211 protein-coding genes, 10 tRNA genes and 1 pseudogene (2 of these 222 cut by a window edge) are annotated in these 227,919 nt (G+C 60.7%); 77 read left to right on the top strand and 145 right to left on the bottom strand.

Going from position 1 to position 227,919, the window contains the following annotated elements; genetic code table 11:
- Window positions 1–2,108 carry the 5' portion of an excinuclease ABC subunit UvrA gene (uvrA, locus tag JNB71_RS01455; RefSeq protein ID WP_220370069.1) on the bottom strand. It extends 814 nt beyond the left edge of the window, so 2,108 of the gene's 2,922 nt are visible here — the first part of the coding sequence; its start codon is at window positions 2,106–2,108; the stop codon falls past the left edge of the window.
- 270 nt (window positions 2,109–2,378) lie between these two features.
- Here uvrA and JNB71_RS01450 point away from each other — a divergent pair, with 270 nt between their 5' ends.
- Window positions 2,379–2,894, top strand: coding sequence for a single-stranded DNA-binding protein (locus JNB71_RS01450; RefSeq protein WP_112853789.1), 516 nt, complete (start codon window positions 2,379–2,381; stop codon window positions 2,892–2,894).
- Between the two features lie 78 nt (window positions 2,895–2,972).
- Here JNB71_RS01450 and JNB71_RS01445 read toward each other — a convergent pair whose 3' ends face one another.
- Window positions 2,973–3,602, bottom strand: a complete 630-nt coding sequence (locus JNB71_RS01445) for a MarC family protein (RefSeq protein ID WP_220370068.1) — start codon at window positions 3,600–3,602, stop codon at window positions 2,973–2,975.
- Between the two features lie 233 nt (window positions 3,603–3,835).
- Here JNB71_RS01445 and gyrA point away from each other — a divergent pair, with 233 nt between their 5' ends.
- Window positions 3,836–6,616, top strand: a complete 2,781-nt coding sequence (gene gyrA, locus JNB71_RS01440) for a DNA gyrase subunit A (RefSeq protein WP_220370067.1) — start codon at window positions 3,836–3,838, stop codon at window positions 6,614–6,616.
- Between the two features lie 300 nt (window positions 6,617–6,916).
- On the opposite strand, the gene JNB71_RS01435 is transcribed toward gyrA, so the two are convergent.
- Window positions 6,917–7,057, bottom strand: a complete 141-nt coding sequence (locus JNB71_RS01435; RefSeq protein WP_220370066.1) for a hypothetical protein — start codon at window positions 7,055–7,057, stop codon at window positions 6,917–6,919.
- A 360-nt stretch (window positions 7,058–7,417) separates the two neighbouring features.
- On the opposite strand from JNB71_RS01435, the gene coaD reads away from it, so the two are divergent.
- The 5 genes from coaD to tgt all read left to right on the top strand — a co-directional run bounded on the left by coaD (window position 7,418) and on the right by tgt (window position 11,349).
- The gene (coaD, locus tag JNB71_RS01430; protein WP_112853794.1) at window positions 7,418–7,912 is read left to right on the top strand and encodes a pantetheine-phosphate adenylyltransferase; all 495 of its coding nucleotides are present in this window, start codon (window positions 7,418–7,420) and stop codon (window positions 7,910–7,912) included.
- Between the two features lie 32 nt (window positions 7,913–7,944).
- Window positions 7,945–8,514: a peptidylprolyl isomerase gene (locus JNB71_RS01425; RefSeq protein WP_220370065.1), complete on the top strand. Its 570-nt coding sequence runs from the start codon at window positions 7,945–7,947 to the stop codon at window positions 8,512–8,514.
- Between the two features lie 27 nt (window positions 8,515–8,541).
- Entirely contained in the window at window positions 8,542–9,051 is a 510-nt protein-coding gene (locus JNB71_RS01420) for a peptidylprolyl isomerase (RefSeq protein WP_220370064.1), read from the top strand.
- A 76-nt stretch (window positions 9,052–9,127) separates the two neighbouring features.
- On the top strand, window positions 9,128–10,213 hold the full coding sequence (gene queA / locus JNB71_RS01415) for a tRNA preQ1(34) S-adenosylmethionine ribosyltransferase-isomerase QueA (protein WP_220370063.1): 1,086 nt from the start codon (window positions 9,128–9,130) through the stop codon (window positions 10,211–10,213).
- A complete protein-coding gene (tgt, locus tag JNB71_RS01410; RefSeq protein WP_220370062.1) occupies window positions 10,210–11,349 on the top strand; it encodes a tRNA guanosine(34) transglycosylase Tgt in 1,140 nt (379 codons plus the stop codon). Before queA ends, tgt begins: the two co-directional genes overlap by 4 nt.
- A gap of 10 nt (window positions 11,350–11,359) precedes the next feature.
- Here the strand turns inward: tgt and JNB71_RS01405 are convergent, their stop codons facing one another.
- On the bottom strand, window positions 11,360–11,779 hold the full coding sequence (locus tag JNB71_RS01405; protein ID WP_220370061.1) for a DUF4864 domain-containing protein: 420 nt from the start codon (window positions 11,777–11,779) through the stop codon (window positions 11,360–11,362).
- Window positions 11,780–12,754: 975 nt separating this feature from the next.
- Here JNB71_RS01405 and JNB71_RS01400 point away from each other — a divergent pair.
- Both JNB71_RS01400 and JNB71_RS01395 read left to right on the top strand, forming a co-directional pair.
- Window positions 12,755–12,829 (top strand) — tRNA-Glu (locus JNB71_RS01400).
- Between the two features lie 180 nt (window positions 12,830–13,009).
- Window positions 13,010–13,954 (top strand): phosphoribosylaminoimidazolesuccinocarboxamide synthase, encoded by a 945-nt coding sequence (locus JNB71_RS01395; RefSeq protein ID WP_220371114.1) that lies wholly within the window; start codon window positions 13,010–13,012, stop codon window positions 13,952–13,954.
- Here JNB71_RS01395 and JNB71_RS01390 read toward each other — a convergent pair.
- From JNB71_RS01390 to JNB71_RS01360, 7 genes are all read right to left on the bottom strand, one after another.
- Entirely contained in the window at window positions 13,947–14,783 is an 837-nt protein-coding gene (locus JNB71_RS01390) for an MBL fold metallo-hydrolase (RefSeq protein ID WP_220370060.1), read from the bottom strand. The two genes, JNB71_RS01395 and JNB71_RS01390, sit on opposite strands and share 8 nt — an antisense overlap.
- 1 nt (window position 14,784) lies before the next feature.
- Complete coding sequence (locus JNB71_RS01385) at window positions 14,785–15,564, bottom strand: TatD family hydrolase (protein ID WP_220370059.1); 780 nt, start codon at window positions 15,562–15,564, stop codon at window positions 14,785–14,787.
- 10 nt (window positions 15,565–15,574) lie between these two features.
- The gene (gene metG / locus JNB71_RS01380; protein WP_220370058.1) at window positions 15,575–17,125 is read right to left on the bottom strand and encodes a methionine--tRNA ligase; all 1,551 of its coding nucleotides are present in this window, start codon (window positions 17,123–17,125) and stop codon (window positions 15,575–15,577) included.
- A gap of 190 nt (window positions 17,126–17,315) precedes the next feature.
- A complete protein-coding gene (locus JNB71_RS01375) occupies window positions 17,316–18,359 on the bottom strand; it encodes a DNA polymerase III subunit delta' (protein WP_220370057.1) in 1,044 nt (347 codons plus the stop codon).
- Window positions 18,356–19,078 carry a dTMP kinase gene (gene tmk, locus JNB71_RS01370; RefSeq protein ID WP_220370056.1) on the bottom strand — a complete coding sequence of 241 codons (723 nt, stop codon included), beginning with the start codon at window positions 19,076–19,078 and terminating at the stop codon, window positions 18,356–18,358. The genes JNB71_RS01375 and tmk overlap by 4 nt, the downstream gene beginning before the upstream one ends.
- A gap of 119 nt (window positions 19,079–19,197) precedes the next feature.
- Window positions 19,198–20,352, bottom strand: a complete 1,155-nt coding sequence (locus JNB71_RS01365; RefSeq protein WP_220370055.1) for a D-alanyl-D-alanine carboxypeptidase family protein — start codon at window positions 20,350–20,352, stop codon at window positions 19,198–19,200.
- 66 nt (window positions 20,353–20,418) lie between these two features.
- Entirely contained in the window at window positions 20,419–21,450 is a 1,032-nt protein-coding gene (locus JNB71_RS01360) for a septal ring lytic transglycosylase RlpA family protein (protein WP_220370054.1), read from the bottom strand.
- Window positions 21,451–22,005: 555 nt separating this feature from the next.
- Between JNB71_RS01360 and JNB71_RS01355 the strand changes: the two genes are divergently transcribed.
- From JNB71_RS01355 to JNB71_RS01345, 3 genes are all read left to right on the top strand, one after another.
- A tRNA-Ser gene (locus JNB71_RS01355) sits at window positions 22,006–22,095 on the top strand.
- Window positions 22,096–22,252: 157 nt separating this feature from the next.
- Entirely contained in the window at window positions 22,253–22,723 is a 471-nt protein-coding gene (locus JNB71_RS01350) for a BA14K family protein (protein ID WP_220370053.1), read from the top strand.
- A gap of 210 nt (window positions 22,724–22,933) precedes the next feature.
- Window positions 22,934–23,434 (top strand): hypothetical protein, encoded by a 501-nt coding sequence (locus tag JNB71_RS01345; RefSeq protein ID WP_220370052.1) that lies wholly within the window; start codon window positions 22,934–22,936, stop codon window positions 23,432–23,434.
- A gap of 288 nt (window positions 23,435–23,722) precedes the next feature.
- On the opposite strand, the gene JNB71_RS01340 is transcribed toward JNB71_RS01345, so the two are convergent.
- Window positions 23,723–23,872, bottom strand: a complete 150-nt coding sequence (locus JNB71_RS01340; protein WP_220371181.1) for a hypothetical protein — start codon at window positions 23,870–23,872, stop codon at window positions 23,723–23,725.
- Between the two features lie 335 nt (window positions 23,873–24,207).
- On the opposite strand from JNB71_RS01340, the gene JNB71_RS01335 reads away from it, so the two are divergent.
- A complete protein-coding gene (locus JNB71_RS01335; RefSeq protein WP_018324827.1) occupies window positions 24,208–24,426 on the top strand; it encodes a hypothetical protein in 219 nt (72 codons plus the stop codon).
- Between the two features lie 285 nt (window positions 24,427–24,711).
- On the opposite strand, the gene JNB71_RS01330 is transcribed toward JNB71_RS01335, so the two are convergent.
- Together JNB71_RS01330 and lexA are read right to left on the bottom strand one after the other, a co-directional pair.
- A tRNA-Cys gene (locus tag JNB71_RS01330) sits at window positions 24,712–24,785 on the bottom strand.
- Between the two features lie 203 nt (window positions 24,786–24,988).
- On the bottom strand, window positions 24,989–25,702 hold the full coding sequence (lexA, locus tag JNB71_RS01325) for a transcriptional repressor LexA (RefSeq protein WP_220370051.1): 714 nt from the start codon (window positions 25,700–25,702) through the stop codon (window positions 24,989–24,991).
- Window positions 25,703–25,954: 252 nt separating this feature from the next.
- Here lexA and JNB71_RS01320 point away from each other — a divergent pair, with 252 nt between their 5' ends.
- Window positions 25,955–26,293 (top strand): hypothetical protein, encoded by a 339-nt coding sequence (locus JNB71_RS01320; protein WP_220370050.1) that lies wholly within the window; start codon window positions 25,955–25,957, stop codon window positions 26,291–26,293.
- Window positions 26,294–26,399: 106 nt separating this feature from the next.
- Here the strand turns inward: JNB71_RS01320 and JNB71_RS01315 are convergent, their stop codons facing one another.
- The gene (locus JNB71_RS01315; RefSeq protein ID WP_220370049.1) at window positions 26,400–26,690 is read right to left on the bottom strand and encodes a hypothetical protein; all 291 of its coding nucleotides are present in this window, start codon (window positions 26,688–26,690) and stop codon (window positions 26,400–26,402) included.
- Between the two features lie 191 nt (window positions 26,691–26,881).
- On the opposite strand from JNB71_RS01315, the gene JNB71_RS01310 reads away from it, so the two are divergent.
- The 7 genes from JNB71_RS01310 to JNB71_RS01280 all read left to right on the top strand — a co-directional run bounded on the left by JNB71_RS01310 (window position 26,882) and on the right by JNB71_RS01280 (window position 31,571).
- Window positions 26,882–26,956: transfer RNA gene (locus JNB71_RS01310), tRNA-Asn, on the top strand.
- A gap of 214 nt (window positions 26,957–27,170) precedes the next feature.
- Window positions 27,171–28,001: a class I SAM-dependent methyltransferase gene (locus JNB71_RS01305; protein ID WP_220370048.1), complete on the top strand. Its 831-nt coding sequence runs from the start codon at window positions 27,171–27,173 to the stop codon at window positions 27,999–28,001.
- A 108-nt stretch (window positions 28,002–28,109) separates the two neighbouring features.
- Window positions 28,110–28,742: a LysE family translocator gene (locus JNB71_RS01300; RefSeq protein WP_220370047.1), complete on the top strand. Its 633-nt coding sequence runs from the start codon at window positions 28,110–28,112 to the stop codon at window positions 28,740–28,742.
- A 222-nt stretch (window positions 28,743–28,964) separates the two neighbouring features.
- Entirely contained in the window at window positions 28,965–29,261 is a 297-nt protein-coding gene (locus JNB71_RS01295; RefSeq protein WP_220370046.1) for a hypothetical protein, read from the top strand.
- 242 nt (window positions 29,262–29,503) lie between these two features.
- Entirely contained in the window at window positions 29,504–30,757 is a 1,254-nt protein-coding gene (locus tag JNB71_RS01290; protein WP_220370045.1) for an SAM-dependent methyltransferase, read from the top strand.
- Between the two features lie 138 nt (window positions 30,758–30,895).
- Window positions 30,896–31,258 carry an SMR family transporter gene (locus tag JNB71_RS01285; protein ID WP_220370044.1) on the top strand — a complete coding sequence of 121 codons (363 nt, stop codon included), beginning with the start codon at window positions 30,896–30,898 and terminating at the stop codon, window positions 31,256–31,258.
- On the top strand, window positions 31,245–31,571 hold the full coding sequence (locus tag JNB71_RS01280; protein ID WP_220370043.1) for an SMR family transporter: 327 nt from the start codon (window positions 31,245–31,247) through the stop codon (window positions 31,569–31,571). The genes JNB71_RS01285 and JNB71_RS01280 overlap by 14 nt, the downstream gene beginning before the upstream one ends.
- Here the strand turns inward: JNB71_RS01280 and JNB71_RS01275 are convergent.
- Window positions 31,559–32,401, bottom strand: coding sequence for an SDR family NAD(P)-dependent oxidoreductase (locus JNB71_RS01275; RefSeq protein ID WP_220370042.1), 843 nt, complete (start codon window positions 32,399–32,401; stop codon window positions 31,559–31,561). The genes JNB71_RS01280 and JNB71_RS01275 overlap by 13 nt on opposite strands.
- Window positions 32,402–32,797: 396 nt before the next feature.
- On the opposite strand from JNB71_RS01275, the gene JNB71_RS01270 reads away from it, so the two are divergent.
- The 5 genes from JNB71_RS01270 to JNB71_RS01250 all read left to right on the top strand — a co-directional run bounded on the left by JNB71_RS01270 (window position 32,798) and on the right by JNB71_RS01250 (window position 36,581).
- Window positions 32,798–33,838 carry a cysteine synthase A gene (locus tag JNB71_RS01270; protein ID WP_220370041.1) on the top strand — a complete coding sequence of 347 codons (1,041 nt, stop codon included), beginning with the start codon at window positions 32,798–32,800 and terminating at the stop codon, window positions 33,836–33,838.
- Between the two features lie 7 nt (window positions 33,839–33,845).
- Window positions 33,846–34,589, top strand: a complete 744-nt coding sequence (locus JNB71_RS01265) for an alanyl-tRNA editing protein (RefSeq protein ID WP_431027857.1) — start codon at window positions 33,846–33,848, stop codon at window positions 34,587–34,589.
- Window positions 34,590–34,604: 15 nt separating this feature from the next.
- Window positions 34,605–35,459, top strand: coding sequence for a 3-mercaptopyruvate sulfurtransferase (gene sseA / locus JNB71_RS01260; protein ID WP_220370040.1), 855 nt, complete (start codon window positions 34,605–34,607; stop codon window positions 35,457–35,459).
- A gap of 5 nt (window positions 35,460–35,464) precedes the next feature.
- Window positions 35,465–36,031: a GNAT family N-acetyltransferase gene (locus tag JNB71_RS01255; RefSeq protein WP_220370039.1), complete on the top strand. Its 567-nt coding sequence runs from the start codon at window positions 35,465–35,467 to the stop codon at window positions 36,029–36,031.
- Between the two features lie 79 nt (window positions 36,032–36,110).
- On the top strand, window positions 36,111–36,581 hold the full coding sequence (locus JNB71_RS01250; RefSeq protein ID WP_220370038.1) for a DUF1203 domain-containing protein: 471 nt from the start codon (window positions 36,111–36,113) through the stop codon (window positions 36,579–36,581).
- A 54-nt stretch (window positions 36,582–36,635) separates the two neighbouring features.
- Here JNB71_RS01250 and ald read toward each other — a convergent pair whose 3' ends face one another.
- Window positions 36,636–37,754, bottom strand: a complete 1,119-nt coding sequence (gene ald, locus JNB71_RS01245) for an alanine dehydrogenase (protein WP_220370037.1) — start codon at window positions 37,752–37,754, stop codon at window positions 36,636–36,638.
- Window positions 37,755–37,911: 157 nt separating this feature from the next.
- Here ald and JNB71_RS01240 point away from each other — a divergent pair, with 157 nt between their 5' ends.
- Window positions 37,912–38,370, top strand: a complete 459-nt coding sequence (locus JNB71_RS01240; protein ID WP_220370036.1) for an Lrp/AsnC family transcriptional regulator — start codon at window positions 37,912–37,914, stop codon at window positions 38,368–38,370.
- A gap of 21 nt (window positions 38,371–38,391) precedes the next feature.
- Here JNB71_RS01240 and JNB71_RS01235 read toward each other — a convergent pair whose 3' ends face one another.
- Both JNB71_RS01235 and JNB71_RS01230 read right to left on the bottom strand, forming a co-directional pair.
- Entirely contained in the window at window positions 38,392–39,645 is a 1,254-nt protein-coding gene (locus tag JNB71_RS01235; RefSeq protein WP_220371112.1) for a GGDEF domain-containing protein, read from the bottom strand.
- A gap of 143 nt (window positions 39,646–39,788) precedes the next feature.
- Entirely contained in the window at window positions 39,789–40,100 is a 312-nt protein-coding gene (locus JNB71_RS01230; RefSeq protein WP_220370035.1) for an HlyU family transcriptional regulator, read from the bottom strand.
- A gap of 105 nt (window positions 40,101–40,205) precedes the next feature.
- Here JNB71_RS01230 and JNB71_RS01225 point away from each other — a divergent pair, with 105 nt between their 5' ends.
- Window positions 40,206–41,096: an alpha/beta hydrolase gene (locus JNB71_RS01225; RefSeq protein WP_220370034.1), complete on the top strand. Its 891-nt coding sequence runs from the start codon at window positions 40,206–40,208 to the stop codon at window positions 41,094–41,096.
- 26 nt (window positions 41,097–41,122) lie between these two features.
- Here JNB71_RS01225 and ilvA read toward each other — a convergent pair whose 3' ends face one another.
- Window positions 41,123–42,370 (bottom strand): threonine ammonia-lyase, encoded by a 1,248-nt coding sequence (gene ilvA, locus JNB71_RS01220; protein WP_220370033.1) that lies wholly within the window; start codon window positions 42,368–42,370, stop codon window positions 41,123–41,125.
- Window positions 42,371–42,607: 237 nt separating this feature from the next.
- Between ilvA and JNB71_RS01215 the strand changes: the two genes are divergently transcribed.
- Window positions 42,608–43,165: a hypothetical protein gene (locus JNB71_RS01215; protein ID WP_223215765.1), complete on the top strand. Its 558-nt coding sequence runs from the start codon at window positions 42,608–42,610 to the stop codon at window positions 43,163–43,165.
- A 12-nt stretch (window positions 43,166–43,177) separates the two neighbouring features.
- On the opposite strand, the gene JNB71_RS01210 is transcribed toward JNB71_RS01215, so the two are convergent.
- Window positions 43,178–43,933, bottom strand: coding sequence for a competence/damage-inducible protein A (locus JNB71_RS01210; protein ID WP_220370031.1), 756 nt, complete (start codon window positions 43,931–43,933; stop codon window positions 43,178–43,180).
- A 417-nt stretch (window positions 43,934–44,350) separates the two neighbouring features.
- Here JNB71_RS01210 and JNB71_RS01205 point away from each other — a divergent pair, with 417 nt between their 5' ends.
- A complete protein-coding gene (locus JNB71_RS01205; protein WP_220370030.1) occupies window positions 44,351–44,593 on the top strand; it encodes a DUF2188 domain-containing protein in 243 nt (80 codons plus the stop codon).
- A 331-nt stretch (window positions 44,594–44,924) separates the two neighbouring features.
- Here JNB71_RS01205 and JNB71_RS01200 read toward each other — a convergent pair whose 3' ends face one another.
- Window positions 44,925–45,185, bottom strand: a complete 261-nt coding sequence (locus JNB71_RS01200; RefSeq protein ID WP_346657229.1) for a hypothetical protein — start codon at window positions 45,183–45,185, stop codon at window positions 44,925–44,927.
- 264 nt (window positions 45,186–45,449) lie between these two features.
- On the opposite strand from JNB71_RS01200, the gene JNB71_RS01195 reads away from it, so the two are divergent.
- From JNB71_RS01195 to JNB71_RS01175, 5 genes are all read left to right on the top strand, one after another.
- Window positions 45,450–45,534: transfer RNA gene (locus tag JNB71_RS01195), tRNA-Leu, on the top strand.
- Window positions 45,535–45,575: 41 nt separating this feature from the next.
- Window positions 45,576–46,073 carry a xanthine phosphoribosyltransferase gene (gene gpt, locus JNB71_RS01190; RefSeq protein WP_220370029.1) on the top strand — a complete coding sequence of 166 codons (498 nt, stop codon included), beginning with the start codon at window positions 45,576–45,578 and terminating at the stop codon, window positions 46,071–46,073.
- Window positions 46,074–46,283: 210 nt separating this feature from the next.
- Window positions 46,284–46,868, top strand: coding sequence for a hypothetical protein (locus JNB71_RS01185; protein WP_223215718.1), 585 nt, complete (start codon window positions 46,284–46,286; stop codon window positions 46,866–46,868).
- A 668-nt stretch (window positions 46,869–47,536) separates the two neighbouring features.
- Window positions 47,537–51,337: a vitamin B12-dependent ribonucleotide reductase gene (locus JNB71_RS01180; RefSeq protein WP_220370028.1), complete on the top strand. Its 3,801-nt coding sequence runs from the start codon at window positions 47,537–47,539 to the stop codon at window positions 51,335–51,337.
- Window positions 51,338–51,639: 302 nt separating this feature from the next.
- A complete protein-coding gene (locus JNB71_RS01175) occupies window positions 51,640–52,266 on the top strand; it encodes a hypothetical protein (protein ID WP_223215717.1) in 627 nt (208 codons plus the stop codon).
- A gap of 97 nt (window positions 52,267–52,363) precedes the next feature.
- Here the strand turns inward: JNB71_RS01175 and JNB71_RS01170 are convergent, their stop codons facing one another.
- The 9 genes from JNB71_RS01170 to JNB71_RS01130 form a co-directional block, all read right to left on the bottom strand.
- Window positions 52,364–52,729, bottom strand: a complete 366-nt coding sequence (locus tag JNB71_RS01170) for a hypothetical protein (protein ID WP_220370027.1) — start codon at window positions 52,727–52,729, stop codon at window positions 52,364–52,366.
- Window positions 52,730–52,837: 108 nt separating this feature from the next.
- On the bottom strand, window positions 52,838–53,812 hold the full coding sequence (locus JNB71_RS01165; RefSeq protein WP_220370026.1) for a GlxA family transcriptional regulator: 975 nt from the start codon (window positions 53,810–53,812) through the stop codon (window positions 52,838–52,840).
- A gap of 180 nt (window positions 53,813–53,992) precedes the next feature.
- Window positions 53,993–54,529 (bottom strand): MgtC/SapB family protein, encoded by a 537-nt coding sequence (locus JNB71_RS01160; RefSeq protein WP_220370025.1) that lies wholly within the window; start codon window positions 54,527–54,529, stop codon window positions 53,993–53,995.
- Between the two features lie 162 nt (window positions 54,530–54,691).
- Complete coding sequence (locus JNB71_RS01155) at window positions 54,692–55,765, bottom strand: D-alanine--D-alanine ligase family protein (protein WP_220371109.1); 1,074 nt, start codon at window positions 55,763–55,765, stop codon at window positions 54,692–54,694.
- A 306-nt stretch (window positions 55,766–56,071) separates the two neighbouring features.
- A tRNA-Arg gene (locus tag JNB71_RS01150) sits at window positions 56,072–56,148 on the bottom strand.
- 42 nt (window positions 56,149–56,190) lie between these two features.
- Entirely contained in the window at window positions 56,191–56,496 is a 306-nt protein-coding gene (locus JNB71_RS01145; protein ID WP_220370024.1) for an ETC complex I subunit, read from the bottom strand.
- A 241-nt stretch (window positions 56,497–56,737) separates the two neighbouring features.
- Window positions 56,738–56,814, bottom strand: a tRNA-Pro gene (locus JNB71_RS01140).
- An 86-nt stretch (window positions 56,815–56,900) separates the two neighbouring features.
- Window positions 56,901–57,386, bottom strand: a complete 486-nt coding sequence (locus tag JNB71_RS01135; protein ID WP_220370023.1) for a DUF192 domain-containing protein — start codon at window positions 57,384–57,386, stop codon at window positions 56,901–56,903.
- Window positions 57,386–57,964 (bottom strand): cold-shock protein, encoded by a 579-nt coding sequence (locus JNB71_RS01130; protein ID WP_220370022.1) that lies wholly within the window; start codon window positions 57,962–57,964, stop codon window positions 57,386–57,388. The genes JNB71_RS01135 and JNB71_RS01130 overlap by 1 nt, the downstream gene beginning before the upstream one ends.
- A 196-nt stretch (window positions 57,965–58,160) precedes the next feature.
- On the opposite strand from JNB71_RS01130, the gene JNB71_RS01125 reads away from it, so the two are divergent.
- The 4 genes from JNB71_RS01125 (at window position 58,161) to JNB71_RS01110 (ending at window position 60,814) form a co-directional block, all read left to right on the top strand.
- Entirely contained in the window at window positions 58,161–58,601 is a 441-nt protein-coding gene (locus JNB71_RS01125; protein ID WP_220370021.1) for a VOC family protein, read from the top strand.
- A gap of 365 nt (window positions 58,602–58,966) precedes the next feature.
- Window positions 58,967–60,340, top strand: a complete 1,374-nt coding sequence (locus JNB71_RS01120; RefSeq protein WP_223215716.1) for a YcbK family protein — start codon at window positions 58,967–58,969, stop codon at window positions 60,338–60,340.
- Window positions 60,341–60,477: 137 nt separating this feature from the next.
- Window positions 60,478–60,552, top strand: a tRNA-Glu gene (locus JNB71_RS01115).
- A gap of 187 nt (window positions 60,553–60,739) precedes the next feature.
- Window positions 60,740–60,814 (top strand) — tRNA-Glu (locus tag JNB71_RS01110).
- A gap of 58 nt (window positions 60,815–60,872) precedes the next feature.
- Here JNB71_RS01110 and recJ read toward each other — a convergent pair.
- From recJ to JNB71_RS01090, 4 genes are all read right to left on the bottom strand, one after another.
- Complete coding sequence (gene recJ / locus JNB71_RS01105; RefSeq protein ID WP_220370019.1) at window positions 60,873–62,675, bottom strand: single-stranded-DNA-specific exonuclease RecJ; 1,803 nt, start codon at window positions 62,673–62,675, stop codon at window positions 60,873–60,875.
- A 124-nt stretch (window positions 62,676–62,799) separates the two neighbouring features.
- Window positions 62,800–64,122, bottom strand: coding sequence for a homoserine dehydrogenase (locus JNB71_RS01100; protein WP_220370018.1), 1,323 nt, complete (start codon window positions 64,120–64,122; stop codon window positions 62,800–62,802).
- Between the two features lie 76 nt (window positions 64,123–64,198).
- On the bottom strand, window positions 64,199–65,416 hold the full coding sequence (locus tag JNB71_RS01095; protein ID WP_018325268.1) for an LL-diaminopimelate aminotransferase: 1,218 nt from the start codon (window positions 65,414–65,416) through the stop codon (window positions 64,199–64,201).
- Window positions 65,417–65,537: 121 nt separating this feature from the next.
- Window positions 65,538–66,023 carry a hypothetical protein gene (locus tag JNB71_RS01090; protein ID WP_220370017.1) on the bottom strand — a complete coding sequence of 162 codons (486 nt, stop codon included), beginning with the start codon at window positions 66,021–66,023 and terminating at the stop codon, window positions 65,538–65,540.
- Window positions 66,024–66,047: 24 nt separating this feature from the next.
- Between JNB71_RS01090 and phaC the strand changes: the two genes are divergently transcribed.
- Genes phaC through radC form a run of 4 tightly spaced genes read left to right on the top strand, consistent with a single transcriptional unit; the run spans window position 66,048 to window position 70,299 of the window.
- Window positions 66,048–67,901: a poly(3-hydroxyalkanoate) polymerase subunit PhaC gene (gene phaC / locus JNB71_RS01085; RefSeq protein WP_220370016.1), complete on the top strand. Its 1,854-nt coding sequence runs from the start codon at window positions 66,048–66,050 to the stop codon at window positions 67,899–67,901.
- A gap of 21 nt (window positions 67,902–67,922) precedes the next feature.
- Complete coding sequence (gene sfsA, locus JNB71_RS01080; RefSeq protein ID WP_220370015.1) at window positions 67,923–68,642, top strand: DNA/RNA nuclease SfsA; 720 nt, start codon at window positions 67,923–67,925, stop codon at window positions 68,640–68,642.
- A gap of 30 nt (window positions 68,643–68,672) precedes the next feature.
- Window positions 68,673–69,500: a type I methionyl aminopeptidase gene (gene map, locus JNB71_RS01075; RefSeq protein ID WP_220370014.1), complete on the top strand. Its 828-nt coding sequence runs from the start codon at window positions 68,673–68,675 to the stop codon at window positions 69,498–69,500.
- A gap of 7 nt (window positions 69,501–69,507) precedes the next feature.
- Window positions 69,508–70,299, top strand: coding sequence for a RadC family protein (gene radC / locus JNB71_RS01070; protein ID WP_220370013.1), 792 nt, complete (start codon window positions 69,508–69,510; stop codon window positions 70,297–70,299).
- Between the two features lie 9 nt (window positions 70,300–70,308).
- On the opposite strand, the gene JNB71_RS01065 is transcribed toward radC, so the two are convergent.
- On the bottom strand, window positions 70,309–71,379 hold the full coding sequence (locus JNB71_RS01065; RefSeq protein WP_220370012.1) for a magnesium and cobalt transport protein CorA: 1,071 nt from the start codon (window positions 71,377–71,379) through the stop codon (window positions 70,309–70,311).
- Between the two features lie 181 nt (window positions 71,380–71,560).
- Between JNB71_RS01065 and sthA the strand changes: the two genes are divergently transcribed.
- Window positions 71,561–72,967 (top strand): Si-specific NAD(P)(+) transhydrogenase, encoded by a 1,407-nt coding sequence (gene sthA / locus JNB71_RS01060; protein WP_220370011.1) that lies wholly within the window; start codon window positions 71,561–71,563, stop codon window positions 72,965–72,967.
- Window positions 72,968–73,257: 290 nt separating this feature from the next.
- Here sthA and tig read toward each other — a convergent pair whose 3' ends face one another.
- The 4 genes and pseudogenes from tig to JNB71_RS01040 all read right to left on the bottom strand — a co-directional run bounded on the left by tig (window position 73,258) and on the right by JNB71_RS01040 (window position 76,856).
- Window positions 73,258–74,733 carry a trigger factor gene (gene tig / locus JNB71_RS01055; protein ID WP_220370010.1) on the bottom strand — a complete coding sequence of 492 codons (1,476 nt, stop codon included), beginning with the start codon at window positions 74,731–74,733 and terminating at the stop codon, window positions 73,258–73,260.
- A gap of 171 nt (window positions 74,734–74,904) precedes the next feature.
- Window positions 74,905–74,989, bottom strand: a tRNA-Leu gene (locus JNB71_RS01050).
- Window positions 74,990–75,179: 190 nt separating this feature from the next.
- Window positions 75,180–75,748, bottom strand: a pseudogene (locus tag JNB71_RS01045) (GDYXXLXY domain-containing protein).
- Between the two features lies 1 nt (window position 75,749).
- Window positions 75,750–76,856 carry a DUF2157 domain-containing protein gene (locus tag JNB71_RS01040; protein WP_220370009.1) on the bottom strand — a complete coding sequence of 369 codons (1,107 nt, stop codon included), beginning with the start codon at window positions 76,854–76,856 and terminating at the stop codon, window positions 75,750–75,752.
- 998 nt (window positions 76,857–77,854) lie between these two features.
- Between JNB71_RS01040 and JNB71_RS01035 the strand changes: the two genes are divergently transcribed.
- The 3 genes from JNB71_RS01035 (at window position 77,855) to trmFO (ending at window position 80,181) form a co-directional block, all read left to right on the top strand.
- Window positions 77,855–77,998: a DUF1127 domain-containing protein gene (locus JNB71_RS01035; protein ID WP_068955544.1), complete on the top strand. Its 144-nt coding sequence runs from the start codon at window positions 77,855–77,857 to the stop codon at window positions 77,996–77,998.
- Window positions 77,999–78,498: 500 nt separating this feature from the next.
- Complete coding sequence (locus JNB71_RS01030) at window positions 78,499–78,642, top strand: DUF1127 domain-containing protein (RefSeq protein WP_068955543.1); 144 nt, start codon at window positions 78,499–78,501, stop codon at window positions 78,640–78,642.
- A 129-nt stretch (window positions 78,643–78,771) separates the two neighbouring features.
- Entirely contained in the window at window positions 78,772–80,181 is a 1,410-nt protein-coding gene (gene trmFO / locus JNB71_RS01025; RefSeq protein WP_220370008.1) for a methylenetetrahydrofolate--tRNA-(uracil(54)-C(5))-methyltransferase (FADH(2)-oxidizing) TrmFO, read from the top strand.
- Here trmFO and JNB71_RS01020 read toward each other — a convergent pair.
- From JNB71_RS01020 to yajC, 5 genes are all read right to left on the bottom strand, one after another.
- A complete protein-coding gene (locus tag JNB71_RS01020; protein WP_220370007.1) occupies window positions 80,178–80,618 on the bottom strand; it encodes a hypothetical protein in 441 nt (146 codons plus the stop codon). The two genes, trmFO and JNB71_RS01020, sit on opposite strands and share 4 nt — an antisense overlap.
- Window positions 80,619–80,744: 126 nt before the next feature.
- A complete protein-coding gene (locus tag JNB71_RS01015; RefSeq protein WP_223215715.1) occupies window positions 80,745–81,620 on the bottom strand; it encodes a phytoene/squalene synthase family protein in 876 nt (291 codons plus the stop codon).
- Between the two features lie 2 nt (window positions 81,621–81,622).
- Window positions 81,623–82,009 carry an Mth938-like domain-containing protein gene (locus JNB71_RS01010; RefSeq protein ID WP_220370005.1) on the bottom strand — a complete coding sequence of 129 codons (387 nt, stop codon included), beginning with the start codon at window positions 82,007–82,009 and terminating at the stop codon, window positions 81,623–81,625.
- 2 nt (window positions 82,010–82,011) lie between these two features.
- The gene (gene secDF / locus JNB71_RS01005; protein ID WP_220370004.1) at window positions 82,012–84,573 is read right to left on the bottom strand and encodes a protein translocase subunit SecDF; all 2,562 of its coding nucleotides are present in this window, start codon (window positions 84,571–84,573) and stop codon (window positions 82,012–82,014) included.
- A gap of 59 nt (window positions 84,574–84,632) precedes the next feature.
- Complete coding sequence (yajC, locus tag JNB71_RS01000) at window positions 84,633–84,968, bottom strand: preprotein translocase subunit YajC (RefSeq protein ID WP_018325250.1); 336 nt, start codon at window positions 84,966–84,968, stop codon at window positions 84,633–84,635.
- A gap of 243 nt (window positions 84,969–85,211) precedes the next feature.
- Here yajC and JNB71_RS00995 point away from each other — a divergent pair, with 243 nt between their 5' ends.
- Window positions 85,212–86,084, top strand: a complete 873-nt coding sequence (locus JNB71_RS00995) for an ATP-binding protein (RefSeq protein WP_220370003.1) — start codon at window positions 85,212–85,214, stop codon at window positions 86,082–86,084.
- A gap of 63 nt (window positions 86,085–86,147) precedes the next feature.
- On the opposite strand, the gene JNB71_RS00990 is transcribed toward JNB71_RS00995, so the two are convergent.
- The 16 genes from JNB71_RS00990 to JNB71_RS00915 all read right to left on the bottom strand — a co-directional run bounded on the left by JNB71_RS00990 (window position 86,148) and on the right by JNB71_RS00915 (window position 103,259).
- A complete protein-coding gene (locus JNB71_RS00990) occupies window positions 86,148–87,692 on the bottom strand; it encodes a LysM peptidoglycan-binding domain-containing M23 family metallopeptidase (RefSeq protein ID WP_220370002.1) in 1,545 nt (514 codons plus the stop codon).
- Between the two features lie 65 nt (window positions 87,693–87,757).
- Window positions 87,758–87,952 carry a hypothetical protein gene (locus JNB71_RS00985; protein WP_220370001.1) on the bottom strand — a complete coding sequence of 65 codons (195 nt, stop codon included), beginning with the start codon at window positions 87,950–87,952 and terminating at the stop codon, window positions 87,758–87,760.
- Between the two features lie 16 nt (window positions 87,953–87,968).
- Window positions 87,969–88,625, bottom strand: coding sequence for a biotin biosynthesis protein BioC (locus tag JNB71_RS00980; protein ID WP_220370000.1), 657 nt, complete (start codon window positions 88,623–88,625; stop codon window positions 87,969–87,971).
- A gap of 231 nt (window positions 88,626–88,856) precedes the next feature.
- Complete coding sequence (locus JNB71_RS00975) at window positions 88,857–89,558, bottom strand: class I SAM-dependent methyltransferase (protein WP_220369999.1); 702 nt, start codon at window positions 89,556–89,558, stop codon at window positions 88,857–88,859.
- A gap of 36 nt (window positions 89,559–89,594) precedes the next feature.
- Window positions 89,595–90,248, bottom strand: coding sequence for a protein-L-isoaspartate(D-aspartate) O-methyltransferase (locus tag JNB71_RS00970; RefSeq protein WP_112857821.1), 654 nt, complete (start codon window positions 90,246–90,248; stop codon window positions 89,595–89,597).
- Window positions 90,245–91,015 (bottom strand): 5'/3'-nucleotidase SurE, encoded by a 771-nt coding sequence (surE, locus tag JNB71_RS00965; RefSeq protein WP_220369998.1) that lies wholly within the window; start codon window positions 91,013–91,015, stop codon window positions 90,245–90,247. Before surE ends, JNB71_RS00970 begins: the two co-directional genes overlap by 4 nt.
- A 25-nt stretch (window positions 91,016–91,040) precedes the next feature.
- On the bottom strand, window positions 91,041–92,324 hold the full coding sequence (gene serS, locus JNB71_RS00960; protein ID WP_220369997.1) for a serine--tRNA ligase: 1,284 nt from the start codon (window positions 92,322–92,324) through the stop codon (window positions 91,041–91,043).
- Between the two features lie 70 nt (window positions 92,325–92,394).
- On the bottom strand, window positions 92,395–93,213 hold the full coding sequence (gene tatC, locus JNB71_RS00955) for a twin-arginine translocase subunit TatC (RefSeq protein WP_220369996.1): 819 nt from the start codon (window positions 93,211–93,213) through the stop codon (window positions 92,395–92,397).
- Window positions 93,210–93,839, bottom strand: a complete 630-nt coding sequence (gene tatB / locus JNB71_RS00950; protein ID WP_220369995.1) for a Sec-independent protein translocase protein TatB — start codon at window positions 93,837–93,839, stop codon at window positions 93,210–93,212. Before tatB ends, tatC begins: the two co-directional genes overlap by 4 nt.
- Before the next feature lie 72 nt (window positions 93,840–93,911).
- Window positions 93,912–94,115 carry a twin-arginine translocase TatA/TatE family subunit gene (locus JNB71_RS00945; protein ID WP_220369994.1) on the bottom strand — a complete coding sequence of 68 codons (204 nt, stop codon included), beginning with the start codon at window positions 94,113–94,115 and terminating at the stop codon, window positions 93,912–93,914.
- Between the two features lie 250 nt (window positions 94,116–94,365).
- On the bottom strand, window positions 94,366–95,100 hold the full coding sequence (gene scpB, locus JNB71_RS00940; RefSeq protein ID WP_431027835.1) for an SMC-Scp complex subunit ScpB: 735 nt from the start codon (window positions 95,098–95,100) through the stop codon (window positions 94,366–94,368).
- Window positions 95,093–95,941: a segregation and condensation protein A gene (locus JNB71_RS00935; protein ID WP_431028298.1), complete on the bottom strand. Its 849-nt coding sequence runs from the start codon at window positions 95,939–95,941 to the stop codon at window positions 95,093–95,095. The genes scpB and JNB71_RS00935 overlap by 8 nt, the downstream gene beginning before the upstream one ends.
- 50 nt (window positions 95,942–95,991) lie before the next feature.
- Entirely contained in the window at window positions 95,992–97,008 is a 1,017-nt protein-coding gene (nagZ, locus tag JNB71_RS00930; protein WP_220369993.1) for a beta-N-acetylhexosaminidase, read from the bottom strand.
- 142 nt (window positions 97,009–97,150) lie between these two features.
- Window positions 97,151–100,126, bottom strand: coding sequence for an SPOR domain-containing protein (locus tag JNB71_RS00925; RefSeq protein ID WP_220369992.1), 2,976 nt, complete (start codon window positions 100,124–100,126; stop codon window positions 97,151–97,153).
- Window positions 100,127–100,188: 62 nt separating this feature from the next.
- The gene (gene argS, locus JNB71_RS00920; RefSeq protein ID WP_220369991.1) at window positions 100,189–101,949 is read right to left on the bottom strand and encodes an arginine--tRNA ligase; all 1,761 of its coding nucleotides are present in this window, start codon (window positions 101,947–101,949) and stop codon (window positions 100,189–100,191) included.
- A gap of 92 nt (window positions 101,950–102,041) precedes the next feature.
- Window positions 102,042–103,259, bottom strand: coding sequence for a deoxyguanosinetriphosphate triphosphohydrolase (locus JNB71_RS00915; RefSeq protein WP_220369990.1), 1,218 nt, complete (start codon window positions 103,257–103,259; stop codon window positions 102,042–102,044).
- Between the two features lie 209 nt (window positions 103,260–103,468).
- On the opposite strand from JNB71_RS00915, the gene erpA reads away from it, so the two are divergent.
- Entirely contained in the window at window positions 103,469–103,801 is a 333-nt protein-coding gene (gene erpA / locus JNB71_RS00910) for an iron-sulfur cluster insertion protein ErpA (RefSeq protein WP_220369989.1), read from the top strand.
- Between the two features lie 13 nt (window positions 103,802–103,814).
- On the opposite strand, the gene JNB71_RS00905 is transcribed toward erpA, so the two are convergent.
- Complete coding sequence (locus tag JNB71_RS00905; RefSeq protein ID WP_220369988.1) at window positions 103,815–105,278, bottom strand: phospholipase D-like domain-containing protein; 1,464 nt, start codon at window positions 105,276–105,278, stop codon at window positions 103,815–103,817.
- 123 nt (window positions 105,279–105,401) lie between these two features.
- Between JNB71_RS00905 and xth the strand changes: the two genes are divergently transcribed.
- On the top strand, window positions 105,402–106,190 hold the full coding sequence (gene xth / locus JNB71_RS00900) for an exodeoxyribonuclease III (RefSeq protein WP_220369987.1): 789 nt from the start codon (window positions 105,402–105,404) through the stop codon (window positions 106,188–106,190).
- Between the two features lie 15 nt (window positions 106,191–106,205).
- Here xth and exoR read toward each other — a convergent pair whose 3' ends face one another.
- The 6 genes from exoR to JNB71_RS00870 all read right to left on the bottom strand — a co-directional run bounded on the left by exoR (window position 106,206) and on the right by JNB71_RS00870 (window position 115,701).
- On the bottom strand, window positions 106,206–107,003 hold the full coding sequence (gene exoR / locus JNB71_RS00895; protein ID WP_220369986.1) for an exopolysaccharide production regulator ExoR: 798 nt from the start codon (window positions 107,001–107,003) through the stop codon (window positions 106,206–106,208).
- A 641-nt stretch (window positions 107,004–107,644) separates the two neighbouring features.
- Complete coding sequence (locus tag JNB71_RS00890) at window positions 107,645–108,898, bottom strand: OmpP1/FadL family transporter (protein WP_220369985.1); 1,254 nt, start codon at window positions 108,896–108,898, stop codon at window positions 107,645–107,647.
- A 416-nt stretch (window positions 108,899–109,314) separates the two neighbouring features.
- Window positions 109,315–112,155, bottom strand: a complete 2,841-nt coding sequence (locus JNB71_RS00885; RefSeq protein ID WP_220369984.1) for a valine--tRNA ligase — start codon at window positions 112,153–112,155, stop codon at window positions 109,315–109,317.
- Window positions 112,156–112,283: 128 nt separating this feature from the next.
- Complete coding sequence (locus tag JNB71_RS00880; protein WP_220369983.1) at window positions 112,284–113,138, bottom strand: PopZ family protein; 855 nt, start codon at window positions 113,136–113,138, stop codon at window positions 112,284–112,286.
- 226 nt (window positions 113,139–113,364) lie between these two features.
- Entirely contained in the window at window positions 113,365–114,738 is a 1,374-nt protein-coding gene (locus JNB71_RS00875; RefSeq protein ID WP_431027829.1) for a TolC family outer membrane protein, read from the bottom strand.
- Window positions 114,739–115,035: 297 nt separating this feature from the next.
- On the bottom strand, window positions 115,036–115,701 hold the full coding sequence (locus JNB71_RS00870; RefSeq protein ID WP_220371105.1) for a protein-L-isoaspartate O-methyltransferase family protein: 666 nt from the start codon (window positions 115,699–115,701) through the stop codon (window positions 115,036–115,038).
- Window positions 115,702–116,038: 337 nt separating this feature from the next.
- Between JNB71_RS00870 and JNB71_RS00865 the strand changes: the two genes are divergently transcribed.
- Complete coding sequence (locus tag JNB71_RS00865) at window positions 116,039–116,545, top strand: acyloxyacyl hydrolase (RefSeq protein WP_220369982.1); 507 nt, start codon at window positions 116,039–116,041, stop codon at window positions 116,543–116,545.
- Between the two features lie 9 nt (window positions 116,546–116,554).
- Here JNB71_RS00865 and exbD read toward each other — a convergent pair whose 3' ends face one another.
- From exbD to JNB71_RS00850, 3 genes are all read right to left on the bottom strand, one after another.
- The gene (exbD, locus tag JNB71_RS00860; protein WP_220369981.1) at window positions 116,555–116,980 is read right to left on the bottom strand and encodes a TonB system transport protein ExbD; all 426 of its coding nucleotides are present in this window, start codon (window positions 116,978–116,980) and stop codon (window positions 116,555–116,557) included.
- A gap of 5 nt (window positions 116,981–116,985) precedes the next feature.
- A complete protein-coding gene (gene exbB / locus JNB71_RS00855; protein ID WP_220369980.1) occupies window positions 116,986–117,963 on the bottom strand; it encodes a tonB-system energizer ExbB in 978 nt (325 codons plus the stop codon).
- Window positions 117,964–118,194: 231 nt separating this feature from the next.
- Complete coding sequence (locus JNB71_RS00850; protein WP_346657244.1) at window positions 118,195–120,429, bottom strand: ComEC/Rec2 family competence protein; 2,235 nt, start codon at window positions 120,427–120,429, stop codon at window positions 118,195–118,197.
- A gap of 556 nt (window positions 120,430–120,985) precedes the next feature.
- Between JNB71_RS00850 and gltA the strand changes: the two genes are divergently transcribed.
- Entirely contained in the window at window positions 120,986–122,275 is a 1,290-nt protein-coding gene (gene gltA / locus JNB71_RS00845) for a citrate synthase (RefSeq protein WP_018325216.1), read from the top strand.
- Between the two features lie 27 nt (window positions 122,276–122,302).
- On the opposite strand, the gene lpxB is transcribed toward gltA, so the two are convergent.
- From lpxB to JNB71_RS00775, 14 genes are all read right to left on the bottom strand, one after another.
- On the bottom strand, window positions 122,303–123,487 hold the full coding sequence (lpxB, locus tag JNB71_RS00840) for a lipid-A-disaccharide synthase (protein ID WP_220369979.1): 1,185 nt from the start codon (window positions 123,485–123,487) through the stop codon (window positions 122,303–122,305).
- Entirely contained in the window at window positions 123,484–124,365 is an 882-nt protein-coding gene (locus JNB71_RS00835) for an LpxI family protein (protein ID WP_220369978.1), read from the bottom strand. Before JNB71_RS00835 ends, lpxB begins: the two co-directional genes overlap by 4 nt.
- A gap of 5 nt (window positions 124,366–124,370) precedes the next feature.
- Complete coding sequence (gene lpxA, locus JNB71_RS00830) at window positions 124,371–125,183, bottom strand: acyl-ACP--UDP-N-acetylglucosamine O-acyltransferase (protein ID WP_431027826.1); 813 nt, start codon at window positions 125,181–125,183, stop codon at window positions 124,371–124,373.
- Between the two features lie 2 nt (window positions 125,184–125,185).
- Complete coding sequence (fabZ, locus tag JNB71_RS00825) at window positions 125,186–125,653, bottom strand: 3-hydroxyacyl-ACP dehydratase FabZ (RefSeq protein ID WP_018325212.1); 468 nt, start codon at window positions 125,651–125,653, stop codon at window positions 125,186–125,188.
- Window positions 125,646–126,710 (bottom strand): UDP-3-O-(3-hydroxymyristoyl)glucosamine N-acyltransferase, encoded by a 1,065-nt coding sequence (gene lpxD / locus JNB71_RS00820; RefSeq protein WP_220369977.1) that lies wholly within the window; start codon window positions 126,708–126,710, stop codon window positions 125,646–125,648. Before lpxD ends, fabZ begins: the two co-directional genes overlap by 8 nt.
- A gap of 48 nt (window positions 126,711–126,758) precedes the next feature.
- The gene (gene bamA / locus JNB71_RS00815) at window positions 126,759–129,089 is read right to left on the bottom strand and encodes an outer membrane protein assembly factor BamA (RefSeq protein ID WP_220369976.1); all 2,331 of its coding nucleotides are present in this window, start codon (window positions 129,087–129,089) and stop codon (window positions 126,759–126,761) included.
- A gap of 248 nt (window positions 129,090–129,337) precedes the next feature.
- The gene (rseP, locus tag JNB71_RS00810) at window positions 129,338–130,471 is read right to left on the bottom strand and encodes an RIP metalloprotease RseP (protein WP_220369975.1); all 1,134 of its coding nucleotides are present in this window, start codon (window positions 130,469–130,471) and stop codon (window positions 129,338–129,340) included.
- 29 nt (window positions 130,472–130,500) lie between these two features.
- Complete coding sequence (locus JNB71_RS00805; protein ID WP_220369974.1) at window positions 130,501–131,334, bottom strand: phosphatidate cytidylyltransferase; 834 nt, start codon at window positions 131,332–131,334, stop codon at window positions 130,501–130,503.
- Window positions 131,334–132,077, bottom strand: coding sequence for an isoprenyl transferase (locus JNB71_RS00800; protein WP_220369973.1), 744 nt, complete (start codon window positions 132,075–132,077; stop codon window positions 131,334–131,336). The genes JNB71_RS00805 and JNB71_RS00800 overlap by 1 nt, the downstream gene beginning before the upstream one ends.
- 38 nt (window positions 132,078–132,115) lie before the next feature.
- Complete coding sequence (gene frr / locus JNB71_RS00795) at window positions 132,116–132,676, bottom strand: ribosome recycling factor (protein ID WP_220369972.1); 561 nt, start codon at window positions 132,674–132,676, stop codon at window positions 132,116–132,118.
- Window positions 132,677–132,726: 50 nt separating this feature from the next.
- Window positions 132,727–133,449 (bottom strand): UMP kinase, encoded by a 723-nt coding sequence (gene pyrH / locus JNB71_RS00790; RefSeq protein WP_018325205.1) that lies wholly within the window; start codon window positions 133,447–133,449, stop codon window positions 132,727–132,729.
- A gap of 191 nt (window positions 133,450–133,640) precedes the next feature.
- Window positions 133,641–134,564 (bottom strand): translation elongation factor Ts, encoded by a 924-nt coding sequence (gene tsf, locus JNB71_RS00785; protein WP_220369971.1) that lies wholly within the window; start codon window positions 134,562–134,564, stop codon window positions 133,641–133,643.
- A gap of 249 nt (window positions 134,565–134,813) precedes the next feature.
- Window positions 134,814–135,581 carry a 30S ribosomal protein S2 gene (rpsB, locus tag JNB71_RS00780; RefSeq protein ID WP_220369970.1) on the bottom strand — a complete coding sequence of 256 codons (768 nt, stop codon included), beginning with the start codon at window positions 135,579–135,581 and terminating at the stop codon, window positions 134,814–134,816.
- Between the two features lie 186 nt (window positions 135,582–135,767).
- Entirely contained in the window at window positions 135,768–136,595 is an 828-nt protein-coding gene (locus JNB71_RS00775; protein ID WP_220369969.1) for a cell envelope integrity EipB family protein, read from the bottom strand.
- 147 nt (window positions 136,596–136,742) lie between these two features.
- On the opposite strand from JNB71_RS00775, the gene JNB71_RS00770 reads away from it, so the two are divergent.
- From JNB71_RS00770 to JNB71_RS00755, 4 genes are read left to right on the top strand one after another with little or no spacing between them, the layout of a single operon-like run.
- On the top strand, window positions 136,743–137,210 hold the full coding sequence (locus JNB71_RS00770; protein ID WP_220369968.1) for a RidA family protein: 468 nt from the start codon (window positions 136,743–136,745) through the stop codon (window positions 137,208–137,210).
- A gap of 14 nt (window positions 137,211–137,224) precedes the next feature.
- Entirely contained in the window at window positions 137,225–137,950 is a 726-nt protein-coding gene (locus JNB71_RS00765; protein WP_220369967.1) for a glycerophosphodiester phosphodiesterase, read from the top strand.
- A gap of 3 nt (window positions 137,951–137,953) precedes the next feature.
- Complete coding sequence (locus JNB71_RS00760) at window positions 137,954–139,147, top strand: GNAT family N-acetyltransferase (RefSeq protein WP_220369966.1); 1,194 nt, start codon at window positions 137,954–137,956, stop codon at window positions 139,145–139,147.
- A gap of 43 nt (window positions 139,148–139,190) precedes the next feature.
- Window positions 139,191–139,622, top strand: a complete 432-nt coding sequence (locus JNB71_RS00755) for an HIT family protein (protein ID WP_220369965.1) — start codon at window positions 139,191–139,193, stop codon at window positions 139,620–139,622.
- A gap of 6 nt (window positions 139,623–139,628) precedes the next feature.
- Here the strand turns inward: JNB71_RS00755 and JNB71_RS00750 are convergent, their stop codons facing one another.
- From JNB71_RS00750 to JNB71_RS00715, 8 genes are all read right to left on the bottom strand, one after another.
- Window positions 139,629–139,973 carry an AzlD domain-containing protein gene (locus tag JNB71_RS00750; protein ID WP_220369964.1) on the bottom strand — a complete coding sequence of 115 codons (345 nt, stop codon included), beginning with the start codon at window positions 139,971–139,973 and terminating at the stop codon, window positions 139,629–139,631.
- Window positions 139,970–140,707 (bottom strand): AzlC family ABC transporter permease, encoded by a 738-nt coding sequence (locus JNB71_RS00745; protein WP_220369963.1) that lies wholly within the window; start codon window positions 140,705–140,707, stop codon window positions 139,970–139,972. The genes JNB71_RS00750 and JNB71_RS00745 overlap by 4 nt, the downstream gene beginning before the upstream one ends.
- 80 nt (window positions 140,708–140,787) lie before the next feature.
- A complete protein-coding gene (gene clpA, locus JNB71_RS00740; protein WP_220369962.1) occupies window positions 140,788–143,310 on the bottom strand; it encodes an ATP-dependent Clp protease ATP-binding subunit ClpA in 2,523 nt (840 codons plus the stop codon).
- Between the two features lie 9 nt (window positions 143,311–143,319).
- On the bottom strand, window positions 143,320–143,673 hold the full coding sequence (clpS, locus tag JNB71_RS00735; RefSeq protein ID WP_018325194.1) for an ATP-dependent Clp protease adapter ClpS: 354 nt from the start codon (window positions 143,671–143,673) through the stop codon (window positions 143,320–143,322).
- Window positions 143,674–143,927: 254 nt separating this feature from the next.
- Window positions 143,928–144,287, bottom strand: coding sequence for a phasin family protein (locus tag JNB71_RS00730; RefSeq protein ID WP_220369961.1), 360 nt, complete (start codon window positions 144,285–144,287; stop codon window positions 143,928–143,930).
- Window positions 144,288–144,519: 232 nt separating this feature from the next.
- Complete coding sequence (locus JNB71_RS00725) at window positions 144,520–144,723, bottom strand: DUF3126 family protein (RefSeq protein WP_018325192.1); 204 nt, start codon at window positions 144,721–144,723, stop codon at window positions 144,520–144,522.
- A gap of 101 nt (window positions 144,724–144,824) precedes the next feature.
- Entirely contained in the window at window positions 144,825–145,652 is an 828-nt protein-coding gene (gene cysE, locus JNB71_RS00720) for a serine O-acetyltransferase (RefSeq protein ID WP_220369960.1), read from the bottom strand.
- A 102-nt stretch (window positions 145,653–145,754) separates the two neighbouring features.
- On the bottom strand, window positions 145,755–146,540 hold the full coding sequence (locus JNB71_RS00715) for an alpha/beta fold hydrolase (protein WP_220369959.1): 786 nt from the start codon (window positions 146,538–146,540) through the stop codon (window positions 145,755–145,757).
- A gap of 170 nt (window positions 146,541–146,710) precedes the next feature.
- On the opposite strand from JNB71_RS00715, the gene JNB71_RS00710 reads away from it, so the two are divergent.
- Window positions 146,711–146,956, top strand: a complete 246-nt coding sequence (locus tag JNB71_RS00710) for a zinc-finger domain-containing protein (RefSeq protein ID WP_220369958.1) — start codon at window positions 146,711–146,713, stop codon at window positions 146,954–146,956.
- 24 nt (window positions 146,957–146,980) lie between these two features.
- Window positions 146,981–148,138, top strand: a complete 1,158-nt coding sequence (locus tag JNB71_RS00705) for an FAD-dependent monooxygenase (RefSeq protein WP_220369957.1) — start codon at window positions 146,981–146,983, stop codon at window positions 148,136–148,138.
- A gap of 3 nt (window positions 148,139–148,141) precedes the next feature.
- Here JNB71_RS00705 and JNB71_RS00700 read toward each other — a convergent pair whose 3' ends face one another.
- Window positions 148,142–149,332, bottom strand: coding sequence for a cystathionine beta-lyase (locus tag JNB71_RS00700; protein ID WP_220369956.1), 1,191 nt, complete (start codon window positions 149,330–149,332; stop codon window positions 148,142–148,144).
- Window positions 149,333–149,699: 367 nt separating this feature from the next.
- On the opposite strand from JNB71_RS00700, the gene JNB71_RS00695 reads away from it, so the two are divergent.
- The 4 genes from JNB71_RS00695 to JNB71_RS00680 all read left to right on the top strand — a co-directional run bounded on the left by JNB71_RS00695 (window position 149,700) and on the right by JNB71_RS00680 (window position 153,972).
- Window positions 149,700–150,725 carry an amino acid ABC transporter substrate-binding protein gene (locus JNB71_RS00695; RefSeq protein ID WP_220369955.1) on the top strand — a complete coding sequence of 342 codons (1,026 nt, stop codon included), beginning with the start codon at window positions 149,700–149,702 and terminating at the stop codon, window positions 150,723–150,725.
- A 97-nt stretch (window positions 150,726–150,822) separates the two neighbouring features.
- On the top strand, window positions 150,823–152,016 hold the full coding sequence (locus JNB71_RS00690; protein WP_220369954.1) for an amino acid ABC transporter permease: 1,194 nt from the start codon (window positions 150,823–150,825) through the stop codon (window positions 152,014–152,016).
- Between the two features lie 4 nt (window positions 152,017–152,020).
- Window positions 152,021–153,178 (top strand): amino acid ABC transporter permease, encoded by a 1,158-nt coding sequence (locus JNB71_RS00685; RefSeq protein ID WP_220369953.1) that lies wholly within the window; start codon window positions 152,021–152,023, stop codon window positions 153,176–153,178.
- A 17-nt stretch (window positions 153,179–153,195) separates the two neighbouring features.
- Window positions 153,196–153,972 (top strand): amino acid ABC transporter ATP-binding protein, encoded by a 777-nt coding sequence (locus JNB71_RS00680; protein ID WP_018325183.1) that lies wholly within the window; start codon window positions 153,196–153,198, stop codon window positions 153,970–153,972.
- Between the two features lie 83 nt (window positions 153,973–154,055).
- Here JNB71_RS00680 and JNB71_RS00675 read toward each other — a convergent pair whose 3' ends face one another.
- The 6 genes from JNB71_RS00675 to JNB71_RS00650 form a co-directional block, all read right to left on the bottom strand.
- Window positions 154,056–155,612, bottom strand: coding sequence for a caspase family protein (locus JNB71_RS00675; protein WP_220369952.1), 1,557 nt, complete (start codon window positions 155,610–155,612; stop codon window positions 154,056–154,058).
- Window positions 155,612–157,153 (bottom strand): caspase family protein, encoded by a 1,542-nt coding sequence (locus tag JNB71_RS00670; RefSeq protein WP_220369951.1) that lies wholly within the window; start codon window positions 157,151–157,153, stop codon window positions 155,612–155,614. Before JNB71_RS00670 ends, JNB71_RS00675 begins: the two co-directional genes overlap by 1 nt.
- A 3-nt stretch (window positions 157,154–157,156) precedes the next feature.
- Complete coding sequence (locus JNB71_RS00665; protein ID WP_220369950.1) at window positions 157,157–158,047, bottom strand: OmpA family protein; 891 nt, start codon at window positions 158,045–158,047, stop codon at window positions 157,157–157,159.
- Between the two features lie 72 nt (window positions 158,048–158,119).
- Window positions 158,120–161,365: a c-type cytochrome gene (locus JNB71_RS00660; protein ID WP_220369949.1), complete on the bottom strand. Its 3,246-nt coding sequence runs from the start codon at window positions 161,363–161,365 to the stop codon at window positions 158,120–158,122.
- A 47-nt stretch (window positions 161,366–161,412) separates the two neighbouring features.
- Window positions 161,413–162,672 (bottom strand): ferredoxin reductase family protein, encoded by a 1,260-nt coding sequence (locus tag JNB71_RS00655; protein WP_220369948.1) that lies wholly within the window; start codon window positions 162,670–162,672, stop codon window positions 161,413–161,415.
- A gap of 188 nt (window positions 162,673–162,860) precedes the next feature.
- Window positions 162,861–163,124 (bottom strand): hypothetical protein, encoded by a 264-nt coding sequence (locus JNB71_RS00650; RefSeq protein ID WP_220371180.1) that lies wholly within the window; start codon window positions 163,122–163,124, stop codon window positions 162,861–162,863.
- A gap of 154 nt (window positions 163,125–163,278) precedes the next feature.
- Between JNB71_RS00650 and JNB71_RS00645 the strand changes: the two genes are divergently transcribed.
- Together JNB71_RS00645 and JNB71_RS00640 are read left to right on the top strand one after the other, a co-directional pair.
- Window positions 163,279–164,787: a M10 family metallopeptidase gene (locus JNB71_RS00645; RefSeq protein ID WP_220369947.1), complete on the top strand. Its 1,509-nt coding sequence runs from the start codon at window positions 163,279–163,281 to the stop codon at window positions 164,785–164,787.
- A 258-nt stretch (window positions 164,788–165,045) separates the two neighbouring features.
- Window positions 165,046–165,684, top strand: coding sequence for a GntR family transcriptional regulator (locus JNB71_RS00640; RefSeq protein WP_220369946.1), 639 nt, complete (start codon window positions 165,046–165,048; stop codon window positions 165,682–165,684).
- 106 nt (window positions 165,685–165,790) lie between these two features.
- On the opposite strand, the gene JNB71_RS00635 is transcribed toward JNB71_RS00640, so the two are convergent.
- The 5 genes from JNB71_RS00635 to cysG all read right to left on the bottom strand — a co-directional run bounded on the left by JNB71_RS00635 (window position 165,791) and on the right by cysG (window position 170,737).
- Window positions 165,791–166,603 carry a ferredoxin--NADP reductase gene (locus tag JNB71_RS00635; protein WP_220369945.1) on the bottom strand — a complete coding sequence of 271 codons (813 nt, stop codon included), beginning with the start codon at window positions 166,601–166,603 and terminating at the stop codon, window positions 165,791–165,793.
- A gap of 130 nt (window positions 166,604–166,733) precedes the next feature.
- Complete coding sequence (locus tag JNB71_RS00630) at window positions 166,734–167,231, bottom strand: DUF934 domain-containing protein (RefSeq protein WP_220369944.1); 498 nt, start codon at window positions 167,229–167,231, stop codon at window positions 166,734–166,736.
- Window positions 167,232–167,263: 32 nt separating this feature from the next.
- Window positions 167,264–168,937 (bottom strand): nitrite/sulfite reductase, encoded by a 1,674-nt coding sequence (locus tag JNB71_RS00625; protein WP_220369943.1) that lies wholly within the window; start codon window positions 168,935–168,937, stop codon window positions 167,264–167,266.
- 14 nt (window positions 168,938–168,951) lie between these two features.
- Window positions 168,952–169,266 carry a DUF2849 domain-containing protein gene (locus JNB71_RS00620; RefSeq protein WP_018325171.1) on the bottom strand — a complete coding sequence of 105 codons (315 nt, stop codon included), beginning with the start codon at window positions 169,264–169,266 and terminating at the stop codon, window positions 168,952–168,954.
- Between the two features lies 1 nt (window position 169,267).
- Complete coding sequence (gene cysG / locus JNB71_RS00615; RefSeq protein ID WP_220369942.1) at window positions 169,268–170,737, bottom strand: siroheme synthase CysG; 1,470 nt, start codon at window positions 170,735–170,737, stop codon at window positions 169,268–169,270.
- Between the two features lie 240 nt (window positions 170,738–170,977).
- On the opposite strand from cysG, the gene JNB71_RS00610 reads away from it, so the two are divergent.
- Window positions 170,978–171,565, top strand: coding sequence for a deaminase (locus JNB71_RS00610; protein WP_220369941.1), 588 nt, complete (start codon window positions 170,978–170,980; stop codon window positions 171,563–171,565).
- Window positions 171,566–171,570: 5 nt separating this feature from the next.
- Window positions 171,571–172,404: a nucleoside triphosphate pyrophosphohydrolase gene (gene mazG / locus JNB71_RS00605; RefSeq protein WP_220369940.1), complete on the top strand. Its 834-nt coding sequence runs from the start codon at window positions 171,571–171,573 to the stop codon at window positions 172,402–172,404.
- A gap of 28 nt (window positions 172,405–172,432) precedes the next feature.
- On the opposite strand, the gene JNB71_RS00600 is transcribed toward mazG, so the two are convergent.
- The 9 genes from JNB71_RS00600 to dusB form a co-directional block, all read right to left on the bottom strand.
- Window positions 172,433–173,041, bottom strand: a complete 609-nt coding sequence (locus JNB71_RS00600) for a 2-hydroxychromene-2-carboxylate isomerase (protein ID WP_220369939.1) — start codon at window positions 173,039–173,041, stop codon at window positions 172,433–172,435.
- 167 nt (window positions 173,042–173,208) lie between these two features.
- Window positions 173,209–174,534, bottom strand: coding sequence for a GTPase HflX (gene hflX / locus JNB71_RS00595; RefSeq protein ID WP_222857143.1), 1,326 nt, complete (start codon window positions 174,532–174,534; stop codon window positions 173,209–173,211).
- A 78-nt stretch (window positions 174,535–174,612) separates the two neighbouring features.
- A complete protein-coding gene (gene hfq / locus JNB71_RS00590; protein WP_018325164.1) occupies window positions 174,613–174,855 on the bottom strand; it encodes an RNA chaperone Hfq in 243 nt (80 codons plus the stop codon).
- A 111-nt stretch (window positions 174,856–174,966) separates the two neighbouring features.
- A complete protein-coding gene (locus tag JNB71_RS00585) occupies window positions 174,967–175,830 on the bottom strand; it encodes a D-amino-acid transaminase (protein WP_220369938.1) in 864 nt (287 codons plus the stop codon).
- Window positions 175,831–175,863: 33 nt separating this feature from the next.
- Window positions 175,864–177,228 (bottom strand): sigma-54-dependent transcriptional regulator, encoded by a 1,365-nt coding sequence (locus tag JNB71_RS00580; RefSeq protein WP_220369937.1) that lies wholly within the window; start codon window positions 177,226–177,228, stop codon window positions 175,864–175,866.
- Window positions 177,218–179,446, bottom strand: coding sequence for a HAMP domain-containing histidine kinase (locus JNB71_RS00575; protein ID WP_018325161.1), 2,229 nt, complete (start codon window positions 179,444–179,446; stop codon window positions 177,218–177,220). Before JNB71_RS00575 ends, JNB71_RS00580 begins: the two co-directional genes overlap by 11 nt.
- A 261-nt stretch (window positions 179,447–179,707) precedes the next feature.
- Window positions 179,708–181,162 (bottom strand): nitrogen regulation protein NR(I), encoded by a 1,455-nt coding sequence (gene ntrC / locus JNB71_RS00570; RefSeq protein WP_018325160.1) that lies wholly within the window; start codon window positions 181,160–181,162, stop codon window positions 179,708–179,710.
- The gene (locus JNB71_RS00565; protein WP_220369936.1) at window positions 181,162–182,313 is read right to left on the bottom strand and encodes a two-component system sensor histidine kinase NtrB; all 1,152 of its coding nucleotides are present in this window, start codon (window positions 182,311–182,313) and stop codon (window positions 181,162–181,164) included. The genes ntrC and JNB71_RS00565 overlap by 1 nt, the downstream gene beginning before the upstream one ends.
- Window positions 182,310–183,335 (bottom strand): tRNA dihydrouridine synthase DusB, encoded by a 1,026-nt coding sequence (gene dusB, locus JNB71_RS00560; protein ID WP_220369935.1) that lies wholly within the window; start codon window positions 183,333–183,335, stop codon window positions 182,310–182,312. Before dusB ends, JNB71_RS00565 begins: the two co-directional genes overlap by 4 nt.
- A gap of 223 nt (window positions 183,336–183,558) precedes the next feature.
- On the opposite strand from dusB, the gene JNB71_RS00555 reads away from it, so the two are divergent.
- A complete protein-coding gene (locus JNB71_RS00555) occupies window positions 183,559–184,773 on the top strand; it encodes a bifunctional 2-C-methyl-D-erythritol 4-phosphate cytidylyltransferase/2-C-methyl-D-erythritol 2,4-cyclodiphosphate synthase (protein WP_220369934.1) in 1,215 nt (404 codons plus the stop codon).
- Window positions 184,770–185,270, top strand: a complete 501-nt coding sequence (locus JNB71_RS00550) for a CinA family protein (protein ID WP_220369933.1) — start codon at window positions 184,770–184,772, stop codon at window positions 185,268–185,270. Before JNB71_RS00555 ends, JNB71_RS00550 begins: the two co-directional genes overlap by 4 nt.
- A 20-nt stretch (window positions 185,271–185,290) precedes the next feature.
- On the opposite strand, the gene JNB71_RS00545 is transcribed toward JNB71_RS00550, so the two are convergent.
- The 15 genes from JNB71_RS00545 to JNB71_RS00475 form a co-directional block, all read right to left on the bottom strand.
- Window positions 185,291–185,743, bottom strand: a complete 453-nt coding sequence (locus JNB71_RS00545) for a type II toxin-antitoxin system RatA family toxin (protein WP_026203227.1) — start codon at window positions 185,741–185,743, stop codon at window positions 185,291–185,293.
- A gap of 143 nt (window positions 185,744–185,886) precedes the next feature.
- A complete protein-coding gene (locus JNB71_RS00540) occupies window positions 185,887–186,933 on the bottom strand; it encodes a phytanoyl-CoA dioxygenase family protein (protein ID WP_223215713.1) in 1,047 nt (348 codons plus the stop codon).
- 128 nt (window positions 186,934–187,061) lie between these two features.
- Window positions 187,062–188,039: a lipoyl synthase gene (lipA, locus tag JNB71_RS00535; protein WP_220371100.1), complete on the bottom strand. Its 978-nt coding sequence runs from the start codon at window positions 188,037–188,039 to the stop codon at window positions 187,062–187,064.
- 97 nt (window positions 188,040–188,136) lie between these two features.
- A complete protein-coding gene (lpdA, locus tag JNB71_RS00530; RefSeq protein ID WP_220369932.1) occupies window positions 188,137–189,582 on the bottom strand; it encodes a dihydrolipoyl dehydrogenase in 1,446 nt (481 codons plus the stop codon).
- Between the two features lie 18 nt (window positions 189,583–189,600).
- Window positions 189,601–190,182, bottom strand: coding sequence for a GNAT family N-acetyltransferase (locus JNB71_RS00525; RefSeq protein ID WP_220369931.1), 582 nt, complete (start codon window positions 190,180–190,182; stop codon window positions 189,601–189,603).
- A complete protein-coding gene (locus JNB71_RS00520) occupies window positions 190,183–190,824 on the bottom strand; it encodes an SGNH/GDSL hydrolase family protein (RefSeq protein WP_220369930.1) in 642 nt (213 codons plus the stop codon).
- A 59-nt stretch (window positions 190,825–190,883) separates the two neighbouring features.
- Complete coding sequence (locus tag JNB71_RS00515) at window positions 190,884–192,236, bottom strand: pyruvate dehydrogenase complex dihydrolipoamide acetyltransferase (protein ID WP_220369929.1); 1,353 nt, start codon at window positions 192,234–192,236, stop codon at window positions 190,884–190,886.
- Between the two features lie 15 nt (window positions 192,237–192,251).
- The gene (locus JNB71_RS00510; RefSeq protein WP_220369928.1) at window positions 192,252–193,622 is read right to left on the bottom strand and encodes a pyruvate dehydrogenase complex E1 component subunit beta; all 1,371 of its coding nucleotides are present in this window, start codon (window positions 193,620–193,622) and stop codon (window positions 192,252–192,254) included.
- Window positions 193,623–193,640: 18 nt separating this feature from the next.
- Window positions 193,641–194,702 carry a pyruvate dehydrogenase (acetyl-transferring) E1 component subunit alpha gene (gene pdhA, locus JNB71_RS00505; protein WP_220369927.1) on the bottom strand — a complete coding sequence of 354 codons (1,062 nt, stop codon included), beginning with the start codon at window positions 194,700–194,702 and terminating at the stop codon, window positions 193,641–193,643.
- Window positions 194,703–194,850: 148 nt separating this feature from the next.
- Window positions 194,851–195,159 (bottom strand): FtsB family cell division protein, encoded by a 309-nt coding sequence (locus JNB71_RS00500; RefSeq protein ID WP_220369926.1) that lies wholly within the window; start codon window positions 195,157–195,159, stop codon window positions 194,851–194,853.
- Window positions 195,160–195,417: 258 nt separating this feature from the next.
- Window positions 195,418–196,692, bottom strand: a complete 1,275-nt coding sequence (gene eno / locus JNB71_RS00495) for a phosphopyruvate hydratase (protein WP_220369925.1) — start codon at window positions 196,690–196,692, stop codon at window positions 195,418–195,420.
- Window positions 196,693–196,830: 138 nt separating this feature from the next.
- Window positions 196,831–197,670: a 3-deoxy-8-phosphooctulonate synthase gene (gene kdsA, locus JNB71_RS00490; RefSeq protein ID WP_222857142.1), complete on the bottom strand. Its 840-nt coding sequence runs from the start codon at window positions 197,668–197,670 to the stop codon at window positions 196,831–196,833.
- 2 nt (window positions 197,671–197,672) lie between these two features.
- Complete coding sequence (locus JNB71_RS00485; RefSeq protein WP_220369924.1) at window positions 197,673–198,566, bottom strand: VOC family protein; 894 nt, start codon at window positions 198,564–198,566, stop codon at window positions 197,673–197,675.
- Window positions 198,567–198,703: 137 nt separating this feature from the next.
- Window positions 198,704–199,444, bottom strand: coding sequence for an SDR family oxidoreductase (locus JNB71_RS00480; protein ID WP_220369923.1), 741 nt, complete (start codon window positions 199,442–199,444; stop codon window positions 198,704–198,706).
- Between the two features lie 36 nt (window positions 199,445–199,480).
- Window positions 199,481–200,245: an SDR family oxidoreductase gene (locus JNB71_RS00475; protein WP_220369922.1), complete on the bottom strand. Its 765-nt coding sequence runs from the start codon at window positions 200,243–200,245 to the stop codon at window positions 199,481–199,483.
- A 141-nt stretch (window positions 200,246–200,386) separates the two neighbouring features.
- On the opposite strand from JNB71_RS00475, the gene JNB71_RS00470 reads away from it, so the two are divergent.
- On the top strand, window positions 200,387–201,298 hold the full coding sequence (locus tag JNB71_RS00470) for a LysR family transcriptional regulator (RefSeq protein ID WP_220369921.1): 912 nt from the start codon (window positions 200,387–200,389) through the stop codon (window positions 201,296–201,298).
- 10 nt (window positions 201,299–201,308) lie between these two features.
- On the opposite strand, the gene JNB71_RS00465 is transcribed toward JNB71_RS00470, so the two are convergent.
- Together JNB71_RS00465 and JNB71_RS00460 are read right to left on the bottom strand one after the other, a co-directional pair.
- Entirely contained in the window at window positions 201,309–201,881 is a 573-nt protein-coding gene (locus tag JNB71_RS00465) for a transglycosylase SLT domain-containing protein (RefSeq protein WP_220369920.1), read from the bottom strand.
- A gap of 81 nt (window positions 201,882–201,962) precedes the next feature.
- Window positions 201,963–203,684, bottom strand: coding sequence for a GH32 C-terminal domain-containing protein (locus JNB71_RS00460; protein WP_220369919.1), 1,722 nt, complete (start codon window positions 203,682–203,684; stop codon window positions 201,963–201,965).
- 1,132 nt (window positions 203,685–204,816) lie between these two features.
- On the opposite strand from JNB71_RS00460, the gene JNB71_RS00455 reads away from it, so the two are divergent.
- A complete protein-coding gene (locus tag JNB71_RS00455) occupies window positions 204,817–206,673 on the top strand; it encodes a patatin-like phospholipase family protein (protein WP_220369918.1) in 1,857 nt (618 codons plus the stop codon).
- Between the two features lie 54 nt (window positions 206,674–206,727).
- Here JNB71_RS00455 and JNB71_RS00450 read toward each other — a convergent pair whose 3' ends face one another.
- The 3 genes from JNB71_RS00450 to tpiA all read right to left on the bottom strand — a co-directional run bounded on the left by JNB71_RS00450 (window position 206,728) and on the right by tpiA (window position 210,022).
- A complete protein-coding gene (locus JNB71_RS00450; protein WP_346657243.1) occupies window positions 206,728–208,365 on the bottom strand; it encodes a CTP synthase in 1,638 nt (545 codons plus the stop codon).
- A 145-nt stretch (window positions 208,366–208,510) separates the two neighbouring features.
- The gene (gene secG / locus JNB71_RS00445; RefSeq protein WP_220369916.1) at window positions 208,511–208,954 is read right to left on the bottom strand and encodes a preprotein translocase subunit SecG; all 444 of its coding nucleotides are present in this window, start codon (window positions 208,952–208,954) and stop codon (window positions 208,511–208,513) included.
- A gap of 297 nt (window positions 208,955–209,251) precedes the next feature.
- Window positions 209,252–210,022 carry a triose-phosphate isomerase gene (tpiA, locus tag JNB71_RS00440; RefSeq protein ID WP_220369915.1) on the bottom strand — a complete coding sequence of 257 codons (771 nt, stop codon included), beginning with the start codon at window positions 210,020–210,022 and terminating at the stop codon, window positions 209,252–209,254.
- A gap of 158 nt (window positions 210,023–210,180) precedes the next feature.
- On the opposite strand from tpiA, the gene JNB71_RS00435 reads away from it, so the two are divergent.
- The 3 genes from JNB71_RS00435 to JNB71_RS00425 all read left to right on the top strand — a co-directional run bounded on the left by JNB71_RS00435 (window position 210,181) and on the right by JNB71_RS00425 (window position 212,097).
- Window positions 210,181–210,786 carry a cytochrome b gene (locus JNB71_RS00435; protein WP_220369914.1) on the top strand — a complete coding sequence of 202 codons (606 nt, stop codon included), beginning with the start codon at window positions 210,181–210,183 and terminating at the stop codon, window positions 210,784–210,786.
- A complete protein-coding gene (locus JNB71_RS00430; RefSeq protein WP_220369913.1) occupies window positions 210,783–211,364 on the top strand; it encodes a YceI family protein in 582 nt (193 codons plus the stop codon). Before JNB71_RS00435 ends, JNB71_RS00430 begins: the two co-directional genes overlap by 4 nt.
- Before the next feature lie 187 nt (window positions 211,365–211,551).
- Entirely contained in the window at window positions 211,552–212,097 is a 546-nt protein-coding gene (locus JNB71_RS00425) for an OmpA family protein (RefSeq protein ID WP_220369912.1), read from the top strand.
- Window positions 212,098–212,152: 55 nt separating this feature from the next.
- Here the strand turns inward: JNB71_RS00425 and JNB71_RS00420 are convergent, their stop codons facing one another.
- The 6 genes from JNB71_RS00420 to JNB71_RS00395 all read right to left on the bottom strand — a co-directional run bounded on the left by JNB71_RS00420 (window position 212,153) and on the right by JNB71_RS00395 (window position 218,968).
- Window positions 212,153–213,616 (bottom strand): aspartate aminotransferase family protein, encoded by a 1,464-nt coding sequence (locus JNB71_RS00420; RefSeq protein ID WP_223215712.1) that lies wholly within the window; start codon window positions 213,614–213,616, stop codon window positions 212,153–212,155.
- Window positions 213,617–213,633: 17 nt separating this feature from the next.
- Window positions 213,634–214,644: an NAD-dependent epimerase/dehydratase family protein gene (locus JNB71_RS00415; RefSeq protein ID WP_220369910.1), complete on the bottom strand. Its 1,011-nt coding sequence runs from the start codon at window positions 214,642–214,644 to the stop codon at window positions 213,634–213,636.
- The gene (locus JNB71_RS00410; protein ID WP_220369909.1) at window positions 214,641–215,096 is read right to left on the bottom strand and encodes an EamA family transporter; all 456 of its coding nucleotides are present in this window, start codon (window positions 215,094–215,096) and stop codon (window positions 214,641–214,643) included. Before JNB71_RS00410 ends, JNB71_RS00415 begins: the two co-directional genes overlap by 4 nt.
- A gap of 94 nt (window positions 215,097–215,190) precedes the next feature.
- A complete protein-coding gene (locus JNB71_RS00405; protein ID WP_220369908.1) occupies window positions 215,191–216,513 on the bottom strand; it encodes an FAD-binding oxidoreductase in 1,323 nt (440 codons plus the stop codon).
- A complete protein-coding gene (locus JNB71_RS00400; protein WP_220369907.1) occupies window positions 216,510–217,952 on the bottom strand; it encodes a UbiA family prenyltransferase in 1,443 nt (480 codons plus the stop codon). Before JNB71_RS00400 ends, JNB71_RS00405 begins: the two co-directional genes overlap by 4 nt.
- A 131-nt stretch (window positions 217,953–218,083) precedes the next feature.
- Window positions 218,084–218,968, bottom strand: a complete 885-nt coding sequence (locus JNB71_RS00395) for an alpha/beta hydrolase (RefSeq protein ID WP_220369906.1) — start codon at window positions 218,966–218,968, stop codon at window positions 218,084–218,086.
- Between the two features lie 242 nt (window positions 218,969–219,210).
- Between JNB71_RS00395 and parE the strand changes: the two genes are divergently transcribed.
- Window positions 219,211–221,286 (top strand): DNA topoisomerase IV subunit B, encoded by a 2,076-nt coding sequence (gene parE, locus JNB71_RS00390; RefSeq protein ID WP_220369905.1) that lies wholly within the window; start codon window positions 219,211–219,213, stop codon window positions 221,284–221,286.
- Window positions 221,287–221,372: 86 nt separating this feature from the next.
- Here the strand turns inward: parE and JNB71_RS00385 are convergent, their stop codons facing one another.
- Entirely contained in the window at window positions 221,373–221,831 is a 459-nt protein-coding gene (locus JNB71_RS00385) for a GNAT family N-acetyltransferase (RefSeq protein ID WP_220369904.1), read from the bottom strand.
- A gap of 248 nt (window positions 221,832–222,079) precedes the next feature.
- Here JNB71_RS00385 and JNB71_RS00380 point away from each other — a divergent pair, with 248 nt between their 5' ends.
- Window positions 222,080–222,526, top strand: a complete 447-nt coding sequence (locus JNB71_RS00380; RefSeq protein WP_220369903.1) for a hypothetical protein — start codon at window positions 222,080–222,082, stop codon at window positions 222,524–222,526.
- Between the two features lie 268 nt (window positions 222,527–222,794).
- On the opposite strand, the gene JNB71_RS00375 is transcribed toward JNB71_RS00380, so the two are convergent.
- Window positions 222,795–223,934, bottom strand: a complete 1,140-nt coding sequence (locus JNB71_RS00375) for a DUF2336 domain-containing protein (RefSeq protein ID WP_220369902.1) — start codon at window positions 223,932–223,934, stop codon at window positions 222,795–222,797.
- Window positions 223,935–224,011: 77 nt separating this feature from the next.
- Here JNB71_RS00375 and JNB71_RS00370 point away from each other — a divergent pair, with 77 nt between their 5' ends.
- Complete coding sequence (locus tag JNB71_RS00370; protein WP_220369901.1) at window positions 224,012–224,731, top strand: aldolase; 720 nt, start codon at window positions 224,012–224,014, stop codon at window positions 224,729–224,731.
- An 82-nt stretch (window positions 224,732–224,813) separates the two neighbouring features.
- On the opposite strand, the gene JNB71_RS00365 is transcribed toward JNB71_RS00370, so the two are convergent.
- Both JNB71_RS00365 and JNB71_RS00360 read right to left on the bottom strand, forming a co-directional pair.
- Window positions 224,814–225,416, bottom strand: a complete 603-nt coding sequence (locus JNB71_RS00365) for a flavin reductase family protein (protein WP_220369900.1) — start codon at window positions 225,414–225,416, stop codon at window positions 224,814–224,816.
- Window positions 225,416–226,000, bottom strand: coding sequence for a nitroreductase family protein (locus tag JNB71_RS00360; RefSeq protein WP_220369899.1), 585 nt, complete (start codon window positions 225,998–226,000; stop codon window positions 225,416–225,418). Before JNB71_RS00360 ends, JNB71_RS00365 begins: the two co-directional genes overlap by 1 nt.
- A 125-nt stretch (window positions 226,001–226,125) precedes the next feature.
- Between JNB71_RS00360 and JNB71_RS00355 the strand changes: the two genes are divergently transcribed.
- A complete protein-coding gene (locus tag JNB71_RS00355) occupies window positions 226,126–227,133 on the top strand; it encodes a hypothetical protein (RefSeq protein WP_220369898.1) in 1,008 nt (335 codons plus the stop codon).
- Window positions 227,134–227,143: 10 nt separating this feature from the next.
- On the opposite strand, the gene JNB71_RS00350 is transcribed toward JNB71_RS00355, so the two are convergent.
- Window positions 227,144–227,919 carry the 3' portion of a lysophospholipid acyltransferase family protein gene (locus tag JNB71_RS00350; protein ID WP_220369897.1) on the bottom strand. It continues 67 nt past the right edge of the window, so the window shows 776 of its 843 coding nt (coding positions 68–843); its start codon lies off the right edge, out of view — the gene reads right to left on this strand; the stop codon is at window positions 227,144–227,146.

Here is a 227,919-nt window from a genome sequence, read left to right as displayed (position 1 = left end):
ATGTGCTCAAAACCGTCGATCCGGTCGTGCTCGGCCGGATTCTCGCGCGCGCCCATGATGCGCCGTGCGGCCGCCTTGTAGAGCGTCTCGATCAGGAAGGTCGACTTGCCGCCGCCCGAAACGCCGGTGACCGCGGTGAATATGCCGAGCGGGACCGAGGCGGTGATGTTCTTCAGATTGTTGGCGCGGGCGCCGACAACCGTGATTTCCTTTTTCTTCTTCGGCTTGCGACGTTGCGACGGCACGGCGACCGACAGCTCGCCGGAAAGATATCGCCCGGTCAGCGAATTCGGATTGGCGATGATGTCGGATGGCGCACCCTGGGCGACCACCTCGCCGCCGTGGATACCGGCGGCGGGTCCGATATCGACGACATAGTCCGAGGTCAGGATCGCATCCTCGTCGTGTTCGACGACGATCACCGTGTTGCCGATGTCGCGCAGATGCCGAAGCGTCTCGAGCAGCCGGGCATTGTCGCGCTGATGCAGGCCGATCGACGGCTCGTCAAGCACGTAGAGGACGCCGGTCAGGCCGGAGCCGATCTGCGATGCCAGCCGGATACGCTGGCTTTCGCCGCCCGACAGCGTGCCGGAATTGCGCGAGAGGCTGAGATATTCCAGGCCGACATCGTTGAGGAAGCGCAGCCGCTCGCGGATTTCCTTCAGGATGCGGACGGCGATCTCGTTCTGCTTGGCATTCATGTGGCCCGGCAAGGCGTCGAACCAGTCGCGGGCGACGCGGATCGACATGTCGGTCACCTCGCCGATATGCAGCTTGTCGATCTTCACCGCCAACGCTTCCGGTTTCAGGCGGAAACCGTTGCAGGCCGGGCAGGGGGCTGCCGACATGTAGCGCTCGATCTCCTCGCGTGCCCAGGCGCTGTCGGTCTCCTTCCACCGCCGCTCCAGATTGGGCACGATGCCCTCGAAGGTCTTCGTCGTGTTGTAGGATCGCGCGCCGTCCTCGTAGTGGAAGCTGATCTTTTCCTCGGTGCCCTGCAGGATTGCATGCCGGGCTTCGTCGGACAGATCGCTCCATTTGCTTGACAGCTTGAAGCCAAACGCCTTGCCCAGTGCTTCGAGCGTCTGGTTGTAGTAGGGCGACGAGGACTTCGCCCAAGGGGCGATGGCGCCATTCTTCAGCGTCCGGTCGGGTTCGGGGACGATCAGTGCCTCGTCGATCTTCTGCTGGCTGCCGAGCCCATCGCAGGTCGGGCACGCGCCGAAGGGATTGTTGAACGAGAACAGCCGCGGCTCGATCTCCGAAATGGTGAAGCCGGATACGGGGCAAGCGAATTTTTCGGAAAAGAGCACGCGCTCATGCGTCTCGTTCAGCGATTTGTTGGCCGAGCCGCCTGCTGACGTCTCTTCCGGCGGCAGCGGCTTGTCGGCAAATTCGGCGATGGCCAGGCCGTCGGCAAGCGTCAGGCAGGTTTCGAGACTGTCGGCCAGGCGCGCCGTCAGGTCGGGACGCACGACGACGCGGTCGACGACGACGTCGATATCATGCTTGTACTTCTTGTCGAGTGACGGTGCCTCGGCAATCTCGTAGAACTGCCCGTCGATCTTGACGCGCTGAAAGCCCTTCTTCATCAGTTCGGCGAGTTCTTTTTTGTACTCGCCCTTTCGTCCGCGCACGATCGGCGCCAGTATATAGAGCCGTGTCCCTTCGCCGAAATCGACGATGCGGTCGACCATTTGGCTGACCGTCTGGCTTTCGATCGGCAGGCCGGTGGCCGGCGAATAAGGCACCCCGACGCGGGCGAACAGGAGGCGCATGTAGTCGTAGATTTCGGTGACCGTTCCGACCGTCGAGCGCGGGTTGCGCGAGGTCGTCTTCTGCTCGATCGAGATCGCCGGCGACAGCCCGTCGATCTGGTCGACATCCGGCTTCTGCATCATCTCGAGGAATTGGCGGGCATAGGCCGAAAGGCTCTCGACGTAGCGGCGCTGGCCTTCCGCATAGATCGTGTCGAAAGCGAGCGACGATTTCCCGGAGCCGGACAGGCCGGTCATGACGATCAGCTTGTTGCGCGGCAAATCGAGGTCAATGCCCTTCAGATTGTGCTCGCGCGCGCCGCGAATGGAAATAGTCTTGTGTTCGCTCATCGTGTCCAGCTTTGTAAATCCGGTGAATGCTCCTATTTAAGTACGGCACGGCGCATGTCGAGGCGCAATCCAAAAAAACAGGCGGGCTTTCCCGAGTCAGTTGACACGATATTACGGATTTACTAGAACAAATAAAGAACAAAAATTCAAAATCTGTTGTGGATGACGCGGTGCGAAGGGGCGTATGGTGGGCCGGCAGCCGCTAAGATGCGCGCTTGAGAATTTTGGTGGCCGGGCTGCGATGCCGGGCGGGATAACAGGAAAAGCAAGATGGCGGGTAGTGTCAACAAGGTGATTTTGATAGGCAACCTCGGGGCGGACCCGGAAATCCGGCGCACGCAGGACGGCCGGCCGATCGCCAACCTGCGGATTGCGACCTCGGAAAGCTGGCGCGACCGCAATACGGGCGAGCGCAAGGAAAAGACGGAGTGGCACACCGTCGTGATCTTCAACGAAGGTCTCTGCAAGGTTGCCGAGCAATATCTGAAGAAGGGCTCGACGGTCTATATCGAGGGCCAGTTGCAGACCCGCAAATGGCAGGATCAGAATGGTCAGGATCGCTATTCGACGGAAGTTGTCCTGCAGGGCTTCAACTCGACGCTGACGATGCTCGGCGGGCGGGGCGACGCCGGTTCCGGCGCCGGTCGAAGCGGCTCGGATTTCGGTGGCGCAAGCTCCGGCGGCTACGGCGACGACTACGATCGGCCTGCATCGGCGCCGGCCGGCCGCTCGAGTGGCGGTGGCGGAAACTTTTCGCGCGACATGGATGACGACATTCCGTTCTGATCCGTCGCGTCACAATACAGAAAGAGGCTCGGGAAACCGGGCCTTTTTGCTGCTTGAGCGTTCGGTGATGCGTGCGCGTCAAAGCGCCATTGATGACTTCACGCCATCCACGACGAACTGAACGGCAAGCGCTGCGAGGATGACGCCGAGCAGCCGGGTCAGGATGGCGCGGCCGGTGACGCCTAGGAAGCGGTCGATGCGTTCGGCGATGACCAGGGCGGCAAAGAGCAGGGCAAGACAAAAGGCGATGACGAGGATGAGCTGTGCCCGGTCGATGGTGGCGGAGAAGGATCCGGATAAAAGGATCGTCGCCGAGATCGCGCCGGGGCCGGCAATCAGCGGCAGTGCCAGCGGAAACACCGCAATATTGTGAATGTGGTCGCGGGTGATGGCGGCTTCGCCGGTCTTTTCCTTCCGCTCGTTGCGTTTCTCGAAGATCATCTCGAAGGCAATCCAGAAGAGCAGGAGGCCGCCGGCGATCCGGAACGCGCCGATCGAAATGCCGAGCAGCCCAAGGATGCCGTTGCCGAAGAGGGCGAAGGCGGAGAGGATGAAGAAGGCAATCAGCGTGCCGCGGCGTGCCACTAGGAACCGTTCCTGGCGGCTCATGCCCGTTGTCAGGCTGAGGAAGATCGGCGCAAGGCCGGGCGGATCGATGGTGACCAGAATGGTGGTCAGCGCATTGATCAAGAGATCGATGTGAGACATGCGGCTTCCCCGTCGCGGCTTTGCTTATGATGGCCGTCCTGCGGATTGTTAGGCGAGCGGATCGGCGAAGGAAAGAGCTGTTTCGGACCGTTCCTTCGCTTTTGCCTTGCAAATGCCACGCATAGCGCCGAAGAGCCGAAAAGGCTGTTTAAAACCCGGCCCCGAAATTGGCGCTGGCCAATGCATTCGGCTATAAAACTCTGTCTGATTCTGAACAAAGATCGTGATCGAAATTGACTGAACAAACCACACCCGGCGGCGGCAAGAATCCACCAGGCATCGAGCCTATTTCCATCATGGAGGAAATGCAGCGGTCGTACCTCGATTACGCCATGAGCGTCATCGTCAGCCGCGCGCTTCCCGATGTCCGCGATGGTCTGAAGCCGGTTCACCGCCGCATCCTCTGGGGGATGAGCGAGCTCGGTATCGACTGGAACAAGAAATACGTCAAATGCGCCCGCGTCACCGGGGACGTGATGGGTAAATACCATCCCCACGGCAACATGGCGATTTACGACGCTCTGGCGCGCATGGCGCAGCCTTGGTCGCTGCGCCTGCCGCTGATCGACGGCCAGGGCAATTTCGGCTCGATCGACGGCGATCCGCCGGCGGCCGAACGTTATACGGAGTGCCGGCTGCAGAAGGCGGCGCACGCGCTGCTCGATGACCTCGACAAGGAAACCGTCGATTTCCGCGACAACTACGACGGCACGCTGCACGAGCCTTCGGTCGTGCCGGCCAAGTTCCCGAACCTCCTGGTCAACGGGGCTGGCGGCATCGCCGTCGGCATGGCGACCAACATTCCGCCGCACAACCTCGCCGAAGTCATCAACGGCTGCATCGCGCTGATCGATGAACCGGCGCTCGAATTGCCGCAACTGATGGAGATCATCCCGGGACCGGACTTCCCGACCGGCGCCTTCATCCTCGGCCGCTCCGGCATTCGCTCGGCTTACGAGACCGGCCGTGGCTCGGTCATCATGCGTGGCCGCGCCACCATCGAGCCGATGCGCGGCGACCGCGAGCAGATCATCATCACCGAAGTTCCCTACCAGGTGAACAAGGCGACGATGATCGAGAAGATGGCCGAACTGGTAAAGGAAAAGCGCATCGAGGGCATATCCGACCTGCGCGACGAATCCGACCGCCAGGGCTACCGCGTCGTCATTGAGCTGAAGCGCGATGCCAATGCCGAGGTAATCCTCAACCAGCTCTATCGCTACACGCCGCTGCAGACCTCCTTCGGCTGCAACATGGTGGCGCTGAACGGCGGCAAGCCGGAGCAGATGACGCTCCTCGACATGCTGCGCGCCTTCGTCGCCTTCCGTGAAGAGGTGGTCAGTCGGCGCACGAAGTACCTGTTGCGCAAGGCGCGCGAACGCGCCCATGTTTTGGTCGGTCTCGCGATCGCGGTTGCCAATATCGACGAGATCATCAAGCTGATCCGCGAAGCGCCGGATCCGCAGACGGCGCGCGAGCAGTTGATGACGCGCCGCTGGCCTGCCTCCGATGTCGAGAGCCTGATCCGGCTGATCGACGATCCGCGCCATCGGATCAACGACGACCTGACCTACAACCTGTCGGAAGAGCAGGCGAGGGCGATCCTCGAACTGCGCCTCGCCCGCCTGACAGCGCTGGGACGCGACGAAATCAGCGATGAGCTGAACAAGATCGGCGCAGAGATCAGCGACTACCTCGACATCCTCTCCTCACGCGTCCGCATCATGACGATCGTCAAGGACGAACTTGCCGCCGTGCGCGACGAATTCGGCACGCCGCGCCGCACCGAGATCGTCGAGGGCGGTCCGGAGATGGACGACGAGGATCTGATCGCCCGGGAAGACATGGTGATTACCGTGTCCCACCTCGGCTACATCAAGCGCGTGCCGCTGACGACCTACAGGGCGCAGCGGCGGGGCGGCAAGGGGCGTTCGGGGATGGCGACGCGCGACGAAGATTTCGTCAACCGCCTTTTCGTCGCCAACACGCACACGCCGATCCTGTTCTTCTCCTCCCGTGGCATCGTCTACAAGGAGAAGGTCTGGCGTCTGCCGATCGGCACGCCGCAGTCGCGTGGCAAGGCGCTGATCAACATGCTGCCGCTCGAAGCCGGCGAGCGCATCACGACCATCATGCCGCTGCCAGAGGACGAGAGCACCTGGCAAAACCTCGACGTGATGTTCTCGACCACCCGCGGCACGGTCCGGCGCAACAAGCTGTCGGATTTCGTCCAGGTCAACCGCAACGGCAAGATCGCCATGAAACTCGAGGAGGAGGGCGATGAAATCCTCTCCGTCGAGACCTGCACCGATCAGGATGACGTGCTTCTGACGACGGCTCTCGGCCAGTGCATCCGCTTCCCGGTCGATGACGTGCGCGTCTTTGCCGGCCGCAATTCGATCGGCGTCCGCGGCATCTCGCTCGGGGAAAACGACCGGATCATTTCGATGGCGATCGTCGGGCATGTCGATGCTGAGCCGTGGGAGCGCGCCGCCTATCTGAAGCGCGCTGCAGCAGAGCGGCGCGCGGCAACAGGCGAGGCTGAGGAGATCGCTCTGGTCGGAGAAGAGGTTTCCGACGGTGGCGAGCTTTCCAACGAGCGCTACGAGGAACTGAAGGCGCGCGAACAGTTCGTTCTGACGGTTTCGGTCAAGGGCTTCGGCAAGCGGTCGTCCACCTATGACTTCCGCACCTCCGGCCGTGGCGGCAAGGGCATCCGCGCCACGGACACCTCGAAGACAGGCGAAATCGGTGAACTCGTTGCAGCCTTCCCGGTCGAAGACAACGACCAGATCATGCTGGTGTCGGATGGCGGCCAACTGATCCGAGTGCCGGTGGGCGGCATCCGGCTTGCCAGCCGGGCGACCAAGGGCGTGACGATCTTCTCGACGGCCAAGGACGAGAAGGTCGTCTCGGTCGAGCGGATCAGCGAGCCGGAAGCCGACGAGGAAGACGAGGGAGCCAACGGCGCGGGCGTCCCGGAGACCGATACGCCGGCCGCCACGGAGGAATAATCGTTTCTCCGTCCTGCAAAGATCAGACCGGGCGATCCTGTCGCCCGGTTTTTCTTTGCCGTCGAAGTTGTTCGTTCGCGCCTGTTGCTGCACCGTTACAGACGTGATTCCATATCATCGGCATCAGCTTTACGCTCGAAACGGCGCTCAAGGCGGCTTATGAGGAAACGATCGGCCGCCAGCACCGCGGAACGAATAATCCCGCTCAAGGCAAAGAAAAACCGGACGGGCAGGGGAACCGTCCGGTTTTCAATTCAGCGGCCCTGGAGGTGGCTGCTGTCGTCGAAAGATTTTAATGCGTCAGACGCCAAATCCGCCGGGGTTTCGGTTGTTGTCCTTCATCGCGACCCGGTCGCGCTTAAGGTCGCTAATGGTCCGGGCGAAATCGACGAGGAAAACAATACTGATCACTGCCGCGATGAGCATCATCGTGATGGCCATGGCGAAATTCCTATTTCGTCATGCGATCGCGCAAGACATCCGTGCGCTCGATGCGTACTTCGTTTCTGAGGGCGTTTGCGGTTGCAAACAGCATGGCGAAAAACATAATCATGGACAGAAGGAGAATAAGTACCATAGCCGTGATCCTTTCAGCTCAGTAACGGCCGCATCTCAAAAAAAGTTCCGTTCATATTTCGTCAGATACTCAATCCTGGCTGACGCGATCTTGAACGTTACATTCATCTAGTATTCATCCGCGCCGTCCGCTGTTTCCGGGGGAACAGCCGCATCGCCGTTTGCGGCCTCCCTTGCGATTGTCCCCGGTCCGTGACAAAAGGCTTCGAAATGGAAACTGGCGCGATGATCACAGCTTTTTATCCCGGCTCCTTCGATCCCATGACGAACGGACATCTCGACGTGCTTGTCCAATCGCTGAACGTGGCGCCGAAAGTGATCGTCGCGATCGGTATTCATCCCGGCAAAGCGCCGCTGTTTACCTTTGACGAGCGGGCCGATCTCATCCGTCAGTCGCTGCGCGAGTTCCTTCCCGAGAGAGCGAGCGATATCTCGATCGTTTCGTTCGACAATCTGGTGGTCGATGCGGCGCGCCAACACGGTGCCTCGCTGCTGGTCCGCGGCCTGCGCGACGGCACCGATCTTGACTATGAAATGCAGATGGCGGGCATGAACCGGCAGATGGCACCCGACATTCAGACCCTGTTTCTACCGGCCGGAACGGCCTCGCGGCCCATTACCGCCACATTGGTCCGCCAGATCGCGGCCATGGGCGGCGATGTCAGCGCCTTCGTGCCCAAGGCGGTTCACCGGGCCCTGAGCGCCAAACGCAAGCCCTGACGCGTTTATTCATTTCTGTAACGGGAGCTATCATGAAAATCCTCCACTTCGCCTTCGCAGGCGCCGTTGCCCTTGCATCGCTGACCGGCAATGCCTTTGCCCAGGCCAAGGAATACCTCACCATCCAGCTCAAGGACGGTCCGGTGGTGATCGAACTTCTGCCGGAGGTCGCACCCAAGCACGTTGCCCGCATCAAGGAACTGGCGCAGGCCGGCGAATACAACAACGTCGCCTTCCACCGCGTCATCAGCGGCTTCATGGCCCAGACCGGCGATGTCCAGTACGGCAACATGGAGAAGGACTTCAAGCCGGAGATGGCCGGTATGGGCGGCTCGTCCAAGCCGGATATCGAAGCCGAGTTCTCCCAGGTTCCCTTCGATCGCGGCACGGTTGGCATGGCCCGCAGCCAGGATCCGAACTCCGCCAATTCGCAGTTCTTCATCATGTTCGCGCCCGGCTCCTTCCTGAACGGCCAGTACACGGTCGTCGGCAAGGTCGTCGAGGGCATGGAGAATGTCGACAAGATCAAAATGGGCGACGAGGCAAACAACGGTTCCGTCACCGATCCCGACCGCATGATCAGCGTCAAGGTCGGCAAGTAAACTTAAGTTCCAACAAGGAGAAATGCCATGACCGAGATCAAGGATCCGGAAAACACAATCATCATGGAAACCACTCAAGGGCAGGTTGTCATCCAGCTGCTGCCGGACCTGGCACCCGGCCACGTCGCCCGCATCAAGGAACTGTGCGCCGAAGGCGCCTATGACGGGGTGGTGTTCCATCGTGTCATCAACGATTTCATGGCGCAGACGGGCGACGTGCAGTACGGCAAGAAGGGCAGCGAGAGCTTCAACCCGGCTCGAGCCGGCATGGGTGGTTCGTCCAAACCCGACCTGAAGGCGGAGTTTTCCAACGCGTCGCACGTTCGCGGCACGTGCTCCATGGCCCGCAGCCAGATGCCGAACTCGGCCAATTCGCAGTTCTTCATCTGCTTCGCCGACAGCCCATGGCTCAACAAGCAGTATTCCGTCTGGGGCCAGGTCATCTCCGGCATGGAAAATGTCGACAAGATCAAGCGCGGCGAGCCGGTCAAGGATCCCGACAGCATCGTTTCGATGAAACTTGCCGCCAACGCCTGATCTAGGCTAATGCAACAACCCGTCCCGGATCGCCAACGGGCGCCGGGGCGGGTTTGCCGTTTAAAGAAGACTGTTGATGCGCGTCGACCTGTTCGATTTCGATCTCCCCGAGCAAAATATTGCGCTCAGGCCCGCAAGCCCGCGCGACAGCGCGCGCATGCTCGTCGTCCAGCCGCAAGCGCAGGAGCCTCTGGCCGATCATGGCGTGCTGGACTTGCCGTCCTTCCTGCGCCCGGGCGACGCGCTGGTCTTCAACGATACCAAGGTCATTCCGGCTCAATTGGAAGGGCTGCGCCGGCGCGGCGATGATGTCGTGACCGAAGTCTCACTGACGCTCCACATGCGCACGGCGCCCGATCGCTGGAAAGCCTTTGCGCGGCCCGCCAGGCGCTTGAAATCCGGTGACCGCATCGCGATCGGCCATGGCTCCAACACGTGCCTGCTGGGCTCGCTCGATGCGACCGTCGAGGAAAAGGGTGAGGCAGGCGAGGTAACGTTGCGTTTCGATCTGTCCGGTCCTGCGCTCGACGAAGCGATCTTCGCCGTCGGCCACGTTCCGCTGCCGCCCTACATCGCCTCCAAGCGCCCGGAGGATGAGAGGGACCGCACCGACTACCAGACGGTCTATGCGCGCGAGCAGGGCGCCGTCGCAGCGCCCACCGCCGGTCTGCACTTCACCGACCGGCTGTTTGCCGCGCTCGACGCGATCGGCGTCGAGCGTCACTTCGTGACGCTGCATGTCGGGGCAGGCACCTTTCTGCCGATGAAGGTCGATGACACGGACGATCACGTCATGCACGAGGAAATCGGCCATGTCAGCGCCGCCGTGGCGGAACGGTTGAACGCTGTCAAGGCGAGGGGCGGGCGCGTCGTCTGCGTCGGCACGACGTCGCTGCGGCTGGTCGAAAGTGCTGCCCGTGACAATGGCGAGATCGCGCCGTGGTCGGGTCCGACCGGCATCTTCATCACGCCCGGCTACCGCTTCCGCGCCGTCGATGTGCTGATGACCAATTTCCACCTGCCGAAATCGACGCTCTTCATGCTCGTCTCGGCCTTCAGCGGCCTTGAGACCATGCGGCGCGCCTATGCCCATGCCATCGACCATGGCTATCGCTTCTATTCCTACGGCGATTCCAGCCTGCTTTTCCGGGATAATCCATGACCGAGACGTTTCAGTTCAATCTTCTGGCCACCGATGGCAAGGCTCGCCGCGGCACGGTTTCGATGCCGCGGGGCGAGATCCGCACGCCCGCCTTCATGCCGGTCGGCACGGTCGGTACCGTCAAGGCGATGTATCTCGACCAGGTGCGCGATCTTGGCGCCGACATCATCCTTGGCAACACCTACCATTTGATGTTGCGGCCCGGGGCGGAGCGCGTCGCCAGGCTCGGCGGCCTGCACAAGCTGATCCGCTGGCCCTATCCGATCCTCACCGACTCGGGCGGTTTCCAGGTCATGTCGCTCTCGGGTCTGCGCAAGCTCGACGAGAAGGGCGTGACCTTCAAGAGCCATGTCGATGGCTCGCTGCATCACATGTCGCCGGAGCGTTCCATCGAAATCCAGGGATTGCTTGGCAGCGATATCCAGATGCAGCTCGACGAATGCGTCCGTCTGCCGGCCGAGCCGAAGGAAATCGAGCGGGCGATGGAAATGTCGTTCCGCTGGGCCGAGCGCTGCAAGACCGCCTTTGGCGATCAACCGGGCAAGGCGATGTTCGGCATCGTTCAGGGCGGAGACATCCCGTCGCTGCGCGAGCGTTCGGCAGAGGCGCTGTCGACGCTTGGTCTCAAGGGCTATGCCATCGGCGGCCTTGCCGTCGGCGAGCCGCAGGCGGTGATGCTCGACATGATCGACACGACCTGCCCGCATCTGCCGACGGAGAAACCACGTTATCTGATGGGCGTCGGTACGCCGGACGACATCCTGAAATCGGTCGCGCGGGGCATCGACATGTTCGACTGCGTCATGCCGACCCGGTCTGGTCGTCACGGTCTCGCCTTCACCCGCCACGGCCGCATCAACATCCGCAACGCCCGCCACGCCGAGGACATGCGGCCGCTGGATGACCAGTCTTCCTGCCCGGCGTCGCGCGACTATTCACGCGCCTACCTGCACCATCTCGTGCGTTCCGGCGAGTCCCTCGGCGGCATGCTTCTGACATGGAATAACCTGTCCTACTATCAGGACCTGATGGCCGGCATCCGCCAGGCGATCGAGGAGGGGCGCTACCAGACCTTCATTGAGGAAACGCAGGAAGCCTGGGCGCGGGGCGAGGCCGAAGCCAAGCAGGCCGCCTGAGCGGCACTGATTAGATTTCGGGGCCGGGCGCCTGCTGTAGCATCTGCACACCGTTGATCTTGTAGCTGCCGTCCGGCTGCTTGACGAGGAAGTACAGCGCCGTCCAGTCCTTGCCGTCCGGTCCCGAGATCAGCACTTCCTGCACCACCGTATCGCCTTCGACCTTGCTGCGTCCGAAGGCGAAATTGCCCGGCCGGTAGACGGGGGCATAACCGCGCTTCACCATGTCAAAGAAGATGCTCTTGTCGGGAAATTTTTCCTTGATCTGCGGCGAGGCGAAGGAATAGGCCGTCTCCGCGTCATCGCTGAGGAACGCCTCGATCTGGCTCTGGATGATCGACTGGGCCGTATCGACCGGCTCAGCCGCCCGGGCCAGCGGTGCAAAGGTCAACAGGACTGCAATGCATGCACAGGCTTTCAACGGAATCATCGGCCGGTCTCCTTGCTGATCACGAACATGCTACGCTGATCGGGCAGCCACGGTTTCCCTTTCAGTTTCCATTTCCAGGACAATAATGATGTTTATTTGAACGAATTCCGATGGTTGTAATCATATCCTAATATTAGAGATAAGGTATCAACTGTACGTGATCCCCGGTAAAGATGGCTGAAGTATCAGCTTCGGCTTTCAGTCCGCCCAGGGGCATCGCCGCGTGAAGCCCGACTGGCCAGAAGGCATGAAAGCGCTCCACGTAGCGCTTGAAAAAGTCCGGCGCGGCAGTCTTGCGATCCAGCGGCTCCGCGCCAGCCCGCCGACTAAGCGTCTTGGTGATAATAGACTGTCATGTGGGCGCTGCCATAAGGTACAGAAACGATGCCCCGTGCCGCAGGGCGGTCGCTGCGTCGCAGGGGACCGAATTCCGGAAGATCGTGATCCTGGACGTAATCGCGTTTAGGCTCGCGACAGATCGTCGAGCGATGGCGCTGCGGTGACGGGCCAGTTCCTGGATCTGGAGGCAATTCCTTCTGCGACATGGTGATCAAACAAGACATGACGACTCCGAACGCTCATGGTCTCAACCACGCTTCACGTCGCCAGTCTTCCTTCCAAACGCTGACGTTTGACCAGCATCCCAAGAGGCGACGACTGTCGCATCTCTAACTGGCCCAACTGTCGCATCACTAAATAGCCCCTACATGCCCAAGTCGGATAAGATAGATTATGGAACATGATTGTCCTACGGCTTTCCGGTGTGTGCGGTACATTGCCGGTGAAAACTGCCGTCTGGTAGAAAGCGTGCGTTCCATGCGTTGGGCCATCACCACAAGCTGCAGCAGGACGCGGTGGCTTTCGACCACTTATCCTGGCTGACCGTTTTGTGGTCTCTAGTGTCTATTCTTCTCTTTTGTTGTATGTTGCTGAATGTCAGTCGATGTGACAACGCGTAGATGTCGATTGCCCCGAGCGCCCATCGTCTAGTGGTCAGGACGCCGCCCTCTCACGGCGGCAACACGGGTTCGAGTCCCGTTGGGCGTACCAAGGCTATGCTGTCGCAGCAGCGAGCGATCCCGTCGCGCCTAGGCTTTGTCGAACAGCGAAGCGCACCCGCATCTCATCTGGAAGGTCGAATTGTTGCGGCCTCCGCTTGACCATCGCCGCCCCCAAGGCTTAAGCGACACCTATCTCAACCGTCAGCGAAAGACCGACCCGATGAGCGCTTTGCGCATTCTTTCAGACGCCTTCATTCCCGAATTGCCGGGACGCTACAAGGGCAAGGTTCGCGAGAACTACGATCTGCCGGATGGCCGCCGGATCATCATTGCGACGGATCGGCTGAGCGCCTTCGACGTCATCCTGACTTCGATTCCGTTCAAGGGCCAGGTGCTGACGCAGACGGCGCGCTACTGGTTCGAGGAGACGGCCGATATCTGCCCGAACCACGTCCTCGACTATCCGGATCCCAACGTGGTCATCGGCACGAGGCTCGATATCCTGCCGGTCGAGATTGTCGTGCGCGGCTATCTTGCCGGCACGACCAGCACGTCGATCCTGACCAAATACCGGAACGGCGAACGCGAGATGTACGGCATCCGGCTGCCGGACGGCCTGAAAGACAACGAGAAGCTTCCGCAGCCGATCATCACGCCGACCAGCAAGGCCTTCGACGGCGGCCATGACGAGCCGTTGTCCGCCGCTGACATCCTGTCGCAAAAGCTGCTGACGCCGGAACAATGGGAAACCATATCCCGCTATGCGCTGGCGCTGTTTCAGCGCGGCCAGGAGCGCGCCGCCGAACGTGGCCTTATTCTCGTCGATACCAAATATGAATTCGGCACCGACAAGGACGGCCGCATCGTTCTTGCCGACGAGATCCACACGCCCGACAGCAGCCGTTACTGGATTGCCGATAGCTACGCGCAGAGCTTTGCCTCCGGCGCGCGGCCGAGGAGCTTCGACAAGGATTTCGTCCGTGCCTGGGTGACCGAACGTTGCGATCCCTACAAGGACCCGATCCCGGAAATTCCGGCCGAGCTCGTCGAACAGACCTCGAAAGTCTATATCGAGGCCTACGAGACGATCACCGGCCAGCGTTTCGTGGCGGATCTTTCCGGGGCCACCGTTCTCGATCGTATCCGGCGCAACCTGCAGCCTTTTTTCAGCTGACCGGCCCGGCCTCGGCGGTCACGTCGAATTCAAACCGCATCCCGTCATAGGCCGGCTCGACGTGATCCGGTGTCTCGCGCATCAGCGTCTCGTAGTCGAGCGGCGTATGCATGTGGGTCAGCGCGGCGCGTTTGGGGGCGAAGCGTTCGATCCAGCCAAGCGACTGTTCGACCGACAGGTGGCTTGGGTGGAACTTGTATTGCAAGGTGTCGATCACCAGCGTGTCGAGCCCCGACAGCTTGGCGATCGTCTCCTCAGGGAAACCGCTAACATCGCTGCAGTAGGCAAAATCGCCGATGCGAAAACCGAGGGATACGATGCTGCCGTGGTGCTGCAGCAGAGGCTGGAAGACGATCGCACCACCGGCGCCGGTGATCGTAATTTCCGGCAGCGACGGATCGATGACCTTCGCCTCGACGATCGGCGGATAGCTGCTGCCGGGCGGTGTTTCGAGGCAGTAGCGAAAGGCCTCGCGAATGCGGTCCAGCGTTGCCGCATCGCTCCAGATCGGCATGCGCCTGCCCGTGTGCTGGACGTAGCCGCGCAGGTCGTCGATACCGTGGATGTGGTCGGCATGCGCATGGCTGTAGAACACGGCATCCACATTCTTGACCTTTGCCGCGATCATATGTGCGCGGAAATCGGGTCCCGTATCGATGACGACGGCTGTCGTTCCGCCATCTGGACCAATCTGCTGCACAAGCAAGGACGCGCGCGTGCGGCGGTTTTTGGGATTGGCCGGGTCGCAGGCACCCCAGTCGCCATTGATGCGCGGCACGCCCGGAGACGAGCCGCAGCCGAGAATGGTGAAAACCCGCCTCGCCGCCACGTCAGAGCCTCGGCATCTTTGAAAAAACGCGCAACGCGTTTTCGGTGGTGATCTTGGCGATCTCCTGCGTCGAAACGCCGATCGTCTCGGCCAGGACCTGCGCCGTATGGGCGACATAGGCGGGCTCGTTGCGCTTGCCTCGGAACGGCTTCGGCGCCAGATAGGGTGCGTCGGTTTCGACGATCATCCGGTCGTGCGGCACGGTCTTGGCGATCTCGCGCAGTTCTTCAGATTTCGGAAAGGTCAGGATACCGGAGAAGGAAACATAGCCGCCGAGCTCGACGCCGACACGCGCCAGATCCGGCCCTGAAGAAAAGCAATGGAGCAGAAAAGGGAAGGCTCCCTTCCCTGTTTCCTCGGTCAGGATTGCTGCCATGTCCTCGTCCGCTGAGCGGCTATGGATCACCAGCGGCAGACCGGTTTCGCGCGCGGCGGCAATGTGGCGGCGAAGGCCGATCGCCTGCGCATCACGCGGGGCGTTATCGTAGAAATAGTCGAGCCCGGCCTCGCCGATCGCCACGACCTTGGGATGCGCCGAAAGCCGCACCAGGTCGGCCGTCTCGATATCCAGTTCCTCGTCGGCATTGTGCGGATGCGTGCCGACCGAACAGAACACATTGGCATAGCTTTCCGCAATGCCAAGGATCGTCTCGAACTTCTTCACGCGCGTCGAAATGGTGATCATCTGGCCGATGCCTGCCGCGCGCGCGCGCTCGACGATCGCGTCGCGCTCGGCCTCGAAATCCGGAAAATCAAGATGGCAATGGGTATCGATCAGCATTCGAGCGTCCTTACGCTTCCGGCGCGACGTAGCGCGGGAACACCGGCTTCGGCGCCTCCAGAGCCGTTCCGGCGACCAGACGCCCCGCTTCTCCAAGCGTCGCGAAACCGCGCTTGTCGGGCGCAACGGCAACAAGATCGAGCAGCTTTCCAGCCGATTCCGGCATGAACGGCTGGAGCAAAATGGCAATCTGGCGCACGACGTCGGCGGTGACGTAAAGCACGGTCGCCATGCGGGCCGGATCGGTCTTCTTCAACGCCCACGGTTCCTGGCTTGCGAAATAGCGGTCAGCCTCCGACACCACCGCAATGATCGACGTGAGCGCCCGGTGGATCATCAGGGCGTTCATGTCGTCGCGCGTTACGGCATGCAGCGCGTCCGCCGAAGCCAGCATCGCCTTGTCCTCTTCGGTCAGCGGTCCGCATTCGGGGATCTTCCCGTCGCAATTCTTGACGATCATCGACAGCGAACGGCTGGCAAGGTTGCCGATGCCGTTGGCGAGGTCGGAGTTGATCCGGGTCGCGATCCCCTCCTCGCTGTAGCTGCCGTCCTGGCCGAAGGATACTTCGCGCAGGAAGAAGTAGCGGATCTGGTCGAGGCCGAAGTGCTCGACCAGATTGAAGGGGTCTACCACGTTGCCGAGCGACTTCGACATCTTCTCGCCCTTGTTGAGCAGGAAGCCATGCGCAAAGACCTTCTTCGGCAAGGGCAGGCCAGCCGACATCAGGAATGCTGGCCAGTAGACCGCGTGAAAGCGAATGATGTCCTTGCCGATCATGTGGATGTTCGCCGGCCAGTATTTCGCCCGCGGGCCTTCCGGATCGGTGAGATAACCGGTCGCGGTGATGTAGTTGGTGAGCGCGTCGACCCAGACATACATGACATGGCCTGGATCGTTCGGCACCGGAATACCCCAGTCGAACGTCGTGCGCGACATGGAGAGATCCTTGAGGCCGGATTTCACGAAGGAAATCACCTCGTTGCGGCGCTCGGCGGGGCCGATGAAATCCGGATTTTCCTCGTAGTGTTTCAAGAGCTTTTCCTGATAGGCGGAAAGCTTGAAGAAGTAGCTCGCCTCTTCCACCCATTCGACCGGCGTCCCTTGAGGCCCATAGCGAACGCCGTCGGCACGCAGTTCGGTCTCGCCTTCCTGGTAGTAGGCCTCGTCACGCACCGAATACCAGCCCGAATAGCTGTCCTTGTAGAGGTCGCCCGCCTCGCCCATGCGAATCCAGATATTCTTTACCGCCTCGTGATGACGCTTCTCGGTGGTGCGAATGAAATCGTCATTGGAGGCGTTGAGGAGAACCGCCATCTTCTGGAATTCGGCTGAGTTGCGGTCAGCCAGTTCCTGGGCCGAAATGCCCTCCTTGCGGGCCGTTTGCTGCATCTTCTGGCCGTGTTCGTCCGTACCCGTCAGGAAGAAAACGTCGCGCCCGTCAAGCCGCTGGTAGCGGGCCATCGCATCCGTCGCGATCAACTCATAGGCGTGGCCGATATGCGGCTTGCCATTCGGGTAGGAGATAGCGGTGGTGATGTAAAACGGGGACGTATCGGTCATGATCGGGTTTCGGCCTGTATTGATCTTTTGCTGTCTGATCTTTTGGTGTCTGGCTATTAGCGTATCCCATGGCCGGATGAAACAGTGCGCCCTCAGAAAACTGCCCGCGCCTGTTGCTGCACGCAGCAATTCCCTGCCGCCGAACGGAGCCCTATCGATCTTGCCGCCGTGCTCCATCGCCAGTGGAAGTTCAGGCCGGCGGGAGGGATTCGGTCTTGATGTCGTCCAGGATCGAAAGCACGGTCTGCTTGCGATCGAGATTATAGGCCTGCGCCAGTGACAGCCGCTCGGCGATGGTCGCCGACAGCCGCGCGAAGCGTTCGGCCCGGACGATGTCGCCGGCAACACCTGCCTGTCGCGCTGCCCGCATGATATGTCCGCTGACCAGAGCCGAAAAGAAATCAAAAATCGTCTCGTTATCCCTGGCCGACAGGACATCGGCGAGCTTGTGCATGTCCCTGCGGATTGCCGGTCCGTGGCCCGCAAGGATCGTCTCGAAGGCCGTCATGATGTCCAGACCGCCATAATTGATCAGCTTCAACGCTTCCGAGACGCTGCCATCCGCCGCCGCGAGCACCTTATGCGCGTTCGGACCGGAAAGGTCGAAACCGAGATTGGCCAGCGCGTCGCGCAAGTCGTCCGGTGCCAGCGGCTTCAGCTGCAGCGGCAGGCAGCGCGAACGGATGGTCGGCAGCAACTTGCCCGGCGCATGAGTCAGCACCAGGAACAGCGACCGTTTCGGCGGCTCCTCGAGAATTTTCAGGATCGCGTTGGCGGCATTGCGGTTGAGATCGTCGGCCGGATCGACGATGACGATGCGCCAGTTGCCGGTCCCGGAGGTCTGCGAGAAAAATTTGCCGGCCCGGCGCACTTCGTCGACGGTGATGGCGCTCTTGACCTTGCCGGTCTTGTCGTCGACCGGCCGCGTCAAATGCAAAAGGTTGTGCGACGCGCCTGAAGCAATCTGCCGGCTGATGATCGCGGTTGGATCGGGATCGGCGAGCTCCGCCGGCGCCAGCGAAGGCTCGGGATGGGTCAGCACGTGGTTGGCGAAGCGGAAGGCAAGTGTTGCCTTGCCGATGCCCGCCGGCCCCTCGATGAGGATGGCGTGATGCCCCTTCCCCGACCGGTAGCTTTGCGCCAGAAAATGCTCCGCTTCGGCATGACCGAAGAGCCTGGTATTTTCGGCTGGCGGCAGTGCGCCATCAAGCACGTCAAATCGATCACTGGTCATTGGGCGGCTTCCGTTTCCGGTCCATCGCCGCCCGTGGACAACAACGGCTCGACAATCGCAAGCACCGCCGCGGCAATGTCGCTGGCACTCGCTGCCGCATCGACTACATGGCAGCGCCGCGGATCGGCTCTGGCGATAGCAAGGAAAGCCTCGCGACGCTTTTCGTGCGTTTCAATTTCTTCCTTCTCGAAGCGGTCGAGTTCGACCTGCTCGCCGGCCGGCGCTCCCGCCATTGCCGCGCGGCGGCGCACGCGCTCGAGACCGACGGCAGCGGGAAGATCGAAGATGATGGTGCAATCGGGGGTCACGCCATTGACCGCGACCCGCTCCAGGGCATCGATAAAGGACCCTTCCAGGTTGCCGGTCACGCCCTGATAGACGCGCGAGGAGTCCATGAACCGGTCGCACAGGACGATCGTGCCGTTCAAAAGTGCCGGACGAATGACTTGCTCGACATGATCGCTGCGCGCGGCCGCAAAAAGAATGGCTTCCATGCGCACGCCAAATTCCTGCGCCGCGCCGGAAAGAAGCACATGCCGCACGGCCTCCGCGCCGGGAGAGCCGCCCGGCTCGCGCGTGGTCAGAACCGTTAAGCCGCGGTCACGCAGGGAATCGGCAAGCAGGCGAATCTGGGTTGATTTTCCGGCGCCCTCGCCGCCCTCGAATGTAACGAACAGGCCTTTTCCGACTGACACTCTTGATTCCCGTATGACCGCCATCGCCCGCCGTGGGACGGGCGCGTTTGTATTCCGGCTGCCCCTAGCGGTGCAGCGCTTGCAACTCGAATTCTGTTTAGCGGATTGTCCCGGGCGGCGAAACCGTCGATGCCGTCATTTCCTCATAACCAGAAAAACAGCAGTTCCTGCAGCGCGTCGGCCGCCCGGCTGCTCAGCGACCCCTCCCTGACGGCCGCTGCAGTTTCGACCGGAACCTCGCGCAGCAGCCGCGTACCGTTCCAGATCTTCAGGGTGCCCGCGTGCCGGCCAGTTTCGAGCGGGACCGTCAGGGGCCAGCGATAGATCACTTTGGCCGACAGGCGTTCGGGATTATTGACGGGGACGAGCACATCGACGGCATCGCGGGTCACCAACGTCACATGCGATTGTGCTCCGCCGTAGACGGCGGCTTCGCCCACCGCCTCGCCGGCCAAGAACAACGTCTTCCGCTCAAAGGCGGTCATAGACCAGTCGAGCACCCGGCGCGTCTCCTCGATCCGCTCCTTGTCGCTTGCCAGCCCGCCGATCGCGAGAAAGACACGCCGGCCGTTTCGCTGCATGGTCGCGACCATCGAGTATCCGAACCCCTCGGCAAATCCGGTCACGAAACCGTCGACGCCGATATTGGCTGCGACGAGCGGATTGCGGTTGCGCTGGAGAATTTTGTTCCACTCGAATTCCGCCTGGGAATAATAATGGAAAAATTCCGGGTAACGCGTGTGGATGTGCCGGGCGAGCAGCGCCATGTCGCGCATCGTCACCGCATTCTGCGGATCGGGAAGTCCGGTCGCGTTGTAAAAAGCCGAGGCGCTCATTCCAAGTTCACGAGCCCGCTCCGTCATGCGCCTGGCGAAGGCGCCCTCGCTTCCGGCCATCCCTTCAGCCAGGATAATGCAGGCGTCATTGGCAAACTGGACGGTCACGCCCTGAAGGAGATCGGCAACGCGGATGCGCGACTTCAGGGCGGCGAACATCGTCGAGGTGCCGGATGGCGCGCCACCGGTCCGCCAGGCATGCTCGGAGACAGGAAATTCGGTACCGAGCGTCAGCTCGTTCTTGCCGAGCGCGTCGAAGACGATCTCGGCGGTCATCAGCTTGGCCAGCGATCCCGGCGGCACCGGGGCGTTTTCATCCTTGGCAAAGAGGACCGTGCCGGTTTCGGCATCGATCAGGTAGACCTGCCTGGCCTTGGTTTCAAAAGCTTGAGCCTGCGCGATCAAGGGCGCGCAGATATACAATGCAACGAAAATGAAGACCGAGAACAGCCGTGCGCGCATTCCAAACTCCGGTTCCTCTCCGGCCATAGCAGCCGGCTCACCGGGGATCAATCGGCGCATCTCGGATTAGCGCAGGACGCCCTGGCGTTTTGCATATTCGACAATGGTATTTGGCGTCAGCGGGTTCCTGTCGACCAGAATGGCATCGAAAGCTGTTTCGGAGGTGCTGACCCGCGCTTCGACATAGGCCGCCGCATAGGCCATGTTGCCGTCGGGCAGCGGAATGTACTCCGGCCGCTCGGTGGGGATCGGCCCTATTTCCGGCAGCATGACGAAGGCGTCGAGCGCCGCCGACGCGGCAATCGGCGTTGCGTTTTCGGCGAGCGCCGTCACCGGCACGCCCATTTCCAGGTTCGATTTCGACGGCATGGTCAGTGTGCCGAGGCTGCCGGCCTGTTTGCGCAACGGCTCGTTCGACGCGACCATCACGCCGGTTGCGATCTGTCCTTCGGGGAAGGCGTTCGGCGTGCGATCGCCCTTCCTGACATAGGACGCCATCAGGTAGGGCATGTCGTTGCCCTCGAGCGGCGCCTTGCCGATATACTGGACGCGCACCTTGGCACTGCCCTTGCGCTTCATATCGAGGAAATCGGCGGTCTTGGAGGAAACGTCGATAATACGGCCCATTTCATAGGGGCCGCGATCGTTGACGCGCACCACCACCGAAGAACCGTTCTCGAGATTGGTGACGCGGGCATAGCTCGGCAGCGGGAACGTCGGGTGGGCGGCCGACAGGTGGTACTTGTCGTAGACTTCGCCATTCGCCGTCAGGCGGCCGTGAAACGCCGAACCGTACCACGAGGACATGCCGGTCTTGTTGTAGCCGAAATCCTCTTTCGGCTGGTACCACTTGCCCTTGACCTTGTAGGGTTTGCCGACCTGGTAGCGGCCGCCGCCCTTGGGGATATTGCGGCCATCGGCAACCCGCGGGCTCGCCTTCACGCCATAGACCGACTCGGCGAAATATTCCTTGCTGCGCGGCTTGTCCCGTTTGACGCTGCCCGTCGATCCGCACGCCGTCAGCGCGGCGCAAACCATCGGGATGGCGGCAAAGCGTAATCCCTTGAAGAGAAGAGCCGCAGTCTGATTGGATGTCATGTGTCCCACAATCGCAATTCGTAAAAGCCGACCTCGGTACTCTTTCGCGCTTGCCCCCACGCGAAAGAACCGGCGTCACGAAACGTAACAGTCGATTAATCATGACAACAACGTGGCGAAATTGCGAATGGTTAACCGTGCCAGGATGGAACAATTGAGGTTATGGTTTATGAATAGTTAATATTTCCGGCCAGGACTTATCAATGACAAGCCATCTATACGATGCAGTTCTTGATTAGAAACATATGCTTGAGCCAAGCGTGGGTTTTCAACACATATATTCGACAACGGTACGCTGGATGCCGCCGATCGCTCCGCTGGCGTCGCGGATAAGGGCAGCAATTTGGCTGAGCCGGGGGGCCGCAAGCCATTGCTCACCCGTTTTGGGCTGGAAGCGCACGGTAGCAGATGCAAGCCAACGGCGGCAGAACAAGTTGACGCCGCGATCAAAACTGCTAAAAAGCCAGCCATCGAATGATTGGGTAGAAAAGTGGTCGCAAGGACCGTTTCTTCGCTCTCCGCGCAATGCGGAAAGACTAGCCGTTTCAGTTAGATGGAAGAGTGTCCGAGTGGTTTAAGGAACCGGTCTTGAAAACCGGCGTGCGGGAAACCGTACCGTGGGTTCGAATCCCACCTCTTCCGCCATAAATTTCAGCACTGCAGTCAGTCACAGCACGCCTAAAGATGGTGTATTGACACGCCTACAATTTGACGGACGGCAGGACAGGCATCCAACGCCGTTCATTCTACGTTCATCGCAAGCACCCGAAAATGACTCGACCAAAACTGTTGGGGTAAGCAAATGAAAAAGATGGGTGCATTGTTAGTTGCAGCTGCTACGGCTTTTACGGGCGTGGTGCCTGCGCAGGCGATGTCTGTGCCGCCTGTGTCGATGTCCTCGAGTTCTCAGGGGGTAGACCTAGTCCATCACAAACCGGGCCACCGTGGCGGCCCGCCGCACGCACGTAGTTACAACAGCCCTCGCTACAGCGCCGGCCCACGCTACGGTTATTACAATGGCTACCGGGGCTACCGCTACCATCGAGATGGTTACCGTCAGCACAACGACGGATGGTGGTATCCGCTGGCCGCATTCGGAGCCGGGTTGGCCATCGGCGGAGCGATCGCGTCGCCCCCGCGCAGGGTCTATTCGGACGCTAGTTCGGCCCATGTCGAATGGTGCTACGCGCGCTATCGTTCGTACCGAGCCTATGATAACACGTTCCAGCCCTATTATGGGCCTCGCCAGGAGTGCATTTCGCCGTACTATTGATGCGGTGTGACAACGACTGATCATCGCTGGTCGTTTCCACGCTGTAGGGAGGCTGAGCGGCGATCGACCCTTTGATTTCCATTTTGATTAAGTTCAGTCGGCGCGTAGGGTGAAACAAATAGGTGTTGGTGATTCGGCAATCCTGGCTCAAAGCATGGGCTTGATATTTCTGCGCCGAACCATGCGCCCGCTACCGAATGAAGGAAGCATATGCGCGCTGTTGTTCTAACGTTTGTTCGTCTCGGCCCCACCTTCGTCTATGCCGCCGGTATGCTATTTGCGGCGAGCATCATCCTGCTGGCGGCTTTTCCCGGCAACCCGTCGTCTTGGGCGCTATACCTGACATTACTGCCCGTCCTACGCCGACCAGCGTTTGTACTGCTTGACCTTCCAGGAGTGGAGGTGTGGCACGTTATCGCGGCACTGGCCTCCGTCGCTGCCTGTGGAGTTTACTTCGCGGCGCAACCCAAGCGGTTCATCAGGGCGCGTTTTTGCCATGCCCATGTCGCTCTGCTAGCGCTTATATTCGCCAATACCGGCGCACACAGCCCCCAGGCAGTCGGCCTGGGACCAACCCTGCCGGGGGCTTATCACTGGTCGCTTCCGATACCCGCGACGCTGCTCGGGACAGCCCTTGTCGCCCTGGTCGCGCTAGCCTGCCTGTCCATCCATGCCGAGATCATCCGGCGCATCCGCATCCGGCATAGTTAACATTGGTATCTCAGCGCGTCGGCTTGGATGCTTCGGCCATGAAATTGTCGAAGGCCAGGCGGCTGTTAACGTAGTCCGTGGCCTGCTGGAAGGTGTCAACGGCGTGGTTGACAGCCATGTTTGCAAGGGTGATGCAATCACGTTCGCCCCCGATCGCTGCAGCTTTCCGTATGAGCGGCGGCCACGATGCGGGATTCAAGCTCACCGCGCAGTTGCGCATCAACCTGCCGAGATAATCAGGGGCTCTGACACCGCCGCGTTGGCCGCGTCCGGATCCCAAAACGCCGCTCAGCCGGCGACCTTGTCGATGGTTGCGATGACGGTTGTGAGGGCCGGTGCGCTGGCGTGGGTCCAAAGCTGGTATCCCACCACGCTCGCCAAGATGGTGGACCATATAACGAAATCTCCGATACGCAACAGCGGTTCTTTCTTCTTCATGACAGCGATCCTCATGTCAGGCAGGATTTCCTAAAGACAACATCGCGCCGATTGTTCAGCTTCGGAAGACGGTGTTCGGTGAACACTCTATTTCACATCGAACAATGGCACTGTTCCTGCGGGAACAGCTGCGGCGACCAGCCGATATTAAAGCGAACGCCGAAGCGGCAGTTTCCGATCGGGAGCCCGCGATAACGATTCACTCGATCGCCAAATTGTGTTAGGTTCCGGGTGGAGGCAAACCACATCGGTTGTTGCGACCCGGTTGCGTTTGTCTTTCGGATCCCGGTTCCATCTTTGGATCGGGATTTGCCCCCGGGGTGAAGGAGAACGCCATGCATTACAGCGTGCAGTTTTTCACCTGGACGCCGAAACAGGGCGTCCATCAAGTCGGATCAACAATCGAGATCGATGCGGTCAATCCAAAATTGGCTGCCGTCTCGCTGTTGGGCCTGAGACTGGATGAGACCGGCGCGGCCAAGAGATTGGCAGCTCGCGTCTGGAATGCACCGGACGACAGCAAGGCCGATTGCGAGTGTTTCTACTATCATTGACCGCCTGCCCCTCGCCACGGTGCTGACGGCGCGTTCGTTTCGCCTCCGCGAATGCGGTTTATCGCGACCCGGCTGCACCGCGCCGGCGTTGCTTGTGGCGCATAGCGAACTTAGTTTTGCCGGAATGCTCTTTTCGACAGGGTGGAGCACGTCGCCGGCTTTCGGCGGCTCGCCGCGAGCCTTACGCCAGTTTGTATGCCGCGTGCCAGGTCAAGGTGGCGTCAAACAAGGTTGCCGACATGGGGTGAAGCGGCAGCCCTATCCAATTGCTAATGTGGAAAATTTTGGAGGCCTCGCCCGGAATTGAACCGGGGTACAAGGATTTGCAGTCCTCTGCGTCACCACTCCGCCACGAGGCCTCGTAACGATCATAACTTAATCGTGACGGGCGTTTAGACCGATTTCGGATCCAGTGCAAGACGCCCTGAGCAAATTCGAGTTATTTCTCACGGGAGAAACCGGTACCCACAACCGCTGTTCCTGGCCGGGACATGCCCAGCATCCCTCGCGGTATCGCCGGTCCGCCCGTCCGTTTCGAAGGCGACTCACTCTGGCTCCGAGCTTAGTGGTATCGTCGGATCAGACCGACGAGCTTGCCTTGTATCTTCACGCGGTCAGGGCCGAAAATCCGGGTTTCGTAGGCGGGGTTGGCTGCCTCGAGCGCAATCGATGCGCCCTTGCGACGAAACCGTTTCAGCGTCGCCTCCTCGTCATCGACCAGCGCGACAACGATCTCCCCCGGGTTGGCGCTGTTGGTATTGCGGATGATGACGGTGTCCCCGTCGAGAATGCCGGCCTCGATCATCGAATCGCCACGGACTTCCAGTGCATAATGTTCCCCGCTGCCGACCATCTCGAGCGGCACGGTAATATCGTGCGTATTGTTCTGGATCGCCGAGATCGGCACACCGGCGGCGATTCGCCCCATGACGGGGATGGAGACGGAGTTGTTCTCGTTGCTGGCTATGACAGGCTTGGCGGCCGGCGCCGGGGCGGCATCGCGGCTGCCCTGGATGACGCTCGGCGAAAAGCCGCGCTTGGGCTGGAGGCTCGCGGAATAGGCTTCCGGCAGCTTGATGACCTCAAGCGCGCGGGCCCGGTTGGGAAGACGCCGGATGAAGCCGCGTTCCTCGAGTGCCGTGATCAGCCGGTGAATTCCGGATTTCGAGGCGAGATCAAGCGCATCCTTCATCTCGTCGAAGGATGGCGGAACGCCCGATTCCTTCATTCTTTCGTGAATGAACAGAAGCAGTTCCTGTTGCTTGCGGGTCAGCATGAAAGATCACTCCGGAATCGAGAAACAAATCAAGAACGAACACTATATGTTCCATATGTGTTCCGCAAGTCCCTAAAATTCGCGGCGCTTTTGCAGAAGGGCAAATTACCCCGATGGCGGTAGAAATCCGACGTCGCCGCCCAGCAACCCGCGTCGGCCTGTGTCGCTTGGGAACATTTGCACCTGTGCGGCCGTTTTCCGCTGGTGTTGAAACATTGCAGCGGCCCGGATGTCGTTGCGAGGAGGCGGGAAATGGAAGTCGATGAACGCGGTAACAAGGTTTCGGCCGAAGACGCGAACCGCACTGTGAAGGTCAGCGGCGTGGCGGCGCGACAGGGGCTGCTTGGACGCCCGGTTCTGATGGTTCTCATCGGCGGCCTGGTGCTGGCGGGCCTGGCCTGGGCGGGCGCCGAGCTGTTTGGCGAAAGCACCGACAATGATGCGGCAACACAGGTCGAGGAGATTGCGCCGGCCAAGGAAGGCATCCCGGCCGACCAGGGTACCGGCGGCAATACGCCGGCAACGGGCGAGCAGATGCAGCCGGCCCCGGTCGACAAGGATCCGACCCCGCAGACCGGTTCCAGCGGCTAGGCAGTAGCGCCGGGTACTCATCCGCTGGAACAGAAGTCGTCGGCTCTGTGGCAATCGTTGACCTATGCATGAGGCATTGCTCAGCGGATGACCGACCCGGCTAATATCAGCGCGGGTTGGTCTTCGTCGTCTCCCGCTTGCGCGCCCACCAGACGGACAGTCTGCGGCGCTGGCGCCGGACGAAGGCAAGGTCGTGCGAAAGCACGATCAGGCCCACCGGTATCATCCAGAAGCCAAGAAAGGGCAGAAAACCGAGAATGCCGCCAAAGATCAACACGGCACCAAGGGCAATGCGCCAGGCTCGCGATTGCGGCAGCTGCAGCCGCCAGGAGCCGAGAATGAGTTCATGCGTGCGCGGATCGATACCGAATTTTTTCGTTTTCTGCGATTCTGCCATGGTCACCTGTCGAACTACGCCCCCAACCCCATTGGAGCAGGGAATTTCGGTCGTCCTCGCCCAAGCGGGCACTCTCCTCAATATGGGCGTTCTCCACAGTCAGACAAGATTGTGCACTTTTTTTGAAAAACCGCTTGGCAAATCGGAAAAGCATTTGTATTAGCAGCCTCACTTCTGCAGCGCGCAGATGATCCCTGGTAGCTCAGCGGTAGAGCATTCGACTGTTAATCGACAGGTCGCCGGTTCGAATCCGGCCCGGGGAGCCAGTTTCAAGGGCTGCGTCAAAGGCGCAGCCCTTTTTCGTTGCGTGTCGACGGCGAGCGCTCGCTCCGCCTGCCCTTTTGCGCCCGTCCTTAATCGCAGCTGTTTTGTCGCCTATACTGCCCGGTAAGGTCTTGCGTGCAACAGCGCCGCCATGCGTCTGACGAGATTTGCGCAAGGAGCGGCTTGAAGCGCCGGCCCTCGCTACACGGGTGCACCATGACAGGTGAAAAGGTGTCGCTCACCAAGGAGAAGGAAACCCTCCTCATCACGCTTTCTGCGAAGGCGGGGGAAAGCCGCATGCCGGATTCGCTTCTCAAGGATCGCTTCGCCGCTGAAGCTGTCAGCCGGATCGACTACGATTTCTCGAGGCTGAACGTGGATCGTGACATGATGATCGGCGTGGCTATGCGTGCCCATACGCTCGATGGCTGGACGCGTGAGTTCATCGCACGCCATCCCGACGCGAGCGTGCTGCATCTCGGCTGCGGGTTGGACAGTCGTGTCTTTCGCATCGATCCGCCGCCGACGATCCAGTGGTTCGAGGTGGACTATTGCGAGGTAATCGCGTTGCGCCGCAAGCTCTATCCGGAGCGGGAATCCTGCAGTCTCATCGGGTCGTCCGTCATCGACCGGCATTGGCTTGCAGATGTACCCGCCGACCGTCCGACGATCATCGTCGCCGAGGGGCTCTTTCCCTACTTGGCGGAGGATGAGGTCCCAAGATTGCTGCGGCGGCTTACGGCGCACCTTGCGCGTGGCGAGGTGGTCTTCGATGGCTATAGCCGGCTCGGACTGGCGCTCATCAGCTGGCAGCCTTCCGTGCGCGCGACCGGAGCCAGGCTGCGTTGGGCAATGGACGATCCGCGTGGACTCGAAAGGCAGGTCCCGCGGCTGAAATTGCAGACGGAGCTGCTGGCCTACGATCCGCGCGCCTACGATTCGAAGCAAATCGAAAGGCTGTCCTGGGCGGCACGGTTGACGATCGGCCTCTTTGCTGCCCTTCCGGCGCTTGGGAAAATCGGCCGGCTGTTGCGCTATCGGTTCTGAAATCACCGCGCGTGATTCCCTCCAGGCTTTGGCATCGTTTGGCGCGACAGTCCGTAATTTGCCGTGTACAGAGAAAGTTGCGCCTCGCCTGCCGAACCGGAGCCGACCATGCCATCGACCGAACTGCTGATCGCCTTTCTCGCCACCACCGCCGTCTTTGCCTATGTTCCGGGTCCTGCCATGCTTTATGCGGCGGCCCAGACGATTGCGCGCGGCCGGTGGTCAGGGCTTATGGCCGCATTGGGCATTCATCTTGGCGGATACGCCCATGTTTTTGCCGCGGCCGCCGGCTTGTCGATCCTGTTCCACGCCGTGCCGGTGCTGTACATGGCCGTGAAACTGGCCGGGGCGGCATATCTTGTCTGGCTCGGCATTGCGCTGTTTCGTGCACGGGCCGATGGGCATGAAGCCCTGCCCGGCACCGAGCCGAAATCCGGCCGGCGGGCTTTTTTTGAAAGCGTCACCGTCGAGGTTCTCAACCCCAAGACGGCGATCTTCTTTGTGGCCTTCCTGCCGCAATTTGTCGACGTTTCCGCCGCGTTCCCCGTCTGGCTGCAACTTGCCATTCTCGGGACGATCGTCAATCTCGTGTTTACGTCCGCCGATATCGTCTGTGTGTTTTTGGCCGGCGCCGTGATCGGCCGGCTGCGCCGATCAACCCATGCGCGGCGGGTGATGCAGCGCGCCGGTGGCGCGATGCTGATCGGATTGGGGGCTCACCTTGCCTTTCAGAAGAGCTGAATCCTCGAGGTTGCCGGGCTCTTTTTGAAAAGAGCAGGATCGGTGACGGAGAGTTGAGCCGAACCGTCTCTGGGCTGGGTGCTTTTGAAAAGGAGAGCAACGGCGACGGTCAAAGCAATGTGCGTTGCGCCTTTCGGCGTAGCGCGCCGACCACTCCTTTCGGCAATCTTGACGGCCGGGTGCAATCTGCCACTCTACAGCCATGGGGAGTGGGGGAAGTCGATGACAACAATTGTCAGGACGGAAAAACGCAGGCGTGGAGTATTCGGAATTCTTGTGTGGTGGACGTTCTTGGCCTTCAATGCCGTGATGGCCTCGTCGCTTTTTTACGCGATCATGTTCACGTCGGAAAAGGTCGGCGAAGGCCTGCATGCTGAAATGCAGGCCGGCAAAGCAATCGGCGAAACATCCACGGCAGCTGCCTTGCTGTGGGTGTGGGTTATCGGCTCGGTGATCCTCGGCTTGATCGTCGCCCTGACCCGCAGAACGAGGGGGTCCCGTTCACAAAAGATCGATTGAGCGCTCGTCGAACGGTCAAAGGACGTTCCTCGGCTTGACATGCAGCCCGCGGCTGGGTGCGCCTGGGCACTTTTGATCGCGCCATATTTCCGGGCCGCTTCCGCCTTTCGTGGGGCTGCTGTCTGTCGTTTGCAGTCCCGCAGGCAGCACAGGGCCGAATTTTCTCATGAAATCAACGTTGGCGACCCGGCCAAAATGAGGTTACTTTATGGCGAGAGCAATGATTGCCGAGGATCTGTCGTATGAATGCAGCAGACACCTGTTATTGCGAGCCGAAGGATGGTGAGCGTCTTTCCTCTGAAAATCTATCGCGGATCATCAAGGGTCTGCCCGCCAAGGCGCAAATGGTGCTGCGCGGCCTCGTACACATGCAGGCCGGCTGCCTGAAGCTGACACTGCCCGATAGCCGCAAGGTCGTCGTCAAGGGCAAGATAGAGGGGCCCGTCGCTTCGGTTACCCTCCACAACTGGAACATGCCGCAAAGGGCCCTCAGCGGCGGCACCATCGCCGTTGCCGAAAGCTATATGGACGGTGACTGGGACAGCCCGGATGTCGGCGCCTTTCTCGAGCTGTTCCTCGTCAACACCGATGTCGGACGCAATTTTTCCAATGGTGCCCGCGGCGTGCTGCGGCTGGTCGAAAAATTTCGCCACTGGATGAATGCCAATACGAAGACGGGCTCAAAGCGGAACATTTCCGCCCACTACGACCTCGGCAACGCCTTCTACAAGGAGTGGCTGGACCCGACCATGACCTATTCCTCGGCCCTCTATTCGACCGGGGCGAGTGATCTGCAATCGGCGCAGCGCGCCAAATACCGGGCGCTTGCCGATGCTGCCGGGATCAAGGCCGGCCATCACGTGCTTGAAATCGGCTGCGGCTGGGGTGGCTTTGCCGAATATGCGGCGGGCGAGATCGGCTGCAAGGTAACCGGTCTTACCATCAGCCGCGAGCAACTCGCCTTTGCCAACGAGCGGATGAGGAATGCCGGATTGTCGGATAAGGTTGAGATCAAGTTCCAGGATTATCGCGACGAAAACGGGCTTTACGACCGGATCGTCTCGATCGAGATGTTCGAGGCCGTCGGCGAAAAATATTGGCCGGCCTATTTCTCGCAACTGCAACGCTGCCTGAAACCGGGTGGCAAGGCCGGTCTGCAGATCATCACCATCAAGCCGGAGGCCTACCACGAATACCGCGCCAATCCGGACTTTATCCAGAAATATGTTTTCCCCGGCGGCATGCTGCCGACGCGTGAGCATCTGATCGACCTTGGCCGCAAGGTCGGCTTGAAGATGAGCGGCGACTTCGGCTTCGGCCTCGACTACGCACGCACGCTCGCCGAATGGCGTCAGCGCTTCTGGAGCGTCTGGGACAAGGTCGAGCCGCTCGGCTTCGATGCGCGCTTCAAGCGCCTGTGGGAATTCTATCTGTTCTATTGCGAGGCCGGTTTCCGGGCACGGAACATCGACGTCCGACAGATAGTCTACGAATGAGAGTATCGCCGGCGGTGCTCGGTCGCCGGATCCTTCTGTCTTCTCTTTCAGCAACAAAGCCGTCGCCATGGCTTTACCGCCGATGCCCGGACGCTTATGCAGGCAGCATCTTTTCAATACCGTTCCAAAGGGGATGACGTGCGTCTTGCATGGGTTTTTCTGGCGCTCGCCATTGCCACCGAAGTTATCGGCCTAACCGTGATGAAAGCGGCTTCGTCCAGCGGCGGCACCTGGGGCTACGCCGTGATGTATGCCTCCATCGCCCTCTCCTATGTGTTTCTCGCCAAGGCGGTGAAGACGATTTCGGTCGGCGTCGCCTACGCGATATGGGAAGGTTCCGGCATTGGACTGATCACCCTGGTTTCCGTTTTCGTCTTCAATCACGTGCTGAGCAACCAGGAGATGATCGGCCTGCTGATGGCGGTTGGTGGCATCGTTCTCGTCAATGCCGGCGAAGTCCACGACGAAGAGGACATGAAAGTGGCCGATGACCGCGTCTAACGTCTATTTCCTTTTCGCGGTGCTGGCGGGTGTCCTGGATGTCGCAGCCAATCTGGCGTCCACCAAGTCCAACGGGTTTGCGCGCCGCGGCTGGGGCGTTCTGTCAATCCTGCTCGTGCTTGCAGCCTTTGCGCTGCTGGTGGAAGCTGTCAAGGGCATGGAACTGGCGATCGCCTATGCCATTCTCGGCGCAACCGGGATTTTCGGGACGGCGATCTGCGGCCGCGTCCTGTTCGGTCAGAAGTTGAAGCCGATCGGCTGGGCAGGCCTTGTCCTCGTCTTCGGCGCGGTTGTCGTCCTTCACACGGCCTGAGGGTCGCGTGCCATCGCCGTTGCAGCGGGACGCGGCGTCACGAGGGGCCGGTCTTTCCATCCCGTCAGCCTGTTGAGGAGCCAGAAATAAGCTCCATAAGGCAGGAACCTGAGAATCTTCATCATATAGGTGAAGCGCCTCGGAAAGGTAATTTCGAAACTGCCTGATTTCAGCCCCGAGACGATGCGATCAGCCGCTTGTTCGGCGCTGATCAAGGCCGGCATCGAAAATGTATTCTTTGCCGTCTCGGCGGTCGCAACAAAACCCGGATTGATGATCTGGAGGCGGATGCCGGCCTTGTCGAGGTCGAATTTCAGGCTCTCGGCCATGTTGATCAAGGCGGCCTTCGTCGCGCCGTAGGCGGCACCGGTGGGCAGGCCACCATAACCAGCAGCCGCGCAGACGATGGCAATCTGCCCGTGCCCCCTCGCCTGCATGTGGCGCACGGCAGGCAAGAGGCAATTGACGGTGCCGTGCAGGTTGACCGCAAAGGTCTTCTCGAAATCCTCGCGATGCATGTCTTCCCCGTGGATGGGGATAGAAACGCCGGCATTGAGCACCGTCAGCGCCATGGCGCCATGTTCGTATTCGATGGACGCGAGCGCGCGCTCCATATCGCGAGGATCGGTGACATCGCCGTCGAGCACGATGATCTTTCCGGGACCTGGCGCTTCTCTCTGAAGCTGCACCAGCTTTTCGTGGTCCCGGGCCGTCACGGCCACGTCGAACCCGTCTCTTGCAAGGCGCAATGCCAATGCGCGGCCAATACCCGAACTCGCCCCCGTGACCCAAGCCAAACCCTGCTCGGGATGTGCAACAAAATCGGTCATGGACGTTCCTTTCGCGGTCCACGCCAATCGGTAGCGCGGAGATCACAAAACAATACGTTTCGAAATCCAGTTTGTTCCCGCATTCGGGCCATTCGACGGCAGGCAGGCGATTCTGGTGGTCAGATCCATGCCGCGGATGAGCAGCCTCGAAGACTGCTGCGCCACGACGAAGCCTCAAAAGCTCTGCAGCGGGCAATTTTTGCCCGCGACGACATCCAGATGAAACACTTTTTCTTGCTTCACCCGGAACTCCAGCCCAAAAGACGCTAGGATTCCGGCATGTTGCACCCGCGAAGCTGAAAACGGCTGATGCGGTTTGCACATGTCCTGCTAAGATCATCATCACCAGCTCAGGCCGCGGCCTGATGCGATAGCCCGCAGTCAAGAGGTTCGCTCATGTCCGTTCTGCCCTCCGTTCTCGACGCCATCGGCAACACGCCGCTGATCCGCCTCAAGGGCGCGTCCGAGGCAACCGGCTGCACCATCCTCGGCAAGGCTGAATTTCTCAATCCCGGCCAGTCGGTGAAGGATCGGGCGGCGCTGTCGATCATCCGCCAGGCGGAAAAGTCCGGCCAGCTCAAGCCGGGCGGCGTCATCGTCGAAGGGACGGCCGGCAACACCGGCATCGGTCTTGCGCTGGTGGCACAGGCACTCGGTTATCGCACCGTGATCGTCATTCCGGAAACCCAGAGCGAGGAGAAGAAGGACGCGCTGAGGCTGCTCGGCGCCGAGCTCGTCGAGGTCCCCGCCGTTCCCTACAAGAACCCCAACAACTATGTGAAGCTTTCCGGCCGCCTCGCCGCCGAACTGGCAAAGACCGAGCCGAACGGCGCGATCTGGGCCAACCAATTCGACAATGTCGCCAATCGCGACGCGCATGTCGAAACGACTGCGCCGGAAATCTGGCGCGACACCGACGGCAAGGTCGACGGCTTCATCTGCGCGGTCGGTTCCGGCGGCACGCTCGCGGGCGTGGCGCTCGGGCTCAAGTCGAAGAACCCGGACATCAAGATCGGCATTGCCGATCCGGAGGGTGCCGCACTCTATAACTACTACGCCCATGGTGAGCTGAAAGCCTCGGGCGGTTCGATCACCGAGGGCATCGGCCAGGGTCGCATCACCGCCAACCTCGAAGGGTTCACGCCGGATTTCGCCTATCAGATCCCGGACAGCGAAGCCATTCCGCTCGTGTTCGATCTGATTGAAAACGAAGGCATCTGCGTTGGCGGCTCTACCGGCATCAACATTGCCGGCGCCATCCGCCTGGCAAAAGACCTGGGTCCGGGTCATACCATCGTGACGATCCTCTGCGACTATGGTAACCGCTATCAGTCGAAACTGTTCAACCCGACGTTTCTGAAGTCCAAGGGCCTTCCCGTTCCGGCCTGGCTGACCAGGAATTCCGGTATAACGGTGCCATACGAACCCGCCGGATAAGCATCTCATGATGACGACTGCCCTTTTTCGCGATGATTTCTACCTTTCGACGACAGAGGCAATCGTTACGGGAATAAGGGAAGACGGCGGCATCGAGCTCGACCAGACCTGCTTTTACGCGACGTCGGGCGGCCAGCCCGGCGACAGCGGTTTCTTCGAGCGCGCCGACGGCGGACGCATCGAAATCGCCACGACGCGCAATGGCGACACCAAGGACATCATCATCCACGTTCCCGCTGCCGATCAGCCGGTTCCGCTGGTCGGCGAAAAGCTCGTTCTGCATATCGACTGGCCGCGCCGCTACAGGCTGATGCGCATGCATACGGCCTGCCATCTCCTTTCTGTCGTCTGCCCGTTCCCGATTACCGGCGCTGCCGTCGGCGAGGAGGAAAGCCGCGTCGATTTCGACATGAGCGAAACCATCGACAAGGATGAGGTGACGTTGGCACTGATGAAGCTCGTCAACGAAAACCACCCGGTCTATCTGCAGTGGATCACCGACGCCGACCTTGCCGCCAATCCCGACATCGTCAAATCGAAGAACGTTCGCCCGCCTGTGGGCCTCGGCCGCGTCAGCCTCGTCTGCATCGGTGAGAATTCCGCGGTGGACAGCCAGCCCTGTGGTGGCACGCACGTATCCGAAACCCAGGAAGTCGGCTCCGTCTTCATCGCCAAAATTGAAAAGAAGGGCAAGGAAAACCGCCGTTTCCGCATCCGGTTCGGCACGCCCGAAACCGGGCCAATCGTTTGACCGGAGAATAGAGCAATGAGCGAACAGAAAAGCGCCTTCGTCGTTTCTGCCGATTGGCTGGAACAGCGGCTGAACGATCCGACTGTCAAGATCATCGATGCCTCCTGGTATCTGCCAGCACAGAAGCGCGATCCGAAAGCGGAGTATGCCGCCGCGCATATCCCGGGGGCAGTGTTCTACGATCAGGATGTCATCGCCGACCTGACGAGCGGCCTGCCGCACACCATCCCCTCGCCCGCTGCCTTCGCCGATGCCGTCGGCAAGCTCGGCGTCAGCGAGACAGACACGATCGTCGTCTATGACGGCCCGGGCATCTTCACCGCGCCGCGCGTCTGGTGGCTGCTACGCACCATGGGGGCAAGGTCGGTCTTCGTGCTGGATGGCGGCATGGACGGCTGGAAGGCGGAAGGCCGACCGATGATCGCGGATGTCCCGACGCCGGTTGCTGTCAAATTCCAACCCCAGTTCAACGCCTCAGCGATCACCTCATTCGCCGAAATGATCGACATCGTCGCCACCGGAAAAAGCCAGATAGCCGATGCGCGCGGTGCCGCCCGCTTTACCGGCGACGAAGCCGAGCCAAGGCCCGGCATGCGTTCCGGCCACATGCCGGGCGCGAAAAGCCTCCCCTCCGGCGTCTTTTCTACCGGCGGCAAGCTCAAGTCCCTGGATGCGCTCAGGGAAACCATCGAATCTGCCGGCATCGATCTTGAAAAACCTGTCGTTACCACTTGCGGCTCCGGTATCACCGCTGCGATCATCACGCTTGCGCTGCAATCGTTGGGCCATACGGACAATAAGCTCTATGATGGGTCCTGGTCGGAATGGGGCAGCCGGACGGATACGCCGGTGGTGACGGGAAAAGAGTGATCGAAATGATCGAGGAACAAGCTAGAGAGCCGCTCGCGGTGCGCGTCACCGAATTGGAAATGACGGCTGCGCCGAAGCAGAGCCTGCCCGTACCGGTGAACATCCAGACTGCGATCATGCGCGTGCCGGAAATCCCCTTGCCGTTCTACCGCTTTCTCTATCTGCAGGTCGGCCGGCGCTGGAGCTGGGTCGACCGGTTGCGGCTGAGCGATGCGGAGTTGGCTGCTGTTCTGCACGACAAGCGCAACTCGGTAACCGTTCTCTACGTCAACGGCGCGCCGGCTGGATTTTTCGAGCTGCTGCAGGTCGACGAGGACAATGTCGAGCTATCGCATTTCGGGATGTTCGAGCGCGCCCTTGGCCTCGGGCTCGGAAAGTGGTTCCTGCTGCAGACGCTTTATGCGGCCTGGAGCTCCAATCCGAAAGTCGTCCGTGTGTCGACCAACACGCTCGACCATCCTCGCGCGCTGCAACTCTACCAGCGCTTCGGCTTCTCTCCGGTTTCGACCCACGATGCGACGGTGCAGCCGCTGAGCGACGAAGAATTGCTGGCGCTCGCCCGGAGTCTGTAAGCAGCCGATTCGGCAAGAATCGGGTGTCGCGAGCGGCCCACGCATGGCATTCCTCCTGCACGGAACTGGAGGAAATCACATGGCCCTGCGTTACAAACCTATGCCGAGCGGTCTCGCGGCACGCTACCGCCGCCGCGAACCGGATGCCTATGGCCTGACGCCCGAACTGCGTGTCTCGGATGGCGATGGCATGCCCTGCCGCCACTGCCTTGCCAACATCGCCGCCGGCGACCCCTACCTGATCCTTGCGTACCGGCCCTTCCCGACACTGCAGCCCTATGCCGAGACCGGCCCGATCTTCCTGCATGCGCAGGAATGCGAAGCCTATGCGGATGGCAAGGCCGTTCCGCCGATCCTGACGACGAGCAAGGATTATCTGCTGCGCGGCTATGGTGCAGACGATTGTATCGTCTATGGGAGCGGCGCAGTGACGCCGGTCGATGAACTCGACGCCCGCGCTGCCGAACTGCTCGAGCGCCCGGAAATCGCCTATGTGCATGTCCGCTCGGCCCGCAACAATTGCTATCAGTGCCGCATCGAACGCGCATGAAAACGGGGCCGAAATCGTCGGCCCCGCTATAGTCAGTGTCGCCTATGACTGGGGTCAGGCGATTTTCAGCACGGCTTCCGGCGCGTGGTTTTCGTAGCCGAGCGCCTCGGCGACCGCCTTGTTCGTCACGCGGCCCTTGTGGACGTTGAGGCCCGCGCGCAGATGCCGGTCCTCGGCAATCGCCTTCAGGCCGCGGTCGGCAAGCTGCAAGCCATAAAACAGGGTCGCATTGTTCAATGCCTGGGCCGAAGTGATCGGAACGGCGCCCGGCATGTTGGCGACGCAGTAATGCACGATGCCATCGACTTCGTAGGTCGGATCCGAATGCGTCGTCGCATGCGAGGTCTCGAAGCAGCCGCCCTGGTCGATGGCGACATCGACGATGACGGCACCCTTCTTCATGCCGGAAAGCATTTCGCGCGTGACGAGCTTGGGCGCAGCCGCACCCGGAATGAGTACCGCGCCGATCACGAGGTCGGCCGAGAAGACTTCCTCTTCCAGAGCATCGATGGTCGAAAAGCGCGTATGCACGCGGCCGGCGAAGAGATCATCGAGCTGCCGCAGACGCGGAATGGAGCGATCGAGAATGCTGACGTCGGCGCCGAGACCGGCGGCCATGCGAGCCGCATGGAGACCGACGACACCGCCGCCGATCACCGTGACCTTGGCCGGTAACACGCCCGGAACCCCGCCGAGCAGGATGCCGCGACCGCCATTCGCCTTCTGCAGCGACGTCGCACCGGCCTGGATCGCCAGGCGCCCGGCGACCTCCGACATTGGCGCCAAAAGCGGCAGTCCGCCGCGCTCGTCGGTCACCGTCTCATAGGCGACGGCCGTGACGCCGGAATTGAGCAAGCCCTTTGTCTGTTCCGGATCGGGAGCCAGATGCAGGTAGGTATAGAGAATCTGACCGTCGCGAAGCTGCGCCCATTCCGAGGGCTGCGGCTCCTTGACCTTGACGATCATGTCGGATTTTTCAAAGACGTCCTTGGCCGTGGCCGCGATCTTTGCGCCGGCTGCGCGGTAGGCATCGTCTTCCGCGCCAATCCCTGCGCCAGCCTTGGTTTCGACGATCACCTCGTGGCCATGCGCCACATATTCCCTCACCGATCCGGGTGTCAGGCCGACACGATATTCATGGTTTTTGATTTCCTTCGGGCAACCGACACGCATTTCGCGTTCCTCTCATTTTCGGCATGGGCCGTTGCAGTTTCTACCTGCGTAGAGAAACAGAAAGCAGGTCGCATGTCCTTGCAAAGATGCCGACTTTGAGCATAATATTTCGAATATCCTTGCGCAGATACGATAAATTTCGAAGGAAATTCGACGAATGGCGATAGATGCAATCGATGCTGCGATCCTGCGGATTCTCCAGCAGAACGGCCGCATCGCCAATGCGGAACTTGCAGAGAAGGTGGGGCTTTCCGCCTCCGCCTGCTCGCGCCGTGTCGACATCCTCGAAAAGACCGGTGTCATCAGCGGCTATCACGCGCGCCTGTCGCATAAGGCGCTTGACTACCGCATCATGGTCATCGTCCACATCTCGCTGTCGGGTCAGTTCGCCAAGACGCTGGCCGAGTTCGAGGCGGCGGTGAAACTCTGCCCGAACGTGCTGGTCTGCTATCTGATGTCGGGGGAATACGACTATATCCTGCGCGTCGCCGCCAAGGATCTGGAAGACTACGAGCGCATCCACCGGGACTGGCTCTCCGCCCTGCCACATGTCGTCAAGATCAATTCCAGCTTCTCGCTGCGCGAGATCATCGACCGGCCGAATGTGGGTGTATGATCGGCTCGTCTTGAGGCGCGGTCAGGCGTTGCCAACCACGCAGTTGCGTCCCTTGCGCTTCGCCTCGTAAAGGCGACTATCAGCCTTTGACAGCAGATCTCGCGTCGTTGAACCGTCAACGGGTGTCGAAGCAAGGCCGATGCTGACGGTGACAGTGGAATGATCCGATGTCCTCACATCCGTCATGACGCGCTTGCGCAGGTCCTCGGCGCGCGCCAGCGCGCTCGTATGATCGAGGACGTCGCACAGCACCACGAATTCCTCGCCGCCGTAGCGAAAGAAATAATCGCTCTGGCGCAGACCCGATTGGATCGCGGCCGCAATCGCCTTCAGCACCTTGTCGCCTTCGAGATGGCCGAACCGGTCGTTGACGCTCTTGAAATGATCGGCATCGATCATGATGAGGCTGACGACACCGCCCGATGCCGTCGCATTTCGGATCAATCTCGGCGCTTCGAACTCGAACCGGCTGCGATCGAGCACGCCGGTCAGCATGTCGCGGCCGGATTTCGACAGGAGGTCTTCGTAGCGTTCGCGGAAGGTCAGCGTGTTGAAGATGTCGCCGATCGGCTGGCGCGACACGGACTGCATCGAATGGCTGGAAAATCGCATATAGGCGCCAAGCATCGCGGCGTAGAAGACGGCGGCTCCCATCTTCGCAAACCAGCCGCCCCAGAACACCTCGGCCGGCGCGCCGTTCAGCGCGTGCAGCGCGATGTAGAATCCGGCCTGGTCGAAGGTCAGCACGGCCATCCCGCAGAGGAGGAAGCGCAGCGTGAGGAAACCGCGCACCCAGCGTCCGAGGCGTTCGTAGAGCAGAATGATCAGCAGCGAGTCGAGGTAAAGCAGCAGCGTTCCCCACAGCATCAGCCAGCCCATCTCGTCGATGAAGGCGAGATCGGCCGTCCGGTTTGGCACAACCGATACCGTCTGGTGCATTTGGAGGATCAGGCCGAGTGCGACCGTTAGGAAGTTGCCCGCCAGCAGGCCATAGATCGGCTGGCGCACCGTCGCCGCATCCTCCTTCAGGTAAAGCAGCAGGATCATCATCAGCTTGCCGGAGAACAGTACCGCCGAGCCCGGTGAAATCACGCCGAAGGGCAATTGCACGTAGAAGACGGCGGCGAGATAGGTCTCGATGAAATGCAGAACGCCAAGGGCCGCAATGAAGACGCCGATACCGAGCAGATGGCGCAGGTGCAGCAGCGTGATCATGACCCCGACGTAGACAAGACCTTCGCAGAGAAAAAGAAAGACATTGGTCATCGACAGCAGGCGCCCGGATTTGATCCCACAAACTGTATAAATCGCAAATTTAAAGAAACGTTTACCAAACCGCCTTAGGGCGTGGTGGCGCAACCATACTCAGATTTGACCCGGAACAGATGTGGCAGATCGCCTGCGGGGAGCCCGGACCCTTAGACCTGCCGTGAAGCGACGTCGTCGGCGAACAGCGAAGGGCCGTGCTGGTCGATGATCTGATGCGCCTTGCGCAGGGTCGCATCGATCACATCCTGTTCCGAGCTGAACAGATCGGCCCGGATGAAGGTCCGTACGCGGACGACCCCATCGACGTCCTTCTCGATGGAGCCGGCGAGCCTGAATTGCGCGCCTTCCTTCTGTGGTGTCGCCCGAATCAGGCAATCGCCATAGGTTTCCGTCTTCGCGGAGGATGCAGGGGTCTCCGCTTTGGAGCCGCCACCGAACAATTTTGACAAGAACGAAGCCATGCGAAAGACTTACCATGGCAAACAAACCTGTCAAAGGCTAAGTTCAACGCAGGCGGCGGTCCCGTTGCCGGAGGGAGTACGTGGGATGGCAACGGCTTTGCCCGCATGATGACGAAACCTTTTGCCGCTGCCCCGATCGACGATATCGATGCGCGGCTAGCCGCCGCAGAATCGGCGTTTCCCGACATCCGGCCCGGCCTCGCCAAGGAAGTCGTCTGGTTCGACCCTGCCGGCAAGAGCCGCACAGCCCTCGCTGTTGCCTATATCCATGGGTTTTCCGCCTCGAAGGGCGAGGTCCGCCCCCTGCCCGATCTCGTCGCCAAGGCCCTTGGTGCCAATCTGTTCTACACCCGTCTGGCCGGACACGGGCGCAGCGCCGACGCAATGGCCGAGGCCTCCGTCGAGGCGTGGAAAAAGGACATGGCGGAAGCACTCGATATTGCCAAGCAAATCGGCGAGAGAACGCTGATCATAGCGACCTCCACCGGCGCCTCGCTCGCCACCTGGGCGCTCTCCCAGCCCGGATTGTCCGCCTCTGTTGCCGGCGCCGTTTTTCTCGCGCCGAATTTCAGAATCAAGGCGCGCGGCGCCGGCCTGCTGACGGCGCCGTTTGCCGCAGCGAGTGCACGCCTTCTCCTTGGGCAGCGCCGCAGCTTCGTCCCGTCGAATGCGCTCCATGCCGCCCATTGGACGAACGACTACCCGGTCGCCGCCCTCTTGCCGATGGCGGCACTTGTCCGCCAGGTGCGCGGTCTACCGTTCGAAAGGATCGCGACGCCGGTTCTCTTCATCCATTCGCCTAAAGATCAGGTCGTCGATCCCGTTGAAACGGCAGGCACCGCCAGGCGCTGGGGCGGCTCGGCAACGCTGCTCGATCCCGGCGACATCGGCGACCCGTTTGGTCACGTCATCGCCGGTGACGCCCTGTCGCCGAAAACGACCGCAGCGATCGCCGCCGATATCATAAAATGGTTTAACAAAATCGCCCAACCATAAAACATCACAGGAAAAATACGGTCCGGTTAAATCACCAGATTGGCCAGGATCTCGTTGTCGGTGATATCCTGATAGCGCAGCCCGGCGGCGTCGAAAGCGGCCTTCAGCCGGGGAAAGTTCTCCGGATGCTTGGTTTCAATGCCGATCAGGATCGAGCCGAAGTTGCGTGCCGATTTCTTCAGATATTCGAAGCGGGCGATGTCGTCCTCTTCACCGAGCAGGCCAAGAAAATCCTTGAGCGCGCCGGGACGCTGCGCCATGCGGATGATGAAGTATTTCTTCAGGCCAGTGTGCCGCATCGCCCGTTCCTTGACATCCGGCAGGCGTTCGAAATCGAAGTTTCCGCCGGAGACCACGGCAACGACGGTCTTGCCCTGCAGTCTGTCGCGCCCCAGCGCCTCCAGGGCCGTGATCGACAGCGCACCGGCCGGTTCCAGCACGACGCCCTCGACATTCAGCATGTCGGTCATCGTCACGCAGATGGCGTTTTCCGCCAAGAGCAGCACCTGGTCGACGGAAAAACCCTTCAATGCCGCGAAATTGAGATCGCCGATCCGCCCGACCGCCGCGCCGTCGACGAAATTGTCGACCTGGTCGAGCGTCACCACTGAGCCCGTCTCCAGGCTGCGGCGCAGGCTTGGGGCGCCCTCCGGCTCGCAGAAGACAAAGGATTCGGGGGCAATGACGCCCTTGAGGTAACCCGTCATCCCGGCCGAAAGGCCGCCACCGCCGACCGGCATGATTACCAGATCGGCCATTGTGCCCTCGGGCAATTGCTCCAGGATTTCGGCCGCGACCGTCGCCTGCCCTTCGATGATGTCGGCATGATCGAAGGGCGGCACCATGACGCCGTCGATCTTCTCCACATGATCGCGCGCCGCCTGGTAGAACTGGTCGAAGAAATCGCCGACGAGCCGGATGCTGATGAACTCGCCGCCGAAGATCATCGTCTTGTCGATCTTCTGCTGCGGCGTCGTCACCGGCATGAACACGACGCCCGGCACGCCGAAATGCCGGCAGACGAAGGCGAAGCCCTGGGCGTGGTTGCCGGCCGAGGCACAGACGAAGGTCTTGCCCGTACCGCCCGCCTCGATCACCTTGCGGAAGAAGTTGAACGCGCCGCGGATCTTGTAGGAGCGAACCGGCGAAAGATCCTCGCGTTTCAGGTAGATCGCCGCACCGTAGCGGGCGCTCAGGTGCTCGTTGAGCTGCAGCGGGGTAGCCGGGAACAGAGTGCGCAGTGCCTCGACGGCGTGATCAACGTCCTGCTTCATGAAATGCGGTCTTTCGCTCGGGTTCGTGTCGCCATGCCTATGCCACAACACATGGCGCGAAACCACAGCTATTCGCACTAAGTATACCTTAAGGATCATGTTTAAAAAGTCGGATGCCCCTCACCTTGACACCCGCCTGCAAATCCCGAAAATCCGTGACGGACGCAGATCGTGGGGGAGACAATGCGCACCGACGAACGAAAGAAGGCTCCGACGATTGCGATCCGCGCGGGTCTGATGCTGGCGCTGTTGGCCGGGCCGGCCACTGCCGGTCAGCTTGCGGACGCGGCCATCAAAGCCGAGGCCTTGGCGGCATCCGGCGATGCCGTCGGCGCTCACGACGTCATGCGCACCGCAATCAGCGATTTTTCCGCCACGCTTCCCTTTTCCATCGGCAAGGCGGTGTTCGTCGCGGCTGACCCGGCGGGATACGCCATGTACGATCCGAAGCCCGACGCGCAGTTCAAGCCCGGTGAAGCGCTCGTTTCCTATGTCGAGCCCGTCGGTCTGAGCTGGAAACCGGCGAGCGAGACCGGCAAGCTCCAGTCGCATTTCACCGTGGATCTGGACATCCTGAGCGCCTCCGGCGAAGTTCTCGCCAGCCAGAAGGCCTTTGGCGATTTCACCTTCACCGGCTTTTTCCGCAACCAGGAAATCTATGCGACATTGACCACCGACGTCAGCGGCGCCGCGGCAGGCGATTATATCCTTCGCTTCCATTTCAACGATCTGAACAGCGGCAAGACCGCCAGCGTCGACCAGAAATTCACCATCTCGGCGCCACAAACACCATGAAAAATCGGTGGCTTATGCGCCTTTCTTCGCAGCCGCGATCTTTTCGATCATCGCCCGCACGTCCGCCTCTGCCGCATCGAGCAGCGCCTCGTCGCGCGCGCGGATGACGAGGTCGGTCGAAAACGACTTTCCGTCGAATTTCGGATAGGAGCCGATGCTGGTCATCGGATGAGCCTTCTGCACCTCTCCGAGCGGCCCGCCGATATCCCCCTCGCCGAAGGGTGAAAGCACCGAGCGCGACTTGACCTTCGTGCCGGCCTCGAGCTGCGGCAAAAGCGCGTCCAGCATGGCCTCGAAGACCTGAGGCACGCCGGCCATGACATAGACATTGCCGATGATGAAGCCCGGCGCAGTCGAAACCGCATTGGGGATATGCCGGGCGCCGTTCGGCATGCGCGCCATGCGTCGCCGAGCCTCGGTAAACTCCATGCCGCGCCGCTCATACATCGCGCCGAGCAGGCGCATTGCCTCCGGATCATGAACGCATTCGACACCGAACGCCCGCGAAACCGCATCTGCGGTGATGTCGTCGTGAGTGGGACCGATGCCGCCGGAGGTAAAGACATGGTCGTATTGCCCCCGCAGGGCGTTCAGGGCCGCGACGATCGCCGGCTCGTCGTCGGAGACGATACGCACCTCCTTGAGATCGATGCCGGCCATGGTCAGCATATCGGCGAGATGGCCGATATTCTTGTCCTTTGTCCTGCCCGACAGCAATTCGTCGCCAATGGCGAGCATGGCGGCAGTGACGATTTTTTCGCTGGTCATCGGCAAGTCCTGTTCGGATCGTTCAATTGAAAGTCGCGACGGTCACCCTTCGGGCTCTGACGGCAACCTGCAAACTGATAAATCCGATCTCCAGCGGCAATCAAGCGGAATTGCCGAAAGAGCCGCGGTGACCGAGCTTTCCGACGGCAGGGCAGCCACGGGGGAGACGTCAAGACTATCCATGCAGGAACTCCAATTTTCCTGACGGTATCAAGCCGTTGCCGGTTCTCAAGCTTGGTCAGGCGGAAACTACCAAACGACGCGACTTTCGTGCTACCTTGGGCTGCCCGGACGCAAAATGGAAAAAACCTGCGACCCGCATTTCGGCTATTGGAACAGCGCCTGCACGGGCCGTTCCTTCCGGGCCTGCCGAGGCCGCCAAGGCAATCGAATGCGGCGCGCTCCAGGGAGTAAGACATGGCCAGAGTGGTATATGAGATCGTTGAGCATGATGGCGGATGGGCCTACAAGCTTGCCGACGTCTTTTCCGAGACCTTTCCAACCCGCGACATGGCTCTGGCGGCGGCAAGGGCCGTCGCCGCCGAACAGCAGGTCGGCGGCGACGACGAGGAAATCAGCTTTCAGGATCCAAGCGGCCTCTGGCATTTCGAACACGCCGATGGCGGCGATCGTCCCGAAGCGGTCGTCGAGGACAAATAGCCCCGCTTACCGGGTGGCAACCGGCTCAGCATCGCGAGCATGCCGGAAGAGTGGAGCCCCTCTCCGGTCCCGAAGAGGGGCGTATTTTTAGGTGCTGAAAACGCCGAGTTTCCCTCCCTCGGCATATGGATTAAAGCCGCAAAGGCCGGCCGCAGCAACTGAAACCACTTGTTAACCTTCATGCGTAGGGTTAACCGCGCCGCCGGTTGCCGGCAGGCGGAACCTGCCCGCGGATCAGCCCCGAAGTCTCGGTAAAGCCGGATCATTGTGGGTCGTTTTGGCGATCGCAAGCTCGGGCCGCGCCATGTGCCGTGGAAGATTCTGGAACGCCTCAGAAAGGCATGTCCCCGTCCAGCAGTCCGGCCTGGCGGAACCACCGGTCGACGCTTGCCTGCACGGCCGCTTTGGCCTCATCAAGAGTGTCGGCGGACTGGAAGTCATAACGCGTCGTGCCGTTGCAGCCGGAAACCATCCATTTCCAGGCTCTCTGACCGTCATGCTGCAATATGTAGGCCAGCTGATGCTGCCCGAGCATGCCGGCATAGGAGCGATTTCGGATTGTCTTCCATGTTAGTGGGATTTCCTGCAACACCGCGACCGCGCCTCCATGTTTCCTGGCATGCTAAATATAGGTCGCCCGCGGAACAGGGATAACCCTGTCGTTTGAGGGGTTTTCCGATTCCGGCATAGCCAATTGGTCGAACATGCCTTCATTTGCGACGCATCACGCGGATCTGATCGGCCGTACCTGGCTCTGCCCCCGCAGTCGACATGTCCCGCCCGCCGTGCAGTCCGTCAGGGAAGCAGAAAAACATTCGCTTGACGAAATCAGCCAAGTGTCTGAAAGGAAAATCACGCGGACGTGGCGAAACTGGTAGACGCAAGGGACTTAAAATCCCTCGGAGCAATCCGTACGGGTTCGACCCCCGTCGTCCGCACCATTTCCCGAACGCAAAATGCCGCCATCAACCGGAGCTTCGCAATGTCACTTCCCGATAAAGCATTTCCCGTTTCATGGGACCAGTTTCACCGCGATGCGCGGGCGCTCGCTTGGCGCCTTGCCGGCAATGGCGGCGAATGGAAGGCGATCGTCTGCATCACCCGCGGCGGGCTGGTTCCGGCGGCAATCGTCTGCCGCGAACTGAACATCCGCCTGATAGAGACGGTGTGCGTTGCTTCCTATCACGAGTATGACGCACAGGGCGAGATGTATGTGCTCAAGGGCATTTCGGAGGAGTTGAAGGCCGATGGCGGGCAAGGCGTACTGATCATCGATGACCTGACCGATACTGGCAAGACAGCCGCCGTGGTGCGGGCAATGCTGCCGAAGGCGCATTTCGCCGCCGTCTACGCCAAGCCGAAGGGCCGGCCGCAGGTTGACACTTTCGTCACCGAGGTCAGCCAGGACACCTGGATCTATTTCCCCTGGGATATGGGTTTCACCTATCAGGAGCCGATTGCGAAAGGCTCCCGCGGCTGAGACAAAATGCACATTTGGTGCGGCGGCACTTCCGCGCGAGCGGAAGCGCGGGTCGCGTATTTATGAGCAATATCGAATGTTAGCAGTTTTTTGAGTAGTTTGAGCGCATAGATTGAACCATCCGGCGCCGCGATCCGCTGCGGTGGTGAGAATCCGAAGCAGGCCGGCAGGTGTGCGCGATGCGGGTTCTTTAAGAGAGGACGAACCATCATGCGGATGACGCTCGTTTTGGTCGCGGCCGTTACAGAATTCTCGTCGTTGCCGATCACGGCGTGCGTGGCCGGCGACGTTCACGTCGCACCGGTCACTGCGTATGTCGAGGCCAATGTGCGGGCGTGGATCGAGGACCCCGTCGTCATCGAAGCGCTGAAGGATCATAACGAACGTCATGCGCATCTGTCACAAGCCGATATTAATCGCATGGATGCCGAGTGGCGCAGCCAACGGTCGAGCGAAAGGCGCCCCTTGATCGATTCGGTGGCGGCCACGGCGCTGTCGAAATTTCTCAAGGCCAAGCAGGCAGCCTCGGGCGGTGCCATCACCGAAATCTTCGTCATCGACGCCAAGGGCCTCAGCATCGGCGTGAGCGAGCCTGGTTCCGATTATTGGCAAGGCGACGAGCCGAAATGGCAAAAGACCTACCTTGCCGGCACCGGCACGCTTTTCGTGGATCGGGCGGAAAAGGATGAATCGACCCAGACGCTGCAGTCGCAGGCAAGCTTTACGGTGGCCGATCCGCAGACACACAAGCCGATCGGCACGCTCACCGTCGGCATCAATCTGGATGCCCTGTGACGGGCCAAGAACCTTGTCGAAGCAAGGCTAGCGAGCGGACCTTCAAACCCCGCCGCGTGTCCGAATCAGTTTTTCCCCAGCGCCACAAGACGGCCCGTTTGGCTATGGCGTATGATCGCTATGGTCAATTCTTACCCGCAAATTTTTCGGAAATCCGCTTGCCTTTAGAGGAGCCGTGGCAGCCAAGCCCAAGAAGCACCTGATTTTGCTGGATTTGCTTTCTGTCCCCGTTTTCCACAGGGGGTGCACACAACATCTGGTGTTCATAAATACGCCGCAAACCAGCCCTTGACGGAATCGGGTCCGATGCCGTTAATGGATTCACGTTGCGGCGTCAGCGGGACCGGACACGTTACGAGGCCGGTTCATTTCAGAAAAAATCGTTTTGGTAGAGGCAGTCCGGTGAAAGATCGCCGGCCGCGGCGGTTATTTTTTGTGATTGCCCCTGATGCCAAGCACGTCACAAAAAGCTGGCGTAAAGAAGTTGTTAATACTATATTTAGTGTTTGCAGCCAAAATCAGCACAAGATACAGGAAAACCCGATAATGGGTTTCCCACATTGACGCGGAAACAAAAGCTGGCTGCGCAACCGCGTGCGGCCGGACGGGGACATTTTTGCCCAGCGCTTCGGTGGCTCGGGCGTGCGGCGAACAAAGGACACGGGACAATGAAGATCGAACGTCGTTTCACAAAGGCCGGCCAGTCGGCCTATGCCGAGATTGAATTCCGCAAGGCCGTCAGCGAGATCAAGAATCCGGATGGCTCGATTGTGTTTCGCCTGGCGGACATCGATGTTCCCGCGCAGTTCAGCCAGGTCGCGGCCGACATTCTGGCGCAGAAATATTTCCGCAAGGCGGGCGTTCCGAAGCACCTGAAAAAGGTGGAGGAAAATTCCGTTCCCTCCTGGCTGTGGCGCTCCGAAGCCGACCTTGCCGCAATGAAGGATCTGCCCAAGGAAGAGCAGTACGGCTCCGAAACCGACGCCCGCCAGGTTTTCGATCGCCTGGCCGGTACCTGGACCTATTGGGGCTGGAAGGGCGGCTATTTCGCCTCTGAAGACGATGCGCTCGCCTTCCGCGACGAACTCGCCTACATGCTTGCCACCCAGCGCGTGGCTCCCAACTCGCCTCAGTGGTTCAACACCGGCCTGCACTGGGCCTATGGCATCGACGGCCCAGGCCAGGGCCATTTCTATGTCGACCCCTTCACCGGCAAGCTGGTCAAGTCGAAGTCGGCCTATGAGCATCCGCAGCCGCATGCCTGCTTCATCCAGTCGGTCGGCGACGACCTCGTCAACGAAGGCGGCATCATGGACCTGTGGGTGCGCGAGGCGCGCCTGTTCAAATACGGCTCCGGCACCGGCTCCAACTTCTCCTATCTGCGCGGCGAAGGCGAAAAGCTGTCGGGCGGCGGCAAGTCGTCGGGCCTAATGTCCTTCCTGAAGATCGGCGACCGCGCTGCCGGCGCCATCAAGTCGGGCGGCACCACGCGGCGCGCCGCCAAGATGGTGGTCGTCGATATCGACCATCCCGATATCGAGGAATACATCAACTGGAAGGTCAAGGAAGAGCAGAAGGTCGCAGCCCTCGTCACCGGCTCGAAGATCGTCGCCAAGCACCTGAAGGCGATCATGAAGGCCTGCGTCAATTGCTCCGGTGACAACGACGCCTGCTTCGACCCTGCCGAGAACCCTGCCCTCAAGCGCGAAATCAAGGCGGCCAAGAAGGACCAGGTTCCTGAAAACTACGTCCAGCGCGTCATCCAGTTCGCCAAGCAGGGCTACAAGGACATCGAGTTCAAGACCTACGACACCGACTGGGATTCGGAAGCCTACCTCACGGTCTCCGGTCAGAATTCCAACAATTCCGTCTCGCTCAAGGACGATTTCTTGCGCGCGGTAGAAAATGACGGGGACTGGAACCTGACCGCCCGCAAGGACGGCAAGGTGATGAAGACGCTGAAGGCGCGGGATCTCTGGGAATCGATCTCCTACGCCGCCTGGGCGTCGGCCGATCCGGGCCTGCACTTCAACACCACGATGAACGATTGGCACACCTGCCCGGCCGCCGGCCCCATCCGCGCATCCAATCCGTGCTCGGAATACATGTTCCTCGACGACACGGCCTGCAATCTCGCCTCGCTGAACCTCTTGCAGTTCAAGGACGCCGCCACCAAGAACATCAATATCGCCGACTACGAGCATGCCGTGCGTCTGTGGACGCTGGTGCTCGAAATCTCGGTGATGATGGCGCAGTTCCCCTCGCGCGAAATCGCCGAGCTCTCCTATGAGTACCGCACGCTCGGCCTGGGTTACGCCAATATCGGCGGCCTGTTGATGTCGGCGGGCATTCCCTACGATTCGAAGGAAGGCCGGGCGATTGCCGGTGCGCTGACCGCCATCATGACCGGCGTTTCCTATGCAACCTCGGCGGAAATCTCCGCCAAGCTCGGCCCCTTCCCGGGCTTCAAGCCGAACCGCGACAACATGCTGCGCGTCATGCGCAATCATCGCCGCGCCGCCTTCGGCGAAACCCAGGGCTATGAGAAGCTCTCGGTCGAGCCGGTTGCCCTTGTCCATGGCGATTGCCCGGATGCCGACCTGATCGCCCATGCCAAGGCGGCCTGGGACAAGGCCGTGGCACTCGGCGAACAGCACGGCTACCGCAACGCCCAGGTCTCCGTCATCGCGCCGACCGGCACGATCGGCCTTGTCATGGATTGCGACACGACCGGCATCGAGCCCGATTTCGCCCTCGTCAAGTTCAAGAAGCTCGCCGGCGGCGGCTACTTCAAGATCATCAACCGCGCCGTTCCTGAAGCGCTGCGCACGCTCGGCTATTCGGAAAGCCAGATCGCCGAGATCGAGGCCTATGCCGTCGGCCACGGCAACATCAACCAGGCGCCCGGCATCAACCCCGGCTCGCTGCGGGCCAAGGGCTTTACCGACGACAAGATCGAGGCGATCAACGCCGCCACCAAGGCTGCCTTCGACATCAAGTTCGTCTTCAACCAGTGGACGCTCGGCGCCGACTTCCTCAAGGGCGCGCTGAAAGTCTCCGACGAGCAGCTCGCCGACATGAGCTTCAACCTGCTCGAGCATATCGGGTTCTCGAAGAAGGACATCGAGGCCGCCAACATCCATGTCTGCGGTGCGATGACGCTGGAAGGCGCGCCGTTCCTCAAGGCCGAGCACCTGCCGGTCTTCGATTGCGCCAATCCCTGCGGCAAGATCGGCAAGCGCTATCTCTCGGTCGAAAGCCATATCCGCATGATGGCGGCGGCCCAGCCGTTCATCTCGGGCGCGATCTCCAAGACGATCAACATGCCGAACGAGGCGACCGTCGAGGATTGCAAGGCCGCCTACATGCTCTCGTGGAAGCTGGCGCTGAAGGCCAACGCCCTTTACCGCGATGGCTCGAAGCTCTCCCAGCCGCTCAACGCCTCGCTGATCGAGGACGAGGACGACGAGGATGCCATGGAGGACTTCATCCAGGCCCCGGCCGCCGCACAGGCAGTCACCGTCACGGAGAAGATCATCGAGCGTGTGATCGAGCGGGTCACCCGAGAGCGTGAAAAGCTGCCGAACCGCCGCCAGGGCTATACCCAGAAGGCGATCGTCGGCGGCCACAAGGTCTATCTGCGCACCGGCGAGTTCGGCGACGGCCGCCTTGGCGAGATCTTCATCGACATGCACAAGGAAGGCGCTGCCTTCCGCGCGATGATGAACAATTTCGCCATTGCGATTTCGCTTGGGCTTCAATACGGCGTGCCGCTGGAGGAATATGTCGAGGCCTTCACCTTCACCAAGTTCGAGCCGGCCGGCATGGTGCAGGGCAACGACGCGATCAAGAACGCAACCTCGATCCTCGACTACGTGTTCCGCGAACTCGCCGTCTCCTACCTGAACCGCCACGACCTCGCGCATGTCGACACGTCCGACTTCTCCAACACGGCGCTCGGCAAGGGTATCCAGGAAGGCAAGACCAACCTGATCTCGACCGGCTGGACCCGCGGCCACAAGCCGACCCTCGTCTCCGGCGGCCAGATCGACCGCGCTTCCGGCGAGCCGAAGGGGGCTGCAACCGCGGCACCCGCCAAAGCCTCCGGCGGCGCCAATGTAACGGCGTTCGCCGGCTCCGCCGCCCGCAAGCTCGAGCCGGCCGCCGCGGTCTCGACCTCCGAAATCGTCGCCTTCAAGCGCGACTACGAGGAACGCGCCGCCGAACTGGCCGAAGAGATCGCGGAAGAGGCCGAACCCGACGTGACCGCCCTCTTCTCCGACAAGGCCGCAGCCGAAGCCGCCGCTGCCAAGTCCGACGCCAAGAAGCTGGAAGCCGAACGCCGCATCCGCTCGATCGCTCAAGGCTATACGGGCAACATGTGCTCGGAATGCCAGAACTTCACGATGGTCCGCAACGGGACCTGCGAGAAGTGCGACACGTGTGGAGCGACGAGCGGCTGCAGCTGATACCTGTGCTTGATAACAACAACAACAACTGAGGAACCGAAGCCATTTCTGGCCAATCCGGCTCCAAATTGGCCAGACTTGAAGCAAAAACTGGCCTTCGGGTGCTCGATGCGGTGATTGGTGAAATCCGGGTCGCCATAGGCACCAACTCAAAGAATGTCCCAGGCGGGGTTGCCCTGCCTGGGAGGCCAAACAAAACAAGAAGTAGTTCAGGGATCGCGGGAGTCACTTCAGATCAATAGACCATAGGAATTCAGCAATATGAGCCAAGTGCCCAAGTTCGGATTTTCCGCTTTCTAAAATTGATCAATGCCAATCCCAAGCCGCAGAAACGCCTTGTACGCGACCGCTTTCGTCCGAGCAGTGGCGGGTATGATTTTCACAAAAGCCTTCGGCAACGCGTTCAGCGAATCGCATTCGAAAATCTCGGCCTTCAGGAAGCGTTAGCGTCGACGGCTGAGATCGGCAAAAGAGCCGAGCGTGAGTCTGCCATTCGCGGGCTCCGCCAATTCTTCGACTGGAGACAGAAGAACCTCGGCGACCTCTCGGCTTGCGAGAGTTTCGTGTTCAGCAGCCCCAAGGGACTTTTCAAGGTTGAGTTTACGCCGAACTTCCTCATCGAGTTGAACGGCCGTCGCACAGCAGTCCACCTCTGGAACACACGCCAAGCTTTGAGCGCTGGACTGGTAAATGCATCTCTCTGCATGGTAGCGAACCGCCATCCTGTCGAAAGCCGACCTGACGATTTTGCTGTCCTGTCTTTACAGGATGGGCGTCTTTTTAAGTGGTCTGACGCAACCAAGGAGACTGCAGCATTCGGCGAGAAACTGCTTGAGGTGCTTGATCTAGACTTTGCAAACGCGCGGCTGGAATTCGGCCTGCCAGGAGCGGTTGAAGGCGACGCTCCGGACAGCCCGACCCCGATCTGACATTGCTGTCGTGAGTTTTCGAGAGCCGGTGCAGCGCCGCTGACCCGAGTCGGCATGGCCTTCCTCCGGCGAGCGCGAATACCCGGACCCGAACACATCATCGGCGAGGCCGCCCGACCGGGGTCAGATCTCTGAGAACCCGCGTGGCAAAGACCGCCGCGATACCGACCATCAATACGGTGGCTAGACCGGCTGTCATGGCGGCATAGTTCGGGCGCTGGCGCGCCGGTGCAACTAAGCGTGACTCCGGGAGTTCCGATATGCGGCTTCCAAGATAAGACACATAGGCTTTCAGTCGGCGCAGGTCTTCCTGAGCGCCGCCCGTGTTGGAGACTTCGGGCTGTTGAAAGCCCGCGTCTCGCTCGACCGGATCATCGCCTAGCTCTGCGAAATACTCTTCAAGTTCATTTCGACGGCCGGAATGTTTCCTGTTGCCGCCTGTTTTACCCCCGCCCTGCATCATGACCGATCCTTATGCCTTTTTACGGCTAGACAACGCGGCTGGAGAAGAAAGGATGCATTGGCGGAGTCCTGACGTGGGAAATAAAAGGACGTCGCGCGCATCAGCCGGTCATTGACGCCCTCTTCCCCGGCGCAATTTCAAGGGGCTTTCGCCGTATTGATGCCTGAAGGCGCGGGAGAAGGCGGACAGGCTGTCGAAGCCACTGCGAAGGGCAACGTCGCGGACGCTCAATTCCGTATCGCTGACGAGACGATGGGCCGCCTGCAGACGAAGCCGCAGATAGTAGCTGCCGGGGCTGATGCCGAGCGCCTTGGCGAAACGCGTTTCCAGTTTGCGGCGGGATTGACCGGCGCGCAGGGCGAGTGCTGCGATCGACAGTGGCCGGTCGAGCGTGCGCTCCATCAGCCGGATGGCCCGGGCAAGGTCCGGATCGAGCGCCTCCATGCGGCCGAGCGAGACCAGCGGCTGCGCATCCGACGCGGCATGCGTCTCGTCGTAGACGAAGATGCTCGCCACATCGAGCGCGACGGCTGAGCCGAATCGCTGCCGGATCATGTGCAGCATCATGTCGAAGGTCGGCGACGCGCCGCCCGAAGTCCAGAATTTGCCGTCGGTGACGAAGCGGTCGGCCTTGACCGAAACATCCGGAAAGGTCAGCGCGAAATCCTCGAGCTCCTCCCAATGCGCCGTTGCCGACCGACCGTTGACGAGGCCGGAGCGCGCCAGCAGCCAGCAGCCGGATTCGATGCCGGCCACGACGGCAAAATGCCGGGCGCAGGCTTGCAGGGCGGCGATGAACGTCTTTCCCGCGTGACGCTCGAGATTGAACCCGCCGATCACCAGCAGAAAATCGCCCGCCGCGCGGGACGTAAAACGGCCGTCCACGGCGATCGACACACCGCAGGTCAGAAGAACCGGCTCGCCATCGGGAGAAAGAATCTTCCAGCGGAACAGCGCCTTTCCTGCGACGCGATTTGCAGCCCGCATCGGGTCCAGCACCGAGGCGAGCGACATGATCGACGATTCGGGCAGGACGACGATGACGACGGCGACGCAGTGTTCGGGAGGCTCTTTTTGCGGCATGGCAAAAATGTCAAATCTTCCGCGCATTTTGTCAAATGAAACATCGGCGATCGGGCATGATGGGGCGGTAAGAGACCTCCCATTCGCAGCGCTGGTCAGCCTGTGGATGTCTGAACATTCCCCCTATCCGCCACTTTGCCGGACGGGCCGAACGGCAGAAATGCCTTCGGTCCGTTTTTTTCATTTGGCCTGCCGGCTCTTGTTGTCGTTACGGCTCATCTCCGGCTCCGCGGCTGGCGGCCGATTCGATTTATAGGCATTTTCGAGCTTTCCAACGGCATAAAGCACCGTCAACCCGGCCGCGAGCGCAAACGCCGCGATCAGCCAGTGGCCGAAGCCGAGTGCGAGGCCGATTGCCCCTGCAAGCCACATTCCGGCACCGGTGGTCAGGCCCCGCACCTCCCCTTGCGAGAGAATAATTGTGCCGGCCGCAAGGAAGGCCACCCCGGCCGTTACCGCCTCGACAACCCGCAGCGGGTCAATGCGGACCTGCGCGTCGGAAAGCCCAGGCATATGCGCGCTTTCGATCGAGATAATCGCAAAGACGGCGGAGGCAAGGCTGATAAGTATATGGGTGCGCAAACCTGCCGCCTTGTCCCGCGCCTCCCGTTCGAAACCGATCAGTCCGCCAAAGAAAATCGCGCCGCAGAAGCGGGCGATGATGACCGGGTAGGGAATTTGCGTCGCGGGAAAGATGTCGGCTAAAATCTGGTCCATGGCCGCAGAACGCGCCGGCGAAAACTTGGTTCCAACACGGCATCGAGCGAGCCTGGCCGGTCGGCATTCCTCCGATGCTGCGGCCGTGATCTCATTTTGCAATTAAGGTGTCCGGCTAGAGACCGTCCGCACACTGCCGACTGCCGCAGCCGGTTCCTCCGATCAGAGGGCCCGTCTGGCTCTCGCCAGTCCGTGCTCGATCAGCCGGTCAATGAGTTCAGGGTAAGACGTTCCGGTCGCCGCCATTGCTTTGGGGTACATGCTGATATCGGTGAATCCCGGCATGGTGTTGATTTCATTGATAAGGACTGTCATGTCCGGCCGGACGAAAAAATCGACGCGGGCTAGCCCCTCGCAGCCCAGCGCGATGAATGCTTGTCTCGCCATGTCCTGCAACTGTCGCGCCGTCGGTTCGGGAAGCGGCGCCGGGATGTTTATGGTGGCACCCTTTTCGTCGAGATATTTTGCTTCATACGTATAGAATCCGTGCCCCTCGCCCGTCACGATCTCGCCGGGGACCGAGACCACGAGCGTTCCGTCGGGGTTCTCAAGAACCGCGCATTCAATCTCGCGAGCCTGGACGAACTCCTCCACGAGAACCTTCGTATCAAACCTGAACGCCTCGCCGAGCGCGTCATGAAATTCGCTGCCGGTGCGCGCTTTGCTGACCCCTACCGACGAGCCTTGGCGCGCGGGCTTCACGAAAAGCGTCGATCCGAGAGCCTTGCTGACCTCGTCGAACACCAGGTGCTCGCCAGGTCTAACGGCGATGGAACGGGCGACCGGTAGACCCGCCTCGCGCAAGAGGCGTTTGGCCATGTCCTTATCGATGGCTATGGCCGACCCCAGGATACCGCAGCCGACCAGGGGAACCCCTGCAATCTGAGCCAGCCCCTGTACGGACCCGTCCTCGCCGTGCAATCCGTGCAGAACGGGAAACACGATATCGATCGCCGGCAGTTCGCGGGAGACGGCGGAGCCTTCGACGGCGACAAGACGACCGCGCCCACCGGGCAGCAAGCAGACCTTTGTCCCGACATAGGCCACGGAGGCCGGCAAATCCCCATCCAGCAGTTCGATCAGCAACCATTGTCCGGCCCGATCGATAAGGATCGGCATGACCTCGTATTTGGCTGCGTCGATGGCCTTGACGACGTTGCGGGCGGAAAGGATCGAAACGTCATGTTCGGCGGATTGTCCGCCAAAGAGAACGGCTACTCGCAATTTGGAGGCCATGGAGTTTCCTTTTGAAAAATCGGCATCAACAGGCGGGTGCCAAGCTGTAACCGGCCAATTGCAACCAAATTGAGATAATTTTTGCGGTTTGTGCCGGTGGCACACGAATCTCGTTGCCGTGCATCCAGATACCGACGTCTTCTCGATCTGCGAGCGGAAGCGGGTGCTTGCCCCGCAAACGCGATGATGCGTACACCGTCGGGACCATGAGTTGCGGCGAAAACGGGAGAATCAGCTACGTGGCGATCGGCCGCCTAACCTCACTCCGCAAGAGCTCAACTCAATACCCTGTTTTCCAAGTGTTTTTGGCGACCCCTGCAGGACTCGAACCTGCGACAACCTGCTTAGAAGGCAGGTGCTCTATCCAGCTGAGCTAAGGGGCCGCTTGTTGGAGGCCTTGACCTCGGGAAACTGGCAGCCTGGCGTCAGTGAGTCCAGGGCTGCGTGCGGCTGAACCGGAAATTATCGCTGTAGGACACGTTCTTGCGGGTCGCTTCCTTCGGCGCGATGACGCGGTAGTCGATGCCGTTGCGTTCGGCATAGGCAATCGCCTGCTCAGCGGTCTCGAAGGTCAGCTTGACCTGCTGGCGGGTGTCGGCCGAACTCGTATAGCCCATGATCGGGTCGATCGTGCGCGGCTTTTCCTGATCGAACTCAAGAACCCACAAATGCGTCTTGGCTTTGCCCGACTGCATGGCGGTTTTTGCGGGTCGATAGATTTTCGCGGACATGTCTTGAGCGGTCTCCACCTTCGTTCCGTCACGCCGGAATCTCTGCTGCCGGTCGCTGCGCATTGCCATAGCGCAGAATGGATCAAAACGGAATGACCTTCCGGCGATATATCCGCCGATTTTACGGGCCTTCGTGGCTTAGCGGCAGAGAGCGTTCCACGGCGGCACCCAGTGGTGCCCAAATGGGTTCCGCGCCGAAACAACGGCTCAACCAGCATCAACACTGAAAGGAAGAATTCGATGGTCGGAGTGGAGAGATTCGAACTCCCGACCCTCTGGTCCCAAACCAGATGCGCTACCAGGCTGCGCTACACTCCGTGACCCATCGATGACGCGGAGATACACGCTTACCCTTGCCCCTGCAACAGCTAAATTGTGCAATCAACGCATGCACGAATGCTGTTTCAAGGCTTTGCCGCGGATATATGCTGGCTGTCGACGATGTCGCCCGGGGCGATGCCGAGACGGCTGACGGTGCCGGCGTTCAATTCGAGAACGAAAGCGACCGGGACGCGCGAGGCGATAATGGATTCGGACAGGGGCACGGCGTTTTCGCGCACGGTCTTGACCTCGCCGTCTCTGGCGATGAACAGCATGTCGAGCGGAAGATAGGTGTCCTTCATCCACATCATCACCTGGCGCGTCTCGCCGAAATCGAACAACATGCCACGGTCTCGTGGCATGTGACGTCGGTTCATCAATCCTTGGGCACGCTGGGCACCATCAACGGCCAACTCGACAGTGAACCTGTGCACCTTGCCGCCGGCGGTGATGATCTGCAGGGGCTCCGTGGCGAAGGTGAGCTCGGCTGCAGAGGCGCAAGACGGGACCAGCCATAAAAAAAGCGCCGCAAGGGCGCTTCCGGTACGGCGCGAGAAACGCACCGGCATCAATGCGCCCGACCGGTCGGTGCCGGTACGTCCGGATGGATTTCGGCAGCCATCAGCCCCTTGTCGCCATCGCCGAAGCGAACCAGAACAGTCTGACCAGGGCGCAGCTCGGTAAGGCCGAACCGACGGAGCGTTTCCATGTGAATGAAGATGTCCTCGGTACCATCGCCCCGCGTCAGGAAACCGAAGCCCTTGGTGCGGTTGAACCATTTGACGAGCACCCGCTCCAGCCCGCTGGTCGGCGTCACCTGAACATGTGTCTTGACCGGCGGCAGTTGCGACGGATGGACCGCTGTCGACTGATCCATCGACAGGATACGGAAAGCCTGATAGCCGCGGTCGCGCTTTTGGATCAGGGCAACGACACGGGCGCCTTCGAGTACGGTCTGATAACCATCGCGGCGAAGGCAGGTGACATGAACGAGCACGTCCTGCATGCCGTTGTCGGGGACGATGAAACCGAACCCCTTGGCAACATCGAACCACTTGATCACACCGGTAATCTCGATCAGATCAAGCGCATCGTTGCCGATGTCCTCGTCCGGCGTGACGCCTTTCGCTGAAATCCTGTCCGCCATTGCCCGCCAGCCCCTCGTTTACGCGTCACACTCATTACGGTTAACTGATTCTTGACGGTCAGAATAACATCGTCCCGCCGCAATTGCGCAAGCCCTCGGATGAAATTTGCCGTCGATCAAGGCTAGCTCTCAAGCCTTGCCTCTGGCTGACTTGCGGCTAAATATACCGCATCTTCAGCAAAACAGGGATATTACAATGCGTTATCTGCACACGATGGTTCGCGTCAAAGATCTGGACGCGGCGCTTCACTTTTATGGCACGCTTTTCGGTCTTGTGGAAATCCGCCGCTACGAGAACGAAAAGGGCCGGTTCACCCTCGTTTTCCTTGCTGCCCCCGGCGATCTCGACCATGCGAAAGCGGAATTGTCCCCTTGCCTGGAACTCACCTATAATTGGGATACCGAGGACTATGCCGGTGGCCGCAACTTTGGTCATCTGGCATACGAGGTCGATGATGTCTACGCCACTTGCCAGCATCTGATGGATAACGGCGTCACCATCAACCGGCCGCCGCGCGACGGGCACATGGCCTTCGTTCGTTCACCGGATGGCATATCGATCGAAATCCTGCAGAAGGGCGAAAACCTGCCGCCGCAGGAGCCATGGCTGTCGATGGGCAATACCGGCGCCTGGTAAGCCCCGCACAATGAGACCGGGCGATAACCCCTCGAAAGATGAAAATCGCCTGGTTCATGGCGGAACGGCTCAACCACCGCCTTGGTGAAAGTCTCCCACCGCGTGACAACCAGCGCCTGCGTCAGCGCAGGTTTACAAGCAACGACGCGTTCACTACTGTGCGCGCGAACGTTAGGGGGATCAGGATGTGAGTCGCCTCTTAAGGTCGACGCCATGCTGCCCCGGTTGAACCGGTCAAACCGCAAGAGCGGTGCGTATGCCCAAGACAGGTATCGCGCCACGATGCGCTGTTTGTGCCTTCGAAATGATCGGCCATGACGGCAACGATATGTCGCCCCGGGCCCGCATTGAGTGGGGATCCAACGTTGCGTGTTCTGCAAAAAGCGCCGACGATTTGCAGTTTCGGCTGCGCTCTCGCCCTGACGGTTTCGGTCATGGCCCTCTCCGGCTGCGTCTCGGCTGGCAAGGCAACCGCTGAAGCGCCCTCGGTGGCTGAAGAGACGGTTGCCGAAACCGCGTCTGCGGATGCGGCGCAGGCAGCGCCCGGGACCTACCAGGACCAACAGGTGGCGGCCGTCGGCGCCGGCGCACAGGCCGGAAACCCGGTCGCCGCCAACGCGATGGTTGCCGCCGGGAGCAACAGCCAGCCGGCATCGCTTACGATGCAAAGCACTGGTGTCAAGGCAACCTCCAGCAGCATCTTTGCGGTCCAGACGCCGAATGCGATTCCTGCCCAGATGCAGAATGCCGACAGGGAGGTGGGCAATGCACCGTTGCCTGTGGGGCAACAAACCGGGGTCAGCCCAACCACGAACAGCCTCTTCAATGGCGGCCAACCCGCGACCAGCCCGGCTGCGCTGCCGCTTGAAGGCGCCAGCAATGCCGAGGGTGCGGTTCCCGCCACGCAGCAGGTGGCAAGCGCCGAACCCGGCGCGGACGGCACCGCTCTTCCGGCGGCGGTACCGATTCCCTCGACCGCCAACGCCCTGACTGGCGGCGACGTCACGCCGCAGCCAGCGGCGGCACAAGCGGTGTCTGCAAATCAGACGGCCGTCGCCACCGCGGCTGCAAGACCCGAAAACACGCCAGATAATGGCGACGAGCAGAATGCAACGCAGAAGCCGCTGACGTTCGCCGCTCTGTTTGCCGCCAAGCGCAAGACCAAGGGCCAGTTTAACAGCGACCGTTTCGCCAAAACACCGGTGAAGGAGACACTCGTCGCCGCCAACACGCCGCAGCGCCAGATTGCAGCGCTCGGCTTCACGGACTTGCCGGGCGTCCAGACCACCTCGATGTTTGCGACAGTGGACGATTCCCAGCCCGGTCATGACGACGACAGTGCCGCGGTCGAAGTGGCCGCCCTGCCCGGTCTGGCGCGGCTTGCGCCGAACGGTCTCCAGCTGCAAACCGAGAAAGTGGAGACCGGCTGTTTCCGTCCGGAATTACTGCAACTCCTGAAGGTCGTCGAGACCCATTACGGCCGCAAGGTCATGGTGACGTCCGGCCTGCGGGATCTCAAACACAACATTCGGGCCGGCGGCCGTCGGTATTCCCTTCACACGACCTGCCAGGCGGCCGACATCCAAGTGCCCGGCGTCAGCAAGTGGGATCTCGCCGAATATCTGCGCACCATCCCCGGACGTGGAGGCGTTGGAACCTATTGCCACACCGAATCCGTTCATATCGATACCGGTGAAGTCCGTGACTGGAACTGGCGTTGCCGCCGTCGACAAGTATGACATCAAGCGTTTGTTTTGATTTGGTATTTTCGCTTTTCCCCAGGAATGCCGCCTTATCCGGACTTTTTTGCAGGAAAATGAAAATTGCCGCTTGCGGTATTCAAAACCCCTGACTATAAGACGCCCACACAACTGATGCGCCCTTCGTCTATCGGTTAGGACACCAGATTTTCATTCTGGGAAGAGGGGTTCGACTCCCCTAGGGCGTGCCATTTGTGAACCTCTCCCATAGATGGAAGTTTGTGCGCTGCCGGCGAAAACAGCTTGCCGGTGAACGCTTCCGCACGAACGTATCAGTTCTACTTTGCCGCTGTTTTTACTGCGAAAAAACTCAAAAAAATGCGATTTAGCGCTTGCAGCATTCCAAGTGTCTGACTATAAGACGCCCACACCACTGATGCGCCCTTCGTCTATCGGTTAGGACACCAGATTTTCATTCTGGGAAGAGGGGTTCGACTCCCCTAGGGCGTGCCATGGTTACCCAATTCCCCACAGCATTGCCGTCTATTCTCACAACCGCGAGACGCTCGGTTCAGAGCGCTTTCGCAGCGTCGATCACGCGTAGCTGAACGCGTCGCGTTCCCTGCCATAGGTCAGCAGAAATCGATGCCGCCACATGGATGGATGTGCCGCGGCCTGACAGCAGGAGATCACCAAGCGGGGTTTCAGTTGCGCGGAAAGCAATTCCCTCGACGCGCGAGCCGTCCTGCCCCTCGAGCGTGATCTTTACGTGATTGGCGCCCACCTGACGTGAATCGCGCAGAAAGTGTGACGGCAAGGCGAAGACCGGCTGCGGGTGGCCTGCTCCGTAGGGACCCGCCTGCTCCAGTTGGTCGATCAGTGCCAGATTGGCGCCGGCCGCTCCCAATGCTCCATCGATCTTCAGCGTCTCGGCCGAGACGAGATCCTTGATGGCATTTTGCGCTTTTTCGTCGAAGAAATGCCGCAGCTTGCCGAGATTGGCGCGCTCGACCGTCAAGCCCGCCGCCATGGCGTGGCCGCCGCCTTTCGCCAGAAGGCCGGCATCGACGGCAGCACGGACGATTCGTCCGATATCGAAGCCACTGATAGAGCGGCCCGATCCTGTTCCCTTGCCGCTCGGATCGAAGGCGATGGCAAAGGCCGGGCGGCGGAATTTTTCCTTGAGCCGCGCCGCCAGCAAGCCGACGATGCCGGGATGCCAGTTTTCGCGCGCTGTGACGATGATGGAGGCGGCGTCACCGTTGCCATATTCCGCCAGAGCCTCCGCCTCCGCCTCGGCCAGCATGGCAATTTCCATCGCCTGGCGCTCACGGTTCAATTCATCGAGCCTTGCAGCGATCTGCTCGGCCGCGCCTTCTTCGTCAAGCGTAAGCAGCCGACTACCAAGCGCTGCATCGCCGATACGCCCGCCGGCATTGATTCGCGGGCCGATCAGGAAACCGAAGTGATAAGGCGTTACGGGGCCGCCCAGTCCCGCCTTGCGAAAGAGGGCAGAAAGCCCCGGATTTTGCATATGGCGGGCAGCGACAAGCCCCTTTACCACATAGGCCCTGTTCAACCCCTTGAGGGGCACGACGTCGCAGACGGTCGCCAGAGCGACAAGATCGAGCAGCGCGAGGAGATCGAACGAAGCAACCCGGCCGTCTCCGCCTTCTCGCAGTTGACGCATGGCATTGACGAGCACGAGGAAGACCACCCCAGCGGCGCAGAGATGGCCCTGCCCCGAAAGATCATCCTCACGGTTCGGATTGACCAGCGCCGCGCACGGCGGCAGTTGCGCCCCTACCTGGTGGTGATCGATCACGACAACATCGATGCCCCGCGTTTCGGCCGCGGCGAGCGATTCGTGACTGGTCGAGCCGCAGTCCACCGTGACGATCAGGCGGGCACCATTGTCGATCAACTGGTTGATCGCAGCCGGATTGGGCCCGTAGCCCTCGAAAATACGGTCCGGAATGTAGATTTCGGCGTCCACGCCGAAATGGCGCAGGAACCGGTACATCAGGGCGGACGATGCGGCCCCATCGACATCGTAATCGCCGAAGATCGCGACTTTCTCACGTTTCCTGATGGCAGCGACGATGCGAGCGGCGGCCTTGCTGCAGTCAGTCAGCGTATCGGGATCCGGCATCAGCGAGCGGATCGTCGGTTCCAGGAACGCGACGGCATCGTCCATCGTCACGCCACGGCCTGCAAGCACCCGGGCGATGAGATCTGAATAACCATGGACCTGGCTGATGGCGAGCGCGCGGTTCTGGCCGGCCTGATCGAGCCGAGAGACCCAGCGTTGCCCGCTTACCGAGCGCTCGACACCGAGAAAAGCCCGCTGGACCGTATCTACCAACTCGCTCATGATACCCCCATGATTGCTTGACCGTTCGTAGCCATCTTTTGCGCGGTCCGCAAACCGGAAACGACAGCGGCCCCGTCCGGGCCGATAGCCGGATGGGGCCGCAAAAAAGTCTCACGACAAAAAATCAAACGGCCTTTGGGCGCTCGATGCGGATCACTTGGGGATCACCGACGAGATAGCCTTCGCTCTTGATCGAGGCGACAGCCTTGCGCACCGATTGCTCGGTCGTTGCATGGGTGACCAGGATGATCGTTTGCGGTTCGCCGGTCTCGACCGGATGCTTCGAGTGCTGGACGATCGATTCGAGCGAGATGTGATTTTCCGCCATATGGGTGGCGATTTTCGCGAAAACACCAGCCCTGTCGATGACTTTAAGGCGGATGAAGTAACCGCCCTCATGGCTCTGAATCTGCGCACGCTTGTAGGTCAGCAGTGCGGTAACCGGACGGCCGAAGGCCGGGACATGCTGTGCGCCGGGCCGGCTCTTTGCGATGTCGGCAATATCGCCAAGCACGGCCGATGCCGTCGCATTGCCGCCGGCGCCCGGGCCGACCATCAGGAGTTCGCCGAGAATGTCGGACTCGATCGCCACGGCGTTGGTCACGCCATCGACCTGCGCGATCACCGAATCGAGCGGCACCATGGTTGGATGCACCCGCTGCTCGATGCCGCTTTCGGTGCGCTGCGCGACCCCGAGCAACTTGATGCGGTAGCCGAGATCGGCGGCCGCGTGGATATCGTCGATCGAGATATTGGTGATGCCTTCAAGATAGATGTCATCTGCGGCAATCGCCGTGCCATAGGCAAGGCTGGTCAGAATGGCAAGCTTGTGCGCGGTGTCGTTGCCCTCGATGTCAAAGGCCGGATCGGCTTCCGCATAACCGAGACGCTGCGCTTCCTTGAGGCAGGCTTCGAAGGAGAGCCCCTCCTTCTCCATCTTGGTGAGTATGTAGTTGCACGTGCCGTTCATGATGCCGTAGACGCGGGAAATCGTATTGCCGGTCAGCGATTCACGCAGTGCCTTGATGACCGGAATGCCACCAGCTACGGCCGCTTCATAGTTCAGCAGCGCACCATGCTCCTCAGCAAGCCCCGCAAGCTCGATGCCGTGTGCGGCGAGCAGTGCCTTGTTGGCGGTGACGACGTGAAGTCCGCGCGACAGTGCTGCCTTGACGGCGGAATAGGCCGGCTCGCCGGCACCGCCCATCAGTTCGACGAAGACGTCGATGTCGGCCGTCTGGGCGAGCGACAGCGCATCGTCGTGCCATTGCATTGTGGAAAGGTCGACGCCGCGATCACGTTTCCTGTCGCGCGCCGTGACGGCGGTGATCTCGATGGCCCGGCCGCATGTCGTTGCCAGCGCCTCATGACGCTCCTGGAGGATACGCACGAGCGAGGAGCCAACGGTACCCAAGCCCGCAATGCCGATTTTAAGGGCATCTGACATTCACTATTCCTAACATGTCGAGAACGCTCCGCCTCAGGCGGCGGAGCAGAGTTTCGAGGGAACCAGACTCGGCACCTCAGCGATGGGCATTCAACGAAATGACGTTGTGCAAAGTGTCGTCCGCCGTCGAAAGGAACTTCTTCAAGCTGCGGGCAGCCTGCCGAATACGGTGTTCGTTCTCGACAAGCGCGATGCGGATGTAGTCATCCCCCTGCTCGCCGAAGCCGATGCCCGGTGCCACCGCAATGTCGGCCTTCTCGACCAGCAGCTTGGAGAACTCCAGGGAACCGAGATGACGGAATTTTTCCGGGATCTTTGCCCAGGCGAACATTGTGGCGGCCGGCGGCGGCACGTCCCATCCGGCCTTGCCGAAGCTTTCAACCAGAACATCGCGGCGGCGCTTGTAGATATTTCGTACCTCGGCGATGTCGGATCCGTCTCCGTTCAGCGCATGCGTCGCCGCAACCTGGATCGGCGTGAAGGCACCGTAGTCGAGATAGGACTTGACGCGCGTCAGCGCAGCGATGAGGCGCTCGTTGCCGACGGCAAATCCCATGCGCCAGCCGGGCATGGAGAATGTCTTCGACATCGAAGTGAATTCGACGGTAATATCCATCGCGCCCGGCACCTCGAGAACAGACGGCGGCGGCATGTCGTCGAAATAGATTTCGGAATAGGCGAGATCCGACAGAATGATGATGTCGTGCTTCTTGGCGAAGGCCACGACTTCCTTGTAGAAATCGAGCGTCGCTACATGCGCCGTCGGGTTGGACGGGTAATTGATGATCAGCGCAATCGGCTTGGGGATCGAATGTCGGATCGCCCGCTCAAGCGGCGGAAAGAACGTGTCATCCGGCTCAACCGAGATCGAGCGGATCACGCCGCCGGTCATCAGGAAGCCGAAGGCGTGGATCGGATAGGTCGGGTTGGGACAAAGCACGACGTCACCTGGTGCGGTGATCGCCTGCGCCATGTTGGCAAAGCCTTCCTTCGAGCCCAGCGTCGCGACGACCTGTGTATCCGGGTTCAACTTGACGCCGAAGCGGCGCGCATAATAGGCGGCCTGCGCCCGACGCAGGCCCGGGATACCCTTGGACGAGGAGTAGCGGTGGGTGCGGGGGTCCTGGACGACTTCGCACAATTTATCGACGACAGATTTCGGCGTTGGCAGGTCGGGGTTGCCCATCCCAAGGTCGATGATGTCGGCTCCACCCGCTCGCGCGCTCGCTTTCAAACGGTTGACCTGTTCGAAAACGTAAGGCGGCAGACGCCGGACTTTGTGAAACTCTTCCATCTTAAACCTCGTCTTGCGCGGTCTCCGTCGTTCGAATCATCCGTGCACGGAGAAACGCGCGGTGCAATCGGCCCACGCGGCCACGAAACGCTTTGCGTCCAAATCAGCGGAAACGCAAGTGCTAATTCTGTATCTGCTTCAGCGTCTCGGCGCCGTGATTGGCAGCAAGCTGTTGAAGCTCATTCAGGCGGCGCTGATATTCCGCTTCCGAGATTTTGCCGGACGCGCGGGCCGAACTCAATGCCGTGAGCCGCGCTTCCTGGGCGGCGGCTTCCTCATTGCTCATCTGTGCGCTCGCCGCAGGGCGCTTGCCTTCGATTACCGGATAGACATCCGCCGGCACAGGCTTGGCCATGGTCGCGGAATAAGCGGACGGCTTTTCGTCAACCGTCGCTGAGGTGCAACCGGCGAGCACAAGGGCAACACCAACCGCTCCACAGGCCGCTATCACCCGCACTATCTCTGCTTTTCCCGACTTTTTCATCATGCCCCTGCCCGGCCCGTGCCGCTCGATCTTCGCCTGAGGTTTGCCGACTGCCAAAAGGCATGTCCAACATGCGCTGGCACTTGTAATCATTTTAAGGCAGAATGTAAAAAGACAAAACAAACAAACATCTGTGGAGGAAACGGGGTGGCAGAACACAGGAAGACCGAGAACCCCTCCGGCCCAAATACGGATGGTTTCCCCGGCTTCGACCCGAAATCCGTCGATCCATATATCGTCAAGGATCCCGAAGCCTTAGCGGTAAACCTCGCGCGCACGGTGGAGCAACTCGGCAAGGCGGCATCCGCTTGGCTTGCGCCGCGCGAGAGCGGTCGCAAGACCGACCTGATGGCCGATCCGGTCGTCGATATGGTCAAGACGCTGTCGAAAGTCTCCGAATATTGGCTGTCCGATCCCAGACGGACCCTCGAGGCTCAAACCTCCCTGATGGGCAGCTTCTTTTCGATGTGGACACGCACGCTGCAGAAAATGAGCGGCGAAGCCGTCGCCGACCCGGAAGAGGTGCCACAGGACGACAAGCGTTTCGCCGACGCCGATTGGGTCGCCAATCCGTTCTTCGATTTCCTGCGGCAAAGCTATTTCATTACCTCCAACTGGGCGGACCGGATGGTGCGCGATGCCGACGGCCTCGATGATCACACGAGGCACAAGGCCGCATTCTACGTGCGGCAGATTTCGAGCGCCCTTTCGCCGGCAAATTTCGTCACGACCAACCCGCAACTCTATCGCGAAACGGTGGCATCGAGCGGCGCAAACCTCGTCAAGGGGATGCAGATGCTCGCCGAGGACATCTCGGCAGGCGAAGGCGATCTCAAACTGCGGCAAACGGATACGAGCAAGTTCGCAGTTGGCGAGAACATCGCCATTACGCCGGGCAAGGTGATCGCCCAGAGCGATGTCTGCCAGGTTTTGCAGTATGACGCCTCCACCGAGACCGTCCTCAAGCGACCGCTGCTGATCTGCCCGCCGTGGATCAACAAATTCTACGTGCTTGACCTCAATCCGCAAAAATCCTTCATCAAATGGGCAGTCGACCAGGGACATACCGTCTTCGTGATCTCCTGGGTCAACCCTGATGAGCGCCATGCCAACAAGGACTGGGAATCCTATGCCCGCGAAGGCATCGGCTTCGCACTTGACACGATCCGCCTGGCAACCGGCGAAGAGGATGTCAACGCGATCGGCTATTGCGTCGGTGGAACCCTGCTTGCCGCAACGCTCGCCTTGCATGCGAAGGAGGGCGACAAGCGCATCCGCTCGGCGACGCTGTTCACGACGCAGGTCGATTTCACCTATGCCGGTGATCTCAAGGTTTTTGCCGATGAGGAGCAGATCACCCAAATCGAGCAGCGGATGAAGGAGAACGGCTATCTTGACGGCTCGAAAATGGCCATGGCCTTCAACATGTTGCGCGCATCGGACCTGATCTGGCCTTATTTCGTCAACAACTACCTGAAGGGCCAGGAACCTTCGGCCTTCGACCTGCTCTACTGGAACTCCGATTCGACGCGCATGCCGGCGGCGAACCATTCCTTCTATCTGCGCAACTGCTATCTCGAGAACAATCTGACCAAGGGCAAGATGGTGCTGGCGGGGAAGAAGATTTCGCTCGGCGACGTGAAGATCCCGATCTACAATCTCGCTACCAAGGAAGATCACATCGCGCCGGCAAAATCCGTGTTCGTCGGCAGCCAGTTTTTCGGCGGCGATGTCACCTATGTCATGGCCGGATCAGGGCATATTGCAGGCGTTGTCAACCCTCCGGACAAGCACAAATACCAATTCTGGACGGGTGGTCCCGCCACGGGCGATTTCGAGGATTGGGTGGAAACAGCCACCGAGACTCCGGGCTCCTGGTGGCCGCATTGGCATGCCTGGATTGAGGCTCTCGACAGCGAGCGCGTTCCCGCCCGCAAGACCGGCGGAACACTCAATACCCTGGAGGAAGCCCCCGGCTCCTACGTTCGCGCCCGCGCCTGAGGCAGAACGGAATTCGGCTTCATGATCTTCGAACGGCCACTCGTGCCTGCCGTCCTCGTCCAACGCTACAAGCGCTTTCTCTTCGACGCAGTTCTGGAGGATGGCCGCGCGATCACGGGCTCCTGCCCCAATACCGGATCGATGCGCGGCCTGACCTCGCCGGGATCGCCCATCTGGCTCTCCGAGCATGACAGCCCGACGCGCAAACATCGTTACATGCTCGAGATGGTGGACGTGGGCGGCACTGTCGTCGGCATCAATACCGGCCTGCCCAACCGGCTGGCAGAGGAAGCGATCAACGCAGGCCAGATTGGCGATCTGCATCTCTATTCGACCCTGCAGCGGGAGCAGAAATACGGTCGCAACTCTCGCATCGACATGCTTCTGACCGACCCTCAGCGCGGCCGCGCCTATGTCGAGGTCAAAAACGTGCATTTCAGCCGCGCATCAGGACTTGCCGAATTTCCGGATAGCCCGACAGCACGCGGCGCCAAGCATCTCGAGGAACTTGGCGACATGGTCGAGGCCGGCCATCGCGGCATCATGATCTATCTGATCCAAAGGGATGACTGCGCGACCTTCAGGGTCTGCGACGACCTTGACCCTCTCTATGCCCAGGCCTTCCAACGGGCCCGCCAGCGCGGCGTTGAGGCCTTCGTCGTCAAATGCCGGGTTTCCCCGCAGCAAATTACGCCGGACGGCCTGATCATGATGGACGAACCCGCCTTTGCTGATCTATGACAGCAGGGAAAGGCAACTGAAAGTATTGTAATGGTCACCTATATCGAGGCAGCGTCTGCGCCCTACAAGAATACCGGCGTCATCCGCCTCTACACGCCCGAGGATTTCGCCGCCATCAAGCGCGCCTGCCAGGTCACTGCCCGATGCCTCGACGAACTGGCAAACCGCGTCAAGCCGGGTGTGACGACCGACGAGATCGATCGCTTTGTGTTCGAATTCGGTATGGACAACAACGCCCTGCCCGCCACGCTCAATTATCGCGGCTACACGAAGTCCTCCTGCACCTCGATCAATCATGTCGTCTGTCATGGCATTCCCAATGAAAAGCCGCTGCGCGAGGGCGATGTCGTCAATATCGATGTCACCTACATCGTGGATGGCTGGCATGGCGATTCCAGCCGCATGTATCCGGTCGGCGAGATCAAGCGCGCCGCCGAGCGGCTGCTTGAAGTCACCTACGAATGCCTTATGCGCGGCATTGCCGCGGTGAAACCGGGCGCACGCACCGGTGCCATCGGCGAGGCAATCCAGAGCTTTGCCGAAGCGGAGCGTTGCTCGGTTGTGCGCGACTTCTGCGGCCACGGTGTCGGCCGGCTGTTTCATGACGCCCCGAACATTCTGCACTACGGCCGGGCGAATGAAGGTCCGGAAATGCGCGAGGGCATGATCTTCACCATCGAGCCTATGATCAATCTCGGCCGCCCGCATGTGAAGGTCCTGGCCGATGGCTGGACCGCCGTCACCCGCGACCGGTCCCTCTCCGCCCAATATGAGCATACGGTCGGCGTGACGGCCGACGGCTGCGAGATTTTCACTCTGTCACCGGCCGGTCTCGACCGTCCGGGACTGCCAACATAGGTTCGCGATGACCAAGCCCCCTTTCTCTCCCGACAGCGATGATTCGCAACCGGCTGACGAAAGGGGCTTTTTCGCGGAACAGCCAGCAAAACGCTCCGGGCTCGGCATCCAGGCCGCGCAGCAGGAAGAGGCGCACTACCATGGCCACCGCGACCGCCTGCGAACCCGCTACAGAGACCATGGCGACACGGCGCTGGCAGACTACGAAATCCTCGAATTGCTGCTTTTTCGGCTGATTCCGCGCCGCGACACCAAGCCCATCGCCAAAGCCTTGCTCGAGCGCTTCGGGACACTGGCCGGCGTCTTCGCCCCCTCTCCCACCCTGCTGCAGGAAGTGAAGGGCATCGGCGAATCCGTGGCTTTCGATCTGAAGCTCATTTCGACCGTCGCTCACCGCACGCTGAAAAGCGAACTCAAGGGCAAGCAGGTTCTCGCCTCCTGGTCATCCGTGATCGAATACTGCCATGCTGCCATGGCGCACGAGACCCGTGAACAATTTCGGATTCTCTTCCTTGACAAGCGCAATGCATTAATCGCTGACGAAGTGCAGCAGACCGGCACGGTCGATCATACACCTGTCTATCCGCGCGAAGTCGTTAAGCGCGCCCTGGAACTCTCGGCCACGGCATTGATACTCGTCCATAACCATCCCTCCGGCGACCCGACCCCCTCGCGCGCCGATATCGACATGACCAAAATGATCATCGAAACGGCAAAGCCGCTCGGCATCACCGTTCATGACCACATCATCATCGGCAAGGACGGCCATGCCAGCCTCAAGGGGCTACGGCTGATCTGAGGCGGGCGTTCAGAGCCACTTCGCTCGCCGGAACATTCGGTAGAGCAGGCTGCAGGTGACGACGATGACCCCCAGGATCAGAAAATAACCGTAGCGAAATTTCAACTCGGGCATTTCGTCGAAGTTCATGCCGTAGATGCCCGCAATTGCGGTTGGCACCGCCAGGATGGCCGCCCAGGACGCCAGTTTGCGCGAAATTTCCGTCTGCTCGGACTGGCCGATCATCAGGCTGGCCTCGAAGGTGAAGGCAAGCACTTCGCGCAGGGTGTCGATATCTTCCTGGACCCGGCGAACATGATCGGTGACATCGCGAAACAGCGCGTGCAATGTTGCATCCATGCCGGGAAGATCGAGATGCTCATGACGCCGGCAAACATCGACCAGCGGCACGACCGCATTGCGTAACCGAAGCAGGCTGCGCCGCAGGAAATAGAGCCTCTCGATATCCTTTTTGTCCAGCCGATCGCGCAGCACCCGTTCTTCCAGTTCCTCGACCTCGGCATGAATCCCTTCGACGACGGGCATGTAGTTGTCGACGATGAAATCGAGGATGGAATAGAGGATGTAGTTCTCGCCATGCGCCAGCGCAGCCGGCGAAGCCTCGCACCGCTGTCGGACCTGATTGTAGGAGGTGGATGGTCCGTGGCGTACGGACACGACATAGCCGCGGCCGACGAACAGATGGGTCTCGCCGAAGACGATTTCGTCTCCGCCCATATGGGCCGTCCGCGCGACAACGAAAATCGCCTCGCCGTAGATCTCCAGCTTGGGGCGTTGATGGGCATGGCCGGCGTCTTCGATGGCAAGCTCGTGCAGACCGAATTCGGCTTGCACTTCCCGCAGCAACGCTTCGTCGGGCTCATGCAGGCCGATCCAGACGACTGCCTTGTCGCGGTCCCTCCAGTTGTGGGCTTCCTGGATTTCGATGTCACGAATGCGCTGACCATCTTCGTAAACCGCCGCGGCGACAACACCAGGCCGGCTGCGGGGCTTTCCGAGCACGTCGGTTGATTCTTGCTGCGGAGGCAGGTCCTGGTTGAAATCATGGACGCGCGTGACGTCGGTCTCGTGTACGGCCATGGCACCATCTCCCATTGTAAATTCGTCGGCAATATATAAACGCATTTCGTAAAACAGGCACCTGCGAGACCGAGCGTAATTTATAAGGCCTTACTAGACTGTAAGATTGACGTTATAGACGCTTGCGAGTGAACATTGCCGCAACGCACAATGATTCTCCAGCCATCACCGGAAACTCGTCATGAACCAGTATGATCTTTTGGTTGTCGGCAGTGGACCTTCTGGACGCAGGGCCGCGATTCAAGCGGCCAAACTGGGCAAGAGAGTTCTTGTCGTCGAGCAGGGAAAACGAGTGGGGGGCGTCTCTGTCCATACCGGGACCATCCCCTCCAAGACGCTTCGTGAAACCGCGCTGAACCTCACCGGCTGGCGCGAGCGCGGCTTTTACGGGCGTGCCTATCGCGTCAAGCAGGAAATCAGCGCCGACGATCTGCGCCGCCGGCTTCTGATCACGCTTGATCACGAGGTCGAGGTGCTCGAACACCAGTTTGCCCGCAACCGCGTCCAGCACTTGCGCGGCAAGGCGAGCTTCATCGACCCGCAGACGCTGCAGATCGTCAAGGACGATGGAGAAACCATTCGCGTTTCCGGCACGAGCATTCTTCTCGCCGTCGGCACAAAACCGTTCCGCCCGGACTACATCCCTTTCGACGGAAAGACGGTGCTGGACAGCGACGAGTTGCTGGAAATCGAAGATCTGCCGCGTTCCCTGGCCGTGATCGGCGCCGGGGTCATCGGCATCGAATATGCTACGATCTTCAGCGCGCTCGACACACACGTCACGGTGATCGATCCGAAGGCGACGATGCTTGACTTCATCGACAAGGAAATCGTCGAGGATTTTACCTACCAGTTGCGCGACCGCAACATGAAGCTGCATCTCGGCCAGAAGGCGGAAAAGGTCGAGCGGACGCCGCACGGCAAGTGCTCGATCACGCTCGACAGCGGCCGTGTGATCATCTGCGAGATGGTGCTGTTCGCCGCCGGCCGCATGGGCGCCACCGACACGCTGAACTTGTCCGCAGCCGGGCTGGAAGCCGATAGCCGCGGCCGGTTGAGCGTCAACCCCGAAACGTTCCAGACATCGGTGCCAAATATCTATGCCGCCGGCGACGTCGTCGGCTTTCCGAGCCTTGCCTCGACTTCGATGGAACAGGGGCGTATCGCTGCGCGCGTCGCCGTTGGCGCAATCGCCAAGGAACCGCCGAAGTTCTTCCCCTACGGCATTTATGCCGTACCGGAAATTTCCACCTGCGGCCTGACCGAGGAAGAGGTCAAGGAACGCGGTATCCCCTATGAATGCGGCATTGCGCGCTTCCGGGAAACGTCGCGCGGCCATATCATGGGTCTTGATTCCGGCCTCTTGAAGCTGATCTTCTCGCTAAAAACCCGCCGCCTGCTCGGTGTACACATTGTCGGCGAAGGTGCGACCGAGCTCGTCCATATCGGCCAGGCCGTGCTCAATCTGAAGGGCACCGTCGAGTATTTCGTCGAAAACACCTTCAACTATCCGACGCTCGCCGAAGCATACAAGATCGCTGGCCTCGATGCCGGGAACCGAATGGGCGAACTCGTCGCAAAGGGATAGGCGACCCACCGCATAATTCCTGAAATTTATGCAGCACGTTCAACGTGCTACGGCGTGCTTTTCGCGTCGTGCTTGACGCGGCGCTGCAGGTGATCGTGCCGCACGCAGTTTGCCAACGGGGGCGCTGAGGCACTGCTGCGCCTTGCCCTGATCGCTCAAATCTGCGGAGCTCAGGCGCGGTGTCCGACAGGTCGCGACAGCGGGTCTCTTGGTTCCTCAGAAATCTTCACGCATGGCAAAAAGGCCGCCCCTCACGGGACGGCCTCTTCAGATTTCCGGAAACGCCAGACTTATTCGGCGCTATCGTCAGCGGACTTCTTCTTGGCCGGGGCCTTCTTCTTCGGCGCAGCGGCTTCTTCGCCTTCGGCAACTTCAGCCTTGGCAGCGGCCTTCTTCTTCGGCGCGGCCTTCTTCGTTTCCGAAGCGCCCTCTTCGTCATCCGCCATCAGCTCTTCCTTGCTGACGATCTTGTCGGTGACCTTCACTTCGGAGAGCAGGTGATCGACGACCTTTTCTTCGAAGATCGGCGCGCGCAGCGAAGCGGCGGCACCCGGGGTCTTCTGGAAGTAGTCGATGATCTGCTTTTCCTGGCCCGGGAATTGGCGCAGCTGTTCGAACAGCGAGCGCTGCATTTCCTCGTCGCTCACCTGAACGCCGGCCTTTTCGCCAATTTCAGAGAGAACGAGGCCGAGGCGCACGCGGCGTTCCGCCAACTTGCGGTATTCGGCGCGAGCTTCTTCTTCCGTCGTGTCTTCGTCGGCGAAGGTCTTGCCGGCCTGCTGCAGGTCGGTGTTGATCTGGCGCCAGATGTTGTCGAACTCGGCGTCGACGAGGCGCTGCGGCGTGTCGAACTGATAGAGCTCGTCCAGCTGATCGAGGATCTGGCGCTTGACCTTCTGGCGGGTCATCGAGCCGTACTGGCTTTCGATCTGGCCGCGGACGACTTCCTTGAGCTTGTCAGCCGATTCGAGGCCAAGCTTGGTGGCGAGCTCGTCGTTGATTTCGACTTCGGCAGCAGCGGCAACGTCCTTGACGGTGATGTCGAAGGTGGCTTCCTTGCCCGCGAGGTTCGCAGCCGGATATTCGGCCGGGAAGGTTACGGTGATGACTTTTTCGTCACCTGCCTTCACGCCGACGAGCTGCTCTTCGAAACCCGGGATGAAGCGGTTGGAGCCGAGAACCAGTTCGGCATCCTCGTCCTTGCCACCGTCAAAGGCGACGCCGTCGACCTTGCCGAGATAATCGATCGTGACGCGGTCGCCGTTTGCGGCCTTGCCCTTCTTGTTTTCGTAGGTGCGGGCGTTTTCAGCGATCTTCAGGATCTGCTCGGTGACTTCGGCGTCGTCGATATCGACGACTTCGCGCGTCACCTTGATGCCGCTCACATCCTTCAGCTCGATCGCCGGAAGGACTTCGTAAGCCAGCGTGAATTCGAAATCGACCTCTGCGTTCAGGATCTTGTCGGCTTCGGCCTCGTTCTCGGTCATCGCGATTTCCGGCTGGGTCGCCGACTTTTCGCCGCGCTCCGACAGAATCTCGGTCGGCTTTTCGCGAACCAGTTCGTTGACCAGTTCGGCCATGATCGACTTGCCGTACATCTTCTTCAGATGCGCGAACGGCACCTTGCCCGGACGGAAGCCGTTGATACGGACCTTGCCCTTGGCGTCTTCGAGGCGCTCGTTCATACGAGCTTCCATGTCCTTGGCCGGAATGACGACCTTGAGTTCGCGCTTCAGCCCTTCAGCGAGCGTTTCGATAACCTGCATGTTCAAACCTTCATTTCACGTTGACAGGGCTCTGTCGGTGTTCTGTACACGAGCACTTGAGCCGATCCATTTGCCGGGAGTGGCTTTACGCAAATCAGTCACCGTTTTGCAAGCAAAATGGCGCCGTCTTCTCGATCGACGCCAAGAACCAGCCCTGGACGTCCCTTATTCTGGTGCGGGTAGAGAGACTTGAACTCCCACGCCTTGCGGCACCAGAACCTAAATCTGGCGTGTCTACCAATTTCACCATACCCGCGTTCAGAAAACCGCAGCGCCTGCTCGCATCGGCACAGAAGACATCGCTGCAAAAGCCGCAACACATTCTGCGCCGGGTTCAGGGCGTTCCCGAGCGCGGCGTCTCTATATCACCCGTTTGCAATGGATCAAAGGAAAAATACGGTTGCCGTCGTGTTCTTGTCACTTGGCGGAAAACACAACTGTAAAGATCAGTAGAGCGGCTCTTCGTACAGCGGTTTTCCATCGATCGCGATCACGCGGATCTGCATGCGGCCATCGTGGTCAACGCTTGCTGTCACGGCAAGTGCGCTGGTATTGCGCGCCTCCTCCAGCACCCTGCCCTCGCCTTCAGGCACATAATACCGTTCGATCCCATATTCGACATTCAGAGAGGAAGGAGGGTTGTCGGGCGTCGGATAGAAGTAGAAGGGCGCGCTGCGCGCGATCACGCTGGCGTCTTTCGGTGAGAGCGAACCGAAGGAGGCCTCCGCCACGCCCCAGAAACCATCCGATTGCTTCTCGAGCCGCACCGATAGCTGCGCATCCGTAGCTTCCGTCGGAAAACCGCCGGTGATCTTATCAGCGGGAATGGTCGAGATGTCGTAGGCGAGAATGACATAGTCACCGCGTAGCAGATCGCGCGGATCGACGGGAACGGTCTTCAGCACGACATCGGCGCCGCTGCGCGGCTTTCGATCATGTAGCCGAGAAAGGCAGTCTGCAGCAGAGCCACGATGATCGCTGCGACCAGCGGGCGAAAGATCGGATTCTCGCTCATGTCATATGCCCTCCACTGCCGGCTTCGCGGCGAGCCGTTTCTCCAGGCGGATCACCAGCCAGGCGATCAGCCCGACAACGACGCCCGAAATCAGGAAGAAGCCCGACGTACCGAGAATACTGCCAAGCGTCTCGAAGGCCAGATAGAGGATTTCAACGGCGAAGACCGCATAGCCAAGAAACCGCACGGCGCCGTTCAGCCGGCCGGCAACAGCGATACCGCCCAGAGCGACGCCAAGCGTCGTTGCGCCGAGCGCGACCTCCTGGCCAAGCCCGTCCATATCCGCATGCAATGCCGCGAGCCCGAGGATCGCCAGCGCAAAGCTGTAGAACGCGGGCGCAGCGCCCGCCTCTTGAGCAAAGCGATAGAGCGGCGACATCGGTAAACTGACAAGCAGGAACGCCAGCAGGCCAAGGCCGAACAGAGCGGCGGCAAGCCGGACGTCCGGCAGTTCGAGATAGAGCCAGCCGAGCCAGGCCAGGGCGAGCAGATAGGCGAGATGGCGGGCTGCACCAGCATTGGTATAGCGGACCAGTGCGACCACCAGGACAATCAGCCCCGGAATGAAATAGATATAGCCGTTGCCCGCAAAGCTTGCGTCATTATCCATCACCAACTGGCCAAAAACAGCCCACGCCAGAAAGCCCGAGATCACCGAAAGGGCCGCCGAACGAAACGCAAGCGCCGCGACGCAGGCAGCCGCGAACCAGATCAGCAGCGCATCGGCCGCATCGCCTGACAGGTGATACATCTGCCCGACCAGCGCGATCGCGCCGCCGAACGTCATGGTCCCGAGGACAAGAAAGGCAGCCCCCAGGCCGCGCCAACCGCGTCCCAGGCACACAGCTGCCAACAGATAGAAGGCCCAGATCAGGGCGACGATACCGCCGACACGGACAAGCCGGGGAATCGCCTCCCAATTAGCTGCAACCAGCAACAGGATGGCAGCCGACAGGAGGACCGCCGCCAACGCCAGCAGCACCCTGCCTGCACTGAAAACCGTCTCGCGGGAATCATATTCGGCAAGCATTGCCTTCGCTGCGTCGGCGCCAAGCATGCCCTTCGCGACCCAGATATTGAGGTCCTTCTCGATCCGCCCCCTATACATACCCGCCCTCCTTGCATGCGCCTCGCCCACTACACATATCATAGGCACCGGCAAATCATAGTTGAGCCTTCGGGCGACGCGAGGCCTGGGGAAGGCGGAAACGAACGATCATCGTTAATGCACCGTAAAGATTTTCGTGCGAATCTGAGCCTTCGAATGGGCAGCAGGGCGATCGAGCGGGCCTTGCAGAATTCGCATAGCATCCATGATGATATTGCACTGCACAAATTAGCTTTGCTGAACTATATTGAATTCAAGAAGACGGAACGAGATCAGCGAAAGCAATCAGGGCCGTCAGCGGCAAGACCAGCCGCTTCCGCTCCAAGAAGCGGAAAAGGTCGGCGGACCTAAAAGGTCCGCATCATAGAATTCGGAGTGGCGCACTCCTCCTCCCAGCGCCGCTCCGATCAGACGGGCAACACTCCTCCTCCCGGTTGCCTGTCACCGTAAATGACGCCCGCTGGACCTCCTCCCCCAGCGGGCGTTATTCGTTCGGAAGCCGAAAACATCATTATACTCCAGTACCTTGAAGAATAACGAAGTTTGCAGATGCCGAAATATTCGGCATGAGTATGCCGCAAAAACGAGCTAGGCATGCGCGTCTGACATAGGTGCTATTCGCCATTGCCCCTACCCATTTCCGACAGTCAGACTTATCTTGAGGCCAACTTCGGGGCAGCGCACTCCTCCTCCCAGCGCCCCCGATGGGATCGGTAACTCTCCTCCTCCCAGTTGCCGATCAGAACAAGCAACGCCCGCCGGACCTCCTCCCCCGGCGGGCGTTGTTTTTTGGCGTCAGCTCCTCCCGACCTCTTTTGCGCTCACGCGCCGCACAGAATTTGGTCAAATCGTGGCGAATCCCCAAAAAGGATTGCAAGCCGCGCATGGGTGCGATGCAGCATTGTCTCTGTAATTTCAGGGGTTGGCGGCCTATATTCCAATCATCAGATAAAGGCCAGCAGATGGTGCTGGCAGGAACCTTGGAAAGGACCAGCATCGTGAACATTGCTCGCTCGTTCAACAATTGGCGCAAGTACCGTCAGACCTGCAACGAACTCGGCCGCATGAGCGACCGCGAACTGAACGACCTCGGCATCGGCCGCGGCGACATCCAGTACGTTGCCCGCCAGGCAGTCAAGTAAGTCTCGCAACCGGCCGGTTTTTCCGGCCTGATGCGCAGCTGCCAAACGCCCTCCGGTTCAATCCGGCGGGCGTTTTTTTTCGTCTGAATTTTACCTGGCCATCATGGTCGAAGCCGGCACGCTCCGCATGCAAGGCCGGCCGCTGCAGCGCAGCATTTTTGCATGCCCATCTTCCTGGCAATGGAGGATTGGCGGTACACGGACCGGACAATTCGCGCCCCGCCGACGCTTGTCACGCGTGATCTCTCCAAAAGACCCAAAGAAAAAAACGAAACAGGACAAACAGTTAAATTGGTTGCCGCCGCGCCATGGGCTGCCGTTAACCTATGGCTTCTTTTTCAGCACGCGCGCAAAATGACTAGTGAAGCAGCAATGCAGTGCACAAATGCATAGCAGATGCATTTTCTTTGCACTCCATCTTTTTCCGCGAAAGGCGTACATACATCCCAACGAAGCAGGCAAATCACTGCACTGCTCATTTGCTTCTCAAGGAAAAGATCATGAACCCGATTCGTATCGCAAAAAGCTGGATCAACTACCGCCGTACCGTTGCCGAACTCGGCAACCTGTCCAACCACGCCCTGTCGGACATCGGCATCACCCGCTTCGACATCCGCAACATCGCTTCGCGCTCCTTCCGTTAATCGGACAGGATATGTCGAGGGACTAAAAACGGCACCCCGGGGTGCCGTTTCTGATTCCGGGACCTTGCATGGCGCATCGCTATGCAGAACAGGTTCCCTTCGCGCCCGCCTTGCTCTAAATAACGGCGCATGACAAATACATCTTCCTATTCCCCGATTCATATCATCGGCGGCGGTCTCGCCGGATCGGAGGCCGCCTGGCAGATCGCCGAGGCCGGCATCCCTGTTCGCCTCCATGAAATGCGCGGCGTACGCGGCACGGACGCTCACAAGACCGATAACCTCGCCGAACTGGTCTGCTCCAACTCCTTCCGTTCGGACGACGCCACCAGCAATGCCGTCGGCGTGCTGCATGCGGAAATGCGCCTTGCCGGTTCGCTGATCATGTCGGCGGCCGACAAAAACCAGGTTCCTGCCGGCGGCGCCCTCGCGGTTGACCGCGACGGCTTCTCGCATGCGGTAACGCAAGCGATCGAAAATCACCCATTGATCACCGTGGTGCGCGAAGAAGTGTCCGGCCTGCCGCCCAAGGAATGGGACCTCGCAATCATCGCCACCGGTCCGCTGACTGCGCCGTCACTGGCGAGCGCCATCCAGGCCGAAACCGGCGCGGATGCGCTCGCCTTCTTCGATGCCATAGCCCCGATCATTCACACCGACAGCATCAACATGGATGTCTGCTGGTTCCAGTCGCGCTACGACAAGGTCGGGCCCGGTGGCACGGGCAAGGACTACATCAACTGCCCGATGAACGAAGAGCAGTACAATGCCTTCGTCGACGCGCTGATCGCCGGCGACAAGACCGGCTTCAAGGAATGGGAAGGCACCCCCTATTTCGACGGCTGCCTGCCGATCGAGGTGATGGCCGAGCGCGGCCGCGAGACGCTCCGGCACGGCCCCATGAAGCCGATGGGCCTCACCAACGCTCATAATCCAAGCGTAAAGCCCTATGCGGTGGTACAACTGCGTCAGGACAACGCACTCGGCACGCTCTACAACATGGTAGGCTTCCAGACGAAGCTGAAATACGGCGCGCAGGCCGAAGTCATCCGGATGATCCCGGGCCTCGAGAACGCCGAGTTCGCTCGCCTCGGCGGCCTGCATCGCAACACCTACATCAATTCGCCCGTGCTGCTCGATCGATCGCTGACGTTGAAGTCGCGCCCGGGACTGCGGTTTGCAGGCCAGATCACCGGCTGCGAAGGCTATGTCGAAAGCGCCAGCATCGGCCTGCTTGCCGGGCGCTTCGCTGCCGCCGAACGCAAAGGCGAGCCTCTGCCCCTGCCGCCAGCAACGACGGCCTTCGGCTCGCTGCTCAACCACATCACCGGCGGTCACATCGTTTCCGATGACGAACCGGGCAAACGCTCGTTCCAGCCGATGAACATCAATTTCGGCCTGTTTCCGCTCCTGGAACCCGGTTCCATCACCAAACCCGAAGGCGTCAAGCGCTTCCGGGGCAAGGACAAGACGGTGATGAAGAAACAGCTCGTCGCAGCCCGTGCACTCGAAGACTGCGCGGCCTGGCTTGGACGCTAATTTGCCGGCACAGCCCTGATCTCCGACTGCGGGCTGAAGCTGCCGAGCAGCCAGAGGGAAACCTCGGCTGCCACGGCCGGGCTGGCGAACTCGTAGACGCCATCGAGAGAGGTAAAGTCAGCGAAATGCACCACCAGGCCACGGCCGCTTGGCGCGTTGCTGACGTTGACCTTGCCGGGCTCGATCAGATGGCAGACGAAATGGTTTCCGTGTGAGGCCATGAACCCGGCCTTGCCGTCGTGAAGACGGACAAAATAGGCCTTCTCATCTGCCGTCGCGTGAATGGCCCGGATGGCCTCACCTGGAAATGCCCTGCCGAAATCGAGGATAGCCGACCCGGTATCCGGCTCCTGCCGGTCCTTGTCGGCGCGCTCCTTCATCCGCATGTAGAAGGTCCCTGCGAGCAGCATGCAGAGGATGACGATCGGCCAGACCATTGTGCCTGCTCCTTTTTCGTGCCGGTGGCGACAATAACACGCCGCGAGCCTAGAAGACGAAGCTTGCGCCAATGTGCCGTCGGATTCGAAAAACAGCATTTACGACTATGAAATGCCGTTGACGGCTTACCACCGGCCGCTGCGGGCGGCTTTCCACATCCACCATTGCCGGCGCCATTGCGATGGCACAATCGATTGCTCGAACAATTTCGAACCGGCCCGCTCGGCGCGGTCAAAAACCGGTTCGGCCAGCGCCAGTGTGATGAAGGCAAACCGGTTGGCCGGGGAAATGCCTTTCGCGTCGGTGCGAGCCTTGGCAAGGTGGTCACGACCGAGGCCGGACAGTGCGCGTATCGCCCGACTGACCGCGTCCTCATCCGTTCCGGCGAGGAAAGCGTCGCGATCCAGGCCCGTGGCAGCCAACAATTCCGCGGGGAAATAAACCTGCCCCCGACGCCGGTGCAGCGGCAAAAGCAGCAGCAGTCCGGCGATAGTCTGCGCGACACCGGCGTGGCCTGCCGCCGACGCCGATTGCTGGGCATGAGCAGGATCGAGAATAAGGCTGGCAAGCTGGATCAGCGCCGAGGCCGTCTCGCCCGCATATCCCTCAAGCGCCGAGCGGCTTTCCATCGGATCGTCGTAGAGATCGAAAATGCGGGCATCGATCATGTTCTGCAGCACGGGCACCGGCAGATTGTAGGCCCGGATGCAGGCGAGCAGTGCTTCCGCCAATGGGTTCCCCTCGCCGCTCGCGCCGCCCGTATCGCTGAGCACGTCACGCCACCATTGCAAGCGGATTTCTCCCGGCAACGGCTCGCGCGCGACGTCACGAACGCGGGCAATCTCCGCGTGAAAGGCATAGAGAGCCGACAGTGGGCCGCGCTTGTCCTGCGGCGACAGCAGGCAGGCAAGGTACCGGTCGCGGTCGCTCTCGCGCAACGCCGTGAGACTGAAATCGTAGACTGCCACGGCGGCCGACCTCGAATTTTCGGGAGATATCATCGTCAGACGGCAATGAAGGCGGCAGCGACGGCGCGCGATTCCGCAAGCATGATGTTGTAGGTGCGCACCGCAGCACCCGTGCTCATCGGGTCGGAAGAGATTGAAAGCTCCTTGAATCGCGCCTTCAACTCTTTTGGCAGCGGCCGGATGTCCTTGCCCGTTCCGACGAGCAGCACCTCGATATCGGCGGCTTCATCGAAAACGCGCTGGAAATTTTCCACGGTCAGCGGATCGCCTTCGACCATGTCCCAGCCATAGATGCCGGAAGGCAGCATTAGCAGCGATCCGCGATGCGACATGTCGGCGAAACGGAAGCCGCCATTGCCGTAGCTCTCTATCGGCGCCCGACCGGGGAAATGTGCCCTGCGGATTTCTACGGGTCTGCGCATGCCTACCGAGCCCCCTTGACCGGGCGTATGCCGGCGCTGCCGCTCTTTTCGACATCACTGCCCGGTGCGCCGTGCCTCAACCTGAAGAGAATGAGGACGGGGCCGGCAACATAGATCGAGGAGAACGTGCCGATCGCAACACCGAACAGCATAACGAAAGCAAAAGACTGGATTGCCTCGCCACCGAAAATCGACAGCGCAGCCAGTGCCAACATGGTGGTCGCGCCGGTCAGAACCGTTCGCGACAACGTCTGGTTGATCGAGGTATCGATCAGAATCGGCAACGGCATGCGCGGATAACGCTTCAGGTTTTCGCGAACCCTGTCGTAGACCACGACCGTGTCGTTCAGTGAATAGCCGACGATGGTCAGAAGCGCCGCAATGCTCGTCAGGTTGAATTCCATGCCGGTGACGACGAAGAGACCGATAGTCAAAAGCACGTCATGCAAGGTGGCGACGATCGCGCCGGCGGCAAACTGCCATTCGAACCGGACCCATATGTAGATGAGGATGGCCAGAAGTGACGCGAAAACACCGATGGTCGCGGCTTTCGTCAGGTCACCGGAGACCGAGGGGCCGACGACTTCGACGCGGCGGAATTCATAGGCGTCTTCCAGTTCGCCCCGGATCAGCATCACCGACGTCTGCTCGGCGTTCTCTCCACCTTCGCGGGAGTGGACACGCACGACCACATCCTGCGGCGAGCCGAACGGCTTGACCGTGATCTCCCCGAGATTGAGTTCGTCCAGCCGCGCGCGAATATCCTCGATATCCGCAGCACCCTCGCGCGCCTTCAGTTCGATCACCGAACCACCAGCAAAGTCGATGCCGAGATTGATACCCATCGCGCCAAACAGCAGCATGCTGATGAGAGACAGCAATGCCGTCAGGGAAAAGACGTAGTTTCGGATCGCCATGAACCGGAACGCTGCGCCGTCGAACACGCCGGTACGTATCCCATCCGGCAATTGCTTCGGCCGGCGCCTGTGCAGCCATACGTCGAGCATAACGCGCGTCAAAGTGAAGGCGGTAAACAGCGTCGTCACGATACCGATCGCCAACGTCACGGCAAAGCCGCGGACCGCCCCTGTTCCGAGAAACAGCAGGATGATGGCGGCGATCAGCGTGGTGATATTGGCGTCGACGATGGCGGCGAATGCGCGCGAGAAACCGAAATCGAAGGCTTCCCGAAGCGATCTGCCGTGACGGACCTCTTCGCGGATGCGCTCGTAGATCAGCACGTTTGAATCGACCGCCATGCCGATCGTCAGCACGATACCCGCGATGCCGGGAAGGGTCAGAGCCAGTCCTGTCGCCGAAAGCACGGCAACGATCATGACGACGTTGAAAGTCACGGCCAGGCTCGCCACCGCGCCGAAGAAGCCATAGAAGCCCAGCATGAAAAGAATGACGAGAACGGCGCCGATCGCGCCACCAGCCAGAATGGAATGGATCGAATCCGCCCCACGCCCTGCGCCGATCGAGCGCTCCTCGACGACTGTCAGCGGGCTCGGCAAAGAACCGGCGCGCAGAAGCAGCGCCAGATCATCGGCACCCTCCGGGCTCATTTCAGCCGACAGCTGTATGGTGCCGTCGGTGATCGCCTTGCGCACCAGAGGCGTCGCAATCACCGCCCCATCGAGCACCACCGCAATCGTCGTACCGGTCGTGTCCGCCGTCGCCTTCGCAAACCTCGCCGCACCCTCCGGGCCAAGGCGCAGGTTGACGACTGGATTGCCGGACTGCGCATTGATCGCCGATTTGGCCTCGACAATGTCCTGGTTGGAGATGATGGGTTGCTTGCGGACGAGATAACCGATCGGTGGGTCGTCGGCGGAGTAGAGAATTTCCGAATTTAACGGCGGCTGGCCGTTGACGGCATCCTGGACCGCCATCGACATATCGATGCTTCGGAACGAAAGAGCGCCCGCCTGGCTCAGGATATACTTGACCTGTTCCGGATCGTAGCGGCCGGGAATCTGGACGATGATGCGGTCGGCACCTTGTCTGCGGATTTTCGGCTGCTGGGCGCCGAGATCCGCCAGCCGACGATGCAGGACGGCTATGGCACCATCGGCCGTGGCCGAAACCCTGCGGTCAATGCCCTCGTCGGAAATGCTGGCGCGAATGGACCCGTCAGGAGAAGCGCCGATAGCAACCTCGCGGACCGCGTCCTTGGCAGCGCCACCGATCTTTGCCGGATCCGTCAAAGCGTTCAGGGCCGTTTGCGCGGCCTCAATCTGTGCCGGGTTGCGAAGGCGTAGCTGGATATCCTGGCCCGTGCCCGAAAGGCCGGAATAGGCGATGCCGGCAGACCGCAACCGCGCGCCGATCGCATCGATGATCGCCTCGAGGCGGGTCTTCACCACATCTTCGCGCTCGACCTTCAGGGTGATCTGGGATCCGCCCTGGAGATCGAGACCGAGCATCAGCTGCTTTCTCGGAACCCAGTCTGGCAAGCGCTCCAGAGTTGCCTCGGCGACCGCGTTCGGCAAAGCCACCACGATGCTGAGCAGCACGACGAGCCAGACGATGATGGTTTTCCAGCGGGAAAAATACGGCATGAAGCTCTCGAAGATGTGTCGTTACAAGGTGACCGGTCCGATCCGGCCTCCCTGCGAGCCTACTCCTTGACGGGTTCGCCCTTTACACGGACTTCGGATACACCACTGCGTACCACACGAATCTTGACGCCGTCAGCAATTTCGACTTCAAGTTCGCTGTCGTCGATGACCTTCGTCACCTTGCCGACGATGCCGCCGCCGGTAACGATCTGGTCGCCACGGCGAATGTTCTTCAGGAGTTCCTCGCGGCGCTTCATGTTTGCGCGCTGCGGCCGGATGATCAGGAAATACATTACCACAAAGATCAGCAGGAACGGCAGGATAGACATCAGGATATCAGCGCCGCCAGCCGTTGCGCCGGGTGCCGTCTGGGCGAATGCCTCGGTAATGAACATCAATCACTCCTTGAATGCGGTTTTGCGGGCGGGCAGCCCATGGTTCGGATCGCCGAATATAAGAATAGCCAATGTGAATGCAACCACGGGCTAACCGGCGTCTACCTTCAGCCTCATACAGGAAATCGGCTGGAGGAGAAGCGCTTTCTACCGGATTTCACGCCTTTTACCGTTACAACAGCTATGCTACCGGACGCTTGGCCCAACGGCACAACCTGTTGCCCTATTTCAGGAGGCTTTTTGATGCAGGATACGAAAATCGACCTTCTGATCACCGAAATGCAAAAGGTCTCGGCGGCCATCGAGCGGATTGCCGGCCCCGCCCCTGCCGTCAATGAATGGGGCGCAGCGGAATGTTTCGTCTGGGTCCCGCAACGGCTGCATCTCCAGCCCGTCAGCAAGCCGAACCGGGTCGATCTCACGCTGATCCGCGGCGTCGATCATGTCCGCGATATTCTGTTCGACAACACCCTGAGATTTGCCGAAGGGTTTCCGGCAAACAACGTCTTGCTGTGGGGCGCCCGCGGCATGGGCAAGTCGTCGCTCGTCAAGGCGGTTCATGCAAGCGTGGCGCGGGATTCCGGTATTCGCCTGAAACTGGTGGAGGTGCATCGCGAAGACATTTCGACGCTGCCGGTCTTGATGGAGATCCTCAAATCAGCGCCAGTGCCGGTCATCGTATTTTGCGACGACCTGTCCTTCGACCATGACGACACGTCCTACAAATCTTTGAAAGCGGTGCTGGACGGTGGCATCGAGGGCCGCCCAGCCAACGTCCTGCTCTACGCAACGTCCAATCGCCGCCATCTGCTTCCACGCCATATGATGGAAAACGAGCAGTCTACGGCGATCAACCCCTCAGAGGCGGTCGAGGAGAAGGTTTCCTTGTCCGATCGCTTCGGACTTTGGCTCGGCTTCTACAAATGCAGCCAGGAAGACTATCTGGCGATGATCGACAGCTACGCAACGTATTTCGGTCTTCAAAGCGATGCTGCGCAGCTGCATGCCGAGGCGCTGGAGTGGAGCACCACGCGCGGCGCCCGCTCCGGCCGCGTTGCCTGGCAGTTCATCCAGGATCTGGCCGGCCGCTTGAAGAAGAAGATCGACCTGGTTTGACACAAAAAAGAAAAGCCCCGTTGCGGGGCTTTTCTTTTGATGACGAGCTGGCAACAAGCCTGGCTATTCCAGGAAGGTTGCCGGGTTGACGGCGCTGGCGTTCTTGCGCACCTCGAAGTGCACCTGCGGCTGCGTTGCCGTGCCGCTCATGCCGGACGCCGCCAGCGTCTGGCCGCGCTGAATCTTCTGACCGCGCTGCACCTTCAGCTCCGATGCATTGCCATAAACGGTGACAGTGCCGTCGTCGTGGCGCACCAGAACGGCGTTTCCGAGTTCCTTTAGGCTGCTGCCGGAGTAGATGACCACGCCGTTTTCCGCCGCCTTGATCGGGGTGCCTTCCGGTACCGAGATGTTGATGCCGTCGTTGCGGTTGCCCTCGACGTTGGCGCCATATCCGGCGATGACCTGTCCACGAACCGGCCAGCGGTACTTGCTGATCCCCGTTCCCTTCGGCGAGGCTTCCGAGCCGTCATCCTTCGAGGCGACTTCGGTGACCGATTCCTTGGCGACCGGCGGCGTATACTGCGCGGGCTTTGCCTCTTCGGTCTTGGCAAGCTTGGTCTCCGCCTTGGCATCAACCGTCTTGCCGGGGACCGAGGCGGTAACCACCTGGTCCGGAGCCGATGTGTCGGCGCCCGGAACCTTCAAGGTCTGGCCGATGCGGATCGCCGCGGTCGTCAAGCCATTCGCCTTGCGCAGTTCCTCGACGGAAACGCCGTTCGCCTTGGCGATCCTGTTCAGGGAATCGCCCGCCTTGACGGTATAGGTTCCGCCCTTGCCGCCTTCGCCGGCAACCGGCTGCTTGCCGGCTGCCATGTCAGTACGGGTCGTGCCCTTTTCGCGGGACTGAGACTGGCCGGGCAGGATTGCGACATCACGATTGTCCGGCTGCAGCGGGATTTTCTTCTGCTTGTCGACATCGAGGCTCGCGGCGGCATCGGAAGCAGCCGCCTTTGCCGCACTTCCGGCAACGCCGAAGGTCGGGATAAGGATGCGCTGGCCGGGCTCTGCGTCGGCACCGGACTTCAGACCGTTTGCCTTGAGGATTTCCTTTTCGGGAACACCAAAACGCTTGGACAATGTCGCGACGCTATCGCCTTGCCGCAGAAGCACTGCCGGAGCATTCGCCGTCGACCAACCGCCCTTCGTCGTACCGGTGGAGATCGGATCGGCCTTAATCTTCTGCTCGGCCTTCGCCGTTTCGCGAGCAGCGGGGAAAGGTTGCGTCAGCGAGGTATCGCGCGCCTTCGCAGCCGGATCAGCAAGTGCGACACGCTGGACGTTGATCGGCGTCGACGCTTCCCGTGCACGGGAAACCGGCGTCGTTGCGGTATTGACCGGATCGGGGAACGGCTGGCTCGTGGCCTGATCGCGACTGTCGCCTGCGGCCGCCGGTACAACCGCCATGCCGCCTCCCTGGACATCACTGCGCGGGATCGGGACATTGCTGCCCGCGATCGAGTTCGTCGTAAAATTATCTGACTTGGAGAAGAGTCCTCCAAAGCGGGTTGCATCAGAACTGCAACCTGTTGCGGCGCCTGCCAGCAACACCGCCGCAACAAGACGGACGACGGACTTTCCTGCACTCGACGAAACTCTCATACGCATGACGCTACCCACTTGGAACACAACTCAGTGTAGGGTGATTAAAGCGCATTAGAGTTACCGCGCGGTTAAAACCGGCGGCCGGGGCAATAGTTTTTGATGAATTGATAACCATGATTGGCGACAACACCGACGATGGCGGTGCCGGCGGCAAATCGAACCGGTGGACCGCGTGAATCGACCGTGGCGTGGTGACCGCTCATACCGGCTTCTTTCCAGTCGTCAGACGGGATTGCGTATTTTTCACGACCATCGACGCGCAATGCTCGGGCTTAAGGTTCAGAAGTTTTCCTGGTAGAGCCTCTCGACCTCGGAGAGAGCGCCGCGCGTCTGGGAGACATCCTCGTAGCTGATCGCGCCGCTATCCCAGCCGAACATGTCTCCGGTGATCATGCCGCCCGCATCCTCTAAGGTTGAGAACTCGGATTGAGGCTTGTCGGTGTCGAGCAGGACGCTGACGAGGGTTTGAAAGGCTGCGCCACCCTCGCCGCCGCTGTCGTCGCTATACTCCACTGACCGCGCTCCGGCGAGCGCCGCCTCGCGCGTGCCGAAATAGCGCAGGCTGTTCTGATCCTCCGGGCGAAGGTTGTCGTAGTACTCGATGAATGCACGGTAGTAGGCTTTGTAGTCGCCGGTCTCGCCGTATTTCCCGAAGGCCTGATACTCGCGGGCGGCGAGCTGCGGGGACAGCTTGTTGCCCCATTCCTCAGCCGTCAGTGCCGGGTATTTTTCCTGCACGCGCTTCGTGCGACCGAGAAACAGCAGTGCCTCTATCGACAAGGAAACACGCGAGGATGGGTCGTAGCCGCCGGCCGGCGAGACGGCTGCATTGCCCTCTTCGCGGCTGCCCGAAGTGACCTGCGCCGCGGCGCGGCCTGCAAGGTTGCTCAGGCCGTCGCCAGTACCCGTCGAGCCTAATCTGTTCGCGATCTGCATCTGCCGTCTCCTGCGTTGGGACGCCTGAAATGGAACTGACAAACACCCATCAAGTCCGAGGTCAGCTCAAAGGTATGACTTTTGTACGCAGCTTTCGGTTAGGCTCAGAAACTTGCGCCAGGCTGACCACGATTAACGAAAACTTAACCAATTGATTGTGCGATAATAATTCCGGCTGCCGCGACAAGCGGGCCTGTGCAGCATGCTGCAACGCAACAGCAAATGGTGGAATCAGCGTGCGATCGCGATGATTTCGCTGCTTCCTGCGCTGAACAGCAGGCCGTCCCATCCGCCCAGCAAGGAGACATCCACGAAGCCTGCCTTATGGAGAAGACGCCGAATCTCCGCGTGGCTGCGAAATGCCAAGGTGCTCTGTGAGATAGCGCGCTCATTCCGGCCGCCGATGCGGGTATAGGTTCGAAAGCTCACCTGTCCGGCCCGCACGTCGATAACTTCATGCCAGGTTTCGACCGTGCCCAATCTCGGATGTGCGATCGTCCTGAAGGAATGGTCCGGCGTCCAGCGTTCCCAGGCGCGTGCGAGCGGGTTGCGGCTTTCGAACACGAGGCGACCACCGTTTTCAAGATGCCGCCGCACGGAAGAGACGACCGCCAGAACCTGGTCGTCATCGAGAAACACCTGAAAAACATGGCCCGTCATGAGCACCAGATCGAAGCGTTCCTCAGATCCAACCGCATAGATATCGCCATTTATCCAACGCACTGTCTCGCCGCCCGGACGCCGGCGCGCGATATCCAGCATGGCCGGAGCCGGATCGGCACCGGTCACGTGATGCCCAAGCGCGGCAAGCCTGACGGTCAAAAGCCCCGTGCCGCAACCAAGATCAAAGCACACGGCAGGGCTCTTTCGCCAGCCGGCAGTAGAAGTCAGTATCCGCCCCGGCAGGGTTGAGACTGTCGTAGAGCGCGACAAGCGTGCGGTCTGTGTAAATCTCGTCCGGCATCGCGCCTAGAGAAACGAGGCGAGTTGCGGAACGATGGGAAGGTAAGGCGCTTCGAACAGGTCCTCGCGGTCGAAACGGCTGCCGGTGCGCGTGAGCCGGACGATCCGGCATTCGGTCTCGCTCATCATGATCGGCACAATGAGAACGCCACCGGAAACGAGGTGATCGGAAAAAACGCGCGGCAGACTGGAGAACGCCGCGGTGACCAGAATGCGATCGAACGTCCCTTCCCCCGCGGGCCCTATGCTGCCATCGGCGTGACGAACGACGACATTGCGGATACCCGCCTTCTCCAAGTTCTTCTGGGCACCGGTCACGAGCGTCTTGTAGCGGTCGATCGTCAGCACGCGCTCGGCGATGCGGCCCATCACGCCGGCGGTAAAGCCGCTACCGGTACCAACCTCGAGGATGCGTTGTCCGGGCTTGAGGCTGAGATGATGTAGAAGACGTACGGTGAAATCGAAACCTTCCATGAAGGAACCGCAATCGAGCGGCACGAGTCGCGACGAATAGGCGTTGTCCTGAAATTGGGGAGGCGTAAACAGCGTGCGCGGCGTCTGCTCGACGGCATTGAGCAGTTCCTTGCTGGAAATACCTTCCGCACGCAGGCGCAGCAAAAGAGCGGCAAACCCTTCCTGTTCGACGGCGCGCGGGCTCAATCGGCGTCTCCGCCGAGCAACGCGCGCGCAACGCGGTCCTGCACCGTATAATCCGTCAGGTCGAGCTTCAGTGGCGTCACGGAAATCTGGTGTTCGCGCAGCGCGTGAATGTCGGTTCCCGCCCGGAAATCGCCAAAGCGCTCACCGAATCGGAGCCAGAAATAAGGATGCCCGCGGCCATCGGTGCGCTCGTCGATCGTCAGGCCAAAATCGAGCTTGCCCTGGGAGGTGACCTCGGTACCGGCAACGGCGCCCGGTGCGCAGTTCGGGAAATTGAGGTTGAGGAATGTCCCATCAGGCAGGTCAACCAGCATCAGCTTGCGCAGAAGATCGGGCGCATGGGTCTCGACGACATCCCACGGGACGTTCCCGCCGTCCGCATGCCGATAGGCCTGGCTGAGGGCAAAGGATCGGATGCCCTGCATCGTGCCCTCGATGGCGCCGGCAATCGTGCCGGAATAGGTGACGTCATCGGCCATGTTGGCGCCGACGTTGACGCCCGAGAGGACGAGGTCCGGTTTGAAATCCAGCACCTTGCGCACCGCCATGATGACGCAGTCGGTCGGCGTACCGCGCAGCGCGAAATGCTTTTCCGATACCTGCCGCAGACGCAAGGGCTCCGACAGCGTCAGCGAATGGGCAAGGCCGCTCTGGTCGGTTTCCGGCGCAACGATCCAGACATCATCAGAAATCGTCCGGGCAATCCGTTCGAGAACAGCAAGGCCCTCGGCGTGAATGCCATCGTCGTTTGTCAGCAGAATTCGCATCTCTACCCCTGCCGCAGGATGCGGCTCAACCGGCCTTTTCAATCTTGGTCAGGCCGCCCATATAGGGCAACAATACGTTCGGGATGGTTACCGATCCGTCTTCATTCAGATAGTTTTCGATGACGGCGATGAGTGCGCGACCGACAGCCGTGCCCGAGCCGTTCAGCGTGTGAACGAATTTCAGGGTCTTGTCGTCCTTGGTGCGGTAGCGCGCGTTCATGCGCCGTGCCTGGAAATCGCCGCAGACCGAGCAGGACGAGATTTCGCGATAGGTATCCTGGCCAGGCAGCCAGACTTCAAGATCGTAGGTCTTGCGTGCGCCAAACCCCATGTCGCCGGTGCAAAGCGTCATGACACGGTAGTGCAGTCCAAGACGCTTCAGCACCTCCTCGGCACAGGCGGTCATGCGCTCATGTTCGTCGATCGAGCTATCCGCATCGGTGATCGACACGAGTTCCACCTTGTTGAACTGATGCTGGCGCAGCATGCCGCGGGTATCGCGGCCAGCCGAACCCGCTTCCGAGCGGAAGCAGGGCGTCAGCGCTGTAAATCGCAGCGGCAGCGCATCGCCTTCGAGGATCTGCTCGCGCACCATGTTGGTGAGTGGCACCTCGGCAGTCGGGATCAGCCAGCGGCCATCCGTCGTTTTGAACAGGTCTTCAGCAAACTTCGGAAGCTGCCCGGTGCCATACATGGCCTCGTCACGCGTCATCAGCGGCGGCTGAACTTCCAAATAGCCGTGTTCGCTCGTGTGCAGATCAAGCATGAACTGCCCCAGCGCCCGCTCGAGCCGTGCCAGTTGACCCTTGACGATGGTGAAACGCGAGCCGGCAATCCTGGCTGCACCTTCGAAATCGAGCCAGCCAAGCGCCTCGCCGATTTCGAAATGCTCTTTGGGCTTGTGATTCCAGCCGGGCTTCAGACCGTGGCTGTGCTTGACGACATTGCCGTGCTCGTCGCTGCCGACCGGCACATCTTCGAGCGGAATGTTGGGTATGCGCGACAAAGCGTCGGCGAGCTCGGCATCGGTCTGACGGCTTTGTTCTTCGAGCGCAGGCATGGTGGTCTTCAGTTCAGCCACTTCGGCCTTCAGCGTTTCGGCAAGCTCGCTGTTCTTCTGCGCCATTGCAACACCGATCTCCTTGGAAGCGGCATTGCGGCGCGACTGCATGTCCTGCAGCGACTGAACGAGGGAGCGGCGCTTCTCGTCGAGCGCGATCAGTGCGGCCGACAGGGGCTCTACACCGCGCTTTTCAAGCGCTGCGTCCAGGGCTTCGGCATTGTCCCTAATCCATTTGATATCAAGCATGTTCGTTCAGGTCCTGATCGGTCGTGTCGAATGTGGATCCCGAACACCGGGCGCTGACACGAACCCCGTGTCAGCCGGCGTTTTCGCTCGCCTCGGCATCTTCGCGTGCTTGTGCGTCGCGTGTCCGTTGCCGCTCAACGAGTCGGGCCGTGTAGATCGAAATCTCGTAGAGAAGGATGGCCGGGAGAGCAAGACCGATCTGGGAAACCGGATCCGGCGGCGTCAAGATTGCCGCCGCAATGAAGGCGATGACGATCGCGTATTTGCGCTTGTCCTTCAGACCCTGCGAAGTGACAAAGCCGACACGCGCCAGGAGCGTCGTAATGACCGGCAGTTGGAACACCAGGCCGAAGGCGAAGATCAGCGACATGATCAGGCTCAGATATTCCGAAACCTTCGGCAGAAGCTGGATCGATACCTGCCCCTCGCCGCCATGCTGTTCCATCGCCAGGAAGAACCACATCACCATCGGCGTGAAGAAGAAATAGACGAGCGCGCCCCCCATCAGAAAGAGGATCGGCGAGGCGATCAAGAACGGCAGGAAGGCGGCCCGCTCGTTTTTGTAGAGGCCGGGAGCGACGAACTTGTAGACCTGCGAGGCGATGACGGGAAAGGAGATCACGAGCGCGCTGAACATCGCGACCTTGATCTGCGTGAAGAAAAACTCCTGTGGCGCCGTGTAGATCAGCTCAACGTTGCGATGATCAAGCCCCGCCCACTGAACCGCCCACTTGAATGGCTGAACGAGGACATCGAACAGGCCCTTGGCGAAATAGAAGCAGACGAGGAAAGCCGCGAAAAGAGCGCCGACCGCCCAGATAAGCCGCGAGCGCAGCTCGATCAGATGCTCCATCAGCGGCTGGGGCTTGTCTTCAATATCGCCGCTCATGCGTCACCTTTTTTCTTCGTCTTTTTAGGCGCAGCCTTGGCAGATTCCGGCTGCTTCTTCTCGCTCACCGCTTTTGCCTTTTTCGTGGCAGCCTTCTCCGGTCCAGACACCGCGGCCCCGACTGCCGCTGCTTTCGGCTTGGAAGCAGTCGTCGCGTTTCGCTCGACAACGGGAGCAGCGACCGCAGCCGCGCGTTCCGCCGGCGTGGCCGTCGCGACAGCTGTGACGGCGACAGGTTCGGCTTTCGGCTGTTCCTGCGGAGTGACTGCTTCTGCCGGAACTTCGGCGGGCGCCACGGCCGGTTCAACCAGCTTCGTCTCGACAGTCGTCGCTTTCTGCAGGTCGGCCTTGATCTCGTTGCCCATCTGACGAAGCGGATTCATTGCCTCGCGCAGACTATGTGCCGGGTTGAGCTTCTGAGCGTCGCTCAGCGTCCTGCGAACATCGTCGAGGTCGGCTTCCTTCAGCGCTTCATCGAACTGCTGGCGGAAATCATTCGCCATGCCGCGCATCTTCGTCATCATCTTGCCGAACGTCCGAAGCATTGGCGGCAAATCCTTCGGACCAACCACGATGATCAGGACGATGGCGATAACGACGAGCTCGGTCCAGCCGACATCAAGCATTCTCTAGGACTCCACAACACCGAAAAGCGGCAGGGCCTGCTCTCGCGGCCAGGCCCCGAACCGAATGCATGATCAGCGGACTTCGTCGGATTTGTGTTCGACCGTCTTGGCATCGACACCCTTGTCGGCGGCGGTGTCGTCTTCGGTCATGCCCTTCTTGAAGCTCTTGATGCCCTTGGCAACGTCGCCCATCAGTTCCGGAATCTTGCCGCGTCCGAACAACAGCAGAACAACGACCAGAACGATCAGCCAATGCCAGATACTAAAGGAACCCATGTCCTTACTCCCTTGAAACCTGCAACCCCGATTTAAGATGCTCGACCATCTTTTTCAAACGGCAATGTACCTCGCTCGTTAACGGAAAGCGGCACGCCACGCAATGCTTACACCGCGAGTTCGGCAGAGATAGGCCCGTCCCGCAGATTTTCGGATCAATCGAGCGCAGCCGCCGGTGGAAGCAGGATGCCAATGCGACCACTACACACGGGCCGATGGAGGAGACAAGCGGCGTCAGGACGCCCGCCGTTCATTCCCCGTCCTCACCGCTCGGCGCCAGAAGGCCAAGCTCCTCCAGATCAAGCTGCGTGATCGGATCCTCCTCGTCGCCAAGTCCCTCATCGCCAAGCGGAACCGGTACCTGGAAGTTGGAAGGAATGCGGCCGGAGAGCAGTCCCGCTCCCTTCAATTCTTCGAGACCCGGCAGGTCGCGCAGTTCCTCCAGGCCGAAGTGGTCGAGAAAATCCCGGGTCGTGCCGAAAGTCACGGGACGGCCGGGCGTGCGGCGGCGGCCACGGAAACGTATCCAGCCCGCTTCCATCAACACGTCGAGCGTGCCTTTGGAGGTCTGCACACCGCGGATATCCTCGATCTCCGCGCGCGTGACCGGCTGGTGATAGGCGATGATCGCCAGCACTTCGAGTGCTGCCCGCGACAACTTGCGCACTTCGTTTTCATCTGTCTGGACAACGAATGAAAGGTCTGCAGCCGTACGGAACGCCCAGTGATCAGCCACCTGTACGAGATTGACGCCGCGCACGGCATATATGGCCTTCAGCCGCATCATGATACGCGCAACATTTGCACCCCGCGGCAGGCGCGAGGCAATATAGCCCTCCGACACCGGCTGGGCGGACGCAAAGACAAGCGCTTCGGCGATGCGCTCCGCTTCCAGTTCGGTCCGCGGATCAAGCAGGATGCCCCTGCTGGTCGTTTCGTCCCGTTCTTCGATCACGCCGGGCAGTTTCTTTTGCGGGTCAATCACGCCCCGCCTCCATGTCAGCCAGCATCTCGGCCGTCAGCTTGTTTGGTCCCTGGCGCAGATAGATAGGCGAAAACGCGCCATCCTGGCGAATTTCAAGCCGGCCTTCCCGCACCATTTCGAGCGATGCGGCAAAAGAACTGGCTATTGCCGTCGCCCGCTCCTTGGGGCTCGTCATGTAGCGCAGCAGAAAGTGGTCGAGTGCGGTCCAGTCGACCATATCGCCGATCAGCCGGGCAAGGACGAGGCGGGCATCGGCGAGCGACCAGACCTGCCGCTTCTCGATCGTTACCTGCATCACCGCTTCACGCTGACGCAACGAGGCATAGGCACTCAGCAGATCGTAGAGCGATGCCTCGAATGCCGATTTCCTTTCGACCGGAATATGTTCAGGCGCACCACGCGCGAATACGTCACGCCCAAGCCGGTTGCGATTGATCAGGCGGGTGGCCGCCTCGCGCATCGCTTCCAGTCGCTTGAGGCGGAAAGCCAGCGCCGTGGCCATTTCCTCGCCCGAGGGGCCATCGTCCTTGCTCTGCTGCGGAATGAGCAGGCGCGACTTGAGGAAGGCGAGCCAGGCCGCCATGACGAGATAGTCGGCGGCAAGCTCAAGCCGGATGCTGCGGGCGCGCTCGATGAAAGCGATATATTGCTCGGCAAGCGCCAGCACTGAAATGCGCGAGAGATCGACACGCTGGTTGCGCGCCAGATGCAACAGCAGATCAAGCGGGCCTTCGAAGCCGGCGATATCGACGACGAGTTCGTCCTCGTGCAGGCCACGATCCGATGCATCGTCCTGCCACAGCGGCTCCATCGGGGCCTTGGCCGCCGGTTTCCTCTGCATGTCGCCGGCGTTGCTCACGATCTCTTGCCTCTTTTATTGCCGTGCTTCCCCTACGCGATGGCCAGCATGCCGTTGAACTCGTCCCGCAATGCGGCTTCATCCGATGCATCCGGCTTTGCGAACCCGGCTTCCACCGCTTTCACGCGCCTGAGCGTCTCGCCGGATATCACCGGCACGACACGCGCCACCTGTAGCATTTCATCCATAATGCCGTGGCAATGCAACACCAGATCGAGGCCTGCGGCCACAATACCACGCGCCCGCTCCTCGATATTGCCAGCCAGCGCATTCATCGAGACATCGTCAGACATCAGCAGCCCATCGAAACCGATATGGCCGCGGATGACGCCTTCGACCACCTTCGGGGAAGTCGTCGCGGGATTTTCCGGATCGATGGCAGTGAAAACGATGTGCGCCGACATTGCCATGAGTTCGTTCTTCATGGCAGCGAAAGGTACAAAATCGCTCTTGGCGAGCTCCTCAAACGGCACATCGACGACCGGCAGCTTATGGTGAGAATCGACGAAAGCCCGGCCGTGGCCCGGCATATGCTTCATCACCGGCAGCATTCCCCCGGCCTTGAGGCCCGCGGCCGCTGCTGCGCCAATCGCCGCGACGGCCTGCGGATCATGACCATAGGCGCGGTTGCCGATGACATCGCTGCTGCCTTCGATCGGCACGTCGAGCACCGGCAGGCAATCAACCGTGATGCCGAAGCGCATCAGGTCGAAGGCGTGCAGCCGTGACATCAGCCATGCGGCGCGCAAGCCTTGCTCGCGATCGCGGCGATAGATCTCACCGAGCGCAGCACCGTTCGGATATTGCGGAACGACCGGCGGACGGATGCGCTGGACGCGGCCACCCTCCTGGTCGATCAGCACCGGCGCATCGAGATTGCCGACGCTGTCGCGCAGAGACGCGACCAGATCGGAAATCTGCTCGGGCTCGCCGATATTGCGTCCGAAAAGGATGAAGCCCCAGGGGCGCTCTCCTGCAAAGAAAGCTTTTTCCTCGGTCGTGATCGTCAGGCCCTTGCAGCCTGAAATGAATGCTTTTGATTCGGTCATGGAGCGATGATAGTGACTGCTGCAGGCAAAGGCGAATGTCGATTTTTCCTGTCCCGTCATTCACAGCGTGCCGTTGCGTTTGCAGACGAAAAAGGCGCGACCGTTTCGCCGCGCCTCTTGCTGATCTCTTGGTCTCGCCTGCTTATTTCGTCACGAGGCAGCTGCCACCGGCACTCTTGTAGCGTGTGCACAGGGAATTCGCCTCCGCCTTGGAGCCGGCCGGAATGCGTACCCGGAAATAGGTGCCCTTGCCGGCAATCTCCGCCTTCTTGATATCGACGCCCTTGCCCCCGATGACGCTGCCGAACTTGCCGGAGAGCGTCTTGTAGGACTTCTGGGCTTCGGCTTCCGAGGGCAGCGAGGCGATCTGGATCACATAGGTGCCCGGGGCGACAGAGGCCGTTTCTACCGGCTTGGCTTCGGCTGCCGGCTCAGCCTTTCGGACCGGCTCGGTCTTGAAGGTGTCAACGACCTTCGCCTGCTCCTCGACCGGACGCGTCTGCGGAACCGGATTGGTCTCGGCAACCGCCGTCGTTCCTGTCGATCGAACCGGCGCTGTCTCTTCGACGTTCGCCGCAGCGGCTTCCGCCAGAGCGCTTTTCTGCTCCGGCGCAGCAGCCTGGTCGGCAGCGGGCACGGTCTTCGGCGTCGAACCAGTTTCCACCTGGGGGCTGACGGTCGTCGTCTTGACCATGTTTACCTGCGGGTCGTCCTGTTTCGCCGGCGTTTCGTTTGCGGCAACCTTCGTTTCAGGCTGGGCAACCGGCTCGTCGCGGGCAACCAGCGTGCCATCCGGCTTGACGATCATCGTGCGAACCTTGCGCGGCGATACGGCCGGCGAGCTCTCCTCTTCGGTCGCGGCGTTCTCGGCGGTCTGGTCTTCTGGCAACAGCCGCTCGTCCCCGTCCTCGTCTGCCGGTGTTACGCCCGGGAGTTCGTCGCCGGCGCCTTCCAGCGGCAGGTTCTCCGGCGTCAGCGTTCGCTGAACCACATCGACCGGCTCCTCCGTCGAGGATACCAGCGTGCCCTGCTCGGGCGTGCTGTCCTGCGCACCGGCAACACGGTCGTAGACCGCCTTGTCCTGGTTGGGAACGGTCTTTCCGCCCTTTTCGACCGGCACGACCTTCACTGGCGACTTGTCCGCCAGGATAATTTTCGGCTCCCCGCCCGACAGCATCGAACCGTTGCCGCCCATGAATGCGTAGACACCGACGCCACCGAAGATCGCAAGACCGGTAACGGCCGCTGCCAGCAGGATCAGGCGACGCTTGCCGGAACCGCTACCCTCTTCGTCAAAGTCGCTGTTGGCCGCGTAGCCTGAGCCGACAGCCAGGCGATCCGAAGATGGGTCGGCTTCCCGGCGCTGGCTCAGCGACAGCCGGAAATCCTCTTCCATGGCCTTTTCGAACTCGTCGAAATCATCCTCGGCGGCCGCACTGCCGGTGACGGGCTGCGCCTGGGGAATTGCATGCGGCACGGAACCGAAACCCAGTTCTCTATCAGCGCCCGTGTTAGCGCCAACGTTGGTACGGCCAGGCGCGCCGAACAGCTGCGCCATTTCAGCGTCGATATCGAGGTCGTAATCCGGCTGATGGACCACCGGACGCTCCTGCTCGACGGTCGGCAATTGCGGTACGTTCAGATCGGCGATCGCCGTCACGTTTTCTTCCGTCTCGGCAATCATCGAGGGATCGAAGGGCAAGACACTTTCAGGCTCTTCGCGCACCGGCTCTTCATCCCGTGGCGCTTCGTCGAAGGCCTCAGCCGCAACGGGCTCTTCTGCAAGCGCCGCAGCCGGCGCGAGAGTGGGCCCGTGGGACGCAGTCTCGAATTCCGAGGGATCGATATCGAGATCGATGCCGGAAAGATCGAGTTCAAATGTTTCGAGATCGAAATCCGGATCCGGATCGGCGGGTGTCTTCAGCGAAGGCGCTGCCTCGATCACCACCGGCTCGACGGGCGTTTCGGCTGGCTGATACGCGGTTTCGGTGACCGTTGCGCCTAGCGGCACGGCTGCCGCCGGAAGCGGCGTCGCAAAGGCCCTCTGCGACAAAACTCCGCCATTGGAGGCTACCGGAGTAGCGCGACTGAATGTCGGCGTGAACGGATAGTTGACTTTTCGCGCAGCATCCGACGGGGTTACCAGTTTCACCACGGCTTTGGGGGGAACAGGAAACCGTTCGATATCAGTCAGCAAAGCATCGAGGACATGCGCACCGGACGCGGACGTCGCTTCGTCCGCCTTCGGCGCCACTACCGTTTCCGGCTGCCATTCGGCAAGATCATCCTGCGCCACGCTCGTCTCGGCCGCGATTGCTGCCTGGCCGGCGCCAGCATAGACGTCCTCAACGGACTGAAGGGCAACAGGCTCTTCAACCGCAGCCATGGGCGCCACATCCGGTTCGGCCGACTCCTCCGCCCCGGCGTCAACAGGAGTATTCAACTCAGGTTCAAAATGATGAGCCTGCGCCGGGGCCATTTCGGTCGCAGGCGCTTCGGCGATGTCATAGCCGATGGACAGCTCGAGCTCGCGCTCGAGATCTAGCGCGTCAAATGCCGGCTGGTTGTAGGAATCAACCGACCAGGCGCTTTCCCCGTGAGCCGTAACGGGCTCCGGCTGGGGGGCCCAGTGATCGGCAACAGGCTCTTCGTCTCCGGTTGCAACCGCAACCTCCGGCTCCGCCAAAACGGGATCTTCTGCAGCGAGCGGCGCCATCTCCGCGGAGGATGCAGCGACATCGGCCTCGACTTCCGGGAGAAAACCTTCCGGCTCGTAAGCAACGAATTCCGGCTCTGCGACAGCGGCTGGAGCGACATCTGGTTCGTCGACAAGCGGTGCGAAAGCAACATGATCCTTTGCACTGACGGGCTCAGGCGCATCCATCGATGGTGCGTGTTGCGGCGCATCGTAGATGTCGAACTCGCGGAGCAGCTCGTCCTCCAGATCGAATGCAGGCTCGAGACGGACCGCTTCGCGGTGTCTTTCGAGTTCCTGCAACTGCTGAACTGCGGGCCGATTGTCATAGCCGACAATGCGGGCCAACTCTGCCAAAGGATCGTCATCCGACAAGACGTCGAATTCCGCAGTCCCGCTTCGTGCCAATTGTTTGTCTGCCATGCGCTCCACTCACAACTACTAGCCAGTTTTTGCCAGTGCTTTGTGGGGAAATGGTGACGTTACTATCGCATCTCGTCCGGGGCAGCCGTACCTGTAATAGACAGGCCCGACTTCAAAACGGAGGCAACGGCACGCACCAGCCCTAGTCTGGCAATGGTCAATTCTCTGTTCTTATCGTTAACAAAACGTAATTCCGGAGATTCTTTACCTTTATTCCAGTGTCCGTGGAAGGCGCTGGCAAGATCGTAGAGGTAAAACGCAATCCTGTGCGGCTCCTGAGACAGTGCCGCCGCCTCGATGACACGCGGATATTCTGCGAGCTTGGCGACAAGCTGGAGTTCATTCGAATCAGTGATATTGCCGGCGACGGCACCGGCCAGATCGAACGTCTCGAAATCAACGCCCGGAAGCGCTTCGGCCGCCTGGCGAAAGACCGACATGCAGCGCGCATGCGCATACTGCACGTAGAAGACCGGATTATCCTTCGACTGTTCTGTCACCTTGGCAAAGTCGAAGTCGAGCGGTTCGGAACTCTTGCGGTAGAGCATCATGAACCGCACGGAATCGCGCCCGACTTCCTCGACGACATCCCGAAGCGTGACGAAATCGCCGGAACGCTTGGACATCTTCACCGGCTCGCCATCGCGATAGAGCTTGACGAGTTGGCAGAGGAGCACGGTCAGCTTGGCCGTTCCGCCCGAGACGGCGCGCGCCAGGGCTTCAAGCCGCTTGACATATCCACCGTGATCGGCGCCGAGCACGTAGATCATCTCGTTGAAGCCGCGATCGAACTTGTCCTTGAAATAGGCAACGTCCGCGGCAAAGTAAGTATAGGAACCGTCTGACTTGATCAGCGGCCGGTCGATGTCGTCGCCGACCTCGGTCGAGCGGAACAAGGTCTGCTCGCGGTCTTCCCAGTCCTCCGGCACCTGCCCCTTCGGCGGCGGCAGCGCACCCTTGTAGACGTGACCCTTGAAGGTCAGGTCATTGATGGCGTTGCGGATCGGACCGGCACCGTTGGCATGCAGCGTCCGCTCGGAAAAGAAGACATCGTGATGGACGTTGAGCGCGGCGAGATCCTCGCGGATCATGACCATCATCGCGTCGATCGTCCGGTCCTTGACGAGCGGCATCCACTTGTCTTCCGGCATGATCCGCAGGCTGGTGCCGAATTCATCCGCCAGCGCCTGGCCGACCGGAACGAGGTAGTCACCGGGATAGAGACCCGCCGGGATCTCGCCGATCTTTTCACCCAGCGCTTCGCGATATCGCAGGAAAGCGGACCGGGCGAGCGTGTCGATCTGCGAGCCGGCGTCGTTGACGTAATATTCCTTGGTCACCTCGTAACCGGCAAACTCCAAGAGGTTGGCGAGCGCGTCGCCGACGACGGCGCCGCGGCAATGGCCGACATGCATCGGACCGGTCGGATTGGCCGAGACATATTCGACATTGACCTTGCGTCCGGCGCCGACCGCACTCTTGCCGAAAGAGGTACCGTCCGCGATCATGATGGCCAGCAGGTTCTGCCAGTAGGCGATCGAGAGCTTGACGTTGATGAACCCGGGACCGGCCACGGAAACGTCCGCAACCTGCGGGTCCTCCTTCAGCTTCGCGACGATCTGGTCGGCGAGCGCGCGGGGGTTGGTACCCAGCGGCTTGGCCAGAACCATGGCGGCATTGGTTGCCACATCGCCGTGACTGGCGTCGCGCGGGGATTCCACGCTGATACGCCCGAAATCGAGTTCAGATCTCTTTTCACGCACGATATCAATCGTTTCTAGAACGTTTTTAATTCTTGATTGGAAGTCTGTGAAAAGGTTCATGTCATCCGTCCGCTCTGCTCGCCTTGGCTGCGAGACCGCGTTGTTGTCGTTCAGTGGCAGTGCGGCAGCCCGACAGCCGCCCGGCGCGGTGACTACCGCAATTCAGGGGTATGGTCAAACAAGCGCTTGTGTACGGCGATCGCATAGGTGTCGGTCATGCCGGCGATATAATCGCCGACGTGCCGGGCCTTGGCGGGCTCGGCCATGCCGGCGATCTGGTCGATCCAGTAGTGCTTCTGCATCTGTTGCGGATCGGCCATGAAGGCATGATAGAGATCGGCGACGATCGCAGCCGCATTGGCGCGCACGCGCATGACGTCGGGATGACGATATATCCTTGTCATCAGCATCTTCTTGATCTGCTGGTCCGTTTCCAACATCGCTTGCGAAAAGGTGGCGATCACCCTGCCGGCATTGCGGATATCGGCCGCGCTTTGCGGCCGCACCTCCTTGAGACCCTGCTGTGCAACGGTGATCACATCCTCCACCATCGCGGTGATCTGCCGGCGCATGATCTCATGGGTGAAGCGGCTCGCCTCCAGCCCAGGATAGCGGCCACCGACCTCCTGCATCAGGCCCGCAAGGAAGGGAATTTCCTCGAGCATCTCGAACGTCAGGTAGCCGGATCGCAATCCGTCATCGATGTCATGGGTGTTATAGGCAATGTCGTCGGCGATCGCCGCCACCTGCGCTTCGAGACTGGCGAAACTTGCCAGTTCCAGATCATGCAGGGCGCAATAATCAAGGATCGGCTGAGGAACGGGACCGCGGGTACCCTCGCCGTCCCTGGCGATCAGCGGCCCGTTATGCTTGACGAGGCCCTCCAGGCTCTCCCAGGTCAGGTTGAGCCCGTCGAACTCTGCATAGCGGCGCTCGAGCTTGGTGACGATCCGCAGGGACTGCGCATTGTGGTCGAAGCCGCCATAGGGCTTCAACATTTCGTGCAGAGCGTCCTCGCCCGTATGACCGAACGGGGTATGGCCGAAATCGTGGACGAGGGCGACGCCTTCAGCGAGGTCCTCATCCAGCTTCAGCGCCCGCGCCAGGGCACGGGCGATCTGCGCTACCTCGATCGTGTGGGTGAGCCGTGTGCGATAATGATCGCCATCGGCGGCGATGAAAACCTGGGTCTTGTGTTTCAGTCGGCGGAACGCCGTCGTATGGACGATGCGGTCACGATCGCGCTGGAAATCGGAGCGCGTCGGACTGCCGGTCTCCGGGTACAACCGCCCCCTGCTCGCCCACGGATCGGAGGCGAATATCGCGCGTTCACCGGAACCGAAACCAAGCGCATGTCTGTCCAATGTCATTTCCCACTCTGCATCCCATTGACGCGGTACTAAAGCCTTCATACCTATAGTGCGCGTTGCAGGAAAGCGCCGAGTGACTGTCGCTCCTGAGCTTGAACGAAAACAAGGCTTTGCTGCATGCGTGGACCACATTGCCGCCCGGCGTATAATACGGCGGACGGGAGTAAACAGCGAATCTCTCCGGTTCTTGACCCCGGCAGGAGGTAGATATGACAACAGAAACTGTGACCCTTTCGGACTCGGCGGCAAAACGCATCGGCGTCATCCTGAAATCCGACGCCGAAAAGAAAGCCATGCGAGTGTCCGTCGAGGGTGGCGGCTGCTCCGGCTTTTCCTACAAGTTCGATCTGGTCAGCGACGCCGACGCCGACGACCTCGTGCTCGAGAAGGGCGACGCGAAAGTGCTGATCGACAGCCTGTCGCTTGTCTATATGAACGGCGCCGAAATCGATTTCGTCGACAATCTGCTTGGCCAGTCGTTTCAGATCAAGAACCCGAATGCAGTCGCAAGCTGCGGATGCGGCACCAGTTTCTCGGTCTGAAGACGCACCAACTTCACAGGTAGGGTGAGCCAAGCCAGAATATCTTGTTGATAAGGCGGGTCAAAAGCGGCTTTGCGCTTAGGTCCGCCAGCGTCACCGGCTGAGCCTCCTTCAGCGCCGCCTGTATGCGCTGCCCGACCGCGCCGGCAAATCCCGCATCGAGGACCTCCAGGTCGATCTCGAAATTCAACCGCAGCGAACGCGGATCAAGATTCGACGAGCCGACATAGGCCCAGCGGTCATCGACCGTCATCAGCTTGGAATGGTTGAAGACGCCCGTGGACCGCCAGACACGGCATCCGCCCTTCAGCGCCTGGTCGAATTGCGCCGTCATCGCCCGGTCGACGAGCACCAAATTATTGACCGCAGGCACGATGACATCCACCTCGACGCCGCGCATCGCCGCCGTGACAAGGGCACTGATCAATTCCCTGTCGGGCAGGAAATAGGGTGACATGATGCGGATATTGCGCCTGGCAACGGAAAACGCACCCATCATCATCTTGTGGTTGGATTCATTGGCCCTGTCCGGTCCGGAAGGTACGGAGCGCATCAGTACCGAAGGCTTGCCCTGATCCTGCGCCGGCAGATCGATGCGCCATTTCTCGCCTTGTAGAGATTCTTTGCTGGCAAAGTACCAGTCCTCCGCGGCAACCTGAAAGAGATCGGCAACGACTGGCCCTGCAACACGGAAATGCGTGTCGCGCGCCTGAGCGTCGCGAGCGAACTCCGACGTGAACCCGGCCCTGATGTTCATGCCGCCGGTAAACGCAGCCGCACCGTCCACGATCAGGATTTTCCGGTGGGTGCGCAGGTTGGCGTAAGGCAACCGCAGCCCCATGATGATGTTGCCGTTGAAGACCCTGACCGTCACACTACCGGCCTGAAGATGCCCGACGATGCTCGGTACCGAGTACCGCGCTCCGACTGCATCAATCAGAACCCTGACCTCGACGCCGCGCTTGACGGCGGCGATCAACGCATCGGCAAAACGCAGACCGATGCCGTCACGATCGAAAATATAGGTTTCTAGCAGAATAGACCGGCTGGCGGTTTCGATCTGCTCCAGCATTGCCGCATAGGCAGCGTCCCCGCCGTCAAGGATTGCGATGCTGTTTCCGGTACAGAGGCGATGCCGGCTGACCCGGTCGCCCAGCATCTTCATCGCGGCGAATCGCTCACCGAACCGGTCGGAGACTGCTGCACTGGAGACGTCGAATTCCCCCATCGCATCCGGCCCGCGCTCACGGAACTGCGACCTCTGCTGCTCGATCGACGAGCGGCGAATCCGGTTGATGCCGGCGATCGCATAGACCAGGGCGCCGAGTATCGGAGACAAAAGGATGATGCCGACCCAGCCGAGCGCGGAACGTACCTCCTCCTTGGTCATCGTTGCATGAATCGCCGCCGGCACGCCAAGAATGACGGAAAGCACCGCCAGAACATGCGGCCAGTAGGAGACGAGCACATCGATCATGCGCCGGACTATAGCGGGCCAAAGCCAGGAAGCAATTCATGCTCCACGCCGGATTTGTCAAAAAAACCCAGCGCCGCTAAAAGGATGGCGCGCCATGCACAAGTCAAAAAGGATGCCGACCATATGAAAATCGCGACCTGGAACATCAACGGCGTCAGGGCCCGCATCGACGTCCTTGTAGCCTGGCTGAAGGAATCACAGCCCGATATCGTCTGCCTCCAGGAGATCAAGACAGTGGATGAGGGATTTCCACGCCTGGAAATCGAAGCGCTTGGCTATCATGTTGAGACGCATGGCCAGAAGGGCTTCAACGGCGTCGCCATCCTGTCGAAAATACGGCCGGATGAAATCAACCGCGGGCTGCCCGGCGACGATGCAGACGATCAGTCGCGCTTCATCGAGGGGGTCTTTTCCGTCAACGGTGGCGCGATCCGTGTCTGCTCGCTCTATCTGCCGAACGGCAATCCGATCGGAACCGAAAAATTTCTTTATAAATTGTCCTGGATGGATCGCCTCAGCGCCTTTGCCGAAAGTCGCCTTGCGCTGGAAGAGCCGCTCATTCTCGCAGGCGATTACAATGTCATTGCCGAGCCGCACGACTGCTGGGACGTCAAGGTCTGGCAGAACGACGCACTGTTTCAGCCGCAGACCCGCCAGGCGTTTCGCCGCCTGGAAAATCTCGGTTTTACTGACGCTGTCCGGGCGACGACGGACGCAGCGCCGCTCTATACCTTCTGGGATTATCAGGCCGGATGCTGGCAGAAGAATTTCGGAATCCGCATCGATCACCTGATGTTGTCGCCCGAGGCGACCGACAGGCTGGTTTCGACGGACATCGAAAAGCATGTGCGCGCCTGGGAAAAGCCGTCGGACCATGTGCCGGTCGCGGCGCGGTTCAACTTTGCAGTCTGAGTTGGTTATCGCCGCTCAATCGCTGTCGACATGAATGCTGTGCGACATGGCGATCGCCGCGCGGCGATCGTCTTCACTGGCGAGTGAAAAGGCCTGCTCCTGAAGGGTTTGAAGCCAAGGCCGATCCTTCGGCGAACACTGGTCGAGCGCGGCGGTCATATAAGCCAGTCCGCGTGCCGTCTGGCCTTCCTGGAAAATCACATTGCCGAAAACGCCCATGGCGCCGGCATGGCCGTTCTTGCGGGCGCGATTCAGCCATTTCTTGGCCTGCTGGACATTAACGCTGCCGCCATCACCGGCAAGGAGCATCTTTGCCAGTTGGAACTGCGCCTCGGCCACACCGAAGGTCGAGGCAGCCTGGAAATAAAGCTGGCGGGCCTGACTGAGATCGCTCTTGATCGGGCTGTCCGGTATGCCACGACGATAGTAACCGGCAAGCGAAATCAGCGCGTTGACGAAATAGCCCGTATCCTCAGATCCCGGTTCGACACCCTTTTCGGCAATTTCGCTGTAGATCTTGAACGCTTCGAGGTCATTCTCCGCCACGCCGTCACCATAGGCATACATGTTGGCCAAGGCCCAGCGGGAGCCGGTGTGACCTTTTTCGGCGGCATAACGATAGGCCTCGACTGCCTCGTCCTTGCGGCCGTTCTTGTAAGCGGAGAAACCGAATTTGAAGAGTGCGAACGGACCAGATTCCTTGGTGACACCTGCATTCGGATCAAAAGCGCAGGCCGCGCGGCCTTGTGCGGTCAGCGCGAGCGCAACACTAAAAACAAGAAACGTCAACGACCGGTAACCGCGTATCAGCATGGTAGTCTATATCTTCCGTTCAATCCCAAGAGCTGGCCAAAGCCAGTCCGAACGAGATCCCTGTCGCCAACGCCACGACAGACGGCAGCATTTCGCCCATTGCCAATCTGTCGATTCATTCCGGCAGTTTCCCAACTGTAGTCAGCGTTTCCGGCAAGAGTACGGCTTGCCCTCGCAACCTTGAGGCGCTCGCACCGACACGCCCGTCGAACGACCTGAGAGCCGTGTCGAAGCCATGTAACGTCGCGGGAAGCCTGGAATTTTTCGAAAACGCGATGACTCATCTTACCTCAAACGCCGCATGCTCAAAACTTCTTTGCAGGTTTGTCAAGGTCATCGGTGCTCCCAGTTTGTGGCGGGAAATAGACGCAAATCCCCCCTCTCCAGACCGCCACAGACTATAGAAAGAATGTGTTGCTGAATCGTCACAATTCTCAGCACGGCAAGTCGAGAAAATTTTGATCAGGTCACTGAATTCTTTGAACCCGCACTGCCACAAGGAAGGGAAACTATCGGCGGCTCGTAACGCGGCAATGTGAGGAGCAGAGGAAAGGCTGGCTGCCGCTGACGGCAAACTGGAAAACAATGCGGCCCGATGCGAACACCGGGCCTGCCTATTTGCTGACTTGTCTGTTGCTGGATCAGAACTTGATCCTGAGCGACGTGGAGACGGCACTGACGATGTCGGTATCGAAATCGTAGGTCACGTCGTCGCCCACCACGACACCATCGACCGTTTGTGGTCCCGAGCTTCCACTGGTCAGGATACCTATAGCGCCGGCAAGCCGCAACTCGACATTTTCCGTCGGGAGATAGGATACACCCGTTCCGAGCGTCCATGTGTCCGTCTGGTTGCCGAAACCGTGGCTTGTGCCCCGATCCCAGGTCAGGCTGACGGCTCCACTCCACTGATCGTTGAATTTGTGGCCAACACCACCCGAAACCGTCCAGCCGTCACGATAAAGCAGGTCAAGCGTGGTGGGCAGGTTACGTGGATCGAGCGTGCTGTTCGGGGTAACGTTGATGATCTGAAGCTGGCTCCAGTCCGTCCACTTGACCGAGCCGAAGACCAGCCAGCCGGGCGCAACCCCAGTCTGGACCTTAAGCTCCAGCGAATCCGGCATCGAAGCAAAGCTCGACACATCATATTTTGTCCCGGGAACGAAACCTCCGGCACCATTCGGAAGAAGCACATGGCTTAGATCGATAGTACCCTCGAGGTTATCGAGATCAACAGCACTGTTGTAGACGAGACTTGCGCGAAACGCATATTCCGGAATTTCATACGCCACGCCCGTGCGCCAACCCCAGCCATTTCCGTCAAGGTCTAGCCGGCCGACGCCATCGAATCCCGGCGCCAGAACAGGCGTCACAAGTCGTTCTTTGAAGCCACCGACTTCTTGGTAGAAGCCGCCGCCGATCACGCGAAACTGGCCTTTTCCCATATCCCACTTATAGGAACAGGTCGCAGCGTAGTTATCGCTTTCGATCTTCGTTTCGATATTGTCGTTTGCGCCCATCCAGTTCGCGCCCGGATTGGTATGCGCACCCCAGGGCTGCGAATAATCGGCCATGCAGTCGATACTGTCGCCAAAGCCAGCTTTAACGCCGACCCGCGGAACCCAATAGCCTTCCGTATCGCTGACGCCATTTGTTGCACCGCCACCGATGCCATTGGATCCGATGCCGTTGGTTGGATCGATATCAACGACATTGTTAAGTTCGCGCTGCGGGTTGACGTAGGTTGCAGCAGCCTCAGCAGCGTAGGTCGACGGATCGAACAACAGATCGATATTGTAGCCGCCACGCTCGAGACCACCGGCGCTCGCCGCCGTTGTGCTGAGCAAGACGACAACCGCCGCCGTCACAGCCGCGTTGATTTTGTTGTGAGCCATCCGTTCCTCCCCTGAACACAAATCAGTAGCCGGCGCGCACGCCAACCGCTCGAAAACGAGTATCGGCTGCGGACCGTTAATGGCAAATACCCGGATTTGGCGGGCAGAAGGCTGGGAATTATAAAAAATTTACGTAAGAAAATCTGAAACGCGGAAAACCTCAAAAAAATCAGGATAAAATTTCTCCGGATTTGCAGTACCCGACGTTTTTTGGAAGAATTTTTCGTAAATGTAACCCAGTGTCACATCGACACAACAATGCCGCTTTTTGACTCGTGATTAGGAAATGTGTGCCGTTAGCCGTCGCGACAAGGGCATCATCGCGCATTTTGCCTCGCGGAAGAGAATCAGACGATCGTGAAAAAGGCGGCAAAAGCCGCCTTTTCGATCCAATCAAGCCCTTGTTGCCATGATCGTCAGCTGGCGTCCGATACACGTGTCAGCGCCACACCAAGCGACGCCTTCTGCCCATCGAGCTCAGCCAGACGCTCTCGCTCCGCCTCAACGACATCGGGTCGAGCGTTGGCGACAAATTTTTCGTTCGACAGCTTGCCAAGGATGCGTTCGCGTTCCTGATCAACTTTGGCGATCGCCTTTTCAAGCCGGGACTTCTCGGCAGCAAGGTCGATGAGGCTGCCGAGCGGCAGGCAGACCGTCGCCTCGCCGACAACGATCTGGGCGCTGCCCTTCGGCGCCGTTGCCCCAAGGTCGATTGCGTCAACGCGCGCAAGCCGGCGGATCGCAGCCGCATGGCTCTGCAGGCGCTCCCTGGTCGAAAAGCTGGCTCCGACGACGACGAGGGGAGCAATCGCGGCCGGCGGGACGTTCATCTCCGAGCGCACCGAACGGATGCCCGATACCAGGTCGATCAGCCAGTTGATTTCGCCTGCCGCAGCATCATCCGCGTAGGAGGCGGCCGGCCATTCGGCATGGCAAAGAAGTCCCTCGCGCGCCTTGCCCTCACCTGCGGTCTGCGCCCAAAGCTCCTCGGTCATGAACGGCATGAACGGATGCAGGAGCTTGTACGTCTCGTCGAGGACATAGGCGACGCAGGCCTGCGATTCCGCCTTTGCCGCCTCGTCCTCCCCGCCAAAGACGGGTTTCAGCAGCTCGAGATACCAGTCGCAGAACTGGTTCCAGACGAAGCGGTAGAGGGTGCCCGCCGCCTCGTTGAAACGGTAGCTCTCGATCGCCTCGGTGACATCGCGAATGGTGCGTGACAGTTCGGTCAGGATCCAGCGGTTGATCGTCAGGGAGCAGGTTTCCGGAACGAACTTCGGATCGTTGGCAACGCCGTTCATGCCGGCAAAGCGCGTCGCGTTCCAGAGCTTGGTGCCGAAATTGCGATAGCCGGCGATGCGGGCCGGATCGAGCTTCACGTCGCGGCCCTGCGCCGCCATGATCGCCAGCGTGAAGCGCAGCGCGTCCGCGCCGTATTCGTCGATGAGCTCCAACGGATCGATGACGTTGCCCTTGGACTTCGACATCTTCTGGCCGTTCTTGTCTCGGACCAGCGCATGCACATAGACGGTGTGGAAAGGCTCGACCGGGGTACCGTCCTTATCCTTCATGAAATGCAAGCCCATCATCATCATGCGGGCGACCCAGAAGAAGATGATGTCGAAGCCCGTCACCAGGACGTCGGTCTGATAGTATTTGTCGAGTTCGGGGGTCTTATCGGGCCAGCCGAGCGTCGAGAAAGGCCAGAGCGCCGACGAGAACCAGGTGTCGAGCACATCCTCATCCCGGGTGAGAATTTCGCCTGGACGGAAGTTCTCGAGCAGATCCTCGACATAGGCTTTCATCGGGCCTTCATGCGAGAGATAATGCTGGATGGCGGCATGCAGCGCTTCTTCCTCTGTCTTTTCGACGAAGACCTGTCCGTCCGGTCCGTACCAGGCCGGAATCTGGTGACCCCACCAGAGCTGACGGGAAACGCACCAGGGCTGGATGTTTTCCATCCATTCGAAATAGGTCTTTTCCCAGTTCTTCGGGACGAAGTTCGTGCGGCCTTCGCGTACCGACGCGATCGCGGGCTTGGCGAGGGTCTTGGCATCGACATACCATTGCTCCGTCAGTCGCGGCTCGATCGGAACGCCGCCGCGGTCGCCATGCGGGATCGTATGCTTGTGCGGCTCGATCTTGTCGAGCAGGCCGCGCTCTTCGAACATCGCAACGATCATTTTGCGCGCAGCGAAGCGCTCGACCCCGTCAAGCTTGGATATGAGGGCTTCCAGATCATGGCCCGACGGCAATTCGTGGAGGAAATCCTCATTGCCAGCCAGCGTCAGGTGACCATCAATGGTCAGAATGTTGACCTGCCGGAGGTGGTGGCGCCTGCCGACATCGAAGTCGTTGAAGTCATGCGCCGGCGTCATCTTGACCGCACCGGTGCCCGCCGTCGGGTCCGGATATTCGTCGGCAACGATCGGAATTCGCCGTCCGATGAGCGGCAGAACGACATGCTTGCCGATAATGGACTTGTAGCGCTCGTCGCTCGGATGGACCGCAACGCCGGTATCGCCGAGCATGGTTTCCGGCCGTGTCGTCGCGACGACCAGATAGTCGCGCGCTTCCCAATCGGTCGGATTGCCATCCTCGTCAAAGGCAATGGGATGCTGGTAAGTGACGCCGTCTTCCAGCGGGTAGCGCAAGTGCCAGAGGCTGCCAGTCACCTCGACCTGCTCGACCTCCAGGTCGGAAATCGCCGTCAGAAGCTTCGGATCCCAATTGACCAGCCGCTTGTCCTTGTAGATCAGGCCGTCCTTGTAGAGAGAGACGAAGACTTCGAGAACAGCCTTCGACAGGCCCTCGTCCATGGTGAAGCGTTCGCGAGACCAGTCGCAAGAGGCGCCGAGCCGCTTCAGCTGGTTGAAGATCAGACCGCCGGATTCGGCCTTCCATTCCCAGACCTTGTCGATAAAGGCGTCGCGGCCCATTTCGCGGCGGTGCTGTTGCCGTTCCATCAGCTGCCGCTCGACGACCATCTGGGTGGCGATGCCGGCATGATCCATGCCCGGCTGCCAGAGCACATCCTTGCCACGCATGCGCTCGAAGCGCACCATGATGTCCTGCAGCGTATTGTTCAGCGCGTGGCCCATGTGCAGCGAGCCGGTGACGTTCGGCGGCGGAATGACGATGCAGAAAGTCTCGGCACCCGGTTTTGCACCCGCGCCGGCGCGGAAGGCGTCCTCGTCATCCCAGATCTTGGCGATGCGGGGTTCGACAGCGGCGGAATCATAGGTTTTTTCAAGCATTCTGAAGCCAAACTTGCTGATTGATATGGGTGGTTTGTAAATCCGAACGAGGCATTGGTGTCAACAATAACAGCAAAAAAGCCGCCAGTGCGATTGCTGGCGGCTTGGCGTCGGAAACTTTCTCAGTTTTAGCGCCGCGGACCGCGCGCGACGCGCTCGATTTCTTCACGCACGAGACGCTCCACGAGCGTCGGCAAGTTGTCGTCCAGCCATTCCTGCAGCATCGGCCGCAGCATATCCTCGGCGATCTCGTCAAAGGAACGCCGGGCGCTGCTATCGATCGCGAGGGCCAGATCCCCAAAGGACCGGGCGACCTGTTCGCCGACGGCCGGTGAAACAAGGGCGGCAACCTCCCTTTCAGCGACAACGGCAGGCGGATGGCTTTGCGCGGTGGGCTCCGAGATGCTTGGCGATTGCGCTTCATCCCGCTTTTCTTCGGCGGCTGCCGCGGGCTGCTGGGAAACCACGGCAGGCGTCACCGCGGCAGTTTCCACGTGCGGCGCGCCGTTTGCCGGCTGGGATGCAGCAACCGGCGCCATACGTGACGTAACCAGCGGGCTGTCCGATTTTACCGCTGCATTGCCTGCAGCCTCCGGCGCCCGAAGCGGAGCGGCATGCCGCTCGGATGCAGCCCGCACGCGCGCTGCGACATCGGCGAGAGATTGCGGTGGTGTCCCGGCGGAAACACCAGGCATCGCACTGCCCCTCTGTGGCTCCTGCGGTGGATGCTCCGCGGGCACAGAAGGCCGTTGCACCCCCGCCTCGAATTCCGCAACCAGCACTCCGTCGTCGATCGTCAGGTGCACGTCTTCGAAACTGTCGTCGTCATAGGTGACGTCGGAGCGATAGTCTTCGCTGGAGGCGGGACCGAGGTCATTGGCGGGAAACCCGGGTATGCCCGGTTCATTGCTTTCGATGATCTTTCGAATGGAGGCGAGAATCTCGTCCATCGAAGGTTCACGCGCTACATTGGGTTGTGCCATGATCTTCCCCGTGTTCTGCGGTCGCGTTTGATCGAAACATTGCCGCTCAGTCGTTGACGCGGACTGTATGCGAGTCCGGCGCCGAAAAAAACGACGCGAATCATCAAGTTGGATTCTTGCACAGATTTGTTCGTGACGGCACCCACTGCCCTTAAACGGGAAAGCCGCGCGTCCATTGCTGGCGCACGGCTTTCGCGAAATTCACTGGCCGAGTGAGGCGCGCGGGTCAGCGACCATCGACGGTTCGCAATCCGAACCACTTGTCCTTCACGGCCTCGTAATGTTCCTCCGCACGATATTCGGCAACCTGGAGGCCCTGGCTCTTGACGGTCAGCCGTCCCATTGCGGCCAGAAGGGAATAGCTGGCTACAACGGCATTGCGCTGCGACGATACCAGGCTCTCCTCTGCGGACAGCACGGTCTGCTGGGCGTCAAGCACGTCGAGCGTCGTACGCTGGCCCACCTTGCGCTCTTCGATGACGCCTTCCAGCGCCATGTTTGCAGCACTCACCTGCGCGCGGTTGGCTGAAATGTTTGCCAGTGCGGCCTCGAGCTGTGCATGCGCGCTGACGATTGTCTGCTGAACGTCCGCACGGGCGGAATCGACGAGGATACGCTGTTGACCCAGTCGCTCCTTGGCCTGGCGGATCTGACCATATTCCGCCCCACCCTGGTAGAGCGGGATCTCGAGCCGTGCGGTGACGCTGGCTGTCGTGCTGTCAAGACTCGAGCCGGGCTCGTTGCCAGTGTTGCGCGTGAGAGCCCCTTGAACGACGACCCCCGGCAACATCGTGCCTTCGGCAGATTTCACCCTGTAACCCGCCGCATCGACCTCATACTGGGCAGCAGCGATGGACGGATTCTCGCGCAGACCGGTGGCAACCGCCTGGTCCAGGTTTTTCGGCAGGCCCTTCGACGCGGGCGACGGCTGCTTGATTCCCTTCGGCGCATCGCCCACGATCTGTACATAAACCGCTTCGCTTTCCTTCAGCTGGGCCACCGCGTTAACGAGCAGCGCCTGCGCATTGGCCAGTTCGGCTTGCGCCTGGCTGACGTCCGTTCGCGTCCCCTCGCCGACACTCAGCCGCGCCTCGGCGGCATTCAACTGTTCCTTGAGGAAGGCCAGATTCTGCTTGCGGATCGACACGATCCGCTGATCACGCGCGATATTCGCGTAGGATTCCGCGGCCGCCAGCAGGATGGATATCTCGTTGGCCTTGAGCGTTTCGCGGCTGGAGTAGACCGTCGCTTCGGCCGCCCTGACGTTGTTCAAGGTCTGAAAGCCATCGAACACCTGTTGGGTAATGGTGATTCCGGCCGAGCCGTCATGAAAGTCCAGAGGCCGCGGGATGAATTCCTGATCAAGCCGCGTCAATGTTCCGGTGGCCGTTGCCGATACGCGCGGCCGATAGCCGGACTTGGCGATCGGCACGCCTTCATCGGTGGCGCGAAGCCCGGCACGAACGGCATTGAGATCCGGGTTGTTCTGATAGGCCTTCTCCATCGCGCCATAGATGGTTTCAGCGGAAACGGCATACGGCAGGAGCGACAAGGCGGTGGACAGGGCTGCTGCCGCAGCTGTTCTAAGGAAAATCGACAAAATCTCTACTCCGGTAGGAAAGCCGGTGCTCCAGCCCTTCCCAGTTTGGCAAAGCGACGGCATCCGGACTGCCCGGAAGCCTAACGTCCTGCATTCGACCGACGGAGGCTTCCACAAGCGACCGATTACCCCCGCTCTTATCATCCCAGAGGAACTTTTAGAAACCCCTAATTTGATATCGACAACCGCAGCCTCCCTCTCCAACGGTCCAGATTGAAGAGAAAACGGACATCACGCTGTCGCACGTGCAATTTGCGGACTCACAATCAAATGTTGAGGCCCCTCATCAAGAGGCTATCAAAAGACGAATTCGCGAGCAAGCCGGAAGCCTGGTAATGGCTTCACGGCAGTATTGAAGGCCAGGCGCTCCGAGGTGATGCCGTTTTCATGGAGGCAGACTTTGGCTCGAGAGGCGTTGCCGGACCCGACCACGGCGACAAGGCGGCCGCCGTCACTCAACTGCGCAAAGAGGGAATCAGGGACGGTCTCGACCGCGCCGTGGACGAAGATCACGTCATATGGCGCGGCGGCCGCATGGCCCTTTTCAAGATCACCGGTGACCACAGAGACGTTCGAGTAGCCGAGACGCGCAAGCGTTTCGGTCGCCTCGGAGGCAAGCACGGCATCGCTTTCGAGCGCCACGACCGACGCGGCGAGCGTCGAAAGGATCGCCGACGCGTAACCCGTGCCACAGCCGATTTCAAGAACCTTGTCGGTCTTGGTAACCGAAGCCAGTTGCAGTAGCTTTGCCAGCGGCGATGGTTCCATCAGGTAGCGCCGTTCGGACGCATCGCTTGCCGTCAGCTCGATGTCTGTGTCGATATAGGCGAGCGGCTTCATCGCGGCAGGTACGAACTCTTCCCGCGGGACCGATAGAAATGCCGAGAGAACGGCATGCGACGTCACGTCCGTGGTGCGGATCTGGTTATCGACCATCTTGATGCGTGCTGCTTCGAAATTCATCCTGCCTGCCCTCATGATCCGGATCGTCTCCGGCGTTTGCGTGCTCTTTGCCCGCGCAGATAAAACAACCGGCAGCGCTCAGGCGACCGGGCTTGGTCACGCTCATAAATCCGCGCCCCCGCCGTTTCAAGCTATGGAACGCAGTTCTTGCAAAAAAGCAAGCTTGGCGAAAGCGGGCAGTCGTAATCTGACATCCCGGCAAGAGGGAAAATGTGACGATTCCTGATATGCATGCGAACCAAGGGGACTGGATAGAGTGCAGGCGAATTCTAGAAGGAAATACAGGCCCAATACAAAGCTTGGGTTTGTTTCAGTCGCTTTGCTTTCTTCTTTCGTAATGCATCACGATGGAGTCGCCGCCGACGCGGCTTTCGACGAGCTGCGTTTTGGAACCAGCGCCTCGATCAATGGGAGCGGCACGCACGAATCCGGCATCTTTCCCTCCGCCACAATCTTCTTTGATCCCCTGTCGAGTGTTGCCGCGGTGACGTGGCAACAATCCGTCCAGGAGCCGAGGATCTATCTCGGTGCTTCGGTTGGAACCGGTGACGGCGTCGATCAGGTCTATGGCGGCTTCGCCTGGACCGCAAATGTCACCGACAAGCTCTTTGTCGAACTCGGTCTCGGCGGCGCGGTGAATAACGGCGACTTGAATGACGACGGCACGAAGGGGCCGAAACTCGGCTGCCGCTTTCTGTTTCGGGAACAACTCGCCGTCGGTTACCGGATAACGGACAACTGGCAGGTTTTGGCCACCGCGGACCATTCGTCGAATGCCAATCTCTGCGACGGGTCGAATGATGGCCTCAGCCATGCCGGTCTTGCGATCGGTTATAAATTCTAGGCACGACACTCAACCAGCCGGCGCAGCTTCCAGGCCGACCAATCCGATTTTCGTATAGCCCGCCCGCTGAATGAGGTTCATCACTTCCATCAGTTCACCGTAGTCGACGGCCTTGTCGGCGCGCAGCAGGATGCGCTTCTGCGTGTTGCCGTCAGTGATCCGATTAAGCTCTGCGACGAAGTTGTCGCGGCCCGTTTCCTCGTTGCCTAGCGCCAGAGACAGATCCGCCTTCAACGTTACGAAAACGGGCTTGTCGTCACGCTTGGCCGGCTGCGCTGCCGATTGCGGCAGATCTACCTTCATGTCGACGGTGGCGAGCGGCGCCGCCACCATGAAGATGATCAGCAGCACGAGCATCACGTCGATAAAGGGCGTGACGTTGATCTCGCTGTTTTCTTCGAGGTCGTCGGCGCCTTCGCTGATTTTGCTGGCCATGATCCTTATCCGATCCGTGCGATGCCGGCGTCCGAATGCATATGGCTTTCGGCCTTGCGCGGCATGTGTCGGCGCGCCTGGCGGAAGTCGAGGTCGCGGCTGACGAGCCGCTCGACCGCGGCGGAGGCATCGGCAAGGATCAGGCGGTAGCCGCTGATCGAACGGGCGAAATAGTTGTAGACGACCACGGCCGGGATGGCGGCTACAAGGCCGACGGCCGTTGCCAGCAGCGCTTCGGCAATACCCGGCGCAACGATCGCCAGATTGGTCGTCTGCGCCTGGCTGATGCCGATGAACGAATTCATGATGCCCCAGACCGTGCCGAAAAGCCCGACGAATGGCGAGATCGAGCCGATCGTCGCAAGTATGCCGGTACCGCCCGCGATGCGCTTTCCGGCGCCAGCCTCGATGCGGGCGAGCTGTGAGGCGACGCGCTCCTTGACGCCCTGTGCCGATACAATATCGAGAACCGCTTCCGATTTCGCCAGTTCATCGTTGGCAGCGGCAATCATACGGCTTGCCGGGGCGGACCTGCCGGACAGGCTTTCGCCGACATCACGCAGCACAACCGCCTCCGTCAACAAACGGACCGCCAGCTTGACGCCTCGCTTGGCGGCGGCCAGTTCGAACAGTTTGACAAGCAGGATCGCCCATGTGGCAACCGATGCCAGCGCAAGCGCACCCATCACGCCTTTGACGACGATATCGGCAGCAAGAAACATTCCGAGCGGCGACAGGTCATGCGGCAGCACCGGATTGGCGGATGTTGCCCTGTGCTCCTGGCTCTGCGCCATAGCGTCTGCATTGTCGGCTCGATCGACCGGCGCAATCTGGCTGACTTCGCCCGCGGGCATTGCTTCACCCGGCTGATGCGTCTCGGTCGCACCGGAAGCCGGGTTCTCCTGCGCGTGTATCGCTCCAGCATTCGAGAACGCCAGCAGCACGGCCAGCATCATCCATTTTGGCATCGCCCGGTTCGGCATGACCTATCCCCACCTTATTCAATCGCCCTGCCACCCCACCGAAAGATGTGGGACCGCAAATCCTGACGAAGGCGCAACGCCAACGTCGCCGCGGCTTCATACGACAGACTATGGCGGAAACGCAAGAATTTGTGGACTATTTTTATCAAGAATAAGCACTCCTTTATATATCACGTATATTCGTGCGCTCGACGGTCACCGCGCCCAAGGCAGGCGCGCGCTTCAACGCACTCAGGGAGCGTTGAACTCCCCGGTTCGCCAATCATAGGTCCTGTGGCGACCCCAAGGACGCTGGAGCTGGTCCAAGGCAGTCTCAACGCGCATCCCCGCCTTGCCATTCTGCCGGCCAGCCTCGTCCACGGAGACAGCGAATATCTCGACGGCGCCTGTTCGCCTCAGGCTTTGACCGCTGAGCAACATGGCGCCGGACCGGCAGTCCTGAAACTGCAGCATGACGGGCGTGACGATGATGTCGGCCTCGTCACAGGCGATGCCGACAAGGCGTGCATCTTCCACCGTGACGATACGCCATCCCGCGCGCGCGGTTGCCGCACACCAGTGTTTCGGCACGCAGGCGAAATGCACCGGCGGGGCTTCCGCCAGCAGCCGGCGGACAGCCGTTCGCGCTGCATCCCTGTCGATCGGTGTCTTGCTTTTCGGCCCCGCACCGCTTCCTGCCCTTTCCGGTGGCGGCGCATTCGCGTCCTTGGGCGCCAGGTCGGCGCGCTGCTGCGGCTTTTGATGCCCGTCCAAACGCAAGGCTCGCTGCCATTGCGAAAACACGAAGTCAGCCGGGTTGGTGCGGTTGCTCGCCGCCTGGCCTTGCTCGATCATTGCGACCAGACGGCCATCTTCGGCAATCACGAGGTCCGGACGCGGGCTCGCGCCACCCCATCCGGCCAGGAGCCCGGCGGCGATCACCACCATTCCCGACAAAGCGAGCCATGTCCGCGACAGACAGGCGAGAATACCTCCGGTCGCAATCAGTATGAAGGCGCTGTCCGGCACCCGGCCGGTCGTCACTTCGCCGCCCCAGGACGATACCATGTTGGCGATGGAAATCACCCAGTCCAGCCCCTGTCCCACGACGAGCAGCGGATAGCGATCCAAACCGAAAGGCATCAGCAGCATCGCAAGCAGCCCGAACGGCATGACCAGAACGCTGATCACCGGCATGGCAAGGATGTTGCCGACAAGCCCATAGGCTGCAAGACGATGGAAGTGCCCCGCGGAATAGATCATCGTCGATAGGCCGCCGATGAAGGAACTGAGCAGCAAGCCCGCGAAAAACCCGCTAACGGCCTTGAGGGGTCCTGCCGTGCGCTTGCCGGACACCGGTTCGCGGCCTGGCCGCTCCCGCCAATGTCCATAGCCCGCCACCAGGGCCAACGTTGCGGCAAAGGACATCTGGAATCCTGGCCCCGTCACCGCGGACGGCGTGATCGCCAGAATGATCAATGCCGATAGCGCCACGTTGCGCAGGCTGATCGACGGCCGGTCGAAGAATACGGCGATCAGCATGATGGAAATCATGATCCACGATCGCACGGCCGAAACGGCCCCGCCGGAGATCAGGATATAGACGAACACCATGATCAGGGCACCGGCAGCCGCCAGCTTCTTGATCGCAAACCGGTGTGCCAGCCCGGGGATGAGACTGAGAAACGTTCGCGCGCCGATCAGGAAAGTCCCTGCCGCCAGCACCATGTTCAGGCCGGAAATGGCGAGCACATGCGCCAGCCCCGCCTCGCGTAAAGCCTCGATCGTCGGACGACTGATCGCGCGCTCTTCCGCCGTCACCAGGGCCGCGGCGATCGCCCCCGCATCGCCCCCGATCGTGCTGCGGATGCGCGCACCGACCGTCTCGCGCATTTGCGCGATCGTCTCCTGCGCGCGCGCAAGCCAAGTCGCAATCTGGCCTTGGGTGGCGCTGTCCGGCACAACCGCGACTGCTGCCGGTTTGCCATAGAAATATCCAACCGCCCCAATGCCCTTGAAATAGCTGTCGAAGGCAAAGTCGTTGAGACCGCGAAGAGCCGGACCGGATGGTGGCGAAAGCCGCGCCTTGCCCTCAATCCCGCCACCGATTTGGACCGGCGTTGACCTGCTGCGGGAGAGGAGTGTCACCGTTGCAGGCGCCCGCTTCAAAGCGGGATGCGAGGTTTGGGCGACATTGACGGTATATCGCCAGTACCCCCGATCGGTGCTCTCTCTGGCGATGACGGTGCCGCGAACGACGGTCGTAACCGGCGTGTCCAGCAGCACCGTGTTCTTCCGCGCCGTCTCGCCCGCCGCCAAAACCATGCCGGCAAAAAACAGGGTGGCGAGAAGGGCGACCATGCGCCAGAAGCTCGGCCGAAGCAGGAGCGCTGCCATGCCGAAAATGCACATCAGCAGTGCAGTTTTGAGAAAGCCAGGCGTTTGGGCTAAGGAAAACCAAGCCAGAGCGCCCAGGCCGAGAAACACCGGCGCAAACAGGAACACATGGCCAAAAGCCTGCTCTTCCTCCACCGCACGCCGAAACGCGGCGCGCCATTTCTTTCGCCGGAACCGGGCGCCTATAGCCAAGGGAAAGGAGACATGCAGCCCACGACCATCGGCTTTCAGCGGTTCGTAAATTATTTCAGGTACTTGGATGGTGGTTTCGAGCGCGCTGGGTTGAGCGCCGAAAAATCGCGTGCGTGTTGCCTCAATCGGCCCCTGTCCCTTGCCCATGGACGCTATTCCATCCGCGCCAGCCCCGGTTTCACTGTGCAACCGCGGATATCGAAATGCAACCTTTGAGATTTTTGCCTAGAAAACAGGCATAGTCTCATTGCCGTTTGAAAAGGCTGTTTTTCAGCGCCATTATCCCATTGGACATATTGGCGGAACATGTAATTATTGCGTCGCCATATGCCTATTTTTGCATCGCACAATTTGCCTTTCGTTCAACTTGGCAGCCGTGTGTAAATCGGGTAGCACATGGTCGGCTTTAATATCTGCGGCATGTGTGCCAATTTGCTGCAAACGGAGGATCCCCATGACAGGAAAAAGCGCAGTCGTCACCGTCGACAACAAAACGGTAGAGTTACCGGTGCGATCGGGGTCGATTGGTCCGGATGTGGTCGATATCGGCACGCTCTACAAGCAGACCGGCCAGTTCACCTACGATCCCGGCTTCACCTCGACAGCATCGTGTGAATCGAAGATCACCTATATCGATGGAGATCAGGGCGTCCTCCTGCATCGCGGCTATCCGATCGAACAGCTCGCCGAACACGGCGATTTCCTCGAAGTCTGCTACCTGCTGCTCTACGGTGAATTGCCGACGGCCGCTCAGAAGAAGGACTTCGACTACCGGGTCACGCACCACACGATGGTGCATGAGCAGATGTCCCGCTTCTTCACCGGGTTCCGCCGCGACGCCCACCCGATGGCCGTCATGTGCGGCTGTGTCGGCGCCCTGTCGGCGTTCTATCACGACTCCACCGACATTACCGATCCGCATCAACGCATGGTCGCCAGCCTGCGCATGATCGCCAAGATGCCGACGCTTGCCGCGATGGCCTACAAGTACCATATCGGTCAGCCCTTCGTTTATCCGAAGAACGACCTCGATTATGCGTCGAACTTCCTGCGCATGTGCTTTGCCGTGCCGTGCGAAGACTATGTCGTCAATCCGGTTCTGTCGCGCGCCATGGACCGCATCTTCATCCTGCATGCCGACCACGAGCAGAACGCCTCGACCTCGACGGTTCGCCTCGCCGGCTCGTCGGGTGCCAATCCGTTCGCCTGCATTGCGGCCGGCATCGCCTGCCTCTGGGGTCCGGCCCACGGCGGCGCCAACGAAGCAGCGCTCAACATGCTTTCGGAAATCGGCACGGTCGACCGCATTCCGGAATTCGTCGCCCGCGCCAAGGACAAGAACGATCCGTTCCGCCTCATGGGCTTCGGCCACCGGGTCTACAAGAACTATGATCCGCGCGCCAAGATCATGCAGAAGACCACGCATGAGGTCCTGGCCGAGCTTGGTCACAAGGACGATCCGTTGCTCGAAGTGGCGATGGAACTCGAGCGTATCGCTCTGACTGACAGCTACTTCATCGAGAAGAAGCTCTATCCGAACATCGACTTCTACTCGGGCATCACGCTGAAGGCGCTGGGCTTCCCCACGACCATGTTTACCGTGCTGTTCGCGCTTGCCCGCACGGTCGGCTGGATCGCCCAGTGGAACGAGATGATCGAGGACCCGGAACAGCGCATTGGCCGTCCGCGCCAGCTGTATATCGGCGCGCCGGAGCGCGACTACGTCCCGGTCTCCAAGCGCTGAGTTTCAGGCAGCCGGCTGAATGCCCGGTCAGAGATGGCCGGGCTTTTTTGCGTTAAGAACTTCGAGAACGATCCGGGCGGCGGCCTCACCGGGCGGCCTTTCTGTCGCCATTCGCTGCCAGACCGTTCGAAAGCCGGACAGCATGGCCTCGCGTTCCGGCGTGGCGGTGGTGAGGCGTTCCATCCAGCGCGCCAAGGCGCCGGGCCGGATGGCCTCGTTCAGATATTCCGGAACGACCGGGTAATCTGCCACGAGATTTGGAATGGCGGCCGTCCATATCTTGATACGCTTGTGCATCAGCCGAATGATCCAGTCAGCCTTGTACGCCGAAATCACCGGTATGCCGGCCAGCGCCAGTTCAAGAATGACGGTGCCGGACGCCGCGATTGCAGCGTCGGCCTGAGCGAAAGCCTGCCACTTGGCGGCAGGCCCGATGGTGATTTCCGGCTTGGTGGCCCACGACGCCGTGATCTGCCGTACCAAACCTTCCTGTCTCGGGACGGTCGGCAGCAAGAACCGCATGTCCGGGTGACGGCTGCGAAGCTCCTTGGCCGTCTCGCCGAAATCGGGCAGCAGACGAGTGATCTCACTGGCGCGGGATCCAGGCAGCAAGAGGCAGGTGGCAGGCAACATGCCCGCTTCTGCTACATGTTTCCCCAGTTGTCGCGCTCGCACCTGCAGGACATCCGCGTCGCTTGCCAGCCGGTGCCCGACATAGGTGGTCGGCGGACCTCCGAGACTTCGCATCACCTCGGGCTCGAAGGGAAGCACGGCAAGCACGTGGTCGATATACGGCCGCATGTTGACGGCGCGCTCGGATTTCCACGCCCAGACACTTGGGCAGACATAGTTGACAATCGGCAGGTCCGGCAAGGATTTACGGACAATTCTTGCCACGCGGTGCGTGAAATCCGGACTGTCGATGATAACGAGGATATCGGGAGCTGAGGCGACGATCGCCTGTGCCGTCTGGCGAATGCGCAAAATGAGCTTCGGCAATTTCACCAGCACCTGCGAAATGCCCATGATGGAAAGCTCGGAATAGTCGAACAGCGAGTTCAGGCCTTCCGCTTCCAAACCCTCGCCGCCGACACCGACAACGGACAGATCGCCGCCAACAAGGGGGCGCAACGCCTTCACCAGATCAGCCCCAAGCAGGTCGCCGGAAACCTCGCCGGCAATGACGGCAAGCTTGAGGTCGCTTTTGCTCATCGCAAGTCTCGCAGAAATGCGCGATCGATTCCGGTGACGAAGATGCCGGCTTCGTTCGCCTGTGAAATCGTCGCCGACCGCTCAAGCACCAGCGCACGCCCCGCCTCTATGGCAATGCCCGCAAGCCCGGCAGCCCGGGCCCCCTCGATCGTCGATGTGCCGATTGAAGGGAGATCGGCGCGCAGATCCTGCTGCGGCTTGCAGAGCTTGACCAGAACGCCGCGTCGGCGGGTCGAAATCCGTCCCTCGGTCCTCAGCCCCGCAACACGGGCAAGCATCGCATCCGTTCCCTCCGGCCCCTCGAGAGCGACCACGCGCCCGCCGACAGCCACTGCGCCCTGGCCGACATCAAGCCGACCGAGCGCGACCGCGGCGGCGGCGGCAACTTCGATATCCTTCCAGTCGTCCCGATCCGGCTCGATTGCGCCGAGTGGCCCGGTTTGCGCCAGCAGTTCCGGAATGATGTCTTGCACGCCGATGACGCGGGCGCCGCTTGCCTCGATGAGTTCGATGGCCATTTTCAAAACCGCATCATCGCCGCCCGACAGCAATGTCTTCAGCACACCGGGTACCCTGGCGAGCGTCTTGAAAGTGGGCTTGATGTCACGCCATTCCGGGCGACGGCGAACGGCGCCGGACAGGACGACACGATCGATCCCTTCGGTGCGGAAGACCGCGCTGATCGCCTTGAAATTGCCGATCCCCAGGAACTGGTGATCGAAATCAGACCAATCCAGTCCTGTCTCGTTGGTGAGCGCGATGATGTACGGATTTTCGCCTATCGCCTGCGCGGCCTCGGCCACGTGATGGGGCAGCATGCCGCCACCGGCGATGATGGCCAGCCTCCCGCCTGTTTCCGGCCGGCTGTCGATAGCCATAACGCTCAGCCTTTTTTTGCTCGGCTTGGCGAAGACAAAGCGCGATCGCTCTCGGCGGCGATGAAATCGAGAATTTCCATGGCCGGCGCACAATCGGCGTAATTCGCACGAATGGCAGCAGCATTGGCACGGATGGACTCAGGTCCTTCAAATATCTGCTTATAGGCGCGGCGGACCTCATGAATCGTCGCCTTTTCGATGCCCGCCCGCGCCATGCCGACGACATTAAGGCCGCTCAGGATACCCGGGTTCCCGTTCAGCATGCCGTATGGGATGACATCGTAGCTGACGGCCGAGAGACCGCCGATAAAGGCTTGCCGGCCGATGCGGGTGAACTGGTGAACCGCCGAACCGCCGCCGAGAATGGCGCGGTCTTCGACCGTCACATGTCCCGCCAGCATGACGTTGTTGGACAGGATGATGTTGTTGCCCAGACGGCAGTCATGCGCGACATGCGCATAGGCGAGGAACAGGTTGTTGTCACCGATGATCGTCGCACCACCGTGCTCGACGGTGCCGGTATTCATTGTCACGCCTTCGCGGATCGTGCAGTTTTCACCGATCGTCAGCGTCGTGTCGACGGCGCTGTGGTGCACGCTCTGCGAATCGCCGCCGATCACAGCGGACGGAAAGATCTTCGATCCCTTGCCGACCGTGGTGCGGCCAAGCACGATTACGTGGCTGATAAGTTCGACGCTGTCGCCGAGCACGACCTTCGGGCCGATATGGCAGAATGGCCCGACAACGACGTTGTCGCCGATCACCGCTCCGTCTTCGATTACCGAGAGCGGATGGATCTTCGCAGTGGCTGCAATCATGGTCAGGCGTCTTCCTTGCTGATAATCATCGCGCCGATATCAGCTTCCGCGACAAGTTGCCCGTCAACTTTTGCATCACAATGAAATTTCCAGATATTACCGCGCTGCTTCTGCTTGACGACATGGAACTCGACGCGATCGCCGGGCACGACCGGCTTGCGGAAACGGGCATTGTCGATCGTCATGAAGTAAACCAGATTGCTGCCGTCGCCGGTCTTGCGGGCGCAGATGGCGCCCGCCGTCTGGGCCATTCCTTCGATAAGCAGAACTCCCGGCATGATCGGTTGTTCAGGGAAATGGCCGGTAAAGTGAGGCTCATTGGCCGTCACGTTCTTGATGCCGATCGCGGAATTGTCGCCGTCGATCTCGATGATGCGGTCGACGAGCAGGAACGGATAGCGATGAGGAAGCAGCTTCAAGATTTCCCGGATGTCGGCCGTACCGAGAACGGTCGTTCCTGCTTCACTCATTGTTGCCTCCCGATTTCTTCTGTCTGTTGTGCACCCGCGCCGTGATTTCCGCGACATCGCGAAGGAAGTCGCGCATCGGACGCGCCGGTATTCCGCCGTAACGCTCGTTGGGGGGAACATCCGAGGCGACGCCGCTCATGGCGGCGATTTGGGCCCGGTCACCGATCTTGATATGACCATTTACTGCTGCTGCGCCGCCGATCATCACGCCGTCGCCAACGATGGTACTGCCGGCGATGCCAACCTGGCTGACGATGCCGCAATGCCGGCCGATGCGGACATTGTGGCCGATCTGAACCTGGTTATCGATCTTGGTGCCTTCGCCGATGACGGTGTCGTCCATCGTGCCACGATCGATCGTCGTGCCAGCGCCGATCTCCACATTGTCCTGGATGATGACCCGGCCGATCTGGACGATCTTGATCATCCCGCCCTTTGGGCCCGGCGCATAGCCGAAACCGTCTTGGCCGATGCGGGCGCCGGGATGGATAATGACGTTGTTTCCAACGAGCGCACACAGGATGCTCGCGCCGGCGGAAATCGTGCAGTCCCGTCCGATTCGCACGCCAGGTCCGATTACCACCCCCGCGCCGATCCGCGTCCCCTCGCCGATTTCGGCGCCTGCACCGATCACGGCCATCGGCTCGACCTCGACATTCGGCTCCAGCCGCGCCTGCGGATCGATCACCGCCGCAGCGGAAATTCCGGCCTGCGAAAGATTGCGCGACGGACGCATCGCCGCTTCATGCAGATAGGTCCCCGCCAAAGCGAAAGCCGTATGCGGATGCGCGGTCAGCAAAACAGGGATGTGAGAGGGAACCAGTGGTGCAATGGTCTTGTCGCAGACGATTGCGGTCGCCTGGCAGGTTTCCAGTTCATCGCGGCTCTTGCGGGACAACATATAGCAAATGTCGCCCTCCTTAGCCCGATAGACGGGAGCAACCGACCGGACAATCCGGTCGGCAGAGCTCTTATCCTCAAGCGTCGCGCCGATTTGGTCCGCCAGATCGATCAGGCGAACCCCCTCATGCGGCGGGAAGAACCAGTTATATTCCATGGCCAACACTCCAGAACAGTTTTGGCAGGCAGTTCTGGACTGCAAGGATCAGAAGGAGGACGAGATACCGAACTTGAGGTTCTGAACCCTGTCGAAGTCTTCCTTGGCAACCGGGATTGCGTAGTCGATGCGCAGCGGACCGAAGGGCGACGCCCAGAGCAGACCGAGACCAACGGACGCCCGAAGCGAGCTGTCGGTGCCGCGAACCCCGTCGGCTGCAGTCACGTCCACCTCGTTGCCGTAAAGCGTACCGGCATCGGCAAATACAGCGCCGCGGAAGCCTGCGTCGCGGGCAACAAACGGCAGCGGGAAGGTCGCCTCGGCAGAAGCCGTGAAATAGGTCGTTCCGCCGATCGCGTCGCCGTTTGCAGCACGCGGGCCGACGCCGTTGCGCTCGAAGCCGCGGATATCGTTGCTGCCCAACTGGAACTGGTCGAACACTTCCATTTCGCCACCGGTATTGAACACATGGCCGGCACTACCAGCCAATGACGCGATGATATCGGCGTCGTCGTGCACCGTATAGTACCACTTGAACTTGCCGGTCAGCTTGTAGAAGTCAGACGTGCCACCGAGGCCTGCATATTCCTGCGTGGCTGAAGCGAGGATACCCTCGTGCGCCTGCTGGGCATCGTCGAGTGAATTATACGTCAGCGTCTGCGAGACCGAAGACCGCTCCCAGGGCGAGCCATTGACGACACGATCATAGGGGCTCGAAAGATCATCCGTATCGCCATGATAATCCATCTGCGTAAAGTTGTAGCGCAGCGTGGTCGACAGTCTTTCGGTGATCGGCGCAGTTACGCGCAGACTGAAGCCGCTGTCCTCATAGCTGTAGTTGTCTTCATCATAGTCGTTTTCGTTCTTGAAGACATCGAAACCGGCAGCCAGACGATAGCCGAGGAAATAGGGCTCGGTGAACGAGACGTTATAGGTGCGGCTGTCCTGGCCACGCCCGGCGGCCAAGCGGATATACTGGCCGCGGCCGAGGAAGTTCTTTTCTTCGATCGAGGCTTCGACAAGGAAGCCGCCGCCGCTGCCGGCCGCATAACCGGCGCCGATGCCGAACGAGCCGGTTGACTGGTCCTGCACGTCAACGACGATGACGACACGGTCAGCCGCACTGCCCGGCTGCGTGCTGATATTGACGGCTGAGAAATAACCGAGCGCGTCAAGGCGGCGCTTGGCGGTGGCAATCATCTCCTGATTGAACGCATCGCCTTCGCTCACGTCGAATTCGCGCCGGATGACGTAGTCGCGCGTACGGGTGTTGCCGCGGATTTCGATGCGTTCGATATAGGCGCGCTCGCCCTGATCGACCAGATAATCGACGGCGATCGTCCGGTTGCCGAAATCACGGTTGCCGCGCGGGGTGACGCGCGCGAACGGATAGCCTTGCGCCGCAACGCGCCTGGAAATCGCGGAAATGCTTTCCTGAACGTCCTTGGCCTTATAGACCGAGCCTTCCGAGGTCTGCACCAGACCCTTCAATTCTTCGGCATTGATCCCTTCGACGGTCGATTCGACATTGACCGGCCCGAAATTGTAGCGCTCGCCCTCTTCGACGGTGATCGTCACGGTGTATTCATTGCTGGATTCATCCAGGACTGCGTCCGACGAAACGACGCGGAAATCCGCATAGCCGCGATTGTAATAGAACTGGCGCAGCAGTTCCTCATCCGCACGCAATTTGTCGGCGTTGTAGACGTCCTTGCGATTCAGGAAGGAGAAGATGCCCGATTCCTTCGTCGCGATCACTGCCTGGAGACGGCCGTCGCTATAGGCATTGTTGCCGACGAAATTGATCTGCTTGATTTTGGTGCGCTCGCCTTCGTTGATAACGAAAGCGAGATTGACGCGACCTTCCGCAATCGGAACGACCTGCGTTGTGACCGTGACGTCGTTACGGCCCATGGCCGCATAGGCATCCTTGATGGCCTGAATATCGGATTCAGCCGTCGCCTCGCTGTAAGGGCCGAGCGAACGCGTGCGAACGACAGCCTGCAGCTTTTCGTCCTTGATCTTGCGGTTACCGTTGAAAACAACCTGGTTGACGAGCTGGTTTTCGCTCACGGTGACAACAAGCGTGCCGCCGGAGATATTGATGCTGACGTCGGAGAAATAGCCGGTCGAATAGAGGCGCTTTACGGAAGAATCGATATCAGCATTGCTGAAGCTCTTGCCGGGAACGATGGTGATGTTTGCGCGGACAGTCTCCGGGCTGACACGAGTGGCGCCGCGGACTTCCACGCGGCTGATCGTTGCGGCTTCTGCGACAGATGCACTTGCAAGCGTTACAATGCCAGTCCCCGATGCGACAATCCCAGTGGACAGCGCAACCGCCGACACCGCGTTCAAAAACCTTGAACCAGCTTTCATAAACCTTACCTTCTTCCCAATGCCCCGCAGCGAACTCGTACCGACTCCGGTCACGGTTGCCGTTTTAACCGCTTTTCTCATACAAGCAAGGGAGCTCGTTAATTTCTATTTACTTCAATTGAAACCGTGTCCTAACGGCCACTACGGAATTGCTTTATCGTAAACAATTCCTTTCAATCAACCCATTGAATTCCCCTGACGTTGAACGTCCCTCGAATGGCCTGCGGCCCCGCACAAGCCTCGAATTCCTAGCCAAGAAGCGAGCTGATGTCGTTCCACGTGGCGAAAACCATCAGCATCAGGACCATGGCAAACCCAATACGGAAAGCGATGTCCTGCGCCCCCGGTCCGACAGGTTTTCCACGGATGGCCTCCACCGCATAAAACATCAGATGACCGCCATCAAGTACGGGAACCGGCATAAGATTGAGAAGTCCAATGGAAACTGAAAGTACTGCCGCCAGTTGCAGGACGGCTGCGACGCCGATGGTCGCCATCTGGCCGGAGGCCTGGGCAACCCGGATCGGCCCACCAAGCTGGTCGGCCTTCATCCGGCCGGTAACGAGATTGGCCAGATAATTGAATGTGCCGGTGACGATATGCCAGCTCTCGATCACCCCCTGCCCGACAGCCTCGATCGGGCCAAAATGCTGCAGGCGGAAATTGCCGGTCTCCTGGTTCGTCAGGATGCCGATGATTCCAAGCTCCATCTTGTTGCCGAACTGATCGGTAATCTCGGTGCGCTCAGGCACCATCGGCAGATCCAGCAACTCTCCCTTGCGCTTGATCTGGATGGTGATCGGCGTTTCCGGTCGGACGCTGACATAGCGGCGCACGTCGTCGAATGTCGTCACCGGCGTACCGTCGATGGAAACGAGCAGGTCGCCGGGCAGCACACCAGCCTGGGCGGCTGCACTGTTTTCCTTGACTTCGGCGACGACCGGGTCAGCCACAGGCTTGCCGTAGATGGCGAAAAGCACGGCGAAGATTGCGATCGCCAGAATGAAGTTGGCGATGGGGCCGGCGGCAACTGTGGCAGCACGCTTCCAAAGCTTGGCCCCAAGGAAGGTGCGGCCGCGATCCTCGGTGGAATATTGATCAAGGCGGCTGTAGTCCGGAACGCTCGCGGGATCCTCATCGCCGAAGAACTTGACGTAGCCGCCAAGCGGAATGGCACAGACCTTCCAGCGCGTGCCGCGTTTGTCGGTGTAGCCGAGCAATTCGGGGCCGAAACCGACGGAGAAGGCGAGGATGCGGATACCGGACCAGCGCCCGACAAGGTAGTGGCCCATCTCGTGCACGAAGACGATCAGCGTCAAAACCAGCAAAAACGGCACGATATAGCCGAGAATAAAGTGAAGCACATCGGCCAGGTAAGCCATGTCATCCCCCGATCAGGTGCGGCGCCATTTTACGGCCCCAGCAGGATCGCCCCCATGGGCGCATTTTGTCCACCGGCAGCCATGACTTGCACCAAGACAAATAGAAGCGCGGCAAAACAGGCAAAAACAAGTCCGTCGACACGATCCATGACACCGCCATGACCTGGAATGAGCCGGCTCGAATCCTTCACGCCAAACCGGCGTTTGATATAGGATTCGAAGAGATCACCGATCTGGCTGGCGACCGACAGGGCAAGAGCCAGCAAGGGAATGCGCACGTCGTCCATCGAAAAATGGCTGAGAAATACCACGACGCCCGCTATCACGCCCGAGACCGCGCCACCGATTGCGCCCGACCAGGTCTTGCCAGGCGAAATGCGCGGCGCGAGCTTTGGACCGCCGATCGCCCGACCGATGAAATAGGCGAGAATATCCGTCCCCCAGACCACCGCGAAAATAAAGATCATCGCGACCAGGCCGATATCGCTGTCGCCCCGGATCGCCGAGAGCGAGATGCCGGTAAGACCGGCATAGACGATGCCGCCGGGCAGCCACCAGCTGCCGCCCCGCAAAAAGACCCAGATGGCGCCTGCAAGGGCACACGCTGCCAGGACAAGCAAAGTCAGCTGCGCATTGTCGAACAGAATGAGAGCGGCGATCGCCGCCTGCGAAAGCCAGCCGAAGGCATTGCCCCGGAAATCGCGCTCGGCGAGCCGGGTGATCGTCGACCATTCATGATAGACGAGGAGCGCGATGGCGACGGAGAGCAATTGGAAGACGGTTCCGCCGGCCCAGGTCGCGCCAAGTGTGACGACCGCCAGAACAAGGCCGGAAACGATGCGCAGTTGCAGCTCTTTTTGCATCAGGAGCCAACTGCCAGCGTGGGCTGCGACAGTCCGCCGAACCGACGTTCCCGTCCCGCGTAGGCCTTCAGCGCGTCCAGGAAAACCTCGCGGCTGAAATCAGGCCAGAGTTCAGGAACGAACAGAAGCTCGGAATAGGCCGCCTGCCAAAGGAGGAAATTCGACAGACGCTCTTCGCCACTGGTGCGCAAGATAAGGTCCGGATCGGGAATGCCGGCCGTGTCGAGCCGGCTGGCGATGCGCTCCGGCGTGATCTGGTCGGCCGTCAACCGTCCTTGCTGGACATCGACCGCCAGAGCCTGCATGGCGCGGGTGATTTCATCGCGAGAACCGTAGTTAAACGCGATGACGAGCGTGATGCCGGTATTGTTGCGCGTCGTGTCCTCCGCCTCGATCAGCAAGGGCAGAATATCACCGCGAAGATTGGTCTTGTCACCGATCACCCGGATACGAACGTTCTGCCGGTGCAGATCCGCAAGATCGCGTCGGACGAAGGCCTTCAGCAGCCCCATCAGGTCCGAGACCTCTGCCTCCGGCCGGCTCCAGTTTTCGGATGAGAAGGCAAACAGCGTGAGATAACGGATGCCCACCTCACCGGCGGTCCGCACCGCCTCACGGACGGCTTCTACCCCCTTGCGATGCCCCATCGTGCGGGGAAGCCCCCGCGAATTGGCCCACCGTCCGTTGCCGTCCATGATGATGGCAACGTGCGTGGGAACATTTCTAGTCAATGGGTTCGACATCAGCAGCCCGGAAAAACAGAGACTCGGAAAAGGGCAGTCTAGACCTGCATGATTTCCTTTTCCTTCTCGGCGAGCAAGCGGTCGATGTCGGAAATCATCTCGTCGGTCATTTTCTGGACCTTTTCCGACTGGCTGCGGCTCACGTCCTGGCCAATGTCGCCGTCCTTTTCGGCTTTTTTCAAGCTGTCCATGCCGTCGCGACGAACGTTGCGCACCGCGATCTTGGCCTTCTCGCTGTACTCATGCGCAACTTTCACCAGCGACTTGCGGCGCTCTTCATTGAGCTCGGGCAAGGGAATGCGCAGATTCTGGCCGTCCACGATCGGATTGAGGCCGAGATTCGATTCCCGGATTGCACGATCGACGGCGCCGACCATGGACTTGTCCCAGATCGAAACGCCGAGCATACGCGGTTCCGGGACAGTGATGTTGGCGACCTGGTTCAGCGGAACGCGCGAACCATAGGCTTCAACCATAACCGGGTCGAGAACATTGGCGGATGCACGACCGGTGCGCAGCGATGCGATATCGTGCTTGAACGCAGCGATCGCACCTTCCATGCGGCGCTTCAGATCACTCAGGTCAATACCTTCACTCATGGATCAAACTCCCGTTTTATCGCGGCGGCGTGGCTACCGCCCTGTGTTACTCAATTGTCTGTTACGATGGTGGCTCGGCCGCCGCCGGTCAAGATTTCTGCGAAGCCGCCCTTTTCATGGATCGAGAACACGATGATCGGAATGCTGTTTTCGCGCGCCAGCGCCACGGCAGCAACATCCATGACAGCCAAGCCTCGCTCCAGAACTTCGCTGTGCGTCAAGCGGTCGAAACGCGTCGCGGTCGGATCTTTCTTCGGGTCGGCGGTGTAGATGCCGTCGACCTGCGTTCCCTTGAAGATCGCCTCCGCGCCCATTTCGGCTGCACGCAGCGCAGCCGCACTATCGGTGGTAAAGAACGGATTGCCGGTACCGCCGGCAAAGATCACCACGCGGCCGAGCGAGAGATGATAAAGCGTCGCGCGCTGCGAAAAGCTTTCGCAGATTTCCGGCATGGCAATTGCCGAGAGCACCACGGTGTCGATGTCGAGTTTGCGCAGGGACGTCGCCAGAGCCAACGCGTTGATCACCGTTGCCAGCATGCCCATGTGGTCGCCGGTTACCCGGTCGCCGCCCTTGGATGCCACGGCGACCCCGCGAAAAATGTTGCCACCGCCGACCACCACGCCGACTTCCACTCCCATGGCGCGCGCTTGGGCAATGTCCGAGGCGATCCGGTCGGCAACCGCGACATCGATGCCGAAGCCCTGGTTCCCCATGAGCGCTTCGCCCGAAGCTTTTAGCAGCACGCGTTTGAAGAGAGGTTCGGCCGACATCGTCACTCCTGTCCAAGAAGGCACACCTATGCGAAATGGTGTGTAAAACTGATCTTTCATCCCCGCGCGGCCAATATCACCTCTATCATTTTCCGAGGGAGCCTGCGTCAAGCGGATGATGATGCCGGATACACGAAGGGCATCGCGTTGTCACGCGATGCCCCCCGGTTTTCCCAATCAGGATGAAGAAATCAACCCTTGGCGACGGCTGCCACTTCAGCGGCGAAGTCGCTTTCTTCCTTCTCGACGCCTTCGCCCAGAAGAAGACGGGCCATGCCGACAACTTCGATCGGTGCGCCGACAGCCTTTTCAGCTTCCTTGACGGCAGCTTCAACGGTCAGGTCCGGGTTCATGACGAAAGCCTGCGAGAGAAGAGCAACTTCCTCGAAGAACTTGCGCATGCGGCCTTCAACCATCTTTTCGATGATATTGTCCGGCTTGCCGGAAGCGCGGGACTGCTCGATGAAGATCGAGCGCTCGCGGTCGGCAACGACCGGATCAACCTCGGTCGAACGGATGGCCAGCGGGTTGGTGGCGGCGATGTGCATGGCAACCTGGCGGCCGATGGCGTTCAGCGCGTCCTTGTCGCCGGTCGACTTCAGCGCGACGAGAACGCCGAGCTTGCCGAGGCCGTCCGCAACGGAGTTGTGAACGTAAGTGGCAACGACACCGTCTTCGACCGACAGCAAAGCGGAACGGCGCAGCGCCATGTTCTCGCCGATCGTGGCGATCGCATCGGTGATGCTTTCAGCAACGGACTTGCCGGTCGCCGGGTAGTTGGCGGCGGAAATCGCTTCAACCGAGCCATTGGTGCCGAGAGCGACGCCGGCAACTCCGCGAACCAGGTCCTGGAAGGCATCGTTGCGGGCAACGAAGTCGGTTTCCGAGTTGAGTTCGATGACGACGGCCTTGTTGCCGCTGCTGGCAACGCCGATCAAGCCTTCGGCAGCTGCACGGCCGGACTTCTTGTCGGCCTTGGCAATGCCCTTGGCGCGCAGCCAGTCGATCGCGGCTTCCATGTCGCCATTGGTTTCGCCGAGTGCCTTCTTGCAATCCATCATGCCTGCGCCGGTCTTTTCGCGCAGTTCCTTCACCATTGCTGCAGTAATGCTCATCTTTTTTGCCTCTTCGTTTGTTCGGCTGGTCCGCAAGCCAGAATGCCGGCGCGATACCAGGAGGATGTGGCAGGGCATGACCCCTGAATGTGACATCGTGATGAAAGCTTCATCCCGATGATGCGCATCATGAAAGCCAGTGTCCTTGGCCGATGCAAAAGAACAAGGCCGTTCACTTCTTCAGTCGTAAACGGCCTTGCCCTGATTTTATCTAGAGGAGCGGCGGGAAGGTCCCGCCGTCCGGCCCGATCAGGCTTCGGCGGCTTCTTCGAGAGCCGGCTCGATCGGCAGTTCGGCAGAGGCGCCGAGGTCGCGACCGGACGAGCTCTGCTGACGGGCGATACCGTCAAGGGCAGCGCGGGAGATCAGATCGCAATAGAGCGAGATCGCACGCGAAGCGTCGTCGTTGCCGGGGATCGGGTAATCGATCTGGTCCGGGTCGCAGTTGGAATCGATGATCGCGACGACCGGGATGCCAAGGCGCTTGGCTTCATCGATGGCGATCGATTCCTTGTTGGTGTCGATGATGAACATCAGGTCCGGCACGCCGCCCATGTCGCGGATACCGCCGAGGGCGCGGTTCAGCTTTTCGCGTTCGCGCTCAAGGTTCAGACGCTCCTTCTTGGTGAAGCCGGAGGCTTCGGAAGCGAGGATTTCGTCGAGCTTGCGCAGGCGCTGGATCGAGTTCGAAATCGTCTTCCAGTTGGTCATCATGCCGCCGAGCCAGCGCGCGTTGACGTAGTACTGGGCCGAACGCTTGGCAGCGTCAGCGATGATTTCGGACGCCTGGCGCTTGGTGCCGACGAACAGAACGCGGCCACCCTTGGCAACCGTGTCGCTGACGACCTGCAGGGCGCGCGACAGCATCGGCACGGTCTGTGCGAGGTCGATGATGTGAACGTTCGAGCGATCGCCGAAGATGTACGGCTTCATTTTCGGGTTCCAGCGATGAGTCTGGTGACCGAAGTGAACACCAGCTTCCAGAAGCTGGCGCATGCTGAAATCAGGCAATGCCATGCCTTTTTCTCCTTTTCCGGTTGAACCTCCGCAAGGCAAACAGCACCTTCTTCGAAGGCGCCACCGGGTGGAACTGGCCGGATTTCTCCCGGACGGTCCCAAACCTTACGTGTGGAATGCGGTGCCCATATCCCCTGTTGCCCGATAAATCAAGGGCGAAGACATAAAATTAGTACGGCGCGGCCTCTACTTGCAGTCGCCCTGCTTGAAGACTTCGAGATCAGCGAGCTTGCCGGTCAGCACGAAGTCGCCGTAGTCCATCGTCAGATCGCGGGTGATGCCGTTTTCGTAGAGCTTGAACTCCATGCGGTAGATCGGCAGCGCGTCACCGGTCATGTCGTCGTTGAAATAGGAGATGGTCACCGGCCAGTAGGGCTTGGAAGCCATGGCGCCGGCTTTGCCGGCGTCGCCGTCATCGGCAACCGGGTTTCGCTGTTTGCCCACCATCGTCGTGGTAATCAGCGCCTTGTCGCCCGAGTCGGAACCGTCGAAGATGCGGGATTCGAACAGGGTATCCCCCTTCTTTGCCCGATCGATGACCTCCAGCATGTGCTCGGTCGGAAACAGGCTCTGGGCGAGATCGACCTGACGCTTGTCCGGCGAAGTCAGATCGACCTTCACGCCTTGCTCGGCCTCGTGGGCGGAGCCGCGCACTTCCTTGTCCAGCTTCTCGTCGGTGAACGAACGCGTCAGGAAACGGAAATTGCCGTTCTTCAGGTCCTCGTATGTCGTCGTTTGCTGGTCCGTCAGCCTCACTTCCTCGCCGGTATCGACCTTGGTGACGAAACGGAAACTGACGGTATATCCCTCGCAGGCGGAGCCGTTGAATTCATAGACCATCCGCCCGTACATGCCGGAAATGCCGGAGCGCTCGGATGCGTCTTTGAGTTCCAGATCATACACGGCACGGTGGGGCACCAGGATATTGGCGGAAGCCGCAGAAGCGCCGCCGACCGTCACGCCTGAGAAACACGCCCATGCCAGAATGGCGGAGGCAAAGCCTGAACGAAACATCCGTTTCCTCCTGTTGGACTCGCTGCCAATGCTATAAGAACACATCCGGCGAAAGCGAGGCATAGATGATCGCGAAGCGGTATTTTATCACTTCGTGAATCACGCCTTGCATGCAGCATTTGGTGACAAAACACAACGGAGTTATCCATGTCCGCAGAAATCGAAGCACGCATCAAGGAGCTGGGAATCACCCTGCCGCAAGCCGCAGCTCCGGCCGCAAACTATGTCCCCTTCGTCATCAGCGGATCGCATCTATATATCTCCGGCCAACTGCCGATGGAGAACGGCAAGGTTGCCATAACCGGACATCTGGGCGACGGTGTCGACGTCGCGACAGGCCAGCGTGCAGCCGAACTCTGCGCCATCAATATCCTCGCCCAGGCCAAGGCCGCACTTGGCGGCGATCTCTCGCGCATCCGCCGCATCGTCAAGCTCAACGGCTTCATCGCCTCCACCACGACATTTATCGAACAGCATCTGGTCATGAACGGGGCATCCAACCTGATCGCAAAGGTTCTCGGCGATTCCGGGATTCACGCCCGCGCAGCCGTCGGCATGGCCGCCCTGCCCTTCAATGCCGCCGTCGAGATCGATGCCGTCATCGAAATCGCATAACGGAATCCCGTCCCATGAAAGACCTCTCCTGGCTGACCGCGCAACCGATCGCGCACCGCGGCTATCACGACATGAACCATGCCATCTGGGAAAACACGCTGTCTGCCTTTTCCCGGGCGGTGGAACATGGCTTCGCCATTGAATGCGACCTGCAATATAGCGCAGACAGCGTGCCCGTGATCTTCCACGATGACGACATGCAGCGGCTTTGCGGCATCAAGGGCGACATCCGAGAAAAGACCGCCGGTGAACTTGCACTCGTCGCGATCGGCGGCACCGCCGACAAGGTGCCGACGCTCGGCCAACTTCTACGGCTTGTGAAAGGGCGCGTGCCGCTGATCCTCGAACTCAAGGGCCGCAAGGGCGACGACGAGGGCTTTGCCGACGCGGTGCTCGAAACGCTGGAAGGCTACCAGGGCCATGTTGCCCTGATGAGCTTCGACCACTGGCTGCTCAAGGACCTGAAGGCGCTTGATCCACCCTATCCTCTGGGGCTGACGGCCGGTGGCAACCAGCCGGAGTCCTTCTTCATTCACGAAGAAGCGATGCAGCTTGGTCTTGATTTCATTTCCTATTTCTATGGGGATTTGCCAAATTCGTTCATCACCAAGGAACGCGCCCTTGGAAGACCGGTTCTGACCTGGACCGTGAGGGATCAGGCTGGCGCGGATCACACGTTCAATCATGCGGACCAGATGACGTTCGAAGGATTTGATCCAAAGGAAAGGCTCACCGCTTAGAGAATGACAGGCGAAGTGAAAATCCGCATCGAAACCTCCTTTCAGGATATTTCGAAGGAAAGCTGGGACGGATTGTCCGGGACCGCCAAAGGACAGAACGGCGGTGTCTACAATCCGTTCGTTTCGCACGCCTATCTCTCGTCGCTGGAGGAATCCGGCTCGGCCACCGCGGATACCGGCTGGCTTGGCCAGCACCTGTTGATGGAGGCCAGCGACGGAAGCCTTGCAGGCGGTCTCGTCTGCTATCTGAAAAACCACAGTCAGGGCGAATATGTCTTCGATCATGGCTGGGCCGATGCGCTCGAGCGGGCCGGCGGACGCTACTATCCGAAATTGCAATGCGCGGTCCCTTTCACTCCGGCGACCGGACCGCGGCTCTTGAGTGCGACAAGCGCCAATGCGGGCGTGGTTCGCGAGTCACTCGCTTCCGGGTTGCAGGAACTGGCGCGCCGCCACAAGGTGTCATCGGCACACGTGACCTTCGTGCCGCAAGAGGAAATGCCGACATTCGAAAACGCCGGTTTCCTGCACCGGACCGACCAGCAGTTTCATTTCCTCAATGACGGCTACACATCCCACAACGATTTCCTGGAAACACTCGCGTCCCGCAAACGCAAGGCGCTCAAGAAGGAGCGCCGGACGGCGGTTGAGCACGGCATCAGCATCGATTGGCTGACCGGCAGGGATCTGACGGAAAGCATATGGGACCAGTTCTTCGCTTTCTACATGGATACCGGTAGCCGCAAATGGGGCCGTCCGTATCTTACCCGCAAATTCTATTCGCTGATCGGCGAGCGGATGGCGGACGACATCCTGCTGGTCATGGCCAAGCGCAACGGCCGCTATATTGCCGGCGCGATCAATTTCATCGGCAGCGACGCACTTTACGGCCGCCATTGGGGGGCCATCGAAAACCATCCCTTCCTGCATTTTGAGGTCTGTTATCACCAGGCGATCGATTTTGCGATTTCCAGAGGACTGAAGCGCGTAGAGGCCGGCGCGCAGGGTGAACACAAGCTGGCGCGTGGGTATCTTCCGGTGACCACCCATTCGGCACATTTCATCGCCCATCCCGGATTGAAACGCGCTGTCGCGGATTATCTCGACCGCGAGCGGCGGGAAGTCGAGCAGATCGGCGGTATTCTTGCCGATCACAGCCCGTTCCGCAAAGGCGAGCGGCCGGACCTGGACGACTGATCACGGCAACCATTTGAAGACACATCGTGGAAGGAAGAGGCAGATGAACAGCGGCGCCTACGAAAGCGACAATATTTTTGCCAGGATCCTGCGCGGCGAGATCCCCGCGCAGAAAGTCTATGAAGACAACAGCACGCTTGCCATCATGGATGTCATGCCACAGGCTGAAGGCCACGTCCTGGTCATCCCGAAAGCAGCATCGCGCAACATTCTCGACGCCGATCCTGCAACACTCGGCCCGTTGATTGCGGTTGTCCAGAAAATCGCCATTGCGGCGCAGGAAGCGTTCGATGCCGACGGCGTGACGATCATGCAGTTCAATGAGGCGCCGGCAGGCCAATCGGTGTTCCACCTGCATTTCCACGTCATTCCCCGTCGCGAGGGCGTGCCGTTGCGGTCGCATTCCGGCAAGATGGAAGACGGGTCGGTTCTTGCGGCAAATGCCGAAAAAATCAGGCAGGCGCTTGCCGGCTGAGGCTGCTCAGAATCCGAGCGCGTACAAGCCCACGGCCAGGACACCGATGGCCGTGGCGATACCGATCGCGGGCTTCTGGCGCGCGGCAAAAAAGGCCACCGCGCCCGCGACAACAGATCCGAGGCGAAGCCAGAGCGGCGATTGTTCCAGCACCCCGGTCGGGTAGAGAACGAGCTTGGCGATGACCGCGGCTACCAGAGCGGTTGCAACCGCCCTCACCCAGTTCAAAGCTTCCGAATCCTCCCGCAGCCGGTTGCCCGCCAGCACCCCCAGCCAGCGCCAGATATCCGTCGCAAGCCAGCCAGCGATCGCGATAAAGACATAGGCCCACCAGCCTTCAAGCACTGTCATGCGCGCGCCTCCTTGCGTTGGCGCCAGCTACGCTCGGCGAGCCACGCGACCGTTCCGCCGCCGACGCCGGCCAGCAGGATGTCGAACTCCGGCGCGACCCAGTAGAATACCGGACCGGCGACGAGGCCGACAGCGAGCGCCACGTAAATTACCGGGTGACGCGCCGAACTCCAGATCGACGCGAGAAAATAGACGGGCGTCAGGAAGAACAGGCAGCCGGCGACAATCGGCGGAAACTCAGTCACGAACTGGTAGACGACCGCCACGAGTGTCATGTTGGCCAGCACGAGCGTTATGCCGAACCCGGCGAAAAAGACGATGCGCCGCTCCCGCGGCACCGATTGCACCCGCTCCATTGCAAACACCCATGCGGTGATCGCCACGAAATGGGAGAGTAACAGCAGCAGCCAGGTCGGAGTCCGCTGCGTGCGGATTTCGGGCACGAGGGCCGCCACCATCGGCATCAGCCGGATGGAGGACAGGGTCACCGCGATAAAGGCCGTCAGGACATTGGCACCACCGAGGATCGAGCTGACGAGGATGACCTTGGCGGGCAGTGCCCAAACGGCGCCGACCATGAATACCACCTGCTCTACCGGGATACCGGCCTGCGCGGTGAAGGCGCAAAAGCCGACGAAGGACAGCATCAGGATGGTCGCCGGCAGGCTGAATATGCCCATCATGCCGGCCAGGAACCAATGCCGCGCAGAGCCGGCCGTCTCGCCATGTTTCATCAGAGCATCCGCTGGTTCATGCCACAAAAAAACAGTGCCGGACCATTCCGCCCGGCACTGTGTCTGTATGTTGCAGCCGCTTACTTCTTGCGCGGCACCTTCGGCACCGTGCGTCCCTTGCGGGGCGCTGCCGGGGGAATGGCACTGCCGGGCTCATCAGTCTTGGCAGTTGCCTTCGCAGCCTTCTTCGGCTTGGCGTTACCTTCCGGATCAGCGCCGACGATTTCCATTTCCTTCGGCTTTGCCGCCTTGGCTGATTTCCGTACCGGCGCGACGACCTCGGCCTTCGGCTTGATCCGCGCCGTTTCCGGCACGGCGTCGAGGATCAGACCCTTGGTGCCATCGGCCTTGATACCGACGGTCACCTTGACGACACCGCCCTTCTTCAGCTTGCCGAAGAGGATTTCGTCGGCCAGCGGCTTCTTGACACTTTCCTGGATGACGCGCGCCAGCGGCCGTGCGCCCATCTTCTCGTCGTAGCCCTTGTCGGCGAGCCAGGCGATCGCATCCGGATGCAGGTCGAAGGTCACGTTGCGCTCGGCAAGCTGCGTTTCAAGCTGCATGACGAACTTCTGCACCACCTGGTGGATGACGGGCGTCGGCAGCGAGCCGAACGGGATCACCGCATCGAGACGGTTGCGGAATTCGGGCGTGAACAGCCGGTTCAGCGCCTCGACGTCGTCGCCTTCGCGCTTCGAGGAACCGAAGCCGATCGCGGCCTTGGCCATGTCGGACGCGCCGGCATTCGTCGTCATGATCAGGATGACGTTACGGAAGTCTATCTTCTTGCCGTTGTGATCCGTCAGCGAGCCATGGTCCATGACCTGCAGCAGGATGTTGAACAGATCCGGATGGGCCTTCTCGATCTCATCGAGCAGCAACACCGAATGCGGATGCTGGTCGATGCTATCGGTCAAGAGACCGCCCTGGTCGAAGCCGACATAGCCGGGAGGCGCGCCAAGCAGGCGCGAGACCGTATGGCGCTCCATATATTCCGACATGTCGAAACGAATGAGTTCCACCCCGAGCGAGACCGCGAGCTGTTTGGCAACTTCCGTCTTGCCGACACCTGTCGGACCGGAGAAGACATAGGAGCCGATCGGCTTGTTCGGTTCGCGAAGGCCGGCACGCGCCAGCTTGATCGCCGAAGCCAGGGCCTCGATCGCCAGATCCTGACCGTAGACGACCGACCGCAGTTCCTTTTCCAGGTTGGCGAGCACGGTCTCGTCGTCCTTGGAAACGGTCTTCGGCGGAATGCGGGCCATTGTCGCGATCGTCGCTTCGATCTCCTTCTCGGTAATCAGTTTGCGCCGCTTGTTCTGCGGCAGCAACATCTGCGCGGCGCCGGTCTCGTCGATCACGTCGATTGCCTTGTCCGGCAGCTTGCGGTCATTGATGTAGCGGGCCGAAAGCTCGACGGCAGACTTGATCGCCTCGTTCGAGTATTTCAGCTTGTGATAATCCTCGAAATAGGGCTTCAGGCCCTTCATGATCTCGATCGTATCGGGGATCGTCGGTTCGTTGACGTCGATCTTCTGGAAGCGGCGGACGAGTGCCCGGTCCTTCTCGAAGAACTGGCGATATTCCTTGTAGGTGGTCGAGCCAATGCAGCGGATCGACCCGGAGGACAGAGCCGGCTTCAACAGGTTGGAGGCGTCCATGGCGCCGCCCGAGGTCGCCCCGGCGCCGATCACGGTGTGAATCTCGTCGATGAACAGGACAGCACCCGGATAGTCTTCCAGTTCCTTGACGACCTGTTTCAAGCGTTCTTCGAAGTCGCCGCGATACCGCGTTCCAGCCAACAGCGTGCCCATGTCGAGAGAGAAGATCGTTGCGTCCTGCAACGCTTCGGGCACCTTCTTCTCGACAATGCGCTTGGCGAGGCCTTCGGCAATCGCCGTCTTGCCGACGCCGGGGTCGCCGACGTAGAGCGGGTTGTTCTTCGAACGGCGGCACAAGATCTGGATGGTGCGATTGACCTCCGAGTGGCGGCCGATCAGCGGATCGATCTTGCCACCCTTGGCCTTCTCGTTGAGGTTAATACAATAGGCGGTCAGCGCATCCTGCTGCTTCTTCGGTCCGGCTTCGTCCTGCTCGCGCGAAGGCTTTTGCTCGGATTCCGGCTCGTCGGCGCCGCGGGGGGTACGTGTCTCCGACGATCCTGGTCGCTTGCCGATGCCGTGCGAGATGAAATTGACCGCGTCGTAACGGGTCATCTCCTGCTCCTGCAGGAAATAGGCGGCATGGCTCTCACGTTCGGCGAAGATGGCAACAAGAACGTTTGCCCCCGTCACCTCTTCTCGACCCGACGATTGAACGTGGATGACTGCGCGCTGGATAACCCGTTGAAAGCCCGCCGTCGGCTTGGAATCCTCGTCATAACCTGTAACCAGATTGCCGAGTTCGTTGTCGACATAGTCTGAGACGGTCTTGCGAAGGCTGTCGAGATTGACATTGCATGCCCCCATGACCGCCGACGCGTCGGCATCGTCGATCAGCGCCAGCAGCAGATGCTCCAGCGTGGCATATTCGTGATGGCGCTCATTGGCCAGCGTCAGAGCCTGGTGCAGCGCCTTTTCAAGGCTGGTCGAAAATGTTGGCACGTCAGTTCCTCATTTCTTTTCCATGACGCATTGCAGCGGATGCTGATGCTGGCGGGCGAAATCCATCACTTGCGTCACTTTGGTTTCGGCAACTTCGTAGGTGAATACACCGCATTCACCCACGCCGTGGTTGTGCACGTGCAGCATGATCAGTGTTGCCGCTTCGCGATCCTTCTGGAAAAACCGCTCCAGTATGTGAATCACGAATTCCATTGGCGTGTAGTCGTCATTCAAAAGCAGTACGCGGTACAGGCTCGGCTTCTTGGTCTTCGGCTTTGTCCGAGTGATGACAGACGTGCCGCGGTTGGCATTGCCCCCATCCCCGTCGCTGTCTTTTTGCATCCAGACCGGCATGGCGATCATTCTACTTCATTCCCTTGTCCGGCCGCAAATGCTTGGGAGGTATTCACGGCCTTTTCGTGAAACATAATCTAGTGGCTCTTTTCCGGATTTTAAGGCTGTTCTCCTGCACTGCAATCATATTTGCGTCACAGAGCCAAAGATTGACCAACTTTCTTGCCCCGCCGGCCGCCCCACCTGATGCGGGCAACAAAAAACCGGCCGCGCGACGCGCAGCCGGTTTTTCAAGAACTGATGTGGAGGCGTGGATCGCTATGTTACGCTGCGGCAGCGGTCGTGGACTTGACGGCAGCCGTCGCCTTGGCTATCGGGGCTTCGTAGGGCTTGTAGGCATCCTTGGCGAGGTCGGCATACATTTCGCCGATCTTCGAGGCCTCAGCCACATAGCTTTCATAGACCGATTTCAAGTAGTTGGTCTGCAGTTCGAAAGCAGCGTCGACGCTCTTGACGGAGGTGATCTTTTCAAGGTGCGCAACGCCGTCCTCAAAACTCTTCTTCGAATAGTCGGCGGCTTCGGTGGCGATCGCCTGGAAGGCCTTGGTCAGCGTGGCATAGCTCTTCAACAACGTGTCAATCGTTTCTTTGCTTTTCTTGTTTGCATCTTCGAAATTGAACATCGGGCTGCTCCTCTTTTTGACGCTCACGACAACTGCAATCTATGTGCGCTGCACAATAAAGTCAATGTATACGTGCAGCGCAATAAAATACTGTCATTGCAACAGCTTGATGAAAAACGGCGGAAGTGGAGCGGTTTTTTCCAAAAAAATAAATGAATAATATGATTTATGAAAAAACCCGGCCTGAAATCAGAGCCGGGTTAGAAATAATCGACTCAACTGGAGCGAGCGTTCAGAGGTCGATGTCGAGAATGGCCATCGAGAAATTGTAGGACAGTTCCCCATCTTCCTCATCACGGAAGACAACGCCCAGAAACTCATCGCCGAGGTAGACTTCGGCGGACTCGTCCTTCTTCGGACGCGCCTTGATGACCATCGACTGGTTGAAAGTGCGCTTGAAATAGGCTTCGAGTTTTCTGATTTCTTCGGGCTTCAAGTCTTTTCTCCATGGCGGGTTTGATTTGCGCCGCTTCTTGCACGGCGCCTCGAGCGGTGTAAACCCCTTGGCTCGGCCGCCAGCCGACAAATCGCTGCAAATCAGATCTCGAACGAAACCAGCAACTGGTCCATGGAACGCGACGGCTCGGAGCAGCCCGCCTCGCCCACGACCCGCGCCGGGACGCCGGCCACCGTGGTTTTCGGCGGGACTTCCTTGAGCACGACCGACCCGGCAGCCACGCGTGAGCAATTGCCGATGTGGATGTTACCCAAAATCTTCGCCCCGGCACCGATCAGCACGCCATTGCCGATCTTCGGATGACGGTCGCTGCCCTCTTTGCCGGTGCCGCCGAGCGTCACGCCATGCAGGATGGAGACATTGTCGCCGATCACCGCGGTTTCTCCGACGACGAGCCCCGTTGCGTGATCAAGGAATATGCCCTTGCCGACGCGTGCTGCCGGATTGATATCGGTCTGGAATACGGAGGAAGAGCGGCTCTGCAGGTAGAGGGCAAAATCGCGGCGGCCACGGTTCAGCAGCCAATGCGCCAGCCGATGGGTCTGGATCGCATGGAACCCCTTGAAATAGAGGATTGCCTCCAGGAACCGCGTGCAGGCCGGGTCGCGGTCGTAGACCGCCTGGATATCGACGCGCAGGATCGTCCCCCATTCCGGCCAGTCTTCCAGCATTTCCGCGAAGGTCTGGCGCAGCAGGTTGGCCTGCAGGTCGGGGTGATCGAGCCGCTCGCATATGCGATAGATGACGCTATCTTCCAGCGAACGCTGATTGATGATGGTCGAGTAGAGAAACGCCGCAAGCAAGGGATCCTGCTGGGCGGCGGCGCGCGCCTCCTCCTGCAGGGCATCCCAGATCGGGTCCATGATCTTCACGGTCTCGGTCGGGCGTATGTCAGTTCTGGCGACCATCGCCGCTCTCCTTCGTAGTCCGTCGTCAGATGATGATATAGGCCAAATCGGCCAGGATATAAATGCCTGTCCGAAAATGAGCGTTAAAACACTGCGGCTGCTTCACGCCTGCCCGACCCTCGCCAGAAATTCGAGCGCGGCTTTCTTGAACACCCGGTCGCCGACTGCCAGCATATGGTCCCGGCCGGGAATATCCAGCGCCCGCGCGTGCGGCATGAGCGTGGCGAGCTCTTGCGGCGAGCCGGCAATATCGTCCTTCGTACCCACGGCAACCAGCACCGGCACATCGATCCGCCCCACCTCCTCGATGGATAGGAGGTCGCGCGAGGTCGAGATGCAGGCCGCAAGTGCATGGCGGTCACTTTTCGTCTGGTCGGCAAAGGCACGGAACATACGGCCGCGCTCATGGGTCACCACATCGAGGGACGGCGCAGTGAGCGCGTCTGCGATCGGATCCCATTCTCCGACCCCGGTCACCATGCCGATCCCGAGCCCGCCGAGAATGAGGGAGCGGACGCGATGGGGATTGGCGAGCGTCAGAAAGGCGGAAATGCGCGCCCCCATGGAATAACCCATCAAATGCGCCTCGGCGATGCCGAGATGGTCGAGCAGCGCGATCGCGTCGCCGGCCATTGCCGCTGGGTGGTAAACGGTCGGATCATGCGGCTTGTCGCTGGCGCCATGGCCGCGATTATCGAGTGCGACCACCCGATATCCGGCATCGCCGAGCGTCTTCAGCCAACCCGGGTAGACCCAGTTTACATTGGCGGTGGAGGCAAATCCATGAATGAGAAGTATCGGATCGCCCGACGGGTCGCCCTCGTCGAAATAGGCGATGTTCAGCCCATCATGGGAAAATGTCGAAAAAGGCGGGGGATTCAAATCCATGGGAATGTCCTGTTTTTCGCCGAACCTATGATACCGGCCCGATAGGGAAAACCCCGGCGCGGCAAAAAACGCGCGGCCGCGGCATCTTTGCCGCTACACTTTTTGCACAAAGCTTTCTATGGTGCCGCCGAATTCGACTATTCTTCCAGACGACGCAAGTGGAGCATGACATGGCCGGGCACGGTATCCCTCACTTTCAGAACGACGGCGGCCACGCGGTGATCGAGATCGGCGTCAAGGAATTCATGTGTACTGGGGCCTCCGTTCCGTTTGATCACCCCCACATCTATATCGACATGGGCGACGACAACGAGAAGGTTTGTTCCTACTGTTCGACGCTGTACCGCTACAATGCCAAGCTTCATGCGGACGAGACGGTGCCGGATGGCTGCACCTTCAATGCAAAGGCTGCCTGACACGTTCCGGCGAAAGTCTTTTCCATGACGCAGGCTGGGGCGGTTGCGATCGTGGGAGCCGGCATCGCCGGCCTCACGGCAGCGTTGTGCCTTGCCCGCAAGGGCATCGCGAGCGACATCCTCGAGCAGGCTCCAGTCCTGAGCGAGACGGGCGCCGGACTGCAACTCTCCCCCAACGCCACCCGCATCCTCGGCGCACTGGGGCTGACGCCGCAGCTTGAAGAGGTGTGGTGCGAACCGGCGGAAATCCGCCTTATCCACGGGACCACGTTTCGAACGATTGCGTCGGTGCCGTCCGGATCCTTCGCCCGGCACCGCTGGAAAGCACCCTACGGCGTCCTGCACAGGGCCGACCTTCAGAAGGTCCTGCTTGCCGCGGTCGAAGCCGAGCCGCTGTGTCGCCTTCATCTTGGGTTGCGGATCGATGACGGATCAAGCGATTCCATGACGCGTGTCCTCGGCAAGGAGCCCAGCCTCGTCATCGGCGCCGACGGCGTCTGGTCCAAGATCAGGAATCATATCCAAGGATCTGGCAAAGCACGGTTTTCCGGCAATGTCGCGTGGCGATTGACGCTAAGTCAGGCAAATGCCCCAGCGATTTTCGATAAGACGACCGTGTCAGCATTTCTCGGCGCAGGTGCGCACCTCGTCGTCTACCCGCTACCGCGGCTGCACAGCTTCAATGTCGTGGCAATCACCGGCGGACAATATCCGAAGGAAGCGCCCGATCGCGTCCTCGCGCCAGACAAAGCGCGAAAACAGCTGCTAGCCGCCTTCTCCGGCTGGCATCCGGAGATTGTCAACATGCTGCGGAACGCGCCGGAGCCGACGATCTGGCCGCTCTTCGAGGTCAGCGAAGGCACATGGCGTCACGGCACAACAGTCCTGATCGGCGACGCAGCCCACGCGATGATGCCGTTTGCCGCCCAGGGCGCCGCAATGGCGATTGAAGACGCGTTCGAACTTGCGGCCTTCGTCGCTGGTGGGCAGTCCCTCGCAGCCTTTGCCGATCACAGGAAAGCTCGCGTCGCGCATGTCCGCTCCCGCGGCGCTTTCAACCGGTTCGTCTATCACGCCCGCGGCCCCGTCCGGTTCGGGCGTGATCTGGTACTGGCGCTACGGCGGCCTGAAAGCCTGGCCGCCGATTTCGACTGGCTCTATGGATACGAACCGCGCGACTGAGGATTACATGGATTTTGCCGCCGCCAGGCCGGCCTCGATATCCTTGCGGATATCCGCCACGTCCTCCAGGCCGATCTGCAGGCGAAGAACCGGACCTTCGCTGGGCGCTTTACAGACCTTACGATCAGACAAGCCGACATGGAGGGCGAGGCTTTCGAAGCCGCCCCAGGAATAACCGAGCCCGAACAGCGACAATGCATCAAGGAAGGCATGGGCCTTGGCCTTGAAGCGGTCCGGGCTATCGGTCTTCAGGACGAAGGAAAAAATACCGCTGGATCCGGCAAAATCCCGCTTCCAGAGTTCGTGCCCCGGAAAACTCGGCAGTGCCGGATGCAGCACGCGCGCAACGTCCTCGCGCTCCTCCAGCCAGCGGGCGATGTTCAACGTGCTTTCCTGATGCCTGTCGAGGCGAACGCCCATGGTGCGCAGGCCGCGCAGGATCTGGTAGCTGTCATCAGGAGAAGCGCAGATGCCGAGCGTGATATTGGCTTCCTTGAGTTGCTCCCAGTGCGCGGCATTGGCCGATACGGTTCCGAGCAGGATGTCGGAATGACCGGAGGGGTATTTGGTCGACGCGTGAATCGAGATATCGACGCCGTGGTCGAGCGGTTTGAAATAAAGCGGCGTCGCCCAGGTATTGTCCATTGTCACGACGCAGCCGTGGCGGTGGGCGACCGCCGAAATCGCGCTAATATCCTGCATTTCGAACGTATTCGAGCCCGGCGCTTCGGTGTGTACGAGCTTCGTGTTGGGCTTGATCAGGCTTTCGATGCCGGCACCGATCATCGGATCGTAGTAGTCAACACTCACTCCGAGGCGCTTCAGCATCGTGTCGCAGAAATGCCGGGTTGGGAAATAGACCGAATCGACGATCAGCGCATGGTCGCCGGCAGCGAGGAACGCCAGGAACGGAACAGTGACGGCGGCAAGCCCCGAAGGAACGAGGATGGTTCCGGCCGAGCCTTCCAGTTCGTCGATGGCCTCGCACAACGCGTCTGTGGTCGGCGTTCCGCGCGTGCCATAGGTGTATTTCTGCGCCCGGGTCTCCATGGTCCTTGCATTGGGAAAGAGGACGGTCGACGCATGCACGACAGGCGGGTTCACGAAACCATGGTAGTCCGAAGGATCGTTGCCGATGTGAGCCAGCCGCGTATTTGCACCCGCGCCGGCGAGAAAGCTCTTCTTGTCATTCATGGGAGAATCCGTCCGAGGTCTATCGTGTTGCCGCACTTGTCGACCCGCTCTCCGGATGGGTCAAGAGCCTTCGCGGCGAACGGCTATCCAATCGTTGAAAAAATCGATTCTCGTGACAAAAATCTGGATTCTGGCGGTTTTTTATACAAAAAAATGCTTTCAACAGCTAAAAATTGCCCAAACATGCGGCTCCAGCAACGATTCTCTACGTGCGACCTAGAAAAACGGCAACGTGTCCTTGACCCTGCGCGGTTTTGGGAATGAGATAGAGCACTCGCGCCAGGAGGGTGGCGGGGGCCGCGCCTTGCGCTCGACTGCGAGCTGCGGGTGTGGACAAGAACAAAGACAACAGAAAAAGGTTCTAAAAATGGCAAAAAGAATTCTGACAGCGCTTATCGGCGCTGCCGTCATGGGGCTTGGCGCTCAGGCCGCGTCGGCAACGACGCTTGGCGACGTCAAGGCAAAGGGCTTCCTGCAGTGCGGCGTCAACACCGGCCTGACCGGCTTTGCATCGCCTGACGCATCTGGCAACTGGAGCGGCTTCGACGTCGATTACTGCAAAGCCATTGCCGCAGCCATTTTCGGCGACGCCACGAAGGTGAAATACACGCCGACCTCCGCCAAGGACCGTTTCCCCGCGCTTCAGTCGGGCGAAGTCGATGTGCTTGCCCGTAACACGACCTGGACCATCAACCGCGATACGGCGCTCGGCTTCAACTTCCGCCCGGTCAACTATTATGACGGCCAGGGCTTCATGGTCCGCAAGTCGCTGAACGTCAAGTCCGCGCTTGAGCTTTCCGGCGCTGCCGTCTGCGTCCAGACCGGCACCACGACCGAGCTCAATCTTGCCGACTACTTCAAGGCCAACAACCTGCAGTACAATCCGGTTGTCTTCGAAAAGCTCGAAGAAGTGAACGCTGCCTATGACGCTGGCCGTTGCGACGTCTACACGACCGACCAGTCTGGCCTTTACTCGCTGCGTCTGACCCTGGCTGCCCCGGACGATCACATGATCCTTCCGGAAATCATTTCCAAGGAGCCGCTCGGCCCGGCCGTTCGCCAGGGTGACGACCAGTGGTTCGACATCGTCAGCTGGGTGCACTACGCGCTGATCAATGCAGAAGATTTCGGCATTACCCAGGCGAACGTCGAAGAAATGAAGAAGTCCCCGAACCCGGACATCCAGCGCTTCCTCGGCGTTGAAGCCGATACCAAGATCGGTACCGATCTCGGTCTCGAAAACGATTGGGCCGTGAAGGTCATCAAGGGTGTCGGTAACTACGGCGAAATCTTCGACCGCAACATCGGCAGCGGCAGCCCGCTCAAGATCGAACGCGGCTTGAACGCGCTGTGGAGCAAGGGCGGCATCCAGTACGCACCGCCGGTCCGCTGAGCGCGTTTGACAACGCGAGAAAGCGGCTCCGGCCGCTTTCTCTTCCAATAATAAGAATCGCTCGAAACAGGGCGAATAGGGGATAAAGAGGCTCTGAATGACAATTGACGCCACGATTCCGCCTGGCAGGGACAAGTCGACCGGTTCGGTCCTGAACGATCCCAAGGTCCGCGGTTATATCTACCAAGGCATAACGCTGCTTTTGCTCGTCGTTTTCGTCTACTGGGTTACCGATAATACGATCGAGAATCTCAAGCGTGCAAATATCGCTTCCGGTTACGGCTTCCTCAATGGCCGCGCCGGCTTCGATGTCGGCCAGTCGTTGATCGCCTTCACCAGTGATTCGACCTATGGCCGTGCGCTGGTCGTCGGCTTCTTCAACACGATCCTCGTCGCGGTGACAGGCATCATCACGGCAACGATCATCGGCTTTCTGATCGGCATCGGCCGGTTGTCGAAGAACTGGCTGATCGCCAAGCTGGCGATGATCTATGTCGAGGTTTTCCGCAACATTCCGCCGCTGCTCGTCATCTTCTTCTGGTATTCTGGCGTTCTCGCCGTCTTGCCGCAGCCGCGCGAGTCAATGGCGTTGCCGCTCAACATGTACATCAACAATCGCGGCCTTGCCTTTCCCCGGCCCATTTTCGACAGCGGTGCGCAGTTTACCTTCTACGCGCTGATCATCGCGGTCATTGCCAGCATTGCCTTTGTGCGATACGCGAACAAAAAGCAGATGGCGACAGGCAAGCGTCCACCGGTCCTTTGGATCGTGCTCGCCATGTTGATCGGCCTGCCACTCGTGACTTTCCTTGCCACCGGTATGCCGATTTCGTTCGACGTGCCGATTGCCGGCAAATTCAACCTGACGGGCGGCTCGGTGGTCGGTCCGGAATTCCTGTCGCTGTTCCTGGCCTTGTCGTTCTACACCGCGGCTTTCATCGCGGAAATCGTCCGTGCCGGTATTCGCGGTGTCAGCCACGGCCAGACCGAGGCTGCGCACGCACTCGGCATTCGCCCGGGCCTGACCACCCGCCTGGTCGTCGTGCCGCAGGCGATGCGGATCATCATCCCACCGCTGACCAGCCAATATCTCAACCTGACGAAAAACTCCTCGTTGGCTATCGCGGTCGGTTACGCCGATCTGGTTGCCGTCGGTGGCACGATTCTCAACCAGACCGGTCAGGCCGTTGAAGTCGTCAGCATCTGGATCGTCGTCTATCTGACGCTCAGCCTGTCGACATCGCTGTTCATGAACTGGTTCAACGCCAAGATGGCACTGGTGGAGAGATAAGATCATGAACGCGCCTCAAGCCAATTTCGTTCGCACCAGCATGCTGGCCCCATCGCAACCCCCGACACTGGAAAAAGGCTATATTGCCTGGTTCCGGAAGAACCTCTTCGCCACGCCCCAGGATTCGGTGCTGACGATTATTGCCATCCTGCTGCTTGCATGGTTCCTGCCGCCGATGATCAAATGGCTGTTCATCGACGCAGCCTGGACCGGTGGTGGTCGTGGAGTTTGTGCGACCGTTGCCCAGGGCGGCTCGCAGCCGGAAGGGTGGAGCGGCGCCTGCTGGGCCTTCGTCGGCGCAAAGTTCGACCAGTTCCTGTTCGGCCGATATCCGATCGAAGAGCGCTGGCGCCCAACACTGGTGGGTATCCTGTTCGTTGCCCTTCTCGTGCCGATGCTGATACCGAAAATCCCCTACAAGGGATGGAATGCCATTCTCCTGTTCGGGGCGCTTCCGGTCGTCGCCTTCTTCCTTCTGCTCGGCGGCGTCTTTGGGCTCACCTATGTTGAAACCCCGCTCTGGGGTGGCCTGATGGTCACGCTCATTCTTTCCTTCGTGGGGATCGCCGTTTCCTTGCCTTTCGGCATCGTTCTGGCGCTGGGGCGGCGATCGAAAATGCCGGTCATCCGGATGATCTGCACGATCTTCATCGAAATCGTCCGCGGCATCCCGCTGATCACCGTTCTCTTCATGGCAAGCGTGATGCTGCCACTGTTCTTGCCCCAGGGCATGACAGTCGACAAATTCCTGCGCGCACTGATCGGGGTGTCGTTCTTCGCATCCGCCTACATGGCGGAAGTGGTGCGCGGCGGTCTGCAGGCCATTCCGAAAGGACAATCCGAGGGCGCGGATTCGCTGGGGCTCGGCTACTGGCAGAAGATGCGGCTGATCATCCTGCCACAGGCGCTGAAACTGGTGATCCCGGGTATCGTCAACACCTTTATCGGGCTGTTCAAGGATACGTCGCTGGTCTCGATCATCGGCATGTTCGACCTGCTCGGCATCGTTCGCCAGAACTTCTCGGACGCCAACTGGGCATCACCCGTCACGCCACTGTCGGGCCTCGTCTTTGCGGGCTTCACTTTCTGGCTTTTCTGCTTCGGCATGTCGCGCTATTCCGGCTTCATGGAACGCCTGCTCGACAAGGGCCACAAACGATAACATAAGGGGAAAACGTCATGGCAAATGAAGCTTTGGCATCGAAACTGACCGTCTCGTCCACGGACGTCGCTATTGAAATCGTCGGCATGAACAAGTGGTACGGGGATTTCCACGTTCTGCGCGACATCAATCTCAAGGTCATGCGCGGCGAGCGCATCGTCATCGCCGGCCCGTCAGGTTCCGGCAAATCGACGATGATCCGCTGCATCAACCGGCTGGAAGAACACCAGAAGGGCAAGATCGTCGTCGACGGCATCGAATTGACGAATGATCTCAAGAAGATCGACGAAGTGCGGCGCGAAGTCGGCATGGTGTTCCAGCACTTCAACCTCTTCCCGCATCTGACGATCCTGGAAAACTGCACCCTGGCGCCGATCTGGGTGCGCAAGATGCCGAAGAAGCAGGCGGAAGAAGTCGCCATGCACTTCCTCAAGCGCGTCAAGATCCCGGAACAGGCCAACAAATATCCGGGTCAGCTCTCCGGTGGCCAGCAGCAGCGTGTGGCGATTGCCCGATCGCTGTGCATGAACCCGCGCGTCATGCTGTTCGACGAGCCAACCTCGGCGCTCGATCCGGAAATGATCAAGGAAGTGCTCGACACCATGGTCGGTCTCGCTGAGGAAGGCATGACCATGCTGTGCGTCACCCACGAAATGGGTTTCGCCCGCCAGGTCGCCAACCGCGTGATCTTCATGGACCAGGGCCAGATCGTCGAGCAGAACTCGCCGGCCGAGTTCTTCGACAATCCGCAGCACGAGCGCACCAAGCTCTTCCTCAGCCAGATCCTGCACTAGCTGGGTCTGTCGCGATCCAGAAACACCACAGCAGAAAGCCCGCGACGACCGTCGCGGGCTTTCTCGCTTGAATGCGCGCAATCCTATTCTATCGTGTATTTCAGCGTTCCGAGCGACCAGCGCAGGCCGCGATTTTCGGTGTCGCCCGTCCAGGTCTTTCCAAGCTTGGCGACGATCTCGCTCAGGCGTTTTCGCGCATCGAGTTCGGTATTGAGCCCCTGCGCTGCGGGCGCGACATCCTGCAGATCCAGATCGTCGCCGACGACGATGGCAACCAGCATGTTCTCGCCGCTGCCATCCGCCTCGAAATCGAAGCCGTAATAGTCGTCAGGGATGGTCAGCGTCGAGCCGGCCGAGAGCGGCGTTGTCTTCTGCGCCATCTCATTCGGGAAAATCTGCGTCGCAACGCCCTTGCCGTTCACGTCCAGCAATATCAGATGGCCGTCATATTTGCTCGTGACGGAAATCTTGAAGGGCTGGCCGTTTTTTAGCGCGGAACCGGTATCGAGCGAGATCGTCACATCGCCCGTATCCGCCTTGCCGATGATATCGCCGATGGCCGTCACCGGATTTGCATCGACGTAAGCCGTCGCTGCTGCGGCGTCGACCTTCGTCTCCTGGTATATGGGCTCCGGTTTGCCCTGTTGCTGGTCCGTCGCCGTTGCAGTCTGTTCCGTCCTGTACGGTTCCGGCTTGGCAACACTCGTTCCAAGCACACCTGGCACGCTCTCCAACTGCGGGTCGAGATTATCGCAGTTTTCCTGGGCCGAACAATATTCCTTGGATTTTGTTGTCACATACTGGAAGAGCTCGGCATTGCTCACCAGACCGTTGGCGTTTCCGTCGGATTCCGAAGGCTTGTAGCCGGCTACATAAGCCGAGGTAAAAACACCGTGGCGGTCCTCGATCGGCAAGCGCACGTCGTCCCAGGCGACCTGATAGGGAGCAGCGGCACTCCAGGCGGTGACCCCAGCCGCCGTCAGTTCTGCAGGCTTGTCGACGACACCCAGATCGATGCGCAGGCCGCGCGTCACCTTGTCCTTCGATGCCTGGGCGAAGGGTCGTGGCAGGTAGCGTGCACCGCTCATTCCCGATAGCTTTTCGGCCGAGAGAGCGCGAGAGATCGTGCCGGAATGGCAGGCGTCGATCACCAGCGTCACCGCCCTGCCCTTCATCTTTTCCAAGAGCGCCTCGAGATCGTCGTCGAGGACGACATTCGCCCAGTCCGCTTCGCCGGCCTTGATATCGTAGGTGGACAGCGCCTCGTCCATCCCGTCCTCTTCGTCGTTGCTGGCGTCCTTCACCTGCAGGCCATGCCCGGAGAAGTAGAAATAAATCCGGTCACCCGGTACAGTTCCGGCAATCAGCCACTCATCGAACGAGGACAGGATCGCCTCACGGCTGGCCTTGTCGTCGGTCAAGACGCGAATGGCTTGCGGCTTGAAGGACAGCGTCCCGGTCAACAGACCCTCGATCGCCTTCACGTCGTTCTTCGGCCCATGGAGATACATGTCCTCCGGCAGGTTTTCATAGGTACCGATGCCGACCAGCAGTGCCCGGTCCTCCGCCTTTGCCGCAGGCGCTTGCGCCAACAGCAACGATGCACCGAGCAATCCTGCGACAGTTCGTAGCGCGGCCATCAGAGTTTTTCCCGGGTGTAGAGCGGCTGGATCGAGACGCTCGTATCGGTGCCGTCAATCCGCGTCATCAGCAGTTGCAGCAGTGTCGAGGCATCGACATTCTTGCTCGCCAGCGCAGCGCCGATGGCATCGATCGGCTCATTGGTTGAAATGGCGACGAGATGATCGGCGCCGAAAGGTTCGACCACCTGCAGGTCGGTCAGCTTGAACTCGTGGCTTTCAGTCCCCTCCGCCTGCACGTCCAGCAATTGTACCTCGCCGGTATTGGCGAGGTTGAAGACGATCATGTTCTTGTATCCGGACGCGGGTGCGTCGAATGCCAGGCGGTCGCCGGCCGCATAGATATCCCTTTGCGGTGTCAACGACACCTTGCCGGGGTTCTGGCTCGCCATTGCTTTCAGAAAATCAAGCAGAATGAACTTGTTGACAACGAGCTGGATATTGCCTTCGTTGACGTTCTCACCGGCCACGTCCCCATTCGGGGTATAGAAGACGCCGCTCGCCGCGTCCCAGCGGTAGGGCACGCCGCTGCCGCCGGTACTTTCCAGGACCGTCTGCGAGCCGCTGACCGTCAGCGCCAACTTACCGTCCCAGCCCGTTTCCCTCACAGGCTTATTCGTTTTCGGTTTCTGAGCGCTTGGATCGGCCGCTGCCGCTACGCTGCGGGTCAGCGGCATGACCACCTCGTCCTCGGAGCGCGGCACCTGTGGCGTGAAGTTCGGGATCTGCAAGGCCTCGGACTGGTGCTTCACATTGGCAAAGACATAGTCCTCCAGTTCGATCCGGGAGATGCGGCCATCCTGATTGCGATCGGCCGATCCCTCGACCGCGCGGGCAAAGCTCCAGCTCAGGGCCCCGCGGGCCTCGCCGCCGATGATCACTTCGGGCGACGGCTGGCTTTCCAGAGAAGCGGCAAGCACCGTCACCTGGCGGAACTGCGCCTCCTTAACCTGAGCGCCCGAGACCGCCTCCTGCGAAGGCGGCGATAATTTGACGGTGACCGCTTGGGCAAGCCGCGTCTTGCCGGAAAAGGCGCGGCTCATTCCGCCGGAATGACAGCTGTCGGAAACAAACAGGACATGGACGCCCTTGGCCTCGGCTTCCGAAAACCAGGCGTTCAGTTCGTTGTCGACGATGATCTCGTGATCGGTCTCCACCGGGCGATTGCGGTCGAAGCCCGGCAATTGCAGGAATTCGTCGAGGCCATCCGCTTCATCACCGGCGACGAGCTCCGGCATCTGCGCCCCGTGGCCGGCATAAGTGAAGATGATCGTATCGCCCTCGCCCGCCGCATCGACAAAGCCCGTCCATGCAGCTCGGATATCATCCTTGCGCGCGGCCGCATCGAAAAAAGTCGCCATTTGGTCTGTGCCCGCCCTACGCAGGGCGCCTTCGACGTCAGTCGCATCCTTCACTGCGCCATCAAGGCTCACCTCATAGGGGTAGGCATCGACACCGACCACCAGGGCGTAGGTTTTCGCATAAGCGACGCCAAGCGGCGCGGCGGAGACCAACAGGGAAAGCAGCAGGGCACGCAGCATCACTCAGTTCTCCACATCGACTTCGACGCGCCGGTGCATCTGGTTGAGCGTTTCCTCGTCATAGGCGCTGGCATCGTCCGCCTTGAAGGGCTCGTCCTCGCCCTTGCCCACGGTTTTCCATTCTCCGGCATAACCTTCGGCGGCGAGGTATTGCCCCAACGCCTCGGCGCGCGAAAGCGACAGCGCGCGGTTGGCCTCGGCACTCCCAATCGGATCCGTGTGACCGATCAGAGTAATCGCCTTCGGTTTCACGGACTTGAGGCACTCGGAAAGGTCCCTGGCCGATTCCAGCCCCTGCGGCGTAAACTCAGCGGTGCCGAAAACGTATCGCACCGGTGTCGATTTCTTCTTCAGCGATACGCCGCGATAGCTGATCTTGCAGCCGCCGCGCATGGCAAGTTTCACCGGCCGCGGCGCCGCTAGCCGCATTTCGGTCGCCATACGATCGAGCCGGGCAATGTATTTTGCGTCCGGGGCCATCCAGCCGGGCGTCAGCACCTCGTTCGAGGCGTCCTCCAGCGCCAGCTGGTAGTAGCGCGCTGCGGCCTCATAGTTCCTGCGATCGCGGTTGATGTCGCCGAGCGCATCCAAGACCTGCCAGGGTGCGGCGTTGCTCGTGCGGATCGTTTCGAGTTCCGGCTCGAAATCAGCGAGATTGGCGCCCTGCCCCACGGCACCGACGATCCGGTTGAACGATGCGAGCGCCGCCACGCGGTTGATCATCGCCTTGTCATCCGCCGTGCAATCCGGCGCCCGGCCGCCGGCAATCTGCTTGGCCAGGGCCTCGTTTCCGGCATTGGTCGCCTCGGCAACCTGCGTCAGCGCATCGCAAGCCGCACAGGCCGGGCCAGCGGCGAACAATGCCAATAGCGATGTCACAACCACGATCTTCATGGCGCCGTCTTCTCCATGCCATTCCCTGTTGTTCGAACATCGCCCGGCCACCGGCGGCGACCGGGCGATCTGTCATTGCTTGATTTCGAACGTCACGACCTGCAGGCCGCTTGCGCCCTTGTCGTCTTCGGCCTTCTTTGCGAGGTTGATCGCGAGCCCGCGCGTCGGCGGCAGATGCGATTCTGCTACCAGTTGGCGTGCCCGTTCCACTGTGAGCTTCTGGTCGCCAAGGCCGCCTTCACGGCAATAGGCGATCATCGTCTCGGCCGGTGCCGGCGTGTCGAAGGTGAGATTGCCGGTACCCGGCTGCGGTATGAGGCGCTTCTCGCCGGCCTGCAAGGTCGTGTTGCCGATCATCGCATCGGGTATGACCTCGACATTGCCGGTCTCCTCGACATAGAGCACCTGCAGTTCGCAGGCCTTGTTGGAGCTCAGCTCGAACGAGAGCTGATCGCCGACCTTGGCCGTCGTCGAAGCGACCTGGAGTGCGAGCTCCAGTTTGCCTTCGGCAGGCTTCTCCTGGCGATAGGCCGGTGTCGCCTGCGCAATCGTCTCCGCTTTGACGGGTGTCTGCTGGGCCGTCTGACCGGCGACCTCCTGGGTCTGGGCCGCCGCCGTAACCTTGACCGTCGTCGTATCGAGCGCTTTCAGCTGCATCAGCGGCGACAGAAGCAGCGGGAATTGCTGCTCGACCTCGGCGCGCGGGATCGTGCCGCCCGCCTCCAGCGTCGTGACCCAATCGAGCCCCAGCCGCAGGACATCGGCATCCTCGACCCGCTTGATCGTCGCGGAGAACTCGTCCGGCTTCATGTCGAATTCCGCCGCCAGAGCTTCGAAGTCGAGTTCGTCCTCATATTTGTCGCCGAAATAGGTGACGAGTTCCGCGTTCCCCGGCGCCAGCATGCTTTGCGCGCTGCCGTCCGGCGTCGGCTCGGTCACGCCAAGCTTCACGAGAGCCTCGACGAAACGCTGCCGGTCCTTGTTATAGGCGGCGTCGAGTTCTTCCTGCGGCACGTACATGTCGAGCAGGATCGCCTGCTGATCCTTGCTGAACAGCGTCGAGGTCTCGATATGCTCGCGCAGCTGGTCGCGTTTCGACAGGATGCCGTTGGCATGGCAATCGAAGCAGGATCGGGCGTTGGTGATCTCGACCCCCTTGCCGATCGGCCGCTCGCGGAACGAGACGATGCTGGTCGGGCCGACATCGAGCTGCTTTCCCTCCGCGTTCGACAGGTAGTATCCCTGCAAGCCGTTGGGTAGCGAAAAGATCATTTCGCCGCCGTCATGCTGGAAGGAGGTCAGGCCGGCGTCGAGCGGTTCGATCTCCTTCGGGCCGTGCGGGAAGCGCTTCAGTACCTGCTTGCCGACATCGCCGCCGAAATCATAGGATTTCCAATAGTAGCCGCCGAACGGCATATCGTGGCGCTCAAGCATCCGGTTGTGATCCGACACCCCGGACGAACCATCGGCAAAGCCTGCCCTGAGCACCCGACGGCGGCGGATGTTTTCATCCACGTCAATCTGGAAACGCTTCTCGAGTTCCCGGATCTGGGTCGGCAGTTTCATCAGCTGATTGTAGATCTTGGGTTTGGCGGCATTGGCCATGAACCAGTCAATGCGCATGATCGGCAGAACCGTATCCGTCTCCTTGGTCAAGGCCAGCAGCGAGGCGTCGCTCGCCGGGTCGACGCCATAGAAGTATTGCGAGATCAGGAAGTTATAGTCCTCGGCCGACCATTGCAGGTCGCGAAGGTCGACGCGCACCATCAAGCCGTTCGTCCCCTCGACTTCCTGCGGCAGCACCAGCTTCGGGCCATAGGACAGCGAGTTCAGGAGCTTCTTGAAGCCGCCGGCCAGCACGTCCATGCGCTTCATGAAGGTCTTGTCCGCCTCGCAGCCCATCATGCCGTTGTACTGGTTGCGATAGGAGAAGTAGCGCATGAATTTCCGGTCGAGTTCCCCGACCGTGGAAATGTCCTTCAATCCGGCTTCGATGAAATCGCGGTAGGAGAGCATCGGCCTGGTACGGTCCGGTTTCGTCGCCGCCGTTTGCGGCAGGTTCGACTGGTTGAGCGAATTGATCCAGTCTTCGAGGCTTTTCACCTCCTCGGCGGTCGGGCGCTTGCCAAGCGGCATGCGGCCACTGGTGACGGACGTGAACAGCCGGGACTTCGAGGCGTCGCCGGGAACCACGAAGGCGGCGTCGGCGGCGATCGATTTCAGGTCGCCGGCCGAATAGCTGCCTTGCGAACTTTCGCCCGGCCCATGGCAATTGCGGCAATATTTGCCGATGAAGGCATCGGCCTGCACCGCAAGGGCTGCATTGTCGCCGGAGAGCGCCGATTCCGGCGTGCTTTCCTTGCAGACCGCTGTCGTCGATTGTGCGACCGGCTCCGGCGGCTTGACCTCGCGGTCGGACAGGAAGGCATAGATTGCCGTCCTGTCCTTCTCCGTCAGCACCGAAAGCCCGTGCGCGATCTCGCGCATGACGGGATCCGTCAGCGGCGAACCGGACAGTTTCTTGCCTTCGTCGATCAGGCCGACGGTGAAGACCTCGGGAGAGGCAAGGCCTGCCATGCGCGCCTTGGTGATATCGGGCGCGACCGCACCAGTCAGGCCTTTCTCGCCGGCATAGGCGTTCTCGACATCGAGGCCGTAGGTGGTGGTGCGCGGCGTATGGCAATCGCCACAGCCGCCGACGTTCTCGACGAGATAGCGGCCGCGCTCCAGCTGCGTTTCTTCACGCGACTGGTATTCGGGAACGTTGAAATGGCTGCGCTTCCACAGCGTGATCGTCGTCTGACGGCTATAGGGGAAGGCGATCTCATGCTCCTTCGACACGGCGTCGGATTGGACCAGCGTGTCGATATAGGCCTTGATGTCGAGAACGTCCTCCGGCTTCATGCCGCCATAGGACGTATAGGGCATGACCGGGTAGAGATGGTTGCCGTCACGGTCGATGCCCTGCATCACCGCGTTGAGGAACTGCGCATTGGTCCAGCCACCGATGCCGTTGGTGTGCGGTGAAATGTTGGGCGCATAGAACTTGCCGATCGCCGTATCCATCTCCATCCCACCGGAAAGCAATTGGGTATTGCTGCCGGATCCGTGGCAGGCGCCGCAACCCGCGGCGTTGAACAGATATTTGCCGTTGTCGACATTGGCCTTGTAGGTCGCATAGGCATCGTCGGCAAAAGCATCGCGTGCGGAGGCTGTCCCGGGACAGTGGGCAATCGCCAGCACGGCAGCCGCCATCGCCAGCACAGGCCGCGGCAGGCTGCGGATGATATTCCCGGACAGTTGATCGAACATGCGCATGGCTTGTTCCCCTTGCTTTCTCAAACGATAGAATATGCGATGCGGTATCAGCGGAACTCGAACAGTTCGAACTCGACCCGTCCGGGTTTTTTCCCGAGTTCCTTCAGTCCTTTTTCAATGGCCTTTCGCAGAGGCGGCGGACCGCAGAACCAGAGGTCTGCCCCCGCCGGGTCGACGGCGCTCACTGCCGCGAGTTTCGCTGCATCGAAACGTCCGTCGGTTTTGGAAGCATGCAAAGTAAAGCTGAAATTCGGAAGTTTTTCTGCCTGGGCCTTAAACGTTTCCAGACCGATCGCCTCGGCCCGGTCGCGCACGCAATATACCATATGAATGTCCTGGCCCTCATCGCCCTTGAGCCGCCCCGCCATGGCAAGGAAAGGCGTCACTCCGATGCCGCCGGCGAGCCAGATCTGCTTCTTGCCGCCGCGGCGATGATTGAACCGGCCGTAACCGCCTTCGAGCTTCAGCCGGTCGCCAACCGCAATGTTTTCCCGCAGCGCCTTTGTGTAATCCCCCAGCGGCTTGATCGCGAAACGGACGATGCCGCCCTCCTCCATGCCCGCGATCGTGAACGGATGCGGCTCGCGCAGCCCTGGCTTGCTCACCCGGAAAAAGCCGAACTGGCCGGGCTTTGCCTTGAGCGGTCGCCCTGTCGGACGCGCCGAAATGATAGTCGCGCCATCGTGGCGGGCAACATCGAAGACTTCGTATGTCCGGGTGCGCAGCCATGGGAAAAGCTGGGTATAGATGTAACTCGCGGTGCCGACCAGCGCGATAATGTTGAGATAGGTCGCCAGCATCGCAGTGGCGTCATAGGGCCGCTTGATGAAGGTCTGGTGGAAGGCCACCATGACGAACAGCAGCCCGATGAAGCGATGCGTCAGTCGCCAATAGTGATAGGGGATCTCGATCTTGGTCTTCGGGATGAACTTGAAGATACTCAGGAGCAGCAAGACGACGAAACCGTAAAACGCATATTCGCCCATCGATGCCGCCAGCTTGTTCAAGCCGCTGGTCAGCGACAGCCCCTTGAAATCCGGCGTGATGAAATAGTGCACGAGGATCAGGACGAGAACCGTGATGCCGATCCGGCGGTGGGTCCTATAAATGCGGTCGAGGCCGCCAAAAAGGCGCTCCACCAGCGGTGGGCGGGTCGCCATGAACTGCGCGATCCCCATGCCGGTGAAAGCCATGGACGAGGCCATCAGCGAGAAGGTCGTGCCGGCATTGGTGTGACTGACCGCCGGAACGGCCAGAAGCCCCGCGAATCCTATCAACGACCAGACCAGAACAGCACCCGCGCTCACGGAATATCCCTCACAATTCCTGCAGCTGCCGGAATCCCCGAAGCAAGACTGGCAAGCCCCTCAAGCTTCGTCAACAGCTATTGTAGACCATACGATTTTCGGTCGGGCTTTATTCGGCGTGCTCAGGTTTTTGTGTTTTCGGGCAAATCCCGCTTCTAAGAAAAGCAGCCGCAGGAGACCAGCGGAGGTTACTTCAGGTCACTCTTTGCAAGCGCTTCTTTCGCCTTCTCGGCCAATGGGTGATCCGGATGACGGCGAATGAAGCGCTCGTAGGCTTCGCGCGTGCCCTTCTTGACGGCACTGTTGAATTCGGAACGGACGGCGGCCTCTATGTCCGGCGGGGGAAGCATGTCCTGTCCTTGTGTCGATACCCGCGTGTGGGCGGGAAGGCCGGGATCCGCCGCCAGAATCGCGGCGGCGATGGCTGCGGACATGAAAAGAAATTGTTTCACGGACATCCTGAATTTTACCACGGATCACTCCGTCTTTTAACAATACGCTTACAGTTTTTGATATCCATTGCCCCTAGATTCGCCTCGGATCCTTGGCATAAGGCCAAGGGGCATACTACATCCAAGAGCCTCAAGACGTCAGCGGGAGATAGGTTTGACTGGTACGAACAAGACGACAAATATTATTTCCGCGACCGGCAATTCGTTGATCGATGGCGTTCTGACCGATACGGCCTGGGGCGATGCCACCATAACCTATGCTTTTCCGACCAGCGCCGGCAGCTACAGCTATGGCCCGGAAAAAAACTTCGGATTCACCGCCGTCTCGAATGCGCAGATGAACGCCGCGCTTTTTGCTCTGGAGCAATCCTACGGTTCCACAGCGAATGACGGCTTTTCCGTCGAGGGTTTCACCAATGTGAGCTTTGCCAGCGGCAGCGATAGCAGCGCCAACATCCGTCTTGCGCAGTCCGATCTTCCCGAAACGGCCTATGTCGTCGATTATCCAGGAGAAGATGCTTGGGACGGCGATGTCTGGTTCGGCACCCAATATGATTACAGGAATCCCGTCGCCGCCAGCTACGCCTGGCACACGATGATCCACGAACTCGGACATGCGCTCGGGCTGAAACATGGTCACGAAACCGACGGTTTCGGCGCCTTGCCGACTGCCTATGATTCGCTCGAATATTCGCTGATGACCTATAGGGGTTTTGTCGGCGACACCGGCGACAGCTATACCTATGAGGAATATGGCGCGCCGCAAACCTTCATGATGGCCGATATTGCAGCGCTTCAGGAAATGTATGGCGCCGACTACACGACCAATGGCGGCAACACTGTCTACAAATGGACCCCGACCAGCGGCCAGACGCTCATTGACGGCGAAGTGGCGATCTCGCCGGGCACCAATCGCATCCTCGCCACCATCTGGGACGGCGACGGCAACGATACGTTCGACCTCACCGCCTATAGCGATAACCTCAAGATCGATCTGCGCCCCGGCAAGGCGTCGCTTTTCAGCGAAGACCAGCTGGCCAACCTGGGTACCGACTCCAATGAGACCATCCACTTTGCACGCGGCAACATCTTCAACGCGCTGCTTCACGATGGCGACATCCGCTCCCTGATCGAAAATGCCAAGGGCGGATCGGGCAGCGACCGGATCACCGGCAATCAGGTCGCCAATTCCCTCCAGGGCTATGGCGGCAATGATACGCTGAACGGCGACGGCGGCAGCGACGTGCTCATCGGAGCCTCCGGTGCCGACAGGCTCTCCGGCGGGACCGGCGCCGACAGGCTCTACGGCGGCGCAGGTGCCGACGATCTGATCGGCGGGGCCGATGCCGACATGTTCTTGTTCAAGGCACGCACGGAATCGACGGTGGCCACCTCCGGCCGGGACACGATTTTCGATTTTTCCGCGTCACAGGGTGACAGAATCGACCTTTCCGCCATCGACGCCAATAGCAAAGCCACAGGCAACCAGGCGTTCGCCTTCCTCGGCAATGCGGCATTCACCGGGGCGGCAGCCGAAATCCGATACGTGAAAGGGTCGTCGGACACCTACATCTACGGCGATGTGAACGGTGACAAGGCCGCGGATTTTGCCGTCCACCTCGACGACGCCCTGACGCTGCAGAAGAGTTATTTCATTCTGTAGGAAATATCCGCTGTTCTAAAGGAGGGGCCGGATCATCGCGGATCGGGCCCCTTTTTTATCCGACCGGAAGTGCCGCAAATGCGAAGTTCCCGGCCGATCGCAAACGGCGTTCAGCAGCCATCCACTGACGTTCCGCGCCAGACAGCGACCGAGACCAATTGAGGACAAAGGCTTTTGGCAGGGCTCTGATATATCAGCAATCTTGCCATCCGTTTTCGAGTATGCCAGTGTCTGATATATCAGGACTCAGGGTGAGACATGTCGGAATCATCCCAGGCGCATCTGGCCTATCTGACGCTGGAAAGCCTTATCGTTACCCTGAAGCTCAGGCCCGGTTCGCTGGTAACGGAAAAACAGCTGATCGATCTGGCCGGCCATGGCCGCACACCAGTGCGGGAAGCGATCCAGAAGCTGTCCTGGCAGGGGCTGATTGAGGTTCGCGCCCGCGTCGGCCTCCAGATCACGATGATCCAGCCCGAAGACCACCTCCATGTCATGCAGGTGCGCCGCACGCTGGAGCCGCTCGCCGCTGCCCTCGTCGCCGAACATGCAAGTGCGCAAGCGCGCGCGGCGATGATCGAATGCGCTCAGGCGATGACGGCCTGCTCGATCAATGCCGACATGGAGGGCTTTCTGGCCGCCGACAAGGCTTTTGATGAAATCATGGAAGCCACCTGCCCCAACGCCTATCTGACATCGGCTCTGGCGCCCCTGCAGACACATGCGCGAAGGCTGTGGTTCAGTACCGCTTCGACGCAGCACATGGACCGGTCGGTGGATTTGCACGTCAAGGTGATCCGGGCCATCAACCAAGCCGACCCCACCGCTGCAGCGACTGCCATGGAAGATCTGATGGACTATCTCGGCGAACGCTACAGCGCCGCGCGTCAAACATGACGCACAAAGCGACTTGAGGAATTCTGCAGTATCTGCCCTGCCCTTCCAGACGCCGAAACGAAAAGAGGCGGCCCGCAAGCCGCCCCGCTCCAGAAATCAAGTATGTCTAGCCGACGAAGGCCCGTTCGATGACGAATTCGCCCGGCTTGTTGTTGGCGCCTTCCTCGAGACCGGCGGCCTCCAGAAGCGCCTTGGTCTCTTTCAGCATCTCGGTCGAACCGCAGATCATGGCGCGATCGACGGCCGGATCGAATGCCGGCAGGTTAAGGTCTGAGAAGAACTTGCCGTCGCGGATGAGGTTGGTGATGCGTCCCTTGAACGGATAGTCCTCGCGGGTGACCGTCGCGTAGTGCCGAAGCTTGTCGCCGACCAGTTCCGCCAGGAATTCGTGGTTGCGGATTTCCTCGATCAGGTCGAAGCCGTATTGCAACTCGGCAACGTCACGCGTCGTGTGGGTGAGGATGACTTCCTCGAATTTTTCGAAGGTTTCCGGCTCGCGGATGAGGCTTGCGAACGGCGCGATACCTGTTCCGGTCGAGAACATGTAAAGCCGCTTACCGGGCGTCAGGGCATCGAGAACGAGCGTGCCGGTCGGCTTCTTGCGCATGAGAACCTGGTCGCCGGGCTTGATGCCCTGCAGATGCGAGGTCAGCGGACCGTCCTGGACCTTGATCGAGAAGAATTCGAGTTCGTCGTCCCATGCCGGGCTTGCGATCGAATAGGCGCGATAGATCGGCTTGCCGTCGACCATCAGGCCGATCATCGCAAATTCGCCCGAACGGAAGCGGAATTCAGCCGGACGCGTCATCCGGAAGCTGAACAGCCGGTCCGTATAATGCTTCACAGCGGTCACCGTTTCGGCGAACACGCCTGCGGGCACGGTTGGGGCAAATTCTTCGATCTTGGCAGGAGCATTCATCGCGGCGTCAGGTCCTGTAATGATGTTTCAGGTATCAGCGGATATTCCAATCGGCACGGCTTTGGAAGCAAATCCGTTCCAATTATAGCGCCTTTTGCGGATTGATGCGTGCTTCAGACTGTCGCGGCGCTCAGGAGACCCGGCGCCAGCTGTAGGATTTCGCATCCGCCGACGGACGCGCTGTCGGCTGGTAATGATTGTCGATGCCCGGCAGCCGCCCCTCGGAAAGGCGCTTGAGAGCCGTTGCGTTGGTGATGGCAAAGCTGTCAATGCCACAGCGCAGCATCAGCGGCACCTGGTCGATCAGCACATCGCCGACAGCGCGGATTTCCTTGCCATAACCGAGCCGTGCCCTGAGCAGCGAGGCATGGCTGAAGGCCCGACCATCGTTGAATGCCGGGAAAGCCACGGCGATTAGCGACACCTGTTCGAGGAATGGCTGCAGCCGCGTCACATCGTCGGCCGGATTGATCAGTACGCCGAGCCCGCTATCACCGGACGATGCCTTCTCGATGAAGGCATCGAGGCCGAGGATGGCCTTTTCGTTCGAGCCAGCCTTGGTCTCCTCGGTTTCGACGACCCAGGGGTCATCCGTCACGAAGCCGGTTTCTTTCCAGATTTTCGTCATGTCTTTGTCCTTGCGCCCCATTTCCCCAGGCATCAAGCCGCTTCCTGGGCGCTGCCGCCATACAACGCATCCTTGAAGGGCTGCGGCCCGACCCGGCGATAGGCATCGAGGAAAATCTCGGATGCATCCTTGCGCAGGCCAAGATACGTGTTGACGATCGTCTCGACTGCATCCGTCACCTTTTCCGGCTCGAAGCCACGGCCGATGATTTCACCGATCGAGGTGTTCTCGTCGCCGGAGCCACCGAGCGTGATCTGATAGAGCTCCGCACCCTTCTTCTCGACGCCCAACAGGCCGATATGGCCGACATGGTGGTGACCGCAGGCGTTGATGCAGCCGGAGATCTTGATCTTCAACTCGCCGATCTCCGCCTGCTTGTCCGGATTGCCGAAACGGTTGGAGATTTCCTGAGCCAGCGGAATCGAGCGCGCATTGGCAAGCGCGCAGTAGTCCAAGCCGGGACAGGCAATGATATCCGTGATCAATCCGGCATTGGCGGTCGCAAGGCCCTGGGCAACCAGCCCGCGATAAAGCGGCTCGAGATCTGCAAGCGCCACATGCGGGAAAATCACGTTCTGTTCATGGCTGATGCGGATTTCGTCGAAGGCATATTCCTCCGCGAGATCGGCAATCGCATCCATCTGGCTGTCGCTGGCGTCGCCCGGAATGCCGCCGATCGGCTTCAGCGAGATCGTCACCATGCCGTAGTCGGGATGCTTGTGCGGCTGCACGTTCTGCTGCACCCAGCGGGCGAAATCCGGATCGGCCTTCTTCCAGCCTGCGAGATTGGCCCAGCCTTCCGGCCGCTCCGTCAGCGGCGGCAACGCGAAATAGGTGGCGATCGCTTGAACGTCTGCTTCCGGAAGTTTCAGCTCCGTGTTTTTCAGCTGGGCAAACTCCGCATCGACTTGCCGCGCCAGTTCCTCGGCACCGGTTTCGTGAACGAGGATCTTGATGCGCGCCTTGTACTTGTTGTCGCGCCGGCCATGGAGATTGTACACGCGCATGATCGCAGTCGTGTAGGACAGCAGATCCTCTTCCGGCAGGAAGTCGCGGATCTTCTTGGCGATCATCGGCGTGCGCCCCTGCCCTCCGCCGACATAGACGGCAAAGCCGATCTCGCCCTTGTCGTTCTTCTTCAGATGCAGGCCGATGTCATGCACCTGGATCGCCGCGCGATCACGCTCGGCGCCGGTGACGGCAATCTTGAACTTGCGCGGCAGAAAGGAGAATTCCGGATGGACGGAAGACCACTGGCGCAGGATTTCGGCGTAGGGGCGCGGATCGGCGACCTCATCGGCGGCTGCACCGGCGAAATGGTCGGCCGTGACGTTGCGGATGCAGTTGCCCGACGTCTGCAGCGCATGCATCTCGACGGATGCGAGTTCGGCGAGGATATCCGGCGTGTCGGAAAGCTTCGGCCAGTTGTACTGGATGTTCTGGCGCGTGGTGAAATGCCCGTAGCCGCGGTCATACTTGCGGGCGATATGGGCGAGCATGCGCATCTGCCGGCTGTTCAGCGTGCCATAGGGAATGGCGACGCGCAGCATGTAGGCATGAAGCTGCAGATAGACGCCGTTCATCAGCCGCAGCGGCTTGAACGCATCCTCGGCAAGCTCGCCGGAAAGACGGCGCGTCACCTGATCGCGGAACTGCTCGACGCGGGCGGAGACAAAGGCATGGTCGAATTCGTCGTAACGGTACATCGGTCTTCTTTTCCTCAAGCCGCCTGCACGGGGCCGGTCAGGCCCTTGTATCCCGGCGCATAATCGATCGTCGGCCCTTCGGCGCGAACACGCTCGCGCAAACGCAGCGGCCGCAGAACGCCCGCTACTTCTTCGATGTCAATGACATTCACGTCAACTACCTTGTTGTCGGCAAAGGCTGCCTTTCCGGTCTCCTCAAGGGCAGACACGGCCTCGGCATGCCGGGCGACGAAAGCATCCTGCAGCGATTCCACCCAATTGCCGGCGGCATCGAGCCAGACGGAAATTCCGTCCGACAGGCGGTTTGCGGTCAGCACTTTGTCGGCCATGTCAGTTCCTCACTTCGTCTTTATGTTTGCGCGACTGTTCCGCGCTGCGCTCTGGATCAGTCTGGCCAGCGGTCTTTGCCCGGACAAGCGGCTCCGAACGCTCGAAATTCGCTCCGGCGACGGCGTCGCCGATGATCACCATGACCGGCCCGTCCAGTTCCTCGCGATATTGCAGATCCGGCAGGTCCTTCAGCGTGCCGTGCAGCAGCTTGCGCTCCGCACGGCTGGCGTTTTCGACGACGGCCACCGTCGTTTCGGCGGGAAGTCCCGCCTGCATCAGCCGTGCAGCGACCGATGCGGCGACCGTGCGCCCCATATAGACGGCAATCGTCGCGCCGGAAATGGCAAGGCGCGCCCAATCCGGCAGGACATCGCCGGTCAGGTCGTGGCCGGTCGTGAAGATCAGCGACGAAGCCACACCGCGCAGCGTCAGCGGCAGCTCGAAATCGGCGGCGGCGGCGAAAGCCGAGGTGATGCCGGGCACGATCTCATAGGTAATCCCGGCGTCGCGCAGCGCAGCCATTTCCTCACCGGCACGACCGTAGACCAGCGGGTCGCCCGATTTCAGCCGCACGACACGCTTGCCGTCCTGACCGAGGCGAACCAGCAACTGGTTGATCTCTTCCTGCGACTTCGAATGGCAGCCCTTGCGCTTGCCGACCGACAGGCGCTCGGCATCGCGGCGGCCCATGTCGACGATCGCCTGCGGCACCAGCGCATCATAAACGATGACGTCGGCTTCCATCATCACGCGCTGCGCCCGCAAGGTGAGCAGATCCTCGGCACCCGGACCGGCACCAACCAGCCAGACATGACCTGGTACACGATCCACGGACGTGAGCAGCCGCGACGCTTCGCGGCGGGCTTCGGCGACATTGCCGAGCGCGACCTGGTCTGCAACGGCACCGGAGAAAAAGCGGCGCCAGAAGACGCGCCGCGACACGCCGCGGGGCAAAATCCGGTCGGCGGCATCGCGATAGGCCTGAGCCAGAGAAGCAAGCGCGCCGAGCGAGGGCGACAGGATCTGATCTATCTGGGCTCGGATCATTTGCGCCAGCACCGGGCCTGCACCTTCGGTTCCGATCGCAACCGCGACTGGCGCGCGGTTGACCAAGGCCGGCGTCAGGAAATCGCAATAGTCCGGCTGATCGACGGCGTTGGCCGGAATTTTCCTCTCCCGAGCCGCCGCGACGACAACGCGGTCCCGGGCAGCATCGCCGGTCGCGGCGAAGACTAGGGTGGCGCCCTCGATTTGGCCGGCATAAAACGGCTCACGCACCGTCGCGATGGCATTGGCAGCCAGAAAGGCCGCGAAATCCGCCTCCGGTTCATCGGCGAACGCGACGATCCGGGCCTGCGTGTTCATCAGCAGCCGGACCTTGGCAAAAGCCTCATCGCCATTGCCGAACACCGCCACGCGTTTTTGCGCAACGCGAAAGAAGGCCGGAAATACGGTCAGCTGTTCGGTCATGGGCTAGGAATGATCCTGTTACAGGTTCTGGGGAATATCCCTTTTATAGAAGGAAAATTGAAGAAACAGAAATTCGCAGGCTCTCGAAGCCGCGTATTGTTTTGCTCGACTTCAGCATGAATTGAGCAAATCTCTCCGGCGGCGCGTGGCTGCCACACGGGACGAGGCATCCGTTTGGCATTGCCTATTGCTGTCCACAGCCGTTAAATGCACAACGAATCCACCCGGGAGCCGTAAACGATGACGAATGCCGAACTCGCAGCACGCCTTCTCAGCGTCATCGAGGCCGATATTCTGCCGCTGACGGAAAAGGGTGTTGGCGCCGGCAACAAGATCTTCGGCGCCGCGATCTTGCGCAAATCAGACCTCTCGCTGGTGATCGCTGAAACCAACAACGAAACCGAAAATCCTCTCTGGCACGGCGAAGTCCATACGCTGAAGCGGTTTTATGAGCGCACCGAGAAGCCGGACACGAAAGAGCTGATTTTCCTGTCCACCCACGAGCCCTGCTCAATGTGCCTTTCGGCCATCACCTGGGCCGGGTTCGACAATTTCTATTATTTCTTCAGCCACGAAGATTCGCGCGACGCCTTTTTTATCCCGCACGACCTGAAAATCCTCAAGGAGGTCTTCCGGCTCGATCCCGGTGGTTACGCGAAGAACAACGCCTTCTGGCGATCCGCAGCGATTGCCGATCTCGTCGCGACATCCGATGAGACTGTGCAACCGGCGCTGCGTTCCCAGGACAAGCGCATCCGTGAAAAATATCAATCCCTGTCCGATGCTTACCAGTCCGGCAAGGACCGCAACGCCATTCCGCTGAATTGAGCCCCATGCAGCCCTCCAAGGACATCACCCGCCTCATCGAGATCATGGCAGCGCTGCGCGAGCCGAAAACGGGCTGCCCCTGGGACGTCGTCCAGACCTTCGAGACGATCAAGCCCTACACGCTTGAAGAAGCCTACGAGGTCGCCGACGCCATCGAGCGCGGCGATATGGATGATCTGTGCGACGAACTCGGCGACCTCTTGCTGCAGGTGGTGTTCCACGCCCGCATGGCCGAGGAAGCCGGTCACTTCACGTTCGCAGATGTGGTCGAGGCGATCACCCGAAAGATGATCCGGCGTCACCCGCATGTCTTTGCCCGCTCAGATGCCGATACGCCGGAGGCGGTCAAGCAGCAATGGAGCGAGATCAAGCAGGCCGAAAAAGCCGAACGGCGCGCGCGGCGCGCCAGGCACGGTTTGCCCGAAGATACGAGCACGGGCCATCTCGATTCGGTCCAGCGCAGCTTTCCGGCCCTCGTCGAAGCGTTAAAGCTTCAGGAACGTGCCGCCAAGGTTGGCTTCGACTGGTCATCACCCGAACCGATCCTCGACAAGATCGAGGAAGAGATTGCCGAATTGCGCGAGGCGCTCTCCAGCAACGACACGGCCAAGGTGGCGGATGAACTCGGCGACCTGATCTTCGCGGTGGTAAATATCGGCCGCCATGTCAATGCCGATCCGGAGATGGCGCTGCGCGGAACGAACACCAAGTTCCGGCGCCGCTTCAGCCATATCGAGGCGGAGCTGGAAACCGCAGGCGAAAGCCTGGAAGCGGCAACGCTGGAGCGAATGGAAGAACTCTGGCAAGCGGCAAAGGCGATCGAGCGGCAGCTCAAATAGCCCACGCCAACTGCTTTCCGGACCGAAATCAGCCCGGCGTCGCTCGGTCGAGATTGGTTTGCCACTCGATCGCGTCGTCCAGGCGGTCATGCCCCCAGAACAGTTCGCCATCGACGACAAACGACGGCGATCCAAAGATCCCCAGTCCTCTTGCCTCATCGGTCGCCGCGTACAGGGCGTCGATCCCCGCCTCGGAGTTCGCCATGTTCAGCACGCGCTCCGCATCCTGGCCAGCTGCCGCGATACTTGCCGAAAGATTCGGTTCGCTTCCTGCCGCCTCGCCATTGACGAACCATCGTTGATAGGCCGCAACCGTATAGGCGGCGCACCAGCCCTCCGCGGCCGCCAGCACGGCGACCCGGTTGGCTTGCTCCAGCTCGGTTAGCGGATAGGGAATCGGGAACCGGGTCGTCAGCCCGAACTTGGCGGCACGGCGTTCGATGTCGCGCCACATATAGGCGGCTTTGACCGGCTTCTTCGCAAACGGGATATTGTCCATCTCGATCATGATGGCCCGCACATTGAAGGGATGCCAGTCAAACTCGACACCCGATTTCGCAGCGATTTCCGACAGGCGCATCACCGCGAGAAACGTATAGGTACTTCCGATGGAGAACCAGAAGTCGATCGAGGCCATTGTCGTTGCCCTCCTCAATCCGGGGCGTCACAGGCTTCAACGTGCTGCCCGGAAAGGGCAGCCATCTCCCGCTCGGGAGCTTCAGGCGTCACAATACTCCGCTTGTCTCGGGAAGGAAACTGGCGGCTTTTCGCACCATTGGGGGGCAGTGGCACGCGAAGGCTCGACTACCAATCCTCGGCGGCAGCCTTTGGGCCGTTCCCCAGCCGGCGCTCGAGCTCTTCCGCTTCGGCTGCCGTCAACCGCAGATCGAGGCTGACAGAACCGTCTTCCATGTCTTCCCGAGCATCCACGATCGCATGCTGGTAGACCCACGGCAACAATTGCAGCCTCTCGACAGGCAGCACGACCGTGCATTCGGTCATGACACCGGAAAGCCGGCTGCCGATCTCCTCAAGCAGGTGGTCCAGGCCCTCGCCGGTGATGGCCGAAACTGCCGTCGTATTGTCCGTGTTTTCGGCCTTCTGCAAGAGCCCGGCGCGCGCGTCCGGGTCAAGCAGGTCGATCTTGTTCCAGACCTCGATGAGGCGCTCTGCCCGTGCCTTCTCGTCGATGCCGAGATCGGTCAGGATGCGCAGCACGTCTTGGGCCTGAACCTGATTGTCAGGATCGGCGAGATCGCGAACGTGCAGGATCAGGTCGGCCTCCAGAACCTCTTCCAGCGTTGCCCGGAAGGCGGCGACGAGATGCGTCGGCAGGTCTGAGATGAAACCGACGGTGTCGGACAGGATGACCATCCGCCCATGCGGCAGCTTCATGCGGCGCAACGTCGGATCAAGCGTCGCAAACAGCATGTCTTCGGCGAGAACGCCGGCACCGGTGATGCGGTTGAACAAGGTCGATTTGCCGGCATTGGTATAGCCGACAAGCGCAACGATCGGATGCGGGACCTTCTTGCGTTTGGCACGATGCAACTGGCGGGTCCGCCGGACCTGCTCCAGTTCCTTCTCAAGCTTGACGATCTTTTCCTGCAGCAGCCGGCGGTCGGCTTCGATCTGCGTTTCACCGGGACCGCCCATGAAACCGGCACCGCCCCGCTGGCGCTCGAGGTGTGTCCAGCTGCGGACCAGCCGGCCCTTCTGGTAGTTCAGGTGCGCAAGCTCGACCTGCAGCGTGCCTTCTCGGGTGGAGGCGCGACGGCCAAAGATTTCGAGGATGAGGCCGGTCCGGTCGATGACCTTGCAGTTCCATTCTTTTTCGAGGTTGCGCTGCTGCACCGGCGTCAGCGGATGATCGACGATCACCAGCCCGGCATCGTACTCGACGAGCAGATGGCCGATTTCCTCGATCTTGCCGGTTCCGAGCAGCGTCCCGGGTTTCGGCTGAGCAATGGGCACGATCGTGCCATGCACGACCTCGAGATCGATTGCGAGCGCCAGACCGATGGTTTCCTCGAGCCGGCTTTCGTCGCTGCGGGTCGATGTCGCGGCAATCACGTCGGCATTTTGCCTGCCGGTCTTTTTCAGAACCGGCACGATGACGACGGCGCGCATGTCATCGCGAAGCCTTTCGAGCTCCGGGATGATCGACGCCGATGTTGTATCACGTTTGGTAATGTGCCTTGCTTTCCGTCAGGATGCGGATTCTTCGCTCTCGAACATCTGCATCGGCTGGCCCGGCATGATTGTCGAGATGGCGTGCTTGTATACGAGCTGGGAGTGCCCGTCACGCCGCAAGAGGACACAAAAATTGTCGAAAGACGTCACAACGCCCGTCAGTTTCACTCCATTGATAAGAAATATCGTCAGAGATATCTTCTGCTTGCGGACGGTGTTGAGAAAAAGATCCTGCAAGTTCTGAGAACGTTCCGCCATGGCGCCGCTTCTTTCTTATTTTCCGGTTCAATGTAACCGGTTGATTATTCGTTCTGTTTATGTCGAACGCCGTCGGAAGTCCACTTCCGAGCGTCCCCCAGGATTTTGGTATCAAATCGCAGTCTTTTCCGCAATGTCGAAAAAGGCTTCGCGAATTTTCTGTGACACGCTGCCGGGGTGGCCGTTGGCGATGATTTTACCGTTAATCGCCACCACCGGAAAACAGATGCTGGTCGCCGCCGTGATGAATACCTCGCGAGCGGCAAGCATTTCTTCCACCGAAAAAGCGCGCTCCTCTATGTCGATACCGATCGAGGCCGCCACGTCCATCAATGTCGTGCGGGTGATGCCGCGAAGGATGCCATGATCGGCGTGACGCGTCCGCAGCTTCCCATCCCCGTCGACGATCCAGACATTGGTCGCAGCACCTTCCTTCACCGTGCCGTCCGGCTCGACGAAGATCGCCTCCTGGGCACCCTCTTCCTTCGCGGCCTGGCGGGCGAGAACGTTCGCCAGGAGCCCGACGGTCTTGACGTCGACACGATCCCAGCGGTTTTCCGGCACGGTAATCGCCCGGATTCCAAAGGCATTTTTCCTGGCAATGAGGGAAGCGTCGGTTCTCTTTGCCGTGACGACAAGTGTCGATGGCGTGCCCTCTGCCGGAAACACATGGTCGCGACGCGCGGCTCCGCGCGTCACCTGGATGTAAAACAGGCCATTGCGTATGCGGTTGCGCCGCAGAACTTCGCGAATGACGACAACGAGCGCCGCCCGCGTCATCGGCCAGGCAATCCTGATCTCGCTCAGCGATCGGTCGAGCCGATTGAGATGCCGGGTCAGGTCGACGATGAAGCCGTGGCGGATTTCGCAGACTTCATAGACGCCGTCGGCGAATTGAAAGCCGCGGTCCTCAATATGAACGGCAGCATCGGTGTGGCGCTGGTAAGCACCATTCACATAGGCAATTCTCGACATGGGTGACTTCTCAAGAAACAGGAGAGCGCGATTTCAGACGCCAAGCGATTTCAGCTTTCGGTGCAGTGCCGACCGCTCCATACCGACGAACTCGGCCGTACGCGAAATATTGCCGCCAAAACGGTTGATCTGGGCGATCAGATAGTCGCGCTCGAACATTTCCCGTGCCTCGCGCAGCGGCAGCGTCATGATGTGCTGATCGCCCTGCGCCGAGATCTTCGGCAGGCTGTCGCCGACCTCGCTCGGCAGCATATCCGCTGAGATCGGCGTGTCCGGGCCGTCGCTGCGGGCGAGAATCATCAGGCGCTCGATATTGTTGCGCAATTGACGAATGTTGCCCGGCCAGTCATGCGACTGCAGTACCGCCAGAGCATCGTCACCGATCTTGCGAGTACGGATACCTGCCTGCTCGCTGACCTGCCGCATGAACATGTCGACGAGGAACGGAATATCCTCGCGCCGCTCGGCAAGCGCCGGCACTCTAACGGGAATGACCGCGAGGCGATGATAAAGATCCTCTCGGAAAGTGCCCTCGGCAATCTGGCTTTCGAGGTTGTAGGCGGTCGATGAGATGATGCGTACATCGACCTTGACGCGCTTGGAGCCGCCGACACGTTCGAACTGCTGATCGACCAGCACGCGCAGGATCTTGTTTTGCGTTTCGCGTGGCATTTCGCCGACTTCATCGAGATACAGAATGCCACCATGGGCCTCTTCCAGTGCGCCGGTCTTGCGCGCCTGCCCGGGCGTTCCCTCCGTGCCGAAGAGAGCAATTTCCATGCGGTCCGGCGTGATCGCCGCCGCGTTCAGCGCCACGAATGGCCCCGCCATTCGTGAAGACTTGCGGTGAATCATCCGCGCCACGAGCTCCTTGCCCGAGCCGGACGGTCCGTGAATCATGATGCGGCTGTTTGTGGGCGCGACCTTTTCGATCGTCTGGCGAAGCTGCGAGACGGCAACGGAGGTACCGATCAGTTCCACGGGATCACCGGAGCGCTTCTTCAGCTCGGAGACTTCCCGCTTGAGCTTGGAATTCTCCAGCGCCCGCTCTGCGATCAGGATCAGCCGGTCAGCCTTGAACGGCTTTTCGATGAAATCATAGGCGCCGCGGCGGATCGCCGACACGGCGGTTTCGATGTTGCCGTGGCCGGAAATCATGACCACCGGCAGGTCCGGATAACGGCCCTTGATCTCGTCGAGAAGCGCCAGACCGTCAAGACGGCTGCCCTGCATCCAGATGTCGAGAAAGACGAGGCGCGGCACACGGTCGCTGATCGCCTGCAACGCGCTGTCGCTGTCGAACGCAGTCCGGGTTTCATGACCCTCGTCGGAGAGAATGCCTGAGACAATCTCGCGAATGTCCTCCTCGTCGTCCACAACCAGAATGTCAGCCGCCATGGGAAGTATCCTTGTCTTGTCTGTCGTCAGTGCCGCCGCTCTGTCCGGCCGGCGGCAAAATAATGCGGATCATGGCGCCCTGCCCGTGATCGAAATCAGCGGGGGCGTCATGCAGTTCCAATTGTCCGCCGTGGTCCTCGATGATCTTCTTGACGATTGCAAGCCCGAGGCCGGTGCCCTTTTCCCGCATCGTCATGTAGGGCTCGAGGATGCGGTGACGGTTTTCGGTCGGCAGCCCCTTGCCGTTGTCGATGATGTCGACAACGAACTGCCCGCTCGTCTCATTGCGTCGCGAACGGATCAGCACGCGGCGATCACCGCGAACGGCATCGGCCGGCAAGGCTTCGATCGCCTCGACCGCGTTCTTGATGATATTGCCGAAAGCCTGGCCGAGCATGCGCCCGTCGAAGGTGCCGTCGAGCGGCTCGTCGCCGAAATCGCGGATGAAGGTGACATGGGTGTTGCCCATCTCGCGCAGGAAGACGGCATCCTTGAGGATGTTGCGCAGGTCCGCCCGTTCCTTTGTCGGCTTCGGCATCCGCGCAAAGCCGGAGAATTCATCGACCATCCGGCCAATATCCTCGACCTGGCGAACGATCGTGTCGGTACATTGATCGAACACTGTCCGGTCGTCCTGATTGATCTGCTTGCCGTAGCGGCGCTTCAGGCGCTCGGCCGAAAGCTGGATCGGCGTCAGCGGGTTCTTGATCTCGTGGGCGATGCGGCGGGCGACGTCCGCCCAGGCGGTCGAGCGCTGGGCGATGACCAGATCGGTGATGTCGTCGATGGTGATCACGTAGGATTCTTTCGCATCGTGCGATTCCTCACGCGTCACCTGAACATTCAGCGTGCGCTCCGTGCCGCCGCGCATGATATTGATCTGCTTGCGGTAATCGTTGCGATGGCGGCTGGCCGCCTCGCTCAGCACCTGTTCGATCTCAGGGGCCACGTCGCCAAGTCTTTCACCGACGAGCTCAAGGATCGGGCGCGAGAGGAAATGTTCGGACGACGGATTGGCAATGGTGATGCGCCGGTCATCCTCTACCCCGATCACCGCGGCGGTGACCCCGGAAAGAACGGCCTCGATAAACCTGCGGCGGTCGTCCATCTCGTCCTTTGCCTCAAGGATCTGGTCTCGCTGCGTTCGGATTTCCGCAATCATCTTGTTGAACGTGCGCGACAGGCTGCCAACGTCGCCGTCGACGGTGTGCACCGGCACTACCACATTCAGGTTGCCGCTTGCCACGCTGTCGGCAGCGCCGATCAGCAGCCGGATCGGCCGCACGATACGGTCGGCAACCGCAATTGCGGTCCAGATGGCAGCGAGCAGGACAATCAGCGCAAAGCCGAGATAAAGCACGCCGAAGGCTACCTGCAGCGACGTGCGTCCGGCTTCGAGATTCTTGTATTCGGCGGTGTTCTCTTCCATCAGCCGCATCGAGCGCATGACCTTGGGGTCGACGCTGCGCACGGTGTAGAGGTATGCCCCGTCGATGTTGTCGATCGGGATGACCGCGCCGACCAGATTGGTCACACCGGGGGGGATGAGGGTCGGCTGTCCGGACGCGGTGCTGAGCAGCGCGTCCCTTGGAATCGCCGGCAACGGCCGCTCCGTGGGGATATTCGCCTGCAGTATAGGTGAGCCGTCCGCCCGCACCAGGAAAGCGCCCAACATGCCGCGCCCGCGGGCCTGGCGCGTCATCAGGTCGATAAAGCCGGTGCGGTCGAGGCTGTAGAGCTGACGGTTACGCTCCAGGTCATTGGCCATGGAGACCGTCTGACCCTGGAGATAGCTGGCGTTTTCAAGCACATAGGCCTGCGCGACGTCGAGCGAGGAGTTGACGATCGACTGCGTGCGCAGCGAAAACCAGCGATCGAGACCGACATCAAGCGTGATCGTGGCAAAGATCGCAACCAGAATGGCCGGGGTGATCGCGACGATCGAAAACAGCGCCACGATGCGAACATGCAGTCGAGCCGCCGCCCGGCCGCGCTTGCGGGCTTTCAGAAGGCGTACGATCTCGCGACCGATCAGGAACATGAGCCCGATAACGAACAGCGCATTGATCGCGGCCGAGCCGATGATGATATTCGTTTCCGGCTTGATCGGCGTGAGACCGAGCAGAATAAGCAGCGATACGATCGCACAGGCAAGCGCACCTGTCGCGAGTATCAGACCGGGAAACGCGAAGGATGCGCGCCGGTCGGGACCGATCATCGCTGTCTTATCTTTCGCCACTGGCACAATAAGCCCTTCGGCCATCCAACATGCATCCCCCGGGCGTCGCGCCGTTCGATGAACAACGGCAAGCGCCTCACGCTTTTTTGCTATCTAGGAAATAAAGCTCTGCGCTCCGTTTCCCCCTGCGTCATCCGCCGGAACGGATTCGGCGGATGACGCAACTTCAGGAATCGTCGCCACCCGTGTGCTTTCTAAGCAACATATTGTGGCGAAAGTGCAACGGTCATCGCTGAGAAGTCAAGCACTACGAGAGCTACGGTAAACGGAAACGCCAAGCTCGCGAATCTTCTTGCGCAAGGTGTTCCGGTTCAAACCAAGCAAGTCGGCAGCCTTGATCTGATTGCCGCGGGTTGCCGTCAAGGCGGCGAGAATCAAGGGATATTCCATCTCGGCCAGCACCCGGTCATACAGCCCAGCCGGCGGCAGACCGTCGCCGAATCCCGCGAAATACTGTCGCATGTTTTCTTCCACCGCCTGGGAAATCGACATCGACCCCGGCCGGCTCGACGCCTTCTCGATCGGGCTGTCGGGAATATCGGAACGCAGTTCGCTTTCGATGATCTCCCTGGTGATCACATCCTGAGGATAGAGCGCGGTCAGCCGGCGAACGACGTTTTCGAGTTCGCGAACGTTGCCTGGCCAAGGATGCGCCTTCATCAGTTCAAGCGCTTCCTGATCAAATCGCTTGACGTCGAGACCCTCCTTTTCCGCCTGCTGGACGAAATGGCGAACGAGGTCCGGGATGTCTTCTGCGCGATCGCGCAACGGCGGGAGGCGCAAGGGCACGACATTGAGACGATAATAGAGGTCCTCGCGGAAGAGGCCCTGGTTGATCGACTGCTTCAGGTCCTTGTTGGTCGCCGCCACGATGCGAACATCGGAGCGGATCGGCGTGCGACCGCCGACAGTGGTATATTCGCCCTGCTGCAGCACACGCAGCAGCCGTGTCTGCGCATCCATCGGCATATCGCCGATCTCGTCGAGAAACAGCGTGCCGCCCTCGGCCTGCTCGAATCGACCCGTTGAGCGGTTTTGAGCGCCGGTGAAAGCCCCCTTCTCATGACCGAAGAGTTCCGATTCGATGAGGTCACGCGGGATCGCGGCCATATTGATGGCGACGAAAGGACCATTGCGGCGCTTGCCGTAATCGTGCAGCGCGCGCGCCACCAATTCCTTGCCGGTGCCGGATTCACCGGTGATCATCAGCGTCAAATCGGTCTGCATCAGACGCGCCAGGACACGGTAGATTTCCTGCATCGCGGCGGAGCGCCCAACCAGTGGCATCCCGTCCTGCGTGTCGTCGTCCATCTTGGCCGGCTTGCGCTTCGGCTCGGCGAGCGCCCGGCCGATGATCGCAATCAGTTCCGTCAGGTCGAAGGGCTTGGGCAGGTAGTCATACGCGCCCTTCTCGGACGCCTTGATCGCCGTCATGAAGGTGTTCTGCGCGCTCATCACCAGCACCGGCAGGTCGGGTCGCGCCTTCTTGATGCGCGGCAGCAGGTCGAAGGCGTTTTCGTCCGGCATGACGACATCGGTAACGACGAGGTCACCATCGCCGGCCGCGATCCAGCGCCAGAGCGTCGCGGCATTGGAGGTGATGCGTACGTCGTAGCCGGCGCGGCTGAGCGCCTGGTTGAGTACCGTGCGGATGGCAGCGTCGTCGTCAGCAACGAGAATCGTGGCGGCCGTCATCAAGATTGTCCCTTTACTGTCAGTGGTTCGCTGTCTTCCGCCGTTGGTCCCTTAGACGCGGGCATCAGGACGCGAAATGTCGTGCGGTTCGACTGGCTGTCGCATTCGACGATGCCGCCATGGCCGCCTATGATCTTGGCAACCAGCGCCAGCCCGAGGCCGGAGCCGTTGGTTTTGGTGGTGATGAACGGGTCGAACAGATGCGGCACGAGGTCCGCCGGCACCCCTGGCCCGTTGTCATGAACGCAAAATTCGAGCGGCAGCGAGATCTTCTCGCGCGTTCCGGCGACGGAGAGCCGGATACCCGGCCGATAGGCGGTCGTCAGCATGATCTCGCCATCCGGCTTGTCGGCGACGGCCTCGGCGGCATTCTTGATCAGGTTGAGGAAGACCTGGATCAACTGGTCGCGATTGGCATAGACCGGCGGCAGCGACGGATCGTAGTTCTCGGTAATGCGGATTTTCCGGGCGAACCCGGCCATGGCGACCGCCTTCACATGATCCAGGACCGAATGGATGTTGACGGGATGGCGGTCGACCGGCCGTTCGTCGGAAAAGACCTCCATGCGGTCGACCAGCGAGACGATCCGATCGGTCTCGTCGCAGATCAATCGCGTCAGCGCCCGGTCGTCGTCATTGACCGATGTTTCGAGAAGCTGGGCAGCACCCCTGATACCCGACAGCGGGTTCTTGATTTCGTGGGCCAGCATCGAGGCAAGCCCCGTGACCGAGCGGGCGGCAGCGCGGTGGGTGAGCTGCCGATCGATCTTGTCGGCCATCGAGCGTTCCTGGAAGACGATCACCACCGAACCTGGTTCCGACAGTACGGGCGCGACATAGAGATCGACGAGCTTGTCGGCACCGAGCCGCGGCGAACTCAGATCGACGCGATATTCGTTGACGGCGGCACGACGTTCGCGCACCTGCTCGATCAGCGTCAGCAGCGGGCTGCCGAAGGGAATGAAGGCGCTGATGTCGTGGCGGGCGAGATAGTTGGCGCTGGCCCCAAAAAACGACTCCGCTTCCCAGTTCGCAAACGCCACGAGGCCATTTTCATCGACAAGGATAACCGGGTTCTGGATGGCGTTGAGAACGGCCATCGGCATGGAATCCGCGATCTTCTGCTCTTCCCCGCGTAATTTCTCGGTCATGCCGCATCCTTTTCTTCTTCGCGCCCCGATCCGGCAGCGATCGCTGCGACGGTTTGGGCAAGGACGGCTTTCGGGTCGGTAGAGGTCATGATTGCCGCCTTCGCCGGCGGCGACAGATGCCGCGCGAATCGGTCGAGATACCAGGCGATATGTTTTCGGGCATGTCGCAGACCGATATCGACGCCGTAGAATTCGAGCATCATGCCGTAATGTTCGGCGACGATACCCTGAATTCCCGCAATATCCGGATGCCTGGCCGCGCCCGAAAGGACGCCGGCATGCCATGGCCGCCCCTGGCTGGAACGGCCGATCATCACCGCATCGGCGCCGGAGCGCCTCAGGATTTCCTCTGCATCGGCCGATGTGGCGACATCGCCGTTGGCAACGAGCGGAACCGAAATCACATCGCGAACGGTGCGGATCGCATCCCAATCGGCACTGCCATTATAGAACTGCATGCGCGTGCGGCCGTGGATGGTGATCATCTTCACACCGGCCTCTTCCGCTCTTTTGGCAATCTCGGGCGCATTGATGGAGTTCTCGTCCCAACCAAGGCGCATCTTCAGTGTCACGGGTACGTCGACGGCGTTTACGGTCGCCTCGATCAGTAACAGCGCATGATCGGGATCGCGCATCAGGGCAGAGCCGGAATAGCCGCCGGTCACCTTCTTGGCGGGGCAGCCCATATTGATGTCGATGACATCAGCGCCATTGCCGGCAGCAATCTTTGCCGCTTCCGCCATCCAATGGGCTTCGCGTCCGGCGAGCTGGACCATATGCGGATCGATGCCGGAATTTTTAAGGCGCGCCCAGCTTTCCGACGCGTTGCCCACGAGTTCGCGGCTTGCTACCATCTCGGTGACGACGAGACCTGCGCCGAAACGCCAGGCCAACTGCCGGAAGGGTAAGTCCGTCACACCCGACATGGGCGCAAGCACGACGCGGTTCCGAAAGGAAAGCCCCCCAACCCGAAACGGCGATGACAAATCCGGTATCTGCAAATGATTATCTTTCGGGCACATCTTTATTCTGCACTATTTTTAGACATAGTTGATAGGCTTGCCAAGCGATTTCAGTGCCACCCCACAAAATTCCCTGGAGAACTGGTAAAGGCCCGTCCTTCGCGGTAAATCACCACCGCGTCTGAAGATTTTGGACGGGTGTGCCGCCGTTTTATCGTTAAGCCGCTCAAACGAGCAGCGTTGGGCCTGGACGGTGGTGCATTCGCGGGAAGCCATACAGAAAATGCCGGCAAATGAACAGCTTTCCTGTGGTATCGTCATCGTCGCTGCAGGGCGTGGCGAGCGCGCCGGGTCGCAACAGGACGGCCCCAAGCAGTATCGCCTGATCGGCGGGCGGCCGGTTATCGCCCATACTCTTGATGTTTTTGCGACATGGCCGCGGCAAAAGGCGATCGTCGTCGTCATTCACCCCGATGATGAAGCGCTGTTCCAGCAGGCTCTGGGCCACCTGGCTGACAATAGAACGACCGTCACCCTCGTCCATGGTGGCCCAACGCGCCAACTCTCGGTGCTTGCCGGGCTGAAGGCACTCGAAACATCCAGGATCACGCATGTGATGATCCAGGATGCCGTGCGCCCGTTTGTCGATCATGCGCTGCTCGACCGCTGCTTTTCGGCCTTGGCCGACGGCGCAGAGGCCGTCCTTCCCGCCGTGGCAGTCGCCGACACCTTGAAGCGGGGCTCGCCCGACGGCAAGGTCGTCGAGACCGTGTCGAGGGCCAGCCTGTTCGCTGCACAGACACCACAGTGTTTCCGCTTCGAGCCAATTCTCTCAGCCCATGCGCAAGCCGCCGCTTCCGGCCGCGCCGACTTCACCGACGATGCCTCGATTGCCGAATGGGCCGGCATGCCCGTGACTCTGGTCGAGGGTTCTGTCGACAATATCAAACTGACGCTCAAACGGGATATCAGCATGGCGGACGAAAAACTGAGCCGGAATCCCATTCCCGACGTACGCACCGGCAATGGCTACGACGTTCACCAGCTTGTCGATGGCGACGGCGTCACGCTCTGCGGCGTTTTCATCCCGCACGACCAGAAACTGCTCGGTCATTCCGATGCCGATGTGGCGCTGCATGCCCTGACGGACGCGCTTCTGGCGACCTGCGGCGCGGGGGACATCGGCGATCACTTTCCGCCCTCGGACCCACAGTGGAAAGGTGCTGCCTCGCGCATCTTCCTCGAACACGCAGCCAAGATCGTTCGCGACCACGGCGGCACTATCATGAACGCCGATGTTTCGCTGATCGCCGAGGCGCCAAAGGTTGGGCCGCACCGCCAGGCGATGCGCGAAAATCTCGCAGTCATGCTCGACATCTCGCTTGATCGGTGCTCGGTGAAGGCGACGACCAACGAAAAGATCGGCTTCGTCGGCAGGCGCGAGGGCATCGCCGCCATTGCGACGGCAACGGTGGTTTATGCGGGAGACGGAAAATGAGCGGCTGGCCCGTGGAAATCGAACACAGGGCGCGCGCATTGATCGCTGCATTTGCCGAACGCCGCCTGATGGTCGCGACGGCGGAATCCTGCACCGGAGGACTGATCGTCGGTGCACTGACCGAAGTCTCCGGCTCGTCCTCGGTGGTCGACCGCGGTTTCGTCACCTATTCCAACGACGCCAAGATACAGATGCTGGGGGTGGATGCCGCAACGCTTGCCGCGCATGGGGCGGTGTCGCGCCAGACCGCGGTCGAGATGGCACGCGGTGCCCTCTCCCACTCTCAGGCAGATATCGCCATCGCAGTGACCGGCATTGCGGGTCCGAGCGGAGGGACGGACGAAAAGCCGGTTGGGCTCGTGCATCTGGCAGCCGCGAGCCGCGGCGGTGCGGTGCGTCATCGCGAAATGCGCTACGGCGACATCGGCCGCGATGCAATCCGGCTGGCGACCGTGCGGACGGCGCTCGACATGCTGGCGGAAGCGGCAGAAGGCTGACGCGTCACGGGCGGATGCGTTTACACGACGGCATAAATCTCGTCAGCGCGCTTTTCGAAGGCCTCTGAAAACATCCGGAAGGCGCGATCGAACATGGAGCCCATCAAGGCCCCCAGAATCCGGCTCTTGAACTCATAATCGATAAAGAAATGGACGGAGCAGCCGCCCTCGCCCGCCGGTTCAAAACGCCAGCGATTGTCGAGATATTTGAACGGTCCGTCGAGATATTTGACGTCGATGAACCGCTCGGCCTTGTTCAGCAGTACTTGTGTTGTGAAGGTCTCGCGGATCGCCTTGTAGCCGACCGTCATGTCCGCCACCAGCAGCACTTTGCCGTCGCGCTCCTTGCGCGAGCGAACCGCCAAGGCTTCGCAAAGCGGCAGGAACTGGGGATACTTTTCAACATCGGCAATCAGATCGAACATCTGGTCGGGCGTATGCTTGACGGGCCGGTGGGTCTCGAACTGGGGCATGGATTTCAGATATTCAATGATCTCAGCAAAAACAAGATGGCAGGCTGACGCGCCCCGAGCGCTCAAAAATCCGCGCGGTCAGGATGACGCGACCGCGTCGCGCCACAGTCAGCTGCAATCGGCAGCCTCTTTCCCGCGCCGGCCTAGCGATCGGCAACGGTGTCGCGTGCGGAGACCTCGCCGACGGGCTGCCAGATCAGCCGGGCGAGGCCGAGCCGCGCCAGCCAGTCCTGGACATACCAACTGATGACTTCCTTGCGGCCACTGACAAACGGCAGCCAGGCGCTGTCGAGATTGATGAAGGGCAGGAACGGGTTCGGGCGCTGCGATGCATAGAGCTCGACCCGCACCGACTTGCGCACGGAAATGCCCCGTGCATGGAAGCCGAACGTGTCTCCAACGACCAGCGTATTTGCAGGGACCGAAAATTTAGTCGGTTGAGGAAGGTGAAGGTGCTTCAGCGACGTTGCCGGAATACGGAAGGCCCCTCCACCGTGCCGTCGCGACGCCAGAACGCTCATGCGCTTGTGCCAGGCGAGCCGTCGTTTCGTCAGCTTGTGCGAACCGGCAACATAGGTGAACGGCCCTTCATCTTCCGGTACGTCATAGAGGAAGAACCAGGCCTTGGCGGTGGAATGGAACGTATCCATGTGCAGGTCGGTCTGCGGATCCTTCTCGCCGGGCTTGGCCGTCGGCTCGCCGAAAATCGTCTGGATGCTGAGGACGGGCTCCACGTTGAAGCCGCCCGCATAGCGGATCGGACCGGTCCATTTCTCGCTCCTGAGAAACGAGCGCAGCATCGGTGAATGGGCCAGCACGTCCGGGGTCAGCGGAATACGGCGCGTCACGGCGCGGCCCTCCCGCATCTCCCGCGCCGGCGCCTTCAGCGACTCCACCTCGGCGACCAGCGTCCTGAAATCAGCCTCCGGCAGGAGATTGCGGCGCTCGATATAGCCGTTTTCCGCAAAGAAGGCCCGCTCGGCGTCAGAGATCAGGTGCGTTAGCTTTCGGCGGCGCCACTCCATGATGCGCGCAGTCGTCTTCACCCGCCACACATGCAGGCCCTTGCGGTTCAGTCGCTCACTGCCAAGCACCGGATCGCGGAAATCCTTCCTGCCGGTTACCACTTGAAAAAGGCTGTACGGCATAAGAAGCGCCGTCTTCACCCTGCCCATCACACCGTCTGCCATCGCAACTTACCTATATCCAACCCCCGCGCGGGGCGCAGCAAAGCGTCAAATCAGGCATCTACACCACCGTAGACGTCGCCAAGTCGCCCGCGTCGCCACGTCGCCAACGCCGCCAAGGCGTCTGCTCCTTACTCGGCCGCAGCCAGCAGCTTCTTTTCCCGCGCCGCGCGCAGCCGTGCGAAGTCGTCGCCGGCATGATGCGACGAGCGCGTCAGCGGGCTGGAGGCGACCATCAGGAAGCCCTTGGTATAAGCGACGGTCTCGTAGGACTTGAATTCTTCCGGCGTCACGAATTTCTCGACCTTGTGGTGCTTTCGGGTCGGCTGCAGGTACTGGCCGATCGTCAGGAAGTCGACGTCGGCGGTCCTGAGGTCGTCCATCAGCTGCAGCACTTCGTTGCGCTCTTCGCCGAGGCCGACCATGATGCCGGACTTGGTGAACATGGTCGGATCGAGTTCCTTGACCCGCTGCAGGAGCCGGATCGAATGGAAGTAGCGTGCGCCGGGGCGTACCGTCAGATAGTTGCCCGCCACCGTTTCCATGTTGTGGTTGAAGACGTCCGGCTTGGCAGCGACCACACGCTCCAGCGCGCCGGGCTTCTTCAAAAAGTCCGGCGTCAGGATTTCGATGGTCGTTGCCGGCGATGCCGCGCGGATCGCCCAGATAACCTTTTCGAAATGCTCGGCGCCACCGTCATCCAGATCGTCGCGGTCCACCGACGTGATGACGACATGCGAAAGCCCCATCTGCTTGACCGCCTTGGCGACGTTTTCGGGCTCGGCCATGTCGAGCGCATTCGGCTTGCCGGTGGATACGTTGCAGAAGGCGCAGGCGCGGGTACAGATCTCGCCCATGATCATGAAGGTGGCGTGCTTCTTGTCCCAGCACTCGCCGATATTCGGGCAGCCGGCCTCCTCGCAGACGGTGACGAGCTTGTGCTCCTTCACGATCGAGCGGGTCTCCTGATAGCCCTTCGACACCGGCGCCTTCACGCGGATCCATTCCGGCTTGCGCAGCATCTCGGTATCCGGCTTGTGGGCCTTTTCCGGATGGCGGATGCGCTTGGCGTCGCTCTCGATATTGGTTCGGTCGAGAATGGTGACCATCTTGGCTTTCACTTTCCTTCAGGCGCGTGTTTCGACGGCGCCCGTTCGGGCCGGAAATACGGCTCGCCTTTTCACATGGAGGCGAGCCGTAACACAATCAAGCGTTCAGTGCACGCCCATAGGCGTCGAGCACGCTTTCCTTCAGCGTCTCCGAGATCGTCGGGTGCGGGAAGATCGTGTGCATCAGTTCTTCCTCGGTCGTTTCCAGGTTCATCGCGACGACAAAGCCCTGGATCAGTTCGGTAACTTCGGCGCCGACCAGATGCGCACCGATGAGTTCACCGGTCTTCTTGTCGAAGATGGTCTTGACCATGCCCTGGTCTTCGCCAAGCGCAATGGCCTTGCCGTTGGCAACGAAGGGGAAGCGACCGACGCGGATGTCGCGGCCTTCGGCCTTGGCCTTGGCTTCCGTCAAGCCGACGGAGGCGACCTGAGGGTTGCAATAGGTGCAGCCCGGGATCTTCAGCTTGTCCATCGGATGCACATGCGGCAGGCCGGCGATCTTTTCGACGCAGATGACCGCCTCGTGCTCGGCCTTGTGGGCAAGCATCGGCGGACCGGCGACGTCGCCGATTGCATAGACGCCCGGCACGTTGGTCTTGCCATAGCCGTCGATGACGATGCAGCCGCGATCGGTCTTCACGCCGAGCGCTTCCAGACCGAGGTTCTCGATGTTGCCCTGAACGCCGATGGCCGAGATCAGCCGGTCGGCGGTGATTTTCTCGATCGAACCGTCCTTCTTCTCGACATGGGCGGTTACCGAATCGGCCGCCTTTTCAACCTTGGTCACCTTGGCGTCGAGGATGATCTTCATGCCCTGCTTTTCGAACTGCTTCTTGGCGAAGGCGGAGATTTCGGCGTCCTCGACCGGCATGACCTGCGGCAGCAGTTCGACGACCGTCACGTCGACGCCGAGCGTGCGGTAGAAGGAGGCAAACTCGATGCCGATGGCACCCGACCCCATGACCAGCAGCGACTTCGGCATGCGGTCCGGGTTCATCGCCTCGAAATAGGTCCAGATCAGCTTGCCGTCAGGTTCGATGCCCGGCAGCGCGCGCGGACGTGCGCCGGTGGCGATAATGATGTGCTTGGCGGTATAGGTGCCCTCGCCCAGCGTATTCTTCGGCAACGGCGCCTGCGGCTGGACGATCGCCTTGGTGGTCTTTGCCACGACGATCTCGTTCGGCTTGGTGAGCTTGGCTTCGCCCCAGATGACGTCGACCTTGTTCTTCTTCATCAGGAAGCCGACGCCGCCGTTCATGCGCTCGGCAATGCCGCGCGAGCGGGCGACGATTGCCTTCAGGTCCGGCGTCACCTTGCCTTCGAGCGTCAGGCCGTAATTCTTGGCGTGTTCGGCCAGATGCAGCACTTCAGCGGACCGGAGCAGTGCCTTCGTCGGGATGCAGCCCCAGTTGGAGCAGATGCCGGCCAGGTGCTCGCGCTCGACTACGGCGGTCTTCAGGCCCAGTTGTGCGGCGCGGATCGCCGCGATGTAGCCGCCGGGGCCGGAGCCGATAACAATGACGTCGTAGGAATTTGCCATTCTGTTTCCTGCCTCTCCTTAGGTCATGTCCCGGGCAAGCAAGACCCAGTCATGCCTTTTGCTGTTCTCAAAGAGCGGCACGGCCGGAAGCCTCGCCTTCTCCACGAATCCGCTGGCGAAATAAAGCGCCTGCGCCGTCTCATTGTGGCTTTCGGTGATCAGGCTGACCTGCCTGCCCTTGGCCTTTTCGATTTCCCGGGCAAGCAGCGCTCGCCCGATACCCTTGCGGCGGTGGTGCCGATAGACACCGAGGCTGTCGATGAATCGGCTGCCGATCACCGTCACCTGCAGATCGAGAAGCGGCTTGATGACCGGATGCGGCGCGACCATATCGCGAACGCTTTCCTCAAGGTCGTAGCCGATCGACACGCCGGCAATCTCGCCATCCCATTCCGCCACCATGGCGTCCTTCCAGGTGCCGGGCTCATGGTCATTGCGCATTCTTGACCGCCCCTGCTCCATGGCGCTGTCCTTATCCCCCCGCATCACCGCTCCGTACCAGAGCCAGGTCGCGAACCCGTGCGATGCGATATCGACCAGCACCGCCAGCTCGGCCGCATCCTTGCGTTGCGCCGCCCGCAGAACCAGCACCGCCGACACTCAGAGCCCGAGCATCATCCGGACCATCGGCTCGAGGCCGCGTCCGATGGCGCGCGTATTCTCGGCATCGAGATGAATGCCGTCGAGCGGCGTGGTCGCTGCCACCGAACCGGCATCGAAGAAGCCGCATCCCTTTTCGTCGGCGAGATCGGCATAGAGCGACGCCAGCATTGCCGACTGCTCGATGCTGCCGGCGAACATGGCCGCGAAGGCGGCATTCGCCGTCTCGCGGATGGCCGGTGGCGCAACGATCAGGATTTCCGGCTGGTTTTCGCTGTCGAACGACCAGGCGTGATGCCGCACCAGGTGGATCAGCCGCTCCATCCCTTGCGTCGCGCCCGCAGCCGTGCCGCAGATCACCGGTTTCATGTCGTTGGTGCCAAGCAGGATGATGACGAGATCAACCGGATCGTGGCTGTGCAGGATCGTCGGCAGAATGCGGGCGCCGTTCCTGTCGCAATCCGCGAGGTGATCGTCAAAAGCGGTCGTGCGGCCGTTCAGCCCCTCGGCAATCACATGAACGCCGTCACCGAGCGCCTTTTGCAGGACGCTTGGCCAGCGATCTTCCAGCCGGTGACGCCCGAGCGTCTCGGCATCGTAGCCCCAGGTCAGACTATCGCCGTAGCAAAGGACCGTTTTCATGGCCGCACTCCGCGTTCCCCTCTGCCGATACCCTCCCCGCTAGGGGGAGGGAAACCGTCCTAAACCAGCATGCCCATCGGGTTCTCGATGTAGCGCTTGAAGGCCCCGAGCAGTTCTGCCCCGAGCGCGCCATCGACGGCGCGGTGGTCGGTCGAGAGCGTCACGGTCATGACGTTGGCCACCACCATCTGGCCCTTCTTGACGACGACGCGTTCCTCGCCTGCGCCGACCGCCAGGATCGTCGCGTGCGGCGGATTGACGACCGCGGCAAAGTTCTTCACGCCCATCATGCCCATATTGGACACGGCGGTGGTGCCTCCCTGGTACTCTTCCGGCTTCAGCTTGCGGCTCTTGGCACGGGCGCCGAGATCCTTCATCTCGTTAGAGATGGCCGACAGGCTCTTGGTCTCGGCGCTGCGGATGATCGGCGTGATCAGGCCGCCCGGGATCGACACGGCAACGCCGACATCGGCGTGCTTGTGCTTGACCATGTTGGCTTCCGTCCAGGAGACGTTGGCCTCCGGCACGTCGCGCAGCGCAAGCGCCATGGCCTTGATGACCATGTCGTTGACCGACAGCTTGTAGACCGGCTTGCCGTCCTTTTCCGGTGCCGAGGCGTTGAGCTGGGCACGCAGGGCCAGAAGTGCGTCCAACTCGCAATCCACCGAAACGTAGAAATGCGGAATGGTCTGCTTGGATTCCTGCAGGCGCTTGGCAATCGTCTTGCGCATGCCGTCATGCGGCACGAGCTCGTAGGAGCCTTCGGCGAAGTTCTTGAGCACGGCTTCGTCCGACGGGCCCTTGGCGAGCGGTGCTGCCGCCGGTACCGGAGCGGCAGCGGATGGAGCAGCAGACGGAGCAGCCGCAGCGGCCGGCTTCAGACCACCGCCGGCGACGGCCGTTTCCACGTCCTTCTTGACGACGCGCCCGCGCGGTCCGGTGCCGGAGATGGCGGAGACGTCGACGCCGGCTTCCTTGGCGAGCCGCCGTGCGAGCGGCGACGCGAAGGTGCGGTTGTCGGATGAGGCAGCTGCGGACACCTTGGCGGGAGCCGGAGCAGCGGCCGGTGCAGCGTCAGCCTTGGCTGCCGGAGCGGCTTCCGCCTTCGGCGTTTCCGCCTTTGCGACCGGTGCAGCGCCATTGCCCGAAGCGGCGGCTGACACATCTTCGCCTTCGGCAGCAAGCACGGCGATCACGGCATTGACCTTGACGCCCTCAGTGCCGGCGGGAACGACGAGCTTGGCAATGGTGCCCTCGTCGACGGCTTCGACTTCCATCGTCGCCTTGTCGGTTTCGATCTCGGCGATCACGTCGCCTGAAGAAACCTTGTCGCCTTCCTTGACCAGCCACTTGGCGAGGTTGCCCTCTTCCATGGTCGGCGAAAGGGCTGGCATGGTGATATTGATCGGCATGACCGTCCCTCCCGGTTACTTGTAGCAGACGGTCTTCACCGCCTCGACGACTTCGCCAACATTCGGCAGGGCCAGCTTTTCAAGGTTGGCGGCATAAGGCATCGGCACGTCCTTGCCGGCGATCGTCAGGATCGGCGCATCGAGATAATCGAACGCCTGCTGCATGACGCGGGTGGCGATTTCCGTGCCGACGGAGGACTGCGGGAAGCCTTCCTCGACGGTCACCAGACGGCCGGTCTTCTTCACCGATTCGATCACGGTCGGCAGGTCCATCGGACGCAGCGTGCGCAGGTCGATGATCTCGACGTCGATGCCTTCCTTCTCGAGCTCGGCCGCAGCCTTGACCGCGTAGGTCATGCCGATACCGAAGGAGACGATGGTCGCGTCCTTGCCTGTGCGATGAATGCGCGCCTTGCCGATCGGCAGGACGAAATCGTCCATCTTCGGCACGTCGAAGGAATGGCCGTAGAGGATTTCGTTCTCGAGGAAGATCACCGGGTTCGGATCGCGGATTGCGGCCTTCAAGAGCCCCTTCGCGTCGGCTGCCGTATACGGCATGATGACCTTCAGGCCCGGAACATGGCTGTACCAGGCGGCATAGCACTGGGAGTGCTGGGCGCCGACGCGGGCGGCAGCGCCGCTGGGGCCGCGAAACACAATCGGCGCACCCATCTGGCCGCCGGACATGTAGAGCGTCTTGGCGGCCGAGTTGATGATGTGGTCGATCGCCTGCATGGCGAAGTTGAAGGTCATGAACTCGACGATCGGCCTGAGGCCCGTCATCGCAGCACCGACGCCGACGCCGGCAAAGCCGTGCTCGGTAATCGGCGTATCGACGACGCGGCGCGGACCGAATTCCTGCAGCAGGCCTTGGGTGATCTTGTAGGCGCCCTGGTATTCGGCGACTTCCTCACCCATGACGAAGACATCGTCACTGCGGCGCATTTCTTCGGCCATCGCATCGCGAAGCGCTTCGCGCACGGTGGTCGAGACCATTTCGGTGCCGGCCGGAATGTCCGGATCGGCGGCAACTTCGACCTTTGGTTGGGCGGCGACGGGTGCGGCGGCGGCAGGCGCTTCGACCTTGGCAGGCTCGGCGGCAGGAGCAGCAGCCTTGGGCGCGGCAATATCGCCGGCGCTTTCGCCGTCCTGCAGCAGGACAGCGATCGCCGTGTTGACCTTGACGCCTTCGGTGCCGGCGGCAATCAGGATCTTGCCGATAGTTCCTTCATCGACGGCTTCCACTTCCATGGTCGCCTTGTCGGTCTCGATCTCGGCGATCACGTCGCCGGAGGTAACCTTGTCACCTTCGTTTTTCAGCCATTTGCTGAGCGTGCCTTCCTCCATCGTCGGGGAAAGGGCGGGCATGAGAATTTCGATTGGCATGGAGTGTCCTCCCCCGGATTAAAGCAGGATGTCGGTGTAGAGCTCGGATACATCCGGCTCCGGATCGGCCTGGGCGAAATCGGCACTGTCGGCGACGATGTCGCGAACATCCTTGTCGATAGCCTTCAGGTCGTCCTCGCTTGCCCATCCCTTTTCGAGGATGCGTGCCTTCACCTGTTCGATCGGGTCATGCTCGGACCGCATCTTCTGCACTTCGTCCTTGGAGCGATACTTCGCCGGGTCGGACATCGAGTGGCCGCGATAGCGGTAGGTCTGCATTTCAAGGATGATCGGGCCCTTGCCGGCGCGGCAATGCTCGACGGCCTCGTCGCCTGCGGCCTTGACCGCGCGAACATCCATGCCGTCGACCTGGAAGCCCGGGATACCGAGTGCGACGCCGCGCTGCGAGAAATCATGGCCGGCCGAAGCGCGCGATACCGAGGTGCCCATGGCGTAGCGGTTGTTCTCGACGATGTAGATCACCGGCAGTTTCCAGAGAGCGGCCATGTTGAAGCTCTCGTAGACCTGGCCCTGGTTGGCGGCGCCGTCGCCGAAATAGGCGAGCGAAACGTTGTCATTGCCGCGATAGCGGTTGGCGAAGGCCAGGCCCGTTCCGAGCGATACCTGCGCACCGACGATGCCGTGGCCGCCGTAGAAATGCTTTTCCTTGGAGAACATGTGCATCGAGCCGCCCTTGCCGCGGGAAAGACCGCTGCGACGACCGGTGAGTTCCGCCATGACGCCGCGCGCGCTCATGCCGCAGGCCAGCATATGGCCATGGTCACGATAGGCGGTGATGACCTGGTCGCCTTCCTTGAGCGCCATCTGCATGCCGACGACGACAGCTTCCTGGCCGATGTAGAGGTGACAGAAACCACCGATGAAGCCCATGCCGTAGAGCTGGCCGGCCTTCTCCTCGAACCGGCGGATGAGAAGCATTTCGCGGTAGGCCTTCAGATCGGCATCGCGATCGAACTCGGCGACGGTACCGTTGACGAAATCCTTCTTGGCGGGCTTGGCTGCGGCGGGCTTGGCGGCTGGTTTGCGGCTGGAAACGGACGCGGTTTTTCGCGGGGCCATTCATTCCTCCCTGATGGTTGCCTTTTGCAGGTACCATAGGCAAAGAATGACGCCACAGCAATGCCATATTTGCATGGCTTACATTCTTGCTAATCGACTGATATTGTTATGTTATCAACGATTAACTTGATTTTGGTTAATCACAGAATCAATGAAATATCACGATTTCGTCGGCGCGCGACATGTTCAGCCCGAAGCGAGCCTTTTCGTCCAGCATGTCGCGTTCGAGCGAACCATCGCTCAACAGCGCCACTTCTTTTTCGAGCGTCTTGCGCCGCGCGGTCAGTTCATCAAGACGCGCCTGGCGCTCGGCGCGCTGGCGGTCGAATTTCTCCGTTGCCTTCAATCCGAACTCGCCATGGATGGAATGATAGCCGAAATAGGAGAGAAAGGCGACGGTGATCAGCGGCATGACAAACCGCCCGAGCTTCCGTTTCTTATGGTGTTTGGTCCACATCGATTATGCCCTGATACGCAATACCTCGGCATCCTACCGGCCATTGATTAACCGACCGTTGACCATAAACCGCGGCAACAAAAAACCCGCGCTCTATCGAGAACGCGGGCAGAGTGCTGATAAGGCTCACAAATTCCTCTCCGCCGTCATGCTCGGGCTTGTCCCGAGCATCTTCCCCCCTGCGCATTAACGAGAGGCCAGCAGATGGTCGGGACAAGCCCGACCATGACGGAAGGCGCGAAGCGCGACGTTTTGAAATCAGCCGCGCAAGATCGACCGGCCGGCATATTTTGCCTGGGGCCCGAGCTGCTCTTCGATGCGGATCAGCTGGTTGTATTTGGCGGTGCGGTCGGAGCGTGCCAGCGAACCGGTCTTGATCTGCCCGCAATTGGTGGCGACGGCGAGATCGGCGATGGTCGAATCCTCGGTTTCACCCGAGCGATGCGACATGACGGCCGAATAGCGTGCCTTGTGCGCCGTCTCGACGGCATCCAGCGTTTCCGAGAGCGATCCGATCTGGTTGACCTTGACGAGGATCGAATTGGCGACGCCCATCTTGATGCCGTCGCGCAGACGCGCTGAATTGGTCACGAACAGGTCGTCGCCGACGAGTTGAACCTTGCCGCCGATCTTATCGGTCAGCGCCTTCCAGCCGTCCCAGTCATCTTCCGCCATGCCGTCTTCGATCGAGAAGATCGGGTATTTGCCGGCAAGCTCTGCAAGGTATTCCGCCATGGCGCCGGGCTCGAGCGTGCGGCCTTCGCCTTCGAGAACGTATTTGCCGTCCTTGAAGAATTCCGTCGAGGCGCAGTCGAGCGCGATGAAGACGTCCTCACCCGGACGGTAGCCGGCTTTTTCGACCGACTTCATGATGAAGTCGAGAGCGGCGGGCGCCGATGCGAGACCGGGAGCAAAACCGCCTTCGTCACCGACATTGGTGTTGTGGCCGTCGGCTGCAAGCTGCTTCTTCAGCGTGTGGAACACTTCCGAGCCCATGCGGACGGCATCGCGCACGGTGTCGGCGCCGACCGGCACGATCATGAACTCCTGGAAGTCGATCGGGTTGTCGGCATGGGCGCCGCCATTGATGATGTTCATCATCGGCACCGGCAGCAGACGGGCGTTCGGACCACCGACATAGCGGTAGAGCGGCAGGCCGGCGGCGGCAGCAGCAGCCTTGGACACGGCAAGCGAGACACCGAGGATCGCATTGGCGCCGAGGCGCGCCTTGTTCGGCGTGGCGTCAAGCTCGATCATGGTGTTGTCGATCAGGATCTGATCCTCGGCGTCGAAACCGCCGATGGCTTCGAAGATTTCGCCGTTGACGGCTTCGACGGCCTTCTCGACACCCTTGCCGAGATAACGCGTGCCGCCATCGCGCAGTTCGACGGCTTCATGCGCGCCGGTGGAAGCGCCCGAGGGAACGGCGGCACGGCCGAAGCTGCCGTCTTCGAGATGGACGTCGACTTCGACGGTCGGGTTGCCCCGGCTGTCGAGAATTTCGCGGCCGGTGATGTCGATGATTGCAGTCATGATGATCTCTTCCCTGCTTCAAACATGGTAATGGACGGACGGCCCTGTCATAATTCATGGACCGGAAAATACAATGGCGGGCGCCGGCAATTGCTGCCCTCGCCCCCGCCGTCAAGAAAATTTCACAAAGCTCCGCATTCAGCGCTTGGCGATCGCGTCGAAGGCAAGCAACGTCTCGAGAAGCCGCGGCATGTCCTTCAGATGCACCATGTTTGGTCCGTCGGACGGTGCGTTGTCCGGATCCTCGTGCGTCTCGATGAAGACGCCGGCGACACCGACGGCAACGGCCGCACGGGCAAGCGTCTCGACGAATTCGCGCTGGCCGCCCGAGGACGAGCCCTGCCCGCCCGGCTGCTGCACGGAGTGTGTTGCATCGAAGACGACCGGCGCACCGAGGCCGGCCATGATCGGCAGCGAACGCATGTCCGAAACGAGCGTGTTGTAGCCGAAGGAGGCGCCGCGCTCGCACAGCAGCACGTTCGGATTGCCGCTTTCGGTGAACTTCGCTAGCACGTTCTTCATGTCCCAGGGGGCGAGGAACTGGCCCTTCTTGACGTTGATGGCGCGGCCGGTCTTGGCAGCGGCGACCAAGAGGTCCGTCTGGCGGCAGAGGAAGGCCGGGATCTGCAGGATGTCGATCGTCGGCGCGACGAGACCGCACTGTTCCTCCGTGTGGATATCTGTCAGGACGGGAAAGCCGTATTCCTTCTTCAGGTCGGCGAAGATTTCCATCGCCTTTTCAAGTCCGATGCCGCGCTTGCCGGAAATCGACGTGCGGTTGGCCTTGTCGAAAGACGATTTGTAGACGAGGCCGATGCCGAGCGACTTGCACAGTTCGACCATCTTGCCGGCGATCATGAAGGCATGATCGCTGCTTTCCATCTGGCAGGGTCCGGCGATCAGCGACAGTTTCCGGGTGTTGGAAAACACCACCTGGCCGGCGCCGCTGCCGGCCACCACATCTGCATTTGCCTGCATGATTATTCTCCGAATGCGAAAATCACGCCCTGCCCCGGCGCTTCCGGAACGATCAGGCGTTTGTCATTTCTGGTGAAGGACACTGCGTTGGCAGTGAGAAGCTGCTCGGTGGCCGACAAGTCGGCGACCTTGAAGACGACGGCGCGGCCGCGCAGGCCGCGAGAATGGCCCGGCGTCTTGCGGCCGAAGAAGCCCGACGTGCCCGCCTGGTTGAGAACGGAAATCCTGACGCCGTTGCGGGTTTCGATGTCCATGCCGAAGGAATGCGCGGAAACCTCGCGCTCGTCGACCGCTTCCTGCAGGATGTACTGGAAATCGGTTGGGTTCGGCTCGGAGAGCACCACCTCGCTCAAGCCGATGACGCCGTTGGCGTGGGTTTCCAAAGCCGAGCGATCGGACGGAAGTGGCGCGACGCGCTGACAGGTGAAAAAGAAGAAATCCGGCGACCGCAGATCGGCGGCGAAGGCAAGGCGAAACGTGCCGGTTGCCTGCGATCCGTCCGGCAGCTTCATCGGGCGGGAAAATTCGAGCATCTCGCCGGCTGAAATACCGGCGTTGCGGAAACGCGCATGATCGGCCGCGGCATCATCGGAACTCAGCACGATTGCCGAGAACCCGTCATGGCCGCGGCGAAAGCGGAAGGCCTGGTCGCGGCCGACGAAGACGTTGCCGGCGAGCGCTGCGGCCTCGCACTCCTCGCGCTTGGCGATGCCCAGCGGCTCGAGATAGGTCTTGTCGGCAAGGAAGACGCAGGCGTTTTCCGTTCCGAAAGGATGAAGCGCATCCGCTGCAACGGTAAACCCAAGCCTGACATAGCGATCACGGGCGGTCGCGAGGTCAATGACCGGCAATACGAGATGGTCGAGCAGGCGGGGGATGCGGGACGCGGCGTTCATGGAATTCCCTGAAACTGGTCGGTGGCTGGTGCTTTGCCCGTTTTGACCGTCGATTTCAAGGAAATGTTGAATCGTGTAGTGTTGCGGTCGCCACTGCGGGCCCGGCTTGAAAATGCCGGGCCACGCAGAACGCCGGTTCAGAGATTGCTCATGCCGCCATCGATGACGAGTTCGCTGCCCACGGTGTAGGTCGATTCGTCGGAGGCGAGGAAAACCACGGCCTTGGCGATTTCGCTCGGATTGCCAAATCGGCCGGCCGGGATCTTGGCCGCAGCCATGGCATCGGTGTCTGCATCGGACATGCCGAGCTTGCCGTAAAGGGGCGTTGCGACCGGGCCGGGACTGACGGCATTGACGCGGATACCACGGCCGATCAGCTCGCCGGACAACGTTTTGGCGAAAGACAGGAGCGCAGCCTTGGTCAGGGCGTAAACGCTGGTGTTCGGCATCCCGATATGGGCATTGATCGACGTGTTGAGCACGATGGAGGCCGGATTGGCAAGGATCGGCAGAAGCGCCCGGATCAGGAAGAATGGGCCTTTGACATTGACGGCAACCGAGCGATCGAAGGCTTCTTCGTCGAACTGTTCAATCGGGCGGAAATCGGCGCCACCTGCATTGACGAACAGGATATCCAGATGGCCGAAGGCGTTCGCGATCGCTTCTGCGACCGCCTTCTGTCCTTCGACATCGCCGGCGTTGGCCTGAATGATAAGAGCCCCGTCGCCGAGCTCCGCGCGGGCGGCTTCGATGGTTGCCGGGTTGGTGCCGGTGACCGCAACGCGGGCACCCTCGGCAATAAACTGGCGGGCGGTTTCAAGGCCGATGCCGCTGGTGCCGCCGGTGATCAGCGCTGTCTTGTTCTGCAAACGTGACATGATGAAGTTCCTTCTGTTTGGGTTCTGGCAAAGAGCTCAGGTGCGGGTAATCGACGCGCCGCCATCGACGAGCGAGGCCGTACCGGTGACGAAGGCGGAATCGTCCGAAGCGAGATAAAGCACCGACCGGGCGAGCTCTTCGGGTACCGCGACACGCTTCAGGGCGTGCAGGTTGGTGACGAAGGACTGCGATTCCGGCGTGTTGTTCATCTCGCGGTACATCGCCGTATCGACGGCACCGGGCAGGATGGCGTTGACGCGCACGCCCTGCGGGCCGAATTCGGCGGCAAGAGCCTGTGTCAGGCCAATCAGGCCGGACTTCGAGGCTGCATAGGCGGCAACACCCGGGAAGGCAAAGCTGTAACCGACGAAGGTCGAGGTGAAGATCACCGAGCCGCCGCCATGCTTGACCATTTCGGCAATCTGGTGCTTGGCCCCGAGGAAGGAGCCGGTGAGATTGATGGCAATGGCATCGCTCCAGCCCTGCTCGGAGACACTGGTTGAAGGACCGGCCTCGCCGAGCGTTCCGGCATTGTTGAAGGCGATATCCAGGCGACCATAGGTCCCGACGGCCAGTTCCACCAGACCCCTGGCGTAATCCTCCGAGCGAACGTCACCGGCAAGGGCGACGGCCTCGCCGCCTTCGGCCCTGATTTCTGTGACGAGTTCATCGAGCTCCTTCTGGCGACGGGCGCCGACGACAAGCCTGGCACCTTCGGCTGCGAACAGCTTGGCGGTGGCGCGGCCAATGCCGGCGCTGGCACCGGTGACGATTGCGACTTTCTGAGACAGGCGTTCCATGATCTTTTCCTCTTCTGGCAGAGCGGTTGAGGCACCGTGTTGGCGTCTCTTCGTGCCGTTTGCTTGAAAGGGAATATGGCTTTGTTTTATCGTTCGGATTAGTCTGCAAATCTTGGAACTCGTATCCGGAAAAACCGAACGATGATGAAGCTCGACGGCATTGCAAGTTTTGTCGCGGTTGCTGAAAGCGGTTCGATCAGCGAGGCGGCGCGACGGCTTCGCTTGTCGAAGTCGGTGGTCAGCGAACGGCTGGCCGAGCTCGAGCGCAGTCTGGGTGCAAGCCTCCTGCACCGCACGACGCGTAAGCTGACGCTCACGGAAGATGGCAACGCCTTCCTGGAGCACGCCAATCGCGTCCTGCAGGAGATCGACGAGGCAACGGCTGACATGGCCGAGCGGCGCGGGACGATCTCGGGCCCCTTGCGGATCTCGGCGCCGGTGACCTTCGGGCGCATGCATCTCGGGCCGGCACTCTACCCGTTCCTCTCAGCGCATCCCAAGCTTCATCTGACGCTTGACCTTGATGACCGGCGGGTTGATGCGGCTGCTGACGGCTACGATGCCGTCGTGCGCAACGGACCGATCGCCGATTCGCGGCTGATGGCCTGGCGGCTGGCGCCGAGCCGCCGGGTGCTCGTTGCCTCCCCGGCCTATATCAGGGAGCATGGAAAGCCGGGTTCCATCGAGGAGCTTGAACGGCACCGCGGCATCTTCTACACCAACCGCGGCGTCGCCGACTGGCGCTTTCCTACGGCCGCCGGCACGGTCCTCGTCCGCGGGCAGATGGGATTCGGCGTCAACAATGGCGACATGATCAGGGACGCGGCCGTCGCCGGGCTGGGGATCGCGCTCGTGCCGATGTTCGCGGTCGGGGCAGCGGTGGAAGCCGGCACACTTGAAACCATCGACATCGGCGTTCAGCCCGAGCTCGAATATATCCATATCGCGCACCCGGAAGGCAGGCGCCCCTCCGTCAAGCTGCGGGCGCTCGCCGATCATCTGCGTGCCGTGTTCGGCACACCGCCCTATTGGGATCCTGCGTTTTCAATGTGAGGCATCCAGGTCAGTCGCAGGAGCGCAGCTGCCTGGCGTAGGTGCGGGCGATGTTTGCCGAGCGTTGCGCGGCGCGCTGCAATTGCGCATTGCCACGCCACGCGCCCTTGGCGTAGCCGCCGTCTCCCAGATAGTAGGCGAGGTAGAGATTGTAGGCGTCGTTGCGGGCGATGCCGTTCTTCCTGCTGCTTCGGTCGTGGTACCAGGCAACGAAGTGGATTGCATCGGAGAATTTCGTCCGGCGCGCCATCCAATGGCCAGTCTCGCGCTTGTACTGCGACCACGTGCCGTTCAGCGCCTGCGAAAAGCCATAGGCCGTCGACTGGCGCTTCCAGGGAATGAAACCGAACAGCTTGGTGCGCGGCGGCCGGGCATTCGGGCGGAAGCCGGACTCGGTATAGATCGTCGCCATCAGGATCGGCACGGGGACGCCATATTGCCGCTCCGCATGCTCGGCGGCGCGCTGCCAGTTGTTGAACCAGCCATCACGCTGCTCGAAAATCGCGCAGGCATTTCCTGTTTCTCTCGGCGCGGTCGCGCACCCCGCAAGAAGCAGTAGGGCGACGATAAACGCAATACGCATCGCTCAGGTCTCTCACACTCCGAGAGATTACTAACCGGTAAACGTTAAAGAGACGTTTTTAGGGAAAAGCCACCATCGCAGTCAGGTTGCGCGGTTCAGTTTCAAGGCGTAGATGCGCGCCGATCGGATCGCACCAACGCCTGAGGCGACGCGCACGGACTGCACCGGCTCGAAACCCTCGATCCGTTTCGTTCCTGCCCAGCGGCCGCCATCGGCGAAGACTTCGATCGAGCCGACATCGAGGAAAATGCGCAGGTTCCGCGGCTTGGCGCCGGTGGCAATGTAACGCGGTCCTGCCTCCTGCCCGGGCGCAGCATAGGTGATCAACAGCCCCCCTTCGTTGACGCCGACGCCAAGCGTGACCAGCGGGTGGCCGAATGCCAGTTCAACCGCCGCGCCCGGCACGGTCAGGTCGAGGACAATCTCGACCGCGCCGTTGTCCAGCGCCACGGCCTCCCCGGCCATCAGCCGGCTGTCATCGATCATGCCCGCCCGCAAAGTCTCGACCGCCGGCACCGGCGGCGTCAGAACCTCATTGCCGCGCAGCAGCAGATTGCGCGGCAGGGTCATGGCCGTCGGGAAATCGATCGTGTGGGAAACATCGGCCCAATTTGCCAGCCAGCCGATGCCCACCGCTGCATCCTGGTCGACAAAGGCCTGGAAGGCATAGTTGTCGGTTCCGAAATCGAGTTCCTGTTCGAATTCGCGAAGGAAGCGGACGCCATCGAACCGACCCACGATAACGAGTGTCAAGTTCTTGCGTCCCGTTTTGGCATCCAGGCTGTTCATCAGACCATAAATCAGCGCCCAACGGGTCTCAGTCCCCTCGACCGGCCCGTCCAGGGGGATCAGGCATGGACATTCGATGACGGCAGTACCGAACCGTTCCTCGAGCAGGAGCGTACCGACGAAACGCCAGCCCGCCGCCGCTGCCGGATCATCCGTCTCGTAAAGCAGGATGACACCACCCTGATGGCTGAGACTGCCAAGAACCATTTTCCAGAGGCCGTCGGGGCCCTTGACCACGTAAGGGTCGCGGAAATCGAGTGTCAGTCCGAGGCCGGACGGCCGGCTTGCCAGGATCACTTCGGCCTGGCTGGCGGTGATGATGTTGTGCGACGTTGCGGTCAACTGGATCTGCGTTTCCGGAATTCGTTCGCTCACCTGCTCGGTGAAGAAAACACGGATGCCGGCTGCGTTTTCCAGTGGAATGGCAGAGCCGGAAAAAGCGCCGCCGCGTCGATCAGGGCGCGCCGTCAGGTCCTCGGAGGGAAACAGGAAGATCGGCATATGGTGCCAGTGGATGTAATCAGTGGAGATCGCATGTCCCCAGTGCATCGTGTTCCAGCGAAGCCCGTGCGAATAGTGCTGGTAGAACAGATGCGGACGGCCGTCGAACCGGCCAAAACCGTTCGGATCATTCATCCAGCCGAAGGGCGGGCGGAAATGGTAACCGTGCGGCACGGGCGCCGGGGCATTGGCGACGCTGGTGTGCATGACCGTGATGCCCTTGTCGACCACTTCCGCCGCATTGAAGAAATAGGCGACGGAAACGGCCGTGGTTGCGGTATCGTAGACACAGGAGAGATTACCCCCGCTCACCGCGACGAAGGGCCGGAAAACATATTCCTCGCAATTGCTGACCGAGACGTCACCGATCTTCTCGCCGTCGAGAATGAAGGCCATGCTGCCGGGCTCATCGCTGCGGATCGCCTTCAACCACACATGCAGCGTCGCGCTGACCGGCACCTCGGCCCGCAACGTGCGCAGCGTCTCGACCGGTTGCAAGATATCGTCCGCCATCCTTGTTTCACTCCTTCATCCGGCGCATGGCGGCAATCCCAGCAAAAAGCCGCCTCACGCGTTTCCCGAAAGCCCGCATCTAGGGCGTTTCCGGTTTTCTTCGAGCCATGGTGCACCATTTGACGCCGTGGTTATTCGCCCCTCATCCGCCCTGCCGGGCACCTTCTCCCCGTTTCGACGGGGAGAAGGTGGTATGCCGCACCCGTTTAACGCCAATTTACAGCAGTCAAGCGTGGGCACGTCCCCTCTCCCCGCATGCGGGGAGAGGGTTAGGGTGAGGGGCAAATGCGGATGGAAAAGCGCACCGCATTGGAATTGCTCTCGCGACCTCGGATGGAGACGCGGGATTTAAAGAAGACGATCCGGCGCGGACGACAGCCGAAACTTCCCCGCGCGGTTTGCCGCCGTGGTTTTCAAACATGCACTTCAATCGGACGGGGCACTGGAAACCGTCTCTAACGAATAAGCATATGTGACGCCTTCCAGCGCCCCGTTTGGCGTTCTCTCGGGAGCTTTCCTCCCTACAGACCCCGACTTTAGATCCTCTGCCTCGCGACGACTTCGTGGCGCAGCTTTCCGGTGCCGGCATTAAGCATCGCAGCTCCGGTACGTCACGCGTCCTGTCGCGACATGTGTGCCACACAGGCACGCCCGCCCCAGAAGGACGGAGGGGATCCATTTTCCGGGGGCTCTCCTTCCGGTCCGCCTGACGTTCGTGGCCCGAAGGCCACGAGGCTTCCCGTGGAGCGCCAGCCCTGCCTCGCCGCAAACGTCTTGCGGTGTATCCGCGACAGGACGCCATCATCATGACACGGCTTTTCAAGGCGGGGATATATGGGGATGATTTTCTTCATGGCCTGCGGAAGATGCTACAAGAATCAAAATTTTAACCGGAAACTTGCCGGATCACCGTACACGACAGTGATCGGGAATACCCCCCTCTGCCCTGCCGGGCATCTCCCCCTTAAGGGGAGAGATTGGCGTGGGGCCGGCCCCCTGCTTCAGGTTGCGAGCAGTGTGCGGCAACGCCCCCCTTGTGCGGATGTGGACATTGCTATTTCGCGGTTTTCAGTGATCCTTGTCTCAAAGGCACAGACCACGATCAAACCGGAGCTCCCAAGAGATGGTTCGGATGTCCTCTGTCGATTCTCTCGCGGCGAGATTGCTGTCGGCGACATTGATGTTCGATCGGACCTCGGTGGCGGCGCTTGAGGCTTTGGCAGCCGAGTCCGACCGCCGTTTCCTGCGGCGCGGCGAGGTTCTCGTTGCCGAGGGCGATCCATCAGATGGGTTCTTTATCGTTCTGTCGGGGCGCTTTACGGTCCACAAGAGCGATGCGACCGACCCGATCGCCGAGATCGGACACGGCGAACTCGTCGGCGAGATCGGTTTCTTCGCAGGACTGCCACGCACGGCGACCGTGCTTGCGGCGCGTGATTCAATCGTCCTTGAAATCCGCGGCAGCCACTTCGAGAGGGCGGCCGAGGCGTTGCCGAGCCTGCGGCAGGCGGTCACGACATTTCTGGCGCGCCGGTTTGCGATGCAATCTCCAGGTTCGTCGCACCTTACACGATCTGCCAGGATCAGAACGCTTGCGATCGTTCCGGCTGGCGGAAGTCATATTTCACCGGTCTTCATCCGGCATCTGCAGAAAGCGCTCGACGCGGGCGCCCACGCCAGGTTCGTCGCCCGGGCCGACATTCACGCGCGGTTCGGCGATCTTCCGGTCGACGACCGGACGGTTCTGAACTGGCTGAACGAACTGGAGGCGGAAACCGAAATCATCGTCTACGTTGCAGATGACGAGGCGAATGATTGGACCCGCGTCTGCATTCGCCAGGCGGATACCGTCCTGTTGCTTGCCGACGCGCACTGTTCACCGAGGCTGAACTCGTCCGAGGCACTGGCGCTCTCGATTCATCGGCCGTCGACCGCACGGCTCGTCCTCGTTCACGACAATCGTGCGATCGCCGTGTCCGGTACCGCCGCGTGGCTCGATGAGCGTTCTCATGTCGGCCAGCATCATCACGTCGCGCTCGAGGACGAGTCTGACGTCCGGCGCCTGGTTCGATTTATTACCGGCAAGGCCCTGGGCTTCGTCGCGGCCGGGGGCGGGTCGCTCGGCAGCGCGCATCTTGGCATCTACAAGGCCTTCGTCGCCGCGGGCGCTCGCTTCGACTATCTCGGCGGGACGAGTTCCGGAGCGGCGATGATGGCAGGATTCGCGAAAGGGCTGGATGCAGACCAGATCGATCGCGGCACGCACGACATCTTCATCAAAGGCCGGGCGTTTCGCCGCCTCACCGTGCCGCATTTCGCGCTTCTGGATCACAAGGTGTTCGATCGCGCCCTGCAGGCGCAGTACGGCGACGTTCTCATCGAGGACCTTTGGCTTCCGTTCTTCGCCCTTTCGACCAATCTGAGCAGCCGTCAACCCCATGTCCACCGTCGCGGAAAGCTCTGGGAGGCGGTGCGCGCGTCCGGCTCGATTCCGGGTGTCCTGCCGCCGTTCTTCACGGCTGAGGGCGATATGCTGGTCGACGGCGCGATCATGAACAATCTGCCGTTGGAGCAGATGAAGGTGCTCAAGACCGGACCCAATGTCGTGGCGAGCCTGGGGCAGAGCGGACCGCAGAAATACCAGATCGATTATGACCGGATCCCCGGAGCTTCCGAACTGGCCGTCGCCTGGCTCAATCCTTTCGGTCGCGCCCGCCTGCCGAAGGTCCCCAGCATGCTTCAGGTCATTACTGCGAGCATGCTGGCACACCGGCCTCAGGACATTGCGCTTGACGAAGGCGATGTCCTGGTCTGCCCGCAGATGTCCAATGCGATCGGCTTCATGGACTGGAGCCGGCATTCCGCGTTGTTTTCGGACGCCTACGACTGGACCAGCCGATGGATCGAAGACCGTCTTCTTCAGGATGACCCGGGACTGAGGGCGGTGCTCGACTGTACAGCCAGTTGCACCGCCGAGCGACAGATATGACGCGCAGCAGATGATGACGTTCGAGGGCCGATGCCGCCGGCCCTCCGCAAATCGTCAGACCAGCCGACTCTGCTCGACGGCGGCTTCGATGAAGCTGGCAAACAGCGGGTGCGGATCGAGCGGGCGGCTCTTCAGTTCCGGATGGTACTGGACGCCGATGAACCAGGGGTGATCCGGGTATTCGACGGTTTCCGGCAGAACGCCGTCCGGCGACATGCCCGAGAAGTCGAGGCCGCAGGCTTCCAGCCGCTCCTTGTAGTCGACATTGACTTCGTAGCGGTGGCGATGACGCTCTGAAATCTCGGTCGAGCCGTAGATTTCGGCAATCTTGGTGCCCTTCTTGAGGCTTGCCTTGTAGGCACCGAGCCGCATCGTGCCGCCGAGGTCGCCGGAAGCGGCGCGCTTCTCCAGCGCGTTGCCCTTCACCCACTCGGTCATCAGGCCGACGACCGGTTCGCCGGTCGGGCCGAATTCCGTCGAGGAGGCCTTTTCGATGCCGGCAAGATTGCGGGCCGCTTCGACGACCGCCATCTGCATGCCGAAGCAGATGCCGAAATAGGGCACCTTGCGCTCACGGGCGAAGCGGGCCGCCAGAATCTTGCCTTCCGAGCCGCGTTCGCCGAAACCGCCGGGCACGAGAATGCCGTGGACCTTTTCGAGATACGGCGCCGGGTCTTCCTGTTCGAAGACTTCCGATTCGATCCACTCGAGCTTGACCTTGATGCGATTGGCAATGCCGCCGTGGTAGAGCGCCTCGATCAGCGATTTGTAGGCGTCCTTGAGGCCGGTGTACTTGCCGACGATGGCGATGGTCACCTCGCCTTCCGGCGTGCGGATGCGGTTGGCGACATCGAGCCAGTTTTCGATGCGCGGCGCCGGCGCCGGTTCGATACCGAAGGCGGCCAGGACTTCGTTGTCGAGGCCTTCCTTGTGATAGGCGATCGGCACGTCGTAGATGCTCGCCACGTCCAGCGCCTGGATGACGGCGGACGGACGGACGTTGCAGAACAGCGACAGCTTGCGGCGTTCGGCTTCCGGGATTTCGCGGTCGGCGCGCACGAGCAGGACGTCGGGATGGATGCCCAGCGCCTGCAGTTCCTTGACCGAATGCTGGGTCGGCTTGGTCTTCAGCTCGCCGGCCGCAGCGATATAGGGCATCAGCGTCAGATGAAGGTAGATCGCGGTGCCGCGCGGCAGATCGTTCTTCAGTTGGCGGATCGCCTCCATGAACGGCATCGCCTCGATATCGCCGACCGTGCCGCCGATTTCGCAGATGACGAAGTCGTAGTCGTCATTGCCTTCGGTGACAAAATTCTTGATCTCGTTGGTGACGTGCGGAATGACCTGGACGGTGGCGCCGAGGTAATCGCCGCGGCGTTCCTTGTCGATGATGTTCTTGTAGATGCGGCCGGTTGTGATGTTGTCGGTCTTGGTTGCCGAGCGGCCGGTAAAGCGCTCGTAGTGGCCGAGATCGAGGTCCGTCTCCGCGCCGTCGTCGGTCACGAACACTTCGCCGTGCTGAGTCGGGCTCATGGTGCCCGGATCGACGTTGAGATAGGGGTCGAGTTTGCGAAGCCTGACCCGGTAGCCCCGGGCCTGCAGCAACGCTCCGAGAGCGGCTGCGGCAATCCCTTTTCCAAGGGAAGAAACCACGCCGCCAGTGATGAATACATATCGCGCCATGGGCTTCACCGGATACCGTTTCAAAAATGATTCCGCCACCGAAAAATTCATCTTCCAGAATTTTTCCGTTCAAAAGGCTAAAGGCGGCAGAATCCAAACAAAAGAAAACCGGCGGAAGACTGGCTTCCGCCGGCGGTTCAATCTTGCGTCGGCCTTACTGGCCGGTCGGAACATCCGAGCTGGATGTGGCAGGCTTGGTCTCCGTCGTTGCCGGGGTCTGCGTCGCAGGGGTCTCGGTTGCCGGAGTCTGGGTGTTGGTGCCGGACTGCGCAGGGGTCTCGCCTGCCGGCGCGGTCGCGCCGCCGCCGAGCGAATCAAGAACGCCCTTGCCGTTGTTGGTCGTGCCGGGGATCCGGTCGAGAACGTCTGTCGCATCCGGCTGGTAGCGGGAGAGAATGCCCATGCCCAGAGCCAGGACGAAGAAGAGGGCAGCGAGGATCGCCGTGGTGCGGGTCAGCGCGTTGGCCGTGCCGCGCGCGGACATGAAGCCGGAACCGCCCCCAATGCCGAGACCACCGCCTTCGGAACGCTGAATGAGCACGACGCCGATCAGCGCCAGCACAACCATGAGATAGATGACAAGCAATACGGTCTGCATTTTGTCCAGTCCTGCCTAGGATCATGCCTCGTCGGGCTTTGGGAAGCCGGGAACCGAAGCGCAATCGGGTGATCGCCCAGCATGAGAGACGCACGGAACCCCGGGGCAGGTTTCAGCGCCCGCAGCACGCGGGAAAATTAGTGTTGGCGGCTGCATATACCAAGCCACCGCGCATTAAAAGCCCCCACAGCGCCGTGCGTCAAACATGACGCGCAAATGGCGCCGTGATTTCCAACCGGGTGCATAATTCTACCCCCGGATCGAACCCGAGGAATTATGCAGTGCCTGTCGACGGGTTCAGGCTGTCAATTCTTCGTACGCCCGGTAGATGGCGAGGAAATCGTCGGCTTTCAAGCTCGCCCCGCCGATCAAGGCGCCATCGACATTGGCGACACCCATCAATTCCCTGGCGTTGCCCGGCTTCACCGATCCGCCGTAGAGTATGCGCATCTTTGCTCCCGCCGCGCCAAAGCGGGCGACAAGCTGCGAACGCTGGAAGGCGTGCGCTTCCTCGACATCCCCTGCCGTCGGCGTCAGGCCGGTGCCGATCGCCCAGACCGGCTCATAGGCGATGACGGTGTTTTCGGCGGTGGCACTGTCGGGAACGGAGCCGGCAAGCTGGCGTTTCAGCACATCCAGCGTCTGGCCTGCCTTGCGCTCGTCACCGGTCTCGCCGATGCAGATGATGGCGACCAGACCGGCCGCGAAGGCTGCCTCGGCCTTTGCCCGGACCAGTTCGTCGGTCTCGGCATGGTCGGTGCGGCGCTCGGAATGGCCGACAATCACGTGGGTGCCGAAACAATCGGCGATCATCTCGGCCGAGATATCGCCGGTATGGGCGCCGGAGGCCTTTTCATGGCAATCCTGCGCCCCGATCGAAAGCGGGCTGTCGTCGCAGAGTGCGGTTGCGACATAGAGCAACGTCGCGGGCGGGCAGATCAGCGTCTCGACCTTTTCCGACAGCTCGCCCTTGACGCCTTCCGCCATCGCCTTGATCTGGTCGAGCGACGCCCGCAGACCATTCATCTTCCAGTTTCCGGCCACAAGCGGACGTATTTCGGGCGTCATGCGATCTCCTCACTGCGATAGTCGTTTGCCGGCAACGGCCTAGCAAATATGCCGGGCAAAGGAAAGCGGTGCCGAGAAGAGCGTGAGGGACTAAAAGCTTGCCCGCGCGCGTCAAAGCAATGATGACTTGCGAAACGGATCCGCGATGGGAGGCCTTCATGCTACGCAACCGGCAGGATACTTTCGGATGGGGCACGATCGTCCTTCACTGGGCGATCGCCCTCCTCATCGTGGGTCTGATCATCCTGGGCTACGCCATGACCCGGCCGGATATCGATCCGGAACTGCAGTTCGCTCTCTACCAATGGCATAAGTCCTTCGGCATGACGGCGCTGGCGCTGGCATTCATCCGCCTCATCTGGTGGCTCTCCAATATCCATCCGGACCCCGTTGCCAGCCTCTCAAACCTCGAAAGGCGTGGCTCCTCGGTGACCCACGCGCTCCTGCTGGCATTGACCATCGCCGTCCCGTTGGCCGGCTGGGCGATCGCCTCGACCTCGACACTCAATATTCCGACCCTGCTTTTCAACCGGTTGCTCATTGCGCATCTGCCGATGGAAAAGTCGCAGGCTGCAGAAACGTTCTGGAGTAACGCGCATGCCTGGCTCGCCTACGGCCTGGCCGGTCTCGTCGCCCTGCATGCGGGTGCTGCTCTTCTGCATCACTTCTGGCACCGGGACGTGGTTCTAAGGCGCATGCTTGGAATATTCCGGCGGGGTGCGGCGTCCAACGCCCATCAACAGCCGGAAGGAAGCGATCGATGAGACAATCTTACGGACCAAGCCTTGCCGCCTGGGCGCTGGTCCTTGCGGCGACAAGTGCTGAGGCACGCGCGCCCTCGCTCGACGACGCAGCCGGGCGATACGATATCGATGCATCATCCGAGATCAACTTCTCGGTTGCGCAAACCGGCGGTGGCGGCATCTCGGGAAAATTCGGCAGGTTTTCCGGCACATTCCAGCTGGATGGCAAGGACATCCGCAGATCCACGGTCGAATTCTCGCTCTTTCCCGAGACAGTGCAAACCGGCGAGCCGCGCATCGAGAAGTTTCTGCGCTCGTCAGCGATTTTCGATACGGCCAATCATCCCGAAATCGTGTTCCGCTCGACAAAGATCACGCAAACCGGCGAGGACACGGCCGAGATCGAAGGCAAGCTGACGGCGAAGGGCACGACCAGAACCGAGCACTTCAGCGCAAGATTGACCAAGTGGAATCGCAGGTCCATCAGCTTTCAAATCGAAGGAGGCATCTATCGCGATCGCTACAACATGTCTGCGGGCTTGCCGATCTATTCCAACATCGTGCAGTTCGACATGACCGTGAATGGCCAGAAGCATTAGGATCAGCGGCTCTCGGCCACCCGTTCCAGCATTCGCAGGCTTGTTACCGTCGGAACAAGCCTGCCGGCCCCTCAAATCCCATAATGCGCCGAAACTCCAGCATCCCTTGGAAATTGACGGTATATAGATGGGCTCCTCGAAAAACATTGCTGATTTACTGCATGCCCGGCAAATACGGGGCGGATCGATGCACGGTAAGCTTTTTACGGCTCTGATGTTTTTCATCATTCCTGCCGCGGCGGCATCAGCCCAGGAGGTGCTGACGACCGCAACGCCGGATTTTCTTGTCCGCTCGCTCGATCCCATCTTGGCGCAGAAGGAGAAGACACGCGGGTTGAAGATTGTCGGCGCCAAGGAACTGGAGACGATCAACAGCTACGGCGACAAGCTCGCCGCAACGGTCAATCTCGCCGTCAACTTTCACTTCGGGTCAGCCGAGTTGACGCCGCAGGCGCAACAGCTTCTCGACAATGTCGGCAAGGCTCTGCAATCGAGCGAACTCTCTGCCTACCGGTTCGTAATCGGCGGGCATACGGATGCGACCGGCACCGATGGCGACAATCTCCAGCTCAGCCGGGCACGCGCCGCCTCGGCGACGCAGTATCTGGTCTCCCACTACAAGATCGCTCCGCAGCGGCTGGTCGTGCGCGCTTTCGGCGAAACCGCCCTGCTCTTCCCGGAGAGCCCCGAGGACGGTCGCAACCGCCGGGTCGAGATTTCAACGCTCAAATAACAGCAGGCCCGGCGTTGCGAATGCCGGGCCTGCTGTTTGGCAGATGGAAGAGAACTCAGTCGAACTGGCTGCCGATGAAATCCTTGACGATGCGGATAATGCCGCGGCCAAGCAGATCATCGAGCGCATCGATGAACTGGTCGACATGCTGGCGTTCGCAGATCAGCGGCGGCTCGAGCCGGATGACGTTGCGATTATATTCGGTGAAGGCGACGAGCGTGTCGTAGTCCTTCAAGAGCAAGGCGCCGATGAAGCCCGAGAGCGAGCCCTTCAGCTTGTCGTCGAGCACGCCCACGACCGGGCGCAGGACCATCGGCAGGGTCTGGCTGAAATCCTGGAATTCCAGGCCAACCATCAGGCCCTGGCCGCGGACATCCTTGATGATCTTCGGATATTTCGCCTTGAGTGTATTCAGCCGCTCGAGCAGATAGTCGCCCTGCACCGCCGCATTCTCGATCAAGTCCTCGTCATACATGATGTTGAGGCCTTCGATCGCGGTGATGCAGGCCTCGCCGATGCCGCCGAAGGTGGCCTGGGCGTGGATCATCGCGGTATTCTTGGTGCCGTAGGCCTTCATGTAGACGTCGCGCCTGGCGATCATCGCGGCCATGGCCGACTTGCCGCCGCCGAGCGACTTGGCAAGCGCCGTCACGTCCGGAACGACGCCGGCGTGCTCGAAGGCGAAGAAGCGACCCGAGCGGCCCATGCCGCACTGGACCTCATCGGCGACCCAGATGACGCCGTGCTTGTCGCAGAGCGCACGAACCTCGCGCCAGAATTCCGGCGGCGCCGAAATGATGCCGCCGCCGCCCTGGATGGTTTCGAGCACCAGAACCCCGATCGTCGGATCGCGCTCGAAGGCGTTGCGGATGGCATCGATATCGCCGAACGGCACCTTGACATTGTTGTCGAGCAGCTTGAACTCGCCGCGATACAGCGGGCCGTCGGTGATCGACAAGACACCCTTGGTCTTTCCGTGGAAGGAGTTCTCGGCATAGACGATGCGCGGACGCTTCGGCCCGGCGGCGCGCTCGGCCACCTTCAGCGCCGCTTCCATCGCTTCCGAACCGGAGGAGCCGAGGAAGACCATGTCGAGATCGCCCGGCGCGATGGCCGCGAGGTTTTTGGCGAGCGCCGACGCATATTGCGACATGAAGGCGATCGCGATCTCGTGACGGTTTTCGTCCTGGAATTTCTTGCGGGCCGAGAGGATGCGCGGATGATTGTGTCCGAAGGCGAGCGAGCCGAAGCCACCGAAGAAATCGAGGATCTTCCGGCCGTTCTGGTCGGTGTAGTACATGCCCTCGGCGCTCTCGACCTTGACCTTGTTGAAGCCGAGCAGCTTCATGAAGTGAAGCTGGCCTGGGTTCAGGTGATCCTTGAAGAGCGTGGTCATCTCGGCAAGGCTCATCGCCTTCGCCTGTTCGACGGTGATCAGATCCGGCTTCCTGATGCCGCCAGGAGCAGGGGCATCGAGGGCGGGTGCGTCGACGGTGACGCGGGCTGGCTTATCGAGCATCGTGGTGGTCCCCTCGTTCATTCTGCCGCGACGGCTGAAGCGTGGATGAAGGCCTTGCCGGCCTTCGTGGTGCGATATTCGTCATAGGCTGCGATCAGCATGGCACCGTCATTGTATTGCGGCTTCCAGCCAAGCTCGCGCTTCAGCTTGCCGGTTTCGCGGATGCACATCTCGTCGGCAATCAGGTACTGTTCCGGATCCATGATTGGCTTGTTGATGAAATCGAACGCCGCGAGCGTCGCCTTGACCGCAAAAGCCGGTGTCGGCAGCAGGAACGACCTGGAACCGGCATGGACGATCAGGTCGCCCAGCAGCTTGCGCACGGACGGCGGGTCGTCGGAGCCGAGATTGTAGACCTCGTTCGGCACGCCTCCCTTCCAGGCAAGCCGGGCGGCCTCGGCACAATCGAACACCGAGATGAACTGATACGGGTTCTTTCCCGAACCGATCATCGGCACCGGCAGGTTTGCGTCGATCAACTTGAACAGCTTTTCGAGGATGCCGAGACGGCCGGGGCCGATGATCAGGCGCGGGCGGAAAATCGAGATGTTCATGCCCTGCTTGCGCCATTCAGCGGCGAGCTGTTCGGTCGCCCATTTCGACTTGCCATATTCACCGAGCGGGTTGGCCGGATGGTCTTCCGTCTGCGGCGATTGCACCGTGTGGCCGTAGATCATATCGGTGGTGAACTGCACCAGGCGGTTGGCACCGGATTTCGCCGTTGCCTTCATGATGTTTTCGGCGCCGTAATAATTCACCGGCCAGAAGAATTCCCAGCGCTTGGCCCGCACCTGCAGCGGCGACAGCATCTTGGCCGCCATGTTGTAGACCATGTCGTCCGGGCCGATCTCGACCTTCATCACGTCGTCCGGATCGGTCACGTCGCAGCGCACGAAACGGGCGCGGGCATAGTGCGGCAGGTCGGACTTGACGATGTCGGCGACGACGACGTCCTCGCCGTCCTTGACGAGGCGTTCAGCCAGATGACGGCCGACGAAGCCGTCACCGCCGAAAATGATATGCTTCATGATGCGCTCCCGATTTTTGCTGTTGTTGCGCCCGCAGCGTCAAGCGACGGCTGGCTGTCGTGGGAAGACATGCCTGCCCCTGACATACCGGATTGGGCGATAAGGACCGTTCCGACGCAGATGAACGCGATGCCGGCGACGCGCCAGGCATTCAGGTCCTCGCGGAAGACGAAATAGGCAAAGACGGCCACTGCCACATAGGCGAGGCTGAGGAATGGATAGGCGAAGGAAAGTTCAACCTTCGACAGGACATAGAGATGCGACGCCATCGAAATGACGAAGGTCGCAAGTCCGGCGAAGACCCAGGGGTTGAAAACCACCTGAAAGATGCGGGCAATGAAAGTATCTGCCGTGAAGCTCAAAGGTCCAAGCGTGAGCATGCCCTGTTTCAACATGAGCTGTGCGGCGGCATTGGTAAGCACGGTGAAGAGAATGAATATGATATACTTCATGTCGATGTTCCCTGTTCCCGCCGCGGTACCTACACGCAAGAGCCGTATATTTCGTGAAATTCCCGTATTTATTTAATTCAAATTGTATCTATTCTCATTTCGGCAAAGCCAGAGCGGTTCTCTTCCAGAAGTTCGAGACCATTGCCGGATCGCGCAGCGCTTCCAGTTTTCGCCACTGCGGGAAAGAAGAATCAAAGGTTTGCGGGCTCATCCGCGCATCCTTGTAGGGATTGATCGCACCGCCGGCCTCAATCACGATGGCATCGAGCCTGTCGAGGAGCTTAAGGGTCGGTTCACCCTGATTGGCGAAATCCAGCGTCAGCGTAAAACCGGGTCGCGGAAAAGAAAAAAGCGCCGGCGACCTTTGCTCCCCGAACTTCTTCAGAACGGTGAGGAAGGAGGCATGGCCGGCCTCACGCGCCGCTTCCATCAACCGGGCTGTGATCTCCGGCGCGTTGTCCGCCGGATAGACGCTCTGGTGCTGGTAGAGGCCTTTCGGTCCATAGAGCAGGTTCCATTGGCCGATCGCGTCCAGCGGGTGGAAATAGCCGGGCCACTTGACGGTCCTCACCGTCTCGCCGCGTTTTTCCTTGCGGAAGTAGACTTCGTTGAAGGCCTTCAGCGTGAACCGGTTCAGGAGGTTGAACGGCGGTGAAAACGGTACCGAGAGGCTTGTGGAGCGCGGCATGTCGGGAAATTCGCAGGACGCATCCGCGTGGTCGCCGGCAAGCAGCACGCCCCTGCCCGCGCGTCCTCCCGTTGCCAGCTGGTCGATCCAGGCCACCGAATATTCATGCTCGCCATCCACCTGCTCGACCATGCCGAAATAGTCCTCCAGCCGGTCGAAGCGGATGGTGTGCTGCTGGATATGGGCGGACGGGACCTTCATCAGTTGCAGATCGACGGACAGGATCAACCCGGTCAGCCCCATGCCGCCGATGGTGGCGTGAAACAGCTCGGGATTTTCCGTTGCCGAACACGTCAGCAATTCGCCGGTCGAGCGCAGCAGCGTCAGCCGCAGCACATGTTTGCCGAAGGTGCCGCGCGCGTGGTGATTCTTGCCGTGAACGTCGTTGGCAACCGCGCCGGCCACCGTCACCGCGGCGGTGCCTGGTGTCACCGGCAGGAAGAAGCGGTGCGGGATCGCCTGTTGGAGGATGGCATGAAGCGTGACGCCCGCATCGCACGAGACGATGCCGGTCCCCGGATCGAAGCCGAGGATGCGGCTGCGCATGCGGCTATCGATCAGGGCACCCTGGTCATTGTGGCAGCTGTCGCCGTAGGAGCGGCCATTGCCGAAGGGCAGAAAGGCGCCGGGGGCCGCCTTGTCCCGCTGGTTTTCATAGGCGTCCGGCGAGATGCCTTGGCGGGGACGGCAATCGATCCGCCCCCAGCTGTCGAATGCACCATCCGTCATTGCGAGCCCAGCGCACCGGCGAGAATAAGCATGGCGCCCAGCGCCATCGTCACGAGGCTGCGCCAGTCGCGCATGATGAACACGACGGGATCCTCATGCAGCATGCGGCGGCGGGCGAGCATCCAGATCCGCAAGAGCATATAGAGCACCAGCGGGCAGAGCGGCCACAATGCCCAGGGCAGCGTGTACATCTCCTGCATTTCCTTGCTGTGGATATAGAGCGCCAGCACCAGCGCGGCGGCAAAGGCCGAGGAAACGCCGGCCTGCCCGACCATTTCGAAATCAACAGCCACATAACCGCGCCCGGGAACCTGGTTGCCCTCGCGTCCATCATATTCGTCGAGCTCGACATAACGCTTCACCAGCGCCAGGCTGAGGAAGAAGAAGATCGAGAAGGACAGGAGCCAGAAGGATAGCACCGTGCCGGTGGCGGCGGAACCGGCGACGATACGAACCGTATAAAGCCCGGCAAGCGTGAAGACGTCGACCAGCAGCTTGCGCTTGAGCACGAACGTGTAGGCGGTTGTCGCGACGGCGTAAAAGGCGAGCACGAGCGCGAAATCATGGGGCAGCACAGCCGTCAGCGACAGAGATGCGAGGACAAGGCAAAGCGCCATCACCAGCCCCATCGGCACCGACATCTGACCGCTTGCCAGCGGCCTGTTGCACTTCTTCGGGTGGCGCCGGTCGTTGGCAAGATCGGAGAGATCGTTGATCACATAGACGGCGGAGGCGAGAAAACTGAAGGCAAAGAAGGCAAGGATCACGTTGATCACCGCATTGAGATGCAGGATGTCGTGATTGAGCACCATCGGCACGCCGATCAGCACATTCTTCGCCCACTGATGCACGCGGATCGATTTCAAGGCAGCGAGACGGCTTGTCTTGCCGATATCCAGCCGCTCGGCATCATGGGTGCGGCGCCATTTTTCAGCCGCGGCGTCCGGAGCCACGACGATCGCCCGGCGGGCCGCATCGAATACCGGCAGGTCGTCGCGGCTGTTGCCCATATAGTCGAACCCGCCCTCGCCGAACTGTTCGACCAGTTTTTCGCGTTTGCGACCGGCGGTGAGGTTGATCTCGGGCGAGCTGTGAAGGACGGAGGAAAACACGCCGGTGTGGGCAGCGACCCCGAGGGCGACGCTTTCGGCCGCGCCGGTCACCAGGATGATCTGACGGCCGGTTTCACGCTCGCGCTCCAGGCGCATGAGCACCGCCCGGCGATACGGCCAGTCGGCCGCCTGTCGCCCCGAGCGGGCGGCGATTTCGTGTTTCAGCCGCGCCTTGCCCCTGGCCATCCAATAAAGCACGGCAAACAGCATCAGCGGATTGCGCAGAAGTACGATCGCCACGCCCTCCCAGAGCGTGTCGGCGGCAAGCAACGTGCCGTCAAGATCGACGCACAGCGGAATATGCCGTGCTTCAGTGCGAGCGTCCATAAGAATCAAACCCCGAGAATACGTGCCCGGGACACTCCCATGATCAGCTTTAAGAAAAGCGAAACGGTGCACGCTGCACGAGTGTCAATCTGCTTCGGTGGTTAACGATTCCCGACATGATTACAGAGAATTCAATCAAGTCCGATCCAGTTCAAGGCATCGCGCCAATCCGTCATGCGAACCGGCGTTCCGTGTGATCCGGTCTGGAACAGGACGAAGCGGCTCGGATAGCCCGACGCCTTCAGCGATCGGTAGAGCGCGACCTGATCGGCCGCGGCATAGACGCTGTCGGCGCTGCCGTGGCTGAAGAACAGCGGCAGTTTCGCCTTGTAGGCGGCACTGCTGCGGAAAGTCGGGTCCGTGGGGCCGCCCATGATCATCACGCCTTTGAGGGCGGCGACCGCCTGCGGATTGCGGGTCATGCCCCAGCAGATGAAACTCCCCATCGAGGCGCAGGCCAGCACCACCGGCCGGCCGGGGGACTGGCGCTGCGCATAGGCGATCAGCCCGGCAATGTCGGCCACACCCCGATCATCGAAGGATCGAACGCTGGGCACGTAATAGACGCCGCCGTTTTCGACGGCGAGGTTTTTCAGCCGATTGAAATTGCCGCCGAAGGACCAGTCGTTGGCGCCGAGGCGCCGGTCGCCGCCGCGGCCGTGGATGAAGATCACCGAGAACGCCGCCCCCTGCCCGCGTCCGACACGGGTGACATCGAGGGATCGTCCCGCCGCATCGATCGTCTCGTTGACCTGCTCGCTTTTCACGCCGAGCGAGACATAGGCGCGTTTTGCCCGGCGCTCGGGGACCTGATCTCGGCCGTTGATATCACGCATCTCCTGATAGTCGACGACGCGATAATCGCCGCCATCCGCCGTTTCGAGGACGTTGCCATAGGAAAACAGCTCATCCTTGAAGGGCTGCAGCTGTGCGGCCGCAGCTGGAAAGGACGAAGCGACAATCACGGCGCAGGCCAGAAGGCCACGAAAAATCAAATGAGCTGTGGACAGGTGCATTCGGGATGTTCCTCTTTTGGTCCAAGCCTTGCCATCTGGCCTTCCGCAACGCAACAGTTGGCGCTATTGAAGGCGCGATCGGTGTATTTGCGGGCATGCGGCTGAACAGCATGGCGAGTTGGTCGCTCTGACGCCAAGAGTCTGGCAGAATTCCGGCGATTCGCGCGAGCCATTCATGGCGGCTTCGTCCGCAACCTTGATCGTGCGAAAAGCCTCATCACGGAAAGACCTCTGAACAGCCAATGACCGACAGCAACGATCTCTTTTCAGCACTGCCCCTGGCGCCCAAGCCTGCGACGGATCCCGTCGTGCCGAAGCCGATTGCGCCGGCCGTTGCCCAACCGGCGGCGGAACGGCGCGCGAATGCGACGCCTGCCCTGAAAACGGACAATGGCGACTACAACGCATCGGCCATCGAAGTGCTCGAGGGGCTGGAGCCGGTGCGCCGCCGTCCGGGCATGTATATCGGCGGCACGGACGAAAAGGCACTGCACCATCTGTTCGCCGAGGTCATCGACAACTCGATGGACGAGGCGGTGGCGGGGCACGCCAACTTCATCGACGTCTATCTCGATGCCGAAGGCTGCCTCTCCGTCACCGACAACGGCCGCGGCATTCCGGTCGAGAACCACCCCAAGTTTCCCGGCAAGTCGACACTCGAAGTGATCATGACGGTACTGCATGCCGGCGGCAAGTTCGACAGCAAGGTCTACGAGACCTCAGGCGGCCTGCACGGCGTCGGCGTCTCCGTCGTCAACGCGCTGTCTGATATTCTCGAAGTCGAGGTTGCCCGCAACCGCAAACTCTACCGCCAGCGCTTTTCGCGCGGCATCCCGCAGGGCGGACTGGAGGAACTCGGCGATGTCCAGAACCGGCGCGGCACCAAGGTGCGCTTTCATCCGGACCCGGAGATCTTCGGCGCGCACGCCAAGTTCGATCCGGCCCGGCTGTTTCGCATGGCCCGATCCAAGGCCTATCTGTTCGGCGGCGTCGAAATCCGCTGGTCCTGCGATCCCTCGCTGATCGAAGGAACGGAGATACCGGAAAAGGCGGTCTTCCACTTCCCCGGCGGCCTGAAGGATTATCTCCAGGCGACGATGGGCAAGGAATTCACGGTCACGCGCGAAATCTTTGCCGGCAAGACCGAAAAGACCGGCGGCCACGGGGCGCTGGAATGGGCCGTCACCTGGTATGGCGGCGACAGCGTCGTGCATTCCTACTGCAACACCATCCCGACGCCAGAAGGCGGCACACATGAGGCCGGCCTGCGCATCGCGCTGACCAAGGGGCTCAAGGCCTACGCGGAGCTGACGCAGAACAAGCGCGCGGCGATCATCACCACCGAAGACGTGATGATTTCGGCCGCCGGCATGCTGTCGGTCTTCATCCGCGAGCCGGAATTCGTCGGCCAGACCAAGGACAAGCTGGCCACCGTCGAAGCCCAGCGTATCGTCGAAAACGCGCTGCGCGACCCGTTCGACCATTTCCTCGCCGACAACCCGCAGGAAGCAGCAAAGCTGCTCGAATGGGTGATCGAGCGCGCCGACGAGCGCGTGCGCCGCCGCAAGGAAAAGGAAGTCAGCCGCAAGACCGCCGTGCGCAAGCTGCGCCTGCCGGGCAAGCTTGCCGATTGCTCGCAGAATTCGGCCGAGGGCGCCGAACTCTTCATCGTCGAAGGCGATTCGGCCGGCGGCTCGGCCAAGCAGGCGCGCAACCGCGCCAACCAGGCGATCCTGCCACTGCGCGGCAAGATCCTCAACGTTGCCAGCGCCGGCCGCGAAAAGCTCGGCGCAAACCAGCAGATTGCCGATCTGATCCAGGCGCTCGGCTGCGGCACCCGCGGCAAATACCGCGAGGAAGATCTGCGCTACGAGCGCGTCATCGTCATGACCGACGCGGACGTCGACGGCGCGCATATCGCATCGCTGCTGATCACCTTCTTCTATCAGGAGATGCCGGAACTGATCCGCGGCGGGCACCTGTATCTGGCCGTGCCGCCGCTGTACCGCATCACGCAAGGCGCAAAGACGCTCTATGCCCGTGATGACGCCCATCGGGTGGAACTGATGGAAACGGAGTTCAACGGCCGGGGCAAGGTCGAGATCGGCCGCTTCAAGGGGCTTGGCGAGATGATGCCGGCGCAGCTCAAGGAAACCACCATGGATCCGGATAAGCGCACGCTCTTGAAGGTCGCCATCGACGAAGTGGATTTCGAAGGCACCCGCGAAGCCGTCGACAATCTGATGGGCACGAAGGCGGACGCGCGCTTCCGCTTCATCCAGGAACGCGCGGTGTTTGTGGAAAACCTCGATATCTAACTGCGCTTGGTGATTCAACAGGCTGTGTAACTGCTTCAGGTTTCGCCTCTAACTCACGTGGCGCAATGGTTTTGGCCGACTCCGTGTCAGCCAATTGTCTTTTCCATGAACAGGCTGAGCGGGTCCGGCTGGTAGGCGCCGAACGGACCGATGTCGACATAACCGGCGGTCCTATAGAGGCTGATGGCCTCGGGTTGATAGATGCCGGTTTCGAGCCGGATGGCCGACAGGCCGGCACCGCGGCCATGGCTCTCGATCGTCTCCAACAGTCTGCGGCCGATCTTCAGGCCACGCGCTTTCGGATCGACGAACATGCGCTTGATCTCGGCGCTGCCGTCGCCGGCATCCACCAGCGCGCAGCAGCCGACCACCTCGCCCTCGTGCCGCGCCACGAAGAAAGCCACTGACGGCTTTTCCAGCGCCGACACATCGACCATATGATTGCTTTCAGCCGGGTAGAGCGATTGCGCATAGGCGTCTGATTGTTCAAGCAAGCTCAGCACGCCAGACTGGCGGGGCGGTTCTCTTTCAATGACGACGGTCACTTGGCGGTATTCCTTCACAGATCGATTCACTCCGGCAAGTCGATAATACGAGCAGCTTGCGCGAAGGAACAGACGGCAGTTTTCGCGTGGCAACAACCGCCGGTCACCCCTCGCAACGAACGGAAACAATTTGTTTCGAAGATCTTTCCGGCCTGCCTTACTTCCGGAGCAAACCGCCCGTTACGTCAGCGAACACGAATCGAGCCCTTGGCGGCTGATGCCGAATTCGAACTGGAGACCTATTCGCCATGGTTCCTGCCCTGATCGTCATGACAATCCTCGGCTGCGGCGACAATGTCAGCCAGTGCCACTACGTCTCGACTGTGCACGGCACCTGGGAGACCGTTGCGATATGCGATGCCGAATCGCAGGAACAGCTGCCGAAGTTCTCCAACAGCAACTACCCGGTGATCGTCGCCGTCTGCGAAAGGTCCGGCGAGCAGATGGCCAACGTGCAGGACCCCGCCCCCTTGCCCACGCCGCAGGCAACGCTCGACCAGACGCATATGGCAACAGCCGATCCGGTTCCGACGCCGCCCGCGGTCGAGGAGAAGCAGCCGAGCCTGCCGCGCAGGACGCTGGCGCTGGTCACCGGCGCCCTGCCCGACACATCGAAATTGCGCGACGCCGTGACAAAGCCGGTCCACTATATCGAGGATGGCTATTCCTGGGTGGCGCGAACATTCACGAAGTAAGCGGCTATACCAGACCGGTGGCGATCAGGCTTTCGGCGCTGGCGCTTATGGCGTCCTCTTCCGGTGGCGGCCGAGGATATGTCTGGCCTCTTGGCTGGAGACACGCACATCACGGCCAAGTTCGCGGAGCTCGAGACCGGGATCGAAACGCGCTGCAAAAGCGCACGACTGCCTGGATGGCAAGAAAGCGTCGAATGGATTGGACGGGCTCAACGGGTGACTCTCGGCGCTGATGCGATTGCTCGGAGCCCGCAACCTGCGCCTGACCTCAGGCGGCATCCCTGGCGGCCAGACGCGCATAGTCGCGGGCTGTCTGCCGCTGCTCGGCAATCGTCAATTTCTCGACAATATCGGCAAGCCCGCCGGATGCTTCCGAAGCATGCCTTCTGCCCCGCAACTTCGACAGCAGGACGGAGGAAATGGTGGCGCTAGCGCCGACAGAAGCCGACCGGTTTTCCTTGCGCCACAGCATCATCGCCTCGGCAAAGAGCACGCTCACATCGCAGCCGAGGCCGGCGCTTTCGAAAAGGGCGCGAATGGCGTGGATCCGCCCGTCGGAGAGGATCGAACGCACCCGCTTGTCTGTTACGCCCGACAGGTTGGCAATGGCCCCCGCGACGAAATCAATCCTGCCCGAGCACAGGGTATGCAGCAGGAAGGCGGGGGTCAGGCGGCCGGTCGCCCTCAGATGTTCGACCAGCGCCGGAATCTGATCGGCATGGACGGCTCCGGCCATATCGACGGCGGCCCTGTCGCAGGCTTCACGGGTAACGCGTTCGACGCGCCGCCCGCCAATCGCTGCCTGCACCAGGCCAAAGCTGGACAAGGCCGCGCCGACCTTCTCGACAAGCGCGTGGCGGGCGTCCGCCGGCAGGTCGTCGCGCTCGAGCAGACGGTTGCGGACCGACCAGAGGTGACCGAGCCGGTCACTCAACCGCTTCAACGTACGGCCGGAAAATCGGGCATGCTCGTTTTCGAGCAGGATCAGTACTTCTTCCTCCCCACCGATCTCGGCGATTGCAGCGGCAACCGGTGGCGACATGGCCCGGCGGGCAGCGATGACGGCACGTGTCTCCACTGTTCCCCTGGCGGCGAGATCGACGAGATCCATGTCGTTCAGCACGGGCGAGCGGGAAATCACGGCATAGGCGGTTTCCGGCTGGTCGTCGGCCAGCGACAGGATGATCGAGCGGGGGATTCGGTTGCAATCGGCAACAGCTTCGGCGAGCGCCAGCCGCACCTTCGGCGACGGGTCATCCAGAAGAAAGGTCATCGCCATTTCGGCGGCGTGATGGTCCAGCGAATTCATCTCCGCCGTGACGTAGGCCCGGCCCAGAGCCGACGCTGCCCGAACCCGGTCCCCGGTTTTCGCGGTTTCGACCCAGCGAAGAAATGCTTGAATGATCACCAACGCCTCACTACACACCAGCACCACATTTTAGTCTCGATGTATGTTAGCGATTAAAGGTTTAAGATTGGTTCACCATGTCCGTTAACCGTTTCGATATCATGCCTTCACTGCTCTGCGCGCCAACCGAGGCGCTGATGCCGGCGGACGCACCGGTCGGCCGTCCCATCACCGTGATTGTCGACATCGTCAACGACTGGGCGACAGCAGCCGGCAGAGTACAGCCGATCCTCGACAGTCGTGCATCAGACAGCATCAAGGCGCCAACGCTTCTGCGTATCGGCATGCCGGACGGCGACAACGGTCAAGAAGCGCTTTCGAGCCTTGCAGCGGCGCGACCGGACGGCTTCGTGCTGTCACGCTGTGGCGGCGCGGCCGATATCCAGAAATTCGATGTCATGCTGCGCGTTGCCGAAGCGGAAAACGGGCTGGTGGCGGGATCGCTCGCCATTCTTGCCGAGGTCGGCGCGTTGCTGGCGTTCTTTCTCTCGGCTGACGCCATTGGCGAGGCGTCGGAGCGCCTGAAGGGGCTGATCTTCGATGGTGCGGCGCTGGCAAAAGCGACAGCCAGCCCGGCGAATGGCGCTACGGCCGGAGAGCCCGGCGCGCCGGCGTTGTTTGCCCGCGCAGCCACGGTGCTCAAGGCTGCGCAGGCCGGTCTTCCTCGTTATGAACTGCTTACCCAAGAGCCGTTATTGCCCGACGAGTTGCGCGCAATACGAGATGCCAGCCGTGCCGACGGTTTTTCCGGCGTGATCGCGCGCAACGCCGCCCAGCTGGCGGCGCTCGCGTCGTGAGCATTTCCGTTTTTCCCCCGATTCACGGGAATGCTACGCAAGTCCGGACGGAAAACCGCTTCGCACTTTTCCTGGAATTGCTCTAGCGCCTCGGCCTGAACATCTCGAAGACGTCGCCTGCGTCGCAGTAATCCATGTAACCCATCCGGCCGATCGGCCTGACCTTGGCCATATCGAATCGCCCGTCCCTAATCGCGTCTTCGCGAATATGGATGCCGACGACCTGCCCGATCACCACGTGACTATCGGAGAGCGAGCCATCGAGCGCCTTCGGCTGGAATATCTCCGTCACCTTGCATTCAAGCACGGCATAGGCCTCGGCGACGAACGGCGCCCGCACCAGCCTGCCCTCGACCGGCCTCAGCCCGGCAAGGGCGAACTCGCTTTCGCCATGCGCCACCGGTGCCGATGTCATGTTCATCGCATCCTTGAGGTCGTGGCTGACGAAGTTGGCGGTGAATTCGCCGGTTTCCTCGATATTGCGGACCGAATCCTTGCGGCCGGACGACGAGAACATCACCAGCTTCGGCGTGTCGCTGATCGCGTTGAAGAAGGAATACGGCGCGAGATTGAGGCTGCCGTCGGCCGCCCGCGAACCGATCCAGCCGATCGGCCGCGGCGAGACGATCGCCTTGAAGGGATCATGGGCAAGGCCGTGGGCGTTTTGCCCGGTCTCGTAAAACATCACGCGTCCTCGCCGACCCAGGTGACGATGTCTGCAAGTTCCGGTCGCGGGCGCTCCGTCGGCGGCACCTGCGGCGTGCCGATATGAATGAAGCCTGCAATTCTCTCGCCAGGCTGCACACCGAGCAGCGGATAGGCCTTTTCATCGAAGGCGTACCATTCCGTCAGCCAGTTGGAAGCAAAGCCATGCGCGTTGGCTGCCATCAGCAGGTTGAGGCACACGGCACCGGCGGACATCAGTTGCTCCCATTCCGGAACCTTGAAATGCGGCGCCGCCTTGCTGACAACGGCAACGACAACAGGCGCACGGGTCAGGCGCGTGTTTTCCACCTTGATCATCTCTTCCGAAAGATCAGGCTTGGCGGCAAGCGCCATCTTCGCAAGCTCGCCACTGATTCGCGCCCGCTCCTCGCCGCGATAGACGATGAAGCGCCAGGGCGCGAGCTTGCCGTGGTCGGGAACGCGGGAGGCGAGCTTCAGCATCTCCTCAATTTCCGCCTTTCCGGGCCCCGGACCGCCCATCTGAAAGGCCGGAATGGAACGGCGGGTCGCCAGATACTCACGCAGACTGATTTCAGTTTTCATCGCCGTCCATTTCCACTAGTTTTGCCGCCGAACTTCGCCATCGCATTTCGCATCAAAGGGGCAGCCACGAAATTGCCATACCGGCGCTTCAAGTGGAGCCACACACTCAGGAAGTCAACTCCCTCATGCGCATCACGACCGGTCAGTTTCTTGGAGTCCTTGCAGCACTCGCTTTCACTGCCACCGGTGGTCCCGCGTCACGCGCCGAAAATCTTGCGGATCCATTCAAGAGCTTCCCGGCCATAGCCACGCCGCAAAAGATGCCGAAGCTCAACAGCTTCAATCCGCTGGGTCGCGAAGCGGTGACGCAAGGCGTAACGGCCAAGGACATACGGCTTGAAGCGCTGCTGACCGAAAAGGGCAGCCCGGTCGAACAGGGCCTCACCTGGCGCGTTTTCAGCCCCATCCCCGGCTCCGACGGCAAGTTGCCGCTTCTGGCGACCTCGGAAGGCGGATCGGCGGCATTCCAGCTTATTCCCGGCGAATATTTCGTCAACGTTGCCTTCGGACGCGCCGGCGCGACCCGCAAGATCAAGATCGCGGAGGCAGGCCCGGTTGAAAAGCAGGTTCTCGTTCTCGACGCCGGCGGCGTCATGCTGAACGCGGTCTCCGGCAGCGATGTGCGCATTCCCCCGGGTGAACTGAGCTTCTCGATTTTTTCCGCAGACGAGAAGGAAAATGGCGAGCGTGCGCTCGTCGTCGCCGACGTAAAGCCGGGCACCGTTGTCCGGCTGAACACCGGCACCTATCACGTGGTGTCCAACTACGGTTCGGTCAATGCGGTCATTCGCGCCGATATCCAGATCGAGGCAGGAAAGCTGACCGAGGCAACGATCCAGCACCGGGCCGCGAAGCTGACCTTGAAACTGGTATCGGAACCGGGCGGCGAAGCGATCGCCGATACCGCCTGGTCGATCCTCACCTCTTCCGGCGACGTCGTCAGCGAGAGCGTCGGCGCCTTCCCGACGCTGGTTCTCGCCGAGGGCGGCTATACGGCGATTGCCCGCAACAACGAAAAGATTTTCCAGCGCGATTTCACAGTGAAGGCGGGCGTCAATACCGATGTCGAGGTGTTGCTGGACGACAAGGGATCGCAGCCGGCGGCCAACGGGGCCGCGGACGCGCAGGACTGAGCGGTCTCTCTCAGGAAGCGGCCTTGCCGAGAAGCCGGCGACGCGGCGGCGCCATGGAAAAGACGGCCTGATAAATCCGCGTCAGGATATCCTTACGGTCCGCAATCGCGCTGAGCTCTTCCCAGGCGATCAACCTGCCGATGCGCGACGAGATCGTCGTGCCGGAGAGCCGGCGAAATTCGCGGATGAGCAGCGAAATGCGCAGCGTCATCGATACCTTGCTCGCAAGGTGAAACAGCCGGCCGTTCTGACCCTCGAAATAGATCGGGATGACGCTCGCCCTGGCGGCCTGGATGAGTTTTGCCGGAAACATTTTCCAGGGAAGGTCTTCCGCGCGGCCAAAGCCCCGCCTGGCCGTCGCGACGCCGCCGGCCGGGAAGACAACGAGCGTGACGCCTTCCTTCAGAAGACGAACTGCCTCGTGGCGCGTCTGCATGTTGAGCGCCAGCGCTTGCCTGGTCTCCTCAAACGAGATGGGCAGCGAATAGGGCGCCATCTCCGGCACCTTCATCAGCTCATTGTTGATCAGCACCCGAAACGGTCGGCCGAGCTGTTCGGCAAGCGACAGGACGGCGATGCCGTCGCCGATGCCGAAGGGATGGTTGGCAACGATGACGATCGGCGTATCCGGCAGATGGCGCGGCGGCCATTCGCCATCGATGCGCAGGCGCACATCGATCAGGTCCAGCATCTCGCCGAAAACCCGATCGCTTCTGCCGACGACATCCTGGCGCCATTGATTGTAGAGCCTGGCATAGCGATTGCGCCCGGCAAGCCCTTCCATCG

Source organism: Rhizobium herbae (genome assembly GCF_019511375.1).
Taxonomy (GTDB): domain Bacteria; phylum Pseudomonadota; class Alphaproteobacteria; order Rhizobiales; family Rhizobiaceae; genus Pararhizobium; species Pararhizobium herbae_A.
The sequence above is the reverse complement of the archived record's forward strand: the minus strand, read 5'-3'. Positions and strand labels throughout refer to the sequence as shown.

Excerpts from the sequence above, each read along its gene's own strand:
- JNB71_RS01450 (WP_112853789.1), top strand. The coding sequence starts at position 2,379 with ATGGCGGGTAGTGTCAACAAGGTGATTTTGATAGGCAACCTCGGGGCG.
- JNB71_RS01445 (WP_220370068.1), bottom strand. The coding sequence starts at position 3,602 with ATGTCTCACATCGATCTCTTGATCAATGCGCTGACCACCATTCTGGTC.
- JNB71_RS01435 (WP_220370066.1), bottom strand. The coding sequence starts at position 7,057 with ATGGCCATCACGATGATGCTCATCGCGGCAGTGATCAGTATTGTTTTC.
- coaD (WP_112853794.1), top strand. The coding sequence starts at position 7,418 with ATGATCACAGCTTTTTATCCCGGCTCCTTCGATCCCATGACGAACGGA.
- JNB71_RS01425 (WP_220370065.1), top strand. The coding sequence starts at position 7,945 with ATGAAAATCCTCCACTTCGCCTTCGCAGGCGCCGTTGCCCTTGCATCG.
- JNB71_RS01420 (WP_220370064.1), top strand. The coding sequence starts at position 8,542 with ATGACCGAGATCAAGGATCCGGAAAACACAATCATCATGGAAACCACT.
- queA (WP_220370063.1), top strand. The coding sequence starts at position 9,128 with ATGCGCGTCGACCTGTTCGATTTCGATCTCCCCGAGCAAAATATTGCG.
- tgt (WP_220370062.1), top strand. The coding sequence starts at position 10,210 with ATGACCGAGACGTTTCAGTTCAATCTTCTGGCCACCGATGGCAAGGCT.
- JNB71_RS01405 (WP_220370061.1), bottom strand. The coding sequence starts at position 11,779 with ATGATTCCGTTGAAAGCCTGTGCATGCATTGCAGTCCTGTTGACCTTT.
- JNB71_RS01385 (WP_220370059.1), bottom strand. The coding sequence starts at position 15,564 with ATGCTGATCGATACCCATTGCCATCTTGATTTTCCGGATTTCGAGGCC.
- metG (WP_220370058.1), bottom strand. The coding sequence starts at position 17,125 with ATGACCGATACGTCCCCGTTTTACATCACCACCGCTATCTCCTACCCG.
- JNB71_RS01375 (WP_220370057.1), bottom strand. The coding sequence starts at position 18,359 with ATGACCAGTGATCGATTTGACGTGCTTGATGGCGCACTGCCGCCAGCC.
- tmk (WP_220370056.1), bottom strand. The coding sequence starts at position 19,078 with ATGGCGGTCATACGGGAATCAAGAGTGTCAGTCGGAAAAGGCCTGTTC.
- JNB71_RS01365 (WP_220370055.1), bottom strand. The coding sequence starts at position 20,352 with ATGCGCGCACGGCTGTTCTCGGTCTTCATTTTCGTTGCATTGTATATC.
- JNB71_RS01360 (WP_220370054.1), bottom strand. The coding sequence starts at position 21,450 with ATGACATCCAATCAGACTGCGGCTCTTCTCTTCAAGGGATTACGCTTT.
- JNB71_RS01350 (WP_220370053.1), top strand. The coding sequence starts at position 22,253 with ATGAAAAAGATGGGTGCATTGTTAGTTGCAGCTGCTACGGCTTTTACG.
- JNB71_RS01345 (WP_220370052.1), top strand. The coding sequence starts at position 22,934 with ATGCGCGCTGTTGTTCTAACGTTTGTTCGTCTCGGCCCCACCTTCGTC.
- JNB71_RS01340 (WP_220371181.1), bottom strand. The coding sequence starts at position 23,872 with ATGAAGAAGAAAGAACCGCTGTTGCGTATCGGAGATTTCGTTATATGG.
- JNB71_RS01335 (WP_018324827.1), top strand. The coding sequence starts at position 24,208 with ATGCATTACAGCGTGCAGTTTTTCACCTGGACGCCGAAACAGGGCGTC.
- lexA (WP_220370051.1), bottom strand. The coding sequence starts at position 25,702 with ATGCTGACCCGCAAGCAACAGGAACTGCTTCTGTTCATTCACGAAAGA.
- JNB71_RS01320 (WP_220370050.1), top strand. The coding sequence starts at position 25,955 with ATGGAAGTCGATGAACGCGGTAACAAGGTTTCGGCCGAAGACGCGAAC.
- JNB71_RS01315 (WP_220370049.1), bottom strand. The coding sequence starts at position 26,690 with ATGGCAGAATCGCAGAAAACGAAAAAATTCGGTATCGATCCGCGCACG.
- JNB71_RS01305 (WP_220370048.1), top strand. The coding sequence starts at position 27,171 with ATGACAGGTGAAAAGGTGTCGCTCACCAAGGAGAAGGAAACCCTCCTC.
- JNB71_RS01300 (WP_220370047.1), top strand. The coding sequence starts at position 28,110 with ATGCCATCGACCGAACTGCTGATCGCCTTTCTCGCCACCACCGCCGTC.
- JNB71_RS01295 (WP_220370046.1), top strand. The coding sequence starts at position 28,965 with ATGACAACAATTGTCAGGACGGAAAAACGCAGGCGTGGAGTATTCGGA.
- JNB71_RS01290 (WP_220370045.1), top strand. The coding sequence starts at position 29,504 with ATGAATGCAGCAGACACCTGTTATTGCGAGCCGAAGGATGGTGAGCGT.
- JNB71_RS01280 (WP_220370043.1), top strand. The coding sequence starts at position 31,245 with ATGACCGCGTCTAACGTCTATTTCCTTTTCGCGGTGCTGGCGGGTGTC.
- JNB71_RS01275 (WP_220370042.1), bottom strand. The coding sequence starts at position 32,401 with ATGACCGATTTTGTTGCACATCCCGAGCAGGGTTTGGCTTGGGTCACG.
- JNB71_RS01270 (WP_220370041.1), top strand. The coding sequence starts at position 32,798 with ATGTCCGTTCTGCCCTCCGTTCTCGACGCCATCGGCAACACGCCGCTG.
- JNB71_RS01265 (WP_431027857.1), top strand. The coding sequence starts at position 33,846 with ATGATGACGACTGCCCTTTTTCGCGATGATTTCTACCTTTCGACGACA.
- sseA (WP_220370040.1), top strand. The coding sequence starts at position 34,605 with ATGAGCGAACAGAAAAGCGCCTTCGTCGTTTCTGCCGATTGGCTGGAA.
- JNB71_RS01255 (WP_220370039.1), top strand. The coding sequence starts at position 35,465 with ATGATCGAGGAACAAGCTAGAGAGCCGCTCGCGGTGCGCGTCACCGAA.
- JNB71_RS01250 (WP_220370038.1), top strand. The coding sequence starts at position 36,111 with ATGGCCCTGCGTTACAAACCTATGCCGAGCGGTCTCGCGGCACGCTAC.
- ald (WP_220370037.1), bottom strand. The coding sequence starts at position 37,754 with ATGCGTGTCGGTTGCCCGAAGGAAATCAAAAACCATGAATATCGTGTC.
- JNB71_RS01240 (WP_220370036.1), top strand. The coding sequence starts at position 37,912 with ATGGCGATAGATGCAATCGATGCTGCGATCCTGCGGATTCTCCAGCAG.
- JNB71_RS01230 (WP_220370035.1), bottom strand. The coding sequence starts at position 40,100 with ATGGCTTCGTTCTTGTCAAAATTGTTCGGTGGCGGCTCCAAAGCGGAG.
- JNB71_RS01225 (WP_220370034.1), top strand. The coding sequence starts at position 40,206 with ATGATGACGAAACCTTTTGCCGCTGCCCCGATCGACGATATCGATGCG.
- ilvA (WP_220370033.1), bottom strand. The coding sequence starts at position 42,370 with ATGAAGCAGGACGTTGATCACGCCGTCGAGGCACTGCGCACTCTGTTC.
- JNB71_RS01215 (WP_223215765.1), top strand. The coding sequence starts at position 42,608 with ATGCTGGCGCTGTTGGCCGGGCCGGCCACTGCCGGTCAGCTTGCGGAC.
- JNB71_RS01210 (WP_220370031.1), bottom strand. The coding sequence starts at position 43,933 with ATGACCAGCGAAAAAATCGTCACTGCCGCCATGCTCGCCATTGGCGAC.
- JNB71_RS01205 (WP_220370030.1), top strand. The coding sequence starts at position 44,351 with ATGGCCAGAGTGGTATATGAGATCGTTGAGCATGATGGCGGATGGGCC.
- gpt (WP_220370029.1), top strand. The coding sequence starts at position 45,576 with ATGTCACTTCCCGATAAAGCATTTCCCGTTTCATGGGACCAGTTTCAC.
- JNB71_RS01185 (WP_223215718.1), top strand. The coding sequence starts at position 46,284 with ATGCGGATGACGCTCGTTTTGGTCGCGGCCGTTACAGAATTCTCGTCG.
- JNB71_RS01180 (WP_220370028.1), top strand. The coding sequence starts at position 47,537 with ATGAAGATCGAACGTCGTTTCACAAAGGCCGGCCAGTCGGCCTATGCC.
- JNB71_RS01170 (WP_220370027.1), bottom strand. The coding sequence starts at position 52,729 with ATGATGCAGGGCGGGGGTAAAACAGGCGGCAACAGGAAACATTCCGGC.
- JNB71_RS01165 (WP_220370026.1), bottom strand. The coding sequence starts at position 53,812 with ATGCCGCAAAAAGAGCCTCCCGAACACTGCGTCGCCGTCGTCATCGTC.
- JNB71_RS01160 (WP_220370025.1), bottom strand. The coding sequence starts at position 54,529 with ATGGACCAGATTTTAGCCGACATCTTTCCCGCGACGCAAATTCCCTAC.
- JNB71_RS01155 (WP_220371109.1), bottom strand. The coding sequence starts at position 55,765 with ATGGCCTCCAAATTGCGAGTAGCCGTTCTCTTTGGCGGACAATCCGCC.
- JNB71_RS01145 (WP_220370024.1), bottom strand. The coding sequence starts at position 56,496 with ATGTCCGCGAAAATCTATCGACCCGCAAAAACCGCCATGCAGTCGGGC.
- JNB71_RS01135 (WP_220370023.1), bottom strand. The coding sequence starts at position 57,386 with ATGCCGGTGCGTTTCTCGCGCCGTACCGGAAGCGCCCTTGCGGCGCTT.
- JNB71_RS01130 (WP_220370022.1), bottom strand. The coding sequence starts at position 57,964 with ATGGCGGACAGGATTTCAGCGAAAGGCGTCACGCCGGACGAGGACATC.
- JNB71_RS01125 (WP_220370021.1), top strand. The coding sequence starts at position 58,161 with ATGCGTTATCTGCACACGATGGTTCGCGTCAAAGATCTGGACGCGGCG.
- recJ (WP_220370019.1), bottom strand. The coding sequence starts at position 62,675 with ATGAGCGAGTTGGTAGATACGGTCCAGCGGGCTTTTCTCGGTGTCGAG.
- JNB71_RS01100 (WP_220370018.1), bottom strand. The coding sequence starts at position 64,122 with ATGTCAGATGCCCTTAAAATCGGCATTGCGGGCTTGGGTACCGTTGGC.
- JNB71_RS01095 (WP_018325268.1), bottom strand. The coding sequence starts at position 65,416 with ATGGAAGAGTTTCACAAAGTCCGGCGTCTGCCGCCTTACGTTTTCGAA.
- sfsA (WP_220370015.1), top strand. The coding sequence starts at position 67,923 with ATGATCTTCGAACGGCCACTCGTGCCTGCCGTCCTCGTCCAACGCTAC.
- map (WP_220370014.1), top strand. The coding sequence starts at position 68,673 with ATGGTCACCTATATCGAGGCAGCGTCTGCGCCCTACAAGAATACCGGC.
- radC (WP_220370013.1), top strand. The coding sequence starts at position 69,508 with ATGACCAAGCCCCCTTTCTCTCCCGACAGCGATGATTCGCAACCGGCT.
- JNB71_RS01065 (WP_220370012.1), bottom strand. The coding sequence starts at position 71,379 with ATGGCCGTACACGAGACCGACGTCACGCGCGTCCATGATTTCAACCAG.
- sthA (WP_220370011.1), top strand. The coding sequence starts at position 71,561 with ATGAACCAGTATGATCTTTTGGTTGTCGGCAGTGGACCTTCTGGACGC.
- tig (WP_220370010.1), bottom strand. The coding sequence starts at position 74,733 with ATGCAGGTTATCGAAACGCTCGCTGAAGGGCTGAAGCGCGAACTCAAG.
- JNB71_RS01040 (WP_220370009.1), bottom strand. The coding sequence starts at position 76,856 with ATGTATAGGGGGCGGATCGAGAAGGACCTCAATATCTGGGTCGCGAAG.
- JNB71_RS01030 (WP_068955543.1), top strand. The coding sequence starts at position 78,499 with ATGAACCCGATTCGTATCGCAAAAAGCTGGATCAACTACCGCCGTACC.
- trmFO (WP_220370008.1), top strand. The coding sequence starts at position 78,772 with ATGACAAATACATCTTCCTATTCCCCGATTCATATCATCGGCGGCGGT.
- JNB71_RS01020 (WP_220370007.1), bottom strand. The coding sequence starts at position 80,618 with ATGGTCTGGCCGATCGTCATCCTCTGCATGCTGCTCGCAGGGACCTTC.
- JNB71_RS01015 (WP_223215715.1), bottom strand. The coding sequence starts at position 81,620 with ATGATATCTCCCGAAAATTCGAGGTCGGCCGCCGTGGCAGTCTACGAT.
- JNB71_RS01010 (WP_220370005.1), bottom strand. The coding sequence starts at position 82,009 with ATGCGCAGACCCGTAGAAATCCGCAGGGCACATTTCCCCGGTCGGGCG.
- secDF (WP_220370004.1), bottom strand. The coding sequence starts at position 84,573 with ATGCCGTATTTTTCCCGCTGGAAAACCATCATCGTCTGGCTCGTCGTG.
- yajC (WP_018325250.1), bottom strand. The coding sequence starts at position 84,968 with ATGTTCATTACCGAGGCATTCGCCCAGACGGCACCCGGCGCAACGGCT.
- JNB71_RS00995 (WP_220370003.1), top strand. The coding sequence starts at position 85,212 with ATGCAGGATACGAAAATCGACCTTCTGATCACCGAAATGCAAAAGGTC.
- JNB71_RS00990 (WP_220370002.1), bottom strand. The coding sequence starts at position 87,692 with ATGCGTATGAGAGTTTCGTCGAGTGCAGGAAAGTCCGTCGTCCGTCTT.
- JNB71_RS00980 (WP_220370000.1), bottom strand. The coding sequence starts at position 88,625 with ATGCAGATCGCGAACAGATTAGGCTCGACGGGTACTGGCGACGGCCTG.
- surE (WP_220369998.1), bottom strand. The coding sequence starts at position 91,015 with ATGCGAATTCTGCTGACAAACGACGATGGCATTCACGCCGAGGGCCTT.
- serS (WP_220369997.1), bottom strand. The coding sequence starts at position 92,324 with ATGCTTGATATCAAATGGATTAGGGACAATGCCGAAGCCCTGGACGCA.
- tatC (WP_220369996.1), bottom strand. The coding sequence starts at position 93,213 with ATGAGCGGCGATATTGAAGACAAGCCCCAGCCGCTGATGGAGCATCTG.
- tatB (WP_220369995.1), bottom strand. The coding sequence starts at position 93,839 with ATGCTTGATGTCGGCTGGACCGAGCTCGTCGTTATCGCCATCGTCCTG.
- JNB71_RS00945 (WP_220369994.1), bottom strand. The coding sequence starts at position 94,115 with ATGGGTTCCTTTAGTATCTGGCATTGGCTGATCGTTCTGGTCGTTGTT.
- JNB71_RS00935 (WP_431028298.1), bottom strand. The coding sequence starts at position 95,941 with ATGCAGAGGAAACCGGCGGCCAAGGCCCCGATGGAGCCGCTGTGGCAG.
- nagZ (WP_220369993.1), bottom strand. The coding sequence starts at position 97,008 with ATGACCGAATCAAAAGCATTCATTTCAGGCTGCAAGGGCCTGACGATC.
- JNB71_RS00925 (WP_220369992.1), bottom strand. The coding sequence starts at position 100,126 with ATGGCAGACAAACAATTGGCACGAAGCGGGACTGCGGAATTCGACGTC.
- argS (WP_220369991.1), bottom strand. The coding sequence starts at position 101,949 with ATGAACCTTTTCACAGACTTCCAATCAAGAATTAAAAACGTTCTAGAA.
- JNB71_RS00915 (WP_220369990.1), bottom strand. The coding sequence starts at position 103,259 with ATGACATTGGACAGACATGCGCTTGGTTTCGGTTCCGGTGAACGCGCG.
- erpA (WP_220369989.1), top strand. The coding sequence starts at position 103,469 with ATGACAACAGAAACTGTGACCCTTTCGGACTCGGCGGCAAAACGCATC.
- JNB71_RS00905 (WP_220369988.1), bottom strand. The coding sequence starts at position 105,278 with ATGATCGATGTGCTCGTCTCCTACTGGCCGCATGTTCTGGCGGTGCTT.
- xth (WP_220369987.1), top strand. The coding sequence starts at position 105,402 with ATGAAAATCGCGACCTGGAACATCAACGGCGTCAGGGCCCGCATCGAC.
- exoR (WP_220369986.1), bottom strand. The coding sequence starts at position 107,003 with ATGCTGATACGCGGTTACCGGTCGTTGACGTTTCTTGTTTTTAGTGTT.
- JNB71_RS00890 (WP_220369985.1), bottom strand. The coding sequence starts at position 108,898 with ATGGCTCACAACAAAATCAACGCGGCTGTGACGGCGGCGGTTGTCGTC.
- JNB71_RS00885 (WP_220369984.1), bottom strand. The coding sequence starts at position 112,155 with ATGCTTGAAAAAACCTATGATTCCGCCGCTGTCGAACCCCGCATCGCC.
- JNB71_RS00880 (WP_220369983.1), bottom strand. The coding sequence starts at position 113,138 with ATGGCACAACCCAATGTAGCGCGTGAACCTTCGATGGACGAGATTCTC.
- JNB71_RS00870 (WP_220371105.1), bottom strand. The coding sequence starts at position 115,701 with ATGAATTTCGAAGCAGCACGCATCAAGATGGTCGATAACCAGATCCGC.
- JNB71_RS00865 (WP_220369982.1), top strand. The coding sequence starts at position 116,039 with ATGCATCACGATGGAGTCGCCGCCGACGCGGCTTTCGACGAGCTGCGT.
- exbD (WP_220369981.1), bottom strand. The coding sequence starts at position 116,980 with ATGGCCAGCAAAATCAGCGAAGGCGCCGACGACCTCGAAGAAAACAGC.
- exbB (WP_220369980.1), bottom strand. The coding sequence starts at position 117,963 with ATGCCGAACCGGGCGATGCCAAAATGGATGATGCTGGCCGTGCTGCTG.
- gltA (WP_018325216.1), top strand. The coding sequence starts at position 120,986 with ATGACAGGAAAAAGCGCAGTCGTCACCGTCGACAACAAAACGGTAGAG.
- lpxB (WP_220369979.1), bottom strand. The coding sequence starts at position 123,487 with ATGAGCAAAAGCGACCTCAAGCTTGCCGTCATTGCCGGCGAGGTTTCC.
- JNB71_RS00835 (WP_220369978.1), bottom strand. The coding sequence starts at position 124,365 with ATGGCTATCGACAGCCGGCCGGAAACAGGCGGGAGGCTGGCCATCATC.
- lpxA (WP_431027826.1), bottom strand. The coding sequence starts at position 125,183 with ATGATTGCAGCCACTGCGAAGATCCATCCGCTCTCGGTAATCGAAGAC.
- fabZ (WP_018325212.1), bottom strand. The coding sequence starts at position 125,653 with ATGAGTGAAGCAGGAACGACCGTTCTCGGTACGGCCGACATCCGGGAA.
- lpxD (WP_220369977.1), bottom strand. The coding sequence starts at position 126,710 with ATGGAATATAACTGGTTCTTCCCGCCGCATGAGGGGGTTCGCCTGATC.
- bamA (WP_220369976.1), bottom strand. The coding sequence starts at position 129,089 with ATGAAAGCTGGTTCAAGGTTTTTGAACGCGGTGTCGGCGGTTGCGCTG.
- rseP (WP_220369975.1), bottom strand. The coding sequence starts at position 130,471 with ATGGCTTACCTGGCCGATGTGCTTCACTTTATTCTCGGCTATATCGTG.
- JNB71_RS00805 (WP_220369974.1), bottom strand. The coding sequence starts at position 131,334 with ATGCAAAAAGAGCTGCAACTGCGCATCGTTTCCGGCCTTGTTCTGGCG.
- JNB71_RS00800 (WP_220369973.1), bottom strand. The coding sequence starts at position 132,077 with ATGTCGAACCCATTGACTAGAAATGTTCCCACGCACGTTGCCATCATC.
- frr (WP_220369972.1), bottom strand. The coding sequence starts at position 132,676 with ATGAGTGAAGGTATTGACCTGAGTGATCTGAAGCGCCGCATGGAAGGT.
- pyrH (WP_018325205.1), bottom strand. The coding sequence starts at position 133,449 with ATGTCGGCCGAACCTCTCTTCAAACGCGTGCTGCTAAAAGCTTCGGGC.
- tsf (WP_220369971.1), bottom strand. The coding sequence starts at position 134,564 with ATGAGCATTACTGCAGCAATGGTGAAGGAACTGCGCGAAAAGACCGGC.
- rpsB (WP_220369970.1), bottom strand. The coding sequence starts at position 135,581 with ATGGCATTGCCTGATTTCAGCATGCGCCAGCTTCTGGAAGCTGGTGTT.
- JNB71_RS00775 (WP_220369969.1), bottom strand. The coding sequence starts at position 136,595 with ATGTTTCGTTCAGGCTTTGCCTCCGCCATTCTGGCATGGGCGTGTTTC.
- JNB71_RS00770 (WP_220369968.1), top strand. The coding sequence starts at position 136,743 with ATGTCCGCAGAAATCGAAGCACGCATCAAGGAGCTGGGAATCACCCTG.
- JNB71_RS00765 (WP_220369967.1), top strand. The coding sequence starts at position 137,225 with ATGAAAGACCTCTCCTGGCTGACCGCGCAACCGATCGCGCACCGCGGC.
- JNB71_RS00760 (WP_220369966.1), top strand. The coding sequence starts at position 137,954 with ATGACAGGCGAAGTGAAAATCCGCATCGAAACCTCCTTTCAGGATATT.
- JNB71_RS00755 (WP_220369965.1), top strand. The coding sequence starts at position 139,191 with ATGAACAGCGGCGCCTACGAAAGCGACAATATTTTTGCCAGGATCCTG.
- JNB71_RS00750 (WP_220369964.1), bottom strand. The coding sequence starts at position 139,973 with ATGACAGTGCTTGAAGGCTGGTGGGCCTATGTCTTTATCGCGATCGCT.
- JNB71_RS00745 (WP_220369963.1), bottom strand. The coding sequence starts at position 140,707 with ATGAAACATGGCGAGACGGCCGGCTCTGCGCGGCATTGGTTCCTGGCC.
- clpS (WP_018325194.1), bottom strand. The coding sequence starts at position 143,673 with ATGATCGCCATGCCGGTCTGGATGCAAAAAGACAGCGACGGGGATGGG.
- JNB71_RS00730 (WP_220369961.1), bottom strand. The coding sequence starts at position 144,287 with ATGTTCAATTTCGAAGATGCAAACAAGAAAAGCAAAGAAACGATTGAC.
- cysE (WP_220369960.1), bottom strand. The coding sequence starts at position 145,652 with ATGGTCGCCAGAACTGACATACGCCCGACCGAGACCGTGAAGATCATG.
- JNB71_RS00715 (WP_220369959.1), bottom strand. The coding sequence starts at position 146,540 with ATGGATTTGAATCCCCCGCCTTTTTCGACATTTTCCCATGATGGGCTG.
- JNB71_RS00710 (WP_220369958.1), top strand. The coding sequence starts at position 146,711 with ATGGCCGGGCACGGTATCCCTCACTTTCAGAACGACGGCGGCCACGCG.
- JNB71_RS00705 (WP_220369957.1), top strand. The coding sequence starts at position 146,981 with ATGACGCAGGCTGGGGCGGTTGCGATCGTGGGAGCCGGCATCGCCGGC.
- JNB71_RS00700 (WP_220369956.1), bottom strand. The coding sequence starts at position 149,332 with ATGAATGACAAGAAGAGCTTTCTCGCCGGCGCGGGTGCAAATACGCGG.
- JNB71_RS00695 (WP_220369955.1), top strand. The coding sequence starts at position 149,700 with ATGGCAAAAAGAATTCTGACAGCGCTTATCGGCGCTGCCGTCATGGGG.
- JNB71_RS00690 (WP_220369954.1), top strand. The coding sequence starts at position 150,823 with ATGACAATTGACGCCACGATTCCGCCTGGCAGGGACAAGTCGACCGGT.
- JNB71_RS00685 (WP_220369953.1), top strand. The coding sequence starts at position 152,021 with ATGAACGCGCCTCAAGCCAATTTCGTTCGCACCAGCATGCTGGCCCCA.
- JNB71_RS00680 (WP_018325183.1), top strand. The coding sequence starts at position 153,196 with ATGGCAAATGAAGCTTTGGCATCGAAACTGACCGTCTCGTCCACGGAC.
- JNB71_RS00675 (WP_220369952.1), bottom strand. The coding sequence starts at position 155,612 with ATGGCCGCGCTACGAACTGTCGCAGGATTGCTCGGTGCATCGTTGCTG.
- JNB71_RS00670 (WP_220369951.1), bottom strand. The coding sequence starts at position 157,153 with ATGCTGCGTGCCCTGCTGCTTTCCCTGTTGGTCTCCGCCGCGCCGCTT.
- JNB71_RS00665 (WP_220369950.1), bottom strand. The coding sequence starts at position 158,047 with ATGAAGATCGTGGTTGTGACATCGCTATTGGCATTGTTCGCCGCTGGC.
- JNB71_RS00660 (WP_220369949.1), bottom strand. The coding sequence starts at position 161,365 with ATGCGCATGTTCGATCAACTGTCCGGGAATATCATCCGCAGCCTGCCG.
- JNB71_RS00640 (WP_220369946.1), top strand. The coding sequence starts at position 165,046 with ATGTCGGAATCATCCCAGGCGCATCTGGCCTATCTGACGCTGGAAAGC.
- JNB71_RS00635 (WP_220369945.1), bottom strand. The coding sequence starts at position 166,603 with ATGAATGCTCCTGCCAAGATCGAAGAATTTGCCCCAACCGTGCCCGCA.
- JNB71_RS00630 (WP_220369944.1), bottom strand. The coding sequence starts at position 167,231 with ATGACGAAAATCTGGAAAGAAACCGGCTTCGTGACGGATGACCCCTGG.
- JNB71_RS00625 (WP_220369943.1), bottom strand. The coding sequence starts at position 168,937 with ATGTACCGTTACGACGAATTCGACCATGCCTTTGTCTCCGCCCGCGTC.
- JNB71_RS00620 (WP_018325171.1), bottom strand. The coding sequence starts at position 169,266 with ATGGCCGACAAAGTGCTGACCGCAAACCGCCTGTCGGACGGAATTTCC.
- cysG (WP_220369942.1), bottom strand. The coding sequence starts at position 170,737 with ATGACCGAACAGCTGACCGTATTTCCGGCCTTCTTTCGCGTTGCGCAA.
- JNB71_RS00610 (WP_220369941.1), top strand. The coding sequence starts at position 170,978 with ATGACGAATGCCGAACTCGCAGCACGCCTTCTCAGCGTCATCGAGGCC.
- mazG (WP_220369940.1), top strand. The coding sequence starts at position 171,571 with ATGCAGCCCTCCAAGGACATCACCCGCCTCATCGAGATCATGGCAGCG.
- JNB71_RS00600 (WP_220369939.1), bottom strand. The coding sequence starts at position 173,041 with ATGGCCTCGATCGACTTCTGGTTCTCCATCGGAAGTACCTATACGTTT.
- hflX (WP_222857143.1), bottom strand. The coding sequence starts at position 174,534 with ATGCGCGCCGTCGTCATCGTGCCGGTTCTGAAAAAGACCGGCAGGCAA.
- hfq (WP_018325164.1), bottom strand. The coding sequence starts at position 174,855 with ATGGCGGAACGTTCTCAGAACTTGCAGGATCTTTTTCTCAACACCGTC.
- JNB71_RS00585 (WP_220369938.1), bottom strand. The coding sequence starts at position 175,830 with ATGTCGAGAATTGCCTATGTGAATGGTGCTTACCAGCGCCACACCGAT.
- JNB71_RS00580 (WP_220369937.1), bottom strand. The coding sequence starts at position 177,228 with ATGGCGGCTGACATTCTGGTTGTGGACGACGAGGAGGACATTCGCGAG.
- JNB71_RS00575 (WP_018325161.1), bottom strand. The coding sequence starts at position 179,446 with ATGATCGGTCCCGACCGGCGCGCATCCTTCGCGTTTCCCGGTCTGATA.
- ntrC (WP_018325160.1), bottom strand. The coding sequence starts at position 181,162 with ATGACGGCCGCCACGATTCTCGTTGCTGACGACGACGCTGCCATCCGC.
- JNB71_RS00565 (WP_220369936.1), bottom strand. The coding sequence starts at position 182,313 with ATGACCGAGAAATTACGCGGGGAAGAGCAGAAGATCGCGGATTCCATG.
- dusB (WP_220369935.1), bottom strand. The coding sequence starts at position 183,335 with ATGTGCCCGAAAGATAATCATTTGCAGATACCGGATTTGTCATCGCCG.
- JNB71_RS00555 (WP_220369934.1), top strand. The coding sequence starts at position 183,559 with ATGCCGGCAAATGAACAGCTTTCCTGTGGTATCGTCATCGTCGCTGCA.
- JNB71_RS00550 (WP_220369933.1), top strand. The coding sequence starts at position 184,770 with ATGAGCGGCTGGCCCGTGGAAATCGAACACAGGGCGCGCGCATTGATC.
- JNB71_RS00545 (WP_026203227.1), bottom strand. The coding sequence starts at position 185,743 with ATGCCCCAGTTCGAGACCCACCGGCCCGTCAAGCATACGCCCGACCAG.
- JNB71_RS00540 (WP_223215713.1), bottom strand. The coding sequence starts at position 186,933 with ATGGCAGACGGTGTGATGGGCAGGGTGAAGACGGCGCTTCTTATGCCG.
- lipA (WP_220371100.1), bottom strand. The coding sequence starts at position 188,039 with ATGGTCACCATTCTCGACCGAACCAATATCGAGAGCGACGCCAAGCGC.
- lpdA (WP_220369932.1), bottom strand. The coding sequence starts at position 189,582 with ATGGCAAATTCCTACGACGTCATTGTTATCGGCTCCGGCCCCGGCGGC.
- JNB71_RS00520 (WP_220369930.1), bottom strand. The coding sequence starts at position 190,824 with ATGAAAACGGTCCTTTGCTACGGCGATAGTCTGACCTGGGGCTACGAT.
- JNB71_RS00515 (WP_220369929.1), bottom strand. The coding sequence starts at position 192,236 with ATGCCGATCAATATCACCATGCCAGCCCTTTCGCCGACCATGGAAGAG.
- JNB71_RS00510 (WP_220369928.1), bottom strand. The coding sequence starts at position 193,622 with ATGCCAATCGAAATTCTCATGCCCGCCCTTTCCCCGACGATGGAGGAA.
- pdhA (WP_220369927.1), bottom strand. The coding sequence starts at position 194,702 with ATGGCCCCGCGAAAAACCGCGTCCGTTTCCAGCCGCAAACCAGCCGCC.
- JNB71_RS00500 (WP_220369926.1), bottom strand. The coding sequence starts at position 195,159 with ATGTGGACCAAACACCATAAGAAACGGAAGCTCGGGCGGTTTGTCATG.
- eno (WP_220369925.1), bottom strand. The coding sequence starts at position 196,692 with ATGACTGCAATCATCGACATCACCGGCCGCGAAATTCTCGACAGCCGG.
- kdsA (WP_222857142.1), bottom strand. The coding sequence starts at position 197,670 with ATGCAGGCAAATGCAGATGTGGTGGCCGGCAGCGGCGCCGGCCAGGTG.
- JNB71_RS00485 (WP_220369924.1), bottom strand. The coding sequence starts at position 198,566 with ATGAACGCCGCGTCCCGCATCCCCCGCCTGCTCGACCATCTCGTATTG.
- JNB71_RS00480 (WP_220369923.1), bottom strand. The coding sequence starts at position 199,444 with ATGTCACGTTTGCAGAACAAGACAGCGCTGATCACCGGCGGCACCAGC.
- JNB71_RS00475 (WP_220369922.1), bottom strand. The coding sequence starts at position 200,245 with ATGGAACGCCTGTCTCAGAAAGTCGCAATCGTCACCGGTGCCAGCGCC.
- JNB71_RS00470 (WP_220369921.1), top strand. The coding sequence starts at position 200,387 with ATGATGAAGCTCGACGGCATTGCAAGTTTTGTCGCGGTTGCTGAAAGC.
- JNB71_RS00465 (WP_220369920.1), bottom strand. The coding sequence starts at position 201,881 with ATGCGTATTGCGTTTATCGTCGCCCTACTGCTTCTTGCGGGGTGCGCG.
- JNB71_RS00460 (WP_220369919.1), bottom strand. The coding sequence starts at position 203,684 with ATGGCGGACGATATCTTGCAACCGGTCGAGACGCTGCGCACGTTGCGG.
- JNB71_RS00455 (WP_220369918.1), top strand. The coding sequence starts at position 204,817 with ATGTCCTCTGTCGATTCTCTCGCGGCGAGATTGCTGTCGGCGACATTG.
- secG (WP_220369916.1), bottom strand. The coding sequence starts at position 208,954 with ATGCAGACCGTATTGCTTGTCATCTATCTCATGGTTGTGCTGGCGCTG.
- tpiA (WP_220369915.1), bottom strand. The coding sequence starts at position 210,022 with ATGACGCCCGAAATACGTCCGCTTGTGGCCGGAAACTGGAAGATGAAT.
- JNB71_RS00435 (WP_220369914.1), top strand. The coding sequence starts at position 210,181 with ATGCTACGCAACCGGCAGGATACTTTCGGATGGGGCACGATCGTCCTT.
- JNB71_RS00430 (WP_220369913.1), top strand. The coding sequence starts at position 210,783 with ATGAGACAATCTTACGGACCAAGCCTTGCCGCCTGGGCGCTGGTCCTT.
- JNB71_RS00425 (WP_220369912.1), top strand. The coding sequence starts at position 211,552 with ATGCACGGTAAGCTTTTTACGGCTCTGATGTTTTTCATCATTCCTGCC.
- JNB71_RS00420 (WP_223215712.1), bottom strand. The coding sequence starts at position 213,616 with ATGCTCGATAAGCCAGCCCGCGTCACCGTCGACGCACCCGCCCTCGAT.
- JNB71_RS00415 (WP_220369910.1), bottom strand. The coding sequence starts at position 214,644 with ATGAAGCATATCATTTTCGGCGGTGACGGCTTCGTCGGCCGTCATCTG.
- JNB71_RS00410 (WP_220369909.1), bottom strand. The coding sequence starts at position 215,096 with ATGAAGTATATCATATTCATTCTCTTCACCGTGCTTACCAATGCCGCC.
- JNB71_RS00405 (WP_220369908.1), bottom strand. The coding sequence starts at position 216,513 with ATGACGGATGGTGCATTCGACAGCTGGGGGCGGATCGATTGCCGTCCC.
- JNB71_RS00400 (WP_220369907.1), bottom strand. The coding sequence starts at position 217,952 with ATGGACGCTCGCACTGAAGCACGGCATATTCCGCTGTGCGTCGATCTT.
- JNB71_RS00395 (WP_220369906.1), bottom strand. The coding sequence starts at position 218,968 with ATGCACCTGTCCACAGCTCATTTGATTTTTCGTGGCCTTCTGGCCTGC.
- parE (WP_220369905.1), top strand. The coding sequence starts at position 219,211 with ATGACCGACAGCAACGATCTCTTTTCAGCACTGCCCCTGGCGCCCAAG.
- JNB71_RS00380 (WP_220369903.1), top strand. The coding sequence starts at position 222,080 with ATGGTTCCTGCCCTGATCGTCATGACAATCCTCGGCTGCGGCGACAAT.
- JNB71_RS00370 (WP_220369901.1), top strand. The coding sequence starts at position 224,012 with ATGTCCGTTAACCGTTTCGATATCATGCCTTCACTGCTCTGCGCGCCA.
- JNB71_RS00365 (WP_220369900.1), bottom strand. The coding sequence starts at position 225,416 with ATGTTTTACGAGACCGGGCAAAACGCCCACGGCCTTGCCCATGATCCC.
- JNB71_RS00360 (WP_220369899.1), bottom strand. The coding sequence starts at position 226,000 with ATGAAAACTGAAATCAGTCTGCGTGAGTATCTGGCGACCCGCCGTTCC.
- JNB71_RS00355 (WP_220369898.1), top strand. The coding sequence starts at position 226,126 with ATGCGCATCACGACCGGTCAGTTTCTTGGAGTCCTTGCAGCACTCGCT.